211 protein-coding genes, 4 tRNA genes, 2 pseudogenes and 3 riboswitches (1 of these 220 only partly in view) are annotated in these 225266 nt (G+C 68.8%); of the genes and pseudogenes, 95 read left to right on the plus strand and 122 right to left on the minus strand.

All coding sequences use genetic code 11. The annotated features are described in order from the left end of the window. A protein-coding gene (locus P7L68_RS25975) for a pyridoxal phosphate-dependent aminotransferase (RefSeq protein ID WP_372002690.1) crosses the window boundary here: on the plus strand, positions 1 to 120 show its final stretch. The gene continues 1089 nt to the left of window position 1, outside the view; the window shows 120 of its 1209 coding nt (coding positions 1090-1209); its start codon lies off the left edge, out of view; it ends in the stop codon at positions 118 to 120. Here the strand turns inward: P7L68_RS25975 and thiE are convergent. From thiE to P7L68_RS25995, 4 genes are all read right to left on the minus strand, one after another. Further along, positions 117 to 755, minus strand: coding sequence for a thiamine phosphate synthase (thiE, locus tag P7L68_RS25980; protein WP_372002691.1), 639 nt, complete (start codon positions 753 to 755; stop codon positions 117 to 119). The two genes, P7L68_RS25975 and thiE, sit on opposite strands and share 4 nt — an antisense overlap. After that, positions 752 to 1561: a hydroxyethylthiazole kinase gene (gene thiM / locus P7L68_RS25985; protein WP_372002692.1), complete on the minus strand. Its 810-nt coding sequence runs from the start codon at positions 1559 to 1561 to the stop codon at positions 752 to 754. Before thiM ends, thiE begins: the two co-directional genes overlap by 4 nt. Before the next feature lie 100 nt (positions 1562 to 1661). After that, a riboswitch (TPP riboswitch) is annotated at positions 1662 to 1781 on the minus strand. 38 nt (positions 1782 to 1819) lie between these two features. After that, complete coding sequence (locus P7L68_RS25990) at positions 1820 to 2398, minus strand: demethoxyubiquinone hydroxylase family protein (protein WP_372002693.1); 579 nt, start codon at positions 2396 to 2398, stop codon at positions 1820 to 1822. A gap of 55 nt (positions 2399 to 2453) precedes the next feature. Further along, complete coding sequence (locus P7L68_RS25995; RefSeq protein WP_372002694.1) at positions 2454 to 2993, minus strand: disulfide bond formation protein B; 540 nt, start codon at positions 2991 to 2993, stop codon at positions 2454 to 2456. A gap of 224 nt (positions 2994 to 3217) precedes the next feature. On the opposite strand from P7L68_RS25995, the gene P7L68_RS26000 reads away from it, so the two are divergent. The 3 genes from P7L68_RS26000 (at position 3218) to P7L68_RS26010 (ending at position 7405) form a co-directional block, all read left to right on the plus strand. Then, positions 3218 to 4498 (plus strand): TAXI family TRAP transporter solute-binding subunit, encoded by a 1281-nt coding sequence (locus P7L68_RS26000; RefSeq protein WP_372002695.1) that lies wholly within the window; start codon positions 3218 to 3220, stop codon positions 4496 to 4498. Between the two features lie 120 nt (positions 4499 to 4618). After that, on the plus strand, positions 4619 to 6025 hold the full coding sequence (locus P7L68_RS26005) for a M17 family metallopeptidase (protein WP_372002696.1): 1407 nt from the start codon (positions 4619 to 4621) through the stop codon (positions 6023 to 6025). 123 nt (positions 6026 to 6148) lie between these two features. Beyond that, a complete protein-coding gene (locus P7L68_RS26010; RefSeq protein WP_372002697.1) occupies positions 6149 to 7405 on the plus strand; it encodes a lipase family protein in 1257 nt (418 codons plus the stop codon). Here the strand turns inward: P7L68_RS26010 and P7L68_RS26015 are convergent. From P7L68_RS26015 to P7L68_RS26045, 7 genes are all read right to left on the minus strand, one after another. After that, positions 7380 to 8618 carry a bifunctional transcriptional activator/DNA repair enzyme AdaA gene (locus tag P7L68_RS26015; RefSeq protein ID WP_372002698.1) on the minus strand — a complete coding sequence of 413 codons (1239 nt, stop codon included), beginning with the start codon at positions 8616 to 8618 and terminating at the stop codon, positions 7380 to 7382. The genes P7L68_RS26010 and P7L68_RS26015 overlap by 26 nt on opposite strands. Positions 8619 to 8735: 117 nt before the next feature. After that, the gene (locus tag P7L68_RS26020) at positions 8736 to 10373 is read right to left on the minus strand and encodes an ABC transporter ATP-binding protein (protein WP_372002699.1); all 1638 of its coding nucleotides are present in this window, start codon (positions 10371 to 10373) and stop codon (positions 8736 to 8738) included. Then, positions 10370 to 11422 carry an ABC transporter permease gene (locus P7L68_RS26025; RefSeq protein WP_372002700.1) on the minus strand — a complete coding sequence of 351 codons (1053 nt, stop codon included), beginning with the start codon at positions 11420 to 11422 and terminating at the stop codon, positions 10370 to 10372. The genes P7L68_RS26020 and P7L68_RS26025 overlap by 4 nt, the downstream gene beginning before the upstream one ends. 3 nt (positions 11423 to 11425) lie before the next feature. Continuing rightward, on the minus strand, positions 11426 to 12511 hold the full coding sequence (locus tag P7L68_RS26030) for a microcin C ABC transporter permease YejB (RefSeq protein WP_372002701.1): 1086 nt from the start codon (positions 12509 to 12511) through the stop codon (positions 11426 to 11428). An 18-nt stretch (positions 12512 to 12529) separates the two neighbouring features. Then, positions 12530 to 14395, minus strand: coding sequence for an extracellular solute-binding protein (locus tag P7L68_RS26035; RefSeq protein WP_372002702.1), 1866 nt, complete (start codon positions 14393 to 14395; stop codon positions 12530 to 12532). 61 nt (positions 14396 to 14456) lie between these two features. Then, positions 14457 to 15251: an inositol monophosphatase family protein gene (locus tag P7L68_RS26040; protein WP_372002703.1), complete on the minus strand. Its 795-nt coding sequence runs from the start codon at positions 15249 to 15251 to the stop codon at positions 14457 to 14459. A gap of 160 nt (positions 15252 to 15411) precedes the next feature. After that, positions 15412 to 16014, minus strand: coding sequence for a cytochrome c family protein (locus P7L68_RS26045; protein WP_372002704.1), 603 nt, complete (start codon positions 16012 to 16014; stop codon positions 15412 to 15414). A gap of 446 nt (positions 16015 to 16460) precedes the next feature. On the opposite strand from P7L68_RS26045, the gene P7L68_RS26050 reads away from it, so the two are divergent. The 3 genes from P7L68_RS26050 to P7L68_RS26060 all read left to right on the plus strand — a co-directional run bounded on the left by P7L68_RS26050 (position 16461) and on the right by P7L68_RS26060 (position 18600). Next, a complete protein-coding gene (locus P7L68_RS26050) occupies positions 16461 to 17195 on the plus strand; it encodes a 3-deoxy-manno-octulosonate cytidylyltransferase (protein WP_372002705.1) in 735 nt (244 codons plus the stop codon). A gap of 118 nt (positions 17196 to 17313) precedes the next feature. Next, a complete protein-coding gene (locus P7L68_RS26055; protein ID WP_372002706.1) occupies positions 17314 to 18201 on the plus strand; it encodes a prephenate dehydratase in 888 nt (295 codons plus the stop codon). 51 nt (positions 18202 to 18252) lie between these two features. Next, on the plus strand, positions 18253 to 18600 hold the full coding sequence (locus P7L68_RS26060; protein ID WP_372002707.1) for a multidrug efflux SMR transporter: 348 nt from the start codon (positions 18253 to 18255) through the stop codon (positions 18598 to 18600). A 68-nt stretch (positions 18601 to 18668) separates the two neighbouring features. Here P7L68_RS26060 and P7L68_RS26065 read toward each other — a convergent pair whose 3' ends face one another. From P7L68_RS26065 to P7L68_RS26080, 4 genes are all read right to left on the minus strand, one after another. Next, positions 18669 to 19313: a helix-turn-helix domain-containing protein gene (locus tag P7L68_RS26065; RefSeq protein WP_372002708.1), complete on the minus strand. Its 645-nt coding sequence runs from the start codon at positions 19311 to 19313 to the stop codon at positions 18669 to 18671. A 248-nt stretch (positions 19314 to 19561) separates the two neighbouring features. Next, positions 19562 to 20431 (minus strand): branched-chain amino acid aminotransferase, encoded by an 870-nt coding sequence (locus P7L68_RS26070; protein WP_372002709.1) that lies wholly within the window; start codon positions 20429 to 20431, stop codon positions 19562 to 19564. 293 nt (positions 20432 to 20724) lie between these two features. After that, on the minus strand, positions 20725 to 23355 hold the full coding sequence (locus P7L68_RS26075) for an ABC transporter permease (protein WP_372002710.1): 2631 nt from the start codon (positions 23353 to 23355) through the stop codon (positions 20725 to 20727). Beyond that, positions 23352 to 24041, minus strand: coding sequence for an ABC transporter ATP-binding protein (locus P7L68_RS26080; RefSeq protein ID WP_372002711.1), 690 nt, complete (start codon positions 24039 to 24041; stop codon positions 23352 to 23354). Before P7L68_RS26080 ends, P7L68_RS26075 begins: the two co-directional genes overlap by 4 nt. A 247-nt stretch (positions 24042 to 24288) precedes the next feature. Here P7L68_RS26080 and P7L68_RS26085 point away from each other — a divergent pair, with 247 nt between their 5' ends. After that, positions 24289 to 24933 (plus strand): arylesterase, encoded by a 645-nt coding sequence (locus tag P7L68_RS26085; protein ID WP_372002712.1) that lies wholly within the window; start codon positions 24289 to 24291, stop codon positions 24931 to 24933. A 122-nt stretch (positions 24934 to 25055) separates the two neighbouring features. Next, positions 25056 to 25793: a CoxG family protein gene (locus P7L68_RS26090; RefSeq protein WP_372002713.1), complete on the plus strand. Its 738-nt coding sequence runs from the start codon at positions 25056 to 25058 to the stop codon at positions 25791 to 25793. A gap of 49 nt (positions 25794 to 25842) precedes the next feature. Here P7L68_RS26090 and P7L68_RS26095 read toward each other — a convergent pair whose 3' ends face one another. The 5 genes from P7L68_RS26095 to P7L68_RS26115 form a co-directional block, all read right to left on the minus strand. Continuing rightward, positions 25843 to 26373, minus strand: coding sequence for a gamma carbonic anhydrase family protein (locus P7L68_RS26095; protein WP_372002714.1), 531 nt, complete (start codon positions 26371 to 26373; stop codon positions 25843 to 25845). A 37-nt stretch (positions 26374 to 26410) separates the two neighbouring features. Next, the gene (locus P7L68_RS26100) at positions 26411 to 27601 is read right to left on the minus strand and encodes a CaiB/BaiF CoA transferase family protein (protein ID WP_372006966.1); all 1191 of its coding nucleotides are present in this window, start codon (positions 27599 to 27601) and stop codon (positions 26411 to 26413) included. A 134-nt stretch (positions 27602 to 27735) separates the two neighbouring features. Then, entirely contained in the window at positions 27736 to 28683 is a 948-nt protein-coding gene (locus tag P7L68_RS26105) for a hydroxymethylglutaryl-CoA lyase (protein WP_372002715.1), read from the minus strand. A 125-nt stretch (positions 28684 to 28808) separates the two neighbouring features. Continuing rightward, positions 28809 to 29717: a LysR family transcriptional regulator gene (locus P7L68_RS26110; protein ID WP_372002716.1), complete on the minus strand. Its 909-nt coding sequence runs from the start codon at positions 29715 to 29717 to the stop codon at positions 28809 to 28811. Next, entirely contained in the window at positions 29714 to 30139 is a 426-nt protein-coding gene (locus tag P7L68_RS26115) for a DUF427 domain-containing protein (RefSeq protein ID WP_372002717.1), read from the minus strand. Before P7L68_RS26115 ends, P7L68_RS26110 begins: the two co-directional genes overlap by 4 nt. A 206-nt stretch (positions 30140 to 30345) precedes the next feature. Here P7L68_RS26115 and P7L68_RS26120 point away from each other — a divergent pair, with 206 nt between their 5' ends. Next, entirely contained in the window at positions 30346 to 31188 is an 843-nt protein-coding gene (locus tag P7L68_RS26120) for an alpha/beta fold hydrolase (RefSeq protein WP_372002718.1), read from the plus strand. On the opposite strand, the gene P7L68_RS26125 is transcribed toward P7L68_RS26120, so the two are convergent. Continuing rightward, positions 31148 to 31906 (minus strand): HXXEE domain-containing protein, encoded by a 759-nt coding sequence (locus P7L68_RS26125; RefSeq protein ID WP_372002719.1) that lies wholly within the window; start codon positions 31904 to 31906, stop codon positions 31148 to 31150. The two genes, P7L68_RS26120 and P7L68_RS26125, sit on opposite strands and share 41 nt — an antisense overlap. Positions 31907 to 32135: 229 nt before the next feature. Between P7L68_RS26125 and P7L68_RS26130 the strand changes: the two genes are divergently transcribed. After that, the gene (locus P7L68_RS26130) at positions 32136 to 32537 is read left to right on the plus strand and encodes a type II TA system antitoxin MqsA family protein (RefSeq protein WP_372002720.1); all 402 of its coding nucleotides are present in this window, start codon (positions 32136 to 32138) and stop codon (positions 32535 to 32537) included. 80 nt (positions 32538 to 32617) lie between these two features. Here P7L68_RS26130 and P7L68_RS26135 read toward each other — a convergent pair whose 3' ends face one another. The 3 genes from P7L68_RS26135 to P7L68_RS26145 all read right to left on the minus strand — a co-directional run bounded on the left by P7L68_RS26135 (position 32618) and on the right by P7L68_RS26145 (position 35008). Further along, positions 32618 to 33526, minus strand: coding sequence for a restriction endonuclease (locus P7L68_RS26135; protein WP_372002721.1), 909 nt, complete (start codon positions 33524 to 33526; stop codon positions 32618 to 32620). Between the two features lie 288 nt (positions 33527 to 33814). Then, positions 33815 to 33891, minus strand: a tRNA-Arg gene (locus tag P7L68_RS26140). Between the two features lie 136 nt (positions 33892 to 34027). Beyond that, on the minus strand, positions 34028 to 35008 hold the full coding sequence (locus P7L68_RS26145; protein WP_372002722.1) for an ABC transporter ATP-binding protein: 981 nt from the start codon (positions 35006 to 35008) through the stop codon (positions 34028 to 34030). 226 nt (positions 35009 to 35234) lie between these two features. Between P7L68_RS26145 and P7L68_RS26150 the strand changes: the two genes are divergently transcribed. The 4 genes from P7L68_RS26150 (at position 35235) to P7L68_RS26165 (ending at position 39904) form a co-directional block, all read left to right on the plus strand. Continuing rightward, positions 35235 to 35414, plus strand: a complete 180-nt coding sequence (locus P7L68_RS26150) for a zinc-finger domain-containing protein (RefSeq protein WP_014746725.1) — start codon at positions 35235 to 35237, stop codon at positions 35412 to 35414. A gap of 211 nt (positions 35415 to 35625) precedes the next feature. Beyond that, complete coding sequence (polA, locus tag P7L68_RS26155; RefSeq protein ID WP_372002723.1) at positions 35626 to 38442, plus strand: DNA polymerase I; 2817 nt, start codon at positions 35626 to 35628, stop codon at positions 38440 to 38442. A gap of 5 nt (positions 38443 to 38447) precedes the next feature. Continuing rightward, on the plus strand, positions 38448 to 39431 hold the full coding sequence (locus P7L68_RS26160) for a DNA-3-methyladenine glycosylase (protein WP_372006967.1): 984 nt from the start codon (positions 38448 to 38450) through the stop codon (positions 39429 to 39431). Beyond that, positions 39428 to 39904: an OsmC family protein gene (locus tag P7L68_RS26165; protein WP_372002724.1), complete on the plus strand. Its 477-nt coding sequence runs from the start codon at positions 39428 to 39430 to the stop codon at positions 39902 to 39904. The genes P7L68_RS26160 and P7L68_RS26165 overlap by 4 nt, the downstream gene beginning before the upstream one ends. Positions 39905 to 39910: 6 nt before the next feature. Here the strand turns inward: P7L68_RS26165 and P7L68_RS26170 are convergent, their stop codons facing one another. The 5 genes from P7L68_RS26170 to P7L68_RS26190 form a co-directional block, all read right to left on the minus strand. Further along, on the minus strand, positions 39911 to 40198 hold the full coding sequence (locus P7L68_RS26170) for a hypothetical protein (RefSeq protein WP_372002725.1): 288 nt from the start codon (positions 40196 to 40198) through the stop codon (positions 39911 to 39913). Between the two features lie 141 nt (positions 40199 to 40339). Continuing rightward, entirely contained in the window at positions 40340 to 40606 is a 267-nt protein-coding gene (locus tag P7L68_RS26175; protein WP_014746731.1) for a DUF1150 family protein, read from the minus strand. Between the two features lie 90 nt (positions 40607 to 40696). Then, on the minus strand, positions 40697 to 41155 hold the full coding sequence (locus P7L68_RS26180; RefSeq protein ID WP_014746732.1) for an Hsp20 family protein: 459 nt from the start codon (positions 41153 to 41155) through the stop codon (positions 40697 to 40699). Positions 41156 to 41450: 295 nt separating this feature from the next. Then, positions 41451 to 41526: transfer RNA gene (locus tag P7L68_RS26185), tRNA-Ala, on the minus strand. 259 nt (positions 41527 to 41785) lie between these two features. Beyond that, on the minus strand, positions 41786 to 42139 hold the full coding sequence (locus P7L68_RS26190) for a TIGR02300 family protein (RefSeq protein WP_372002726.1): 354 nt from the start codon (positions 42137 to 42139) through the stop codon (positions 41786 to 41788). Positions 42140 to 42428: 289 nt separating this feature from the next. On the opposite strand from P7L68_RS26190, the gene aroA reads away from it, so the two are divergent. The 5 genes from aroA (at position 42429) to P7L68_RS26215 (ending at position 48913) form a co-directional block, all read left to right on the plus strand. Then, positions 42429 to 43796 (plus strand): 3-phosphoshikimate 1-carboxyvinyltransferase, encoded by a 1368-nt coding sequence (gene aroA / locus P7L68_RS26195; RefSeq protein ID WP_372002727.1) that lies wholly within the window; start codon positions 42429 to 42431, stop codon positions 43794 to 43796. A 14-nt stretch (positions 43797 to 43810) separates the two neighbouring features. Further along, complete coding sequence (gene cmk, locus P7L68_RS26200; RefSeq protein WP_372002728.1) at positions 43811 to 44455, plus strand: (d)CMP kinase; 645 nt, start codon at positions 43811 to 43813, stop codon at positions 44453 to 44455. 395 nt (positions 44456 to 44850) lie between these two features. Then, entirely contained in the window at positions 44851 to 46575 is a 1725-nt protein-coding gene (gene rpsA / locus P7L68_RS26205; RefSeq protein ID WP_372002729.1) for a 30S ribosomal protein S1, read from the plus strand. A gap of 215 nt (positions 46576 to 46790) precedes the next feature. Then, positions 46791 to 47366: a phosphonate degradation HD-domain oxygenase gene (locus tag P7L68_RS26210; protein ID WP_372002730.1), complete on the plus strand. Its 576-nt coding sequence runs from the start codon at positions 46791 to 46793 to the stop codon at positions 47364 to 47366. Positions 47367 to 47407: 41 nt separating this feature from the next. After that, positions 47408 to 48913 (plus strand): alkaline phosphatase family protein, encoded by a 1506-nt coding sequence (locus tag P7L68_RS26215; RefSeq protein ID WP_372002731.1) that lies wholly within the window; start codon positions 47408 to 47410, stop codon positions 48911 to 48913. Positions 48914 to 48929: 16 nt separating this feature from the next. Here the strand turns inward: P7L68_RS26215 and P7L68_RS26220 are convergent, their stop codons facing one another. Next, positions 48930 to 49808: a LysR substrate-binding domain-containing protein gene (locus P7L68_RS26220; RefSeq protein ID WP_372002732.1), complete on the minus strand. Its 879-nt coding sequence runs from the start codon at positions 49806 to 49808 to the stop codon at positions 48930 to 48932. A gap of 148 nt (positions 49809 to 49956) precedes the next feature. Here P7L68_RS26220 and P7L68_RS26225 point away from each other — a divergent pair, with 148 nt between their 5' ends. The 13 genes from P7L68_RS26225 (at position 49957) to P7L68_RS26285 (ending at position 62312) form a co-directional block, all read left to right on the plus strand. After that, entirely contained in the window at positions 49957 to 51279 is a 1323-nt protein-coding gene (locus tag P7L68_RS26225) for an extracellular solute-binding protein (RefSeq protein ID WP_372002733.1), read from the plus strand. 74 nt (positions 51280 to 51353) lie between these two features. After that, a complete protein-coding gene (gene ugpA, locus P7L68_RS26230) occupies positions 51354 to 52259 on the plus strand; it encodes a sn-glycerol-3-phosphate ABC transporter permease UgpA (RefSeq protein ID WP_372002734.1) in 906 nt (301 codons plus the stop codon). Between the two features lie 25 nt (positions 52260 to 52284). Then, positions 52285 to 53163, plus strand: a complete 879-nt coding sequence (locus P7L68_RS26235; protein ID WP_372002735.1) for an ABC transporter permease subunit — start codon at positions 52285 to 52287, stop codon at positions 53161 to 53163. Between the two features lie 109 nt (positions 53164 to 53272). Further along, positions 53273 to 54214 (plus strand): signal peptide peptidase SppA, encoded by a 942-nt coding sequence (gene sppA, locus P7L68_RS26240; protein WP_372002736.1) that lies wholly within the window; start codon positions 53273 to 53275, stop codon positions 54212 to 54214. Positions 54215 to 54364: 150 nt separating this feature from the next. Beyond that, on the plus strand, positions 54365 to 54646 hold the full coding sequence (ihfB, locus tag P7L68_RS26245) for an integration host factor subunit beta (protein ID WP_014746745.1): 282 nt from the start codon (positions 54365 to 54367) through the stop codon (positions 54644 to 54646). Positions 54647 to 54787: 141 nt separating this feature from the next. After that, entirely contained in the window at positions 54788 to 55162 is a 375-nt protein-coding gene (locus tag P7L68_RS26250; RefSeq protein WP_372002737.1) for a lipopolysaccharide assembly protein LapA domain-containing protein, read from the plus strand. Between the two features lie 165 nt (positions 55163 to 55327). Beyond that, positions 55328 to 56089 carry an orotidine-5'-phosphate decarboxylase gene (gene pyrF / locus P7L68_RS26255; RefSeq protein ID WP_372002738.1) on the plus strand — a complete coding sequence of 254 codons (762 nt, stop codon included), beginning with the start codon at positions 55328 to 55330 and terminating at the stop codon, positions 56087 to 56089. 3 nt (positions 56090 to 56092) lie between these two features. Then, the gene (locus P7L68_RS26260) at positions 56093 to 56797 is read left to right on the plus strand and encodes a phosphoribosylanthranilate isomerase (protein ID WP_372002739.1); all 705 of its coding nucleotides are present in this window, start codon (positions 56093 to 56095) and stop codon (positions 56795 to 56797) included. A 20-nt stretch (positions 56798 to 56817) separates the two neighbouring features. After that, positions 56818 to 58032, plus strand: a complete 1215-nt coding sequence (gene trpB / locus P7L68_RS26265; protein WP_372002740.1) for a tryptophan synthase subunit beta — start codon at positions 56818 to 56820, stop codon at positions 58030 to 58032. 5 nt (positions 58033 to 58037) lie between these two features. Further along, positions 58038 to 58901 (plus strand): tryptophan synthase subunit alpha, encoded by an 864-nt coding sequence (gene trpA / locus P7L68_RS26270; RefSeq protein WP_372002741.1) that lies wholly within the window; start codon positions 58038 to 58040, stop codon positions 58899 to 58901. A gap of 54 nt (positions 58902 to 58955) precedes the next feature. After that, positions 58956 to 59975: an acetyl-CoA carboxylase, carboxyltransferase subunit beta gene (gene accD / locus P7L68_RS26275; protein WP_372002742.1), complete on the plus strand. Its 1020-nt coding sequence runs from the start codon at positions 58956 to 58958 to the stop codon at positions 59973 to 59975. 58 nt (positions 59976 to 60033) lie between these two features. Continuing rightward, a complete protein-coding gene (locus P7L68_RS26280) occupies positions 60034 to 61371 on the plus strand; it encodes a folylpolyglutamate synthase/dihydrofolate synthase family protein (RefSeq protein ID WP_372002743.1) in 1338 nt (445 codons plus the stop codon). A gap of 50 nt (positions 61372 to 61421) precedes the next feature. Then, on the plus strand, positions 61422 to 62312 hold the full coding sequence (locus tag P7L68_RS26285) for an alpha/beta fold hydrolase (protein WP_372002744.1): 891 nt from the start codon (positions 61422 to 61424) through the stop codon (positions 62310 to 62312). Between the two features lie 18 nt (positions 62313 to 62330). Here the strand turns inward: P7L68_RS26285 and P7L68_RS26290 are convergent, their stop codons facing one another. From P7L68_RS26290 to tsaE, 8 genes are all read right to left on the minus strand, one after another. Beyond that, positions 62331 to 64658, minus strand: a complete 2328-nt coding sequence (locus P7L68_RS26290) for an adenylate/guanylate cyclase domain-containing protein (protein ID WP_372002745.1) — start codon at positions 64656 to 64658, stop codon at positions 62331 to 62333. Continuing rightward, on the minus strand, positions 64636 to 65958 hold the full coding sequence (locus P7L68_RS26295) for a hypothetical protein (protein WP_372002746.1): 1323 nt from the start codon (positions 65956 to 65958) through the stop codon (positions 64636 to 64638). The genes P7L68_RS26290 and P7L68_RS26295 overlap by 23 nt, the downstream gene beginning before the upstream one ends. A 71-nt stretch (positions 65959 to 66029) precedes the next feature. Beyond that, the gene (gene trxA, locus P7L68_RS26300) at positions 66030 to 66353 is read right to left on the minus strand and encodes a thioredoxin TrxA (RefSeq protein ID WP_014746756.1); all 324 of its coding nucleotides are present in this window, start codon (positions 66351 to 66353) and stop codon (positions 66030 to 66032) included. A gap of 164 nt (positions 66354 to 66517) precedes the next feature. After that, positions 66518 to 70009 carry a double-strand break repair helicase AddA gene (addA, locus tag P7L68_RS26305; protein WP_372002747.1) on the minus strand — a complete coding sequence of 1164 codons (3492 nt, stop codon included), beginning with the start codon at positions 70007 to 70009 and terminating at the stop codon, positions 66518 to 66520. After that, a complete protein-coding gene (addB, locus tag P7L68_RS26310; RefSeq protein ID WP_372002748.1) occupies positions 70006 to 73101 on the minus strand; it encodes a double-strand break repair protein AddB in 3096 nt (1031 codons plus the stop codon). The genes addA and addB overlap by 4 nt, the downstream gene beginning before the upstream one ends. A gap of 4 nt (positions 73102 to 73105) precedes the next feature. Continuing rightward, entirely contained in the window at positions 73106 to 73873 is a 768-nt protein-coding gene (locus P7L68_RS26315; protein ID WP_372002749.1) for a nucleotidyltransferase family protein, read from the minus strand. Beyond that, on the minus strand, positions 73870 to 74949 hold the full coding sequence (locus tag P7L68_RS26320) for an aminoglycoside phosphotransferase family protein (RefSeq protein ID WP_372002750.1): 1080 nt from the start codon (positions 74947 to 74949) through the stop codon (positions 73870 to 73872). The genes P7L68_RS26315 and P7L68_RS26320 overlap by 4 nt, the downstream gene beginning before the upstream one ends. Next, positions 74946 to 75518, minus strand: a complete 573-nt coding sequence (gene tsaE, locus P7L68_RS26325) for a tRNA (adenosine(37)-N6)-threonylcarbamoyltransferase complex ATPase subunit type 1 TsaE (RefSeq protein ID WP_372002751.1) — start codon at positions 75516 to 75518, stop codon at positions 74946 to 74948. The genes P7L68_RS26320 and tsaE overlap by 4 nt, the downstream gene beginning before the upstream one ends. Before the next feature lie 330 nt (positions 75519 to 75848). Between tsaE and ffh the strand changes: the two genes are divergently transcribed. The 11 genes and pseudogenes from ffh to thiC form a co-directional block, all read left to right on the plus strand. After that, positions 75849 to 77204, plus strand: a complete 1356-nt coding sequence (gene ffh / locus P7L68_RS26330; protein WP_062770512.1) for a signal recognition particle protein — start codon at positions 75849 to 75851, stop codon at positions 77202 to 77204. A gap of 100 nt (positions 77205 to 77304) precedes the next feature. Continuing rightward, the gene (rpsP, locus tag P7L68_RS26335) at positions 77305 to 77670 is read left to right on the plus strand and encodes a 30S ribosomal protein S16 (protein ID WP_062770510.1); all 366 of its coding nucleotides are present in this window, start codon (positions 77305 to 77307) and stop codon (positions 77668 to 77670) included. A 49-nt stretch (positions 77671 to 77719) separates the two neighbouring features. Beyond that, the gene (gene rimM, locus P7L68_RS26340; protein WP_372002752.1) at positions 77720 to 78301 is read left to right on the plus strand and encodes a ribosome maturation factor RimM; all 582 of its coding nucleotides are present in this window, start codon (positions 77720 to 77722) and stop codon (positions 78299 to 78301) included. Continuing rightward, positions 78298 to 79074 carry a tRNA (guanosine(37)-N1)-methyltransferase TrmD gene (trmD, locus tag P7L68_RS26345; protein ID WP_372002753.1) on the plus strand — a complete coding sequence of 259 codons (777 nt, stop codon included), beginning with the start codon at positions 78298 to 78300 and terminating at the stop codon, positions 79072 to 79074. The genes rimM and trmD overlap by 4 nt, the downstream gene beginning before the upstream one ends. A 195-nt stretch (positions 79075 to 79269) precedes the next feature. Then, positions 79270 to 79638, plus strand: a pseudogene (rplS, locus tag P7L68_RS26350) (50S ribosomal protein L19); the annotation flags it as partial. Between the two features lie 340 nt (positions 79639 to 79978). Next, complete coding sequence (gene leuC / locus P7L68_RS26355) at positions 79979 to 81382, plus strand: 3-isopropylmalate dehydratase large subunit (RefSeq protein WP_372002754.1); 1404 nt, start codon at positions 79979 to 79981, stop codon at positions 81380 to 81382. Positions 81383 to 81420: 38 nt separating this feature from the next. Continuing rightward, positions 81421 to 82038 (plus strand): 3-isopropylmalate dehydratase small subunit, encoded by a 618-nt coding sequence (gene leuD, locus P7L68_RS26360; protein ID WP_372002755.1) that lies wholly within the window; start codon positions 81421 to 81423, stop codon positions 82036 to 82038. 125 nt (positions 82039 to 82163) lie between these two features. Further along, positions 82164 to 83273 (plus strand): 3-isopropylmalate dehydrogenase, encoded by a 1110-nt coding sequence (gene leuB, locus P7L68_RS26365; RefSeq protein ID WP_372002756.1) that lies wholly within the window; start codon positions 82164 to 82166, stop codon positions 83271 to 83273. Positions 83274 to 83506: 233 nt separating this feature from the next. Continuing rightward, positions 83507 to 84565 carry an Asd/ArgC dimerization domain-containing protein gene (locus tag P7L68_RS26370; protein WP_372002757.1) on the plus strand — a complete coding sequence of 353 codons (1059 nt, stop codon included), beginning with the start codon at positions 83507 to 83509 and terminating at the stop codon, positions 84563 to 84565. A 13-nt stretch (positions 84566 to 84578) separates the two neighbouring features. Then, positions 84579 to 85238, plus strand: a complete 660-nt coding sequence (locus P7L68_RS26375; protein ID WP_372002758.1) for a 2OG-Fe(II) oxygenase — start codon at positions 84579 to 84581, stop codon at positions 85236 to 85238. Between the two features lie 50 nt (positions 85239 to 85288). Continuing rightward, a riboswitch (TPP riboswitch) is annotated at positions 85289 to 85420 on the plus strand. A gap of 124 nt (positions 85421 to 85544) precedes the next feature. Beyond that, positions 85545 to 87257 (plus strand): annotated as a pseudogene (gene thiC / locus P7L68_RS26380) (phosphomethylpyrimidine synthase ThiC); the annotation flags it as partial. On the opposite strand, the gene P7L68_RS26385 reads toward thiC, so the two are convergent. Genes P7L68_RS26385 through P7L68_RS26395 form a run of 3 tightly spaced genes read right to left on the minus strand, consistent with a single transcriptional unit; the run spans position 87257 to position 89643 of the window. Further along, complete coding sequence (locus tag P7L68_RS26385) at positions 87257 to 88507, minus strand: APC family permease (protein ID WP_372002759.1); 1251 nt, start codon at positions 88505 to 88507, stop codon at positions 87257 to 87259. The pseudogene thiC and the gene P7L68_RS26385 overlap by 1 nt on opposite strands. After that, positions 88504 to 88875, minus strand: coding sequence for a cupin domain-containing protein (locus P7L68_RS26390; protein WP_372002760.1), 372 nt, complete (start codon positions 88873 to 88875; stop codon positions 88504 to 88506). The genes P7L68_RS26385 and P7L68_RS26390 overlap by 4 nt, the downstream gene beginning before the upstream one ends. 3 nt (positions 88876 to 88878) lie before the next feature. Continuing rightward, complete coding sequence (locus P7L68_RS26395) at positions 88879 to 89643, minus strand: YqcI/YcgG family protein (protein ID WP_372002761.1); 765 nt, start codon at positions 89641 to 89643, stop codon at positions 88879 to 88881. Between the two features lie 236 nt (positions 89644 to 89879). Here P7L68_RS26395 and P7L68_RS26400 point away from each other — a divergent pair, with 236 nt between their 5' ends. Continuing rightward, positions 89880 to 90371 carry an Lrp/AsnC family transcriptional regulator gene (locus P7L68_RS26400; protein ID WP_372002762.1) on the plus strand — a complete coding sequence of 164 codons (492 nt, stop codon included), beginning with the start codon at positions 89880 to 89882 and terminating at the stop codon, positions 90369 to 90371. Positions 90372 to 90373: 2 nt separating this feature from the next. Here the strand turns inward: P7L68_RS26400 and pdxY are convergent, their stop codons facing one another. Beyond that, the gene (gene pdxY, locus P7L68_RS26405) at positions 90374 to 91240 is read right to left on the minus strand and encodes a pyridoxal kinase (RefSeq protein WP_372002763.1); all 867 of its coding nucleotides are present in this window, start codon (positions 91238 to 91240) and stop codon (positions 90374 to 90376) included. Between the two features lie 455 nt (positions 91241 to 91695). Between pdxY and P7L68_RS26410 the strand changes: the two genes are divergently transcribed. From P7L68_RS26410 to P7L68_RS26435, 6 genes are all read left to right on the plus strand, one after another. Then, positions 91696 to 92568, plus strand: coding sequence for a CoA ester lyase (locus tag P7L68_RS26410; RefSeq protein WP_372002764.1), 873 nt, complete (start codon positions 91696 to 91698; stop codon positions 92566 to 92568). Between the two features lie 10 nt (positions 92569 to 92578). Beyond that, positions 92579 to 93646 carry a MaoC family dehydratase gene (locus P7L68_RS26415; RefSeq protein ID WP_372002765.1) on the plus strand — a complete coding sequence of 356 codons (1068 nt, stop codon included), beginning with the start codon at positions 92579 to 92581 and terminating at the stop codon, positions 93644 to 93646. A gap of 229 nt (positions 93647 to 93875) precedes the next feature. Beyond that, a complete protein-coding gene (gene sdhC, locus P7L68_RS26420) occupies positions 93876 to 94262 on the plus strand; it encodes a succinate dehydrogenase, cytochrome b556 subunit (protein WP_372002766.1) in 387 nt (128 codons plus the stop codon). A 49-nt stretch (positions 94263 to 94311) separates the two neighbouring features. Further along, positions 94312 to 94692: a succinate dehydrogenase, hydrophobic membrane anchor protein gene (gene sdhD, locus P7L68_RS26425; protein ID WP_014746789.1), complete on the plus strand. Its 381-nt coding sequence runs from the start codon at positions 94312 to 94314 to the stop codon at positions 94690 to 94692. A 7-nt stretch (positions 94693 to 94699) separates the two neighbouring features. Beyond that, entirely contained in the window at positions 94700 to 96490 is a 1791-nt protein-coding gene (gene sdhA / locus P7L68_RS26430; RefSeq protein WP_372002767.1) for a succinate dehydrogenase flavoprotein subunit, read from the plus strand. A gap of 43 nt (positions 96491 to 96533) precedes the next feature. Then, on the plus strand, positions 96534 to 97307 hold the full coding sequence (locus P7L68_RS26435) for a succinate dehydrogenase iron-sulfur subunit (protein WP_372002768.1): 774 nt from the start codon (positions 96534 to 96536) through the stop codon (positions 97305 to 97307). Positions 97308 to 97433: 126 nt separating this feature from the next. Here the strand turns inward: P7L68_RS26435 and P7L68_RS26440 are convergent, their stop codons facing one another. Genes P7L68_RS26440 through P7L68_RS26455 form a run of 4 tightly spaced genes read right to left on the minus strand, consistent with a single transcriptional unit; the run spans position 97434 to position 104339 of the window. Beyond that, complete coding sequence (locus tag P7L68_RS26440; protein WP_372002769.1) at positions 97434 to 99179, minus strand: ABC transporter ATP-binding protein; 1746 nt, start codon at positions 99177 to 99179, stop codon at positions 97434 to 97436. Beyond that, positions 99176 to 100927 carry an ABC transporter ATP-binding protein gene (locus P7L68_RS26445; RefSeq protein WP_372002770.1) on the minus strand — a complete coding sequence of 584 codons (1752 nt, stop codon included), beginning with the start codon at positions 100925 to 100927 and terminating at the stop codon, positions 99176 to 99178. Before P7L68_RS26445 ends, P7L68_RS26440 begins: the two co-directional genes overlap by 4 nt. Next, the gene (locus P7L68_RS26450) at positions 100924 to 102180 is read right to left on the minus strand and encodes an MFS transporter (protein WP_372002771.1); all 1257 of its coding nucleotides are present in this window, start codon (positions 102178 to 102180) and stop codon (positions 100924 to 100926) included. The genes P7L68_RS26445 and P7L68_RS26450 overlap by 4 nt, the downstream gene beginning before the upstream one ends. A 14-nt stretch (positions 102181 to 102194) precedes the next feature. Next, on the minus strand, positions 102195 to 104339 hold the full coding sequence (locus P7L68_RS26455) for a TonB-dependent receptor (RefSeq protein WP_372002772.1): 2145 nt from the start codon (positions 104337 to 104339) through the stop codon (positions 102195 to 102197). Between the two features lie 189 nt (positions 104340 to 104528). Here P7L68_RS26455 and P7L68_RS26460 point away from each other — a divergent pair, with 189 nt between their 5' ends. Continuing rightward, positions 104529 to 105473 carry a helix-turn-helix transcriptional regulator gene (locus P7L68_RS26460; protein WP_372002773.1) on the plus strand — a complete coding sequence of 315 codons (945 nt, stop codon included), beginning with the start codon at positions 104529 to 104531 and terminating at the stop codon, positions 105471 to 105473. Between the two features lie 72 nt (positions 105474 to 105545). Beyond that, a tRNA-Ser gene (locus P7L68_RS26465) sits at positions 105546 to 105635 on the plus strand. A gap of 108 nt (positions 105636 to 105743) precedes the next feature. On the opposite strand, the gene P7L68_RS26470 is transcribed toward P7L68_RS26465, so the two are convergent. Next, a complete protein-coding gene (locus tag P7L68_RS26470) occupies positions 105744 to 105989 on the minus strand; it encodes a DUF1272 domain-containing protein (RefSeq protein WP_372002774.1) in 246 nt (81 codons plus the stop codon). A gap of 112 nt (positions 105990 to 106101) precedes the next feature. Beyond that, positions 106102 to 107247 carry a Fic family protein gene (locus P7L68_RS26475; RefSeq protein WP_372002775.1) on the minus strand — a complete coding sequence of 382 codons (1146 nt, stop codon included), beginning with the start codon at positions 107245 to 107247 and terminating at the stop codon, positions 106102 to 106104. A 304-nt stretch (positions 107248 to 107551) separates the two neighbouring features. Between P7L68_RS26475 and P7L68_RS26480 the strand changes: the two genes are divergently transcribed. Beyond that, entirely contained in the window at positions 107552 to 108850 is a 1299-nt protein-coding gene (locus P7L68_RS26480) for an Hsp70 family protein (RefSeq protein ID WP_372002776.1), read from the plus strand. 15 nt (positions 108851 to 108865) lie between these two features. On the opposite strand, the gene P7L68_RS26485 is transcribed toward P7L68_RS26480, so the two are convergent. Together P7L68_RS26485 and P7L68_RS26490 are read right to left on the minus strand one after the other, a co-directional pair. Then, a complete protein-coding gene (locus P7L68_RS26485) occupies positions 108866 to 109699 on the minus strand; it encodes a YggS family pyridoxal phosphate-dependent enzyme (RefSeq protein WP_372002777.1) in 834 nt (277 codons plus the stop codon). A 121-nt stretch (positions 109700 to 109820) separates the two neighbouring features. Continuing rightward, positions 109821 to 110789: a hypothetical protein gene (locus P7L68_RS26490; protein ID WP_372002778.1), complete on the minus strand. Its 969-nt coding sequence runs from the start codon at positions 110787 to 110789 to the stop codon at positions 109821 to 109823. Positions 110790 to 110929: 140 nt separating this feature from the next. Here P7L68_RS26490 and P7L68_RS26495 point away from each other — a divergent pair, with 140 nt between their 5' ends. Further along, positions 110930 to 111811 carry a hypothetical protein gene (locus P7L68_RS26495; RefSeq protein ID WP_372002779.1) on the plus strand — a complete coding sequence of 294 codons (882 nt, stop codon included), beginning with the start codon at positions 110930 to 110932 and terminating at the stop codon, positions 111809 to 111811. A gap of 9 nt (positions 111812 to 111820) precedes the next feature. Here P7L68_RS26495 and P7L68_RS26500 read toward each other — a convergent pair whose 3' ends face one another. After that, entirely contained in the window at positions 111821 to 112618 is a 798-nt protein-coding gene (locus P7L68_RS26500; protein ID WP_372002780.1) for a class III extradiol ring-cleavage dioxygenase, read from the minus strand. A 43-nt stretch (positions 112619 to 112661) separates the two neighbouring features. After that, positions 112662 to 113105 carry a DoxX family protein gene (locus P7L68_RS26505; RefSeq protein ID WP_372002781.1) on the minus strand — a complete coding sequence of 148 codons (444 nt, stop codon included), beginning with the start codon at positions 113103 to 113105 and terminating at the stop codon, positions 112662 to 112664. A gap of 188 nt (positions 113106 to 113293) precedes the next feature. Between P7L68_RS26505 and P7L68_RS26510 the strand changes: the two genes are divergently transcribed. Beyond that, positions 113294 to 114250, plus strand: a complete 957-nt coding sequence (locus P7L68_RS26510) for a LysR family transcriptional regulator (protein WP_372002783.1) — start codon at positions 113294 to 113296, stop codon at positions 114248 to 114250. Here the strand turns inward: P7L68_RS26510 and P7L68_RS26515 are convergent. The 3 genes from P7L68_RS26515 to P7L68_RS26525 all read right to left on the minus strand — a co-directional run bounded on the left by P7L68_RS26515 (position 114225) and on the right by P7L68_RS26525 (position 116924). Further along, on the minus strand, positions 114225 to 115055 hold the full coding sequence (locus tag P7L68_RS26515) for a PhzF family phenazine biosynthesis protein (protein WP_372002785.1): 831 nt from the start codon (positions 115053 to 115055) through the stop codon (positions 114225 to 114227). The two genes, P7L68_RS26510 and P7L68_RS26515, sit on opposite strands and share 26 nt — an antisense overlap. A 17-nt stretch (positions 115056 to 115072) precedes the next feature. Then, entirely contained in the window at positions 115073 to 115882 is an 810-nt protein-coding gene (locus tag P7L68_RS26520; RefSeq protein ID WP_372002787.1) for an SDR family NAD(P)-dependent oxidoreductase, read from the minus strand. A 64-nt stretch (positions 115883 to 115946) separates the two neighbouring features. After that, the gene (locus P7L68_RS26525; protein WP_372002789.1) at positions 115947 to 116924 is read right to left on the minus strand and encodes a DMT family transporter; all 978 of its coding nucleotides are present in this window, start codon (positions 116922 to 116924) and stop codon (positions 115947 to 115949) included. A 227-nt stretch (positions 116925 to 117151) separates the two neighbouring features. On the opposite strand from P7L68_RS26525, the gene P7L68_RS26530 reads away from it, so the two are divergent. Next, on the plus strand, positions 117152 to 118108 hold the full coding sequence (locus P7L68_RS26530) for a LysR substrate-binding domain-containing protein (protein ID WP_372002791.1): 957 nt from the start codon (positions 117152 to 117154) through the stop codon (positions 118106 to 118108). Between the two features lie 23 nt (positions 118109 to 118131). On the opposite strand, the gene P7L68_RS26535 is transcribed toward P7L68_RS26530, so the two are convergent. Next, positions 118132 to 119253, minus strand: a complete 1122-nt coding sequence (locus P7L68_RS26535) for an alkaline phosphatase D family protein (protein WP_372002793.1) — start codon at positions 119251 to 119253, stop codon at positions 118132 to 118134. 155 nt (positions 119254 to 119408) lie between these two features. Between P7L68_RS26535 and P7L68_RS26540 the strand changes: the two genes are divergently transcribed. After that, positions 119409 to 121136: a monovalent cation:proton antiporter-2 (CPA2) family protein gene (locus P7L68_RS26540; RefSeq protein ID WP_372002795.1), complete on the plus strand. Its 1728-nt coding sequence runs from the start codon at positions 119409 to 119411 to the stop codon at positions 121134 to 121136. A 23-nt stretch (positions 121137 to 121159) separates the two neighbouring features. Here the strand turns inward: P7L68_RS26540 and P7L68_RS26545 are convergent, their stop codons facing one another. After that, positions 121160 to 121789, minus strand: coding sequence for a carbonic anhydrase (locus P7L68_RS26545; RefSeq protein WP_372002797.1), 630 nt, complete (start codon positions 121787 to 121789; stop codon positions 121160 to 121162). 257 nt (positions 121790 to 122046) lie between these two features. Between P7L68_RS26545 and P7L68_RS26550 the strand changes: the two genes are divergently transcribed. The 5 genes from P7L68_RS26550 (at position 122047) to ugpC (ending at position 127323) form a co-directional block, all read left to right on the plus strand. Further along, the gene (locus P7L68_RS26550; RefSeq protein WP_372002799.1) at positions 122047 to 122829 is read left to right on the plus strand and encodes a glycerophosphodiester phosphodiesterase family protein; all 783 of its coding nucleotides are present in this window, start codon (positions 122047 to 122049) and stop codon (positions 122827 to 122829) included. A 97-nt stretch (positions 122830 to 122926) separates the two neighbouring features. Next, positions 122927 to 124255, plus strand: coding sequence for a sn-glycerol-3-phosphate ABC transporter substrate-binding protein UgpB (gene ugpB / locus P7L68_RS26555; protein ID WP_372002801.1), 1329 nt, complete (start codon positions 122927 to 122929; stop codon positions 124253 to 124255). A 96-nt stretch (positions 124256 to 124351) separates the two neighbouring features. Next, positions 124352 to 125239, plus strand: coding sequence for a sn-glycerol-3-phosphate ABC transporter permease UgpA (ugpA, locus tag P7L68_RS26560; RefSeq protein WP_372002803.1), 888 nt, complete (start codon positions 124352 to 124354; stop codon positions 125237 to 125239). A gap of 21 nt (positions 125240 to 125260) precedes the next feature. Next, positions 125261 to 126109: a sn-glycerol-3-phosphate ABC transporter permease UgpE gene (gene ugpE / locus P7L68_RS26565; RefSeq protein WP_372006969.1), complete on the plus strand. Its 849-nt coding sequence runs from the start codon at positions 125261 to 125263 to the stop codon at positions 126107 to 126109. Positions 126110 to 126180: 71 nt separating this feature from the next. After that, complete coding sequence (ugpC, locus tag P7L68_RS26570; protein WP_372002805.1) at positions 126181 to 127323, plus strand: sn-glycerol-3-phosphate ABC transporter ATP-binding protein UgpC; 1143 nt, start codon at positions 126181 to 126183, stop codon at positions 127321 to 127323. A gap of 87 nt (positions 127324 to 127410) precedes the next feature. Here the strand turns inward: ugpC and P7L68_RS26575 are convergent, their stop codons facing one another. From P7L68_RS26575 to P7L68_RS26585, 3 genes are all read right to left on the minus strand, one after another. Further along, positions 127411 to 128307 carry a mechanosensitive ion channel family protein gene (locus P7L68_RS26575; protein WP_372002806.1) on the minus strand — a complete coding sequence of 299 codons (897 nt, stop codon included), beginning with the start codon at positions 128305 to 128307 and terminating at the stop codon, positions 127411 to 127413. A gap of 73 nt (positions 128308 to 128380) precedes the next feature. Continuing rightward, on the minus strand, positions 128381 to 128725 hold the full coding sequence (locus P7L68_RS26580; protein WP_372002808.1) for a TM2 domain-containing protein: 345 nt from the start codon (positions 128723 to 128725) through the stop codon (positions 128381 to 128383). A 107-nt stretch (positions 128726 to 128832) separates the two neighbouring features. Further along, positions 128833 to 129957 (minus strand): NAD(P)H-dependent flavin oxidoreductase, encoded by a 1125-nt coding sequence (locus P7L68_RS26585; RefSeq protein WP_372002809.1) that lies wholly within the window; start codon positions 129955 to 129957, stop codon positions 128833 to 128835. A gap of 120 nt (positions 129958 to 130077) precedes the next feature. Between P7L68_RS26585 and P7L68_RS26590 the strand changes: the two genes are divergently transcribed. Next, positions 130078 to 130935: a LysR family transcriptional regulator gene (locus tag P7L68_RS26590; RefSeq protein ID WP_372002811.1), complete on the plus strand. Its 858-nt coding sequence runs from the start codon at positions 130078 to 130080 to the stop codon at positions 130933 to 130935. A 6-nt stretch (positions 130936 to 130941) separates the two neighbouring features. Here the strand turns inward: P7L68_RS26590 and P7L68_RS26595 are convergent, their stop codons facing one another. Together P7L68_RS26595 and P7L68_RS26600 are read right to left on the minus strand one after the other, a co-directional pair. Continuing rightward, positions 130942 to 131646, minus strand: a complete 705-nt coding sequence (locus tag P7L68_RS26595) for an alpha/beta hydrolase (RefSeq protein WP_372002813.1) — start codon at positions 131644 to 131646, stop codon at positions 130942 to 130944. A gap of 37 nt (positions 131647 to 131683) precedes the next feature. Further along, positions 131684 to 132412 carry an alpha/beta hydrolase gene (locus P7L68_RS26600; protein ID WP_372002815.1) on the minus strand — a complete coding sequence of 243 codons (729 nt, stop codon included), beginning with the start codon at positions 132410 to 132412 and terminating at the stop codon, positions 131684 to 131686. A 138-nt stretch (positions 132413 to 132550) separates the two neighbouring features. Between P7L68_RS26600 and P7L68_RS26605 the strand changes: the two genes are divergently transcribed. Then, positions 132551 to 132979, plus strand: coding sequence for a nuclear transport factor 2 family protein (locus P7L68_RS26605; protein ID WP_372002817.1), 429 nt, complete (start codon positions 132551 to 132553; stop codon positions 132977 to 132979). A 117-nt stretch (positions 132980 to 133096) separates the two neighbouring features. Next, positions 133097 to 133822, plus strand: a complete 726-nt coding sequence (locus tag P7L68_RS26610) for a MarC family protein (protein WP_372002818.1) — start codon at positions 133097 to 133099, stop codon at positions 133820 to 133822. Between the two features lie 36 nt (positions 133823 to 133858). Here the strand turns inward: P7L68_RS26610 and P7L68_RS26615 are convergent, their stop codons facing one another. After that, a complete protein-coding gene (locus P7L68_RS26615; RefSeq protein WP_372002820.1) occupies positions 133859 to 135397 on the minus strand; it encodes a hypothetical protein in 1539 nt (512 codons plus the stop codon). A 112-nt stretch (positions 135398 to 135509) separates the two neighbouring features. Beyond that, complete coding sequence (locus tag P7L68_RS26620) at positions 135510 to 137897, minus strand: RNA degradosome polyphosphate kinase (protein ID WP_372002822.1); 2388 nt, start codon at positions 137895 to 137897, stop codon at positions 135510 to 135512. A gap of 147 nt (positions 137898 to 138044) precedes the next feature. Between P7L68_RS26620 and P7L68_RS26625 the strand changes: the two genes are divergently transcribed. Beyond that, positions 138045 to 138563: a histidine phosphatase family protein gene (locus tag P7L68_RS26625; RefSeq protein WP_372002824.1), complete on the plus strand. Its 519-nt coding sequence runs from the start codon at positions 138045 to 138047 to the stop codon at positions 138561 to 138563. On the opposite strand, the gene P7L68_RS26630 is transcribed toward P7L68_RS26625, so the two are convergent. From P7L68_RS26630 to P7L68_RS26645, 4 genes are read right to left on the minus strand one after another with little or no spacing between them, the layout of a single operon-like run. Next, a complete protein-coding gene (locus tag P7L68_RS26630) occupies positions 138557 to 138901 on the minus strand; it encodes an antibiotic biosynthesis monooxygenase (RefSeq protein WP_372002826.1) in 345 nt (114 codons plus the stop codon). The two genes, P7L68_RS26625 and P7L68_RS26630, sit on opposite strands and share 7 nt — an antisense overlap. A gap of 11 nt (positions 138902 to 138912) precedes the next feature. After that, positions 138913 to 140199 carry a serine hydroxymethyltransferase gene (gene glyA, locus P7L68_RS26635; protein WP_372002828.1) on the minus strand — a complete coding sequence of 429 codons (1287 nt, stop codon included), beginning with the start codon at positions 140197 to 140199 and terminating at the stop codon, positions 138913 to 138915. Between the two features lie 31 nt (positions 140200 to 140230). After that, positions 140231 to 141388, minus strand: a complete 1158-nt coding sequence (locus tag P7L68_RS26640; RefSeq protein ID WP_372006972.1) for an aspartate aminotransferase family protein — start codon at positions 141386 to 141388, stop codon at positions 140231 to 140233. Between the two features lie 53 nt (positions 141389 to 141441). Beyond that, complete coding sequence (locus P7L68_RS26645; RefSeq protein ID WP_372002830.1) at positions 141442 to 142683, minus strand: benzoate/H(+) symporter BenE family transporter; 1242 nt, start codon at positions 142681 to 142683, stop codon at positions 141442 to 141444. Positions 142684 to 142959: 276 nt separating this feature from the next. Here P7L68_RS26645 and P7L68_RS26650 point away from each other — a divergent pair, with 276 nt between their 5' ends. Next, positions 142960 to 144423 carry a PLP-dependent aminotransferase family protein gene (locus tag P7L68_RS26650; protein ID WP_372006975.1) on the plus strand — a complete coding sequence of 488 codons (1464 nt, stop codon included), beginning with the start codon at positions 142960 to 142962 and terminating at the stop codon, positions 144421 to 144423. A gap of 295 nt (positions 144424 to 144718) precedes the next feature. Here P7L68_RS26650 and P7L68_RS26655 read toward each other — a convergent pair whose 3' ends face one another. The 15 genes from P7L68_RS26655 to P7L68_RS26725 all read right to left on the minus strand — a co-directional run bounded on the left by P7L68_RS26655 (position 144719) and on the right by P7L68_RS26725 (position 162898). Next, on the minus strand, positions 144719 to 145546 hold the full coding sequence (locus tag P7L68_RS26655) for a glycerophosphodiester phosphodiesterase family protein (RefSeq protein WP_372002832.1): 828 nt from the start codon (positions 145544 to 145546) through the stop codon (positions 144719 to 144721). A gap of 4 nt (positions 145547 to 145550) precedes the next feature. Then, entirely contained in the window at positions 145551 to 148304 is a 2754-nt protein-coding gene (locus P7L68_RS26660; RefSeq protein ID WP_372002834.1) for a bifunctional acetate--CoA ligase family protein/GNAT family N-acetyltransferase, read from the minus strand. 118 nt (positions 148305 to 148422) lie between these two features. Then, positions 148423 to 149295 carry a TIGR01459 family HAD-type hydrolase gene (locus P7L68_RS26665; RefSeq protein ID WP_372002835.1) on the minus strand — a complete coding sequence of 291 codons (873 nt, stop codon included), beginning with the start codon at positions 149293 to 149295 and terminating at the stop codon, positions 148423 to 148425. A gap of 83 nt (positions 149296 to 149378) precedes the next feature. Beyond that, positions 149379 to 150668, minus strand: a complete 1290-nt coding sequence (locus P7L68_RS26670) for an EAL domain-containing protein (RefSeq protein ID WP_372002837.1) — start codon at positions 150666 to 150668, stop codon at positions 149379 to 149381. Then, positions 150637 to 151719 (minus strand): quinone-dependent dihydroorotate dehydrogenase, encoded by a 1083-nt coding sequence (locus tag P7L68_RS26675; RefSeq protein WP_372002839.1) that lies wholly within the window; start codon positions 151717 to 151719, stop codon positions 150637 to 150639. Before P7L68_RS26675 ends, P7L68_RS26670 begins: the two co-directional genes overlap by 32 nt. After that, entirely contained in the window at positions 151716 to 152117 is a 402-nt protein-coding gene (locus P7L68_RS26680; protein ID WP_372002841.1) for a DUF952 domain-containing protein, read from the minus strand. Before P7L68_RS26680 ends, P7L68_RS26675 begins: the two co-directional genes overlap by 4 nt. Before the next feature lie 55 nt (positions 152118 to 152172). Further along, complete coding sequence (gene argE / locus P7L68_RS26685; protein WP_372002843.1) at positions 152173 to 153459, minus strand: acetylornithine deacetylase; 1287 nt, start codon at positions 153457 to 153459, stop codon at positions 152173 to 152175. Between the two features lie 145 nt (positions 153460 to 153604). Continuing rightward, positions 153605 to 155056: a TrkH family potassium uptake protein gene (locus P7L68_RS26690; protein WP_372002845.1), complete on the minus strand. Its 1452-nt coding sequence runs from the start codon at positions 155054 to 155056 to the stop codon at positions 153605 to 153607. A gap of 235 nt (positions 155057 to 155291) precedes the next feature. Further along, positions 155292 to 155927, minus strand: coding sequence for a GTP cyclohydrolase I FolE (gene folE, locus P7L68_RS26695; RefSeq protein ID WP_372006976.1), 636 nt, complete (start codon positions 155925 to 155927; stop codon positions 155292 to 155294). 364 nt (positions 155928 to 156291) lie between these two features. After that, positions 156292 to 156699, minus strand: coding sequence for a Co2+/Mg2+ efflux protein ApaG (gene apaG, locus P7L68_RS26700; protein ID WP_372002846.1), 408 nt, complete (start codon positions 156697 to 156699; stop codon positions 156292 to 156294). A gap of 160 nt (positions 156700 to 156859) precedes the next feature. Continuing rightward, positions 156860 to 158140, minus strand: a complete 1281-nt coding sequence (gene metZ / locus P7L68_RS26705) for an O-succinylhomoserine sulfhydrylase (protein WP_372002848.1) — start codon at positions 158138 to 158140, stop codon at positions 156860 to 156862. A 56-nt stretch (positions 158141 to 158196) separates the two neighbouring features. After that, a riboswitch (SAM riboswitch) is annotated at positions 158197 to 158276 on the minus strand. A 69-nt stretch (positions 158277 to 158345) separates the two neighbouring features. Continuing rightward, positions 158346 to 158996 (minus strand): ATP-binding cassette domain-containing protein, encoded by a 651-nt coding sequence (locus P7L68_RS26710; RefSeq protein ID WP_372002850.1) that lies wholly within the window; start codon positions 158994 to 158996, stop codon positions 158346 to 158348. Continuing rightward, a complete protein-coding gene (locus P7L68_RS26715) occupies positions 158993 to 160693 on the minus strand; it encodes an ABC transporter permease (protein ID WP_372002852.1) in 1701 nt (566 codons plus the stop codon). The genes P7L68_RS26710 and P7L68_RS26715 overlap by 4 nt, the downstream gene beginning before the upstream one ends. 7 nt (positions 160694 to 160700) lie before the next feature. Further along, a complete protein-coding gene (locus P7L68_RS26720) occupies positions 160701 to 161984 on the minus strand; it encodes an ABC transporter substrate-binding protein (protein ID WP_372002854.1) in 1284 nt (427 codons plus the stop codon). A gap of 83 nt (positions 161985 to 162067) precedes the next feature. Continuing rightward, positions 162068 to 162898: a hypothetical protein gene (locus P7L68_RS26725; protein ID WP_372002855.1), complete on the minus strand. Its 831-nt coding sequence runs from the start codon at positions 162896 to 162898 to the stop codon at positions 162068 to 162070. A gap of 156 nt (positions 162899 to 163054) precedes the next feature. Here P7L68_RS26725 and P7L68_RS26730 point away from each other — a divergent pair. After that, positions 163055 to 163129 (plus strand) — tRNA-Gly (locus P7L68_RS26730). Between the two features lie 114 nt (positions 163130 to 163243). On the opposite strand, the gene P7L68_RS26735 is transcribed toward P7L68_RS26730, so the two are convergent. Continuing rightward, positions 163244 to 164734 (minus strand): NADP-dependent isocitrate dehydrogenase, encoded by a 1491-nt coding sequence (locus P7L68_RS26735; RefSeq protein WP_372002857.1) that lies wholly within the window; start codon positions 164732 to 164734, stop codon positions 163244 to 163246. Positions 164735 to 165093: 359 nt separating this feature from the next. Here P7L68_RS26735 and P7L68_RS26740 point away from each other — a divergent pair, with 359 nt between their 5' ends. The 5 genes from P7L68_RS26740 (at position 165094) to xth (ending at position 171407) form a co-directional block, all read left to right on the plus strand. Further along, positions 165094 to 166557: an APC family permease gene (locus P7L68_RS26740; RefSeq protein ID WP_372002859.1), complete on the plus strand. Its 1464-nt coding sequence runs from the start codon at positions 165094 to 165096 to the stop codon at positions 166555 to 166557. A 93-nt stretch (positions 166558 to 166650) separates the two neighbouring features. Beyond that, positions 166651 to 168573 carry a primary-amine oxidase gene (locus P7L68_RS26745; RefSeq protein ID WP_372002861.1) on the plus strand — a complete coding sequence of 641 codons (1923 nt, stop codon included), beginning with the start codon at positions 166651 to 166653 and terminating at the stop codon, positions 168571 to 168573. A gap of 46 nt (positions 168574 to 168619) precedes the next feature. Then, positions 168620 to 169327, plus strand: coding sequence for a sulfite exporter TauE/SafE family protein (locus tag P7L68_RS26750; RefSeq protein ID WP_372002862.1), 708 nt, complete (start codon positions 168620 to 168622; stop codon positions 169325 to 169327). A gap of 179 nt (positions 169328 to 169506) precedes the next feature. After that, entirely contained in the window at positions 169507 to 170517 is a 1011-nt protein-coding gene (locus P7L68_RS26755; RefSeq protein WP_372002864.1) for an AraC family transcriptional regulator, read from the plus strand. A gap of 83 nt (positions 170518 to 170600) precedes the next feature. Further along, positions 170601 to 171407, plus strand: coding sequence for an exodeoxyribonuclease III (xth, locus tag P7L68_RS26760; protein WP_372002866.1), 807 nt, complete (start codon positions 170601 to 170603; stop codon positions 171405 to 171407). Positions 171408 to 171468: 61 nt separating this feature from the next. Here xth and P7L68_RS26765 read toward each other — a convergent pair whose 3' ends face one another. The 9 genes from P7L68_RS26765 to P7L68_RS26805 form a co-directional block, all read right to left on the minus strand. Further along, positions 171469 to 172965 carry an ABC transporter substrate-binding protein gene (locus P7L68_RS26765; RefSeq protein ID WP_372002868.1) on the minus strand — a complete coding sequence of 499 codons (1497 nt, stop codon included), beginning with the start codon at positions 172963 to 172965 and terminating at the stop codon, positions 171469 to 171471. Between the two features lie 208 nt (positions 172966 to 173173). After that, a complete protein-coding gene (hslU, locus tag P7L68_RS26770) occupies positions 173174 to 174487 on the minus strand; it encodes an ATP-dependent protease ATPase subunit HslU (protein ID WP_372002870.1) in 1314 nt (437 codons plus the stop codon). Beyond that, complete coding sequence (hslV, locus tag P7L68_RS26775; protein ID WP_372002872.1) at positions 174487 to 175047, minus strand: ATP-dependent protease subunit HslV; 561 nt, start codon at positions 175045 to 175047, stop codon at positions 174487 to 174489. The genes hslU and hslV overlap by 1 nt, the downstream gene beginning before the upstream one ends. Before the next feature lie 111 nt (positions 175048 to 175158). Next, positions 175159 to 176829 (minus strand): MFS transporter, encoded by a 1671-nt coding sequence (locus P7L68_RS26780; RefSeq protein WP_372002874.1) that lies wholly within the window; start codon positions 176827 to 176829, stop codon positions 175159 to 175161. A gap of 96 nt (positions 176830 to 176925) precedes the next feature. Beyond that, positions 176926 to 177639 (minus strand): hydrolase, encoded by a 714-nt coding sequence (locus tag P7L68_RS26785; RefSeq protein WP_014746866.1) that lies wholly within the window; start codon positions 177637 to 177639, stop codon positions 176926 to 176928. A 55-nt stretch (positions 177640 to 177694) separates the two neighbouring features. Continuing rightward, positions 177695 to 178525 (minus strand): alpha/beta fold hydrolase, encoded by an 831-nt coding sequence (locus tag P7L68_RS26790; RefSeq protein ID WP_372002877.1) that lies wholly within the window; start codon positions 178523 to 178525, stop codon positions 177695 to 177697. A 739-nt stretch (positions 178526 to 179264) separates the two neighbouring features. After that, positions 179265 to 179717 (minus strand): N-acetyltransferase family protein, encoded by a 453-nt coding sequence (locus tag P7L68_RS26795; RefSeq protein WP_372002879.1) that lies wholly within the window; start codon positions 179715 to 179717, stop codon positions 179265 to 179267. A gap of 4 nt (positions 179718 to 179721) precedes the next feature. Beyond that, positions 179722 to 180645, minus strand: coding sequence for a DMT family transporter (locus tag P7L68_RS26800; protein ID WP_372002881.1), 924 nt, complete (start codon positions 180643 to 180645; stop codon positions 179722 to 179724). Continuing rightward, positions 180642 to 181346 (minus strand): GNAT family N-acetyltransferase, encoded by a 705-nt coding sequence (locus tag P7L68_RS26805; protein ID WP_372002883.1) that lies wholly within the window; start codon positions 181344 to 181346, stop codon positions 180642 to 180644. The genes P7L68_RS26800 and P7L68_RS26805 overlap by 4 nt, the downstream gene beginning before the upstream one ends. Before the next feature lie 113 nt (positions 181347 to 181459). Here P7L68_RS26805 and P7L68_RS26810 point away from each other — a divergent pair, with 113 nt between their 5' ends. Next, the gene (locus P7L68_RS26810) at positions 181460 to 182863 is read left to right on the plus strand and encodes a PLP-dependent aminotransferase family protein (protein ID WP_372002885.1); all 1404 of its coding nucleotides are present in this window, start codon (positions 181460 to 181462) and stop codon (positions 182861 to 182863) included. Here P7L68_RS26810 and P7L68_RS26815 read toward each other — a convergent pair. Further along, positions 182860 to 183798 carry a LysR family transcriptional regulator gene (locus P7L68_RS26815; RefSeq protein ID WP_372002887.1) on the minus strand — a complete coding sequence of 313 codons (939 nt, stop codon included), beginning with the start codon at positions 183796 to 183798 and terminating at the stop codon, positions 182860 to 182862. The genes P7L68_RS26810 and P7L68_RS26815 overlap by 4 nt on opposite strands. 137 nt (positions 183799 to 183935) lie before the next feature. Between P7L68_RS26815 and hisB the strand changes: the two genes are divergently transcribed. The 11 genes from hisB (at position 183936) to P7L68_RS26870 (ending at position 191985) form a co-directional block, all read left to right on the plus strand. Then, the gene (hisB, locus tag P7L68_RS26820; protein WP_372002889.1) at positions 183936 to 184541 is read left to right on the plus strand and encodes an imidazoleglycerol-phosphate dehydratase HisB; all 606 of its coding nucleotides are present in this window, start codon (positions 183936 to 183938) and stop codon (positions 184539 to 184541) included. A 40-nt stretch (positions 184542 to 184581) separates the two neighbouring features. Next, positions 184582 to 185040 carry a DUF2628 domain-containing protein gene (locus P7L68_RS26825; protein WP_372002891.1) on the plus strand — a complete coding sequence of 153 codons (459 nt, stop codon included), beginning with the start codon at positions 184582 to 184584 and terminating at the stop codon, positions 185038 to 185040. Between the two features lie 139 nt (positions 185041 to 185179). Continuing rightward, entirely contained in the window at positions 185180 to 185824 is a 645-nt protein-coding gene (gene hisH, locus P7L68_RS26830) for an imidazole glycerol phosphate synthase subunit HisH (protein ID WP_372002893.1), read from the plus strand. A gap of 85 nt (positions 185825 to 185909) precedes the next feature. Continuing rightward, positions 185910 to 186641: a 1-(5-phosphoribosyl)-5-[(5-phosphoribosylamino)methylideneamino]imidazole-4-carboxamide isomerase gene (gene hisA, locus P7L68_RS26835; RefSeq protein ID WP_372002895.1), complete on the plus strand. Its 732-nt coding sequence runs from the start codon at positions 185910 to 185912 to the stop codon at positions 186639 to 186641. 54 nt (positions 186642 to 186695) lie between these two features. Further along, positions 186696 to 187463: an imidazole glycerol phosphate synthase subunit HisF gene (hisF, locus tag P7L68_RS26840; RefSeq protein WP_372002897.1), complete on the plus strand. Its 768-nt coding sequence runs from the start codon at positions 186696 to 186698 to the stop codon at positions 187461 to 187463. Positions 187464 to 187592: 129 nt separating this feature from the next. Further along, the gene (hisI, locus tag P7L68_RS26845) at positions 187593 to 188051 is read left to right on the plus strand and encodes a phosphoribosyl-AMP cyclohydrolase (RefSeq protein WP_372002899.1); all 459 of its coding nucleotides are present in this window, start codon (positions 187593 to 187595) and stop codon (positions 188049 to 188051) included. Continuing rightward, positions 188032 to 188406: a phosphoribosyl-ATP diphosphatase gene (locus P7L68_RS26850; protein ID WP_372002901.1), complete on the plus strand. Its 375-nt coding sequence runs from the start codon at positions 188032 to 188034 to the stop codon at positions 188404 to 188406. Before hisI ends, P7L68_RS26850 begins: the two co-directional genes overlap by 20 nt. Before the next feature lie 113 nt (positions 188407 to 188519). Further along, the gene (locus tag P7L68_RS26855) at positions 188520 to 188888 is read left to right on the plus strand and encodes a histidine triad nucleotide-binding protein (protein ID WP_372002903.1); all 369 of its coding nucleotides are present in this window, start codon (positions 188520 to 188522) and stop codon (positions 188886 to 188888) included. 98 nt (positions 188889 to 188986) lie between these two features. Then, positions 188987 to 190321: a ferric reductase-like transmembrane domain-containing protein gene (locus tag P7L68_RS26860; RefSeq protein ID WP_372002905.1), complete on the plus strand. Its 1335-nt coding sequence runs from the start codon at positions 188987 to 188989 to the stop codon at positions 190319 to 190321. Between the two features lie 73 nt (positions 190322 to 190394). Further along, positions 190395 to 191309 carry a 2-dehydro-3-deoxygalactonokinase gene (locus P7L68_RS26865; RefSeq protein ID WP_372002907.1) on the plus strand — a complete coding sequence of 305 codons (915 nt, stop codon included), beginning with the start codon at positions 190395 to 190397 and terminating at the stop codon, positions 191307 to 191309. A 43-nt stretch (positions 191310 to 191352) separates the two neighbouring features. Beyond that, positions 191353 to 191985 (plus strand): 2-dehydro-3-deoxy-6-phosphogalactonate aldolase, encoded by a 633-nt coding sequence (locus P7L68_RS26870; RefSeq protein ID WP_372002909.1) that lies wholly within the window; start codon positions 191353 to 191355, stop codon positions 191983 to 191985. Here P7L68_RS26870 and mbnC read toward each other — a convergent pair whose 3' ends face one another. The 10 genes from mbnC to P7L68_RS26920 form a co-directional block, all read right to left on the minus strand. Beyond that, entirely contained in the window at positions 191986 to 192576 is a 591-nt protein-coding gene (gene mbnC, locus P7L68_RS26875; protein WP_372002911.1) for a methanobactin biosynthesis protein MbnC, read from the minus strand. It lies immediately after the preceding gene. Next, positions 192569 to 193375 (minus strand): methanobactin biosynthesis protein MbnB, encoded by an 807-nt coding sequence (mbnB, locus tag P7L68_RS26880; RefSeq protein ID WP_372006977.1) that lies wholly within the window; start codon positions 193373 to 193375, stop codon positions 192569 to 192571. The genes mbnC and mbnB overlap by 8 nt, the downstream gene beginning before the upstream one ends. Positions 193376 to 193440: 65 nt before the next feature. After that, positions 193441 to 193530 (minus strand): methanobactin, encoded by a 90-nt coding sequence (mbnA, locus tag P7L68_RS26885; RefSeq protein ID WP_372002913.1) that lies wholly within the window; start codon positions 193528 to 193530, stop codon positions 193441 to 193443. Between the two features lie 169 nt (positions 193531 to 193699). Beyond that, complete coding sequence (locus tag P7L68_RS26890) at positions 193700 to 194818, minus strand: MbnH family di-heme enzyme (protein ID WP_372002915.1); 1119 nt, start codon at positions 194816 to 194818, stop codon at positions 193700 to 193702. After that, positions 194815 to 195672, minus strand: coding sequence for an MbnP family copper-binding protein (locus P7L68_RS26895; protein WP_372002917.1), 858 nt, complete (start codon positions 195670 to 195672; stop codon positions 194815 to 194817). Before P7L68_RS26895 ends, P7L68_RS26890 begins: the two co-directional genes overlap by 4 nt. 11 nt (positions 195673 to 195683) lie before the next feature. Beyond that, the gene (locus P7L68_RS26900; protein ID WP_372002919.1) at positions 195684 to 197738 is read right to left on the minus strand and encodes a TonB-dependent hemoglobin/transferrin/lactoferrin family receptor; all 2055 of its coding nucleotides are present in this window, start codon (positions 197736 to 197738) and stop codon (positions 195684 to 195686) included. Positions 197739 to 197874: 136 nt separating this feature from the next. Then, complete coding sequence (locus P7L68_RS26905) at positions 197875 to 198327, minus strand: DUF2946 family protein (RefSeq protein ID WP_372002921.1); 453 nt, start codon at positions 198325 to 198327, stop codon at positions 197875 to 197877. A 77-nt stretch (positions 198328 to 198404) separates the two neighbouring features. After that, positions 198405 to 198929 (minus strand): ImmA/IrrE family metallo-endopeptidase, encoded by a 525-nt coding sequence (locus P7L68_RS26910; protein ID WP_062761497.1) that lies wholly within the window; start codon positions 198927 to 198929, stop codon positions 198405 to 198407. Beyond that, a complete protein-coding gene (locus P7L68_RS26915) occupies positions 198922 to 199290 on the minus strand; it encodes a hypothetical protein (protein ID WP_372002923.1) in 369 nt (122 codons plus the stop codon). Before P7L68_RS26915 ends, P7L68_RS26910 begins: the two co-directional genes overlap by 8 nt. Before the next feature lie 122 nt (positions 199291 to 199412). Next, positions 199413 to 200399: an AraC family transcriptional regulator gene (locus P7L68_RS26920; protein WP_372002925.1), complete on the minus strand. Its 987-nt coding sequence runs from the start codon at positions 200397 to 200399 to the stop codon at positions 199413 to 199415. Between the two features lie 113 nt (positions 200400 to 200512). On the opposite strand from P7L68_RS26920, the gene P7L68_RS26925 reads away from it, so the two are divergent. Then, positions 200513 to 201727: an MFS transporter gene (locus P7L68_RS26925; protein WP_372002927.1), complete on the plus strand. Its 1215-nt coding sequence runs from the start codon at positions 200513 to 200515 to the stop codon at positions 201725 to 201727. On the opposite strand, the gene P7L68_RS26930 is transcribed toward P7L68_RS26925, so the two are convergent. The 8 genes from P7L68_RS26930 to P7L68_RS26965 all read right to left on the minus strand — a co-directional run bounded on the left by P7L68_RS26930 (position 201705) and on the right by P7L68_RS26965 (position 208991). Then, a complete protein-coding gene (locus P7L68_RS26930) occupies positions 201705 to 202577 on the minus strand; it encodes a carbohydrate kinase family protein (protein ID WP_372002929.1) in 873 nt (290 codons plus the stop codon). The two genes, P7L68_RS26925 and P7L68_RS26930, sit on opposite strands and share 23 nt — an antisense overlap. Positions 202578 to 202603: 26 nt before the next feature. Beyond that, positions 202604 to 203002 carry a helix-turn-helix domain-containing protein gene (locus P7L68_RS26935; protein ID WP_372002931.1) on the minus strand — a complete coding sequence of 133 codons (399 nt, stop codon included), beginning with the start codon at positions 203000 to 203002 and terminating at the stop codon, positions 202604 to 202606. Continuing rightward, positions 202999 to 203877 (minus strand): Smr/MutS family protein, encoded by an 879-nt coding sequence (locus P7L68_RS26940; RefSeq protein WP_372002933.1) that lies wholly within the window; start codon positions 203875 to 203877, stop codon positions 202999 to 203001. Before P7L68_RS26940 ends, P7L68_RS26935 begins: the two co-directional genes overlap by 4 nt. Positions 203878 to 203885: 8 nt before the next feature. Then, the gene (locus P7L68_RS26945) at positions 203886 to 204581 is read right to left on the minus strand and encodes a lactate utilization protein C (protein WP_372002935.1); all 696 of its coding nucleotides are present in this window, start codon (positions 204579 to 204581) and stop codon (positions 203886 to 203888) included. Continuing rightward, positions 204578 to 206059, minus strand: coding sequence for a LutB/LldF family L-lactate oxidation iron-sulfur protein (locus P7L68_RS26950; protein ID WP_372002937.1), 1482 nt, complete (start codon positions 206057 to 206059; stop codon positions 204578 to 204580). The genes P7L68_RS26945 and P7L68_RS26950 overlap by 4 nt, the downstream gene beginning before the upstream one ends. A gap of 16 nt (positions 206060 to 206075) precedes the next feature. Then, positions 206076 to 206894 carry a (Fe-S)-binding protein gene (locus P7L68_RS26955; RefSeq protein WP_372002939.1) on the minus strand — a complete coding sequence of 273 codons (819 nt, stop codon included), beginning with the start codon at positions 206892 to 206894 and terminating at the stop codon, positions 206076 to 206078. A 121-nt stretch (positions 206895 to 207015) separates the two neighbouring features. Beyond that, entirely contained in the window at positions 207016 to 208308 is a 1293-nt protein-coding gene (locus P7L68_RS26960) for a murein transglycosylase A (protein ID WP_372002941.1), read from the minus strand. After that, on the minus strand, positions 208305 to 208991 hold the full coding sequence (locus tag P7L68_RS26965) for a Tim44/TimA family putative adaptor protein (RefSeq protein WP_372002943.1): 687 nt from the start codon (positions 208989 to 208991) through the stop codon (positions 208305 to 208307). The genes P7L68_RS26960 and P7L68_RS26965 overlap by 4 nt, the downstream gene beginning before the upstream one ends. A 201-nt stretch (positions 208992 to 209192) precedes the next feature. On the opposite strand from P7L68_RS26965, the gene P7L68_RS26970 reads away from it, so the two are divergent. After that, positions 209193 to 209711 carry an FxsA family protein gene (locus P7L68_RS26970; RefSeq protein ID WP_372002945.1) on the plus strand — a complete coding sequence of 173 codons (519 nt, stop codon included), beginning with the start codon at positions 209193 to 209195 and terminating at the stop codon, positions 209709 to 209711. 140 nt (positions 209712 to 209851) lie between these two features. Continuing rightward, on the plus strand, positions 209852 to 210334 hold the full coding sequence (secB, locus tag P7L68_RS26975; RefSeq protein ID WP_372002947.1) for a protein-export chaperone SecB: 483 nt from the start codon (positions 209852 to 209854) through the stop codon (positions 210332 to 210334). A gap of 180 nt (positions 210335 to 210514) precedes the next feature. Here secB and dnaQ read toward each other — a convergent pair whose 3' ends face one another. Genes dnaQ through P7L68_RS27000 form a run of 5 tightly spaced genes read right to left on the minus strand, consistent with a single transcriptional unit; the run spans position 210515 to position 214416 of the window. Beyond that, a complete protein-coding gene (gene dnaQ, locus P7L68_RS26980) occupies positions 210515 to 211201 on the minus strand; it encodes a DNA polymerase III subunit epsilon (RefSeq protein WP_372002949.1) in 687 nt (228 codons plus the stop codon). A 41-nt stretch (positions 211202 to 211242) separates the two neighbouring features. Further along, a complete protein-coding gene (gene coaE, locus P7L68_RS26985) occupies positions 211243 to 211911 on the minus strand; it encodes a dephospho-CoA kinase (RefSeq protein ID WP_372002951.1) in 669 nt (222 codons plus the stop codon). Further along, positions 211905 to 212804, minus strand: a complete 900-nt coding sequence (locus tag P7L68_RS26990; RefSeq protein WP_372002952.1) for a shikimate dehydrogenase — start codon at positions 212802 to 212804, stop codon at positions 211905 to 211907. The genes coaE and P7L68_RS26990 overlap by 7 nt, the downstream gene beginning before the upstream one ends. A gap of 15 nt (positions 212805 to 212819) precedes the next feature. After that, on the minus strand, positions 212820 to 213458 hold the full coding sequence (locus P7L68_RS26995; protein WP_372002954.1) for a nucleoside triphosphate pyrophosphatase: 639 nt from the start codon (positions 213456 to 213458) through the stop codon (positions 212820 to 212822). A 4-nt stretch (positions 213459 to 213462) separates the two neighbouring features. Further along, entirely contained in the window at positions 213463 to 214416 is a 954-nt protein-coding gene (locus tag P7L68_RS27000) for a pyruvate, water dikinase regulatory protein (protein WP_372002956.1), read from the minus strand. 750 nt (positions 214417 to 215166) lie between these two features. On the opposite strand from P7L68_RS27000, the gene hemE reads away from it, so the two are divergent. From hemE to hemJ, 3 genes are read left to right on the plus strand one after another with little or no spacing between them, the layout of a single operon-like run. Further along, positions 215167 to 216219, plus strand: coding sequence for a uroporphyrinogen decarboxylase (hemE, locus tag P7L68_RS27005; protein WP_372002958.1), 1053 nt, complete (start codon positions 215167 to 215169; stop codon positions 216217 to 216219). An 8-nt stretch (positions 216220 to 216227) separates the two neighbouring features. After that, positions 216228 to 217319, plus strand: coding sequence for a ferrochelatase (gene hemH, locus P7L68_RS27010; RefSeq protein ID WP_372002959.1), 1092 nt, complete (start codon positions 216228 to 216230; stop codon positions 217317 to 217319). A gap of 41 nt (positions 217320 to 217360) precedes the next feature. Next, positions 217361 to 217807, plus strand: coding sequence for a protoporphyrinogen oxidase HemJ (hemJ, locus tag P7L68_RS27015; protein ID WP_372002961.1), 447 nt, complete (start codon positions 217361 to 217363; stop codon positions 217805 to 217807). A 296-nt stretch (positions 217808 to 218103) separates the two neighbouring features. Here the strand turns inward: hemJ and P7L68_RS27020 are convergent, their stop codons facing one another. After that, entirely contained in the window at positions 218104 to 218262 is a 159-nt protein-coding gene (locus tag P7L68_RS27020) for a hypothetical protein (RefSeq protein WP_372002962.1), read from the minus strand. A gap of 229 nt (positions 218263 to 218491) precedes the next feature. On the opposite strand from P7L68_RS27020, the gene rho reads away from it, so the two are divergent. Further along, the gene (gene rho, locus P7L68_RS27025; protein ID WP_372002964.1) at positions 218492 to 219751 is read left to right on the plus strand and encodes a transcription termination factor Rho; all 1260 of its coding nucleotides are present in this window, start codon (positions 218492 to 218494) and stop codon (positions 219749 to 219751) included. Between the two features lie 118 nt (positions 219752 to 219869). On the opposite strand, the gene P7L68_RS27030 is transcribed toward rho, so the two are convergent. The 4 genes from P7L68_RS27030 to P7L68_RS27045 form a co-directional block, all read right to left on the minus strand. Further along, positions 219870 to 220844 carry a quinone oxidoreductase gene (locus P7L68_RS27030; RefSeq protein WP_372002966.1) on the minus strand — a complete coding sequence of 325 codons (975 nt, stop codon included), beginning with the start codon at positions 220842 to 220844 and terminating at the stop codon, positions 219870 to 219872. Between the two features lie 193 nt (positions 220845 to 221037). Then, the gene (locus tag P7L68_RS27035) at positions 221038 to 221724 is read right to left on the minus strand and encodes a dienelactone hydrolase family protein (RefSeq protein WP_372002968.1); all 687 of its coding nucleotides are present in this window, start codon (positions 221722 to 221724) and stop codon (positions 221038 to 221040) included. Positions 221725 to 221833: 109 nt separating this feature from the next. After that, on the minus strand, positions 221834 to 222412 hold the full coding sequence (locus tag P7L68_RS27040) for a methylated-DNA--[protein]-cysteine S-methyltransferase (protein WP_372002969.1): 579 nt from the start codon (positions 222410 to 222412) through the stop codon (positions 221834 to 221836). Next, positions 222409 to 224454, minus strand: coding sequence for a thioredoxin domain-containing protein (locus tag P7L68_RS27045; protein WP_372002971.1), 2046 nt, complete (start codon positions 224452 to 224454; stop codon positions 222409 to 222411). Before P7L68_RS27045 ends, P7L68_RS27040 begins: the two co-directional genes overlap by 4 nt. Before the next feature lie 130 nt (positions 224455 to 224584). Here P7L68_RS27045 and P7L68_RS27050 point away from each other — a divergent pair, with 130 nt between their 5' ends. After that, complete coding sequence (locus P7L68_RS27050) at positions 224585 to 224839, plus strand: DUF6489 family protein (protein ID WP_372002973.1); 255 nt, start codon at positions 224585 to 224587, stop codon at positions 224837 to 224839. Between the two features lie 7 nt (positions 224840 to 224846). Beyond that, positions 224847 to 225257, plus strand: coding sequence for a ferredoxin (locus tag P7L68_RS27055; protein WP_372006978.1), 411 nt, complete (start codon positions 224847 to 224849; stop codon positions 225255 to 225257). Positions 225258 to 225266: the final 9 nt, after the last annotated feature.

The raw sequence follows: 225266 nt of genomic DNA on the forward strand, positions 1-225266 counted from the left end.
TCCGCCTTCGGCCCCGGCGGCGATGGTTATCTGCGCCTGTGCTTCGCCATCGACCCGACGCTCGCCGCCGAGGCGGCCCGGAGGCTCGACGCCTTCTTTGCCGGCACCCGGGAGGGCTAACCCCGGCGACAGTCCCGGATGGCGTCGGCGATCCTCCGGGCCGCCGCCTCGGGGTCGGGCTGGCCGCAGATCGCCGAGACCACCGCCAGTCCCTCGGCGCCAGACGCCAGCACCGGCGCCACATGATCAGCCTTCAGCCCGCCGATCGCCACCGCCGGCACGGGCGACAGCGCCACCAGCCGGGCAAGGCCGTCGAAACCGGTCGGCGGCTCATGATCCGGCTTGGTCTGGGTCGCGAAGACGGGGCCCGCCCCCACATAGTCGACCACCGCCGGATCGACCGCCCGCACCACCGCCTCGGTCTCGACCGACAGGCCCAGGATCATCCGGGGCCCGATCCGGCGACGGGCCTCTGCCGCGGGCATGTCGCCCTGGCCGACATGCACTCCATGGGCACCGATCGCGACCGCAGCCTCGACGTCGTCATTCACGATCAGCGGTACGCCGGTGCCTTCCAGCACCGACATGAGCGCCCGGCCGGTCTCGATCAGCCCGGCCGTACCGGCTGTCTTGTCGCGCAGTTGAACGATCGTGGCCCCACCGGCAACGGCGGCGCGGGTGGTCTCCACCATCGACCGCACGCGGCAGAGATCGGGGTCGAGAACAAGATAGAGCGAGAGATCGAAACGCTTCATGCCGGCCGGATCCTTTCTCCCGCCTCGAGCGCCCGTGCTTCAAGACCATGCAGCGCATCCAGGAAGCGCATGGCGAAGGAGCCCGGGCCCTCTGCCCCCCGTTCCGCCGCCTCCCCTGCCGCCGCAAAGGTGGCGAGCGCTGCGACCGTCGCCTCGAACGGAGCATCGGCCGCCACCGCCGTGAAGGCGCCGACCAGACAGGTGAGCGAGCAGCCAAGCGCCGTCACCTTCGGCATCAGCGCCGACCCGCCCGAGATTCGGACCGCTTGTGCACCGTCGGTCACGAAATCGACCGGACCGGTCACCGCCACCACCGTTGCATGGCGTTGTGCCAGCCGCCGCGCGGCCTCTTCCGCCTGTTCCACCGGATCGCCTGCGTCGGCGCCCTGTCCGGCACTGGTGCCGCCATCGAGCGCGATGATCTCAGAGGCGTTGCCACGCACCACCGTCGGGCCGAGCGCCAGCAGCTCCGCCGCCACCCGCCGCCGGTAGCCGGTCGCGAAATGGGCGACGGGGTCCAGCACCCAGGGCCGTCCGGCCGCTGTCGCGCCCGCAATCGCCGCCTTCATGCCGCCGACCCAGCCGGGTGAGAGCGTACCGATATTGACGGTCAATGCGCCGGCGAGGCCTGCGAACTCACCCGCCTCTTCCTCGGCATGGACCATGGCCGGCGAGGCGCCGGCGGCGAGCAGCACATTGGCTGCCACGTTCATCGCGACGTAGTTGGTGATGCAATGTACCAGCGGAGCGCTCCGCTGCATGCGGGCGTGGAGTTCAGCGGCACCGGCGGTTCTTTGCGGGGTCATTCCGGTTCCTCCCTCTCGATCTTGATCGATCCGGCGCGGACCGGCAGAGAGAGGGAGAGGCTCAGAAACGCCGTCTCCCCTGCGCCGCAGGGGTTGCAGGAGCCGGCCATCCGCACCATCCCTCCGCCAGTATGAACTGGATCAGGTTCGTCGGGTCCCTGCGCTGCCTTGCGGCCCTGCAGAATCTCAGCCCCTTGTCGGGACACCCCTGGTGAGGTCTTCAGACTGCGCGCCGCCCGGGCACGGTGTCAACGTCGATCAGATCCGGGTCGACAGCCAGATCGCCATTCTGGAGCCCGCGCCGATCAGCGCCTTCATCGCCTTGTAGCCGGTCGCCTGTTCGGCGCCATGGGCGAGGCCCGTGTCTCGATGCTCCAGCTCTTCGGCCCGGAAACGTTCGATGGTATCGCGCAAAGGAGCCTCGTCGGGTCCCAGTGCCGCCGATTGGGCGCGGTAGTGGCGGTCGATCTCTTCCTCGACCGCAACCGTGCAGGCCATCGCCGCCCGCGGTCCCATGGCCGCGGTCACCGCCCCCAGTGCAAAACCCGCGGCATGCCAGACCGGCGACAGCAGGGTCGGCCGCACCCGGCGTTCCACCATCATCCGGTTGAAGGTCTCCAGATGGACCCGTTCCTGGTCGGCCATATGGCGGATGGTGGCGCCATGCGGACCCTTGCCCATCACCGCCAGCTGGCCGGCATAGATCCGGGCGGCACCGTATTCCCCCGCCTGATCGACCCGGATCATCCGTTCGACCAGGGTGCGGGCATCGGGATCGCCGGGCAGGACACGCGCGGCTGTGGGGCGGTCATTGCTGAGGCGGGGCTGGTCGGTCATCTGCAGGCGGTCTCCGGTCGGGGATCGTCCGGTGAGGGAGCGTCCGGTCGGCTTGTCAGCCATGCCTGAAGATACGCCGCGCGCCGCCCGCGGCAATACCCGCCAGCAGAACCGACAGCAGCGCATTCCATCCGGCCATGCTGATCCCCAGCAGCGACCAGGCGATATCGGTGCAGGCGGCACGTGGTGCGCCGGCGATGGCAGCCCGCAGGGACGCCAGGTCCTGGGCGCCGGCGGCCGTGCTCATCGAGCAGGCGGCGCTCGCCTCCACCCAGCCCTGCTCGACGCCAACATGATAAAGACCGATACCGCCGGTCATCAGCAGCAGCACCGTGATCAGCAGCAGCCCCCAGCCCTGCACCCGCCGCGAAGGCCCAAGCGCCGTCAGCGCGCCCGCAGCCACCGCCACGCCCAGATGCGGCCAACGCTGCTGCAGGCAGAGCACGCAGGGCTCCAGCCCGCCCAGGAACTGGAAGCTGAGGGCACCCCCCAGCAGGGCAAGGCTGGCCGCCCCCAGGAAAGGCAGCAGCGGATCGATCCCGCGGGCACGCAGGCGTGCCGCCATCAGATCGACGGGCTTGGTGAGCAGGGACATGGAGCGGGTTCTCTCCGGCATCTCGGACGGCGACACGGGCAGCCGGGCGGGCCATCCTGCGGCAAGGCCTGCGACCGTTCCGTGACGTGTGTCACGGCGGCTCGACGGATGCCGCGAGTGTGGCTAGGATCAACCGGACAAGCAAGTCGCACTCCGCACACTCCGGACAAGGGGTTCGTGCGGCCCCTGCGATGCCTCGTCTCGCCAGCGGAGATCCGTGCATCATGGCCCGCAGCACCCGGACCGCCGTGTCCGCCTGTCCCGTCACTGCCCCGGCCTTCATACAGAATATCTACCTGGGGTTGATGAGACTGGTGGAACTGCGACGATGGGCCGCCGCCACCATCGTCGCCGGCCTGCTCTCCGCCTCCGGCCAGGCAGCCGCCCAGGAAGAGGCGATGCGCTTCTTCCGCATCGGCACGGGATCGACCGGCGGTACCTATTTCCCGATCGGCGGCATCATCGCCAATGCGGTCAGCAATCCGCCCGGCTCCCGCCCCTGCGAGGATGGCGGCGCCTGCGGCATTCCGAACCTGGTCGCCGTGGCGGTCACCACCCGCGGGTCCGTCGACAATCTCAACCTGCTGAACGACGGCCAGGTCGACAGCGGCCTCTCGCAGGCCGACATCGCCGTGCTCGCCCAGACCGACCGTGGCGCCGAAATCGGTGCGCCCTCCATGCCGGATCTGCGGGCCATCGCCAGCCTCTATCCGGAAAGCCTGCATGTGGTGGCGCGGACGGGTGCCGGTATCACCGATCTGAAGGATCTCGTCGGCAAGCGGGTATCACTCGATCGAACCGGCTCCGGCACCCTGGTCGATGCCCGGCTGGTGCTGGCCGCAGCGGGCATTCCGCTCAACAGGATCAAGGTGGAGAACCTCGATCCCGAAGTGGCGGTCGATCATCTCCGCGACGGTTCGCTCGACGCCATGTTCTTCATGGGCGGCTATCCGGCCGTCTCAATCGGAGCCGCCATCCGCGACGGGGTCGCCAGCCTGGTGCCCCTCGCGCCCGAGCTGCGCAGCGCCCTGGTCGAGAAACACCCCTTCTTCGTCGAAGACGTGATCCCCCGCGATGCCTATGATCTGGCCGCTCCCGTGGGCACGGTCAGCGTCCGCGCACTCTGGGTCGTGCGCGAAGGTCTGGATGCAGAGCTGGTGTACGGCCTGACCCGTGCACTGTGGAGCACGCCGACCCGCGGCCTGCTGGATGCCGGCCATGCCAAAGGCCGGCTGATCCGGCCCGAAACTGCGACATTGGGCATCGGCATCCCGCTTCATCCCGGCGCCGAGCGTTTCTATGCCGAATGGCGGGCTGCCCGCGACAAGGCCGCAGCCGACGGCAAACCGGGAGAGGCCGGCACGGCCCCCGATGCCCCGGCCGGCAGCCCGCCTGAGGCAGCACCGCTCGACGATCTGGGAAGCGAACCCGCCGCCACGCCGGCAGCCCCGGCAATGCCCGACGCGCCGGTGCCTGAAGCCAAGCCCGGCACGCCCGCCAGCTGAGCCGCATCACGAGACGGTACCGGATGATGGTCCCCCGGGCTTGACGGCGGCGCCCCGGGCGCTGACCTTGTCGATTGGCGCGATTTTCCGCGCCCATCGATCGAGGAGCCCCGCACGTCCATGGCCGAGATCCCGAGCCTGTCGCGTGACCGCGACGCCGTCGCCCTGCCGCTGACCCTGGTAACCGAGCGCGATTTCGCCGCCTGGCGCGATGCTGCCGAGCCCCGGATCGCGGCTTGGCTTTCGGCCCAGGGCTTCAAGCCGCGGCCAGGCGCCCATGCGCTGCTGCCCGACGCCGAGGGCGGCATCGTCGGCGCCGTGATGGTGACCGCAGCGGAACCGGGCCCCTGGGCGATCGGCGACCTGTCGCAGAAACTGCCCGAGGGCCGCTGGCGGCTGGATCCGGAGCCGGCCGATCCCATGCTGGCAACACAGCTCGCAATGGGCTGGGCGCTGGGTGCCTATCGCTTCGACCGCTATCTCGGTCGCAGCGAGGATCGCCGCGCGCCGGCCACTCTGGTGGTGCCGGCCGCTGCCGATCAGACGCGGCTTGCCGCCCTGGTCCAGGCGATTTCCCATGGCCGCGACCTGATCAACACGCCGGCCGAAGACATGGGCCCGCACGAGCTGGCCCTCGCCGCCCGTCGCATCGCCGAGAATGCCGGCGGCCGCTATGACGAGATCGTCGGCGACAATCTGGTCCAGCGGAACTTCCCGGCGATCCATGCCGTCGGCCGGGCCAGCACCCGGCCGCCGCGGCTGATCGATTTCAGCTGGGGCGACGAAAGCCACCCCAAGGTCACCCTGGTCGGCAAAGGGGTCTGCTTCGACAGCGGCGGGCTCGACATCAAGCCGGCCTCGGCCATGCGGCTGATGAAGAAGGATATGGGCGGTGCGGCCCATGTGCTGGCGCTGGCGCGGATGATCATCGACACCAACCTGCCGGTGCGACTGAGAGTGCTGATCCCGACGGTCGACAACGTCATTGCGGGCGATGCCTTCCGTCCCGGCGACGTGCTCAAGACCCGCGCCGGCATCTCGGTCGAGGTCGGCGACACCGATGCCGAGGGACGGCTGATCCTGGCCGATGCCCTGGCCGAGGCTGCGCGTGACATGCCCGAACTGCTGATCGACGTCGCCACCCTGACCGGCGCCGCACGGGTCGCGGTCGGCACCGAGATTGCGGCCTTCTTCGCCGAAGACGACGCCCTTGCCGCGGCCTTCGAAAGCGCCGCCCGTGCCGAGGACGACCCGGTCTGGCGGCTGCCGCTGCATCGCGCCTATCGCCATATGCTCGACAGCAAGATCGCCGATATCTGCAATGTCAGCGGCGGCGGCTTCGCCGGGGCAACCACGGCTGCCCTGTTCCTGGATGCCTTCGCCGGCGAGGCCCGCAAGGGCTGGCTGCATCTGGATCTGATGGCCTGGAACACCCGCACCCGCCCCGGTCGGCCGGAAGGTGGGGAGATCATGGGCGTGCGGGCGCTCTACCGGATGATCGCCGACCGCTGGGCGCCTTCGGCCTGACATCCGGGTCCCGCCCGATCATCAACCGCAAAGCGGAATTTGCCCAATCTTCGCAAGGCGCCCTGCGCCGGTTCTGGCAGACTTCGATCTGCAAGAAGAACCAGCGCAGGGAGACGCCCCCCGATGTCACGCATAGCCCTTACCCGGCGCGGCTTCGCCGCACCGCTTGCAGCACTCGCCGCCCTGGCGGCCATCGCCGCCACGCCGGTCATCGCCGCCGAGATGCCCCGCCCGAACGCCGCCCAGGGCGATGGCGGGGTCTCGGCGTTCTACGACTGGACCGGCAGCATCCCGGATCAGGCCGGCCTGCTGCTCCGCACCGAGCCACTGCCCGCAAAACTGGGGTTGCCCGGGGCCGGACGGCAGATGCGCATTCTCTACACTTCGACCGACGGGGTGTCGGGCACGGGGCCGGTGGTGGTCTCCGGCGCTTTGTTCGTGCCCAAGGGGCGCCCGCCGGCCGGCGGCTGGCCGCTGCTCGCCTGGGCGCATGGGACGGTCGGCATGGCCGATGCCTGTGCACCGTCCTGGACCGGACGGTCCAAACGCGACATCGACTATCTGGGCCGCTGGCTGCGCGAGGGTTTTGCGATCGTCGCCACCGACTATCAGGGCCTGGGCGTCGCCGGCCCGCACCCCTATCTCGCCACCCGGCCCGAAGCATACAGCACGCTCGATTCGGTCCGCGCCGTGCAGTCGGGCCAGAAGGAACTGGGCGTCGCCCTGGCCGACCGGGTGGTGCTGATCGGCCAGTCCCAGGGCGGCGGCGCCGCCTTTGCGACCGCGGCCTTCGCCCCCGACTACGCCCCCGATATCGACATCCGCGGCACGGTCTCGACCGGCATTCCCTATCTCACGCCCCAGCTGATGACCGCGGTCGCCAAGGCCAATCCCGACAAGGTCGACCCGACCATCGCCTATCTGCTCTACATCGGTCTTCTCGCCGAACAGGCGCCGACGAAGGCCGACGTCGGCCAGATGTTCACGCCCAAGGCGATGCCGGTACTGAACCAGGCCCGCACCGGCTGCGTGATGCCGATCTTTCAGGCCGTCACCGATGCCGGACTTACCCGCGGCAACGCCATGACCCCCAAAGCCATCGAGGTGATCACCGGGCTTGCGCCGTCACTCGCCTATCCCACCGTCAAGCTGGCCCATCCATTGTTCGTCGGCACAGGCGCCGAGGATCATGACGTGCCGCCGGCCATGCAGAAGGCGGTGGTCGATGCCGCCTGCGCCGCCGGCACAGTGGTCCAGGCCCATGTCTATCCGGGTCTCGATCATTCGGGCGCGGTCAACGGCTCACTCAAGGACAGCGTGCCCTTCGTGCGCAAGGTGATGGCGGGCCAGCCCGTCAGCTCGACCTGCGGCGCATCCTGACCGGCGCATCCGCCACCTCATCCCGCAGCTCCGTCGCCGCCCGTGCCGCCGCATCCGCGGTGGCACGGTCCGGATGGATCTCGGCATGCTCTGCCTCAAGCAGGGCCCGCTTCACCCGCTCTCCCCAGCGATAGCCGGCGAAGCCGCCCTGTTCGGGCAGCACCCGATGGCAGGGGACCAGCAGGGAGATCTTGTTGGTGGCGCAGGCCCGACCCACCGCCCGGGCCGCCCCGGGATTGCCCAATGCCCGGGCCAAAGCCCCATAGGTGGTGACGGTGCCGGCCGGCAACCGGCGCAGCGCCTCCCAGACCCTGAGCGTGAAGGCGCCCGCCCGCAGATCCAGCGGCAGACCGTGATCATCCAGCCGGGCGGCATCACGGGTCAGCCCGTCCAGAACCACCTCGGCGGCACGTCCGATCAGTGGATGGTCAACGGCTGCCTCTACCCGCTCCGCCGCGGGAAAGTCGACGGCAAGCCCCCGGAGCAGGGCCGCATCATCGGGATCGATCGCAATCATCGCGATCCCGCGATCGGTGGCTGCAATCAGCAGCCGGCCATGGGGGCAGTCGAAGATCCGCCACGACACCACTTCGCCGGCCCCGCCGGCCGCAAAGCGTCCGGGCGCCATGCCCAGCCCCGCGGCGCCGCCGTCATAGACCCTGGCGGGGCCGCCGAAGCCGGCGGTATAGACCGCCTCGGTGACACTCTCTCCCGCTTTCAGCGCGGCACGGAAACGGCGACGCTTCAGCCCGCGCAGCATCTCGGCCGGCGCCACCCCCAGCACGCGGCCGAAGGCACGCGCCAGCCGCCGGGTCTCGACCCCCAGCAGGCTGGCGAGTTCGGTCGCCCCCGGCACCTCTTCACGCCGGTCGATGGCGCCCATGGCGGAGAGAACCAGCTTCTGTTCAGGCCCCAGCGCCTGCGCCTGGGGCGCACAGCGCTTGCAGGCCCGAAAGCCGGCCGCCTCGGCGGCATGGGCATCGGGATAGAAGCGGACATTCTCGCGATTGGGCAGCCGCGCCGGGCAACCGGGCCGGCAGTAGATACCGGTGGTGATCACCCCCAGCCGGAAGGCATCGGCAAAGCGGCGGTCGCGATCGGCGACGATCCGCCAGAGCCGGTCGTCGCCGGCCTGATCGCCGGCAAGCGCCAGCACGTCGGCCGGGGCGGAGAAGTTGACGGGCGCACAAGAATCGATGGGCTCCGAGGCCATGGGTCAGGTTTCCTCCCGGCAGATCAAGGGGATCGATTGCCTTCATCCTGCACCCACGGCCCGCGCTGCACCATCCGCGACCGGACAGGGATATCGTGTGAACGGAAGGAAGGAGCTTCAGGGCAGACCGTCAGGGAAGGCCGCGCGGATCAGCGCCCGGGTATAGTCGGTCTTGGGCGAGGCCATCACCGCCGCCGCCTCGCCCTGCTCCATCACCCGGCCCTGGCGCAGCACGATCAGCTTGTGGGCCAGCGCCCGCACCACCGCCAGATCATGGGAAATCAGCACATAGGCCAGTTGCCGCCGCCGCTGCAGCCCCCGCAGCAGCTCGACGATCTGGGCCTGGATCGAGACATCCAGCGCCGAGGTCGGCTCGTCGAGCACGATCAGCTCCGGCTCCAGGATCAGCGCCCGGGCAATGGCGATGCGCTGGCGCTGCCCGCCCGAGAATTCATGGGGGAAGCGATCCTGCATCGCCGCATCCAGCCCCACCTCGACCAGTGCCGCGCCGATCCGGTCCCGCCGCGCCGCCCGATCAGCGATGGGCGCATGCACATCCAGCCCTTCTGCCACGATGTCGCCCACGGTCATGCGCGGGCTCAGCGCCCCGAACGGGTCCTGAAACACGATCTGGAAGCGGTTGCGCAGCGGGCGGAGGTGCTTTTGATCCAGTTTCGCAAGGTCGGTGCCGGCGAAGTCGACCATCCCTTCGGCGGCGGTCAGCCGCACGAGAGCTGCGGCGACGGAACTCTTGCCCGAGCCGCTCTCCCCCACCAGCCCCAGCGTCTCGCCGGGACGGAGGGTGAAATTCACCCCCACCGCCGCCTCGACATGAGAGACGACCCGGCGCAGCAGCCCGCCCTTCACCGGATAGCGCACCGCCAGATCCCGCACGGTCAGCAGCGGCTCGGCGTGGGCCGGCACCGGATCGGGCAGACCGCGCGGCCGCGAGGCGATCAGCATGCGGGTATAGTCGTTGCGCGGCGCCCGGAAGATCTCGTCTGCCGGGCCCGCCTCCATCATCTCGCCACGGCGCATCACCACCATCCGATCGGCCGTGCGCCGGACGATGGCAAGGTCGTGGGTGATCAGGATCAGCGCCATGCCGCGCTCGCGCCGGATGCGGGCGAGCAGGCCCAGAATCTCTTCCTGAACCGTGACGTCGAGTGCCGTGGTCGGCTCGTCTGCGATCAGGATCTCAGGCTCGTTGGCCAGCGCCATGGCGATCATCACCCGCTGGCGCTGGCCGCCCGACAGCTCGTGCGGAAAGGACCGCCGGATACGCGCCGTGGACCCGGCCGCATCGACCAGTGCCACCTCGCGCAGCAGCGCATCGATCCGGGCCGCTGCCGCGGCCCCCTGCAGGCCGCGATGCAGGCCAAGCGTCTCTGCAATCTGCCGCTCCACCCGGTGCAACGGATTGAGCGCGGTCATCGGCTCCTGGAAGATCATCGCGATGCGATTGCCGCGCACCTGGCGCAACGCCCGCTCGGAGGCCCCGACGAGTTCCTGGTCACCAAGCCGGGCGCTGCCGCGGACATCCACATCGGCGCCCCGCGGCAACAACCCCAGAATGCCGAGCGCCGTCACCGATTTGCCGGAGCCGCTTTCGCCCACGATCGCCAGCGTCTCGCCGGCCCCCACCGTGAACGACACCCCCGCCACGGCCTTCGTCTCGCCCGCCTCGTGCCGGAAGGTGACCGACAGATCGCGAACGGTGAGGACCGGGGGAACTGCCTGACGGGCGCCGTTCACGAGAACACCTTGCGCGGATCGAAGGCGTCGCGGATCGCTTCGCCGATGAAGATCAGCAGCGACAGCATCACCGCCAGCGTGACGAAGCCCGAAATTCCGAGCCAGGGAGCCTGAAGATTGTTCTTGCCCTGATTGAGCAGTTCGCCCAGCGAGGGCGAACCGGCCGGCAGGCCCAGCCCCAGGAAATCGAGCGAGGTGAGCGCGGTGATCCCGCCCGACAGGATGAAAGGCAGGAAAGTGAGGGTCGAGACCATGGCATTGGGCAGGATGTGACGGCGCATGATGCCGAGATCGCCCACCCCCATGGCCCGGGCGGCGCGCACATAGTCGAAATTGCGGGTGCGCAGGAATTCCGCCCGCACCAATCCGACCAGCCCGGTCCATGAGAACAGGGTGAGCAACCCCAGCAGCAGCCAGACCGTCGGCTCGAACAGGGCCGAGAGGATCAGCAGCACATAAAGCTGCGGCAACCCTGCCCAGATCTCGATCAGCCGCTGAAAGATCAGATCGGTCACCCCACCGAAATAGCCCTGGATCGCGCCCGCGATCACCCCGATCACCGAGCTTGCGAGGGTGAGCCCCAGCCCGAACAGCACCGAAAGCCGGAAGCCGTAGATCAGCCGGGCGAGCACGTCGCGGCCCTGATCATCGGTCCCCAGCCAGTTCTCGGCCGAAGGTGGTGCCGGGGCCGGTCGGTCAAGGTTGAAGTTGATCGTGTCGTAGGAGAAGCGGATCGGTGGCCAGATCGCCCAGCCCGCAGCGTCGATCGCCTCTTGCGTGATCTGGTCGCGATAATTGGCCGGCGTCGGCAGGAAGCCGCCGAATTCGGTGTCGGGATAGTCGAACAGCACCGGGACATAGAGACGCCCCTGATACGAGACCAGGATGGGCCGGTCATTGGCGACGAACTCCGCCCCCAGCGAGACCAGGAACAGGACCAGGAAGATCCAGAACGACCAGAAGCCCCGGCGATTGCGGCGGAAGTTGCGCAGCCGCCGGCGGTTGAGTGGCCCGGGCTTGCGAAAGCCGAGGCGTGCAGCGATGCCCATGGCTCAGCCTCCCCTGCTTTCGAAATCGATCCGCGGATCGATCGCCACATACATCAGATCGCCGATCAGGTTCAGCAGCAGTCCGATCAGGGTGAAGATGAACAGCGAGGCGAAGACCACCGGATAGTCCCGGTTGAGCACCGCCTCGTAGGAGAGCAGCCCCAGCCCGTCGAGCGAAAAGATCACCTCGATCAGCAGCGACCCGGTGAACAGCAGCCCCACAATGGTGGCGGGCAGGCCGGCGACCACGATCAGCATGGCATTGCGGAAGACATGGCCATAGAGCACGCGGTTTTCGCTCAACCCTTTGGCCCGGGCCGTGATCACGTACTGCTTGCCGATCTCGTCCAGGAAGGAGTTCTTGGTGAGCAGGGTCAGCGTCGCGAAGCCGCCGATCACCAGCGAGGTCACCGGCAGCGCCAGATGCCAGAAATAGTCCAGAATCTGCTGCCACCAGGGCAGTTCCGCCCAGTTGTCGGAAACAAGGCCGCGCAGCGGGAACCACGAGACCACCGACCCGCCGGCGAAGACCACCACCAGCAGGATCGCGAACAGAAAGCCGGGCACGGCATAGCCGACAATGACCAGTCCGCTGGTCCAGACGTCGAAGGGCGTGCCGTCGCGCACTGCCTTCGCGATGCCGAGCGGAATGGAGACCAGATAGATGATCAGCGTGCTCCACAGCCCAAGCGAGGCGGAGACCGGCAGTTTGTCGAGAATCAGCTCCACCACCGGCGCATTGCGGAAGAAGCTGTCGCCGAAATCGAAGGTCAGATAGCTGCCCATCATGTCGACGAAGCGTTCGACCGGCGGCTTGTCGAAGCCGTAAAGGGCGCGGATTTCCTCGACCAGCCCGTCCGGCAGACCGCGGGCGCCGCGATAGTCGCTGCCGGACATCGACGGGGCGGCAACCTCGCTGCCGCCTCCGGAAAACCCTGCGGTGGCGTCGGACTGGGCCCCGCTCAGCGTCGCCAGCATCTGTTCGACCGGTCCGCCGGGGGCGAACTGGACGACGGCGAAGTTGATCACCATGATGCCGAACAATGTGAGCGGGATAAGGGCCAGACGGCGCAGGACGTAAGCGAACATCCGTGACCGGGCCCCCTGTCAGCGCAGGCCGTAGCGGGCGGCGAGCGCGTCATCCACCCACCAGGTATAAAGATCGATGCCGTAATCCGGCAGCACCGGCGGGCGCCCGAACTTGTTCCAGTGCACGATCCGGAAGGCCGGAAGGTGGAATTGCGGAATGACGTAGTCGCCCCAGAGCAACACGCGGTCCAGCGCCTTAACCGCCGTGACCAGACTTTGCCGGTTGTTGGCATCGATCACTTTCTGGATCAATGCATCGACCACCGGGTTCCTGATCCCGGCATAGTTGCGGCTGCCGGGCCGGTCGGCGGCTTCGCTGCCCCAGAATTCCCGCTGCTCGTTGCCGGGAGACTGCGACTGCGGCCAGATCTCGGTGATGATGTCGTAATCGAAGGTCTGCAGCCGGTTCTCGTACTGCGCCGCATCCACCTGCCGCACCGTCGCCTCTATGCCGAGCCGGCCCAGGCTGCGGGTGATCGGCATCACGATGCGTTCCTCGGCGGCATCCTGGATCAGGAACTCCATCCGCACCGGAGAATCGGCATCGGGGGCGAAGAGCTTGCCGTTTCTCACTTCGTAGCCGGCCCTGGCCAGGATGTCATAGGCGGTCTTCAGCCCGTCACGATTGGCGCCGCTGCCATCGGTCTTGGGCACGGTATAGGGCCTGGTGAACAGATCCGCCGGCAACTGGTCGCGATAGGGTTCCAGCAGCGCCAGTTCCGCCCCCTCGGGAATGCCCGAGGACGCCATGTTCGAGTTCTCGAAATAGCTGTCGGTGCGGGTATAGGCGCCATAGAACAGGGTCTTGTTCGACCATTCGAAGTCGAACACGTATTGCATGGCCCGGCGGACCGCCGGGTCCTGGAAGATCGGGCGACGCGTGTTCATCACCAGCCCCTGCATGCCGGTCGACAGCCGGTGCGGGATGGTATCGAGCTTCAGCTTGCCGCTCTCCACCTCGGGCATGTTGTAGGCCGTGGCCCAGCGCCGGGCGCTGTTCTCAACCCGAAGGTCGTACTGCCCGGCCTTGAACGCCTCCACCGAGACCTCGTCATCGCGGTAATAGTCGGTGACGATGCGGTCGAAATTGTACCGGCCCACATTCACCGGCAGGTCTTTGGCCCAGTAATCCTTCACCCGCTCCATCACCAGCGTGCGGCCGGCTTCGGCGCGGGCAACCCTGTAGGGTCCGCTGCCGGGGATCGGCTCCAGCGTGCCGGCGCCCAGATCATGGCTGTCCAACCAGGCCTTAGGCAGCACCGGCAGCTGCCCGAGGATCAGGGCCAGTTCACGATTCTTCGTGTTGGCGAAGCGGAAGCGGACGGTGTGGTCGTCCAGCACGTCCACACCCGCCACATCGGCATAATAGATCCGATAGGTCGGGTGGCCCTTCTCACGCAGCTGCCCGAAGGTCGCCGCCACGTCGGCCGCGGTGATCGGCGTCCCGTCGTGGAAGCGCGCCTCGGCGCGGATGGTGAAGGTCACCGAGGAATTGTCCGGCGCCTGATCGATGGTCTTTGCGATCAGCCCGTATTCCGAAAACGGCTCGTCCAGGCTCTGTACGGTCAGCGTGTCGAAGGCAAGGCTGACCGGCGCCGGGAGGCCACGCAGCGCAAAAGGGTTGAGGCTGTCGAAAGTGCCCCGGGCAGCGCTCCTCAGCGTGCCGCCCTTGGGTGCCTCGGGATAGGCATAGGCAAAGTGATCGAAATCGGCGGGATATTTCAGATCCCCATACATCGATATGCCATGCGACGGCTCCGCCGAAGCCTGGCTCGACAGAACCGGCGTGAAGGCGGCGACGCTTCCGGCCAAAAGGCCGCCCAGCACCAGTACCACCCGGGCGGGGCGACGCCATCCGCGTCCCCGCATCCGTTGTTCGACCATCACCTGTCGTCATCCCTCCGGTCGGTGACGCTATCCCTCCATCCGCGATGATAGGGCAAGTTCAGACCAAGGCCAGCATTTCCAGTGCAATCCGGTGCGCGCGCGGGTCGCCGGCGGCCAGCACACGGCCATCCCCCGCCAGCCCCAGCGGCCGCCCCGACCAGTCGGTCACCACCCCACCGGCGCCTTCGATTACCGGCACGAGTGCGCACCAGTCGTATGGTTTCAGATCCACTTCCGCCACGAGATCGATCAGCCCGAGTGCGAGCAGACCATAATTGTAGCAGTCCCCACCCCAGAGCACGTCGGTCACCCGTCCGGCCAGCCGGTCGAAGCGGGCGCGATCGTCAGGCCCGAACATTGCAGGCGAGGTCGCGGCAAGCCGGGCCAGCGCCGGATCCTCGCAGGCGCGGGTGCGGATCGGCCGGCCGTCGAAACAGCTCTGCCCACCCGTAATGCCCCACCAGCGCTCCCCCGTGCCGCCGGCATCGATCACCCCCAGCACCGGCCGGCCGCGGAAACACAGCCCGACCAGCGAGCCGAAAGTGGGGCGACCGGTGATGAACGAGCGGGTGCCGTCGATCGGGTCCAGCACCCATTGCCAGTCCGCCGCCTCACGCACCCGGCCGTGCTCTTCGCCGAAGATGCCGTGATCGGGCAGCTCTGCCTCAAGGATGCGGCGCATGGCCGCCTCGGCCTCGCGATCAGCCAGCGTTACCGGGCTCTGATCGGGCTTCACATCCACCGGCACGGCGGTACGGAAATAGCGCCGGGCCTCCGCCCGGGCGGCATCGGCCAGCCGGAAAGCCACGGGCAGGAAGGTGGCGGCGTCTTCGGCGACACGGGTCGGGGTCATGTAGCGCACAAGGCTCCGAGATGACGGCTCCGAGGGAGCGGGGGCCGGAACGACAACGCCCGCCGGGTCCGCATGGGACCGGCGGGCGTCGCAAAAGATGACCGGGCTGGGCGGGGGATGCAACCCGGCGGCCATGTCGCCGGGATCCCGCAACCAGGCCTCAGCCGGCGTTCTGCTGGGCGGCGGGCTGCTCGGCAGCCGGCTGCTCACCACCTTCAGCCGCACCCCCGGCCGGCGCCGCCGGGATTTCCTGGGGCGCATCCGACTGGCTGTTGAGATAGGCAATGACGGCGGCGCGATCCTCGACCTTCGACAGGCCGGCGAAGGACATTTTGGTGCCAGGTGCGAACGAGGCCGGCTTGGTCAGGAAGTGGTCGAGCTTCTCGAAGGTCCACTCGCCGCCCATGCCCTTCAGGGCGTCGGAATAGGCGAAACCTTCGGCCGAGGCGATCGGGCGGCCGACAACGCTCCAGAGCTCGGGGCCGACCTTGTTCGGGCCGCCCTTCGAATCATCGTGGCAGGCGGTGCAGCGGGCGAAGACCTTCGCGCCGGCCTTGGGATCGGCACTGGCCAGTGCCACTTCGAACGGCACTTCCTTCGGCGCCTCGGCGGCGGCATCGGTGGCGACGCCTTCGATCACGTAGGCGTTCTTCTCCAGGTGTTCAGGCTCGTACACCATGTCGGAGACGACACCCACGACCATGGCGAACAATGCCGCCGTCAGGAACGCGGCCATCAGCTTGTTGAATTCGAAGCCTGACATGCCCAATCCTCTTCCACACGACGCCCGACGGCCCTTGACATGCATTCCGGACAGCAGGGCACGGGTCGACACGGATCCGGCCGTGCCGCAGGTTCTTGATGAGCGCCGCAATCTCCGGAGCGGTCCCGGCGGAGCCCGCGGCCGACGGATGACATGCCCGTCGATCTGCGGATCCGGCCCGTCCCAGCGGAGGGAATTCCATCAGGCGGCGGCCGCACTTGCGGGAGCGTCCGGACACCTTCGGGAAGCGTTACGGCACGGGTTTATGGGTCACGCCGCAGATGCGGCCATGACGGGCGAAGATTAGCCACTTCCCCCGCTTCTGTCCAATCCCTATAAGGGTTCCAGGGGCTCCGGTTCCATACGAGAGGTCGAGCCTGCGTCACATGGTCGCAACCTCCGGTCCGGAATGTGGACGCCCGCCTGTCCCATCGTCGAGGCTGAGAATGAACCCTCTGGTCGTGATCCCCACCCGTCTGGCCGCCACCCGCCTGCCGCGCAAGCCGCTGGCGGACATCAACGGCCGGCCGATGATCCTGCATTGCCTCGACCATGCCCTTGCCGCGGGCGTGGGCCCTGTGGTGGTCGCGGCAGGGGATCAGGAGATCGTCGACGTGGTGGAAGCGGCCGGCGGCACCGCGGTGCTGACCGATCCGGCCCTGCCGTCGGGGTCCGACCGCGTCCAGGCCGCGGCCGAGATCTTCGACCCCGACCGGCGCCATGACGTGATCATCAACTTCCAGGGCGACATGCCGGCGCTGGACCCGGCGCTGCCGCGTGCGGCGCTGGAGGCGCTGGGCGATCAGGCCGATATCGCGACGCTCGTGGTCGAGACCTCGGATCCGGCGGTCCGCGCCAACCCCAATGCCGCCAAGGCGGTGCTCTCTATGGCGCCGGGCAGCCGCATCGGCCGGGCGCTCTATTTCACCCGCGCCAACGCCCCCTGGGGTGACGGACCGGTTTACCATCATATCGGCTTCTATGCCTTCCGGCGCGGCGCGCTCGACCGCTTCGTCTCGCTGCCGCCCAGCCCGCTGGAGCTGCGGGAGCGGCTGGAGCAGCTGCGCGCCCTGGAAGCGGGGCTGCGCATCGATGCCGCCATCGTCGACACCGTGCCGTTCGAGGTGAACGCGCCCGAGGATCTTGAGGTCGCCCGCCGGCTGCTGAAGCCCGCCGGTTGACGACGGGGCCGGGCCGGACGCCAGGCGGGTACGACACCCGCGGCATGCGGGGGCGATGGACAGATGCAGCGGGCGGGCGCAAGATGCCGGCCCCTGACACTCCAGCCGGAATTGACCGATGCCCGCCGCCCAGGACACGCCCGCCACGCCAGCCCGTTCCATCGCCTTCCAGGGCCAGCCCGGTGCCTATTCCCACATGGCGTGCCTGGAGATGTTTCCCGAGCTGGTGCCGCTGCCCTGCCCGACCTTCGCCGATGCGATTGAGGCGGTACGCGAGGGGCGGGCCGATCGGGCGATGATCCCGATCGACAACACGCTGGCCGGTCGCGTCGCCGATGTGCACCGGCTGCTGCCGACCTCGGGTCTCCATCTGACCGGCGAGCACTTCATGCGGGTCAGCCACTGCCTGCTCGGCGCCCCCGGTGCCCGTCTCGATCAGGTGAAGACGGCGCTGAGCCACGTCCACGCTCTTGGCCAGTGCCACCGCTTCATGGAGGCGCACGGCATCCGGCCGGTGATCCATTCCGACACCGCCAGTGCCGCCGCCCGGGTGGCGGAGCTGCGTGACCCGGCGGTTGCCGCCATCGCATCCCGGCTGTCGGCCGACATTTACGGCCTCGACGTGCTGGCCGAGGCGATCGAGGATGCCGAGCACAACACCACCCGCTTCGTGGTGATGATGCGCGAACCGGTGATCCCGGCGCCGGATAACGGGCTGGTCGTGACCAGTTTCCTGTTCCAGGTGCGCAACGTGCCGGCAGCGCTCTACAAGGCGTTGGGCGGCTTTGCCACCAACGGCGTCAACATGACCAAGCTTGAGAACTACCTGATCGACGGCGCCTTTACGCCGGCGGTGTTCTATGCGGAGATCGAGGGCCATCCGGAAGACCGGGCGGTGGCGCTGGCGATGGAGGAGCTGGGCTTCTTTTCGACCGACGTCCGCATCCTGGGCGTCTATCCGGCCAGTCCGCGCCGGCAGCAGGATCCGGACGCCACCGCCCGCTGACGGCCCGTCACGGTCACCCCTCTCACAGTCACACGCGGAGATCTGCAGGCCATGGGTGGCAGCGGAATGGGTGCGGGCCTCGCCTGGGTGCTGCTTGCCGGCGCCATCATGGCCGAAATCGTCGCCACCACCTCGATGAAGATGTCGGCCGGGCTTACCCGGCTCGGGCCGACGGCGGTGATGGTTGTGGGCTATCTGATTGCCTTCGGCCTGCTTGCGGTCGCGCTCAAGCGGATCGAGATCGGTGTCGCCTATGCCATCTGGTCGGGAGTGGGCACGGCAGCCATCGCCACCATCGGCGTATTCGCCTTCGGCGAGAGCATGAACACCATCAAGCTGGTCTCGCTGGGCTTGATCGTACTGGGCGTGATCGGCCTGAACCTGTCGGGCGGCCACTGAGCCCACCTCGTCTGTTGAGCCCGCCTCGCCCCGGCGTGTCGCGCGCCGCCGGGGGGAAGCGGGCAGGCTCAGTCGCGACCGTCGCGCAGATCGCGGATATCGCCGATCACCACCAGTGCCACGGCCGGCCCCTCGCCCAGATTGGCGTATTGATGCGCGACATGGGCCTGATAGAAGATCGCATCGCCGCGCTGAAGCACGTGGTTGATGCCGCCGACGGTGACGCCCAGCCGGCCTTCGACGACCACCAGATATTCCTCGACGCCATAGCGGTGGCCGACGAAAGGCCCTGCCGTCGCCCCCTGGGGCACGGTCACCTGAACCAGATCCAGCCCGCGTGACGGGAAGATCGGTGACATCGACCGGCGCTCGAAACCGGTTTCGGGGTCGACGAAGGCTGCCTGATCGGCCCGGCGCAACACCAGCACGTCGTGGCGGTCGTGTTCGCCCAGCAGGCTGGAAATGGTGACGCCCAGCCCGGCAGCCAGCCGCGCGACCGTGGCCGCCGAAGGGCTGGCCTCGCCGCGTTCGACCTTGGAGATCATCGACTTCGAGACGCCGGCCTTCTCGGCCAGCGTCTGCAGGGTCATGCCGCGGTCGCGGCGAAGCTCGCGGATGCGCCGGGAGACACGGCTCTCGATCTGGCCCGCCTCGCCTGGCGCAACGCCGTCCTCCTCGTCTTCGGGTACAGGCCCGGTGTCGTCGATGCTCATGATGTTCCTCGGGGTCGCTGACGCTGATCCGGTCGTCGCCAGCGCGTTCGGGGGCGCGCCGCCGGAAGTGGCCCGAGGATAACCGCGGGGACCGGTCCCGGTCCAGGTACCGTGAGGGTCCGGGTGGAATTCTGTCCAATGGCGACCGCAGCCTCTGCTGCAACCGACGTTTTCACCCCCCGAAACGGCAGCGGCGGCCGCAGAGCCTTCCGCTCCACGGCCGCCGCCGGATCATCGGGAACGTCCGATCAATAAGCCTGATCGCGTGCCCAGGCGAAATACAGATCCCAGGCCCTGCGGGCGATCGGTCCGGGCTGAAGATTACGATCCTCGATCCGGTTGACGCTCGCCACCTTGTTGAAGTTGCCGGTCGAGAACAGCTCGTCGGCATCCTTGAGCTCGTCATAGGTGATCGAGCGCTCGACCACCTCGATACTGTCGGCGGCGAACAGCTCCATCACCCGCTTGCGAGTGACGCCGGCCAGGAAAGTCCCGTTCAGCTTCGGGGTGTGGACCACGCCGTCCTTGACCATGAACAGATTGGCCGAGGCGAATTCCGCGACATTGCCCTCCGGGTCGAGCATGACCGGATTGTCGATGCCGCGGCGCGCGCCCTCGTTGAGCGCCCGGCCGGTCATCGGATAAAGACAGGCCGCCTTGGCATCGGTCGGCGCCATGTCGGGGCCGGGCCGACGATAGGGGCTGAGCCCGGTCGAGAAGCTGCCCATCTCGTTCGAGAACGGGATGGCGAACACCGTCATGACGAATTTGGTGCTGTCGGGGTTCACCTGAACCATGCCGTCATCGGCATACATCACCGGACGGATATAGGTCGCGACATCCCGCGGGAAGCGCTTCACGCCATCGATTGCCGTACCGATCACGGTATCGAGATCGACCTTGGGTTCCAGTTCGAAGGACCTGGCCGAGCGGAGCAGGCGGGCGCAATGGCCCTCCAGATCGGGGACCACGCCGTCGAAGGAGCGGGCGCCGTCGAAAACCATCGAAGCGAACTGGTAGCCCTGGGACATCGGTCCCATGATCGGCGGATTGCCTTCGACCCAGCGGCCGTCGATATACGACCAGGCCGCCAGGCTCGACAGATTGGCGAAAGCCATGGGGTGCTGCTCCTGCACAAGCGAAGCCGCTGCCGGTCGCGATCCTGCACGGAAGCGGCGGGCCCGCGAGGCACGGCCCGGATCGAAACCGGGAGGCTCGGGAGGGTCCGGAGGCTCGGGCGCCGGGGGCGGGGCAACGGGACGTCGAGACACCGGCCCCGCCCTCTCCGTAGGGGAGGCCAGGCAGCCGGTATGTTCTGAATGAGAGCATACTCCCTTGCCGCCCACTGTCAAAGCGAAGCAGTCAGCGTTTCATCGCGTTAAACGTTCTTTTTCGCCGCCCCGCCCCAACCTCAGAGACCGGCGCGTTCGCGCAGGATCCGCGCCGGTGGCACACGAAGCGCGCCAGCCACCGCCATAAGCCCCACTGCCAGGGCGAGGCCGATGCCCGCAAGCATCGATGCCGCCACCGGCACGCCCGAAAAGACGAAATCGATCTCCAGCAGCCAGCGGGTGATCGCCCAGGCAGCAAGCGTGCCGCCGGCAGCGCCGATCGCCCCTACCACGACCGCCACGATCAGGAACTCTATGGCAAGCCCGGTCGCAATGGTCCGACGCGAAGCGCCCACCACCTTCATCATCACCGCGTCGAAGCGCCGCTTGGACTGGGCAGCCAGCACTGCCGCCGCCAGCACCAGGGCGCCAGCCGCCAGCACGGCGATCGCAGTGATCCGGACAGCACCGGCCACGCCGTCGATCAGCGCGCCGGCCTGACGCACGGCATCACCGACGCTCACCGCCGAGACATTTGGGAAACGATCGGTGACATCGACCATCAGCCGTTCCGCCGCCGCCGGATCGCCCGAGATGGTGGCGATATGGGTGGCCGGCGCGCCGGCAAGCGCCCCCGGCGACAGCACCATCACGAAGTTGAGCGACAGGTCCAGCCATTCGATGCGCCGGAGATTGGCGATCTCGACCGTGATGGTCCGCCCCAGGACCAGAACATCCAGACGGTCACCGATCTTCGCCCCCATGCCCCGGGCCAGTTCGTCGTCGATCGAGACCAGTGGCGGGCCGGCATAGTCGGCCGGCCACCAGCTGCCCTCGGTCAGTCGCGTCCCTTCGGGCATCTCGGCCGCCCAGGACATGCCGACCTCGCCGCGGATCGCCCAGCGCTCGCCCTCGACCACGTCGTTTTCATCGATCACCTGGCCGTTCAGCCCCCGGATCCGGCCACGCAGCGTCGGCATGCGGGCAAGGTTTTCAGGCCCCACCGCATCGGCCGCCAGACGATCGAAGACCGGGACCTGATCGGGTTGAATATCCAGGAAGAAGTATTGCGGCGCCCGTTCCGGCAGGCTGCGATCGATCAGCCGGGTGAGATTGTCCTGCACCAGGGCAAGGGCGGTCAGGACCATCAGCCCCGCACCGAGTGCTGCCGCAATCTCGGCCGTGGGTGCGCCGGGCCGGCGCAGCCCGGCGACACCCAGGCGCAGCGCCGGCCGCCCCGGCACCCGCACCCGCCGTGCCACAGCCGCGATTCCGTTCGAGGCTGCGCGGAACACCAGCAGCGCCACCGCGATCGAGAGGATGGCGACCGCGGCCAGTATCGGATCGGCCGCTCCCCCCACGACCAGGGCCACCACCAGCGCACCCGCGGCAAGCCCGGTCAGCACGCCCCGGCGGCCGGTGCGGGCGGCCAGCGGCACCACCGCCGCCCGCAGCAGATCGGCCGGCCGCACGCCCGAGGCGCGCCCGAGCGCCGGTGCAGTGAAGGCGATCGCCACGCCGGCGCCGATCAACGCAGCCCGCATGAGCGGCAGCAGATAGAGATCGGGCAGAATCGGCGTCGGCAGCAGCCCGTTGGCGAAGCCGGCGGCGATCCAGGGCACGGTGGCGCCGGCAACGACACCGATCAGGATGCCGAGTGCCGCCACCACGGCCATCTGGATCATGTAGACCATGAAAACCGCGGCCGGGCCCAGGGCCAGCGCCTTCAGCACCGCGACGGTACGGGCCCGCGCCTCCAGATGCGCCCGGGCGGCACCGGCGACGCCGATGCCGCCGATGGCGAGCGCGGCCAATGCGACCAGTTCCAGATGGGTCGCCAGCCGGTCGACGAAGCCGGCGAGGCCGGGATTGGCCCGATCGAGCGTGCGGGCCCGCCAGCTCTCCGCCGGCCAGGCCGCCTCCAGCGCCTCGACCGTGGCGGTGGGGGAGACAGCGGCGGCCAGCAGGGCCCGGGTCATATGGCGCGAGATCGTGCCGGGGGCGTCCAGCCCCGCCCGGGCGAGCCCGGCTTGCGAGATCACCACCCGGGGGCCGAGCGCAAAGCCGAACCCGCCCTGGTCGGGCTGGGCGATCAGCCGGCCGCGAATGGTGAAATCGGCCCCGCCCAACTGCACGACATCGCCGGGGGCAAGCCGCAGCCGCGCAAGCAGGGTGCCCTCGGCCACCAGACCATCGGCCCCCAGCGCCGCAGCCGGCGCGCCGGCAATCGGCGGGTCGGTCTCCATCCGGCCCACCAGCGGATAGGCCGCATCCACCGCCAGCACCTGGACCAGGGCCCGGTCGTTCACCGGCGCCCCAGGTGCAGCGTCGCCGGCGCGTGCCCGGGCCTCGTCGGCGGGCAGGCGCACCATGCCGCGCAGGTCGACCACGGCCGAGACCGCCTCGGATCGCGCCGTCAGGTCGGCGCGGACCGGTCCGGGCAGCGGCCGGCCGGTGGTGGCGAGTTCCAGATCACCCCCCAGCAGGGCACGGGCATCACGGGCCTGCCCCGCCACAACCGCAGCATCCAGCGCGCCGATGCCGGCCATCGCCGCCACCCCCAGCGCCAGAGAGGCGAGCACGATGGCGAAGCCGCCGACCCCCCGGCGCAGGTCGCGCAGGGCAAAGCGGATCAGCGCCCGCCAGGGCAGGCTACGACCGGACGGCACCACTTGTGCGGTCCGGCCGGCGGTGGTCTCCCCCGCGCTCATGCCGGCGCCTCGGCCGGAAGGCCGGCCGCTTCCGACAGCCGGCCGTCTTCGATCCGCACCACCCGGTCGGCACGACGGGCCAGGGCCTCGTCATGGGTGATGACCATGACCGCGGCCCCGGTCTCGTCGCGATAGCCGAACAGCGCATCCGAAATCAGCCGCGCCGTCGCCCGGTCCAGATTGCCGGTCGGCTCGTCGGCAAGCAGCAGTGACGGACGATGGACAACCGCGCGGGCAAAGGCGACGCGCTGCTGCTCACCACCCGACAGGGCCGCCGGATAATGATCGAGACGATGGCCGAGCCCCACCCGCTCCAAAGCGGCACGGGCACGCTCATCGGCATCGGCGGCCCCGGCCAGTTCCAGCGGCAGGGCGACGTTCTCGCGCGCGGTCAGTGTCGGAATCAGGTGGAAAGCCTGGAAGACGATCCCGATATGTCGGGCGCGGAGCCGGGCAAGGCCGTCCTCGTCGAGCCGGCCCAGATCCTGGCCCGCAATCTCCACCCGGCCGGCGCTTGCCCGCTCCAGCCCCGCCACGATGGCGAGCAGCGTCGACTTGCCTGCGCCCGAAGGCCCCAGCACCGCCAGCGTTCGCCCGGCTTCGAGATCGAGATCGACCGATTTCAGCACCTCGACCGCGGCGGATCCGCGACCGAACGACACCGACACCTGTTGCAGCCGGATCATGAGATTGAGGAGCCTCCAAGACGTGACCCTGTTCCGACCGACCGATGCCGGCCGCCGCGACCGTCCCCGCCATGCGCTGAGCACGGATCATGCCCCCCGCACGGACGGATCTCCGTCGCCATATGGCGCCGGTCCGGGCGGGATCAAACCGAAAGACGGTGCCGACGCATCGGCGGTGTCGGTTTCCCCACACGCTTCTCTCTCACGCATCGGCGGCGGATGTCCGACGCGCCGGACGGTACTCGGATTGATCGGCCTCGGCCTCGCCGGTCTGACACTCCCTTCCGGCAGAGTACACGCAGCAGGAAGCGATCCTCTGATCCTGGCGCTCGGCGACAGCCTGACCGCCGGCTATGGCCTGCCGGAAGGCGAGGGCCTGGTGCCGCAGCTTGCCGCCGCCCTGGCCGCCGCCGGCAGGCCGGCGCAGGTGGAGAATGCCGGTGTCTCGGGCGACACCACGGCCGGTGGCCGGGCCCGGCTCGATTGGGCACTTGGGGGGTTGCCCCGCCAGCCGGATCTGGTGATCGTTGCCCTCGGCGCAAATGATGCCCTGCGCGGCATCGCACCCGAAGAGGCTAAAGCCAATCTGGGCGCCATCCTCGACACGCTCGGCCGCAAGGGTCTGCCGGTGCTGCTGGTCGGCATGCTGGCCCCGACCAATTGGGGACCGGACTATCGCAACGCCTTCGATGCGATCTATCCCGCCCTCGCCGAGGATCATGACGTGCCGCTCGATCCGTTCATCCTGGAGGGCGTGGCGCTGGAACCGTCGCTGGTCCAGCCCGACGGGCTGCACCCGAATGCGGCGGGCGTGAAGAAGATGGCTGCACGGCTGGCACCGGTGGTGATCCAGGCACTTGATCTCGGGAAGGCGCCCAAATTGCGTGACTAATATTGCACATTGAAGCGCAGGCTGTCCAGCGCCCGCAGGAATGCTAGGATCGCGTCAGGAATGCGCCGCGCCGGCAGCCTGTCCCGACCGGCGGCAGACGATACGGAAGGACGAGGAAACCCATGGAGCTTTCGGGCGAATACCGCATCCCCGCCGCCCCAGAGACGGTCTGGGCAAAGCTGGTCGATCCGGCGGCGCTCAAGGACTGCATTCCGGGTTGTCAGTCGGTCGAGCAGACCGGTGAGAATCAGTATGCCGCCGTCGTCACTGCCAAGATCGGCCCGGTGAAGGCGACCTTCAACGGCCAGGTCACCCTGTCGGATTTCGATCCGCCGAAGAGCTACCGGATTGCAGGCGAGGGCAAAGGCGGCGCCGCCGGTTTCGGCAAGGGCACGGCCGATGTGACACTGGAACCCGATGGCGAGGGCGGCACCATCCTGCGCTACACCGCCGATGCCCAGGTCGGCGGCAAGATGGCCCAGCTCGGCGCCCGGCTGATCCAGGGCACCGTGCAGAAGCTGGCCGATGAATTCTTCGCCAAATTCGCCGAACTCGCCGCGGCAAGCGAACCTGCAGCCCCGGCCCCGACCGCCGCGGCGGCCGACACGCCGCCCCCTCTGCCCGAGCATGGCGCCCCGGTCTCGCCAGCCGCCGCCGGGATGAGCGCCGGCATCTCGCCGGCCGCGGCGGCCATCGGCATCACCGGTCATGCCGGCCACGGCCACGACGATCACGGCCATGACGATCACGGGCACGGACATGGCGATCATGGCCATGGGCACGGCAAAGGCGCAAACCCGTTCGTCTGGCTGGGCGCGCTGGTCGTGGTGTCGCTGGTGATGGTGCTGCTGTTCGGCTGAACCCGCGCCTGCTCCGGGGCGGCCATACGGCGAAGGCCGGGGCCGCCCCTCAGCCGATGACGCGCAACCCCGCCCGAAAGCGTGCCGCATTGCGGACATAGCCCTCGGCCGAGCCTTTCAGCATCGCGAGCGCCGCCTCGTCGAGGGGCCGGACCGCTTTTGCAGGTGAGCCGAGGATCAGGCTGCCCTCGGGGAACTCCTTGCCTTCCGTCACCAACGCATGGGCGCCGACCAGACAGTTGGCGCCGATCCGGGCGCCGTTCAGGATGGTGGCGCCGATGCCGATCAGGGCGTTGTCGCCGATGGTGCAGCCATGGACTATGGCGTGGTGGCCGATGGTGACGCCGGTGCCGATGGTCAGGGGCACGCCCCGGTCGGTGTGGAGCGTGGCGCCGTCCTGGACATTGGTGCGGTCGCCGACCGCGATCAGGTCGTTGTCGCCGCGCAGCACCGCGCCGAACCAGATGCCGACATCCAGCCCCAGCCGTACCCGTCCGATGACATGGGCATCGGGGGCGATCCAGATCCGGGCCGGATCGGCAATCTCGGGTTCCAGGTCGTCCAGGGCATAGAGCGGCATCGGCAGGGTCTCCTCTGGCGGGTGGCGGGCGGTCCGGTCAGTCGACCGCCCCGGATGCAGGCGCCGTCACGACGCCCGCTGCCAGGATATCGCCGATCTCCGCTTCGGAAAGTCCCGCCTCGCGCAGCAGCTCGATGCCGTGCTCGCCCGCAGCCGGAGGCTGGCGGCGCAGGCCGGGCCGCCCGCCGGGCAGATGCACCGGCAGGGCCGGTATGCCGGCCCGGGCGGCGGCAGGCCCCCCGGCCCGACCTTCCGACGCCGCAAGCTCCACATCCAGCAGCCCGCCCGAGGCCAGAAGATGCGGGTCGCTGAACAGGTCCGACGGCTTTGCGATCGGCGCGAAGGGCACGCCCAGCCGGTCCAGCCGCGCCATGGCCTCGGCCTTGGTCATCTGCCGGAAGGCCTCCGCCACCCGCGGCAGGAAAGCGGGCCGCGCCGCCGCAAGTCGCGGCACATTGTCCAGCGCCGGATCGGCCAGCAGATCCTCCAGGCCGAAGGCCGTGCAGAAGGCGCGCCACTGGCCCATGCTCACCACGCCGGCAAAGATCTGTTCACCCGGCACGGCCGTGTCGAATACGTCATAGACCGGCCAGGGCTTGCGCATGCCAGGGTCGCCAAAGGGTTCAGGGTCGGCATCCTCGATAGCGGCGCGCGCCATGTGCTGGGCGACCAGGATCATGTTGGTCTCGAACAGGCCCGACTGGACCAGCCCGCCCCGGCCGGTGGTCTCTCGCGCGCGCAGCGCCGCCAGGATCGCGATCACGCCGAACATGCCGCCCATGATGTCGTTGACCGAAGATCCGGCACGCAACGGCCGGCCGCGCGGCCCGGTCATATAGGCAAGCCCGCCCATCATCTGCACCACCTCGTCAAGCGCGGTGCGGTGTTCGTAAGGTCCCGGCAGAAAACCCTTCAGCGCGCAATATACCAACCCGGGGTTGATATCGGCCATGGCAGCCGGGCCCAGCCCCAGCGCTTCCATGGCACCGGGGCGGAAATTTTCGATCAGTACATCGGCATCTTCCGCCAGCCGCCGGACCAGGGCCACGCCTTCCGGCCGCTTCAGATCGATGCACAGGCTGCGCTTGTTGCGGTTGAAGGTCGGGAAGAAACCGATCGCAGCCCCGGTCAGCCGGCGGGTGGCATCCCCTGCGGGTCCCGGCTCGATCTTGACCACATCGGCGCCCAGATCCGCCAGAATCATGCCACAGGACGGCCCCATGACCATGTGGGTGAATTCAAGCACGCGCAGACCGGCAAGCGGCAGGGCGGGCGTCTCCGGGGAAGGGCCGGACAGATGGGAAGGGGCGGACAAGGCGGGATCCTTTTGAAACGCGGAAGGCCGGATAGCGGATATCCGGATCAGTCGGTCTTCCGCCAGGTCGGCGGAATGCCGGCAGCGGCAACCCGGCCGTGCAGGGCCTCGCCGGGCAGGCCGGCCGACAGCAGCTCCCGCGCCCGGATCAACCGGTCCAGGTCGATGCCGGTGTCGAAGCCCTCGGATTCCAGCAGATAGACCAGATCCTCAGTGGTCACGTTACCGATGGATCCCGGTGCGAAGGGGCAGCCGCCGAGGCCGCCATGGGCGGCATCGAAACCGCGCACCCCCTCTTCCAGCCCGGCCAGCACATTGGCGAGGCCGGTGCCGAGCGTGTCGTGCAGATGCAGATTGCCGAGCGGCACCACGCCCAGTTCGGCGCGCACCGCCCGCACCAGCCGGCGGACCTGACCGGGGGTCGCATAGCCCAGCGTATCGGCCAGCGCCACCGCATCGGCCCCGGCCCGGGCCAGCGAAACGGCGGTGTCGATCACGTCCCGCTCCGGCACCACGCCCTGGCGGGAACAGCCGAAGGCGGTTGAGATGCCCGCCTCGATCCGTGGCCGGTCGGGGCCGCAATTGTGCAGGCGGGTCACGATCTCGGCGACCGCCGCCACCTGGTCGGCGCGGCTGCGGCGGACATTGGCCTGGCTGTGCGCCTCGCTGGCCGAGACCGGCAGGATGATGGTGGTGGCGCCGGCCGCGATCGCGGCTTCGACACCCTTCATGTTGGGAGCAAGCACCACAGCACGCAGGTCGGGATGGGTGGCGCGGACCCGGGCGGTGACCTCGGCGGCATCCGCCATCTGCGGCACCAGGGCGGGCGGCACGAAGCTCGCCACCTCCATCTCGCGGATGCCGGCCGCCACCAGCGCGGCGATCCAGGCAAGCTTGTCGGCCGTGGCCATCACGGCACCGGCATTCTGCAGCCCGTCGCGCGGGCCGACCTCGCGCACGATCACCGGGGCGCGCCGGCGCGTCTCCTGCGTCATCTCCTGATCCTCCCATGCACCTGCGGGCGCAGGCCGTCTGCATGCGGCTTCCGGAAAGAGTGGCTCCTCAGAACACGAAGGAGAATCGCAAAAGCACGAAGGCCTCGTCCGCCATCCACGGATTCTCAGCCCATCTCATTCAGACCGGCAAGATGATCATGCAGCAGCCGCGCCGCGGGGGGCAGCACGGCGGGAGCACGGCCGACCAGCCGCAGGCGGCGATGTGCCCAGGGCTCTGCAATCGCCACGCCCACCAGGCCCAGCGCCGGCGAGAAGATGTCGAACACACCGTCGGGGATGACGGCGACGCCCTGACCGGCCGCCACCATGCGGATGGCGCTGTCCACCGTCGCCACGCGGAAAGCGGTGCGCGGGCTGAGGCCGGCACGCTCAGCCATGTCGTTCAGCAACAGGGTGATGGCACCGCCCTCGATGATCTCGATCAGCGGCTCATGCAGCAGCTCCCCAAGGCTGACCCCCTCGCGGCCGGCAATCGGGTGACCGGCCGGCACCACCGCCAGCAGCCGGTCGCGGCCCCAGGGCCGGCCGGTCAATCCTTCGGGGAGGGCAGTGCCGATGGTGATGATCCCCAGATCCGCCCGCCCCTCGACCAGTTCGCTCAGAATGGCGAGACTTGTGCCCTCGATGAGATCGACCTCGATACCTGGGCGGGCGCGGGCGAAAGCGGCCAGGGCCTGGGGCAGAGGATGGCCGGCCACCACCGACATGGTCGCCGCCAGCCGCACCCGGCCGAGCCCGCCGCCGGCCACCGCCCGCAGGTCATCCGCCAGACGGTCGCCGAAGGCGAACATTGCCCGCGCATGGCGGGCCAGCACCTCCCCCTCGGGTGTCGGAGTAACGCCCCGGGCCACCCGGTCGAGCAGCCGCACCCCAAGTTCCGCCTCCAGATCCTGGATGCGCTTGGCCGCAGCCGAAACCGCGATGCCACAGCGCCCGGCGGCCCGGGTAACGCTGCCACAATCGATCGCCGCCAGCAGGATCTGCAGGCTCCGCCAGTCCGGGGGCAGGGTCATGCCGGCCCGTCACCATCGTCTCCGCGACCGTCGGTTGCGGGCGCATCATCGGTCTCGATCGCATCCACCCGGTCGGGGTAGAAGGCGACCCGGCCGCAGATCGATGCCATCGCCGGCAGTGGATCCTCGTAACTCCAGACGGCGTTCTCACCACGCGCACCGGCCGCGGGGATCGAGAAACAGGCCGCCTCGCCCTTATAGGGGCACCAGCTGGTGTGGCTGGTGCGGGCAAGCGCGCCCATCGCCACATCGGCGCGCGGCAGGTAGAAGACCGGTGGATAGTCGGCCTCCTTCAGCACCACCGCCTTGCGGCTGTCGGCGATCACCCGGCCGCCGGCGCGCACCCGGACCCGGCCGGGCCAGGCAGTGACGGTGATCGGATGATCGGGCCCGGGGACCCGGACCGTGCGTGTTCCGGTCATGGCCTTCAGCTCCTTTGGCTGGCAGGGGCAGGCGCCCTCGACGGCGCCCGATCGGATCTGGCAGATCTGGGCATGACCAGGGCGGGTCGGCAAGGGGCGGGGGGCCGGATCATTCCCTCTGCCCGGCGGCTGATCATCCTGCGGGTGATCAATCCCGCCCGCGCGGCTATGCTGGTGGCCATGCCCCGAAAAAGCCCGGACCGGATATGACCGAGATCGCCCCTGCCGAGACTGCCGCCCCGACCACCCCCAAGGTGCAGGACCATCTGATCCCCACGCCCAGGGGCCGGATCTTCACCTGCAGCTGGACGCCCGCCGGTTCCGAGGAAGGGGCTGAGGGCGGTGGGGTGCCCATTCTGCTCTTCCATGATTCGCTCGGCTGCGTCGCGCTCTGGCGCAGCTTTCCGGAACGGCTCGCCGCCGCCACCGGCCGGCGGGTGATCGCCTATGACCGGCTGGGCTTCGGCCGTTCCGATCCCCATCCCGGACTGCTGCCGGTCGATTTTATCGCCGCCGAGGCGCGCGAGGCGGTGCCGGCGATCTGTGAAGCGCTCGGCATCGACGGCTTCATCGCCTGCGGCCACAGTGTCGGCGGCGGCATGGGCATCCACACTGCCGCCACCCTTGCCGAGCGCTGCCGGGCGCTGGTGACCATTGCCGCACAGGCCTTCGTCGAGGACCGGACCATCGCCGGGATAGAGGTCGCCAAAGCCGGCTTCCAGCGGCCTGAGGAGCTGGCAAAACTCGCCCGCTATCATGGCGACAAGGCGCGCTGGGTGGTCGACGCCTGGACCGAGACCTGGCTGTCACCCGTCTTCGCCGACTGGACGGTGGATGCGGCCCGCGCCCGGGTGCGCTGCCCGGTGCTCGCGATCCATGGCGAGCTTGACGAATACGGCTCGACCGAACATCCCCGCCGCATTGCCGGCACCACCGGCACCGCACGCATCCTGGCCGGCATCGGCCATGTGCCTCACCGCGAATGCGAGGCCGAACTGATCGGGCTGATCAGCGGCTTTCTGGCCGGGGCCGTGCCGGCCGCGGACTGATCTGCCGCCCGGCCGTCACCCGCGCGACCAGTGCCGGCGGGATCACCGGATTGACGATCTGGATCAGCACCAGCAGCCCCGTCCCGATCCGCCCCGCCAGAAAGGCGAGCAGAGAGCCCATCAGCACGGCGTGCAGCAGCACCCCGCCCGCAACCGTGCCCGCAACCGCCCGCCGGCCCAGATCGGGCCGGCCCAGTGCCATGCGGAAACTCCACACCGACAGCGGCAGAAACAGAACCAGCGCGGTCACCAGACCGGGGTTATAGGCCCCCTCCACCACGGCCGGCACCAGATGGGCCATGGTGTTCACCGCCGGCACCCCCAGCCAGGCCAGCGCCAGCGCCGGCCGCCGCCGCCCCAGCAGCGCACAGACGGGCCCCGCCAGCCAGACCACCGGGATGTTCACGGCGGTGATGAAGGCCTCAGGGATCGGACAGGCGGCGGGATCCGGAAAGCCGAAGGTGGCGCACAGCATGCCCCGGAAGGCATAGGGCACCCCCAGCGCATCGACGCCGTGCTCCTCCACCTGATGGAACAGATAGGCCAGCGTCCCCGCCCAGCACAGCCAGACCGGATCCCGCCAGCGCGTGACGGAACGGTCTCCCCGCAATCCCCCACCGGCCAGCGCGATCGCCAGCGGCACCGCCAGCACCAGCCCGATCCAGGGCCAGAGGTGCGAGAAGGTCATGGACGGGGAGAAGAGATCGGCGACGGGCATGGGGGCATCTCCGTCATGTCTGGCGCTTGCGTTTTCCCGGTGCCCGGTGCGCCGGCTGCCATGACTGCGGCTCTACGGGAGTCATAGTATGACCTGCCGCCCGTTCCACGGCATCATGGTTCAGCCTCGCCTTGAAGATTAACCTTGAAGGTGTATATGAATGTCTGTCAAGCTCAAGCCGCATCACTCTCTGGCGGCTGCCGGCTCCTGTGATTGCCGGAAGGCGGCGATGACCGAAACGCGTATTCACCCCGAAACCGGCAAGACGCTCCGACGCGATGTCCGTCCGCAGACGGTACGATTCGGGTCGATGTCGCGGCGTGTTGACGTGCCGGGCTGGTACCCCGACGACGACAGCGATTCCATCCACTCCGGCACCGATCTCGCCGAATCCGACCGCGCCTTCCAGGAGCTGAAAGCGGCCTATGCCGCACATGTTCGCAGGGTCCGCAAGCGCCTGAACCTCACCCAGGAAGAAGCCGGCCACCTGATCGGCGGCGGCCGCCGCGCCTTCCAGAAATACGAAAGCGGCGCCATGCCTCCGAGCGATGCGGCCGTGGGTTTGATCGAAATCCTCGCCCGACATCCGGAGGAGGTGGAGTTTTTGAAAGTGATGCGGGCGGAGAGGTAGATTTTCCACAAGAAAAAGCTTTTAAGGCGATGGCCGTCGCAGGCTGCATGCTGTGCGACGCTATTTGCAGCCGTTGCTGCCTAGGGTTGAGAAAAAAGGTTCTCCACCCGTTGAAAGGACTGTCTATGCTCTGACGCGTATCGGACCTTCGCAGCAATGATATCGGGAATCGACAGTCTGCGTGCAAGCGCGTCGTAGATGTCTTTCCCATCAGCCAGAATAATTCTTTTGGCTGTGAACGCCTTAAGACCGACGTCAGTAAAACCATTGAAGCTGATGAACAGCCCCCGCGTCCATTCGGGACGTTCGCTGACTTTGCCCTGGAAGGCATGAAGGGTGGCGGCGTCGGTCCTCGCCTGATGCCATTTTGCCTCCAGCAGATAAATGTCACCACCAAGCTGAAACGAACCGTCGATCTGCTCGCCGACGACCCTGAAACCGGCACGAGCATCCATATTCCAGGCATTGAAAAGATCAGTCAGAAACGTTTCGAAGTGACGACCTCTAGCCTGAGGCTCATCCGACATGCACCAAAGAGCAAGAAAGCGTTCCCCAAGAGCATGCAACGCTGCCGGCTCGGGACGAGTCACTCTCGATGTATCCCGCGATGCCGCTGCAGGATCTTTGGTGGGCGAGCCATAGTCTGGCAGAGGAGGACCACCAAGCCGCTCCACAATCAGACTCAATTGGTGACGTGCATTGACAACCGTTTCCGCCCTCTTTTGCCCGATCCGATCCGACTCGCGATACTCCCACAGAGCCGCAAGAGCTTTAGCGATGGCTGGTGCCTGCCCCTCGATTAGAAAGGTACGAAGGCGTTTCCCCTTGCTGTTGCCATTGATGGCGTAAGTGTCGTCATATATATCTACCCCCACCTCACGCCGGAAAAAATCCGCAAATTCAGCATTCGTGAAATCAAGGACGTATCCGGGACTTGTCTCGAATAATTGACCCACAACTTTTAATTCAACAGGCCTTAATTTCTCCATTTTACCCCTCTTCCACCGATCCACATGAAAGATCTATTCTTCTAAACAACACCACTGAATTGCCCTTTCACTCCCGAACGAAAGCCCTCGGCCAGGGACCGATACCCGCCCATTCAGCCGCTCCGATTTGTCGAGAACGCGCAATTAAGCGCCAGCTCCATCGCGTGCCGCGCGTTACATAAGATAGGCAGCGCCAGCGTACCCCGCTTGGCGCGCAGATTCTCGCCAACGGCTAGAAAGTCATAAATGACTCTACAGCCCAAATTAGTAGAAAACGATCGGGAAAAATGGCGCACTCGACAGGATTCGAACCTGTGACCTCCGCCTTCGGAGGGCGGCGCTCTATCCAACTGAGCTACGAGTGCGTGGCCGGGGCGAACCTGCGGCGGACGGCGGGGGTGGCCCCCGGCGTCGAGGCCTGGACATTAGCCGAAGGCGGCGGCGGCGTAAAGTGTTTCGCGCGGGGTTTTGACAGGGGGTGACGGCCGGGGGTGCCGCCGGTCAGGCCGCCGCCTCTCTGGCCGCGTCGGATTCACGCGTCAGGCGCAGGAACAGGTCTTCCAGGTCGGGTTCGCGGGTGGTGATGTCGGCGACCGTCAGCCCCGCGGCGGTCACGGCGGCCAGCAGGCGGCCGACGGGGGTTTCGCTCGGGCGGAAGCGGAAGCAGACGGTGCCGACCTCGGCATCGACCGCGGCGCCGAAGGCGGCGAGCGGTGCCGGCACCTGGCCCGGGGCCAGGGCTTCGGCCACCCGCACCACCAGTTCCTTGGCATCCAGCTGCGAGAGCAGGGCGTCGGTGCGGTCGCAGGCGATCAGCCGGCCGTGATTGATGATCGCGATCCGGTCGCAGAGTTCCTGCGCCTCTTCCAGATAATGGGTGGTCAGCACCACCGTCGTGCCGGCGGCGTTCAGCTCGCGGACATAATCCCAGAGCTTGCGGCGCAGTTCGATATCGACACCCGCCGTCGGCTCGTCCAGCACCAGCACCGGCGGGTTGTGGACCATCGCCTTGGCGACCAGCAGCCGGCGGCGCATGCCACCCGACAGCGTGCGGGCATAGGCATCGGCCTTGTCGTCCAACCCCACCGCCTTCAGCAGTTCCATGGTCCGGCGTTCGGATTTGGGAACGCCGTAGAAACCGGCCTGCAGCTCCAGCGCCTCGCGCGGGGTGAAGAAGGGGTCGAGCACCAGTTCCTGCGGCACGATGCCGATGGCCAGCCGGGCATCGCGCTGGCGGCGATCGAGATCGCGGCCCCAGATTTCCACCGTGCCCGAGGTCTTGTGGACCATGCCCGCCAGAATGTTGATGAAGGTCGACTTGCCGGCGCCGTTGGGGCCGAGCAGGGCGAACATCGACCCGCGCGGCACCTCGAGCGTCACGCCGTGCAACGCGGTCTTGCCGCCGGCATAGGTCTTGCGCAGCTCGCGGGCCGAGATGGCGAGGTCGGGAGCGGTGGCAGAGGCGGTACGGGTCGGGGACATCGGCGGGGCTTTCCTGGCGGCGGTCACCGGCTGCCGGGCTTCGGGCCCGGCCGGAGGCCGCGGGACGCACTTGCGCATGGGCCGACCTTGGGTATCATCGGGCCACCGTCCGGTCAACGCCGGCCGGCCGGGGTGCCATCGGCACGATGCATGCCCCGGGCCAGGCCTCCGGTCGGACCGGTCCCACAACATATATCGTGTTCAGGCGACATCCGAGGCGAGAAACATGGAACCCGTTGAGACCATCATCGTCGAGCAGACCCAGCTCGCATGCGACGGCGGCGTCGGCGCCCTCGGCCATCCGCGGGTCTTCCTGAACATGGAAGGCAAGGGCTATGTCGACTGCCCCTATTGCGGGCGTCACTATGTGCTGAAGCCCGGCGCCAAGGCATCGCACGGCCACTGAGCCGGCAGCCGGACGCCACCAGCCGACATCCCGAACCCGGGTCGCCTGCCGCGACCCGGGTTCTTTGCGTTTGCACCGGCTGCCGACGACGCGGGCGCCCCTTGTTCCATGTCCGTTCGCGGATGGGTTCCGGGCGGCTTTCATGCCATACTGCCCGCCGCGATGCCCGCGGCCTTCATATCCCAGACTTCCCGGAGCCGAGACGGTAGAGATGAGCGACCAGACCCCGAGCCCCCAGAGCCCCCTCTACCTCGTCGACGGATCGGGCTACATCTTCCGGGCCTTCCATGCCCTGCCGCCGCTGAACCGCCCCGACGGCACCCCGGTCAACGCGGTCTACGGCTTCTGTTCCATGCTGTTGAAGCTGATCGAGGATCTGAAGGCCGAGCGGCTGGCGGTGATCTTCGATGCCGGCCGGGTGAGCTTCCGCAACGAAATCTATCCCGACTACAAGGCCCATCGCCCCGAGCCGCCGGAAGAGCTGGTGCCCCAGTTCCCGCTGATCCGCGACGCCACCCGCGCCTTCGCCCTGCCCTGTATCGAGCTTCCCGGCTTTGAGGCCGACGACCTGATCGCGAGCTATGCGAAAGCGGCACGCGAGGCGGGCCAGGAGGTGGTGATCGTCTCGGCCGACAAGGACCTCATGCAGCTGATCCAGGACGGCGTGTCGCTGATGGATCCCATGAAGGCCAAGAAGATCGGTCTTGAAGAGGTGATGGCCAAATTCGGCGTCGCCCCCGACAAGGTGGTCGACGTTCAGGCGCTGGCGGGCGATTCCACCGACAACGTGCCGGGCGTGCCCGGCATCGGGGTCAAGACCGCCGCGCAGCTGATCGGCGAATATGGCGATCTGGACACGCTGCTCGCCCGCGCCGGCGAGATCAAGCAGCCAAAGCGCCGCCAGACCCTGATCGAGAATGCCGACAAGGCGCGGGTCTCCCGCGAGCTGGTCCGGCTGCGCGACGATGTCGAGCTGCCCGACCCGCTGGACAGCCTGCATGTCGGCCAGATGAGCGCCGAGGTCGTGCTCTCCTTCCTGGAGCAACAGGGCTTCACCTCGCTGGTGGCCAAGCTGCGGCCGCATCTGGGCGCCTCTAAACCCGCCCATGGCGGCAGCGCCGGCTCCGCCGCGGCGGCGGCCGTGGAGGATGTGCGCGCGGCGGTGCGCGACTATGAACTTGTCCAGGACGAACCAGCCCTCACCCGCTGGATCGAGATGGCGACCGAGGCCGGCATCGTCGGTTTCGACACCGAGACCACCAGCCTCGACGCCCATCGTGCCGTGCTGGTCGGCTTCTCGCTGGCGATCGCCCCCGGCCGGGCCTGCTATGTGCCGCTGCGCCATGTGGCGCCCCGCAAGGCCCGGCAGGGCGCGCTCGACCTGGGAGCGGCAGGCGAAGCCGAGACGGATGAGGGGGCGCCCGAGCAGATCCCTGTCGAGCGGGCGATCACCCTGCTCCGGCCGCTGCTCGAAGCGCCGGGGGTGCTCAAGGTCGGCCAGAACATCAAATACGACATGATCGTCATGGCGCGCGAGGGCGTCGAGATCGCGCCGATCGACGACACCATGGTGATGTCCTATGCGCTCGACGGCACCCGCCACGGCCATGGCATGGACGAGCTGGCCCAGATCCATCTGGGCGTGACGCCCATCTCTTATGACGAGGTCACCGGCAAGGGCCGCGACCGGATCGGCTTCGACGAGGTGCCGCTGGATCGCGCCCGCGACTATGCCGCCGAGGATGCCGACGTCACGCTGAACCTGCACCGGCTGCTGAAGCCGCGTCTTGGTCCCGAAGGCGTGCGGGCGCTTTACGAGCGCACCGACCGGGCGCTGGTACCGGTGCTCGCGCGGATGGAACGGCGCGGCATCCGTATCGACCGCGACATGCTGGGCAAGGCCTCGCGTGAGTTTGCCGACGGCATGGCGGCGCTGGAGGCACGCATCCACGAGCTTGCCGGCGAAAGCTTCAATGTCGGCAGCCCGAAGCAGCTGGGCGAGATCCTGTTCGACAAGCTGAGCCTGCCCGGGGGCAAGAAGGGCAAGACCGGCGCCTATGCCACCGGCGCCGACATCCTGCAGAAGCTGGCAGCCGACGGCCATGAACTGCCGGCGAAGGTGCTGGACTGGCGCCAGCTCGCCAAGCTCAAGAACACCTATGCAGATGCGCTCGCCGAGGCGGTGAACCCCGAGACCGGCCGCATCCACACCAGTTTTGCGCTGACGGTCACCACCACCGGCCGGTTGTCTTCGAACGACCCCAATCTTCAGAACATTCCCATCCGCACCGAGGAAGGCCGGCGGATCCGCCGCGCCTTCGTGCCCGAGGCCGGCCATGTGCTGATGTCGGCCGACTACAGCCAGATCGAACTGCGCCTGCTGGCCGATATCGCCAACATCCAGGCCCTGCGCCAGGCCTTCCGCGAGGGTATCGACATCCATGCCCTGACCGCCTCTCAGGTCTTCGGCGTGCCGGTGGAGGGGATGGACCCGATCACCCGCCGCCGGGCCAAGGCGATCAATTTCGGCATCATCTACGGTATCAGCGCCTTCGGCCTGGCCCAGCAGCTCGACATCCCGCAATCCGAGGCCAAGCGCTATATCGAGGCCTATTTCGAGCGCTATCCCGGCATTCGCGACTATATGGAGCGGGCCAAGGCCGATGCCCGCGCCCATGGCTTCGTGACCACGATCTTCGGCCGCAAATGCTGGACGCCCGACATCGCCGCCAAAAATCCCGCACTCAGGGCCTTTGCCGAGCGTGCGGCGATCAACGCACCGCTTCAGGGCTCCGCCGCCGACATCGTCCGGCTCGCCATGGTGGCGCTGGATCGCGCGCTGGAGGCAAGCCCGCTCGGTGCGCGCATGCTGCTCCAGGTCCATGACGAAATCCTGCTGGAGGTACCCGAGGCCGAGGTCGAGGAGACTGCGGCACTGGTCAAGCAGGTGATGGAGGATGTGGTGTCGCGGCCCGTGCCCTATGTCGTCGAAGTCGGCACCGGGCTCGACTGGGATGCGGCACATTGACGGCGATGCCTGCAGATCCCGGAACCGTCGAGGCGATCGCCCCCGGCCGGATCCGGCTGCCGGCGGGCATCGACCTCGTCACCGCCTTCGCCGGCCTCGCTGCCCATGGCGATGACGGGCTGGTGCGGCTCGACGGCGACCGGCTCTATACGATCGAGCGGGTTGAGCGGGCACCGGTGGCGGTGGAGACCGTCCTTTCTCCCGATTCCCGGGGCGAGTTGCGGGTGATGGTGGAGACCGGCGCGGCCGATCTGCTTGAGGTGGCAACCCGCGCCATCGCTGCCCGCCTGCATCTGCCGGGCGCAGCCTTCGCGGCGCTCGCTGCCGGTGATCCGGTGATCGGCCGGATCGCCGCCACCCAGGGGGTGCGCCCCACCCTGCTCTACCCAGAGCCGATGGTGGTGATGCTGCGCACGATCAGCGCCCAGCTGGTCAACCTCGCCTGGGCCGCCACCACCCGCCGCCGTCTGGCAGAGGCCTTCGGCATCCGTCGGCCGGTCGGCACCGGCTGGGTGATCGATATCGATCCCGCCCGGATCGCCGCGATCGACCCCGAGGAGATCAAGGCCCTCCAATTCACCGGCGCCAAGGCAAGGGCGATCGTGAGCGTGGCCCGGGCGATCGTCGACGGCCGGCTGGACGCAGCCGCCATGGCCGCGGCCGAAACGCCGGAGATCCGCCGCAGGCTGACCGCCATCTCCGGCATCGGCGACTGGACCGCGGACTGGGTGCTGGCGCGCGGCCTGGGCCGGCCGGTGGTCGCCACCGGCGATCTGGGCGTACGCAAGGCGGTGGCACGCGCCTATCACGATACCGAGATCATTCCCGCGGCCGAGGTCGCCCGCACCACCGCCCATTGGGGGGCCGCGGCCCTCGACGCCCAGACGCTGCTGCTCTCCACCCTCGGTACCGCCGGGGCCGAGGGCGCCACCCCGCGGCTCACCCGCAAGCGGGCTGCCGCCACCCCGCCGGAGGAGAAACGTCCATGAGCGGCCGCATCCACCGCTACACCACTGAAACCGTCTGGACCGGCGATACCGGCCAGGGCACTGCAGGCTATCGCAGCTATTCCCGCGACCACGACCTGAAGATCCCGGGTAAGCCGGTCATCGCCGGCTCGTCGGACCCGGCCTTCCGTGGTGATGCCATGCGTCACAATCCGGAAGACCTGCTGGTCGCCTCGGCCTCTGCCTGCCATATGCTCTGGTACCTGCATCTGGCCAGCACCAAGGGCATCGTCGTGCGCGGCTACACCGATGCCGCCGAGGGCGAGATGACCGAACGCGCCGATGGCGGCGGCGCCTTCACCCGCATCCGGCTCCGGCCGCAGGTGACCATCTCGGCCGGCGATCCGACGATGGCGCGGGCCCTGCACGCCGAGGCGCATCATCTCTGCTTCATCGCCAACAGCCTCAACTGCCCGATCGACATCGAGGATACGGTCGAACTCGTGAGCGCCTGAACCGCATCAGCTGCCGTAGATCTGCCCCTGCGCGACCGAGATCCAGTCGATGCCGGCACCGCCGGTGACACGATCCAGTGCCGCATCGTCAATGGCGCCGTCGGGGCCGATCGCGTCTCGCGCCGCCTCGATGCGCGCCAGAATCTCGGGCGCCAGAACAAAGCCATGCGCCCCGGCCGCCGCCGTCAGCACGGCCTCGCGGGCCGCCGGCGTCGCCGCATCGGCAAAGGCCGCAGCAAGCCCCGGATCGGCCGCAAGCAGATCGACGAGACGACGGGCGCTGTCATCGGACATGGGGCATCCTGCAATAGACGTAGCTGTCGGCGGATTTCATCCTGGCATCATGCCTGCCGGCTGCATACGAAACACAAACGGCCGGTCGACAGTCATCGACCGGCCGGGAATGACAGCGGGGAAGATCGCCGGCAGCGGCGATCAGTGGATCGTCGCCGGCACCATCTCGTGCTGCAGGATGGCGCCGATCGCAGAGGCGCTGTCGGCCATCACCGCCACGCGCTCACCGCTCGCGGAAAACACGCCGAACATCACACCGCCGGCGGTGGTCACCGGTCGGACATAGGCCACCTGCTCAAGGCCAAGCGCCGCAAAGGCTTCGGGCGTCATCCGACGGATGGCAGCGCGCGCTGCCTCGGCGACATCGGCAGGGGAACGGGTCGTCTCTTCAAGGTTGAAGCGGGGCATGGGATCAGCCTCCTTCGTCCGCGGCCGTGCCGGGCACCGGATCGGTCGCCCTGTCGCCCGCGATGGGTCCACGTCTCTTCGGATGAAAGTTCAGCGCTCGTCGAGCAGGCTGCCCGACTGGCGTCCATCCGGCTGGGTCTTGCGGATGGAGATGGTCCGCACCGAGGATTGCGGCAGCGGTTGCTCCAGATCGATATGGAGCAGGCCGTTATCCAGCGAGGCATCCATCACCTGGATGCCGTCGGCAAGCAGGAAAGTGCGCTGGAACTGCCGGGCCGCGATACCGCGATGGATGAATTCCCGGCCGTCATTGGCGTCGTCGTGCTGCCGCCCGCGGATCACCAGCTGATTGTCTTCCAGCGTGACCGTCAGGTCGTCCATGGTAAAACCTGCGACCGCAAGCGTGATGCGCAGCCGCCGCTCGCCAAGTTTCTCGATGTTGTAGGGCGGATACCCGTCCGAGCCGGTCTTGGCCAGACGGTCCAGCATGCGCTCCATGTGGTCGAAGCCCAGCATCATCGGGTGATTGAAAGCGGTGAACCGCGACATCCCTGACATCTCCTCCGCGACAGACGAGCGAGATCCGGATCCGGCTGCCGTGGCGGCGACCTCCTTGGGGAGCATCCACCGCGCCCGGCCGGCGCGCCGGCAGGTCCGTCCGATGGCCGGTTCCGGCGGCGGCTCCGCCCACTGTCCGGGCCGGAGACGGCGTTCACCGGCCGTTCCTTCGGTTCTGTGGAGATAGGGAGGCGGGCCGGCACGTTCAAGACCGCCCGGCGCCTCAACCTCAACGGCCCGGCACAACGAAAAAGCCCGATGCAGAAGCACCGGGCTTTTTCGAAGATGGTGGAGCCAAGGGGAGTCGAACCCCTGACCTCTTGAATGCCATTCAAGCGCTCTCCCAACTGAGCTATGGCCCCGAAACCTGTCTGACGTCGTTGGCTGCGTGTTGCCGGGCTTCCCCGGTTTCCGCTGCCGCGCGCCCTTTGGGGTGGCGCGCCGTGCGTCAGCGGAGCGGAACATAGTGGCCGCAGCCGGGCTTGGCAAGCGGTTTTTTTCACGCCACCGTCATCTTCGACAACGGCCGCAGAAATCCCGTCGCAAGCCACTGGTTTTTCTGGAGAACCAGCCCTGAAACCGAAACCGGCGCCCCTTTTTCAAGGGGCGCCGGTCGCGGGATCAGTTCTCGTCGTCGTCGTCGCCGAGACGGACGTCACCGACGTCGTCGTCGCCCAGCTCCGAGGCATCCTCGATGCCGACATCATCCTCGTCGTCATCGTCGAAGGCTTCGTCGAAGCCTTCCTCGTCGACATCCTCCACCTCTGCCGGCACGACCTTGGCCTTGCGGGCCTGGGCCGCACGCTCACGGGCCAGCTCATCGGCCTCCCGTGCGGCTCGGCGGGAACGGGTCTCTTCGATCTGCGGCTGCTCGGCACCGCATTTGGGGCATGTCACCGGCGTGCGGCGCATATCGTAGAAGCGCGCACCGCAGCTGCGGCAGGTGTGCTTCTGCCCCCACTCCTCCTTCGCCACGCGACCACCCTTGATAGCTGTTGGACGTGTACAGGAACGAATTCACGGGAACGGGTGCCGGCACAAGGGGCCGGCGATGGTGGTAGCGCAATCGGGCGCGCCACCCCGTCGGCTGCGTTTGCCACGAAGCGCCGGGGCTGTCAAACCGCTAAATGCGTCCAGGCAGGGTTGCATCACCGTCATCGGCATTCAGTGGGGGTCTGCGATGATGCACCGGGGGCCATGCTGTGATAGACCAGCCTCGAACCTCACCCGCTTCCGCCCCGCCTTTCCGGACAAGGGCCCCGTCATGACCCATGCCGCGCCGCATCCCGCCACCGCCCGCCTCTCCCGCGGACTTTCGGGCGACGTCATCGTCCCCGGCGATAAGTCGATCTCGCATCGGGCGTTGATGCTGTCGGCGCTGGCGGTCGGGCGCTCTGCCGTCGACGGCCTGCTGGAAGGCGAGGACGTGCTCGCGACCGCAGCGGCGATGCGCGCACTGGGCGCCAGCATCGCCCGCGAAGAGACCACCGGCCCCGACGGCGCACCGCTTGTCCGCTGGGTGATCGACGGCGTCGGCGTTGGAGGGCTGGGCGAGCCGGCCGATGTGCTCGACATGGGCAATTCGGGCACGGCCGCACGGCTGCTGATGGGCCTGCTCGCCACCCACCCGCTGGTGGCGGTGATGACCGGTGATGCCAGCCTGCGCAAGCGGCCCATGGCCCGGGTCGCAACGCCGCTGGAGAAGATGGGCGCAAAGATCGTCACCCGCGCCGGCGGCCGGCTGCCGGCCACCGTGATCGGTACCCGCAGCCCGGTGCCGATCCGCTATCGCCTGCCGGTGCCATCGGCTCAGGTTAAATCGGCGATCCTCCTCGCCGGGCTCAACACCCCTGGCCGGACCGTGGTGGTGGAACCGGAAGCGACCCGCGACCATACCGAACGCATGCTGGGCGCCATGGGCGCACGGATCACGGTGGAAACCGAGGCCGACGGCGCCCGGGTGATCAGCCTCGACGGCCAGCCGGAGCTCCGCGCCCGGGACATGACCGTGCCGGGCGACCCGTCCTCGGCGGCCTTCCCGCTGGTCGCAGGACTGATCACCGAAGGCTCGGCCGTCACCGTGCGCAATGTCTGCCTCAACCCCGGTCGCGACGGACTGGTCCGTACGCTGGTCGAAATGGGCGCCGATCTGACCGTCACCAATCCGCGCGATGTGGGTGGCGAGCCGGTGGGTGATCTGGTGGCACGCTCGTCCGCGCTTAAGGCGGTGACCGTTCCGGCCGACCGCGCGCCCTCGATGATCGACGAATTCCCGGTGCTCGCCGCCGCCGCCGCCACCGCCCACGGCACCAGCCGTTTCGAAGGGCTGGCGGAACTCAGGGTCAAGGAAAGCGACCGGCTGCAGGCGGTGGCCGACGGCCTGATCCGTGCCGGCGTCACCGTGCGCACTGGCGAGGACTGGCTGGAAGTGGATGGCTGCGGCGGTCCGGTTCCGGGCGGCACCGACGCGGTCGTCACGCATCTGGACCATCGCATCGCCATGGCCTTCCTGGTGCTGGGCCTGGCCGCACGCAACGGCATGGTGGTCGACGACGATCGGATGATCGCCACCAGCTTCCCCGGCTTCCGCGCCCTGATGACCGGGCTCGGTTGCGACATCACCGATCTCTGATCCAGCGGCACATCATGACCCCGACCCCCAACCATCCGCCGGTGATCGCCATCGACGGTCCCGCCGCGGCCGGCAAGGGCACACTCGCCCGCAGGCTCGCCGCCGAACTGGGGCTGCGCCATCTCGATACCGGCATGATCTATCGGGCGGCGGCAAGCCGTCTGCTCGCCGGAGGTGGTGATCCGGACGATCCGGCGGCGGCGGCGCTGGCCGCTCAGACCCTCACCGCCGACGATCTCGTCCGCACCGATCTGCGGACGGAGCGTACGGGGGAAACCGCCTCGAAGATCGCCGCCCTCGGACCCGTCCGTGCCGCTCTGCTCGACTTTCAGCGCAACTTCGGCCGGACCGCTCCGGGCGCCGTGCTTGATGGCCGCGACATCGGCACCGTGGTGTTTCCCGACGCGCGCGCGAAGATCTTCGTAACCGCCTCGCCCGAAGCGCGTGCACTCAGGCGACACGAAGAGTTGCGGGGCAAGGGGGTTGCCAGTATATTCGCCGACGTTCTGGAAGAGATGCGGCTGCGAGACCGTCGCGACCGGGAACGAGCGGTGGCCCCACTGCGTCCCGCGGACGATGCCGTCATCCTCGACACCACCGACATGTCGGCGGACGAGGTCTTCGCAGCAGCGCTCGCGCATGTCACGGGCCGGCTCTGACCGGCCGGGACAGGGCGCGGGCCGGATCGTTACCGGATCGAGGTTTCGCCGGTCGTCGCCCACCCCCACCCGGGGGAGGAGCGGCGTTTCGGCGCATTGACGACTGAAGCCCGCGGCGACCGGACGGCCGGACGTCGCGACCCTGTAAACCAGCAACCGGCGGGGATGCCCGCCGTATCCGAACCCCCGTCGGTCGGAACCCGCCCCACCCGGCAGCGCCGGTCACGGGACCGCGGCGTTCAGACGTCCACGGCGGCCCCGATCCGAAGCGGCATGATCCGCGACGGCCGGAGCCGCGGCGGGTGCCGGAACCTCTTCCCAGGCCAGCCACCGACGCCCGGATGGCCCTGGAGCCGAGGTTCCCCGGCAGGACGGGTGGAGAGGTAGGAGAACCCATGATCAACACCAGCCCCGCGCCCGAGAAGGACGTCATGTCGGACGAGAATTTCGAAGCCCTGCTGGCCGACAGCTTCATTGCCCAGGATGGCCTGGAGGGAAGCGTCGTTAAGGGTCGGATCACCGCCATCGAGGGCGACCAGGTCCTCATCGACGTCGGCCTGAAGTCCGACGGGCGCATCGCGCTCAAGGAATTCGCCCAGCCCGGTCAGGAGACCGAGCTTGCGGTCGGCGACGAGGTCGAGGTCTATATCGACCGGATGGAGAACGCCCAGGGCGAGGTCGTCATCAGCCGCGAGCGTGCGCGCCGCGAAGAGGCCTGGACCCAGCTCGAGCAGGCGTTCAAGAACGCCGAGCGCGTCAACGGCGTGATCTTCGGGCGCGTGAAGGGCGGCTGCACCGTCGACCTTCAGGGTGCCGTGGCCTTCCTGCCGGGCAGCCAGATCGACATCCGTCCGGTGCGTGACATCACGCCCCTGATCGGCACGACCCAGCCTTTCCAGATCCTCAAGATGGACAAGCGTCGCGGCAACATCGTCGTCTCGCGTCGTGCCGTCCTGGAAGAGAGCCGCGCCGAGGCCCGCAAGGAACTGATCGAGAACCTCAAGGAAGGTCAGATCCTGGAAGGCGTGGTCAAGAACATCACCGATTACGGTGCGTTCGTGGACCTGGGTGGCGTCGACGGCCTGCTGCACGTCACCGACATCTCCTGGCGCCGCATCAATCACCCGACCGAAGCCCTGACCATCGGTCAGTCGGTTCGCGTGGTGGTGACCCGCTTCAACCGCGAGACCCAGCGCATCAGCCTCGGCATGAAGCAGCTTGAGGCGGATCCGTGGGAAGGCGTCGAGGTGAAGTATCCGGTGGGCGTGAAGTTCGCCGGCCGCGTCACCAACATCACCGACTACGGCGCCTTCGTGGAGCTGGAGCCGGGCGTCGAGGGTCTGGTCCATGTCTCCGAGATGAGCTGGACCAAGAAGAACGTGCACCCGGGCAAGATCGTTTCGACCTCGCAGGAGATCGAAGTGATGGTGCTCGACGTCGACTCGCAGAAGCGCCGCATCAGCCTGGGCCTGAAGCAGGTTGCCGACAACCCGTGGGAGACCTTCCTGGATCGTCACCCGGTGGGTTCGTCGATCGAGGGCGAGGTCAAGAACATCACCGAGTTCGGTCTGTTCGTTGGTCTCGACGGCGACATCGACGGCCTGGTGCACCTGTCGGATCTCGACTGGAGCCGCCCCGGCGAAGAGGCGCTCAAGGACTTCCGCAAGGGCGACATGGTCAAGGCCGTGGTGCTGGATGTGGACGTCGAGAAGGAGCGTATCTCCCTCGGCATCAAGCAGCTCGACAAGGATCCGTTCACCGAGGCGACTCAGGACCTGCGCCGCGGCCAGACCGTCACCTGCACGGTCACCAAGGTCGTCGAGAATGGTCTGGAGATCTCCACGGCCGATGGCGCCAAGGGCTTCATCCGCAAGTCGGAAATCGCCCGTGACCGCCAGGATCAGCGCACCGACCGCTACAGCGAGGGCGATAAGTTCGACGCCCTGATCACCAACATCGACCGGTCGAGCCGCAAGCTCACCCTGTCGATCAAGGCGCTGGAGATGGCGGAAGAGAAGAAGGCCATGGCCGAGTTCGGTTCGTCCGACAGCGGCGCGAGCCTCGGCGACATCCTGGGTGCCGCGCTCCGCGAGCGCGAGCGGACCCAGGCGGACGATTGATCCGATCATTGCCGGGGCATCTGCCCGGCGGATCGATAAACGTCCTGCGGCCGGCCCGGAGCAATCCGGGCCGGCCGCAGCCGTTTCGGAGGCGGGATTATACTGTTTTCCGGGGCCGACCTACCGGCAGCTCCGTCTGCCGTCATAGGATTGACATCAATTTATATTATATAAGGCTTCACAAAATTAGATTCTTATATGTGGAGCCTGCCACCATGTCGGATCCCCGCCGCCCCCGCAGTCCCGCCGCCCGGCTGGACGAGATCTTCAGCATCTTCGCGGCGCGCGGCGATGACAGCTACGGCGAGGCCGTGAGCCAGATCGAGCACGCGGTCCAATCGGCCGAGATCGCGGAAGCACAGGGCGCGGCCGACAGCCTGATCGCTGCGGCTCTGCTGCACGACATCGGCCACATGATCCACCGGGACGCCGCAGCCGCCTTCCAGAACGGCCGCGACGATGCTCATGAGCGGCTCGGGGCCAGATATCTGACCGGGCTGTTTCCGCCGGCGGTGATCCGGCCGATCGAGATGCATGTGGACGCCAAGCGCTGCCTGGTGACCACCGAGCCGGCCTATGCCGCCGCCCTCTCCCCCGTCTCGCGCCGGACCCTTGAGCTGCAGGGCGGCCCGATGACCGATGTCGAGGCCATGGCCTTTCTGGCCGATCCCCATGCCGCCGATGCCATCGCCCTCCGGCGGATCGACGAGGCCGCCAAGATCGAGGGCGCCGGCCGTGATGGCGTGATGCGCTTCCGGCCGCTGCTGGAACGTCTGGCCATCGGCCTCTGATCCCTGTCTGAACCTGTATGCCCTGTCCGGGAGTTATACCGATGGCCCGCAACGTCCTGCTGATCATGGTCGACCAGTGGCGCTGGGATCTCTCCCCCGGCCTCGGCAATCCGCTGGTCTCAACCCCGGCTCTCGACCGGCTGGCCGCGCGCGGGGCGGTCTTCACCCGCCATTTTGCCCAAAGCGCCCCCTGCGGCCCGGCCCGGGCGAGCTTCGCCAGCGGCCAGTATGTCTTCAACCACCGGGTCTTCGCCAATCCGGTGCCGATGGCGGCGGGGCGCCGGCTGTTGCAGCACCATCTGCGCGCCGCCGGCATCACCCCCTACATGATCGGGTATACCACGGCGGTGCCCGATCCGCGCAGCCGCGATCCGCAGGATCCGGTCTTCCACGGCCCTTCGGTCGCCGAAGGCTGGCAGATCCTGCGCGAGATGGATGAGGACAAGGCGCGCTATACCGCCTGGGCCCGACGCCAGGGTGCCGATCTCCACCCCGACTACGATACCGGCTTCGCGCACCATCTCCGTGCCGGTGCGCCGGTTGAAGTCTCCCCCCAGCCCGACGGGCTGCATGACAGCCGCTGGCTGGCCGATACGGCGGTGGAGTTCCTGGATGCAGCTCCCAAGGGCCCCTGGCTGCTGCATCTGGGCTTCTATCGGCCGCATCCGCCGCTGGCGGCGCTCGCCCGCCATCTGGCCCGGGTGCCCGACGCCCCACCGCTGCCGCCGATCGACAGCACGGCCGAGGACGCGATCCACCCCCTGGCCGCCCTCTTCCGCCGGGTGGTGCCGGCATCGATCGCCCATCCGGGCCTGGACGGCCTCGCCTCCGCCCTGCCCGCCGCCACGGTCGCCGCCCTGCGCAAGGCCTATCTGGCGCTGCTTGCCGAAGTCGATGACGAGGTCGAGCGCGTGCTGGCGGCGCTGGAGCGGAGCGGGCGCGGCCAGGACACCCTGGTCGTGTTCATGTCCGATCATGGCGAGCAATGGGGCGAGCACGGCCTGTTCGGCAAGCGCGCCATCCACCAGGCCTCCTTCCGGGTACCGCTGATCATCGCCGACCCGCGGCAGAGCGCCGATCCGACCCGCGGCGGGCAGATCCACGCCATCACCGAACATGTCGACCTGCTGCCGACCCTGCTGGACTGGTTCGGCATCGCAGCCCCGCCGCAATGCGACGGCCGCTCGCTGTTGGGCCTGATCGCCGGCGATCGCCCGTCGGACTGGCGGGATGCCGCAGTCTACGAGCACGACTTCCGCGACAAGCTGACCGCCCCGGTTCCGGGCCTCGCCCGCTCGCCGCATGAGGCACAATTCACCGCCATCCAGGACGAGCGCTGGGCCTATCTGCACTTCCCCGATGCGGATCCCGTGCTCTTCGACCTTGAAGCAGACCCAGGCCAGACCCGCAATCTCGCCGCCGACCCCGCCTTCGCCCCGGTCGTCCACCGCATGATGCGCCGCCTGCTCGACCACCGCATCCGCCACGCTGACCGCACCCTCTCAGAGGCCCGCGCGGCACCGGGCGGGATGATCGGGCGGTGGTAGGCCGCCCGGTCCGATTTCACGTCATCCCCGCCAACGCCAGAAACGCCGCCACCACACCGATCTCGGCGAGTTCCGGCAGACAGGACAGGCGGACATCGGCGGCCAGAAGGTCGGCCCCCGGACCGGCGGCGGTCAGGGGGCGGTGTGCCAGGCGGGGGTCGTGGCCGGTCTCGCCATCAAAGACGATGCCGTAGCCGAGGCCGGCGGCGGTCGCCTCGCGGATCATCTCGCGGCTGCCCAGACTGGCCGCCACCCGGGGGGAAAAGCCGGTCGCGTCGGCTGCGCGCAGAAAAACCTGGCGGGTGACCGAACTCGGCTCGCGCAGCAGCACCGGCAGTCCGGCCAGGGCATCCAGCGGCAGCGGGTCGCCGGACCGGGCAAGAGGATCCGCCGCCGGCACCAGCAGGGCCAGGCGCTGGCGCCCCAGCACCACCCCCGCCAGCCGCGGATCGGGCTCGATATGGCTGGCGGCAATCAGGTCGACACGGCAGGCCAGGACATCCTCGATCAGCTGCCCGGTATTACCGGTCGACAGCCGGAGCTCGACCGCCGGGTGAGCATCGGCGAAACGCTTGGCCAGCCCCATGATCGTCGCCGGCGTGCTGAGCCCCAGCCGCACCAGCCCACCGGCCATCGCCGGATCAGAAGCGACCGCCGCTTCGGTACGGTCCATCAGCAGCATCACCGCCCGGACATGGGCCAGCAGCCGTTCCCCCGCCTCAGTTGGCACGGCGCCCTGGCCGCGGCGCAGGAACAGGCGCACGCCCAGCTCCGCCTCCAGCCCGCGGATCTGCACCGTCACCGCCGGCTGGGTCACCCCCAGCGATTTGGCCGCCGCCGAGAAACCGCCCTCCACCGCCACGGCGTGGAAGGCGCGCATCTGGTTGAAGTTCATCCTGCGGGCTCCGACTGCATACGTCCGAATCCATAATCCATCTTCATAAGCATGTCATAGGACATGCGTAGACTTTATGACGAAGGCGGCATCCAGACCGCTCCGACCGGGCCGATCCCCCTTCCCGCCATCCCGAGGAACCAGCACCATGACCACCACCCGTCTGCGCGCGGGCCTCGCCGGCCTTGTGGCGCTCACCATCGCAGGTGTCGCTGCCCCGGCCATGGCCCGGGTCGAGTTCGACCTCTGGCATGCCCATTCCCCCGACATCACGCTCGGCAAGACCATCGCCCGCTACGCCGCCGAGTTCAACGCCGCACAAAGCGACTATCAGGTGAATGCGGTGTTCAAGGGCAGCTATGACGACGTGATCAACGGCGCCATTGCCGCCGCCCGCGCCGGCAAGGCGCCGGCGATCGTGCAGGTCCATGCGCCGGCGGCCCCCACCGTGATCTATTCCAAGGCTGTGAAGCCGGTCGACGAGGTGATGGCCGAAGCGGGCATCAAAGTCGACTGGAGCCGTTACATCCAGCCGGTCATCGCCGCCTATCAGGAGAGCGGCCATCAGATCGGCATGCCCTTCAACACCTCGACCCCGCTGATGTGGATGAACCGCGACCTGATGGCCAGGGCGGGTATCGAGGGCGTGCCCGCCACCTGGGACGAGCTGGAAGCCGCCGCGGTGAAGCTGAAGGCCGCCGGGGTGGGCTGCCCGGTCGTGCCCTCCTGGCAGGAATGGACGCTGATCAAGAACTACGCCTTCATCCAGGACATCCCCGTCGCCACCCCGGCCAACGGTATGGAAGGTCCGGGGGCGCGGCTTACCGTCAACGACCCGCGCATGGTCGCCCATCTCGACCGGCTGCAGCGCTGGGTGAAGGACGGGCTGATGAGCTATCAGGGCCGCCAGTGGACCGGCGCGCACGAGGCCTTTTATGCCCAGCGCTGCGCAATCATGCTGGAAAGCTCGGCCGGGTATGGCGGGATTTCGCAGAAGGCCAAATTCGATTTCGCCGCGGCCATGCTGCCGGTGGAGGCCGGCACGACCGATCCCAAGAACAGCTTTATCGGCGGTGCGGGTCTGTTCGTGATGAACGGCCAGGCACCCGAGGTCTACAAGGGTGTGGCCGCCTTCCTGGCCTTCCTGGCTGAAACTCCGCGCCAGGTCGACTGGCACAAGGTGTCGGGCTATGTGCCGATCACGCTGGATGCCTACGAGGCCGCAAAGGCCGAAGGCTATTACCAGAAATTCCCCCATCAGGAACTGGCCATCCTGCAGCTGACCCGCGGCACCCCCACGCCCAACACCCGCGGCATCCGCCTCGGCTATCTGGTTCAGATCGACGAGATCCTGAACGAGGAGCTGGAAAACATCTGGTCGATGAAGAAGACCGCCGCCCAGGCCATGGATGATGCGGTACGCCGCGCCGACCCGCTGCTGGAACGCTTCGAGCGCACCATCGGCCAGTAATACCGCAGGGCTGCCCCTCCCGGCCGGGCGGACTCCTCTGGGTCCGCCCGGCACTACTTATCCCCGGATTCCCCATGTCCATCCACACCCCGCCTGCCGGTGCGGTCTTCCGGGGCCGCATGCTGCCCTGGCTGCTGCTGGCCCCGCAGCTGGCCATCCTTGCCCTGTTCTTCTTCCGCCCGGCGGCGGAAGGGCTGCGGCAGGCCTTCCATCTGGCCGATCCCTTCACCGGCCGCGGCATCTATGTGGGGCTCGACAATTTCCGGGCGCTGTTCGCCGAACCGGAATATCTGGACAGCATCCGGGCAAGCCTGATCTTCGCAGGGCTCGTCGCCGGCATTGCCATGGCACTGGCCTTCGTACTGGCTGCCGCAGCCGACCGGCTGCTGGGGGAACGTCCGGCCCTGCGCTCGGCGATCATCTGGCCCTACGCGGTCGCACCGGCGGTCGCGGGCGTGTTGTGGCTGTTCCTGCTGCACCCGTCCTTCGGCGTGATCGCGCAGCTCCTCCACGAGGCGGGGCTGGCCTGGAACCCGCTGCTGGACGGCACCGACGCCATGGCGCTGATCGTGGCCGCCGCGGTCTGGAAGCAGGTCTCCTACAACTTCATCTTCTTCTTCGCCGCCATCCGCTCGGTGCCGAAATCGCTGATCGAGGCCGCCGCCATCGACGGGGCCGGCCCCTTGCGCCGGCTGCGCGACGTGGTCTGGCCGCTGGTCTCCCCCACCAGCTTTTTCCTGCTGGTCATGAACCTGATCTACGCCTTCTTCGACAGTTTCGGCATCGTAGACGCCATCACCGAAGGCGGCCCCGGCGGGGCCACCCGGCTGATGGTCTACAAGGCCTATCGCGACGGTTTTCAGGCCCAGGATCTGGGCGGGTCGGCGGCACAGTCGATCGTGCTGATGGCGCTGGTCGGCGTGCTGACCGTCATCCAGTTCGGCTGGATCGAGCGCAAGGTGTCCTATGCCCGCAGCTGACCCCAAACGCGCACCAGCCAGCGGCATGGTTCGGCGTGACCCGGTTTTCCGGGCGGTTGCCGCCTCGGTCTTCCTGGCTGGCGCCCTGGTCATGCTGTTGCCGGTCTGGTATGCCCTGGCCATCGCCTCGATGCCCGAAGACGGCCGGCTGTCGATCGGCAGCCTGCCCGGACCGATGCTGATCGACACGCTCGCCGATGTGATCCGGGATCCGGTGATCCAGCGGCAGCTGTTCAACAGCCTGGTCATGGCGACGGCGATCACCGCCGGCAAGATCGTAATCTCGCTGACGGCCGGGTTTGCCGTGGTCTATTTCCGCTTCCGCGGACGGGCGCTCGCCTTCTGGGCCATCTTCCTGTCGCTGATGCTGCCGGTGGAGGTCCGGATCGTGCCGACCTATGCGGTCGCGGCCGATCCGCTGGCACCCCTGATCGGGGGTTTGCGCCTGCTCGGTGTGGAGATCGGGCTCTCGCCCTCGCTGCTCGATACCCATGCCGGGCTGGTGCTGCCCCTGATCGCCTCGGCCACCGCCACCTTCCTTTATCGCCAGGTCTTCCTGGCCGTACCGGCGGATCTGGTAGAGGCCGCCCGGATCGACGGCGCCGGGCCGCTGCGCTTTCTGCGCGACGTGGCCCTGCCGCTGGCGGCACCGGCGACGGCGGCACTGGCGGTCATTCTGTTCGTCTATGGCTGGAACCAGTATCTCTGGCCGCTGCTGATCACCACCGACGAGCGGATGGCGACCGTGGTAATGGGGGTGGCGCGCACCCTGCCCACCGACAATGCCGAGACGCGCTGGGGGCTGACCATGGGGCGGGCGCTGGTCGCCATGGCACCGCCGGTGATCCTGGTCCTGGTTCTGCAGCGCCGGCTTGTCGCCGGGCTGACCGATGTCGGCAAGTAGCGCCCCCGGCGCTTATCCCCTTGGACGGCAAGGGTCCGAGCGGCTATAGATGTCGCCGAGGCGCCGCCGCCGGGCGGCGCGGGACCGACCCGGAGGGAAGCCGACCCCCATGTCTCCGTTCGACGCCGACCGCGCGGTCGATCGACGCCGCCTGAAGCGGGGCCTGACCTTCTGGCGCATCGCCGCCATCGTGCTCGCCGCCATCCTGGGCGGCATTGTCTTTCGCGCCACGGATATCGGTGGCACCGGCGCCTTCAAGGGCGACCGGATCGCCGAACTCACCATCGACGGCTTCATCGCTCCGGATGACGAGCTTTACGAGCGGCTGGACGAGGTGAAGGACGATCCCGCGGTCAAGGCGCTGATCGTGCGCATCGACAGCGGTGGCGGCAGCTCGATCGGCGGCGAGCTGAATTACGAAAAACTCCGCGAGATTGCTGCCGAAAAGCCGGTGGTGGCGGTGATGGAAGGCATCGCCGCCTCGGCCGCCTATATGACCGCGCTCGGCGCCGACCGGATCTACGCCCATGGCGAGACGCTGACCGGCTCGATCGGTGTCTATCTTCAGGCGGTGGAAGCGACCGAGCTGCTGCGCTCCATCGGCATTGAGGCCGATCTGATCAAAAGCTCGGTCATCAAGGGCCAGCCCAACCCGCTTGAAGAGCTGAACGACGAAGCCCGCGCGGCACTCGCCGATGTGGTCGCCGACAGCTACGGCTATTTCCGCGGCCTTGTGGCCGATCGTCGCAGCCTGTCGGGTGACAGGCTTGAGGCGGTGGCCGACGGCCGGGTCTTCACCGGCCGCCAGGCGCTTGCGGCGGGGCTGATCGACGGTCTTGGCGGCAAAAAGGCCGCACGTGCCTGGCTTGAAGGCGAAAAGGGGCTGGACGCGGACCTCCCGATCGAGGATATCACCCCCCGTCCGGAAGACGGGCGCGGGCTGCTGGGTGCCGCGGCGGACGCCGCGGTCGAAGCCCTGCTCAAAAATACCGAACTGTCAGAACGGCTTAGAGTTGACGGACTGGTATCGGTTTGGCAACCTCGCCCCTGACTTGAACATGACGGATGCATGACCGCCTGCGGGCCCTGAACACGGCCCGCGAGGACGGTAGCGCAGTGCCGCCATTTCCGGCCGCCGATCCTGCGGCCCGCCCCAGGCGCGGCCCGCTTCACATGCCTTCACCAGGGACCATTTACCACCATGACCAAGTCGGAGCTGATTGCCCGCCTCGCTGCGAGCCATCCCCATCTCTATCAGCGCGACGTCGAGCAGATCGTGAGCACCGTCTTCGACGAGATCTCCGAAGCGCTGGCGCGAGGCGACCGGGTTGAGCTGCGCGGTTTCGGGGCGTTCTCGGTGAAGCACCGCCGCTCGCGCACCGGCCGCAACCCGCGCACCGGCGATACGGTCAATGTGCCGTCGAAGTTCGTGCCCTTCTTCAAGACCGGCAAGGAGCTGCGCGACCGCCTGAACGGCGAGTGAGCCTGCGGCCAGTCCATGCAGATACGACGACGCGCGCCACAGGCGCGCGTTTTCGGTTATGATCGGACCACGGCGAACCTGGCCCCCGGTCACCGTCCGCCGGTTTTTGTCCGTTCGCTCATCCGGAGGATGTAAGGCCCCATGCTGCGCGCCCTGAAACTCGCCCTGCTCGCCCTGATCGCGATCATCGTTGCCGCCTTCGCGATCGGCAATCGGGATGGCGTGGTGCTGTCGCTGTGGCCCTTCGGTCTGGAACTGGCCCTGCCGCTGTTCCTGGCACTGGAAGCGACGCTGCTGATCGGCCTGGTTCTGGGCGGGCTGGTGGCCTGGCTTCGTGCCGGCCGCCATCGGGCCCGCGCCCGCCGCCTGGCCCGGCGGGTGGAAGAGCTGGAGGGTGAGCTGCACCGGCTGCGCTCAGCTGGCACCCGCCCGGCCGCTGCCGCGGCACCGGCAGGCCCCGCGCTCGGCAGCACCCAGGCCGCGCCGCGGCTCACCGGCGGCCGCGACGCCGCCTGATCCAGGCACCCCCATCCGGCACCGATCGACGGTGCCACCCTTGCCCCGCCCCTCCACCGGCCCCATGTGACGCTGCGACCCGGCAGCCGGCACGCCCGGAATGGTGTAGGAAGCGGGCTTCGGCCTCTGGTATAAGCCCGGAGGTTCGCGACATACCGGAAGACCATGAGCAAGATCACGCCTCCCCGTTTCGACAATCCGCTCTTCGTCGCCATCGACACGACCGATGCCGGCCGCGCCGCGGCGCTGGCCCGTGCGGTCGCCTCGTCCGTCGGCGGCATCAAGCTCGGGCTCGAATTCTTCATGGCCAATGGGGCCGGGGGCGTGCAGGCGGTGCGGTCGGCAGCGCCCGATCTGCCGCTGTTCCTGGATCTGAAATTCCACGACATTCCGAATACGGTCGCCGGCGCCGTGCGCGCCGTGGCGCCGCTGGCGCCGGCTCTGCTCACCATCCATGCCTCGGGTGGTCCTGCCATGATCCGCGCCGCACGTGAAGCGGCCGCCGAGGCGGCCGACCGGCTGGGTATCGCCACCCCGCCGGCCGTGGTGGCCGTCACCGTGCTCACCAGCCTGGACGACACCGATCTGATGTCGGTCGGCCAGCGCGGGCCTTCGGGCGATCAGGTGCTGCGGCTGACCGACACGGCGCTGGCGCATGGGGCGGCGGGCGTGGTCTGTGCGCCCACGGAACTCGTCCGGCTGCGCGGGCGTTTCGGCGCCCAGCCGCTGATGGTGGTGCCCGGCATCCGGCCGGCCGATGCGGCCCGCGGCGACCAGAAGCGGGTCATGACCCCGGCCGAGGCCCGCAGCGCCGGTGCCGATGTGCTGGTGGTCGGCCGCCCGATCACCGGCGCCGAAGATCCGGCGGAGGCCGCCGCGCGGATCGCAGGCGAGATTGCAGCGGCCGAACTGACGGGAGCTGCCTGACCGATGACCGCGCCGGCCGGCCTTTCATCTGTGCTTCCCCCCGCGATCAAGATCTGCGGCCTCAACCGGCCCGACATGATCCGGACGGCGATCGAGGCCGGCGCCACTCATCTGGGTTTCGTGCATTTCGCCCCCTCGCCGCGGCATGTCGATCATGCCGATCTGGCCCGGCTGGCGGCCGATCTGCCCGCCGACGGTCCCGCCAAGGTATTGCTGACCGTCGATGCCGACTGGCCGGTACTGGATGCTGCCGTAGACGCGCTGGCCCCCGATCTGCTGCAATTGCATGGCCATGAGACGCCCGAGCGGATCGAAGCGGTGCGCAGCCGCTATCGCCTTCCGGTGATCAAGGCGGCCGGCATCGCCGATGCCGCCGATGTGGCGGCCCTGAAGCCCCTTGCCGCCGCGGCCGATCTGCTGCTGCTCGACGCCCGCCCGCCACGCGATGCGACCCGTCCCGGCGGGCTCGGCCAGGCCTTCGACTGGCGCCTGCTTTCCGGTGCGGATTTCGCGGCCGCCATCGGCGGCACGCCCTGGTGGCTGGCCGGCGGCCTGACCGCGGCGACGGTGGCGGACGCCATCGCCCGCACCAGCCCGCAGGGTGTCGATGTATCCTCGGGCGTTGAAAGCGCCCCCGGGGTCAAGGATCCCGCCGCGATCCGGGCCTTCGTTTCCGCGGCACGTGCCGCCTTCGACCTCAAGACCTGACAGTCAGGAACAGCCGGTTCATGTCGCATACACCCAACACCTACCGTTCCGGGCCGGACGAGCACGGCCGTTTCGGACTGTTCGGCGGTCGTTTCGTCGCCGAAACCCTGATGCCGCTGATCCTTGAGCTTGAGCAGGCCTATGAGGCGGCGCGGCAGGATCCCGAGTTTGCGGCCGAGATGGCGCTGTTCCAGCGCGATTATGTCGGCCGGCCGAGCCCGCTCTATCTCGCCGAACGGCTGACGGAGCATCTGGGCGGCGCAAAGATCTACTTCAAGCGCGACGAGCTGAACCACACCGGCGCGCACAAGATCAACAACGTGCTGGGCCAGCTGCTGGTTGCGAAGCGCATGGGCAAGAAGCGGATCATCGCCGAGACCGGTGCCGGTCAGCACGGCGTTGCCACCGCCACCATGTGCGCGCGGCTCGGCATGGATTGCGTCGTTTACATGGGCGAGACCGACATCGTCCGTCAGAAGCCCAACGTCTTCCGGATGCGCCTGCTCGGCGCCGAGGTGCGCGGCGTGTCGTCCGGCACCGCGACCCTCAAGGATGCGATGAACGAAGCCCTGCGGGACTGGGTGTCGAATGTCGACGACACCTTCTACTGCATCGGCACCGCCGCCGGTCCGCACCCCTATCCGATGATGGTCCGCGACTTCCAGTCGATCATCGGTGAAGAGACGAAGGTCCAGGTGCTGGAGCGTGAAGGCCGCCTGCCCGACATGCTGGTCGCCTGCATCGGCGGCGGCTCCAACGCCATCGGCCTGTTCCATCCCTTCCTCGACGAAGAGGGCGTGCGGATGATCGGTGTCGAGGCGGCGGGACACGGCATCGAGACCGGCGAGCATGCCGCCTCGCTGGCCGGCGGCCGTCCGGGTGTGCTGCACGGCAACCGCACCTATCTGCTGCAGGATGCCGACGGGCAGATCCTGAACGCCCATTCGATCTCGGCCGGCCTGGACTATCCCGGCATCGGCCCCGAACATTCCTGGCTGCGCGATATCGGCCGGGTGGAATATGAGTCGGTCACCGACCGCGAGGCGCTTGACGCCTTCCAGCTCTGCGCCCGCCTTGAAGGCATTCTGCCGGCGCTGGAGCCCGCCCATGCGGTGGCGCAGGTGGTCAAGACGGCCCCCACCCTGCCCCGCGACGCCATTCTGGTGATGAACATGTGCGGCCGCGGCGACAAGGATGTCTTCACCGTCGCCGAAGCCTTGGGAGTGGACCTGTGAGCGCCATGGCTGAGACCATCGACCGTTCCGCCGTGCCGGGCGGCACTGCCCGTATCGATCGCCGTTTCGCGGCGCTGAAGGCCGAGGGCCGGGCCGGGTTGATCACCTTCGTGACTGCTGGCGACCCTGACCTCGAAACCGGCGCCCGGGTACTGGCCGCGCTGGCTGAGGCCGGTGCCGACGTGATCGAACTGGGCGTGCCCTTCACCGACCCGATGGCCGACGGCCCGGCGATCCAGCGGGCAGGGCTGCGTGCCCTCGCCGCCGGGGTCACCATGATCAGGGTGCTGGACATGGTCCGCGCCTTCCGCGCGACCAACACCGACACCCCCATCATTCTGATGGGCTATTACAACCCGATCTACGCCTATGGCGCCGAACGCTTCGCCGCCGATGCAATCGCGGCCGGCGTCGACGGGCTGATCGTGGTCGACCTGCCGGCCGAGGAAGAGGAGGAGCTGGTCCGCTTCACCGATCCCGCAGGTCTCGCCCTGGTCCGCCTGGTCGCGCCCACCACCTCGGTGGAGCGTCTGCCCTCGGTGGTCGGCCGGGCGAGCGGTTTCCTCTACTACGTCTCGATCACCGGCATCACCGGTACCGCCTCGGCGGATATCTCCAGGGTGGCGCCCTCGGTCGCCCGGATTCGCGCGGCGAGCGAATTGCCGGTGGCGATCGGTTTCGGTATAAAGACTCCCGAACAGGCAGCCGCCTTCGCGGCGATCGGTGATGCCGTCGTGGTCGGCTCGGCGATCGTGCAGGAGGTCGAACAGGCGGTGGCCGACGGCGCGCCCGAAACCGCGCCGGATCGGGTCCGCGATCTGGTCAGCCGGCTGGCAGGCGGTGTGCAGAGCGCTGCCGCCCGCGCCTGACGGCGACGTCGTGACCCGCCCCGCCCCAGGCATCCGAACGGAGACCCCAACCGCATGAGCTGGCTGTCGAACTTCGTCCGTCCGAAGATCCAGGCCCTGGTCCGCAAGCCCGACGCGACGCCGGACAATCTCTGGCACAAATGCCCGTCCTGCGAGCAGATGATCTTCCATCGTGATCTGGTGGAAAATCTGCATGTCTGCACCAATTGCGGCCATCACATGCGCCTGCCGGCGAAACAGCGGCTTGCCATGCTGTTCGACGACGGCGCCTATGACCGGATCGATACGCCTAAAGTGACGGCCGATCCGCTGCGCTTCCGCGACCGCAAGCGCTATACCGACCGTCTGCGCGAAGCCCAGGCCAAAACCGACGAAACCGATGCCATCCAGGTGGGCGAGGGCCGCATCGGCGGCGTGCCGGCCGTGGTTGCGGTGTTCGATTTCGATTTCCTGGGCGGCTCCATGGGCATGGGCGTAGGCGAAGGCCTGGTCAAGGCCGCCGCCGTCGCCGTGCAGAAGAAACGCCCGCTGATCGTCTTCCCCGCCTCGGGCGGTGCCCGCATGCAGGAAGGCGCGCTGTCGCTGATGCAGATGGCCCGCACCACGGTCGCCGTCGACCGGGTGAAGGAAGCCGGCCTGCCCTATGTCGTGGTCTTCACCGACCCGACCACCGGCGGCGTCACCGCGTCCTTCGCCATGATCGGCGACATCCACATCTCCGAACCCGGCGCCCTGATCGGCTTTGCCGGTCAGCGGGTGATCGAGACCACCATTCGCGAGGCCCTGCCCGAGGGCTTCCAGCGCGCCGAGTATCTGATGGAACACGGCATGCTCGACATGGTGGTACCGCGCAAGGCGCTGAAGGAGACGCTGGCCCGGACGCTGAAGCTGCTGCTGAAGCTGCCGCCGGCGGCCGCCCCCAAGCCCGGCTCGGCGATCGCCGGGCCGGTGACCAACACGGTCACCCCGCCGCGCAAGCCTGCCGGCAATGCCGCCACGAAAGCCGCCGAGGCGACACCGCGTACCGAGCCCGCCCTGGGTACGGCTGCGACCGACGAGCCGCGCAAGGCCTGATACTGCGCCCGGGCCCCGAAGGCCCGGGTACCATCCGACGTGAAGGGGCTGCCGGCCCATGGATGACAGCGCCACCATCCTCGACCGGCTGGGCCGGCTGCATTCGACCGAAATCGATCTCGGCTTCGACCGGATCCTGCGCCTGCTCGCCGAGCTGGGCAATCCGCAGGACCGGTTGCCGCCGGTGATCCACCTGGCCGGCACCAATGGCAAAGGCTCGGTGGTGGCTTATCTCTCGGCCATCGCCCGCGCCGCCGGGCTCTGCGCCCATGCCTATACCTCACCGCATCTGGTCCGCTTCCACGAACGCATCGCCCTCGGCGGCCGGCCGATCGCCGAACCGGTGCTGGCCCGGCTCCTGGCCCGGATCGAAGAGGTCAATGCCGGCCGGCCGATCACTTTTTTCGAGATCACCACCGCCGCCGCCTTCCTGGCCTTCGCCGAGACCCCGGCCGATCTGGTCATCCTGGAAACCGGGCTCGGCGGACGGCTGGATGCGACCAACCTCGTCGCCCGGCCTGCCGCGGTCGGCATCACCCGTATCGCGCTCGACCATATGGAATTCCTGGGTGATACCCCGGCGCTGATCGCGGCCGAAAAGGCGGCGATCATCAAGCAGGGCTGCCCCGCCGCCACCGTCGCGCAGATGTCCGATGCGGCAGCGGTGATCCGTGCAGCCGCGCTGCGCATGCAGGCACCCTTTACGGAGGGGGGGCGCGACTGGCAGGCGGCACTGGAGGCGGACCGCCTGGTGATCAGCGGCGGACCTGCCGACGGCATCTGGCCACTGCCGGCCCTGATCGGCGACCACCAGGCCTGGAATGCCGGTCTCGCCCTCACCCTCGCCCGACTTGCCGCCGCAGACATACCGGCGCTGGCGCCGCTCGGTCATGCCGCCGCCCTGGCCGAGGGGCTCCGCACCGTCCGCCACCCGGGGCGGTTGCAGCCGGTGACGGCGGAGATTGCCCGGGCGCTGCCGGTGCTCGATCCTGCCGGTCGTCACGAGATCTGGATCGACGGCGGCCACAACCCCGATGCGGTCGATGCGCTTGTCCGTCACAGTCTGGGCCCCTGGTCCGACCGGCCGATGCTGCTGGTGCTGGGCCTGCTCGCCCGGAAGGATGCCGATGCGGTGATCAGCGGCCTGGCACCACTGGCCGGCCGGATCCGTCTTGCCACCATCGCCATACCCGGCCATCCCTCGCATGACCCGCAGATGCTGGCCGACCTCGCCCACAGGGCCGGGATCGATGCCGCCCCGGCCGAGAGCTGGCAGGCAGCGATTGCCGCCGTCGATCCCCACATCGCCCATCGCATCCTGATCTTCGGCTCGCTCTACCTGGCCGGCGACGTCCTCGCCGCGCTGGAACCCGCAGATGCCGAGGCTGCCGCCTGACCTTCGCCCGCTCACTGCCCGGAGCCGATCTCTCTTCAGGAACCGCATCAATGGCCGCCATCCCCGTCTTCTCCACCGCCGATCTCGGTCACGTCTCCATCGCCCATACCCTGCTGCCCGCGGGCCGGCCGGGCGGGATGCCGGTGGTATTCGTCCACGGCCTGTCGATGCAGGGGCCGGAATGGCCCGAGGCCTTTCTGGACGATCTGGGAGCCGACCATCCGGTGCTGCTGCTCGACAACCGCGATGCCGGGCTGTCCACCGCCTTCGGGCCGGTGGTGCTGGGAGAGCCGGGCGCCTCGCCGCCCCAGGCCTATGACCTGTTCGACATGGCCCGCGACGTGGTCGCCCTGCTCGACCGGCTGGGTCTCGATCGGGTGCATCTGGTCGGCTATTCGATGGGCGGGCGGATCACCCAGATCATCGCCGCCACCGAGCAGAGCCGCGTGGCCTCGCTCACCTGCCTGTCCTCGACCGGCGGCCGCCGGCAGGTGGAAGCGAAGGCCGAGGTCCGCGACGCTCTGGGTGCCGCCCGGGCGGAGCGCCTGCTTCATGAGCCCGATATCGAGCTGTTCGTTGCCCAGTCCCGCCTGCTCGACGGCACGGCACTTCAGGCGTCCGACGACGAGCACCGCCGGCGGATCACCCGGGCCGTCGCCCGCAGCTACCGGCCGCTCGGCACCGGCCGGCAGATGGCGGCAATCGAGAGCACGATGGACCGCCGCGAGCTGCTGGGCCAGATCATCTGCCCCACCCTGTTCATCCACGGCACAGCCGACCCGGTGGTCGCGCTGGACCGGGTACGGGAAGGTGTGGAGCGTATTTCAGGTGCCCGCCTGCATGTGATTCAAGGCCTCGGCCATCTGATCACCGAGGCTGCGACGCCGCTGTTCCTGGCCCCGCTCGCCGCCCACATCCGGGCAGCCGACGCGCGGGGCTGATCGGGAAAACGGGGCTGATCAGGAAAAGCAGTCTTCGGGCAGTTTCAACTCAGCCGGGGATTGCCCCAGAATCCAGCCTTCGACGGTGGTGACCGGTGCCAGCCGGGGCTCACCGGTGGGGCGTGCGCCGGCCAACACCTGCAGCATGCCCATCAACCCGACCACGGCATCGAACCGGTCCTCGCCCTGGCTCGCATTGCCGAAACCGTCGCCCAACTCGGCGACCAGGTCCATATCGATCACAAGATCCAACCGACGGGCCGCTTCCATCAGGGTGGCGGCATTGGCGGCACGATCGTTGCGGTTGCGTTTGCTGCCCCGGCCATTGGTGGCCTGACGGCCCAGCCGCACCCCCAGATGGCGATGGAAGGCCGCCGGATAGGCCTCGACCACGGTAAGGGCATGGCGTTCGACCAGCTCGCCCAACCGGCCGTCGAAGGGCCAGAGCCCCAGATCCAGCCCGTCACGGCGGGCGGGGATCAGCAGATGCCGCCAGACATGGGCGGCTGCGCGGCCGACCTGGGCGGGACCCATGGTCCAGAACAACGGGGCCGCCGCCCGGCGGGCGATGGTTGCATGCTCGCAGATCCGCCGCAGATCATCGGGTCCGTCCAGTCCAAGCCGGCGGGCAAGCTCGGCCGGCCCGCCCTGCCCCTGCCCGGGCCGTCGCGGAAAGAACGGCCGGCCGGGCGAGATCTCCTCGGGCCGCATCGCCGGCTCCAGCCCTTCGGGCGCGAGCGCGAACCGGTCGAGCGCATCCACGAACCGCGTGGCTCCCAGCAGCCCGGCATAGGCTGCCGGCAGGCCCAGCACCACATCCAGCCCCAGCAGTACCCGGCCCCCCCGGGCACGCGCCAACAGCCGGGTGATCAGGGTATCGACCGGCCCCACCGGTTCCGGCACACCCGCGGCGTAACGGCCATCCTCCATCCGCGTCGCCACGGCCATCCAGCGCTTGCGGCCGTCGACGCTCCAGTCGGCGTGAACCACCAGATCGGGCGGCACAGGGCAGGGTGGCCCGCCTGCATCGACATCGGCAGCAATCGCCAGACGGTTGGCGGCAGGCGCCGGGGTGAACACCTCCTGCTCCCGCGCCGAGCCGCGCAGCTGCACGCGGCCCAGCGATCGCCAGGCCGCGGTGGCCCGGGCGGCAAAGGAGCCGCTGGCAATGATCCGATGGCCCAGCGTCTTGGTCAGATCCTCCAGCCGCGCCGTCTCGTTGATCGACCGGTCGATGGCGGTAAACTGCAACCGTTCGGCGGTGCCGATATTGCCGAACATCACCCGTCCCAGATGCAGACCGATGCCGAAATCGACGCGTGCTTCGCCCTCGGCCGCACGCTCGCGGTTCCACAGCTCCAGCCGGCGTTCGGCATCGCGTGCCGCCGCCAGGGCGGCATCGCAGGCGGCCTCGACCTCGTCGCCAAAGACCGCCAGCGGAAAGATTGCGAGCACGCTGTCGCCCATCAACGACAGCACCTCGCCGCCCGCCCCCAGCACCGGTTCGGCGGCGCATTCGAAATAGCGGTTCACCAGTTCCATGAACCGGCCGACGCCCAGCTGCTCGGCGATCGCAGTCGAGCCGCGCAGATCCGACAGGAAGATCGCCGCCGGGATCAGCTCGCCATCGCCGCGCCGGATCTGGCCCGACAACACCCGCCGGCCGGCATGCTGGCCCAGATAGGTCATGGCCACCGTATCCGAGACCTGGGCCGTGAAGGCCAGCCGGCAGGCTGCCGCCAGATGCACCTGCAACGCCGAAAGAATGGCCAGGTCGCGATCGCTGAACCCGTCGGGGGCATCGGCGGTCCACGAGGCGAGCACGCCATTGCCGCCCAGACCGCTGCCGAAGGCCGTGCCGGTCGCGACATAGTCGGTCATGCCTTCGGCGACCAGATCCTCGAACAGCGCAAATTCGCGGCTCGCCTCCGGCCCCGTCAGCCGGCGGCGCATCCAGTGCAGGTCATGGGTCAACAGATAGTTGAGCGGCGAGCGCTGCCAGGCCTCGGACACACCGGCCAGGCCATGGGCCATCACCATCCGCTCCACCGGCTGGCCCGCCTGCCAGAAGAAGGATACGGCCGCGATCAGCGGATGAAGGGTCCGGAAGGCGAGATAGACCCGGCGGATCGGCAGGCCGGCTTCGACCAGGCCGCGGTTCATGCCGTCGAAGACCTGCTCGAAACTGACCGCCTGGATCAGATCGCCGGCCATCCGCCCCGCGACCGCCGCGACCACCATCGCCGCCTCGGCATCCAGCGGCATGGCCGCGGGCGGCGGCAGCTGCAGGCGGCCCAGCGCGTCGCGGCTGCGGGGGGCAACGTCACGGCGAGGACGATCGGGCATCGGGCAGGGTCCTGATGGCGGCGCGGACAAGGCGCAGAAAGGTCTGGGTGCCGACCGCAAGCACGGGGGTCGCATTGGCGCCGCCCGTATCGTACAGCAGCCGGGCCATGGCCGGCACGTCGTCGTGGTCGATCGGTCCCCGAAGCGGTGCCTCCAGCCCCTGCCCCAGCCGGGCCGCCAGCCGGCGATGCACGGCTGCGCCGTGGACCAGCGGCCCGCGGCGCCCCTGAAGCACCACCGCTTGCGTGGGCAGCCCGGCGCCTGCAAGCGTATCGACCAACCCGTCGACATCCTTGTCGTCGGTGACCGAGAGCAAAACCCGCCAGCCTGTATCCGCCAGTCGGGCCAGGCGGCCGGCATCGAGGCTCGCCGCCTGCACGGCCGCTTCCCACCCGATCTCGCGTCCATCCCCGGTCATCATCCGCCCCCAGGACGGCACCGAAGCGGCCATCCGGTCCAGCGCCGCCGCGATCCCGGGCGTCGTGGGGTCGATGCCATCAGCTGCAAGCGCCGCATGGGCCAGTGCCAGATCCTGGCGCAGCCAGCCCGGCCGGTCATCCGCCGCATCCGGCGGGAGGGCCGGAACCACCAGGGCGTTTGCAGGGTGGATGCCCGCCGCCTGCCCGGCCGTGGCGGCGGCAGCGGTCAGGATGGTGCAGCCGCAGCGCCTGCGGATGTCGAGCTTCTCGGCCGCGACATCGGCCAGCGTCGGGCCCAGCCGGTCCAGATGCTCGGGCAGGATCGCGGTCACCACCCCGATTCGCGCCCGAAGCCGGCCGGCCTCGTCATGGGCCGCCCCCCGGCCGGTCTCGATCACCAGCCGCCCGGCCCCGGTTTCCCTGGCATGCGCTAGGGCGATGGCCAGGAACTGGCCGAAAGGCGACAGCGCCTCGCCCGAGGGCAGGCGCGCCGCCAGTGCCTCGACCTGCGGGGCAAGCGCCGCATGATGGCGCAGGAAATCTTCCCCCCTGATCACCGCACCATCCAGCCGGATGCGGTCGAGTGCGGTGGTCTCCTCGGGCGAGGTGAAAAGCAGGGTCCGACGACCTGCCGCCGTCTCGCCTGCCGCGATCAACCGGGCGGTACTGCCTTTGCCCTTGGATCCCGTGACCAGGATCACCCGGTCCGGATCGGGCATCAGCCCGGCGGCGGCGATCAGCCCCAGCAGCCGGTGCGGCCGGCGCAGATCGCGATCGAAGCCCGGCTTCGTCGGGCGTGCCGCCATGGCACCGGCATAGATCGCATCCAGCGCCCGGCCGATTGCAGGATCGAGGTCTGGTATGGCACCAAAGCCGGGCAAAACAAGGCCCGCACCGTCCCCGGGGACAGTGCGGGCCTCGATATCGGTTCCGGCTGGGCCGGAAGCGGAGGTCAGCCGACGACCGACTTGATCCACTTCGCCAGATCGCTCTTCTGCATCGCGCCGACCTTGGTGGCCGCAATCTGGCCGCCCTTGAAGACCATCAGGGTCGGGATGCCGCGCACACCGTACTTGGACGGGGTCTGCGGGTTGTGGTCGATGTTCAGCTTGGCAATGGTGACCTTGCCGTCGAATTCCTTCGACAGGTCCTCCAGCGCCGGAGCGATCATCCGGCAGGGGCCGCACCACTCGGCCCAGTAATCGACCAGGACGGGCGTTTCGGACTTCAGCACATCCTGCTCGAACGAGCTGTCGGTGACGGTGGCGATGGCCATGGGAGTTGTCCCCTCAAATCGTGAGCGGCCGCGGAGGCCGGCGGAAGCCGGCATGACGAGGCCGGCGGGCGCGCTTGGCTCAATGTAGAAAGCCACGGGGAGACGGTCAAGCACACCGACCTTTGCACCGGATGCACGGCGGCAATCCGTGGATCGGGTGCAATTCAACCTCGACGTTCCGTCGGGTCGCCGGCATCCGGATCCGGAGCCCATCGGTCGAGCAGATCGTCCGGCAGATGCATCAGGGACGGCCCGTCCGTCCAGACCAGCGCCGTCTCCACCCGACGGCCGGGGTAGATCCGGCGCAGAACTGCCCGATAAGCGGCCATCTGGCGCAGGTAGTGCCGGGCCACCCGGACCGGGTCGGACGGCGGTGGCCGGTCGGTCTTGTAGTCCACCACCAGCACACGATCCTCCGCAATCAACAGCCGGTCGACCGCGCCCGAGATCACGCGGGACCCGATCACCGCGCCCAGCGGTACCTCGGCGCGCGAGCCCGGCCCGAAGATCGGCGCGAAATCCGGATGCGTCAGCACCGCCTCCACCTCCGCCGCCAGCGGCGCCACCTCGTCGGGGGCGAGGCCATGGGCGGGGGCCGCCAGGAAACGGCGGGCGGCGTCGGCGCGGACGGCCGGGTCCAGATCCGGCAGCACCTGCAAGAGACGGTGGACCAGCCGGCCGCGGCGGAAGTGACGCACGCCGGCATCACCCAATGGCGATCGGGCCGGCGGCGGATCGTCATCGGGCCGCGACGGCGCCAGAGGCCGCGACGGCACCGGTTCGGGCGGCAGGCCCCGATCGGGATGCAGCGCCGGCGGCAGGCCGACCGCCGCCATCTCGGGCCCCGCCGCCTCGACGGATCCTGGTGTCGCCGGGCCATCCTGCGGGCAGGTGAGCCGCCAGCCTGGACCGGCAATACCTCCCGGCAGTGCCATCTCAGACGGTTCCGCCATTCCCGCCAGCGCCCCCTGAACCAGGGCATACCAGCTGTCCGCAGGGGCATCGGGCTTGCCGTGCCAGCCGCAGACATAAAGCCGGTCGGCCGCCCGCGTCATGGCGACGTAAAGCAACCGGCGGTATTCCTGCCGGTCTTCCATCGCCGTCGCCGCCTGGGCATCACGCACCATGTCGGAGACATCGGCCGACCCGGGCGAGATCAGCAGCATCGGCGCCGGATCCTCCAGCCAGACCGGTCCCGCCGGGGGGCGCGGCAGGCGGATGGTATCTGGCAGAAACACCACCGGCGCCTGCAGCCCCTTGGCGCCGTGCACGGTCATGATCCGGACCTCGTCGCGGCCCTGCTCCAGGTCGCGCTTCACCTCCACGGCGCTCCGCCCGACCCAGGCGAGGAAACCTTCCAGGCTCGGCGGCTCGGTCTGCTCGAAAGCCAGCGCCAGGTTCAGGAACTCGTCGATCGCGTCCTCGGCCTCGGGGCCGAGCCGCGCCACCAGCCGCTGCCGCCCCCCCTGGGCCGCCAGCAGATCGGCGTAAAAGTCATAGGGCCCCATGCGGTCGGCCGCGCGAGCCAGCTTCGACAGGGTCTCTGCCGCCGCGCGAAGCACGGCGTCGCCGTGGGCGCGCTCCCGCAGGGCGCGGATCAGCGGCATCCGGCCGTCGGAGGTCCGACGATCGACCGCCGCCCGGTAGAGCGCCGCCTCGTCGAGGCCGATGATCGGCCCCTTGAGCACCGCCGCCAGCGTCAGATCGTCCTCGGGCAGCAGCAGTGCGCGCCCCAGGGCGACCAGGTCGGCAACCGCGATCTGCTCAATCAACGCCATCCGGTCCACACCCGCCACCGGCACGCCTGCAACCTTCAGCGCCCGCGCCATGCGGCCGACGAAGGCGTTGCGGCGCTGAACCAGGATCAGCACATCACCGGCCCGGACCGGGCGGCCCTGCGCCTCCAGCATCTCGCCCTCGTCCAGCCAGCGGCGGATCGTGCCGGCGATGGCATCCGCCACCCGCCCCATCGGGTCGTCCTGGGGCTCGCGCACCACCGGCGCCACCCAGGCATCGTCCGGATCCAGCTTCTCGGCCACCGCCAGCGGCCAGACCTCCACCACGCCGGCCTGACCAATGCGCGCCGCCTCGTGCCGCAGGGCCTGGCCGGGTTCGACCACACCATCGGCCGCCGGCTGGCGCGCGAAGACGGCGTCCACCGCATCCAGCACCGCGCGCACCGACCGGAAGGACTGGCGAAGTTCAACCGGACGCCAGCCGCGCGCGGCACCGGTCACCCGGGCCGCAAAAAAGGCCTGCATGCGCTTGAAGCCGGCGGGGTCCGCGCGCTGGAAGCGGTAGATCGACTGCTTGGGATCCCCCACCGCGAAGACGGTCCGCGCCAGCGGCATGCCGTCCGCATCGCTGCCTGCCTGCTCGTGGACCGCACCGTCACCGGCGAAGAACTCCTCGGTCAGCCGCTCGACCACCTTCCACTGTTCAGGGCTCGTGTCCTGGGCCTCGTCGAGCAGCAGGTGCATGATGCCGCCATCGAGCTTGTAGAGCACCCAGGGCGCAATGCCCGGTGTGTCCAGCAACCGCCCGGCCCCCAGAATCAGATCGTCGTAATCGAGCCGTGCCCGGATGCGCTTCTGCGCCTCGTAAAGCGCCGCCAGCCGGTGCCCCACGCGGAGCAGCGCCACCGAGGCGGCAACCGTCGCAGCCGCGCGGCGCTGATCCTCCAGCTCCACCATCCGGTCCTGCTCACGGCGAAGTGCCGCAAAGGCCGCCGGAGCCGCTTCCTGGGTCGCCTTGACCATCAGCCGGGCACGCGGCTTGCGCTCGGCGGTCATGGTCGCGCTCAATCGATCCTCGAAGCGGGTGACCCGCTCATCCTCGCCGGCTGCCAGCCAGCCGGCCAGCGCCCGGCCGCGCACGACGTCATCCTTGCCGGAAGACGCGACCAGCGCCTCGGCGGCGGCCTTGAGCCCGACCTCGTCATAGCCGCCCGGGGCGCAGGCGGCCGCCAGTTCGCTTTCGGGCGTGGCCCGTGGATCAAGGTCGTGGACCGCCGCCACCCGCCGGCAGGCGGCCTCCAGCGATCCCGCGGCGGCCACGATCCGGCCCAGCCTGTGGCGTTCGCCGATCACCGTGGCCATCAGCCCGGCGAAGGCTTCGGCATCGAACAGGGTCGCCAGCCGGTCGACCGCCGCCCCCAGTTCGGCATCGCCCGCCGCCTCGGCGAACAGCCGCTCGCGGGCCGTGGCGATCAGTTCGGCCGCATCGCGCTCGTCCATCAGTTCGAAATGCGGCGGCAGCCCGGCTTCCAGCGGAAAGCGCCGCAGCAGCGACTGGCAGAGCGAATGAATGGTCTGGATGTTCATGCCGCCCGGCGTGTCGAGCAGCCGCGCGAACAACCGCCGTGCCGTGGCGAGTTCCGACACGGCCGGCCTCCGCCCGAGCAATGCAAAAAGCTCGTCCGTCAGCAGCCCGGCATCCGCCGTCGCCCAGCGCGCCAGGCGGCCCGACAGACGGAGTGCCATCTCCGCCGCCGCGGCCTTGGTGAAGGTGATGCACAGGATCCGCTCGGGCGCGGCCCCGGCCAGCATGAGCCGCAGCACGCGGTCGGTCAGCACCTTGGTCTTGCCGGTCCCGGCCGAGGCCCCCACCCAGACTGAGAGGGCGGGATCGGCGGCGATCGCCTGTTCCCGGCTCATGCCTCGTCCTCCCCTGCCTGCCATTCCTGCACCCGGGCGAGATGGACGTAATCCGAGTAGCGCGGGGCCGCCCAGGCACGCGGCCGGGCATGGTAGGGCTGGTCGGGCTGGTCGAAAGCGGTAATCAGCCGCACGAGCCCCGCCGCCGCGTCATCGATCAGTGCCCGGGCGTCTCCGCCGGGCTTGAGCACGAAGCGCTGTTCGCCGGCCGGCCGCCGGCCCGACAGCCGCCAGAAGGCCAGTTCCGACACGGTTGCCCCCGGCACGCCTGCGAACCCGCCGCGATCCAGGATGGCCGCTTCCAGCGGCAGCTGCGGCGCCAGCCCGCGCTGCACCTCCTTGGCCGAAGGCGGCGCGCCGGTCTTGTAATCGATGATCGCAAAGGATCCGTCGGGCAGCCGGTCGATCCGGTCGGCGATCGCCGACAGCACGAAACGCCCCCCCGGGGCCTCGAAGGCCAGTTCGCCGCGGATCTCGGTCAGGGTGGCGGAGATATGGGCGCGGCGGGCACGTTCGATGCCGGTGAACCAGGCGGCGATACGCTCGAAGCGCGGCCACCAGAAGGCCAGCACCGCAGGCGGCAGGCGCAGCTCTTCCGTGACCTGCCGCCCCAGCGTCAGCAGGCGCTCACCCGCATCCTCGGGCAGGGCGGCCGGTGCCGGGGCCTGTTCGCGCAGGAACCGGTCCAGCACCGCATGGATGAAGCGACCGCGCTCGGCGGCACCCGGATCGGCATCCACCGGATCCAGCGCCTCCAGCCCCAGCACATGGCGGGCATAGACCGCGTAAGGGTCGCGCATCAGGGTCTCGATCTGGGTGACCGATAGCCGGCGCGGCCGCCGGTCGACCGGCGGCACCGGCGCGGGCGGGCCCGGGCGCGGGCCCGGCTCCACCATGTCCAGCGCCCGGGCCCAGCCGATGAGCGGCACCGCCGCCCGTGCCGCCGTCTCGGCCCGGGCGAGACCGGCACCGGCAATCACCGCATCCAGCCTGAGCAGCCAGCGCGACGGTACGGTCGGCGTGCCGTCCACCTTGGCCGAGCGGGTGACCATCACATTGGGACTTGAGAGCAGGGCCCAGGCATCATGCGCGGACAGGCCGATCCGCCGCTCGGCCGGCGGGAAGCCCGCCTGGCGGCGCATGGCCGGGCTGAGCCAGGGGTCGGGGCCCGGATCACGCGGCCAGTCGCCCTCGTTCATCGCCCCCAGAATGACCAGATCGGCCGAGAGCAGGCGCGCCTCCAGCGGGCCCAGCACCTGCAGCCGGGGATGGCTGCGCCAGCGCGGCCTGAGCGTGCGTTCCGCCAGCAGGGCCGAGAGCAGGGCCGGATAGCGCGCGGTCGGCACATCGCCCAGAACACCCGCCTCGTCGCGCAACTCCGCCAGCGCCTGCATCAGCGCCTCGCCGGCCTCGCCGCGCCAGAGCCGTTCGGCGCCGGTCTCCGGCAGGGCCGCCGTGCCGCCCGCGGCCATCGCCTCGGCAAGATCCGCGGCCGCCACCTCGGCCAGCGCCTCGGCCGCAGCGACATGGGCATCGAGCAGGGCATCGAACGGCGCCTCGCCTGCCGTCATCGCCGCGGCGAAATCCCCGACACACGCCTCCAGCCGGTCGATCCAGGGACCGAGTTCCGCAGCCGCCAGGCGGATGCGCCCGGCATCGCGCGCGCCCTCATCCGCCAGGGCGCCGTCCAGGGCTGCGCGAAGCCCGGCGATATCGGCCGCCGGCCGCGGCCCCCGCAGCAGGGTTCGTTCGAGCAGCCGCCCGCCCGCCCGGAACCGCCCGGGCGGCAGGCCGCCACCCGCCAGCGGATGCTTGACCAGCGCCAGCAGCGGCACGGGCGCCATGCGCTCGGCGGCGGCACGGGCGATCAGGTCCAGGAACACGGCAGGCCCCGATGTCATCAACGGCCGGCCGGCACTGTCGTCGATATCCAGCCCCCAGCGGCGGAGTTCCCCGGTCACCCGGCGGGCGAGACGACGGTCGGGGGTGACCAGCATCGCGGTCCTGCCGGGTACTTCCAGCGTCTCGCGCAGGGCGAGCGCGATCGCCGTCGCCTCGGTTCGCGGATCCGGCGCCTCCAGCCGGGTCAGCCCCTCCAGCGCCGCCACCCGGACATGGGAGAGATCGGCCCAGCGGTCGGTGGTCTCCGCCGGTCGGAAGGCCTCGGTCAGCAGCACCCGCCGGTCGCGGCCGGCACGGGCCGCGGCCGCCGGCACACCCGGCCACACCGGTATGGCCGCGGCCGTCAGGCCCAGTTCGTCGAGCAGACGGGTCAGGCCGTGCTGCGGATGGGTCGGGTCCTGGCGGATGGCGGCCCGGGTGTCCTCGTCCGGGCTCTCGTCCAGCGCGGGCAGCACCACCGCCCCATTCGGCAGGCGGGCAATCACCCGGATCAGCGCCCGGGTCGCCGCCTGACTGCCGGTCGATCCGGCAACGATCACCGGATCGACCGGCGGATCGGCCTCCAGCCGCGCCGCCTCGGCCCGGATCAGCCGGTTACGGCGGTCAATGGCGTCGATCGCGCCGGATTCAGCCAGGATCGCAGGCCAGAAGCGGCGGACGATGTCGACGAAGGCCAGCACTTCCTGCCAATGCTTCGCATAGGCGTCCGGTACCAGCCGGTCCAGACAGGCAAGATCCACATCCTCGACCAGCGCTTCGTCGAGCAGTCTGGCCAGCGCATCAGCCAGCCGCGCCGCCTCGTCGAGCGTCAGGGCCTGGCCATGATCCCGGGCGCTCCAGCGCTCGATCAGCCGCGCCAGCCGCAGCCGGCGGGCCAGCGGCGACATCGCCGGCGGCAGGTCCAGAATGTCGGCGGCACTCCCGGGATCCCCGGCCTCCGCCAGCATCAGCTCTTCGGCCTCGACATCGCCGAGCGGCTTCAGCCGCGGCAGCAAGGCCGCCTCGCCATCGGCGGCGATCAGGAAGGCCCGGGCCAGTTCGTCGATCGCGCGCCGGGTCGGCAGCAGCACGGTCATCCGCCCCAGCCGCTCAGGATCGCCATCGGCGGCAGCGATCAGCCCGCGGGCCAGCGCGTCCAGGAAGCCGGTCCCGGCCGGGATGCGCCAGACCCCTTGCGGCCAGCGGGCCATGGCCTCAGCCGATCCGGTCGTACCGACCGCGGACCACCCGGTCGGCCAGCCGGACCGCGTCGGGCGTACCCACCGCGACGAAGGCGCCGTCATGGACCACGCCGTATAGCCGCTCGCGCTCGATCGCCCGATCGAACAGCAGGTTCAGCGAGAATTTTCCCGCGGGCGCATCCTTGAACAGCGCCGGGCTCAGGATCTGCAGACCGGAATAGAGGAAGGGGGCGACCTCGCGCTCGCGCCGACGACGCAGACGTCCGGTCTGGTCCATCACGAAATCACCGGTGCCGCCGACGCTCAGCGCATAGGGCATCGGCACCAGCAGCAGCAGTGCGTCCATCCGCTCGGGATCGAAGGCGCGGGCCAGCACCTCGGCCGCGGGCGTCGGGCCGTTCAGAAGCAGCTGATCGGCATTGCTGACGAAGAAGGGCGCATCGCCCAGCAGCGGCAGCGCCTTCGCCACGCCGCCGCCGGTTTCCAGCAGGTCGTCCTCGTGGCTTTCCAGCAGCTCGACCCCGGCCGGCAGCCGCGGACGTACCGCGTCCAGATGGGCACGCACCTGATCGGCATAATGGTGAGTGTTCACCACGATCCGGCGGACACCGGTCTCGGTCAGCCGGTCCAGCGTCCAGTCGATCAGGGGCCGGTCGGCCACCTCCACCAGCGGCTTGGGGCGGGTTTCAGTCAGGGGCCGCATGCGGGTGCCGAGCCCTGCCGCCAGCACCATGGCCGTCCGGGGTGCGCCGGCAAAGCGGGTGGGATCGGTCGTGGTCATGCGGGATCTCCTTCGGTGGTCGTCGTACCGGCCGCGTTCCGGTCGCGCGGCCCGGTGCAGCCGCGGGCATCCCAGGGCAGGGCCTCGTCCAGCCAATCGGCCAGATCGTGCAGGGCGGGATGCACGAGATCCCGTTCGATCAGCCCCCAGACCCGCGGCTGGTAGTTCAGGTAGCGCGGCTTGCCGTCGCGCAGATGCAGCCTTGCGAAGATGCCGGCGATCTTCATGTTGCGCTGGGCACCCAGAATGGCCAGTTCAGTGCGGAACGCGTCGCCGTCCAGAGCATCCCGCCTGCGGCGCAGATAGCGCTCCACCATCGCCTCGGCCAGATCCGGTGCGACGTCGCGGCGGGCATCCTCCAGCAGCGAAACCAGATCATAGCCGGGATGGCCGATCAGCGCGTCCTGGAAGTCGATCAGCCCTACCCGCGACAAGCCGCGCCGGGCCGGCATCCACAGCAGATTTTCGGCATGATAATCGCGCAGCACCAGAACCTCGGGCCGCGCCACCTGGTCGATCAGCGGTCTCAGCCGGTCGAGAAAGCCCGCGCGTTCGGTCGCGGTCGCCCCCCGGCCAAGCGCCAGCGGCCAGTACCAGTCGATCAGCAGCAGCGCCTCGCGTTCGAGCGTCGCCGCGTCGTAGACCGGCACATCCAGCGCCGCCGCCCCCGGGCGATCATGAAGATCGGCCAGCAAGTCGACCGCAGCCGCATAGATCGCCGTCTCAAGCGTCGGGTCGCGGTCCAGCACCACCCGGACCAGATCGTCGCCCAGATCCTCCTGCAGCACGAAGCCGGTCTCGGGGTCGGCCGCCAGGATGGTTGGCGCGGCATATCCCATCGCTTTCAGATGTGCCGCCACCTTCAGGAAGGGGCGCACATCTTCATGCGGCGGCGGCGCGTCCATCAGCACGGCGGTCTGGCGATCGAGCTTCAGCCGGTCATAGCGCCGGAACGAGGCATCGCCCGCCAGCACCGTGCGTTCGGCACCGCGCCAGCCGGCACGGGCGACGAAGCGGGCGCGATCGAGATCGCGGGCATCGGTCGGGACCGGGGCTGCGGAAGGGGTATCGGTCATGAGCATGTCCGTGGCGGTGAACCGGGCGTGGCCGGGTTCCCAGAGGTAAGGTGGCCAAGCCGGGCCGTCCAGTCGCCCGAGGGGTGGAGCGTCACCAGCCGGGCGCCGTCGGGCGCAATGGTGATCGACAGGCGGAGCGCGCCCGGATCGAGCCGGCCGCCGGCGCGATCGGGCCATTCGATCAATGCGAGCCCGTCTTCCGCAGCCTCCCACAGCCCCAGCTCGTCGATCTCGTCCGGATCCTCGATCCGGTAGAGATCGGCATGGACGACCTGAATGTCCGGCAGGTCATACTGCTGGACGAGCGTGAAGGTGGGGCTCGGCACCTCGATCGCGGCACCGGCAAGGGCGCGGATCAGCGCACGCGAAAATGCGGTCTTGCCGGCGCCCAGATCGCCGTCGAGCAGGACCATGCCGCCCGCAGCCATCACGGGGGCGAGGCTCCGGGCAAAGGCCTCCGTCTCCGCCTCGCTCGCGAGGCGGACCACCGGCGCCGGGGCACCGGTTCCGCCGGTTTCGGGGGCCCGACAGCTGCGGGATCCCGGGCCGGCGCCATGGCGGATCGTCATGCACATCCGCGGGTTCTAGCCTGTCGGCGCGGCCGCGGCAATGGCCGCCTTGCGGCAGCGGCTTGACAAGCACCCCCGGACTGAGTCACAAGCCTGATCTTCGCGCGAAGGCGGGCGACATTCCGTCGCCATTGCCCTTGTGCGGAACGTCACGCCGATCGATCTTCAGCATCACGACCCGAAACGGGCGCCGATGCCGGGGGCCGGCCGGCGCCCGCCCGGTCGGGCGATACAGACCTTCGGCGACGAAGGCATGTGTCCCCGCCGATGGGAGCATCAGAGGCCGGCGATCGTCGCAGGCCCGCTCCGAGCGAGACGGAAACCGATACGATGTTCGAGAATCTGACCGGCCGGCTCGGCGAGGTCTTCGACCGCCTGAAGCGCCGTGGTGCGCTGACCGAAGCCGACGTGACCGCGGCGCTGCGCGAAGTGCGCATCGCGCTGCTGGAAGCCGACGTTGCCCTCCCCGTCGTCAAGGACTTCATCTCTGCCGTGCGCGAACGCGCCGTCGGCCAGGAGGTGCTGCGCGGTATCAATCCCGCGCAGATGGTCATCAAGATCGTCCACGACCACCTGACGGAGATGCTGGGCGGCGATGCGGTCGAGGTCGACCTGAACGCACCCGCGCCGGTCGCGATCATGATGGTCGGCCTGCAGGGCTCGGGCAAGACCACCACCTCCGCCAAGCTCGCCCGCCGGTTCCGGCTGCGCGACAAGAAGCGCGTCCTGCTCGCCTCGCTCGACGTCTACCGTCCGGCGGCGCAGCAGCAGCTGGAAGTGCTGGCGAAGCAGGCCGAGGTCGGCAGCCTGCCGATCGTCTTCGGCGAAAAGCCGGTCGCCATTGCCGAGCGCGCGATGAAGATCGCGGCCCGGGAAGGCTATGACGTCGTCATCCTCGACACCGCCGGCCGGCTGCACATCGACGATGTGCTGATGGACGAGGTCGCGGCGGTCAAGTCGAAGGCCCGCCCGCACGAAACCATCCTGGTCGCCGACGCCATGACCGGCCAGGACGCGGTGACCATTGCCAAGACCTTTCAGGACCGGGTCGGTCTGACCGGCATCGCGCTGACCCGCGTCGACGGCGACGCCCGCGGCGGTGCGGCGCTGGCCATGCGCTCGGTGACCGGCAAGCCGATCAAGCTGCTGGGCCAGGGCGAAAAGCTCGACCAGCTTGAGACCTTCCACCCCGAGCGTATCGCGTCGCGCATCCTCGGCATGGGTGACGTGGTCTCGCTGGTGGAAAAAGCGGCCGAGACCATTGATCGCGAAGAGGCCGAAAAGCTCGCCGCCAAGATCCAGAAGGGCACGGGCTTCGACCTCGACGACATGGCCAAGCAGTTGCGCCAGCTGCGCAAGATGGGCGGCATGAAAGGCATGCTCGGCATGCTGCCGGGTGTCGCCAAGATGAAAGCCCAGCTGAACGAGGCCAAGCTGGACGAGAAGATCCTGGTTCGTCAGGAGGCGATCATCATGTCGATGACGCCGAAGGAACGCCGCAATCCCGAGATCATCAAGGCCTCGCGCAAGAAGCGCATCGCGGCCGGCTCGGGCAGCAGCGTCCAGGACGTGAACAAGCTGCTCAAGCAGCACCAGGATATGGCCAAGATGATGAAGCAGGTCGGCAAGCTCGGCAAGAAGGGCATGATGCGCGGCGGCCTGCAGAACCTGTTGCCGCGCATGTGATGACCCGGCCTCTGCGGCCGTCTCGATACTGCGCGCACGTTTCCACTGATCCCCGTCTCTCCAAAGAAGACACCACCTCCGGAACAGGACCCCGAATCAGATGTCCGTGAAGATCCGCCTGACCCGCCTCGGTGCGAAGAAGAGCCCCGTCTACCGCATCGTCGTTGCCAATTCGCGCAACGCCCGTGACGGCGCCTACATCGAGAAGATCGGCACCTACAACCCGCTGGCGGCCAAGGACGATCCGAGCCGCGTCGTGCTGAACACCGAGCGCGCCCAGTACTGGGTCGGCGTCGGCGCCCAGCCGACCGACCGCGTCGCCCGCTTCCTGGCCGCCGCCGGCATCATCGCCAAGGTCGACCGCAGCAACCCGACCAAGGGCAAGCCGAAGGCGAAGGCGCAGGAGCGCATGAAGGAAGCGGCCGCCGCCGCTGCCGCCGCCGAAGCCGCTGCCGCCGAGGCCTGATCCGGACCGGATCTTCCGGCCTGATCCATAAAGGGAATGCCGTTCATCCATGTCCCGTTCCGGACGTCCCGCCGGTCCCGCCGGGGGCCGGGCTGCCCCGCCGCAGCCCGCCCCGGTCGATCCGGCAGAACTGGTCTGCATCGCCGAGTTTGCCGCCCCTCAGGGGGTGCGCGGGCTGGTGCGTCTGCGCCCGTTCACCGAGGATCCCGAGGCGGTGGCGGATTACGGCCCCCTCTATGACCGCACCGGCACCCGCGCCTTCCGCATCCGCATCACCGGCCCCCACAAGGTGGGGCTGGTGGTGAAGGTGGAGGGCGTGGACGACCGCGACGCCGCCGCCGCTCTCACCGGCATCCGGCTCCATGTCCCCCGCTCTGCCCTGCCGCCGATCGAGGACGACGAAGAGACCTGGTACCATGCCGATCTGATCGGTATGGAGGTGGTGGATCAGGCCGGTGCCGTGGTGGGCCGGGTACGGGCCGTCCATGATTTCGGCGCGGGCGACGTGCTCGAGATCGACCGGCCGGGCGATAAGGCATCGCTGATGCTGCCCTTCACCCGTGACTATGTTCCCGAGGTGTCGGTTGCGACCGGGCGGATGGTGATCGATCCGCCGGAGGGGCTCGAATGAGCGGCCCTGCGGCAGAAATACCTGCGGACGAGGGCGAGGTCGCCGGAACCGGGGTTCCCTGGTCGGCCGAAATCCTGACCCTCTATCCCGAGATGTTTCCCGGGCCGCTGGGGCATTCCCTGGCGGGCCGGGCGCTCGACCGCGGGCTTTGGACGCTTGGCGTAACGCAGCTGCGCGATTACGGCCTCGGCCGGCATCGCGCGGTCGACGACACGCCGTCCGGGGGTGGTCCCGGCATGGTCATGAGGGCCGATGTTCTGGCTCCCGCGATCGATGCCGCGATCGAAAAATGCCCCGGCCACGCCTTGATTTACTTGACTCCGCGCGGGCAACCGCTTACCCAATCGCGGATCAGACGTCTGGCCGCCGGGCCCGGCGTCATTGTCCTGTGCGGCCGGTTCGAGGGCGTGGATCAACGCCTTCTTGACGCCCGGCCGTTCGAGGAGATCTGCCTCGGCGATTTTATCCTCTCCGGTGGGGAACTCGCAGCGTTGGTCATGATCGACGCTTGTGTGCGCCTGTTGCCGGGCGTCATGGGAGCTCATGCCTCCCAGGCGGAGGAAAGTTTCGAGGACGACCTGCTCGAATATCCGCATTACACCCGTCCCGATGTCTGGGAGGGGCGCGCGGTGCCTGAGGTTCTGACCTCGGGTCACCACGAACGGATCCGGGCCTGGAGACAGGACCGGGCAGAGGCGGTGACGCGGGAGCGACGGCCCGATCTGTGGGCGCGGCGTGAGGCGCGCCGCCGCGGCAGCGGCGGCGGGACCTGACGCCGCGCAGCCTTGCCGGCCCCGATTCCGGGACATCGGCCAAGGTCGCCGGAAGAAGCTGAAGACCTGGAAGACCTCCCGGATCATCCGGGAAAGCATTGACTTGAAACTGGCCTGCGCCCGGGGCGCGGCCCCCAACATGGCGATGGCAGGCGGCCCGGTCCGCCCGCCGGATGTCGAAAGAGGTAGGGTGCGATGAACATCATCCAGCAGCTCGAACAGGAGCAGATCGCGCAGCTGACCGCCGCCCGCGCCGTGCCGGATTTCGAGCCGGGCGACACGGTGCGCGTGAACCTGCGCGTCGTCGAGGGCAACCGCGAGCGCGTGCAGGCCTATGAGGGCGTGTGCATCGCCCGCAAGGGCGGCTCGCTGAACGCCTCGTTCACCGTCCGCAAGATCTCGTATGGCGAGGGCGTCGAGCGCGTGTTCCCGCTCTACAGCCCGCTGATCGAGAGCATCGATGTGGTCCGCCGTGGCCGCGTGCGTCGCGCGAAGCTCTACTATCTGCGTGGCCGGACCGGTAAGGCCGCCCGCATCGCCGAGCGTCGCGACACCCGCGGTCAGGCTGCCAGCTGATCCCTTCGGGACCAGCAGCCGCAGGGCTTCGAGCCGCCGGTCTTCCTTCGGGAAGGCCGGCGGTTTTCGTTTGCACAGACACCGCTGTGACGTCCCGCCCCGCCCCTTCACCGTGCACAGACCGGCGAGCCGGAATGCCCAATTGGTATACCAAAATGGAGCCCCACCATCTAACTCTTTGAATTTGAACATTTCTTTCCGCTTCCCAAGGGCGCGGGGACATATTATTCTTGCCCTCGAAGCAGCCGATGCGACGCAATCTGTCGCGCAGCGGAAATCGCCGCCGTCAAGACGGCCCGCTGACCGCCCAAGCGTGAACGAGGAACCGATGTCCGCCCCACGTACCCTGTACGACAAGATCTGGGAGAGCCACCTGGTCGAGAGCCGTGAGGACGGTTCGGCCCTGATCTATGTCGACCGCATGCTCATCCACGAGGTCACGAGCCCGCAGGCCTTCGAAGGTCTGCGTGTCGCCGGCCGCAAGCCGCGGCGCCTCGATGCGCTGCTGGCGGTGGCCGACCACAACGTGCCGACGCTGCAGCGGGCCCAGGGCATCGCGGATCCGGTTTCGCGCACCCAGGTCGAGACGCTGGAAGAGAACTGCGCCCATTTCGCCGTGCCCTATTTCCCGATCATGGACGACCGTCAGGGCATCGTGCACGTGATCGGCCCCGAGCAGGGCTTCACCCTGCCCGGCACGGTCATCGTCTGCGGCGACAGCCACACCTCGACCCACGGCGCCTTCGGTGCCCTGGCCTTCGGCATCGGCACCTCCGAGGTCGAGCATGTGATGGCGACCCAGACCCTGGTCCAGTCGCCGTCGAAGACCATGCGGATCAATGTCGAGGGCGAACTGCCCCGGGGCGTGGGCCCCAAGGACATCGTGCTTGCGATCATCGGCCGCATCGGTACCGGCGGCGCCACCGGCCGCGTGGTCGAATATGCCGGTTCGGCGATTCGCAGCCTGTCGATGGAAGGCCGGATGACGGTCTGCAACATGTCGATCGAGGCGGGCGCCCGTGCCGGCCTGGTCGCCGTCGACGAGAAGACCATCGACTATCTGCGCGACCGGCCGATGTCGCCCAAGGGCGAGCTGTTCGAGCAGGCCGCCGCCTATTGGCGGACGCTGGTCTCCGACGAAGGCGCCGTGTTCGACTCCGAGATCACGATCGATGCCGCCAGCATCGTGCCGCAGGTGACCTGGGGCACCAGCCCGCAGGACGTGGCGCCGATCACCGGCACCGTGCCGAACCCGGCCGAGGTTGCAGACCCCATGCGTCGCGCGGCCATGGAGCGGGCGCTGAGCTATATGGGCCTCGAGCCCGGCACGCCGCTTGCCGCAGTGCCGGTGCAGAAGGTCTTCATCGGCTCGTGCACCAACGGCCGGATCGAGGATCTGCGCGAGGCGGCCGCCATCGCCCGCGGCCGCAAGGTGGCCCAGGGCGTGCAGGCGCTGGTCGTGCCCGGCTCGGGCCTGGTCAAGAAGCAGGCCGAGGCCGAGGGCCTGGACAAGATCTTCGTCGAAGCCGGTTTCGAATGGCGCGAGGCGGGCTGCTCCATGTGCCTCGCCATGAATGCCGACCGGCTGGGCGAGGGCGAGCGTTGCGCCTCCACCTCGAACCGCAATTTCGAAGGCCGGCAGGGCCGCGGTGGCCGCACCCATCTGATGAGCCCGTCGATGGCCGCCGCAGCTGCCATCTCCGGCACGCTCGCCGATGTGCGCGCCCTCTGAGCCCCGCTCCCAGAACTTCCGGCCGAAAGCCTGATCCCATGGACAAGTTCACGACCCTGACCGGCATCGCCGCGTCCTTCCCGCGGGTCAATATCGACACCGACCTGATCATCCCGAAGCAGTATCTGACCACCATCAAGCGCACCGGCCTGGGTGTCGGCCTGTTCTCCGACGTCCGCTATGATCGCGACGGCAACGAGACGAGCGATTTCGTGCTGAACAAGGCGCCGTGGCGCGAGGCGAAGATCCTGCTCGCCGGCGACAATTTCGGCTGCGGCTCCAGCCGTGAGCATGCTCCCTGGGCACTGCTCGATTTCGGCATCCGCTGCATCATCGCGCCGAGCTTCGCCGACATCTTCTACAACAACTGCTTCAAGAACGGCATCCTGCCGGTCAAGCTGGACGAGGCCCTGGTGCAGAGCCTGATGCCGCTGGCCGAGAACCCCGAGACCGCGGTGATGACCGTGGATCTGGCGGCGCAGGAGATCCGCGCTCAGGGCCGCGAGCCGATCCGTTTCGAGATCGACGGTTTCCGCCGTCACTGCCTGCTGGAAGGCCTCGACGACATCGGCATCACGCTGACCTCGGAAGACCGGATCACCGCCTTCGAGGCGAAGCAGAAGGCCGCCCAGCCCTGGCTCTACGCCGACGGCTGAACGGCTGATCCGACCCTTGAAGATGGCCGCGGCGGGGAGGCAAGACCCGGCCGCGGCCGTCTTCGATGCGACGACCGCTCCCCAGACGATCGCCCCCATTCGAGACAGAAAGACGGACGCGACACATGGCCGCCAACAAGAAGCTGCTGATCCTGCCGGGTGACGGCATCGGCCCCGAAGTGATGGGCGAGGTTCGCCGCATCATCGGCTGGTTCGAGAAGGCCCGCGGGCTCTCCTTCGACATCGAGGAAGATCTGGTCGGCGGCGCCGCCATCGACGCCTACGGCACGCCGCTGGCGGACAAGACCCTGGATCTCGCCATGGGCGCCGATGCGGTGCTGCTGGGTGCGGTCGGCGGCCCGAAATGGGAGCCGCTGCCCTTCGAGATCCGCCCCGAGCGCGGCCTGCTGAAGCTGCGCAAGGAAATGCAGCTCTACGCGAACCTGCGCCCGGCGATCGTGTTCGACGAACTGGCGGACGCCTCGACGCTGAAGCGTGAGGTGGTGGCGGGTCTCGACATCCTGATCATCCGCGAGCTGACCGGCGACCTCTATTTCGGCACGCCCCGCGGTGTCGAGACGCTGCCCGACGGCACCCGCCGCGGCATCAACACTATGGTCTATACCTCGCCGGAAGTCCGCCGGGTGGCCAAGATCGCCTTCGACCTGGCCCGCAAGCGCGGCTCGAAGGTCTGCTCGGTCGACAAGGCCAATGTGGTCGAGACCACCGAGATGTGGCGCGAAGAGGTCATCAAGCTCCATGGCGAGGGCTATGAGGACATCCAGCTCAGCCACATGTATGTCGACAATGCGGCCATGCAGCTGGTCCGCAATCCGAAGCAGTTCGACGTCATCGTGACCGGCAACATCTTCGGCGACATCCTGTCGGACGAAGCCGCGATGCTGACCGGCTCGCTCGGCATGCTGCCCTCGGCCTCGCTGGGCGATCCCGACGAGACCGGCCGCCGCCGCGCCCTCTACGAGCCGGTGCATGGTTCGGCCCCCGACATCGCCGGCCAGGGCATCGCCAACCCGCTCGCCACCGTGCTCAGCTTCGCCATGATGCTGCGCTATTCCTTCGACCTCGACGAGGCGGCGAATCAGGTCGAGCAGGCGGTCCGCAACGTGCTGGCGCGTGGCCTGCGCACCGGCGACATCATGCAGCCCGGCATGACCCTGGTCTCGACCCAGGCCATGGGCGAGGCGATCGTCGAGGAGCTGGCGAAGCTCGGCTGAGGCACCACGCCCCGGCCCCCGACCGGCCCTTGCCGAAACGATCTTTACGACGACATTCCGGCGGAGCCCTTCCATCGGCAGGGCTTCGTCCTTATGTTGCGCCCGCAAGGCATCGGCGGCTTCCGCTGGTGTCCGGCGGGCGCAATGCCGTTCCGGCCGCCCCCTCAGCGACGGGGCAACGGCGCCACGAACGGTGCCCCCGCCCTTTCCAGACGACATCGAAGGAAGACGTCATGGCCGATGTGATCGCGGTGATCGGTGCCGCCGGTGCCGCCGGACGCGAGGTGCTGCAGGTTCTGGCGGCCCGCGGAACCGGTGTGGAACGGGTCCGCGCGCTGGAGACCGAGGTTCAGCGCGGCGACGCCCTCACCTATGGCGACGACCATGAAGTGCCGCTCGTGAAGCTCGCCGATTTTGATTTCGCAGGTGTCGCGGTGGCGATTTTCGCCGGCCTGCCGGCGATTGCCAGGGTGCACGGCCCGCGCGCCGCTGCCGCGGGTGCCGTGGTGGTCGACATGACCGGCGCCTATCGCAGCATCGACGGCGTGCCCCAGGCGCTGATGCCGGTGAACCCGCGCGCGCTCAGGGCCTGGAGTCGCCACCGTGCCGTCGCCTGCCCGCCAGCCGCCGCGGTCGCGATCGCGATGGCCTTGAAGCCGCTGCATGCGCTGGTACCGGTTGCCGCGCTCTCCGCCACGGTGCTGCAATCGGCCTCGGGCGCAGGCAAGGCCGCGATGGACGAATTGTTCGCCCAGACCAAGGACATCTTCATCGGCAACCGTCGCGACCCTGAGCAGTTTCCGAAGCAGATCGCCTTCAACGTGATCGGCGCCGAGGCCGATGATGCCGCCACCGGCCGCACGCGGGAAGAGCACGAGATCGCCGGCGCGATCGGCGCTCTGCTCGGCCCCGCCATCGCCGCCCGCATCGTCACCGCACAGGTACCGGTTTTCATCGGCGACAGCATCGCGCTCTCCGTCACCTTCGAGCGCGAGATCGACCCGGCCGCGGCCTGGACGGCGCTGCATGACGACCGCGATCTGGCGGTCACCGCTCCGGCACCGGGCGGCGAGGCCGACCAGGATGCCGCCACCACCCCGGTCGAGATCGTCGGCGAGGCGCCGGTTTATGTCTCGCGCCTGCTGTCGGATCGGAGCGATGCGCGCGCGCTCGATCTCTGGATCGTCGCCGACAACCTGCATCGTGGCCAGGCGCTGACCGCGGTCGAGATTGCCGAGGCCCTGCTCCGCGACCACCTCACCCCCCGCCTCGGCAGCACATCCGAGGCCTGATCCGGAGATCCATATGGGGCCGGCCGACCGTTTCGAACTTCCTTCGCCGGCCTTCCGGCCGGCCCCGCTCCGCGACGAGGCCGTCTATCCGGCAAGCGGTCTGCGCCCCGCCGGTTTCGCGGCCCTCGACGGCGTCTTCGACGACGCACTCTGCGACGCCCTGATCGCCGCCTTCGATGCCGGGGGCGGCCACAATGCCTCCCTGGTCAAGGGCGTACAATCGGCCGGCATCCGCCGGTCGCGGGTGTTATGGTTCGATGCCGACAGCAGCCCCGACCCCGAGCTGACGGCCGTGGTCGACCGGCGGATGGCCGAGGTTACCGCCCTCTTCAACCGCACCCGTTTCGGCTTCGCGCTCGACGGCTTCGATGAAGCCTTCCAGATCGCCCGCTATGATGCCGAGATCGCCGGCGGCTATATCCGCCATGTCGACCGCGGCGAAGGCCCGCGCGCCCGGCGCCGCAAGCTCGGCATCTCGATCCAGCTCTCGGCGCCCGAGGATTACGACGGCGGCGACCTGATCCTGGAACCCCAGGCCGTGCCGATCAGCGGCCCCCGGCGCCGTGGTACGGCAATTGCCTTTCCTTCCTATGTCATTCACGAGGTCACCCCGGTCACCCGCGGTTGCCGTTACAGCTTCGTCGCCTGGGTACACGGACCAGGCTTCGTCTGACCTGCTGCAAACCCATGGTTGACGAGCCGATCTTCGGCTGAGCTAATAGAGGCCTTCACCCGGGGAGTCCCGACAAGGGGCTGAGAGTCTGCTGGCAGAAGCCCTTGAGGCCGTCGCAGCGCAGAGACCCGCCGAACCTGATCCAGTTCATACTGGCGTAGGGATGGTGTACGCGTCTCCGCCCGGATGTCCCGGCAAGGCGCCCGGGCCCGGTCGTCTCGGCCTTTGCCCGAGCGCGTTCCGGAGCAGCCCCCACCCGTCCGTCCGCGAACTGGGTCTCCACTCTGATGATGTGGAGCCTCACGCATGCCATCGACCGACCGCCCCGAGATCGCCGCCGACCCGATCGATACGCCCATGGTGACCATGGGCCCGCTGCCCGCCTCGCAGAAGCGCTATGTGCCGGGACGTCTGCATCCGGAGATCCGGGTGCCGCTGCGCGATGTCCGGCTCGATCCCGCCGCCGGCGAGCCGCCGCTTCCGATCTACGACGCCTCAGGACCCTATACCGATCCCGACCGGCCCCCCCGGCTGGAAGAGGGCCTGCCCCGGATCCGCAGCCCCTGGATTCTGGCACGCGGCGATGTCGAGACGATCCCGGGTGCCCCGATTCCCGCTCCGGATGCCCCGTCACCCGGCCGCTGCCGGATGCCGGGCTTCCCGATCCGCCACCGGCCGCTCCGTGCCAGGGCGGGGCGGGCCGCCACGCAGCTCGCCTATGCCCGCGCCGGCGTCGTGACACCGGAGATGGAGTTCGTCGCCATCCGGGAAAATCTCGGCCGCGAGGATGGTCATATCACCCCGGATTTCGTGCGGGAGGAAATCGCCTCCGGCCGCGCCATCATTCCTGCCAACATCAATCATCCAGAGATCGAGCCGATGATCATCGGCCGGAATTTTCTGGTGAAAGTGAACGCCAATATCGGCAATTCCGCCGTCACCTCCTCGATGGCCGACGAGGTCGAGAAGATGGTCTGGGCCACGCGCTGGGGGGCCGATACGGTTATGGATCTGTCCACCGGCCGCGACATCCACGGCATCCGGGAATGGATCCTGCGCAACAGCCCGGTGCCGATCGGCACGGTGCCGCTCTACCAGGCGCTGGAAAAGGTGGGTGGTATCGCCGAAGCGCTCGACTGGCCGGTCTATCGCGACACGCTGATCGAACAGGCCGAACAGGGCGTGGACTATTTCACCATCCATGCCGGGGTCAGGGCGGCCCATATCCCCCTCACCACCGGACGGGTGACCGGGATCGTCAGCCGCGGCGGCTCGATCATGGCCCGCTGGTGCCAGTACCATCGGGCGGAGAATTTCCTCTACAGCCATTTCGACGAGATCTGCGAGATCGCCCGGGCCTATGACGTGTCGTTCTCGCTGGGCGACGGGTTGCGCCCCGGATCGGTGGCCGACGCCAATGATGCCGCCCAGTTCGCCGAACTCGAAACCCTGGGCGAGCTCACCCGCATCGCCCGCGCCCGCGACTGCCAGGTGATGGTCGAAGGGCCCGGCCATGTGCCGATGCACAGGATCCGCGAGAATGTCGACCGGCAGATGGCGCTCTGCGGGGATGCCCCTTTCTACACCCTGGGCCCGCTGGTCACCGACATCGCCCCCGGCTATGACCACATCACCTCGGGCATCGGGGCCGCGATGATCGGCTGGTTCGGCACGGCCATGCTCTGCTACGTGACGCCGAAAGAGCATCTGGGCCTGCCAGACCGGGAAGACGTTCGCACCGGCGTGGTGACCTATCGTATCGCTGCCCATGCGGCCGATCTGGCCAAAGGCCATCCGGCCGCCCGGCTGCGCGACGACGCCCTCTCTCGCGCCCGGTTCGATTTCCGCTGGGAGGACCAGTTCAACCTGTCTCTCGACCCCGACACGGCCCGGCGCCTGCATGATGAAACCCTGCCGGCCGCCGCCCATAAATCAGCCCGGTTCTGTTCGATGTGCGGGCCGAAATTCTGTTCGATGCGCATCTCCCACGACATCCGTGAGACCGCCCTGATGAAAGGCTAGGCGGCATGCAGGGACCGGCGGCGATGAACGGCAAGACCCAGGGCCGCCAGCACCAGCGGATAGATCACCGATCCGCCCTGGGCCAGGGCGAGGCCTGCGACCAGAACCACACAGGCGGCCGCAAGCAGCCGGATGCCCGGAGCCTCGGACAGCCGGAACAGGGCTGCCGCAGCAACGCCGTAGAGGATCAGGAAATTCTGTCCGGCAATGCCGAGCAGCACGTCGACGCGGCTGAAGCCGGCCGCGTCGGCGGCGATCACCGCCAGCAGCACCACGACAAGCACGCCGGCCGCCCTGACCGGCTGATCGCCGCGCAACCCCGCCAGCGCCCGCGGCAGGGTACCGGCCCGGGCAAGGGCGAAGATCATCCGCGAGACACCCCAGATGGCAGCCGCCAGATTGGCCAGGATCATCACGGTCACGACCGCGGCCACCGCCCGCCCGCCGGCGGGCCCGAACCGGCCGTCCATGATGGCTGCGAACGGGGTTTCGAACCGGCCGCCGAGATCGCGGGTCTGTGCGATCCAGGCCATCACCAGATAGAGCACCACCGCCACCACGAAAGACAGTGCCATGGCCCGCGGAAAATCGCGGGCCGGGTCACGGAATTCCTCCGACAGATTGGAAGCGATTTCCCATCCCGTGAAGGCGAAGAAGATCATCATGAACGGTGCCAGGGCCAGGCCCCAGTCGATCCGATCCGGCAGCAACGGCAGGGGGGTGGCGGCTTCCGGCACCAGTACCGCACCCGTCACCGCGATCGCCCCCAGCAGCACCAGCAGCACAGCCGCCATCGCCTGGTTCACCCGGGCAGCCCCCGCCGCCGACAGCAGGTTCACACCCAGCCCGGCCACCACCAGCCCCGCCGCCCAAAGATGCGGGCTGCCGCCCACGGCCTCCGCAGCGTAGTAGCCGCCGGTCAGCGCGATGGACGGCAGACCGATCGCCACCGCTCCGAGGAGGATGAACGACGAGGCCGGCGCCCAGGCGGAGCCGAAGGCGCGGGCGGCAAAATGGCCGATGCCGCCCGCATCCGGAAACCGCCGGCCCAGGATCACGAACACCGCAAGCAGTGGCAGGGCTGCAAGTGCACAGATCCCCCAGGCGAGCAGGGCATGATCACCCGCCTGCCGCACCGCCAGGCCCGGCAGGATCAGCAGCCCCGCCCCCAGCACGATGTTGAGCATCACCGCCGCCCCTTTGAGCGGGCCCAGATTGCGCGCGAGTTCGCGGCCGCCTTCGCTCATGCCGTCCCTCCTCCCTCTCTGTCATGGCCTGCGGCGGCGGTCTTGCCGGCCAGGGCAACGATCTGCGGCGCGATCAGATAGACCGCGCCCCCCTCCAGCGCCACGGAGCCGTGGCGGATGCCGGCCGGCAGGCGGATCACGTCGCCCTGGCGGCAGACGGTTTCCGTGGTCCCGGGCTCCGCAGCCCAATAGAACCGCAGACTGCCTTCCAGAATGACCAGGGTCTCATCGACCGGATGAGCGTGCCAGGCATGCTCCTTGCCCGGCTGGTCGCGCTGTACCTCGACGGCGCCCTGTTCCGGCATCAGGGCCCGGATCAGGTCCGGCAGGGCCGGCGGGGTCAGGTGGCGGGTCAGGATCTCGACCATGGCTCAGACCACCTCCGCATCGGCATCCCTGAGCCGCGCGAACGGGCAGGCGGGCGCCGGCCGGTTGGCGTCGTCCAGGAAATACTGGCGATGTTCGCGGGTCTCGGGCGCCCCATAACGACCGAGATCGGGTGAGGCCGGCAGCATGTCGAAGGCGACCAGCCGTCGCCGCACCTTGGCGAAGGACATCGCCGCGGCCTGTTCCGTCCCCAGGATTTTGTCGAACACCCAGCGCGGCTGGAAGGTGAGCATGAAAGTGCTCGACCGCCGGCTCTGGCGGGCGATATGGGCCGGGGTGTTGCAGACCACGAAGACCGGCTCCCCCGCGAAGCAGAACTCCCAGAGCGGCTCGTCGGTGCCGGCCGGTATCTCCGCCGGCCATGGTGCCGCATCGCGCCGGGCCAGCGCCGCCAGCAGCCCCCACATCCGCGCCCGGTACTCCTCGATCCCCGCCACGCGGCCGGGGCGGAAGAAGGCGACCAGAGAGGCATGGGGTCCGAAACTGCGCGCCTCGGCCACGAAGCGGCCGAGTGCCGCGGCCAGCCGGTCGGCGGCCGGCCCGTCCGGATCCGCCGCCTCGTCGTCGATGAACAGATAGCGCAGCTGGTCGGTCTCGAATCCCTTCACCCCGAAGACGCAGGGGAAAGGCCGGACCGGGCTGGAGATGGTGGCGGCGAATTCGTCATACACCACCCGCTGCCAGCTGCCCGCAGGCAGCCGGCCGGCAAGATCGTCGCGCGACAGATAAGGCGCGGGTGCAGCGGACATCGGTCCCGTGTCGAACATGATGTCTTCCCATGACTGGCGATGGCGGGGGTGCGGTCGCAGGCTTCGCAAATCGATATCCCTCCGTCGATTTCGAAGCCGTAAGTTGCGACCGCAGTCACTGCACACTTAAACGTTGCATTGCTCGCCAGACCAGAGTTCAAATTGAACACACCAAACCATAATGAAACCCCTGGGCAATAACCAGGGGGCACGCATCCGCACCGGAACCCATGATCATGTCTCAGGACCAGGCCTCACCCGGCCGGCGCCGCGACGCGCCGGAGCTGTCCCTGAGCGAGACCGATCTGCAGCTGATCGACCTGCTGCGCGAAGACGCCCGCCGCAGCATCAGCACGCTGGCCGCCCTGATCGGCACCTCGCGTCCCGCCATCCGCCGTCGGATCGATCGCCTGCAGGCGCAGGGGGTCATCCGCCGCTTCACGGTCGAAACCGCCCTGCCGGCAGCCGCCATCGCAGATCGCGGCATCGACGCCCTGTTCTCCATCGTCGCCCGCACCGGCAGCCATCGCGGCCTGCTCGCCACCATCCGCCAGCGCCCGGAATGCCGCGCCGCCTGGGCGGTGACCGGCACGCCCGACCTGGTCGTCATCGTCCACTGCCTGTCGGTGGCTGCCCTCGACGGCTTGCGCGACCACCTGGCCCGGCACACCGCGGTCAAGTCGGTCTCGACCGCGGTGATCCTGGACGGCTGGCAGCGCGACGGCTGATATCAGAGCGGGTGGATCTCGACGGTGCGGTAATCGGCGGCCAGCATCGCCTCCTGCGCCGCCACCAGGGCCAGTTCCGGCCCGCCCAGCTTCCGGCTTTCCTCGACCACCGCCCAGGTGGCGACGACCGCCCGGCGGATGGCACGGCCGAGGTCGCGATGGGTCAGCCAGTCGGCGAGCAGCACGGCCGAGAACATGTCGCCGGTGCCCGAGAAATGGACCGGCACCAGCGGGGTCTCGATCCGGAAGCGGCCGGCGCGGCCGACTGCGATCACCTCCACCGATCCCGCCGCCGTCTCGGCGACCTTGACCGAGGTCGCGACCACCATGTCGGGCCCCATGGAGGCCAGCCGGTCCAGCGCCTCGATCACCTCGGCGCGGGTGCGCGTATGGCGGCCGGTCAGGTGATCGAGTTCGAAATGATTGGGGACCACCAGATTGGCACGGGGCAGCAGATGCTCGACCATCGCCTCGGCCACGCCCGGCTGGACATAACGCCCGCCCGGATAATCGCCGATCACCGGGTCGAACAGATAGAAAGCCCCCGGCACCCGCCGGCGGACCCGATCGACCGCCTCCGCCGCCACGGCCACCTGGCCGGCGCTGCCGAAATAGCCGGTCAGCACGGCGCGCACGAAGCCGAGTCCGCCGCCGGCCTCTTCGGGCAGGGCGTCCAGCCCCTCGATGATACCGCGCATCTCGGTCTCGTCGACCACGGTGCCGCGCCAGCCGGGATAGCGGGGATTGCTGCTGAACCGCACCGTGTCGATCGGGCAGACCTCCTGGCCCAGCCGTTCAAGCGGCAGGGTGGCGGCACAATTGCCGACATGGCCGAAGCTCACCCGTGACTGGATGCTGAGGACAGTCATCGGCGGTACTCCCAAAACGCAGGGTCCGGCAACGCATACGGCAAAGCCTGGGCCGCGCCGGACATAGAGGGGGGATCAGGGGCGGGAGACGGAAGTCGGGGGTGGCGACCGGCTTCCGGCGGCGGCCCTGGATTGCGGGCGCCGCGGACCTGGATGCTTGCACGGCCGGGGCGCGGGCTTCAACCCCTGCGCGCCACGCATCCGTGCAGCCCGGCCCTGCGGCCCCTGCAGGCGCGGGTCGGCAACTTTGTTGCGCCGCAGAACAGATCTGCGCAATGCTTTCGCAGCGGCACAAGGTGGTTTATAGTCGCGCGCGAGCCGGCCGGGCCTTCTTCCCGTCCCGCCGCACGGATCCCTGCCCGTGGATCCGGGGCCGCGGGAGCAAGGTCATGGCCGGATGCCCCTTCCTGCCACGCATTCCTTCCCGCCACTCACCCCAGCCACGGAAGCCCGACATGGCCAAGACCAATCGTCCCCGCCGCAGCATGCTCTATATGCCGGGTGCCAATACCCGCGCCCTCGACAAGGCCCGGACCCTCGCGGCCGATGCGCTGATCCTGGATCTGGAAGACAGCTGCGCGCCGGATGCGAAGGATGCCGCCCGTGCCAATGTCGTGGCGGCACTGGCCGAGGGCGGCTATGGCAATCGTGAGCTGATCATGCGCGTCAATGCGCTCACCACCCCCTGGGGCCATGCCGATCTGGTCGCCGCGGCGAAGAGCGGCGCCCATGGCGTGCTGGTCCCCAAGGTCGATGGTGCCGAGGGCGTGCGCCAGGCGGAAGCCGTGCTGCGTGATGCCGGCGCACCCGACGATCTGAAGCTCTGGGTGATGATGGAGACCCCGCTCGCCATCCTCCGGGCCGAGGAAGTCGCCGGCGCCACCCCGCGCCTCGCCGGCCTGGTGCTCGGCACCTCGGATCTGGCCAAGGATCTGCACTGCGCCCATACCCCTGAGCGCCTGCCCTTCCTCGCCAGCCTGTCGCTGTGCATCCTGGCCGCCCGTGCCTTCGACCTCGCGATCATGGACGGCGTGCATCTGGATCTGGACGACGAAGACGGCTTCGCCCGCGTCTGCCGCCAGGGTGCGGAACTCGGCATGGACGGCAAGACCCTGATCCATCCGAAGCAGCTGGCCGCCGCCAACGAGGCCTTCGGTCCGTCGGAGGCCGATATCGCCAAGGCGGAGAAGATCATCGCCGCCCATCAGGCCGCCGTTGCCGAGGGCAAGGGCGTGGTCGTGGTCGACGGCAAGCTGGTCGAGAACCTGCACGTGGTCGGCGCGCGCCGCCTGCTCGACATGGCAGAGCAGATCAAGACCCTGGGCTGAGGCGGAACCGATGGCACAGAAGACCAATCCCGGCCGCTTCTTCGAAGACTTCACCCTGGGTGAGGAAATCGTCCATGCCACCCCGCGCACGGTGACCGAGGGCGACCAGTCGCTCTATACGGCACTTTACGGCACCCGGTTCGCGGTGAATGCCTCGGCGGAATTCGCCCGCAGCCTGGGGCTTGCCGGCGCGCCGATCGACGATCTGCTCGTCTTCCATGTCGTCTTCGGCAAGACCGTCCCCGATGTCTCACTGAACGCGGTCGCCAATCTGGGCTATGCCGGCGGCCGTTTCGGCGTACCGGTCTTCGCCGGCGACACGCTTTCCACCCGCTCCACGGTCATCGGCCTCAAGCCCAACGGTAACGGCCAGACCGGCGTGGTCTGGGTGCGCTCCACCGGGCGCAATCAGCGGGGCGAGATGGTGCTGGATTATGTCCGCTGGGTGATGGTGAAGCGCCGCGCCCCCGGCACCGACGTCTCGGCCACTCATGACTGCCCGCCGGCCGATCTGCCCAAGGCCGTCGATCCGGCCGATCTGGTGGTGCCGGCCGGGCTCGATAGCCGTGGCTTCGATTTCGCTCTGTCGGGTGAACCGCACGCCTTCGAAGACTACACACCCGGCGAGCGTATCGACCATGTCGACGGCATGACCATCGAAGAGGCCGAGCATCAGATCGCGACGCGCCTCTATCAGAACACCGCCAAGGTCCATTTCAACCAGCTGGAAGCCAACGGCAACCGCTTCGGCCGGCGGCTGATCTATGGCGGCCATGTCATCAGCCTGGCCCGGGCGCTGTCGTTCAACGGCCTCGCCAATGTGGTCCGGGTGGCGGCGATCAATGCCGGTGCCCATGCCAACCCCACTTTCGCCGGCGACACGATCCATGCCTGGTCGGAAGTGATCTCGGCCGACCCGCTGCCGGGCCGGACCGATCTCGGTGCGTTGCGACTGCGTCTCATTGCTATCAAGAATCGGGCGGCCGCCGACTTTCCTCTCAAAGATGCCGACGGCAAATATCTTGCCGACGTCGTTCTCGACCTAGATTACACCGTGCTGGTGCCGCGCCGCGGCTGAACAGCGCCACCGCCCTCTACCATCGGGCGTCCGGTCCGATCCCCCTGTGCCGGCACCCGGCGCGGGGGGTGCGACTTTCGCCGGGCTTTCGTTGACTTGGGCGGCGGGTGGGCCTATTCAGTACGGCGTGACGAAAGGCGTGCGTTTTCAAGCCGTAAACGTTGAGCCGCCCGGCGAGGTACCTTCGCCATGCCGGGACGAGCCCCTGGAGTGCAGGTTCTAGAAGCCCATGGCCAAGACCGACAACCGACCGCTTTCGCCGCATCTGCAGGTCTACCGCCTGCCGCTGACGGCGCTCATGTCGATCTCGCACCGCGCCACCGGCGTGGCGCTGAGCGTCGGCACCCTGCTGCTCGCCTGGTGGCTGATCGCCGCTGCAACGGGCGCTGAGTCCTTCGAAACCGTGCAGGGCTTTCTCGGCTCGTGGTTCGGCATGCTGCTGATGTTCGGCTGGAGCCTGGCGCTGTTCTACCACATGGCGAACGGCATCCGGCACCTGGTCTGGGACGCAGGCTATGGCTTCGACGTCAAGCAGGCCGAGAAGATGGGCCGCATCGTCCTGGTCGCCGCGGGCGGCCTGACCCTGCTGGCCTGGATCATCGGCCTGTCGGTCTGATGGGCGAGAAAAGACTGCAGAAACTGCGGCTGGTTCGAGGACGATCAAGATGAGCTTGCGCAATCCCCTCGCCCGCGTTCGCGGGCTGGGCTCGGCTAAAGAAGGTGTCCAGCACTGGTGGCTCCAGCGGGTGACCGCCATGGCCATGGTGCCGTTGACCCTGTGGTTCGTGATTTCGGTGATCGCGCATCTGGGCGCCGGCCGGCTGGAGATGGTGGACTGGATGTCCTCGCCGGTCTCCGCCGCACTGATGATCGCTTTCCTGGTCAGCCTGTTCTGGCACGCGAAACTGGGCCTGCAGGTCGTCATCGAGGATTACGTGCACAACGAGGCGTGCAAGATCGCGTCGCTGACCGCCATGACCTTCGCGGTGGTCATCGTCGGCATCGCCTGCGTCGTCTCGGTGCTGAAGCTCGCCTTCGGAGGCTGAACGCGAAATGACCACGGCTTACAAGATCATCGACCATGAATACGACATCGTGGTCGTCGGCGCCGGCGGCGCCGGTCTGCGTGCGACCATGGGCATGGCCGCGAAGGGTCTGAAGACCGCCTGCATCACCAAGGTGTTCCCCACCCGCAGCCACACCGTGGCGGCGCAGGGCGGCATCTCGGCCGCGCTCGGCAACATGGGCGAGGATGACTGGCGCTGGCACATGTACGACACCGTCAAGGGGTCGGACTGGCTGGGCGACCAGGACGCCATCGAGTACATGTGCCGCGAAGCGATCCCGGCGATCATCGAGCTTGAGCATTTCGGCGTGCCGTTCTCGCGCACCGAAGAGGGCAAGATCTACCAGCGCCCCTTCGGCGGCATGACCACCCGCTACGGCCAGGGCCGCGCCCAGCGCACCTGCGCCGCCGCGGACCGTACCGGCCATGCCATCCTGCACACCCTCTACCAGCAGGCCCTGAAGAACGACGCCGAGTTCTTCATCGAGCACTTCGCGCTCGACCTGATCATGGACGACGAGGGCGCCTGCCGCGGCGTGATGAGCTGGGACCTGGCGACCGGCGTCCTGCACCGTTTCCGCTCGCATCTGGTCGTGATCGCCACCGGCGGCTACGGCCGGGCCTATTTCTCCTGCACCTCGGCCCATACCTGCACGGGTGACGGCAATGCGATGGTGCTGCGCGCCGGCCTGCCGCTGCAGGACATGGAGTTCGTGCAGTTCCACCCGACCGGCATCTACGGCGCCGGCTGCCTGATCACCGAAGGCGTGCGCGGCGAGGGCGGCTATCTCACCAACTCCAACGGTGAGCGCTTCATGGAGCGCTATGCGCCGTCGGCCAAGGATCTTGCCTCACGCGACGTCGTCAGCCGTGCGATGACCATCGAGATCCGCGAGGGTCGGGGCGTCGGCAAGCGCAACGACCACATCCATCTGCACCTGGAACATCTCGATCCCGAGATCATCCATCAGCGCCTGCCGGGCATCGCCGAAACCGCGAAGGTGTTCGCCGGTGTCGACGTGACCAAGGAGCCGATCCCGGTGCTGCCGACCGTCCATTACAACATGGGCGGCATCCCGACCAATTACCGCACCGAAGTTGTCCGCCCCACCCCCGGCAATCCGGACGAGGTGGTGCCGGGCCTGATGGCGATCGGCGAGGCGGCCTGCGTGTCGGTGCACGGCGCCAACCGCCTGGGATCGAATTCGCTGCTCGATCTGGTCGTGTTCGGCCGCGCGGCGGCGATCCGCGCCGCCGAGATCGTCACCCCCGGCCAGCCGCACAAGGCGATCGGCGCCGATGCCTCGGAACGGGCGATCGCCCGCTTCGACAAGCTGCGCCATGCCAACGGCACCGTCTCGACCGCGGAACTCCGCGACGAGATGCAGCGGACCATGCAGAACAACTGCGCCGTCTTCCGCACCGGTGAGGTGCTGGAGGAAGGTCTGGCCGAGATGCACAAGATCTACGCCCAGCGCGACAACCTCCGTGTCACCGACCGCTCGCTGGTCTGGAACTCGGATCTGGTCGAGACGCTGGAGCTGGACAACCTTCTGGGTCAGGCGCTGGTCACCATCGCCGGTGCCGCCAACCGGCCTGAAAGCCGTGGCGCGCATGCCCGCGAGGATTATCCGGACCGCGACGACAAGGACTGGATGAAGCACACCGTCGCCTACTGCTCGGACGAGGGCGAGGTCGCCTTCGACTATCGCCCGGTGCATATGACGACGCTGACCAACGAGGTCGAGGTGTTCCCGCCGAAGGCGCGCGTCTACTGACGCCGCCTTAACGACCCCACGTCGACCGAGGACGAGACGAGCGATGGCCCAGTTCCGGCTTCCGAAGAATTCGCAGATCCGCCAGGGCAAGACCTACAAGGCGGACGGCGCGAAGAACGTCAAGGTTTTCAAGATCTATCGGTGGAACCCCGACAGCGGCGAGACGCCGTCGGTGGACACCTACGAGGTCGATCTCGATCATTGCGGCCCGATGGTTCTGGACGCGCTGATCAAGATCAAGAACGAGGTCGATCCGACCCTCACCTTCCGCCGCTCCTGCCGCGAAGGCATCTGCGGCTCCTGCGCCATGAACATCGACGGCGGCAACACGCTTGCGTGTCTGAAGCCGATCGAGGACGTGGCGGGCGAGGTGAAGATCTACCCCCTTCCCCACATGCAGGTGGTGAAGGACCTCGTTCCCGACATGACCAACTTCTACGCCCAGTATGCGTCGATCAAGCCCTGGCTGCGCAGCCAGAGCCCGGCGCCGGCGCGTGAACGCCTGCAGAGCCCCGAAGAGCGCGAGCAGCTCGACGGCCTTTACGAGTGCATTCTCTGCGCCTGCTGCTCGACCAGCTGCCCCAGCTACTGGTGGAACAGCGACCGCTATCTGGGCCCGGCGATCCTGCTCCAGGCCTATCGCTGGCTGGCCGACAGCCGCGACGAAGATACCGGCGACCGCCTCGACACGCTTGAGGATCCGTTCCGCCTGTATCGCTGCCACACCATCATGAACTGCGCGAAGACCTGCCCCAAGGGCCTGAACCCGGCCAAGGCGATCGCGGAGATCAAGAAGATGATGATTGCCCGCCGCTGAGGCGGGACGATGATTGCCCGCCGCTGAGGCGGGACGATAATCGCCCGCCGCTGAGGCGGGGTCAGCAAAAACGGCCGGCCCTGGTGACGGGGCCGGCCGTTTTGCATTCTGCAAGCCGCGGTCGTCTCAGCCGCTCAGAGCCGTCCAGAGGGCGCGGTAGCGGCCGGGCGTGGCGACCAGATCGTCATGGCGGCCCTCCTGGACCACGCGCCCCCCCTCCAGCACCAGGATCCGGTCGGCCCCGCGCACCGTCGACAGCCGGTGGGCGATGACGATCACCGTGCGGTCGCGGACCAGGGCATCGATCGCCGCCTGAACCGCAACTTCGCTCTCGGTATCGAGCGCGGCCGTGGGTTCATCCAGGATCACGATCGGTGCGTCCTTCAACAGGGCACGGGCAATCGCGATGCGCTGGCGCTCGCCGCCCGACAGCCGGGCCCCGCCCTCGCCCAGGCGGGTCTGCCAGCCCTCGGGCAGGCGGCCGACGAACCCGTCACACAGCGCCGCCCGGGCAGCCGCCATCACCGCCGCGTCATCCGCCTCGGGGCGCCCCATACGGATGTTGGCAAGGACCGTGTCGTCGAACAGGTGCACGGTCTGGAAGACCACCGAGACCAGCCGGTCCAGCCGGTCGGGGGCGATATCGCGGAGGTCGACGCCGCCGATCGTCACCCGCCCCTCCGCCGGATCGGCATAGCGCTGGATCAGCCGGGCAATGCTGGTCTTGCCGGAACCGGACGGCCCGACCAGAGCCGTAAGGCTGCGTTCGGACAGGCGGGCCGACACCCTGCACAATGCCGGCGCGTCCGCCGCCGCATAGCTGAAGGTGACGTTTTCGAAGGTTATATCGAAGCGGTCCGGCTGTCGCGGCACGGCCGCCGACGGCAGCGGCGGGATGGCCATCAACGCGTCGATGCGGTCGAGCGCGGCCTCGATCAGATCGATCACCACCGTATAGGCGGTGACGGTGGCGAGCGGCTCGGCAAAGCGCACCGTGACCACCAGCACGGCTGCAAGCGCCGCAGGGTCGAGCAGCCCGGCGGTCACCCGCCAGATCCCGAAGCCCGCGACCGCAAGCAGGGCCAGTTCCACCGCACTCGCAACCGTCAGATTGGGCCCTGCCGACCGACGGTGATCCTCAACCTGCATCCTCTCCAGCGCCACAAGGCTCCGGTCCAGCGACGCGGCGCGTTCGCCGGCACATCCCGCCGCCTTCAGGACCGCCAGCCCCTGGAGATATTCGGTGATCTCGGCGGCACTCCGGGCATGGGCCTCGGCCAGGCGGCGCATCTGTTCGCCCTGGCGGGGGCGCCGCCAGCGGGTCAGCCACAGGATCAGCGGAAAGACCGCAGCCAGCGCGGCCGCAACCGGCCAGTCGACGAGGACGAGCCCTGCCGCCGCCACCAGCGGCGTCACCAGCGCCTGAAGCAGCAGATTGGCCACGGTCAGTACGTAATGCAGGGTCTCGTCGACATTGCCGAGCAGGGCGGCACTGATCTCGCCCGTCCGCCGGTCCTGGAGACGTTCGAGCGGCATGCGCCTGAGCTGAGCCCCGAGCCGGGTCCGCAGCTCATGGGTCGCCCGCGCCATGTCGCCACCATAGTCGAAGCCCTGGGCCCGCCAGCGCAGCAGAGCCGCAAGGCCCGCCAGACCGCAGAAGCCCGCGAACCAGGGCAGTGCCGCCGCCGGATCGCCGCCCAGAGCCGCCGTCAGCAGGGGCGCAAGCAGGGACAGCGCCGCCCCCTGCAGGGCGGCAGCGGCCGCAAGCCCCGTCAGAGCCCGGCGCAGGGCCGGGGCGTGAGGCCCCATGGCGTGGAACAGGCGCAGAAGGGTCCTGTGAAACGGCACCACTCCCGCAGATCTCCCGGTCATGCCCCACCTCCCGCGCCGATCGTCCAGTTTCGGGCCCGCTCGTGGGCGCACCACAGCCGGGCATAGAGCCCGTCCGCCGCCAGCAGCAGGCTGTGCGGCCCGGCCTCGACCAGCCGGCCGCGATCCAGCACCAGGATCCGGTCGGCGCTACGGATGGTCGACAGACGATGGGCAATGACGATCACCGTCCGGTGGCGCATCAGCTCCGAGAGCCCGGCCATCAGCGCCGCCTCGTTTTCGGCATCGGCGAAGGCCGTCGCCTCGTCGAGCACCAGAATCGGCCGGTCGAGCAGCAGGGCACGGGCGATGGTGATCCGCTGCCGCTCTCCCCCTGACAGGGTGACGCCCCGCTCCCCGACGGGCGTGTCATAGCCCCGGGGCAGCGCCTGAATGAAGTCATGCGCGCGGGCCGCCCTGGCAGCGGTCACCACATCCGCCATATCCGCCTCGGGCCGACCGAGCCGGATATTGTCGGCGACACTGCCTGAGAACAGGACGGGATCCTGGAACACGAACCCCACCAGCGTCGCCAGATGGTCGGGCGGCAGGTTGCGAAGATCCACGCCGCCGATGGTGATCCGCCCTGCATCCGGATCATGGAACCGGCAGAGCAGGGTCGCAACGGTGCTCTTGCCGGCACCCGACGGCCCGACCAGCGCCGTGACGCTTCCCGGAGCGGCCGTGAAGGACAGGTCCTTGATCACGCGGGTACCGCCGCCGGCATAGCCGAAACAGACCGCTTCGAACCGCACGGTCGTGTCGCGCGGCGGGACCACGAGGCCGGCCTCGTCACCGGCTGCGGGCAATGGTGGTTCTGCCAGAACTTCCGCGATCCGGGCTGCCGAAAGCCCGGCCCGGGCGACCATGTGGCGCAGCGCCATCACCGGCATCACCGCCTCGGCAAGCCCCGTGCCGACGAGCAGGGCGGCAAGCCAGACCCCCGGTGCCGCTTCGCCTCTGCCCCACAGGCCCGCCGCGAGCAGGGCGGCCAATGTCGGAAGAGGGGCGAGGATCGCGAGTGAGGCCCGCGCCGCCAGGCCTGAGCGGCGGTACCACAGGATCAGCATCTCCAGATAGGCTTCGAGCGCCCGCTGATAGCGGCCGAAACTGACCTGGCCGGTATCGAAGGTCCGCACCACCGGCATGGCCTGGACGAATTCGGTCACCGCAGCCGCCACCCGCTCGCGTGCGGCGTTATAGGCGCTGGTCAAGGCCGCACCGTCACGCATGGCCACAGCCATCACCAGAATTCCGGCCAGTGCCACCGCCAGCGCTGCCGCGGCGTAATGCCAGCCCAGCACGATCAGCGCAGCCATGGTTGCAAGCGGCATCACCACAGCCCGGGCATAGAGCGGCGTCGCATCGGCGACGAAGACATGCAGCGCCTTCACGTCGTCCTGCATCACCTTGGCCAGGGCAGCCGGGCCGATCTGCTGCACCCGTCCCATGGGCAGGGTCGCGACATGGGCGGCAAGGCGCCGGCGAAGCATCAGCTCCAGCCGGAAGGCAGCCCGGTGCGACTGACCGAAGGCGGCGAGGCGGAGGGTGAGGGCCGCGAGCGTACTGCACGCCGCGAGCAGAAGCGGTGGCCAGGGCGAGCCGCCGTCGGCGAGCATCGGTCGTATTGCGGCACCTGCGATCAGAAGCAGCGCCCCAAGCGCCGCAAGCGCCGACAGCGCAGAGAGGACCATGGCGACACGGATGCGACCACGCACCGGCGCCAGCACCGGCCAGGGTGCGACAGTCATGGCCGCTCTCCGGCCGGATGGCGCAGCAGCACCGCACCGACCAGGGCAAGCAGCCCTGCGGCCGCGGCTGCCTGAAGCGTCGCACCGGCGCCGGCGGCGGCGGCGATGGCCGAGCCGGCAGAGATCGAGCCCATGCCCACCGCCGCATGGAGGGTCGATTGCAGGCTGTAGTCGGTGGCCGGCCGTGCGGTCGAGGCCCGGTCCATCATCACCATCGCCATCACCGTCGCACCCGGATTGTAGAACAGGAAGTACAGGCAGACGGCCACGACCGGAAGCCAGCCGTCACCCGTCTCCGGTATCGGCCCCAGTACCGGCACCGCCACCGCCGCAATGCCCGCCAGCTGGACCAGAGCCGCCAGGATCAGCGCCGGGCGCCGGCCGATCCCGCCGGCAAGCCGGCCCGTGGCCAGCGCCCCCAGGATGCCCGCAGCCGGCCCTGCAACATTGACCACCAGCCCGATCCGCTCAAACGACCAGCCCGCCTCGACCAGCGCCGGCATGATCAGCGCATAGGCCATGCCCGATCCCGCCGGCCAGACCAGCAGCAGGATCGTCCAGCCCAGGACATCCGGCCGGCGCAACCCGGCCAGCCGGCTGCGCAGCGGTGGGGGCATAATCACGGCCGTCAGGCTCGCGGGTTCGCGGAAGGCCAGGAGCTGGACCAGGCTTATCCCCGTCACAGCCGCAAGCAGGGCCATGGCACCCGGCCAGCCCAGATGCGGGTAGATCGCCAGCACGCCCCCCGCCCCGGCCATCGTGCCGAGCAGGCCCCCCGAGATCTGCAAGGCATTGCCGCTGCCCCGCGCCCCTGCCGGCAGCAGCCGACAGGCCAGGCCGTCCACCGCCACATCCTGGGTGGCCGACAGCAGTGCCAGCGCCAGACACAGCGCATAGACGGTGCCGAAATCGTCCAGCGGATCGAAACCGGCCATTGCCGCCAGGATCACGACCATCGCGGCCTGCATGATGATCGCCCAGACCCGGTAATGACCGGCACGGCCGAAGCGCAGGCGGTCGACCAGCGGTGCCCAGAGCAGCTTGGCCGGCCAGACAAGTCCCAGCATGTAGACCAGGGTCAACCGGTCCATATCGGCGCCCGCTTCGGCCAGGATCGCGATCAGGGCCGCGACGAAGAACATCAGCGCCAGGGTCTGAGTGGTATAAAGGCTGAGCAGCAACAGCCGCACGCGCCCGCCGACGGGGTCGGCGGGCGCGGCGGTGATGCCGCCCGGAGATGACGGTCCGATCATCCGGGCTTTCCCTGTCAGAACTGCCAGGCGAAGCCGACGCCCACGGTCCGGCCCCGGGCCGGGGCACCATAGGCGGTGGACGGCGCCGAGAAGTAGCCGTAAAGGTCGCGTGTCTCGTCGAGCAGGTTGTCGCCCCAGAGATAGAGCTCGCCGCCGCCACTCATCACGCCCAGATGCAGGTCGATCTCGTCATAGGCGCCGAGGTCGAAACTGTTCTGCGGATCGGCGCTGCGCGCGCCGACATGGGTATAGTCGGCACGCAGGTTCAGGGCAGGCTGGGGCAGGCTGCCCAGCCGCACCGGCAGGTCGCGCACCCAGCCGACACTGAACCGCCCGGCCCAGCGCGGCACGTCGGGCACGTCGTTGCCTGAATGGACATCACCGGCACCAAGGCCGATCAGGTCGGTGCGGATCCGCGCATCGATGAAGGTGAGCCCGGCCGCAAGCGTCAGGCCGTTCCCCAGCCGCCAGGTGCCGTCGATCTCCGCGCCCTGACTGCGGGTGTCGGCATTGATCGCATTGGTGACATAGGTGCTCGGGTCATAGCTCAGCAGGTGGTTGTTCTTCACATCGTTGAAGAACACGGCACCCGCGAGTTCGAACCGCCCGTCGGCGCTCAGCGTCTTGAAGCCGGCCTCGATGCTGCGATTGACCGCGGCTTTGTAGGGCACGCTGTCGGCGGGCTGATTGGAATAGTCGCTGAATCCGCCCGGATCGTAACCGCGCGACGCCAGCACATGCAGCGTGGTTTCGGGCGTCACCGCCCAGGAGAGCCCGACACGGCCGGTGGTATAGGCGTCGTCCAGCCTGCGGGCGTCGGGTGTGGCCATGCCGCCGCCGCGATAGACGGCGTCATAGGTCTTCTCCTCCCAGGCCTGGCGCAGACCCGCGGTCAGCTTCCAGTCCGGTGCCACCGGTACGGTCGCCTCGCCATATACGGCATAGCGCCGGGTGGTGAAGTCGCGCTCCACCGCGCTGCCGGTGCCATAGGTGTTGCGCGGCGTGTCATATGACCGGTCGCCATGGTGCAGATTGATGCCGGCCACCCAGAACAACGGCGCATCCGGCAGCGACGACAGCCGGACATCCTGCGCGAGCACCGTCTCTTCCGAGGTGTCGACGATCCAGTATTCGCCGCCCCGGCCCATGGCCTGCTGGATCAGCCGGTCATAGGCGACCAGGCCGGTGAAATCGGCACGGGCGATCGAGGTGGTGGAGGTCAGCCGCATGTCCCGGACGTCATGAGCAATTTCGAGCGCATAACGCTCCATCGTCTTCTCGTTGTCGTCGAACAGCCCCGGCGTCAGATCATTCACCGGCGGGTCGCGATAGGGCATCAGAACCAGCAGGTTGGTCAGCTCCTTCACCTGCTGGCGTTCGGCCGTGGCAAAGACGCGGGTGCCATCGAAATCCTCCCAGAGCAGGCTGCCGCGGAAGGCGAGATCCGTGGGCTTGCTCAGCGGGTCCCCGGTGTTGAGATTGTCGACCCAGAGATCCGATCCGGAATAGCGCAACGCCACGCGACCGCTCAGATTTTCGGTCAGCGGCCCGCCGACGGCACCTTCGGTCAGGTGCTGGTTGTCCTGGCCGTATTCGCCACGCAGATAGCCTTCCAGCTCCCGGGTCGGGCGGCGGGTGGTGACATTGATCGCGCCTGCGGCGCCGTTGCCGCCGAACAGCGTGCCCTGCGGACCCTTCAGCACCTCCACCCGCTCGATATCGAGCGTGCCGAGGCCCGCGTAATGCGGGGTGAGCGCCGTACCATCGATATTCAGCACCACCGAGGCATCGTCCATGCTCATCTGATAAAGCGCGCCGACGCCGCGGATCGAGACATTGTAGAGATTGGGGCCGCCCGAGGAATTGACCGAGACGCCCGGAGTCGCGCGCAACACATCCTCGATGGTCTGCAGGCGGCGGGTCTCGATCTCCTCGCCCGTGGTGACCGACAGGCCGAAGGGCACGTCCTTGGCGCCTTCTTCCGCCCGGCGGGCGGTGACGGTCATCGGGGCAAGTTCGACCGCGGCGGCACCGTCTTCGGCAGCCTGGCCGGCGGCGGGGGCAACGGCAAGTGCGGCTGCGACAAGCGGGCCGAGGGGGGAGAGGACGGGGCTCCGCCCGGCCCTCGGGGCGGTCGGTCGCGTCGGGTCGATCATCATCAACGGTTCCTGGCGTCAGTGGGTGCGGCTGTGGCGCCTCGCCCGTCACACATGCGGTCGCATCGATTGCGCGGCCGTGTCTTTCGTGATGATAATGCGTTGCATTCGCGCTTCCGCCCGGATCCGGTCGATCTCCACCCCGAACCGCGCCAAATCCGGCCTCTCCCGGCCCTGAACCCCGGTCCGCCGATGATCAAGAGTCCTGACCCTTCTGCCGAGATACCGGTTTCCCGCCTGATTGCCGGCAGCGACCCGGCCACTGCGGCGCCCGCCTGGCAGGTGACCCTGCTCCGGCTCCAGGATGGGGTGGAGCTGGTCCATTGGTGCGGTCGCTTCGAACGGCCGACCAGCTTCGCCCTTCATGACGACAGCGACCGGATCCATTTCAGCTTCACCAGCCGGCTCGACGGCGCCGCCCGGTGCAGTTTTCCGGCCGACCGGCGGGATCATGCGATCCGGGCAGAAACCGGCTGCATCAGCTTCGGTCGCGGCCGCCACGGCAGCTATCACCAGCAGGGCATGCTTGAGAACGTGACCGTCATGGTGCGGCCCGACATTTTTGCCGCCTGGGCCGGAGAGGGCGCGTGCGGGCTCATCGGGTTGCTCGCCACCGAGGGCGGCTTCCTTGCCGATCATCGGGGCCGCGAGCTGACCGACACGGCCCGCGGCCTCGCCCGCGCACTGCGCCTGGCCGGCGAGATGCCCTCGGCCGCCCGCCACCCGCTCTGGTACCGGGCTCAGGGCACCGCGCTGGTCGGGCTGTTCCTTGAGGCACGCAGACAGGAGCATCTCCTGCCCGCCGCCGCCGCCCCCGCCGATCGGGCCCGGCTACGCCGCGCCCGCGACATTCTTCTGGCCGATCTCTCCTGCGCACCATCGCTCGCCGATCTTGCGCGTACCGCAGGGCTCAGCGTCACCCGACTGGAACGGGGCTTCCATGCCCTGTTCGGCACCAGCGTCTACGGCCTGTTTCAGCAGGAACGCATGGCAGAGGCCCGTCGCCGGCTGCTCGACGGCGAAGTCTCGGTCACCCGTATCGCCGCCGATCTCGGCTATACCAACACCAGTCATTTCGCCGCCGCCTTCCGCAAGCAGCACGGCATCAACCCCTCGGCCCTGAAGCGCCGGCGCTGATCGTCATCCTTCCGTCGCACGCGGGGCTTGCGCCCCCGCCCCTCTTCGGATAAGGTCCGCGCCGTCCCGAGCGGAGAGGTGCCAGAGTGGTCGATCGGGGCGGTCTCGAAAACCGTTGTGCGCGCGAGCGTACCGTGGGTTCGAATCCCACCCTCTCCGCCATTCGTTTCCGCCGCTTCCGGCGGTGAACGGACGACCGGTTTCGAACGGCCCGGCACTGCAAAGCGCCGGGCCGTTTCGTATTGGACGTCCGGCCCGGGCGGATATCCCTCACCCGCCAGGGCAGCCGGCCTCCTTCAGGATCCGCCGGGCAGACGGGGGATGGCGGTCAAGCAGGGCCGTCGGCCGCACCGGCCGCGCCACCAGTCCGCCGCCGCAATTCGGACAGATCCCGCCAAGCCGCCCTTCGGCACAGCTCTCGCAGAACGTGCATTCGAACGAACAGACGAAGGCCCCCGGCGCATCCGCCGGCAGGTCCACGTCACAGCACTCGCAGCCGGGTCGCATGTCGAGCATCGGGCAGCCTCCCTTCTCCTGACAGGGCCCCCATGGCCCCGCTGCCCCAGGATGGGGCCGGTCCGCGCGACCGGACAAGGCGGCATAGCCCACTTTTCCGGTCGCAGGCGCCTCAGCCGCGCACCAGCGAAATCAACGGCTCGAAGGCATAGAGCGCCGGTCGTCGCCCAGCCGCTGGTTCCAGCGTGTTTAACAGGCCCGCATCAAGCAGATTCTTGGTAAACTTATGTGCTGTCGGCGCAGGAATGCCGGATCGACTGGTGAACGTATTGTTCCGAAACACCGGGCGCGTAAAAATAAAATCAAGAGCCGTAATGGCCCACTTTGAGGACAATGTTTCCCTGAAGTGGCCTTTCATTTCCTCATAGAACGTTCGAATCTGCTCGGCTTTTTCCAGATTCTGCCGCGCCTGGGACTCGATTGCCGTCAAAAAGAATACGACCCACTCTTCCCATTTCCCAGAAGCAGAGACGTATCTCATGCGATCAATATATTCATCTTTGTTTTGTTCGAAGAATTCGCTGATATAAAAATACGGCTCGGAAATCTTGCCGGATTTCCAAAGCATCAATGGGATCAGCATGCGGCCAATACGGCCGTTCCCGTCCTTGAAAGGATGCAGCGCTTCGAACTCCAGGTGTGCGATGGCAGTGCGGATGTGAATTTCGCAGTCGTCATCCTTCAAAAAATTGAAAAAGCGATCCAGGCCTTCATCCAGTCGCTGCGGGCTGATGGGAATAAACAGAATCTTCCGGCTCCCCCGATCCGCCAGATAATTCTGCTCTGTCTTAAATTCACCGGGGGAAAGATGCGACCCTCGGCCAAAACCGAGCAGAACCTTATGTGCAGAACGAATCAACCACTTTGACAGGGGTGCCCCATCCTTCATGGAAGCCTGCGCCATCTTCATGGCCCGGCCGTATAGAAAAACCTCGATCGTTTCGCTGCGGGCGTTCGTATGCTCGACGTCGCCATCATCCTCCTGCTCCGCTTCCAGGCGCAGAACTTCATCAAGGGTACTGACAGTCCCTTCCATGCGGGATGAAATCACAGCCTCGCGGCTGCGGAGGGGGGCCAACAGAATGTCGCTGCTGTGCATGCCCTTGAGCATCTGATCGTAACGGGCCAGCGCCGCCGCGGCCTCCGACATGGGTTTGATCAGCCTTGCATGATCGAGCATCCGTGGCGGAAACCGATCATAATGATACTGAACGGCATCGCTCGGATCGAAACCGGCAGGAGAGCGGGCGTCATTCATCTTGGCTCTCGTTTCCTCGCCTATTCGAGATACAACGGCGTTAGCGTCGACTCTGAGAGAAGCAAAAGCCGTTGTCTATCGGAATCATCAAAATTTGATATACAACTGCGCTTGCCTCTCGTTTCTGAGAAGCAAACATCCTTGAGTCTCGCCTTCACCCAAAAAACGAGAGGCAACTCCCACCTTGCACAATCCGCCGCCCGCGCCTAGTCTTGCCTCCCCCAAAACCGCATAAGCCATTGATTTCTATGAAATCGCCTTGGCGATGTGCCGGAACGGGCCTTTCGACCTCGGAGACAGGACCATGCGGCAGACCACGGACGGGGTGCTCGGCCTCGATTTCGGCACCACCAACAGCGTTGCAGCGCTGGCAACCGCGCCCGGGGTATCGGAACTGGTCGAGTTCCAGGGGGCAAAGGCGACCGGGGCCGTGTTCCGCTCGGCGTTGTGCTATTGGCAGGACGACGAGGTCAAAGGCGGTATCGCCCACGAGGCCGGGCCCTGGGCGATCGCCGAATATCTGGCCTTCCCGCAGGACAGCCGATTCATCCAGTCGTTCAAGAGCGTGGCTGCCACCCCGCTCTTCGAACACGCCACCATTTTCGACAAGCGCTACCGCTTCGAAGAGCTGGGCCGGATGTTCCTGGGCCGCCTGACGGCCCATGCCGGCGGCCGGCTCGACCGGCGACCGGAGCGGATCGTGGTCGGCGTGCCGGTGGAGTTCGCCGGCTTCCGCGCCGACCCCGCCCTCGCGCGCGAGCGGTACGACCGCATGTTCGAGACCTTCGGCACCCGCATCCACTACGTCTATGAGCCCCTGGGCGCCGCCTTCAGCTATGCCGCAGGGCTCGACCATGCCGCCACGCTGCTGATCGCAGATTTCGGCGGCGGCACCAGCGACTTCTCGGTCGTGCGGGTCGCGGAACCGGGTGCCGCACGGCGCTGCCTGCCGCTCGGCTCGGCCGGTATCGGCATCGCCGGCGACCGGTTCGACTATCGGATCCTCGACCGGCTGGTGCTGCCCTTCCTGGGCAAGGGCGGCCGCTACCGGTCCTTCGACAAGGTGCTCGACATCCCCTTGAGCTTCTTCTCGGATTTCGGCGACTGGTCGAAGCTCGCCCTGATGCGCAATCCGAAGACCATGGATGCGCTGGAGCGCCTGCGCCGGGCAGCGCTGGAGCCGGAGGCCGTGGGTCGGATGATCACGGTGATCGAGAACGAGCTCGGCTACCCGCTCTATGACGCGGTCGGCCGGGTGAAGCGCGCCCTCTCCACCGACACCGAAGCCGATTTCACCTTCAGCGCCCCCGGCCTCGACATCAATGCCCGGGTCACCCGCGCCGAGTTCGAGGACTGGATCGCCGAAGACGTCGCCCGCATCGCCGCCACGGTCGACACCGCCCTCGCCAAGGCAGGGGTAGAGGCCGCGGCCATCGACCGTGTGTTCCTCACCGGCGGCTCGTCGCTCATCCCGGCCATCCGCCGGCTGTTCGAAGACCGCTTCGGCCGCGACCGCATCGCCACCGGCAACGAACTGACCTCCATCGCCCATGGCCTGGCCCTGATCGGCCAGGAGGATGACGTGACGGAGTGGGCGGTCTGATCCGGATTGACCGGTCTACGCCTCCGGCAATCCCGGCCAGAAATGGCTGTCGGGCAGTTTCCGGGCGCCGAAGATGGCCTGGCCGACGCGGACCACGGTCGCGCCCTCTTCGATCGCGATCTCGAAATCGCCCGACATGCCCATCGACAGCTCGTCGAGGGAAAGCCCGGCCGGCGCGTCCTGTCGCAACCGGTCGCGCAGCTCGCGGAGCAGCACGAAGCAGCGCCGCACCCGGGCTGCCTCGGCCGAGAACAGGGCGAGCGTCATCAACCCGCGCACCTTGAGCGCGCTGAAGGCCGGCAGCTCCTTCAGGAAACCAGCCACCTCTTCCGGCGGCAGGCCGTATTTGCTCTCTTCGTCGGAGGTGTTCACCTGTACGAAGACGTCGAGACTGCGGCCTTCGATCTGCAGGCGGCGATCCAGCGCCTCGGCGGCCCGCAGATTGTCCAGCGCCTGGAATTCGGCGGCGAAACGGGCCACCAGCTTGGCCTTGTTCGTCTGCAGATGGCCGATCACCGACCATTGAAGATCAGCCAGATCCGCCATCGCCTCCCATTTGCGCGCGGCTTCCTGCACCTTGTTCTCGCCCAGCAGCCGGCAGCCGGCGGCATAGGCCAGGCGGATATGGGCTTCGTCCATGGTCTTGCTGACCGGCAGCAGGCGAACCGTTGCCGGATCGCGGCCCACCCGCGCCGCAGCAGCCGCGATACGTGCATGGACCGCCGCCAGATTCTCCCGGAAATCCTCGACCGATTCGGCGCGCGGCCAGCGGTCATGAAGATCGTGGCGGGTCGCCGTATCCAGGCTGGAGGTATCGGGTATGGCGGTATCGCAGAGGGTGTCGGTCATCGCTGAGGCCTCGTCTGATCGGAGCGGGGGCACTCCGGCCCGGACATGCCGGACATGTCCGGCCGCCATCATCGACCCGTTTTGGCCTCATGCCAAATATAATATTGGCCTAGGCCAATAATCAGCCCTGTCGCCCGAGCAGCGGCGCCAGGGCGTTTATGCCGGCGTCGATCCGGTCGAAGCCGAGCGGACGGGTCAACCGCCAGACCGGCAGCCGGGCTGTAAGATTGAAGGTGAAGGCCCTGAGTCCGACCACCCCCAGCAGCGCCTGCGACAGGCCCGGACGATAGAGCGCGCCGTGGATCGCGCGGATCGCATCCAGCCCCGTCAGCCGCTCCAGCCGCGCCGGCGCCTCGGCATCGGAGGCCGCAGCCAGCTCCACCAGGGCGGCCAGGGGGCCCGGCGCACGGTCGGGCCGGCCCTCGCCCCCCAGCGGCAGCAGGGCGCCGCTCTTGTTCCGCCCTTCCACCGGCACCCAATTGCCATGACCAAGACCGAAAGCCGCGATCGCCTCGTCCGACAGCCGGAGCCGCGGCACACCGGGCCAGCCGGTGACGACGGTTCCGGATTCCGGACGCATCAGCCCGGCCACATCATCGATCTGCAGCAGGTCATCGGCCAGCAGGGCATGACCGCGCGAGAGCAGCGCCCCGGCCATCGTCGACTTGCCGGCGCCCGATGGCCCGGTGATCGCCAGCAGCCCCGCGGCGGTGCGCAGGCTCGCCACATGCAGCGGCATCAGCCCGCGCTGCAGCAGCACGGCGGCAAAGACACTGCCATAGAGCCAGTTGAGCAGCCGGTCCGGATGGCTGTCATGGTCAGGTCCCGGCGCAACCTCGATCGATTGCCCGCCACGAACCAGATAGCGGCCGGCTTCCCCCAGGGAAAACAACACCTCGTCGCCGGCCACCTGCCACAGCAGACCGGTCTTGTCGGGGTCGGACAGGGTCTGGGGTACCGGCCTCAGTCGCAGCCGGACGGCGCCCGCGTCGAAGTCCGCGGGATTGGCCGGGACGACGGCATCGCTCACCAGATCCGGCAGGGCCAGATCCGAGACCAGCCCGAAGGCGCCGTGACGATACCGGTACATCGGATCCCGCTCGTGGTTCTTGTCCGGACAGAGGCTTAACACGTGCAGGTGCCCCTGTCGACGCGGGCCGCCAATGCCATGTCACGATGTGCGCACGACGCGTGCTAGACTGATACCAGTCCCCGAAGAGACGAGGCCCCATGCCCGACGCCGCCTTCACCCATCTCGTCGCCTCCCGCGAGGGGCTCTATGTTGCCGGTATCGACGGCTATGAGCGCCGCCGGGACGGGCTGTTCTTCGGCGCCACCATCCGCGACGGCATGGTCTGGGTGTTCGAGGCGCTGGACGAGAATCTGCACGCCCGCACCAACCGGGGCCGCATCCTGCGCATTCCCGTCGATCCGGCGACCACCGCCTTCGGCCCGGCCGAGGTGATGGCGGAGGGGCTCGACAATGGCTGTCATCAGATCGATTTCATCCAAGGCCGGCTGGTGGTGGTCGATACCTACCGCCAGAAGCTGGTCGTCTTCCGCGACGACTTTTCCGCCGCCGACCTTCACTATCCGGCCGGGCAGGCCGATGCCGGCGCCAGGGATGATCCCGGCTACGTTCACATGAATGGAATCGGCGGCGATGGCCACAACCTGTATGTCATGCTCAGCCATGCCGGAGTTCAGCCGGCACGGGTATCTGAAGTGATCCGCCTGGATAAGAGCTTCCAGCCGGTAGAGCGCTTCAGTCTCCCGGGGCTCATGTGTCACGATCTGGTGGTGCTGGAAGACGGGCGGCTGATCGCCAACGGCTCGATGGGCGGCTTTCTGATCGATCGCCAGGGTATCATCGCCCAGGTCGACAGCCTGCTCACCCGCGGCCTGTCGATCGGGGCGGACGATGTCGTGATCGGCAGTTCCACCTTCGGCGATCGCGAGCGCCGGATCGCCGCCACCGGCCGGCTCACCTTCACCAGCCGCGACCTCGCGCTCCGCGCCCGCTATGACCTGCCGGCCGCCCCAACCCAGATCCGGCGCCTGGACGGGCGCGACCTGTCGATCTTCGACTACCGGGCCACGATCGGAAACTGAGCCTGGAGCTCACGCCCAGCCCCAGGCGTCCAGCCGCAGAACCCGGCCCTCCACCGCCCGGTGAAGCAGACGGGGGCTTCGGCCGGCACCGGCGCCGGCGGCCACCATCAGCGGCATCAGATGCTCGTCGGTCGGATGGTTGTCGGGGCCGTGGGGAGCAAGCCTCCGCCAATCCGCGAGGGCGTCGAGATCGCCCGCCGTCACCATCTCCGCCACCCAGTCCGCAAAGGCGGCGGCATAATCCGCCTCGCCGCCGCCGGCCGCGCGGTTGCGGAAGAAGCCGCGCAGATCATGGGTCAGGCTGCCGCTCGCCAGCACCAGCACATTCTCGTCGGCAAGCGGCGCCAGCGCCCTGCCGATCGCGAGATGGCCGGCGGCATCGGTCTCGGCCAGCGACAGGCCGACCACCGGCACATCCGCTGCGGGCCAGGCCAGCATCAGCGGCGTCCAGGCCCCGTGATCCAGCCCGCGCCCGGCATCTTCGGCAACCGGCAGGCCGGCAGCCAGCAGAAGATCGCGGGCCCGTGCCGCCAGACCGGCATCGCCGCGTGCCGGATAGTGCAGCCGGTAAAGCGGCTCGGGAAAACCGTAGAAATCATGGATGGTCGCCGGTCTCGCGGCCGTCCCGACCGTAGGTATCCCGGCACGCCAATGGGCCGAGATCACCAGGATCGCCCGCGGGGCCGCCGGCAGCAGCCCGGCAAGACCGGTGAGGAAGGCCCGGGTCGGGCTGCTGCCGAGCACCATGTCCGGAGCGCCATGCGACACGAACAGGACCGGCTGACGAAGGGCGGGACGATCGGTCATGGGCGGAGCACTCCGGACTGGAGAGGTGATGCGGAGGGGGTGGTCAGGCGCGGGCCGGGCGGCGGCTGCCGTCGGTCACGCGGCCATAGAGCTTCGGCCCCAGAGCCGCAGCGCCATCACCCAACAGGATCTGCACGCCCAGGGCGGCAATCCAGAACACCGGGAACTCCCAGCCGCCATTGGGGGCCGAAAACACCCAGCCATTGCCGGCATGGACCAGGGCCGCACCGATCAGAACCGGGATCTGGCCAAGCGCCACCAGCCGGGTCGCGATGCCCAGGATCAGCAGCAGGCCGCCACCGACTTCGGCCGCGATGGTGAGATAGGCGACGATCGGCGGATAGCCGAGCGAGCCGAAAAACGCGACCGTGCCCGGCACAGTGAAGACGAAAACCTTCATCAGACCGTGGGCAATGGCGGCGATGCCGAGGGTGAGGCGCAGCAGCAGGGCTGCCTGGGACGGGTTGGAACCGCTGAGCAGGGACATGGCGAAACCTCCAGGACGCATGAGACGAGCGGCGGCGGAGACGATGGCTTCAGGCTTGCGTCTTCCCGTCGCCCCGGGTGTGACATGAAGCTGCCATCGGGCGCCTCATAACTCAAATCACTCGCTTGAAGGTTTGATATTGCTGATGGGAATATCGTGGTGAAACCCACGGATGGGGGGACAAGCCCTTGGATGCGCGTGATCCGGATCGCATCGATCTCAACCTGCTCAAGGTCTTCGCCGCGGTTATGACCGAACGCAATGTCGGCCGGGCGGCACAGCGGCTGGGCATGACCCAGGCAGGCGCGTCGAATGCGTTGCGTCGGCTGAGGCGGATCTTTGATGACGAGCTGTTCCTGCGCACGCCGCGGGGCGTGGAGCCCACCACCCGTGCCGCCGAGATCTGGCCGGGCATCTCCGCCGCCCTCGGCCAGATGCGCGCCGCCCTGACCCCGGCCACGCCTTTCGATCCCTGCACGGTGACCGGCGAGGTCGGCATCGGCGTCACCGAGATCGCGGAGCTGGTGATGGGACCGGCGATCGTCCGCCATCTTCAGGCAGAGGCGCCGGGGCTTGCACCCCGCTTCCACCACATCGATCGCCGCGATGCCGCCCGGGCGCTGGATGACGGCGAGATCTGGCTGGCGCTGGGCATGCTGCCCGACCCGCCGCCCCGCATCACCCGGATCTTTCTGCGCCGCGACCCGCTGCTGACGCTGGTGCCCGACGGGCTCGACATCAACACCGTGCCGCCGGACCCACGGGACGGGCCGGAGGCGCTGCCGCTGATCACCCTCGACGCCTTTGCCGGGGCGCCGCATGTGCTGGTCTCGGCCACCGGCAGCGCGCAGGGGGTGATGGACCGGGCGCTGGCCGATCTGGGGCGAGAGCGCCGGCTGCTGGCCGTCGCCTCCACCCTGCCCGGTGCGGCCGAAATTGCGGCCTGTGCCAAGGCCTTGCTCACCGCCGTCGGCCCCACCGCCGTCACCATCGCCCGCCGTGGCGGCTTCACCGTCATGCGTCCGCCGGCCGAGCTGAACCCGCAGCCGGCGCGACTGGCGCTGATGTTCCATCGCCGGGACGAGGGGCTGCCCGCCCATCGCTGGCTGCGGGCAGAGATCACCCGGCTGGCGCGGACGATCTGAAGCGGGCGGCGATCTCGGGATGAAGCCTCGCATCGAAGACGGTGACCGCCGGGCCCGCCACCCGCACCCGCTCTGGCGCGACGATACAGGAGAGGCTTCCGCCGCGCGGTGAGGCCTGCACGGCCTCCAGCGCCGTGCGGCCCAGACGTGCCGCCCACCACGGGGCCAGCGTCGCATGGATCGATCCGGTGACCGGATCCTCCGGAATGCCCCAGCCGGGGCAGAAGAAGCGCGACACGAAGTCGATGCCGCTGCCGGGCTCGCCCGGGGCGGTGATCACCAGCCCCTCGGGATGGATACGGCCGATCACCGTCTGGTCGGGCACGAAATCCCGCACCAGGGCAGCCTCTGCCAGGACCACGAACAGGTTCTCGAAATTGCGGCCCACGAAGACCGGCGGCACGGGGAAGATGCCGGCCAGCGCCTGGGGCAGAGCCGCCGCCGCCATGTCGAAGCGCGGCAGATCGAGTTCATAGCCGGCCGGGGTCGCCGCCACCCGGATCGGCCCGACCGCGGTCTCGAAGGCGAGCGGCCCCGCTTCGCCCAGTTCCGCGATCAGGACATGGGCGGTGGCGAGCGTGGCATGGCCGCAGAACGGCGCCTCGTCGACGGGGGTGAACCAGCGCAGCCGCCGCACCCCGGGCCGGCCCGGTTCGGGCCAGGTGAAGGCGGTCTCGGCCAGGTTGTTCTCGGCCGCCAGCGCCTGCATCGCCGCAACCGGTGCCGGCCCATCCAGGACCAGCACCGCGGCGGGGTTGCCGGCAAAGGGCCGGTCGGTAAAGGCGTCGACCTGGAACATCCGCATCCGCGGGCCTCCCTGCGTCAGCGTGCGACCAGCGGCGTGAAGAACAGATGCGCCCCGCCATCGACCATCAACGTCTCGCCGGTGACATGGGGCGTGTCGACCAGCGCCAGGATCGCGCGGGCGACGTCTTCGGGCGCTGCCACCCGGCGCAGCGGCGTGGTCTTCTCAAGCTTCGCCTTCTGGGCATCGTAGCGATCGGCGCCCATGCCCTCGCGCAGCCAGCGGCCCTCGATGAAGCCGGGGCAGACCGCGTTCACCCGGATCTCGGGCCCCAGCACGCGGGCCAGCGACAGGGTCATGGTGTTGAGCGCCCCCTTCGACGCCGCATAGGCGACCGACGAGCCGACGCCCGCAATGCCCGCGATCGACGAGACGTTGACCACGGCACCGCTGCCCGACTGCTTCAGCGCCGCAGCGCAGGCGCGGGTCATCTGGAAGGCACCGACCACGTTGACGGCATAGAGATCCAGGAAATCCTGTGCCTGCAGCCCGTCCAGATCGGCATGGTCGCAGAAGCGGGTGGTGCCGGCATTGTTGATCAGCCGGTCGATGCGCCCGAAGGCCTCTTCGGCGCCGGCGGCGATCCGCCGGCAGTCCTCGTCCGAGGCGATATCGCCCATCACCACCACCGCCCGTCCACCGGCGGCCCGCACCATCCCGGCCGTCTCTTCCGCCGCATCGCGGCTGCGGGCGGCATTCACCACCACCGCCGCACCGCGGGCGGCGAAGGCCAGCGCCACTGCGCGGCCCACGCCGCTGCCCGATCCGGTGACGACGGCGACTTCGGCTGGCAGGGTCTGGCTGCCGGTCTCGGCGGATGTGGTCATGGGGTGCGTCTCCTCCGGTACGGCACGCGACCGGATCATCGCGTGCGTTTTTCTGCACCCCCGGTTATCGCGCGGCGGCAGGGTCCGGTCCAGTGCGACGCCATGCCGGCCGCAATGCGGGATTTGCCGTGGCCAGAGCCGCCAGCAGCAGCAGAGCACCGGCAACTTGCAGAAGGCTCGGCACCTCGCCTTCGATCGGCCAGCCGAATGCGGCCGTGATCACCGGCTGGATCAGCAGCAGCAACGAGGCCGCCCCGACCGGCAGGCGCCCGAGTGCCGCGGTGGCAAGGCCCTGACCGCCGGCATGGGCCAGGATGCCGAGGCCGGCCACGGCTGCCCATCCGGTCAGACCCGACGGCATCAGAACCTCGCCCGATGCCACCGCCAGCAGGCCCAGCCCCACAGCCGAGACAACCGTGGTGATGAGCATGGTTGTCCCGGCGGCGATGCTGCGCCGGGCCGTCTTGATCGCGATCAGATAGGCGGCATAGCAGGCCGCGGCAGCCACGGCCGATAGATCGCCCATGATGTCGGCGCCGGCACGGTCGCCGGTGTCGCGCACCAGCAGCCAGGCACCGGCAAGGGCGAGCGCCAGCCCGGCGATCAGGCCCCGGCCGGGCCGCTCGCCGGCAAAGATCCAGAGTGCCGCAACCACCATCACCGGCGCCAGCTGACAGAGCAGGGCCGCATTGGCGACGGTGGTGGTGCCGATCGCCTTGTGGAAGAAGAACAGGTCGCCGGTGAAGGCGAGCCCGGCCGCCACGGCAGCAAGACTGCCGCGCCGGCAGGTGCCCGGCGACGTGGTCGCAGCCGGACGCCGGCGGTCGGCCATGGCCGACCAGACGGCGAGCAGCGGCAGGGCCAGAACCATCCGCCAGAAGCCGGCAGCACCCGGTCCGACATCGGCAGCACGGACCAGGAAGGGAACGAAGGCAAGACAGACGACGGCCGCGATCATCATCAGCCAGGCCATGCCGGTGCCGGCGGACGTGGCGACGACGAAGCGCCCGCCGCCGGAAACGACGGGGGAGGAGGAGGTCATGTGCGGGGGAACTTCGCGTGCGGGGGAGCGGGGGAATGCGAAGCGCCGGATCGCGCCGGCATCCGCCACCGGAACGGGGGCCGGGCGGCGGATGCGGATCTGCGGGGGAGAGGGGGAGGGCGACGCAATCCGGCAGTGGCCACTCTGCCGCCGCTTCCGCTATGATGAAAGTGAATGTTCCTGATGACAGCATCACGGATCGTGATGCTGAGACGGAGACCACGCCGATGGGCACCACTGAACTTGCCCTTGCCCGTGCCGGCCTGCCCGGCCGCCCGGATCCCGTGCTGCCGGCGCTGGAGATCGATCTGCTGCGCGCTCTTGTGGCGGTGATCGACCAGGGCGGCTTCACCGCTGCGGCCGAGCGGCTGAACCTGACCCAGTCTGCCGTGTCCATGCAGTTGAAACGACTGGAAGACCGGCTGGATCGCCGGCTTGTGGAGCGCGATCGCCGGGGTGTACGCCCCACGGCCGATGGCGAGGTGCTGATCGGCTATGCCCGGCGCATGCTGGCCCTGAACGACGAGGCGGTGCTGCGCCTGCTGGATGCCGGCGCCCGCGGCCGGGTCCGGATCGGCGCGCCCGACGACTATGCCAGCGTCTTCCTGCCGCCGATCATCGCCCGTTTCGCAGCCGCCAACCCCAGAGTCGAGATCGAGGTCCACTGCGCCCTCTCACGCGAGCTGGAGGTCGAGCTTGCCCAGGGCGGCCATGATCTGGTCCTGGTTACCCGCCGCGACGGCCATGGCGGCGGTTCTCTGGTCCGGCGCGAGCCGCTGGTCTGGGCAGCGGCCGCCGGTCACCGGCCCGAGACGGCAGAGACGGTGCCGCTCGCCCTCTTCCCCGAGGGCTGCGCCTTCCGGCCCCATGCGCTCGCGGCACTCGACCGGGCGCGGAAGCCCTGGCGGGTGGCGTTGACCAGCGGCAGCCTGTCGGGCATCCAGTCCGCCGTGGCCAGCGGCCTCGCCCTCACCGCACTTGCCCGCAGCACCGTGCCGCCGGACTGGCGGATCCTGGGGCCGGAAGACGGCTTCCCGCCTCTGCCCACGGTCGATATCGCACTCAAGACGGCCGAGCGCCCCTCCGAACCGGTACGGCTGATGGTCCGTCATCTGCTGGAAGCGCTGGGTGCCCCCACCATCGTGCAACCGGTCCCCATCGCCCCGCCGGTCGCCTTCGGCTGAGGCCGGCGGGGCGGAAAGATCGGTCAGGCGATCCCGGCTATCGATACGCTCACCCGCCGCCGCGGGATGCCGCCGGCATCGACCACGGCCAGATCGATTGTGCCCGCCCACCAGTCGATGTCGATCCGGCCCCAGTTTTCCAGTGGCCAGATCGGCGTCAGCCGGTTCGGTCCCGGCTCGTCGACGATCGCGAGATTGGGCAGATTGACGCTGCTCGACGTCAGCTCCGTCACCGGATAGGGCGGCCCGTCCGGCCCGGCCGCGCGGCGATAGATCGCCCCCAGATGCCGGTCGCCCGACAGCAGCACCACGCCGCCGGCACCGGTATCACGGATCAGCCGCCAGAACCGCGCCCGCTCGTCCGGCATGCGCGACCAGCCTTCCCAGCCATGACCGTCAGCCACAAGCTGCACCGAACTGACCACAAGCCTGAGCTCTGCCGGCTGGCGGAAACAATCGGCCAGCCAGGCCCATTGATCCTCGCCCAGCATACGGGCTCCCGGTCCGGCGGGCAGATAGCGGCCGCCACCTGGGATGGCGGTCCCCTGGGGGGCCGGATGCAGAGCGGTACGGAAGCTGCGCAGATCCATCAGGATCACCTGCAGCCGGCGCCCCTCGGGCCCAAAGACGGCGGCATGGTGGAGCCCCGGCCGCATCCACCGCGGATCGCCGGCCTCGATCTGCCAGAATTTCAGGAAAAGCGCCTTCGCAGCCGCCTTGTGCGGGAAGTCTGCGCCGCCGTCGTTCACGCCATAGTCGTGATCGTCCCAGATCGGCATCACTGCGCGGTTGCTGCGCAGAGCGGCCAGTGCCGGCCGGGTTCCGGCCAGGTCATAGGCGGCGGCAAGTTCCGCCATCGCAGGGCCGGTGACGTCGCCATAGACATTGTCGCCGGCGAAGATCGCGACCTGGGGGTCATAGGCCAGAACATGGTCGAGTGCCGGTGCCGGCCGGGCCTGATGAATGCAGGACATCAGGGCCACGCGCGAGACCGGCGCAACGGGGGTCGCAGAAGCGGCGGATGCCGCAAGCAGCCGTGCCGCGCCGGCAAGGGCCAGCCCCGCCGCACCGGCCCTGATCAGGCTGCGACGCCCGATCGGGGCGGAGGCGACCGCAGGATTATGACGGGACCGGTTGGTCGACACGGCACCAGCTCCTTCGCCAGCAGGGGAAGATCATTCTGGGCGATGTCGGCGTCAGACAGATGACAACAGCGGCCCGGCGTGATTTTGCGGTTGACGCCGCCCCGGCGCTGCTGTTCTGGAACAGGATACCCCATCGCCACCGGAAGTTCCTGCCCATGAGCCAGCTCGGCCCGCTCGTCGACATCGTCACGGCACTTGCCGCCGCCGTGGTCATCGTGCCGGTGTCGATCCGTATCGGCGCCTCGCCGGTGCTGGGCTATCTGGCCACGGGCCTGGCGGTCGGCCCCCATGGCTTCGGCCTGGTCGAAGAGGGCCCGGCGCTGCATCTCTTCGCCGAATTTGGCGTGGTCTTCCTGCTGTTCTCGATCGGCCTCGAACTCTCTTTCGAACGCATCCGGACCATGCGGCGCCTGGCGCTGGGGCTGGGGGCCGCCCAGGTGGTGGTGACTGCCGCCGTCATCGCGGCGATCGGCACGGCGCTGGGCCTGGCGCCGATGACCGCGGGCATTCTGGGCTGCGCCCTCGCGCTCTCCTCCACCGCCGTGGTGCTGCAGTTGATGGTGGAGCGCGGTGAACAGGTCACCCGCATCGGCCGGGTCGCCATCGCCGTGCTGCTGTTCCAGGATCTGGCGGTGGTGCCGATGCTGGCGGCTCTTCCCCTGCTCGGTGCACCGGGAGAAGATGCCCTGATGGCGCTGGGCCTGGCGGTGGTCAAGGCGGCGGTGGCACTGGCCGGCATCTCGCTGGCCGGCCGCTATCTGTCGCAGCCGGCTTTCCGGCGGATCGCGGCGCTGCGCAACCCGGACGTCTTCATGGGGGCCACCCTGCTGGTGGTGCTGGGCACCGCTTTGCTGACCGCGCTTGCCGGCATGTCGCTGGCGCTCGGGGCCTTCCTGGCCGGCGCCCTGCTGGCCGGCACCGCCTTCCGGCACCAGATCGAAGGCGACATCGAGCCGGTACGCGGCCTGTTTCTGGGTGTGTTCTTCCTGTCGGTGGGCATGGGCATCGATCTGGCGCTGGTTCTGCGCGAACTGCCGCTGGTGCTGGGGCTGACCGCGGGGCTGATCCTGGTCAAGGCGGCGGTGCTGGGCGGCCTTGCCCGCGGCTTCGCCCTGCCGGTCTCTCTGTCGGTGCGATCAGGCCTGCTGCTCGCCCAGGGCGGCGAATTCGCTTTCGTGGTCATGGCGACCGCCGGCAGCTTCGGCCTGATCGCCCCGGCCGAAGCGGCGCCGATCGTGGCCGCCGTGGCCTTCTCCATGGCGCTGACGCCGCTTCTGGATGCCGCGGGCCGGCGGCTGGAACAGCTGCTCACCCCGCCCGTGGCGACGCCCCAGACGGCACTCGGCGACGAGGCCGCCGATCTTGAGGAACATGTGCTGGTGCTGGGCTTCGGCCGGGTCGGCCGGACTTTGGCCCATGTGCTGGAAAACAGCCGCCGCCCCTATCTGGCGCTCGATCTGGACAGCGAGCGGGTGACCCAGGGCCGCGGCCAGGGCCACAACGTCTTTTTCGGCAACGGCGCCCGCCGCGACGTGCTGCGCGCCGCCGGCATCGAACGCGCCACGGCCGTGGTGGTGACCATCGACAATGCCGGCGCGGCCGAGCGTGCGGTCAGGACCATCCGCCATGCCGCGCCGGGGGTGCAGATCATCGCCCGCGCCCACGACACCCGCCACGCCGATCGGCTGCGTGTCGCCGGCGCCGATCGCGTGTTGCCCGAGACCATCGAGGCGAGCCTGATGCTCGCTGCCGCGACCCTCGACGCCGTCGGCCAGTCTGCCGAGGAAACAGAAGCCTGTCTCGGCCAGCTCAGGGCCGACGGCTACGCCCAATTGCTGCCGTTGATCGTCGGCCGCAATCAGGACGACGGCGGCAGCCACTGATCGGCGGGGCCACGTCGCGGAGCTTACACCGGCTTGAAATCGTCGCTTTCGGCGTCATACGCCATCAGCTGAGCACGGCCGATATCGTAATACCAGCCATGGAGCTGAAGCGTCCCCTGCTCCAGCCGCTCGGCGATCCAGGGGAAGGTGGCGAGGTTCTTCAGCGACACCTTGATCGATTCGAGTTCGCAGAGATGCTGGTGCTCGTGGGCATCGACATGGGCGTGATCATGCAGCACCTGCTCACGCACGCCGTCGATCTGCGACATCCAGACGTCGATGAAATCGGTGCTGGGCTGGGTCGGATCGCGCTGCAGCAGGGCCCGGATGCCGCCACAGCCGGCATGGCCCATCACCACGATGTGTTCGACCTTCAGCCCGTCGACCGCGAATTCCAGCGCCGCCGAAGTGCCGTGGCGGGCGCCGTCGGGCTCGAAGGGCGGCACCAGATTGGCCACGTTGCGCAGAATGAACAGATCGCCCGGATCGGCGGAGGTGATGATCGCGGGATCGACGCGACTGTCACAACAGCCGATCACCATGACCTTGGGGGTCTGCTGGCGGGCCAGCTTTTCGAAGAACTCCGGCCGGGTCTGCATGGCATCGTCGCGAAAGCGGCGAAAGCCGTCGATCACCTTCTCGAGCGCGTTCAATATCGTCTCCTCGGGCATCCACGGTACCGCATGCGGTACCGTCTGGCTCTGGACTTCCCCCATCTCTCCAGCCTTCTAGATAGCATCGCCCCCCAGGCGGCGAAAGTCCCCGCCTTGCGCAGTGGTGCAACGCCATCGGCGGGCGATATCACGCTGCGGTAACATCGCCGCCACGAAACCGTCAAAAGGCCACGGTAGAACCGCGACCAGTCGACGGTTCTGCACCCTCGTCTCAACCGTCGATCCGGTGACCCATCATGAGCACATCCGACGCCGTGTCCCGTCCTGCTTCACGCGCCAGCCTGCCCGCCGGCTTCGTCATCGGCCATCGCGGCGCAAGCGGTCATGCGCCCGAGAACACGCTGCCGGCGATCCGCCGCGCGGCGGAGCTGGGTGCGCCGATGGTGGAATTCGACGTGAAGCTCACCCGTTCCGGCGTGCCGGTGCTGCTCCATGACGACCGGGTGGAGCGAACCACCGACGGCCGCGGCCCGGCTGCGGGCTTCGAGCTGGCGGCGCTCAAGGCACTGGATGCCGGCGCCTGGTTCGCGCCCGGTTTCGCCGGCACCCGCATTCCGACCCTGGCCGAGGCCGTGGCGGTGCTCACCGAAACTGGTCTCGATGCCAATGTCGAGATCAAGCCCTGCCCTCATCGTGAGGCCGAAACCGCGGCGGTGGTGGCAGAGGAGCTGCGCCGGCTCTGGCCGGCAGGCAAGCGGCCGCCGCTGCTCTCTTCCTTCGAGATGGCCTCGCTCCGCACCGCGCTGAGCGTCGCCCCCGAACTGCCGCGGGCCCTGCTGTTCGAAGGCCTGCCCGCCCCCCGCACCCTGGAGGCGCTGGTGGGGGAGCTGCGCCCCGCCGCCCTGCATCTGTGGGAGCGGGTGATCGACAAAGGCCTTGTGGCCTGGGCGCGCATGCGCGGCCTCGACCTCAGGGCCTGGACGGTCAACGACCCCGCCCGCGCCGCATATCTGCACGCCCTTGGCGTCACCGCCGTGTTCACCGATTTCCCCGACCGGATGCTGTCCGGGGCAGGCTGACCCCCCGCCCGCTGCCGCAGACGATCCGGTCGACCCGCACCTGTCCCCAAGACCGACCCCGGAAGACAGCACCTCCGGACCCTCAGGGAGCGTCGTCATGAACAAGACCTGGATCGTTGCCGCGGCCGTGGCCGCCAGCTTCACCGTCGGCGGTTTCGCCGGCGCCGCCGATGCCGCCACCAAGGTGGAATGGTGGCATGCCATGGGCGGTGAGCTTGGCCAGAAGGTCGAGCAGATCGCCAAGGACTTCAACGCCGGCCAGTCGGATTACGAGATCGTCCCGGTCTACAAGGGCAATTATGCCGAAACCATGACCGGCGCGATCGCCGCCTTCCGCGCCGGCCAGCAGCCCGCGATCGTGCAGGTCTTCGAGGTCGGCACCGCCACCATGATGGCGGCCAAGGGTGCCGTGAAGCCGGTTTACGAGGTGATGGAAGAGGCCGGCGAGCCCTTCGATCCCAAGGCCTATCTCCAGGCGGTGACCGGCTATTACAGCACCACCGACGGCCGCATGCTGTCGATGCCGTTCAACAGCTCGACGACGGTCATGTATGTCAATCTCGACGCCGCGAAGAAGGTCGGCATCGACTACAAGACCGATCTCGCCACCTGGGAACAGGTCGGCGACTACATCAAGAAGGCGCAGGCGGCGGGCTATACCTGCGGCCTGACCACCGGCTGGCCGTCCTGGGCCCAGCTTGAGAACTTCTCGGCCTGGCACAACCTGCCCTTCGCCACGAAGCAGAATGGTTTCGGCGGCTTCGACACCGAACTGGCCTTCAACGGCCCGGTGCAGGTGAAGCATCTGGAGACGCTGGGTGAATGGCAGAAGACCAAGGCCTTCGACTATGGCGGACGCCGCAGCGATGCACGCCCGAAGTTCATCTCGGGCGAATGCGTGCTCTATATCGACAGCTCCGCGTCACTCGCCGGCATCCGTAATGGCGTCAAGGACTTCACCTTCGGCGTGACCATGTTGCCCTACTGGAAGAGCGCGGTCGAAAAGCCCCAGAACTCGATCATCGGCGGCGCCAGCCTCTGGGTGCTGAACGGCAAGCCGGCCGAAGAGTACAAGGGCGTCGCGAAGTTCTTCAGCTACCTGTCGTCGCCCGAGGTTCAGGCCGACTGGCACCTGTTCACCGGCTATCTGCCGATCACCAATGCGGCCTATGAATATGCCAAGAAGCAGGGGGCCTACGAGAAGACCCCGGATGCCGAGGTCTCGATCCTGCAGATGAACCTCAACCCGCCGACCGAGAACTCGAAGGGCCTGCGTCTCGGTAACTTCGTCCAGATCCGCGACGTGATCGAGGAAGAGATGGAGCAGGTCTTCGCCGGCAAGAAGACCGCCAAGGCCGCGCTCGACGACGCCAAGGCGCGTGGCGACGAGCTGCTGCGCCGGTTCGAGCGGACCGCCGGCAACTGATCACCTGAAGATCCGTGCAGCCGGCCCGTGCGGGGGGTGCTCCCCCGCACGGGCCGCGTCGCTTCGTATCCCATCCACCCGGAACCCGTCCGCCCCATGGCCACCCGCTCGCTCTTTCGCGGCAGAGCCCTGCCGCTTGCCCTGGTCGCGCCCCAGATCGCCATCACCCTGATCTTCTTCGTCTGGCCTGCGGCCCAGGCGCTGAAACAGTCGATGCTGATCGAGGACGCCTTCGGCTTCGGCTCGGAATTCGTCTGGTTCGAGAATTTCGAAAGCGTGCTGACCGATCCCGGCTATCACAACGCGATCGCGGTTACGGCGCTGTTCAGCATCGGCGTGATGCTGGTCTCGCTGAGCCTGGGTCTGCTGCTGGCGGCGCTGGTCGACGGGGTCACCTCACGACGGGCCGGTGCCGTCTACAGGGCGATCTCGGTCGCCCCCTATGCCATTGCCCCGGCGGTTGCCGGCGCGCTCTGGTTCTTCATCTTCAACCCCACGGTCGGCATCGTCACCCACTGGCTGAGCCAGGTCGGCATCGACTGGAACCATGTCCGCAACGGCGATCAGGCCCTGCTGCTGGTGATCCTCGCCGCGGCCTGGAAGCAGATCGCCTATAATTTCGTGTTTTTCCTGGCCGGGTTGCAATCCATCCCCCGCTCGCTGATCGAGGCGGCGGCGATCGATGGCGCCGGACCCGGGCGGCGCTTCGTCAGCATCGTTCTGCCCCTGCTCTCGCCCACCGCCTTCTTCCTGATGGTGGTGAACGTGACCTATGCCTTCTTCGACACCTTCCCGGTGATTCACGCGGTCACCCAGGGCGGTCCCGGCAATGCCACCGAAACCCTGGTCTACAAGGTGTTCCGCGACGGCTTCATCGGCCTCGATCTCGGCCGGTCGGCGGCACAGTCGGTGATCCTGATGGTGGTGGTCGCCGCCATGACCGTGGTCCAGTTCCGCTGGGTCGAACGCAAGGTCCATTACTGAGCGAGGAATGCTCCCATGGCCATGGTCGAAGGCGGCACCCGCTCGCGTCTCGTCCGTCATGCCCTGATCTGCGGCCTGCTCGCCGCGATCGTCTTTCCGGTCTACATCGCCTTCGTCACCTCGACCCACGAGGCCTCGACGATGCTGCAGGGCGTGATCCCGCTCCTGCCCGGCCCCGATCTGGTCCCGACCTATGCCCGCGTGCTCGCCACCGGCATCCCGACCTTCGGCGACCTGCCGGTTGCGACCATGATGCTGAACTCGCTGGTCATGGCGCTCGGCATCGCCATCGGCAAGATCGTGATCTCCCTGCTGTCGGCCTATGCGATCGTCTTCTTCCGCTTCCCGCTCCGGATGCTGTGGTTCTGGATGATCTTCGCCACCCTGATGCTGCCGGTGGAAGTCAGGATCGTGCCGACCTTCCAGGTGGTGTCGGATCTGGGCCTGCTGAACAGTTTCGGCGGGCTGATCGTACCGCTGCTCGCCTCTGCCACCGCCACCTTCCTGTTCCGGCAGTTCTTCCTGACCATCCCCGACGAGCTGGTCGAGGCCGCACGCGTCGACGGCGCCGGACCGATCCGCTTCCTGGTCGACGTGATCCTGCCGCTCTCGCGCACCAATATCGCAGCGCTGTTCGTGATCATGTTCGCCTATGGCTGGAATCAGTATCTCTGGCCGCTGATCGTGACCACCGACCCGCAGATGACCACGATGCTGATCGGCATCCAGCGCGCGCTGTCCGGCAGCGACGAGCTGACCCCCTGGAACCTGGTGATGGCGATGAGCCTGCTCGCCCTGCTGCCGCCGCTCGCGGTCGTGCTCGGCATGCAGCGCTGGTTCGTCAAGGGCCTGGTCGACGCAGAGAAGTAGTCGTTGGCGGGTGTTTGACGACCCTCGTCCGTATGCGGAATCCCGTCTCAATCCGAAGGCAGACCTGTCCCATGAGCACGCTGACCCTGGCCGATCTGCGCAAATCCTATGCCGACACCCCGGTCATCCATGGTGTCGATCTCGATGTCGCCGATGGCGAATTCGTGGTGCTGGTCGGGCCGTCCGGCTGCGGCAAGTCCACTTTGCTGCGCATGGTGGCGGGTCTGGAGACGGTCACTGCCGGCCGGATCCTGATCGACGGCCGGGTGGTCAACGAGCTGGAGCCCCGGGATCGCGACATCGCGATGGTGTTCCAGAACTACGCGCTCTACCCCCATATGACCGTGTTTCAGAACATGGCCTACGGGCTCAAGATCCGCGGCATGGCCAAGGCCGACATCCGTCGGCGGGTGGACGAGGCCGCCGCCATGCTGGGCCTGGGTGCCCTGCTCGACCGCCGGCCGGCTGCCCTGTCGGGCGGTCAGCGTCAGCGGGTCGCCATGGGCCGCGCCATCGTGCGCGAGCCGAAGCTCTTCCTGTTCGACGAGCCGCTGTCCAATCTGGATGCCAAGCTCCGGGTGCAGATGCGGCTGGAGATCAAGCGCCTGCATCAGCGCCTGGGCGTCACCAGCCTCTATGTCACCCATGATCAGGTGGAGGCGATGACCCTCGCCGACCGGCTGGTGGTGATGAATGGCGGGCGGGCGGAACAGATCGGCCGGCCGCTCGATCTTTATCTTCGGCCGGCCACCCGGTTCGTGGCCGGCTTCATCGGCTCCCCCGCCATGAACTTTATGCCGGCGGCGCTGGCCGCCGATGCAATTCTGGTTGAGGGCGACCGGCCGATCCGCGTCGATCCGGCAGCGCTCGGCCTTGAAGGTCTGACCGGTATGGCCGGGACCGGCGCCGTGCTGGGGCTCAGGCCTGAAGACCTGCATCGCCCCGGCGCCAGTGCACTTGCCGGTGCACCGGTGCTTGAAATGGGGCTGGAGGTGATGGCGGTAGAGCCGCTGGGGGCGGACACCCTGATCCACGGCCGGCCGACCGCGCCCTGCGGCACCGCGCTCGCCGATGCGGCGGGCGAGGCCCGTGGCCTCGTCACCGCCCGTCTCGCCGGTGCGGTCGAGACGGCGCCGGGCGCGCATATGGCCCTTCAGGCGCGGCTCGACCGGCTGCACGTCTTCGGCGGTGACGGCAGGCGCCTCGGCGCCTGAGCATCGGCGACCGGCAGGTTCAGGCGACCGGCAGGTTCAGGCGACTGGCAGGTTCAGGCGACCGGCAGGTTCAGGCGACTGGCAGGTTCAGGCGACCGGCGGCTGGGCCTGTGCCGGGCCGTCTCCGGCCGGGGCAAGCCCCACGGTCACGCCTTTCGGCGCGATGAGGTGCAGGTCGCGCTGCGGGAACGGAATACTGCAACCGGCGGCCTCGACCGCAAGCTTGGCGCGCTTCATCATGTCCCAGCGCAGGTTCCAGTAGTCACCGATCGTGGCGTTGAACCGCATGGTGATGTCGACCGAGCTTTCACCCAGATTGGTGACCATCACCTGCGGAGCGGGATCCTTGAGCACCCGCTCATCCGCGGCCAGAACCGCCGACAGCGCCTCGATCGCGGTGTCGATGTCGTCGTCATAGGCGATACCGACCACGATATCCATGCGCCGGACCGGGTTGCGGGCATAGTTGGTGATCGGCTGCCCCCAGACCTGGCTGTTGGGCAGGCTCATGAACACCCCGTCCGCCATCTTCAGTTCGGTGGTGAACAGATTGACGTTGATCACCGAGCCGGCGCGGCCGCCGGCGTCGATGAAATCGCCGATCCGGAACGGCCGGAGGAAGAGCAGCATGATTCCGGCTGCAACATTCGACAGCGTGCCCTGCAGCGCCAGGCCGATGGCGAGGCCGGCGGCGCCGAGCACGGCGATGATGCTGGCCGTCTGTACCCCGAACTGGCCGAGGACGATGATCACCGTCAGGACCAGGATGCCATAGCGCACCAGGCTGGCGATGAACGGCCGGAGCGTCGGGTCCATATGACTGATCCGGCCGAGGGATCGATCCACCGCCTTCTCCAGCCAGCCTGCGATCAGCCAGCCGCCGATCAGAAGGGCGATGGCGCCGAGGACGGCCATGCCATAGGTCACCGCCAGCGTGCTGAGTGCCGCAACCACGGCATCGATTTCGGTCGTTACCTGATCCATGCGGACGAGGTCTCCTTATCGGTCCATCCACGCCGGTGCCCGCCGGGTCGGGATGCCTCAGCGCGTTGACGCGTCAGCGGGTCAGGCGACCGATCAGCTCCTCGTTACGACGACGGACCATGCCTGGAATCAGGAACAGGTCCAGCAACAGCCAGAGCGCAAGCAGCGCGTAACCGAGATATCCGACCAGCAAGAACACCAGCGCAGCAGATATGCCGTTCAATGCCAGCATGATCAACCCCGAGACCCAGGATCCCAGATACATCCGGTGTACACCGAACCATCCCAGAAAGAACCAGAGAAGATAGGCGAGCAGCGCACTCTTCTTCTCGTTGTCGTAGCGCATCATCATGACCGTCTGGTCGGTTCCGCTGGTGCGGCGTTCCTCCGGCCGGAGAAAATCTTCGTCTCTGCTCATGGGCGGATCCGTCCTGAAGGCGGCCACGGGATGCGGCCGGGGGGTTTCACATGGAACCATGCCCCCTTCCGCATCGCAACCTCGGCCCCGAACATACCAGCCGGGCACTACCGGTCAGACTGTTGCATGCCCTCAAGCGCGGCGGTCAGTTCCTGCCCCAGCCGCTCCACCAGCCCGGCCACCGGCAGCGTTCGGGACAGGCCGGCCCCCGCCCCCGCCCACCAGGCCTGCGCCTCCGGCACACCCGCCGCATCGGCACGGGCGCGGATCGGTCTGGTCAGCCCGTGCTGGGCCGGGAAGGCCGCCAGGGCCGCCGGTTCCACCGGCATGGCCTCGCCCGCCGCCAGAAGCTTGCGGGCCTGACGGGCGGTAAAGGCGCGTGTGAGCACCGTGCGCCCCTCACCCGCCGCCGCGGCCTCGGCCAGCAGACGGCGGTGGCCGGGCTTCGTGCCGGCCTCCGCCGTCGACAGGAAGGCCGTGCCCAGCTGGGCGCCGGCAGCGCCCATGGCCAGGGCCCCGGCGACGCCGCGGCCGGTCATGATCCCGCCCGCGGCAATCAGCGCGACGCCCGCAGCGGCCGCCTCTTCCACCAGCGCCTCCAGCAGCGCCGGCCAGCCGAAGGCCGGGGCCGGCCCGTCGGCATCGAACATGCCGCTATGACCACCGGCATCTGCCCCCTGCACCACGATCATCTCCACCCCTGCCGCGATCAATGCGCGGCCTTCCAGGGGCGTGGTCGCCGTGCCGATCAGTGCGATGCCGCGCGTCCGCGCCGCCTCCACCAGCCCCGCAGGCGGCAGGCCCATGGTGAAGCTCAACGCCGCCGGCGCCTCGTCGAGCACGGCACGGATCTGGGCGTCGAGCGGCGGGGCGGCATCCGAAACATCCTGCGGCAGCTCCGCCCCGACCCGACCCGCCAGCGGTTCCAGCGCCCGGCGTGCCGCCGCAATCTCCTCGGCCCCGGCGATCCGCCCCTTATGGAAGAACAGGTTGACGGCAAACGGCCGGTCGGTCTTCGCGCGGATTGCACGGATCTCCGCCGGGATGTCCTGGGCGCGGGTATAGGCAGCCCCCAGCGCGCCCAGAACCCCCGCCTCGCTGGCACCGGCCACCAGTTCCGCGGTGGTGGGCCCACCGGCCATGGGCGCCTGAATGACCGGAAGGCGGAGACCGAAGCGGCGGGTCAGATCGGTGGCGACGACGGGTCGGGCAGACATGGCGGGGGCAGACATGGCAGGGATCTCCGGCAGGGGCTTCTGAACCGTCTTCAGCCTACCCCCGCCATATGCTTGCACACCAGCGACGATCGATGGATCCTGTTTACAGTTTTTATGCAAACAGGAGCGGCAGCCATGGATCTCGCGGACCTGGCGGCGGTGAAAGCGGTGGCGGAGCTCGGCGGTGCGACCCCGGCGGCGGAGCGGCTGAACTGCGTGCCCTCGGCGGTGACCGCCCGCCTGAAGCGGCTTGAAGCCGAACTGAACGTCGCCCTGTTCCGCCGCCGGTCCCGCGGGCTCGACCTCACCGAGGCCGGGCAGCGGCTGAAGGATTATGCCGACCGGCTGCTGATGCTGGCCGAAGAGGCGCGCCGCTCGGTCGCAGGTGGCGGTATGGCCGGTCTGCCGGTCCGGATCGGCGCGATGGAAACCATCGCCGCCACCCGCCTGCCCGGCATCCTGGGCCGCTTCCGGCAACAGGCCGGTGGCGAGGCCCGGCCGATCGGCCTCGCCACCGGTACCACCGACGAGCTGGTCGCGGATCTTCTGCGCCATCGCCTGGACGTGGCGCTGATCGCAGGCCCCCTCGACCACCCTGCCCTCGCCAGCCGTCGCGTCTGGACCGAACACCTGGTCCAGGCGGCTCCCGTGGCCGGGGCAGAGACCGGCAGCGACGGGCTGCCCCTGCCGCTGATCGGCTTCCGGTCGGGCTGCGCCTATCGGGCCCGGGCCGAGAAACTGCTGCGAGAGGCCGGCCGTCTGCCGGTCCGGGTGCTGGAACTGGGCACGCTCGACGGCGTGATCGGCTGCGTGGCGGCGGGGCTCGGCTTCACCATCCTGCCGGCGCGGGTCTTCCAGGGCCATACCGCCCCCGGTATCGCTCTCACCCCCCTGCCCGCCGCCGCCGCAGAGGTCGAGGTGCTGGCGGCCTGGCCGCGCGGGCGCGGCGACGGTCTGGCCGAAGCCTTCGCCGCCGCGGCAGAGGCGGCATAGGCGCGCTCAATCCTGCGGCAGCCGCTCCATCAGGAAGCGGGCAGCCGCCTCGGCACCCTGCTGGTCGATGCCATGGGCAAGGCCGGGCCGGCGGATCAGCTCCGCCGGGATGCCGGCCGCCTCAAGCTTGGCGAGCGCATGGCCCGAGGCCTCCACCGGCACGACCGGGTCGTTGGTGCCGTGGATCAGCAGCACCTCGGGCCGGCGTCCGCCGTCGGTCATCGGCGGCACCTGGCCCAGCATGGCCCCCGAGAAGCCGACGATCGCCGCCGGCGGCTGGTCGAGCGCCAGCCCCACCCCCAGCGACATCATCGTGCCCTGCGAAAAGCCGATCAGGGCCAGCCGGTCGGCGCCCAGCCCATGAACCTTCAGCTTCTCTGCCAGAAAGGCCCTGAGCGGGGCGGCAGCGCGGGCCACCCCCGCCGCCATCCTTGCATGCGCCGCCGCCATATTGGCGGGGTCCCGGCGCAGCATGTCGGGGTCGTAATCGTCCAGGCCGAACCACTGCCGGCCGAAGGGCGACATCTCGCAGGGATAGGGCGCATCCGGCGCATAGAAAGCGGTGTGCGGCAGCGCCTGGGCAAAGAACGGCGCCAGCCCGATCAGGTCCTGGCCGTCGGCGCCATAGCCGTGCAGGAAGACCACGATCCGGCGGACGATACCGTCCTTGGGCAGAAGATCGGGGCCGGTCAGGGTGGCGGGCGCGGTCATGGGTCTGGTCTCCGGAAAGGACAGGCGGTCGGATGGCTCACTGCGGCAGGTGATCGTCGAGGAAAGCGGTCGCCGCCGCAAGCCCGGCGAAATCGACCCGGTGATCCAGCCCCGGCCGGGCCAGAAGCCGGACAGGGAAGCCGGCCGTCCCAAGCCGCGCCTGCACCCACCGGGCCGAGGCGAAGGGCACCACGTCGTCGGCCTCGCCATGAACCAGCATGACCGCCGGCCTGGGGCTCGTATCCGGCAGATCCGGCAGCACGCCAAGCAGCGTGCCCGAGAACCCGACCACCGCAGCCGGTGCCGGTTGCCCGGCAGCCAGGCGCGCCGTCATCATGGCCAGCGACATCATCTGCCCCTGCGAGAAGCCGGCGAAGGCGGTCGCCTCGGCCGGCACCTCCAGGCGGGCGACCAGGCCCCCGATCCGTTCCTCCAGCGCCGGGCAGGCGGCCGCGGCGTTCCGGCCCATCAGGACATGGCCCGCGGCATCCTCGGGCGGCATCGCCGCCGGATCGCCCGCCACCCAGCCGGGACGGAAGCCGGGGGTGGAGAACCATTGCCGGCCGCTCACCCCGTCCGGGCAGGTCTCGCCGCCATCGGGGCAGAAGAAGGCCGCCGTGGTCATGCGCCGGGCCATGCGCCGGGCAAGCGCCATCATCTCGCGGCCGTCGCCACCATAGCCATGGAGCAGAACCACCAGCCGCCGCACGGGGCCGTCCTCTGGCAGAAGCAGTTCGTGGGCCGGGACAGGACTTGCGGATGACATGCGGGCTCCCTGGCATCAGGATCGTGCGGCGGGGGTGTCGGCACTGCCGCCGAGCCTGGATCAGATCCCTTTCGGGTGCAATCATCCGATCGGGGCAGGATGCCCGGGACATCACGCCGGCCAAGGACAACGCAACCGATGAGCGACGAGACCGAGACCCGGCAGCGGGCCGATATCCAGGCCCTGCTGCGTGCCCATGCCGCCTTCTACGAGGCCTTCGCAACCCGCGATTTCGCCGCCATGCAGGGGATCTGGGCGGCGCGGCTGCCGATCGCCTGCATTCATCCCGGCTGGGGCGCGCTGGTGGGGCGCGAGGCGGTGATGACCAGCTGGCGGACGATCCTGGCCAATGCCTCGGCCCCGGCACTTGCGGTCGATCTGATCGACGTCACCATCTACGACAGCACCGCGCGCATCCTGGCCTATGAGCGGATCAACGACGCGGTCCTGATCGCAACCAACCTGCTGGCGCGCGAGGACGGGGCCTGGAAGATCGTGCACCACCAGTCGGGCCCGACCCCGCCGCCCACGGAATACGCGACTGTCCCGCCCCATCGCCTGAACTGATCCCCCACCCGGATCTGATCCGACGGCGCGCCCGCGGCAGGGTTGCGACCGTCACATGCCCCGTGACATCGTCGGTCTGACGGCGCGGCTGCCGCGCAGCCTCCAAGGGAGAGTGCGATGCTGGAACTGGCGATCAGTGCCTTCGTCACCCTGTTCGTGGTGATCGATCCGGTCGGGCTGGCGCCGATGTACGGCGCGCTCACCCGCGAGCATACCGAGGCGCAGCGCCGCCGGATGGCCTGTCGCGGCGTGATCGTGGGCGGGCTGGTGCTGCTCGGCTTCGCGCTGGGCGGCGAGGCGCTGCTGAATGCGATCGGCGTCTCGCTCGATGCCTTCCGGGTGGCAGGCGGCATCCTGCTGTTCGTCATCGCCTTCGACATGGTCTTCGAGCGGCGCACCGAACGGCGCAAGCGTCAGGTCGAAGCCGCCCATGCCGCCGACACCCAGGCCGGCGCCGCAGCCATGCTGGCAGCCGAATCCGCCTTCGCCGCCCCCGAACTTCTGGAGGAGGCTTTCGAACACGAGCACGAGGACGTCTCGGTCTTCCCGCTGGCCATCCCGCTGATCGCGGGGCCCGGTGCCATCACCTCCACCCTGCTGCTCACCACCCGTGCCGGGGGCGACTGGGTGGCGACGCTGCTGGTGCTGGGCATCCTGGCCCTGGTTCTGGCCTCGACGCTGGGCGCGCTGCTGATCGCCGGCCGGCTGAACCGCCTGATCGGCGAGACCGCAGCGGCGGTGATCAGCCGGGTTCTGGGCATCCTGCTGGCGGCCCTCGCCGCACAATTCGTGCTCGATGGCGCGGCAGAGCTGGTCGTCGGGGTGATCCGCCAGGGAGCCTGAGGGGCCGGGGATCTGAGTGGTTGGGCGCCAGAGGGCTCAGGCGGCCTCGGCCGCCATCCGCCAGCGGCGGCGCATCACCTTGGCGACGGCCTCCAGACGGCGTTCCACCACCTCACCCATCAGGTCGCGCCCGCCTGCGCGGGCACGCAGCGTCAGTGCCTGGGGCGTCAGCTCCAGCTCCCCCCGGTCGAGCAAAGCCGGGGCACAGCCCGAGAAGGTGTCCCCCAGCCGCAAGGCCAGGCCGATCAGCCGGGCGCGGGCCTGAGCCGGCTGGTCGAGCAGATCGCGCGCCGGCCGGGCATGCAGCCCGGTGATGTTGCCGGCATAGCGCGCATAGACCGCCAGCGCCAGGAAAGCGCGTTCGCGGTGGCGCAGCGGCAGGAAGGGCATGGTCAGGATCTCTTCGATCGCATGATCGGCCCGTCGGTCGGGATGGGCGGCGATGGCGATTTCAGACAGCAGGCAGGCGGCGTGCCGCAGGCGCAGATCGTTCGGTGTCTCGTCGGGGAACAGCGGCGCGATCCAGTCATGGACCCGGTCGCCATAGGCGCCGAAGCCCGAATGCTGATCGGCGATGTCGCGGCAGGCGGCCATCAGCGGATCGGCCGCCCTGAGCGCTGCCGGCAGGTTCTCGTAGAGCACGCCCTCGCGCAGGCCGTAGGTCGAGAACACCACCTCCGAAGGCTTCACCCGCCGCACCAGCCCGGCAAGTGCCGCCGCGGCATGGGGCAGGGTCGCCAGCCGCCGGGCCGGCGCCGCCTTCAGTCGGGCGAGATCGGCGGGCTTCATGCCCATCACCTTGTCGGCCAGCGCCAGGGTCTGGGTCATGTCGAGCGTGTAGCGGTGGATCGCTGCGATCGGGTGGCGGGTCTCGGCGATATGGACCCGCGCGATGGCACGCCAGCCTCCGCCGACCAGATAGAGCCCGCGTCCGGCCGCCTCTGCCGCCCAGGGGGCGTCGTCGAGCGCCTTGTCCACCGCCTCGGTCCAGGCCCGGGCATCGGAACCGCGGGCCGCCAGGCGCAGCGCGCCCACGGGCAGGGTGATCTGGCGGCCGACGGCGCCCTGCTCCACCCGCACCAGCTCCAGCGAGCCGCCGCCCAGATCGGCGACCAGCCCGTCGGCCTCGGGCTCCGACGACAGAACGCCCAGGGCGGAGAGGGTCGCCTCTTCGACACCGGTGACGATCCGGATCGGGATCCCGCACTCACGCTCCACCCGCTGGATGAAGGCGGCGCCGTCGGCGGCATCACGCACGGCGGCGGTCGCAACCGCAATGATCGCCTCGCCGGCAAGCTCGCGACCGATCGCCGCGAAGCGGCGCAGGGCCAGCGCCGCGGCCTCGGCCCGTTCGGGATCCAGCCGGCCGGTATCGGCCACACCGGCGCCCAGCGCGCACAGCGCCTTTTCATTGAAAATGGGCTGCGGCATGCGCTTCAGCCCGTCGAAGATCACCAGCCGCAGCGAGTTCGAGCCGATATCGATCACGCCCAGGCGGCGCGGGCCGTTGCCGGGAAGACGCAGATCCGGCGCCGCATCGGTGCCGGCCGTGGTCGGGAATACCCGTTCGCTCATCCACTCCGTCCGCTTGGGGTGTGCGGTCCGTACTACCTGTCGGCGGCCGCGGGCAGCGCGGCCGGCCCGCCGGCTCAGCGAGGCCCAGCTCAGAGAGGGCGGATCACCGACATCAGGTCAGCGACAGGTGGGGCACTTCCCCCCGCTTCCGCAGCGCCTTGCCCCGGCCCGACAGGCTGGGATTGGTCATGAAATAGGTATGCGCCGAGAAGCCCTCGCCAACCGGGGCCATGCGCTTATACACGCCGTCGGGACCGAGCGTCCAGCTCTGGAGCGTGTCCTTCAGATTGGCGACCATGATCTGGTCCAGCACCTGCTGGTGCACGGTCGGGTTCTCGATCGGCACCAGGGTTTCCACCCGCCGGTCGAAATTGCGCGGCATCCAGTCCGCCGAAGAAATGAACAGTTTCGCCTGGGGCGACGGCAGCGGCTGGCCGTTGCCGAAGCAGACGATGCGGCTGTGCTCCAGGAAGCGCCCCACGATGCTCTTCACCCGGATGCGCTCCGACAGCCCCGGCACACCCGGACGCAGGCAGCAGATGCCGCGGATGATCAGATCGATCTCCACACCCGCCTGCGAGGCGCGGTAGAGCGCATCGATGATCAGCGGGTCGACCAGGCTGTTCATCTTGGCCCAGATCGCCGCCGGCCGGCCGGCCTGGGCATTGGCGATCTCGCCGTCGATATGCTCCAGCAGACGCAGGCGCACGCCGCGCGGGCTGACCGCGATCTTCTCGAAATGTGACGGCTCGGCATAGCCGGTCAGGTAGTTGAACAGATAGGCCGCATCACGGCACAGCGCCTGATCGTCGGTGAAGAACGACAGGTCGGTATAGATCTTGGCCGTGATCGGATGATAGTTGCCGGTGCCGAAATGAACATAGGTCGTCAGCCCCTCGCCTTCGCGCCGGACCACCAGGCTCAGCTTGGCGTGGGTCTTGAGCGAGATGAAGCCGTAGACCACCTGCACGCCCGCACGCTCCAGGTCGCGCGCCCAGCGGATATTGGCCTCCTCGTCGAAGCGGGCCTTCAGCTCGACCAGGGCGGTCACCGACTTGCCGGCCTCGGCGGCGGCGACCAGCGCCTTCACGATCGGGCTGTCATTGCTGGTGCGATAGAGCGTCTGCTTGATCGCCACCACATTCGGATCCATCGCCGCCTGGCGCAGGAACTGCACCACCACGTCGAAGCTCTCGTAAGGATGGTGGACGATCATGTCCTTCTGGCGGATCGCCGCAAAACAGTCGCCGCCATGTTCGCGGATCCGCTCAGGAAAGCGGCTGTTGAAGCTCTGGAACTTCAGGTCCGGCCGGTCGTCGATGATCAGCTGGCGGATATCGGCCATGCCGGGCATGGCGGTCACCACCACCATATCGGGGCTCTTCACCCCCAGTTGGCCCGACACGAAATTGCGCAGGCCTTCCGGCATCTCGTCGTCGATCTCAAGATGGATCACGCTGCCGCGACGGCGGCGCTTCAGCGCGCTCTCGAACAGCCGGACCAGGTCTTCGGCCTCTTCCTCGATTTCCAGATCGCTGTCGCGCAGCACCCGGAACTCGCCCGAGGCGATGACGTCATAGCCCGGGAACAGGCCGTCGATCAGCAGCAGGATCGTGTCCTCGATGCCGATCATCCGGACCTCGTCGGTTTCCGGCAGCCGCACGAAGCGGCCGACCTGGGCCGGCAGGCGGACCAGGGCATTCATCATCGTGCCGTCGGCCTTGCGGCGCAGCTCCAGCACCAGCGCCAGACCGCCATTCGGGATGAAGGGGAAAGGATGCGCCGGATCGACGGCGAGCGGGGTCAGCACCGGGAAGATCTGGTTGCGGAAATGCTCGTCCAGCCAGACCCGCTCCTTCTTGGTCAGCTCCGACGGCGAAACCACCCGGATGCCCTGCTCCTTCAGCTCCCGGCGCAGCATGCGCACCGACCGCTGCTGCTCGCGCATCGTATCATGGGTGCGCTGGCGGATCTGGCGCAGCTGCTGGGCGGGTGTCAGCCCGTCCTGGCCGATCAGCTCGATGCCCATCTCCACCTGGCTCCACAGGCCCGCCACGCGGACCATGTAGAACTCATCCAGGTTGTTGGCAGAGATCGACAGGAAACGCACCCGCTCCAGCAGCGGATGGCGGGTGTTCCAGCTCTCTTCCAGGACACGATTGTTGAAGGCCAGCCACGACAGCTCGCGGTTGATGAAGCGCTGGGGCGAGGTGATGTCGATCCGCCGCTGACCGCGCGCCGGCCGGCTTGCCGCCGGGGCCGGGGCTGCCGCAGGCTCCACCGCCACCGTCGCCGCCGCCACCGCCCGGGCCTCGACCTCGGCTGCACTTTCTCCGGAGCTCGGCACGACGCTCGCGGCACCTGCCGCCGCAGCCGCTTCGGCCGCCGCCGTTTCGCTCAAGGTCTCGGGTACCCCGGCCTCGACGGCCGTTTCCACCGCCGGGGCCGCGGCGGCGTCGGTTTCGGTGACAGGCTGCGCGGCGCGGGGGGTGGTCGGCAAGATGGCTCTCCTGGGCGGGGTCTCTGGCGTGAAAAACGACAATCACGATAGCGGATCTTTGTTGCGGATGCATGATCGAGATGCCATTTCGCGCCTGAGCCCGCGGATCGGACCGCGGCCCCCACGCCCCAGGGAGACTGCCCCCGGATGCCGCGCCTGATCCTGCTCCGCCATGCCAAATCGGCCTGGGACGATCCCGCCCTCGCCGACCACGACCGGCCGCTCAACCGCCGCGGCCGCACCGCCGCCCGGCTGATGGCCAAACCGGTGGCCGAAGCGGCCCCGGATCTGGTGCTCTGCTCCACCGCCCGCCGCACGCGCGAAACGGTGGAGCGCATGGTCGAGGCCGGCGCCTTCCCCGCCGGCCGCGTGGTTCACGACCGCGAGCTCTACCATGCCACCCCGGCCGCCATCCTGGCCGTGGTCCGCGCCCGGGCGGCCGATCACCCGTCGGTGATGGTGGTCGGCCACAACCCCGGCCTGCACGAGCTGGCAGCCGCCATGGCAACCGCAGGCGACGACGAGGCCCGCGCGGCGCTCGCCGCCAAATTCCCGACCGCCGCCCTCGCCGTTCTCGATCTCGAGAACGCGGGATGGCAGCCGGGTGCGGCCCGGCTGATCCGCTTCGTCACCCCACGGATGCTGGAGGCCGCGGCCGGTCAGTGACGACCGATCAGGCTGTCCTCCGGCGCCTCGGCCCGCTGGTGCAGGCCGTAATCCCTGAGCACGGTCATCACCCGCACGTGGTAGTCGTGAAAGATCCGGTCGCGCCCAGCCTTCTGTGCCGAAAGATGAGGGTCGAGATTGCGCCAGCGCAGGACCGCCTCCTCGTCCTCCCAGATCGTCACCGACATCACCTTGGCCGGATGGAGCGTGCTTTGAAAGCACTCTACGGAGATGAAGCCCTCCATCTTCTGCAGCATGGGCTGTAACCGGTTCACCATGTTCACGTAGGTCTGATTCTGTCCGGGCACGGCTTCGAGTTCGAAAGTCACGACGATCATCTGGCGTTTCCTTAACGAGCGTTATGTATGGCAGGGCGATAGACCGGGTAGCGGCGGCAGAGCGTGACGACCTGTTCCCGAACCCGGTCGCGGACGGTCGGGGCTGCGCCCGTTCCCAGCGCGTCGAGCACATCGGCCAGCCAGCCCGCCAGGGCCTCGCACTCGGCGATGCCGAAGCCGCGGGTGGTGACGGCGGGCGTGCCGATACGCAGGCCCGAGGTGACGAAAGGGGAGCGCGGATCACCGGGCACGGCGTTCTTGTTGGCGGTGATCCAGGCATCGGCCAGCGCGGCATCGGCATCGCGGCCGGTGAACGGGCGGTCCGAGAGATCGATCAGCATCATGTGATTGTCGGTCCCGCCCGAGACGATCCGGTAGCCGCGCTCCATGATCACCCGGGCCATCGCCCGGGCATTGGCCAGAACCTGCTTCTGATAGGTCCGGAACCCGGGCGACAGCGCCTCCCTGAACGCCACCGCCTTGGCCGCGATCACATGCATGGCCGGCCCGCCCTGGGTGCCGGGAAAGACCGCACCGTCGAGCTTGCGACAGAAATCCTCCCCCTGCCCCTTCGCCAGGATCAGCCCGCCGCGGGGGCCGCGCAGGGTCTTGTGGGTGGTGCTGGTCACGACATGGGCATGTGGCAGGGGGTCGGGATATTCACCCGCCGCCACCAGGCCGGCGACATGGGCCATATCGACCCAGAAGATCGCCTCGACCTCGTCGGCGATCGCCCGCATACGCGCCCAGTCCTTGCGCCGGGAATAGGCCGAGAAGCCGCCGATCAGCATCCGTGGCCGGGTCTCGCGGGCGATGCGGGCCATGTCGTCATAGTCGATCAGCCCGGTTTCGGGATTGAGCCCGTAGGGCACGATCCGATAGTGGCGGCCCGAGAAATTGGCCGGGTTGCCGTGGGTCAGATGGCCGCCCTGGGACAGGTTCATCCCCATCACCGTGTCGCCGGGCCGCACCAGCGCCAGGAAGATCGCCGCACTGGCCTGGGCGCCGGCATGAGGCTGAACGTTGGCATAGTCGCAGTCGAACAGGGTCTTTGCCCGATCGATTGCCAGCCGTTCGGCAACATCGACATTCTGGCAGCCGCTGTAGAAGCGCCGGCCGGGATAGCCCTCGGCATATTTGTTGGTGAAGACCGAGTTCTGCACCGCCATCACAAGCGGGCTTGCGTAGTTTTCCGAGGCGATCAGCTCGACATGATCTTCCTGACGATCTTCCTCAGAGGCGATCGCCCGGGCAAGTTCGGGATCGACATCGGCAAGGCGGATGGACGGATCGTACATGGCGGGGCTCCCATCTGTCCGGGGGGCAGGGTCAGTCGACGGTGGCCAGCAGACGGGCCAGGCGGACGATCACCTCGTCGATCTCCGCCGCACCTGCGATCAGCGGTGGCAGCAGGCGGATGGTGGTGGCGCGGGTGACGGTGATCAGCAGCCGTTCCTCCAGCAGAGCCCGGCCGACCAGATGACCGCAGGGGCGATCCAGTTCGATACCGGCCATCAGGCCGATCCCGCGGATGGCAACCACCCGTGGATGGCCGGCAAGCGCCTGCTTCAATCCGGCAAGCAGCCGGTCTCCCAGCATCGCCGCCCGCTCGGGCAGCCGGTCGCGGGTCATGACGTCGATCACGGCACAGCCCACCCGGCAGGCCAGCGGGTTGCCGCCGAAGGTCGACGCGTGATGGCCGGGGGAGAACAGCGCCGCCGCGGGACCGCGTGCCAGGCAGGCGCCGATCGCAACACCGTTGCCCAGACCCTTGGCCAGCGTGATCACATCAGGGGTGATGCCGGCATGCTGGTATCCGAACCAGGTTCCCGTGCGCCCCATGCCGGTCTGGACCTCGTCGATCATCAGCAGCCAGCCGTGCCGGTCGGCAAGGGCGCGCAGCGCCCGCAGATAGGCGGCGGAGGCCGGGTGTACCCCGCCCTCCCCCTGCACCGGTTCCAGAAGCACCGCCACGATACCGGGCTGTTGGTCGGCGAGCCGGTGAACGGCGTCGATATCGTCATAGGGCACGCGCAGGAAGCCCGGCATCAGCGGTTCAAAGCCTCGCTGTACCGCCGGATTGCCGGTGGCCGCCAGGGTGGCGAGGGTGCGGCCATGGAAGGCCCCCTCCATCACCACCACCTGCGGCGCCGCCACCCGCATCGCGGCGGCATGCAGCCGGGCGAGTTTCAGCGCCGCCTCATTGGCCTCGGCGCCGGAATTGCAGAAAAAGGCCCGGCTCATCCCTGCAAGCGCACAGAGCCTGCGGCCCAGCTCTTCCTGCCAGGGGATGCGGAACAGGTTGGAGGTGTGCAGCAGTTGCGCCGCCTGATCGGCGATTGCCGCCGTGATCTCGGGATGGGCATGGCCCAGATTGGTGACGGCGACGCCCGAGATGGCGTCGAGATAGTCGACGCCCGCTTCGTCCTGAAGCTGCATGCCCCGGCCGCGCACGAAGGCCACGGGCAGACGGGCATAGGTCTGCATCAGACAGGCGGTCCCGGTGTCAGCGTCGGTCGCCGGATCGGTGCGGGGATGAATCACCGGGCCGCTCCTTCCTGCGAGGCCGGGGGCGTGATCGGCCGGGCAGCCGGGCCGCGGCCACGGCGGTCGAGCGCCAGATGGGCCAGAAGCCCGATCAGCAATCCCCAGAAGGCACCGCCGATGCCGAGCATGGTGATGTTGGCGGCGGCCGCCAGGAAAGTGATCAGCGCCGCCTCGCGGCCCGCCGGATCGGCAAGCGCCGAAGCCAGACTGCCGCCGATCGTGCCCAGCAGGGCAAGCCCGGCGAGGGTGGTGATGAAGGTTGCAGGCAGGGCCATGAAGACGGCCGCCAGGGTCACACCGAACACGCCGACCAGAATATAGGCCACCCCCGCCGCGATACCGGCGACCCAGCGTTTCGAGGGGTCTTCATGCGCCTCGGGGCCCGTGCAGATCGCCGCCGTGATCGCCGCCAGATTGAAGGCATGGGAGCCGAAGGGCGCCATCAGCAGCGAGCCGATCCCGGTGACGGTCACGATCGGGCTGGCGCTGGTCCGGTAGCCGTCATTGCGCAGCACCAGCATGCCCGGCATGTACTGCCCGGTCAGGGTGATCAGGAACAGCGGCAGGGCCACGGACAGCAGGGCGTTGAGCGAAAAGGCCGGCATGGTGAAGACGGGGGCTGCGACCGCAAGCTCCAGCCCCTCCAGATCCACCCGCCCCTGAACGAGCAGGAATCCGAGGCCAAGCACCAGAATGCCGACCACTGCATAGCGGGCAGTGAAGCGTTTGATCGTCACATAGGCCAGGATCAGCAGCCCGGCGAGCAGCGGGTCGATGCTCATGCCGCCGAAGGCGCCGATACCGAACTGGAGGAGGATGCCGGCGAGCAGACCGGCAGCCACCCCCGGCGGGATCAGCCGGATCACCCTGTCGAAACAGCCGGACAGGCCAAGCAGCACGAAGCCCGCCGCCGAGATCAGATAGGCGCCGACGGCCTCGGCATAGGGCGTGGTCTGCAGTGCCACCACCAGGAAGGCGGCGGCCGGGGTCGACCAGGCGGTGATGATCGGGGCCCGGAACCGCCAGCTGAGAATGAGCCCGGTGATGCCCACGCCGATCGAGACCGACCACACCCACGAGGCCGTCAGTGCCGGGTCGAGCCCGGCCACGCGGGCTGCCTGGAAGACCAGAATGAAGGTCCCGCCGTAATTGACGATGACCGAGACGAGACCGGCCACGACCGGATGGACGAGGTCGGCGGGGCCGATGGCGCGCGACTGAGCGGATGAGCGCATGGCGTCGGGGATCCTCCGTAACGACGGGACCGCCCGCTCGGGGGCGGCGCCTTCTCGTAGCGCGCCAATGGCGGGTTGAGCCCGGACACTTTCAGAGAGATGGCCAGACCACTTTGCCCGGGTGCCGCGAATGTGCATGCCGATGGCGCCGATCCCTGCGGCTGCATAGAATGTCCGGGTATCGCGCCATGCTTGCCGGCGCCCCTGTCAGTGAAGCCGCACGCCCTGAAAACCTTCGAACTCGACACGCTGAAGATCCGTCTGGCGGATGCCGACATGCAGCGCCTGGACCTGCATCAACGCATCCAGCGGGCGTTGAGCGGGTTGATCCTCGACGGCGCCCTGGCTCCCGGCATGAAGCTGCCGGCCAGCCGCCGGCTGGCGGCCTCGCTCGGCATCGCCCGCGACACGGTTGAGAATGCCTATGTCCAGCTGCATCGCGACGGCTTCATCATCCGGCGCGAAGGCTCGGGCAGCTATGTCTCGCCAACCCTTGGTGCCGATCTCGAAGGGGCTGCCCGCCGCCGGCTCCGCCGGCAGGCGCAGGCGCCACATGGCCCGGCCGGCGGAGCCGGGCTGAGCCGGCGCGGCCGGAGGGTCCTGGAAAGCGGCGGCGTGACCGACCAGCGCGCGGTCCGCCCGTTCGTGACCGGCCTGCCCGAGACCTGCACCTTCCCGACCGAGATCTGGGAACGCCTGCAACGCCGGGTGATCCGCGACCATCGCGACGGCATCCTGCTGCATGGCGACCCGCAGGGGGCCGCACCGCTGCGCGAGGCGATCGCCGCCTATCTCACCCTGGAGCGCGGCGCCGGGGTGGCGGCAGACCAGATCCTGGTGCTGAGCAGCACCCGCCAGGCGCTCTATCTCTGCGCCCAGCTTCTGGTCGATGCCGGCGGGCCGATCCTGATGGAGAATCCCGGCTATTTCGGCGCCCGCAAGGCCTTCGAGGCCGCCGAGGCGCGGATCGTGCCGATCCCGGTCGATGCCCGGGGCATCCGGGCCGACCTGGTCAGGGCCGATCAGAGCGGTGCGGCCTGCGTCTATGTCACGCCGTCACACCAGTATCCGACCGGCGCCACGCTGTCGCTGGACCGCCGGATCGACCTGATCGCCTGGGCCGCAGAGACCGGTGGCTGGATCATCGAAGACGATTACGACAGCGAGTTCCACTATGACGGTCTGCCGACCGCCTGCGTCCAGGGCCTCGACCGCGAGCGGCGGACGATCTATATCGGCACCTTCGCCAAGACGCTCTATCCCGGTCTGCGGCTCGGCTATATGGCCCTGCCCCCGACTCTGGTCGAGGCCTTCACCCGCGCCCGCAGCATCATCGACGGCCACACCCCGCAGCTGCAGCAGCTCACCCTCGCCCGCTTCATGGCCGACGGGCATTACAATGCCCATATCCGGGCCATGCGCAAACTCTATGCCGGCCGCCGGCAGGTGATGCTCGATGCCATCACCCGGCATCTGGACGGCATCGCCACCGCCACCCGCCCGGCCGGCGGCCTGCAGATCCCCTGTTTCCTGGAGCCCGGCTGGCCGGAAGCCGATACCATCGCCCGCGCCGCCGCAGCCGGGCTTGTGCTGCCGGGCCTCGGCCGCCTGCATATCGGCCCCGGCGCCCGCCCCGGCTGGCTGCTGGGCTACGCCTCCCTCGCCGCCCACGAGATCGAGGCCGCCATGCTCCGCCTGGGGGGCGTGTTGCGCCAGGGGCACAGCAACGGGGTGCCGTAAGGCATAAGGCTCTGTCGTCCCGCCCCCTGCCATGTTCTTATATCCGACAGGATCATATCCGCAGCGGCTCGACGCAGAGGCACCGCATGCCCTTTCCGGCACTGAACAAAGATGATGAGGCAGGCACCGCCACAACCCGGTCGCGCCGCACCCTGCTCCAGAAACTTCGCGTCGCAGCTTCAGCAAAAGCGACAGTGGGACCGACCGCGGCCCGCAGTCAGGATTTTCTGTACGATGAAGCGGGTCTCCCGCGGTCTGACGGAAACAACACCGCCTGACGGCAGCCCCCTGGTCCTCAACCTTTCCCCGACCACCGGTTCCGCAGCCGGCGCAGCCAGACCGGCAGAAGCGGGGTGGGCAGCGGGGCGCCCAGGATGCGGTCGGGGGCATCGACGATCGCGGCGGCGGCCCCGGCCCGGATCAGCCGGCGCAGGCGGCGGCGGCTGTCGGTGCCGTAGACCAGCACCAGCGGCGGATCGGCGCGGCTGCGCAATGTCCTGATCGCGCGCGGGCCGAAGCGGCGGCCGTTGACCACCACAAGATCCGCCAGATCGAGCACCTCGGCCAGGACGGCGACATCTCCCGGCCGGCGCAGCACGGGCCCCACCGGCAGGGTCGGCAACAGTCGGGCAGCCAGGCTCACCACCGCCGCCGAGGTCGAGGTCACCACCAGCCGGCCGGGGGGCAAAGGCGCGGCCTCGATCGCGCGCGCCACGGCGGTCACCAGCCCGAGCGCCGCTTCTTCCCCCGCCTCCGCCGGCGGCTTCAGTTCCAGATTGAGACCGAGCCCGACCCGGCCGGCCAGCGCCAGGGCGCGCGCCAGGCTCGGCGGCGGCTCAGCCACCGCCCCTGCCCCGAACCACAGGGCCGCATCCATCCGGGCAAGGTCTGCCGCCGCCACGGCCGCAAGCGGCCCGCGGCCACTGGTGGTGGCGTCGAGATCAGGATCATGCAGCAGCACCGGCGTGCCGCAGCCGGTCAGCCGCACATCCACTTCGGCCCAGTCGGTGCCGAGCATCGGCACGCCGGCCAGGGCCTGAAGCGTGTTCTCGGGTGCATGGGCGGCCCCGCCGCGATGGGCGATCAGCCGCCCGCGCGGCAGCAGGACCGGTCGGCGCGCCACCGGTTCAGCGCGATGCCGGCGGCGCGGGGCTCTCTGCGGTCTTGCGCAGGTCCAGCACCACTTCGACCACGTCGTCTTCCAGCGAATCGCGCACGGTGAAGCCCAGCGTCACCATCAGCTTGCGCATCGGCCGGTTGTCGCGCAGCACCTGCCCCACGATCCGGTGGATGCCGCGGGCCCGGCAATAGGCGATCACCTTGTTCATCAGCCGGATGCCGAGGCCGCGGCCCTTCAGGTCGGACCGCACCACCACCGCGAATTCGGCATCCACCGCATCCGGATCGAACACCACCCGCACCACGCCCACGGTCTCGGCGCCGGTCTCATCGGGCAACACGCCGGGCTTCACCGGCGGGATGTCGCCGCCGTCGAAGCGGGTGCGGGCGATGAAGGCCATCTCGCGGTCGTAATCGATCTGGGTGAAACGGGCCATTTCGGTGTGGCTGAATTCACGCACCACGCCGAAGAAGCGGTAGCGGATGTCCTCGGGCGTCAGATGCCGGACGAAATCCTGGTGGCCGGGCTCGTCTTCGGGGCGGATCGGGCGCAGCACCGCATGGCGGCCGTCGGCCATCGTCACCGTCTCCACCAGGTCCAGCGGATAGGGTCGGATGGCCAGCGGTCCACGGGCACCGCTGCCGGGGAAGACCTCGACATGGGCATCCAGCACCAGCACGCCCATGTCGTCGGCGATCAGCGGGTTGACGTCCAGGCCGCGCATCTCGGGCAGGTCGACCACCATCTGCGCCACGCGGATCAGAACGCCGGAAATCTCGTCCAGATCCGCTGCCGGCCGGTCGCGATAACCCAGCAGCAGTTTGTGCACCCGGGTGCGCATCATCAGCTCGCGCGCCAGCACGGTATTGAGCGGCGGCAGGGCCAGTTCCCGGTCGTCGACCAGTTCTTCGGCGGTACCGCCCTGGCCGAAGCTGATCACCGGCCCGAAGACGGGATCGTGGATCACCGCAATCCGCAGCTCATGCGCCCGGGGCCGGCGGATCATCCGCTGAACCAGGAAGCCGTCCAGCGGCGCGCCGGGCGCGCGGGTGCGCAGCCGCTCGGCCAGGCTGGCGGCGGCACCGCGCACCTCGTCGGCATTCTGCAGGTCGACCACCACACCACCCACCTCGCTCTTGTGGGTGATGCCGCTGGAGGCGACCTTCAGCACCGCCGGGAAGCCCAGCGCCGCGGCGGCTGCCACCGCCGCCTCGGCATCCGCCGCGAAACGGGTCTCGATGGTCGCGATGCCATAGGCGCCGAGGATCCGGCCGGCCTCGATCTCGGTCAGCCGGCTGCGGCCTTGGGCCCGCGCGCCGGCAATCACCGCCCGGGCGGCCGCGACATCCGGCGTGAAGGTCTCGGGCACCGAGGACGGCGTCTCCATCAGCATGTCCTGGATCCGGCGATAGCCGACCCGGTGCATGAAGCCGCGCACGGCGTGATGGGGGGTGTCATAGGTGGCGATGCCGGCCTCGTTCAGCACCCGGCGGGCCGGGGCCGCGCCCTGCCCGCCCAGCCAGCTGGTCAGGATCGGCCGGCGGGTACGCTCCGCCGCCTTGGTCACCACCCGGGCGACATCGGCGCCGTCGGCAACGCCGGTCGGCGCATGCAGCACCAGCACCGCATCGGCCCCTTTGTCCTCCAGCAGGATGTCCAGCGCCTCGGCATAACGCCCCGCATCGGAGTCGCCGCCGATATCGACCGGATTGCCGCCCGACCACACCCCCGGCAGCACGCCGTCCAGCTTCGCCACGGTTTCAGGCGACAGCTCCGCCAGGCTGCCGCCGGCGGCAACCAGGCTGTCGACCGCCATCACCCCCGGCCCGCCGCCATTGGACAGGATGGCCAGCCGGTCGCCCCGCGGCGGCTGCAGCCGGTGCAGGGTCTCGACCGCGTCGAACAGCTCGTCGATCTCGCCCACGCGCAGAATGCCGGCGCGGCGCAGCGCCGCCTCGTAGACCTCGTCCTCGCCGGTCGCGGCGCCGGAATGGGTAAAGGCCGCGCGGGCGCCTGCCGGTACCCGGCCGGATTTGATCGCCAGCACCGGCTTGTTGCGCGCCGCCGCCCGCGCCGCCGACAGGAAGCGGCGGGCGGAATCGATCGCTTCGACATAAAGCAGGATCGCGCGGGTGGCGGGGTCGCCGGCCAGATAGTCGATCACGTCGGCGAAACCGACATCGCGGCAGTCGCCCAGGCTGATCATGGCCGAAAAGCCGATGCCGTGGGCGACGGCATGGTCCATGACCGCGGTGCCGATCGCGCCCGACTGGGTCAGAAAGGCGATGCGCCCGCGCGGCACCCGGGCGGGCGCGAAGCTGGCGTTCAGCCCCACTTTCGGCACCACCAGCCCCAGCGTGTTGGGGCCGACCAGGCGCAGCCCCGTGGGTCGCGCCGCCTCCACCGCCGCCTGGGCGAGCGAGGCGCCGCCCGCGGTATAGGTCCGCCCCAGTCCGGCCCCGATCAGCACCGCGGCACGCACGCCGCGCTGGCCCGCCTGGCGGACCATCTCCGGCACCTGTTCGGGCGGGGTGCAGATCAGCGCCAGATCGGGCGTCACCGGCAGATCGGCAATGGTGCGATAGGCCAGCACGCCTTCGACCGAGTTGTAGCGCGGGTTGACGGGCATGATCGGGCCGGCGAAACCGCCATCCAGCAGGTTGCGCATCACCATGCGCCCCACACTGCCTGGCCGGGTGCTGGCGCCGATCACGGCCACCGCCTTGGGGTCGAAGATCGCGTCGAGATTTCGGATGGTCATGTGGGTGGCCGCTCCGGTCCGGTCGCCGCGGATGTGATGCACATCACCCTATATCAGGATGGCGTCGATCGCGAGACGGTGCGTCGTCGTGGCGCGGCAACCCCCGGCATCGGTCCCTTCAGCGCGTCCAGACGAAGGCCGGCAGCATCGCGGTGGGCATGAAGCCCTCTTCGGCACAGACCTGTTCCGCCCGTCCGGCGTCGGGCAGGTCGCCATGGGCCAGGCCCAGCTTTTCCGCCATGATGCCGCCGGCGATAAAATAGCCCGGAATGCCGAAACCGGTTGCCCCCTGAATATCGGTATGCGGGCCATCACCCACAGCCGCCACCCGCTCCCGCGGCAGGTCGAGGATCTCCAGGCAGCGCTCATAGACCGAGGCGTAGGGTTTGCCGAAAGAGATCACCCGGCCGCCGAGCTTCTCATAGGCCTCGGCCATCACGCCCGCACAGGGAAAGCGCGAGCCGTCGATGCGCACGATCACCATATCGGGATTGGCGCAGATCATCGGCAGACCGCGGGCTGCGGCGGCTTCCAGCGCCGGCATCAGCGGTTCCAGCCGCGGATCCTCGTCGTCGAAGCCGGTGTTGAGCACCAGATCGGCCGTGGCCGCATCGTGAACATCGGCGAAGGGCAGGCCGTCGAGCAGGCCGGCATCGCGCGGCGGGCCCAGATGCAGCACCCGCCGGCCGATCTCCCCCGCCGCCAGCATGGAGGCTGCGGCATCGCGCGCGGTCTCGCCCGACGACACCACGCCGTCATAGAGGCCGCGATCGACGCCGAAACGGTCCAGCTGCTCGATCACCCGCGAAGCCCGACGCGGAGCGTTGGTCAGGAACACGATCCGCCGGCCGGTCTCGCGCAGCCGGGTGAGGCAGTCGACGGCGCCGGGATAGAGCTGGCGGCCGTCATGGATCACGCCCCAGAGGTCGAGGATGAAACCGTCATGGGCGGGCGCGATGGCGGCGACGCCATCATATACGGTCATGGACATCGGAGGGGCGGATCCGTTCTCGGAGCGGGGAGGAAGGCAGCGGCGGCAGAGCGGGCTGACGGCAGGGAGGACAGGCGGCCGGATCAGCCGAGGCGCCGCGGTTCGCCGAACAGATAGCCCGCACCGTATTCGATGCCAAGGTCCAAGAGGTCGATCAGCCGCTGCTCGTCGTCGATATGGTCGACCACGACACGGATGCTGCGGGCACGCAGTTCGCGCAGCAGGTCGCGGAAGGCGGCAGCCCCATCGGGCGTACGGGCACCGGCCAGCGCCACGGCGGCCGGAATCTTCACATAGGCGAGCAGCCGGCCGCGGGCCAGGGTCTCCGTACTCATCCGCTTGGGATCGACCCCGTCGGCAAGGAAGCGGCACCCCAGCCGTGTCAGCCGCTGCAGGGCATTGATCTGCGGATCGCTCAACGCCATCCAGGTGGTGGCTGGGGCTGCGACGATCACCGAGGATGGTACGCCCGCATCTTCGGCCAGATAATCGGCCAGATCCTCGTGCACCAGCGGGTCGGCCAGGCCGTGGCCGGTGACATAGGCCACCACGGGCAGGTTCGGCTCCCCCGCCCTGGGTCGGCGGCCGACACGCAGGGCACGCAGCAACAAGTGGTTGTCGAGCCGCTGGGCCAGCCCCGGCACCCTGGCACGATCCTCCACCACATCCAGGCCGATCACCCGCCCGTCGGGGCCATGAACCACGGCACGGGCCTCGATCAGCGCCGGGCGCCGGCTGGGCAGGCGGACGATGGAAGTCACCATCACATCGATCGCCCCGGCGCCGACCGCGGCATCCAGCACCGCTTCGGGATCCAGCGGCGGCAATGGTGGCACAGGGCGTGTGTCGGCGGGGCCTGCCTGGGCCGAGGCCCGGGCCGTCGCGGTGGCACGGGCAGGCCCGGTTGCCGGTTCGCGCCGGTTGCGGGCCAGTTCAGGCAGCAGGCGTTGCAGGCTGCGCAGCTCGTCGACCAGATCGCCGGACTGTCCGCCGCTCTCGATCCGGGCGACCCGGTCCGACAGCGCGCGCAGGTCGATGGCCAGCTGCATCCGCTCCCGCTTTTCGACCGCCAGCCGGGAAAGCAGGGCGACGACCAGATGGGCAAGTGCCAGACCGCCCGCAGCCGCAGCCCAGACGATCAGCCGGAACAGCACACCTTCGGCGGGGATAAGGGCAGCCGGCAGCAGGCCGACGGCAGCATAACCCGCCATGTACAGCCGGTCGCGCCGGTCGAGGGCGAAGGGTTCTACCGGCGGCGGTACCGGCCGGCCGGTCACGTCGACGGCGTCGACATCCCCCAGGACGTCGTCCTCGACCAGGTCTTCGGGGGCGATCCGCGGTTCACGCCGCCCGGCCGACGATCTCCCCAACATCCCTCACCCCCTCGGCGGCAACCCGCCGGTTCAGGCCTTCGACGATCCGCCCGACCAGCCCCGGCCCCTCATAGACCAGCGCCGAATAGAGCTGGAGCAGGCCGGCGCCGGCCGCAAGCCGGTCCCAGGCATCGTCGGCGGTCTCGATCCCGCCGACGCCGATGATCGGCATGGTGCCATCCAGCGCCCGGAACACGTCGCGGGTCAGCGCCAGGGCCCGGGCCTTCAGCGGCCGCCCCGACAGACCGCCGGTCTGGCTGCGATGGGGGCTTTGCAGCGTGTCCGGCCGGGCGATGGTGGTGTTGGCGACCACCATGCCGTCGATCCCGGCATCGCGGGCGGCATCCACCGTGTCGGCCAGGCCGATCTCGTCCAGATCCGGTGCGATCTTGACCAGGATCGGCGGCCGCGCCGTGCCGGCGATCCCCTGGTCGCGCGCCGCCTTCAGCCCGCTGAGCAAGCCTGAGAGATGCGCCCGCCCCTGCAGGTCGCGCAGCCCCGGCGTGTTGGGCGACGAGACGTTGACCACCACCGCATCGACCAGCGGCCCCAGCTTCGCAAGGCCGGCGGTATAGTCGGCGAGGGCATCCTCGCTGGTCTTGTTCTTGCCCAGATTGGCAAAGACAGGGCCCGTCGACCGCCGCCGGGCGGCACGGGCGGCCAGCCTGCCGGCCACCACATCCAGCCCGTCATTGTTGAAGCCCATGCGGTTGATCACCGCCCGGTCCTCGGTCAGCCGGAATAGCCGCGGCCGGTCGTTGCCGGGCTGGGGCCTGGGGGTCACGCCGCCAATCTCGATGAAGGCGAAGCCATAGCCGAACAGCGGGTCGACGGCGACCGCGTTCTTGTCGTAGCCGGCCGCCAGACCCAGCGGATGCGCGAAATCCAGCCCCCAGAGCCGGCGGCGGAGCGCCGGCACCGGCCGGGCGGGATGCGGCGGCACCGCCAGTCGGGCAAGGCCGCTGGTCAGGCCGAACAGCGACAGGCCGTGGGCACGTTCCGGATCCAGGCGGTAGACGAGCGGCGCGAGCCGCCCCCAGGCGTCGCTCATGCGCCCGCTCCGGAGACCGCGGCATGGGCGGGGAAAACATGCAGCCCGTCGGGCCCCAGCGGCAGCGGATCGGTGCGCACCACGGCGACCGACGGCAGCGGCCCGTAGATATGCGGGAACAGCTGCCCCCCGCGTGACGGTTCCCAGCGCAGCAGCGCGCCCAGCCGGCGGACGTCGATCGTCACCAGCATCAGATCGTCACGGCCTTTCAGATGCAGACGGGCGGTTTCGGCCAGCTGATCGGCGGTGGAACAGTGGATGAAGCCGTCGGTCTCGCACAGCCGGCCGCCGCGATAGGCGCCCGGGGTGGCCGCCGCCCAGCGTGCCGCCTCGGCGAAATGGAAGATCCAGCCCCTGTCCTCGCCCGCCTGGGCGGGTCGGTCGGTGATGTCGGTCATCGGTCGTCTCCCGCCATGGTCTTTCCCCGTCGCATAGACCCGGCCATCCGGATCGTCATGCGATCCGCGCCGCAAGGCGCCTGTCCAGTCCGTCGACCAGCCAGCCATCCAGCTTGTCCAGGAAGGTGATGCACTGGTCCAGCTGCTCGCGGGCGACGAATTCGTCCGCCCGATGGGCCTGATCGATACTGCCCGGCCCGCAGACCACCACCGGCACGCCGGCACGCTGGAAGATGCCGGCCTCGGTGGCGAAAGCCACCACATGGGTACGGTTGCTGCCGGTCAGCGCCAGCGCCATGGCCTCGGCGGGGCTGTCTGCCTCGGGCGTCAGCGGCTCGACGTTCACGTCCACCACCGTGGTCACCCCGGCATCGTCCGAAACGGCTTTCAGCCGGGGCAGCACCTCTGCCTCGACCCGCGCATCCAGGCGGCGGACGATGTCGTCGATCGAATGACCGGGCATCAGCCGGGCAGACCAGTCCAGTTCGGCCTCGCGGGGGATGATGTTGACGGCAGTACCGCCCCGCACCATCACCGCGGTGACGGTGGTATAGGGGGGCTCGAACCCGCTGTCGGCCTGGGCGATGCCGGCATATTCGGCCTCCAGTTCCTCAAGAAAGCCGGTGATGCGGGCCGCGGCCGAAATCGCATTGGCGCCCAGATGCGGCTGCGAGCTGTGTGCCTCCACCCCGGTCACCCGGGTGCGGCACAGGCAGACGCCCTTATGGGCCGTCACCACCCGCATCGAGGTCGGCTCCCCCACCACCGCCAGCCGCGGCCGGGCGGCAAGGCCCCGGATGTGGCGGGCAAGGTCGGGGGCACCCATGCAGGCGACCTCTTCGTCATAGGTGAAGGCGAAATGCACCGGGTCCGTCAGCGGCAGGGCCGCCCAGTCGGGCAGCTTGGCCAGCACACAGGCGATGAAGCCCTTCATGTCGCAGGTGCCACGCCCAAGCATCAGCCCGCCACGCTCGGTCAGGCGGAACGGATCGGTCGTCCAGGGCTGTCCATCCACCGGCACCACGTCGGTATGGCCCGCCAGCATCACGCCGCCCCGGCCCTCAGGACCGATGGTCGCGAAGATATTGGCCTTGGTGCCGTCGGCCGACGGAATCCGCTCGTGCCGTACTCCATAGAGATCCAGCCAGCTCTCGACGAAGGCGATCAGCGGCAGGTTGCTGTAGCGACTGGTGGTGTCGAAGGCGATCAGCCGCGCCAGCAGCGCATCGCGCCGGGCGGCAGCGGTCGGCAGGGCGGCGATCAGCGCCGCGGCTTCGGCATCCGGTACCGCCGGGTCGGCCGCCGGGCCGATCCGGCCGGCGAGGTCAATCGAGGCGTCCATGGCAGACGGCGACCTTCAGGGAGGAGGGCTGACAGAGAAGGAAGCTGGCAGACGGAGAGAGCGGCCATCACGGCGACATGTGCAGCTGCGAAGACCACTCCGGTTTCTCAAACCGTAAACAGGTCCGGGCTTCGGCGCAACGCAGTCACCCCCGCCAGTAGGCGCGGGTGAACAGGACCAGCACGGTAAACAGCTCCAGGCGGCCGAGCAGCATGGCGAAGGCCAGCACCGTCAGCACCGGGTCGGTCATGGTGGCATAATTGCCGACCGGGCCGATGATCGGCCCGAGCCCGGGGCCGACATTGGCCAGCGCCTGGGAAACCGCGGTGGCGGCGGTGATGAAGTCCACCCCCAGCAGCGCCACCACGATCGACAGCACCACGAAGACCGCGAAGAAGACGGTGGTGAAGCTCAACACCGACAGCAGAATGGCTTCGGGCACCGGCCTGCGGTTGTAGGTGGGCACGATCACCGCATTCGGGTGGACCAGCTGGCGAAGGTGGCGGCGGGCGGCGGTCACCAGGATCACGAAGCGGAAGACCTTGATGCCGCCGGCGGTAGAGCCCGTGCAGCCGCCGACCAGGATCAGCCAGAAGAACACGGCGAAGGGGAAAGTGCCCCAGAGATTGTAATCGGCCGTGGCAAAACCGGTCGTGGTGATGACCGAAACGACGTTGAACAGCGACACGCGCAGCGCCTGCAGCGGCGCCATGTGTTCATGCAGCACCAGCCAGAGGCTGAGCGTCACCGTCCAGACCAGGATGGCGAGGAAGAACGCCCTCACCTGCGCATCCTTCCAGAGCGCATCGCGATCCTGGCCGAGCACGCGGATATAGAGCACGAAGGGCAGGGCACCGCCGATCATGAACACCACGATGATCATCTCGATCAGCGGGCTGTCGAAATGGCCGATCGAGGCATCGGAGGTGGAAAAACCGCCGGTCGATACCGTCGACATGGCGTGGACCAGCGCCTCGAAGCCGTTCATGCCGGCGGCCCAGAGCAGCGCCATGCAGGCCAGCGTCATCACCACATAGACCCGGCCGAAAGCCGCCGCCAGCTGGGCGGCCCGCGGCACGATCTTTTCGGAATTGTCCGAGCTTTCGGTCCGGAACAGCTGCATGCCGCCGATGCGGAGCATGGGCATGATCGCGACCGAGGTGACGATGATGCCGATGCCGCCCAGCCAGTGCAGCATGCCACGCCAGATCAGTACCCCGGGAGGCGCGGTGTCCAGCCCGGTCAACACCGTGGATCCGGTGGTGGTCAGGCCCGACATCGCCTCGAAGAACGCGCCGGCATAGGTGATATGGGGCGACGCGAACAGCAGCGGCAGCGCCGCGAAGGCCGCCACCGACAGCCATGAAAGGGTGGTGGTCAGGAAGGCGTGGCGCAGGCTGAGCGAGGTGGGATGCGCGGTGCGTGTGGTCAGCACCAGGCTGACGCCGGCGAAGATGGTCACCAGCGACGACACCACGAAGACCGACCAGTCGGGACTGGCCACCACTGCATCGAAGGCTGCCGGCACCAGCATGGTGGCGCCCAGCAGTGCCAGCAGCACGCCGATGATGAACAGCACCGGCTTGACGTCGATCACGGCCGCGGACCCCCGAGCAGTGCGGCGCCCCTGATCAGGCGCACGGAACCCAAGCCGCACCCCCGATCGGGCATGCGGCGCCGCCCGCGATGATCGGGGAAAGCGTCGCGGCTGTCCACGTCCGAGGTGACGCCGCGGTCAGGGAAGGCCCCATGAAAGACGACACCCCTGCCCATCCGTGAACAGGCAGGGGTGTCTCGACACCCGGGCGCGGGGTAATGCCCGCGACCTGTGGTCAAAACCCGGCCGGATTGCCGATCAGGGTCAGGAATTCGCGGCGCAGCGTCGGGTTGTGGCGGAACTCGCCCAGCATGCGGCTGGTCACCATGCTCACCCCCGGCTTGTGAACGCCGCGGGTGCTCATGCACTGGTGCTCAGCCTCGATCACCACGGCCACACCCTTGGGCTGCAGCACTTCCTCGATCGCATTGGCGACCTGCGAGGTCAGCTTCTCCTGGATCTGCAGGCGCTTCGAGAAGGCCTCGACCACGCGGGCGAGCTTGGAAATGCCCACCACGCGGCTGCGCGGCAGATAGGCCACATGGGCGACACCGATGATCGGCACCATATGATGCTCGCAATAGCTCTCGATCCGGATGCCGCGCAGGGCCACGACCTCGTCGTAGCCGTCGGTCTCTTCGAAGGTCCTTTGCAGGATCTCGACCGGATCCTGGCTGTAGCCCGCGAAGAATTCCTCGTAGGACCGCACCACACGGTCGGGCGTGGACAGCAGGCCTTCCCGGTCCGGGTCATCGCCCGCCCAGCGGATCAGGGTCCGCACGGCGGCTTCCGCCTCGGCGCGGCTGGGGCGGCCTCCGGAGGCATCGGCCTTGGCGGCATCGGGTGCGCCGAGCTCTGCCGGGCCTCCCATTTTCACGGCCACGACGTTTTCACGTGTCATCTGACGTGCAACTCCCAGGGTGCGGCCGACAGCTGCGCAGCGGGCCCACGCGAACGGCGGGGGACGGCGCATCGGGCTTCCGGCCGTGTGCGGATTCCGTTTCGTTTACGCAAGCCCGCAACCGATGGATCACCGGGGTGGAGAGCGTATCGCGACGGAGCCGCGATGGTGTGGACCGGTGAACCGCGATACGGCGGATCATCCTGCCCACGATCTGAGGCACATATCAACTATTGATTGCTGATCATGCGCTCGACATAACTCTGACTATAGGTCGCAGCGTTAGCACCTGCAAGCGCAGGCCATGCCGTACGACCGGGATCAGTTGTGAGGATCAGTTGATGGTATGGGCAGCGTGCGGGCTGTCGAGCGAGAAGGTCGGGATCTGGACCTCGAAGGTCTCACCGCCGGCGCTCTCCATCTGATAGCTGCCGCCCATGATGCCCGAGGGCGTGGTGAGCGGCGCGCCGCTGGTGTATTCGAAGCTCTCGCCCGGTGCCAGCACCGGCTGTTCGCCGACCACACCCGCACCGCGAACCTCCTGCAGCCGGCCCAGCCCGTCGATGATCCGCCAGTGGCGGGCGCGCAGCTGCACCGTCTCCTCGCCGTGGTTCTCGATCCGGATGCGATAGGCGAAGACGAACTGCCCGTCCTCGGGCGAGGACTGGTCGTCGACGTAGAACGGGCGCACCGCCACCATGATCGAGCGGGTGGTCGCGCTGTATTCGTGGTCCGCCGCCATGGGTCCTACCTGCTGCAACGTGGATCGACGGGCCCGGAAGAGGCCCGGACAGGGAATATCGCGACCCATGCAACCGATTTCCAGGGCAGAGCGCAAGCGGTGATGCCCGACCGGTGTCGGGACGGCATGTCCGGACACCGGTTTCCGGGGCGTCGGAACCTCAGGCGGCGTCCAGTGCCGCCGCCAGATCGGCCGCCAGATCCTCGACATCCTCAAGCCCGACCGACACCCGGACCAGGCCGTCGCCGATGCCGACCGCCGCCCGCACCTCGGCCGGCAGCCGCTGATGGGTGGTCGTGGCGGGATGGGTCGCCAGCGTCTTGGCATCGCCCAGATTGTTGGAGATGTCGGCAATCTCCAGCCGGTTCAGGAAGCGGAACGCCGCCTCCTTGCCGCCCTTGAAATCGAATGCCAGCAGCGTGCCGCCGCCCGACATCTGCTTACGGGCCAGATCATGGCCGGGATGGGAGGCAAGCCCCGGATAAACCAGCCGGGTGAGGGCGGGATGGCCTTCGAAACGGCGGGCGAGGGTGGTGGCGCTGCGGGTCTGTTCCCGCACCCTGAGCGGCAGCGTCTCCAGCCCCTTCAGCAGCACCCAGGCATTGAAGGCGCTGAGGGTCGGGCCGGTATGACGCAGGAAGTCGCGCAATGCCCCGTCGCAGAACGCCTCGCTGGCCAGGATCGCCCCGCCCAGCACCCGGCCCTGGCCGTCGATATGCTTCGTTGCGGAATAGACCACCACATCGGCGCCCAGCGCCATCGGCTTCTGCAGGATCGGGGTTGCAAAGACGTTGTCGACCACCAGCTTCGCGCCATGGGCATGGGCGATTTCGGCCACCGCTGCCAGATCGATCAGTTCCAGCTGCGGGTTGGACGGCGTCTCCAGGAAGAACAGCTTCGTCTCGGGGCGCACGGCCGCCGCCCAGGCGTCGAGATCGGCGCCGCGCACGAAGCTGGTGGTGATGCCGAAGCGCGGCAGCAGTTCGGCCAGGATGTACTGGCAGGATCCGAACAGCGCCTCGGCCGCCACGATGTGGTCGCCGGCACGGAGCTGACAGATCAGCGCATTCCAGACCGCCGACATGCCCGAGGCGGTTGCCCGGCAGGCTTCGGCGCCCTCCAGCGCCGCCAGGCGGGTCTCGAAGGTGCGCACCGTCGGGTTGCCGTAGCGGCTGTAGACGAAGCCCGGCTCCTCGCCGCGGAACCGCGCCTCGGCGCGGGCGGCGTCGTCATAGACATAGCCCGAATTCAGGAACAGCGCCTCGGCGGTTTCGCCATGGGGGCTGCGGTCCAGCCCGGCACGTACCGCCAGTGTCGCAAGCCCGCGTGTCGCAAGCCCGCGCTCTGCCGCGGCTTCCGTTCCGGCCGCTGCAGCAGTGGCCTTCCACAATCCGTCGCCACAGTCGGCGTCGACATCCGTCCGGTCTTCGGTATCCCGCATGGTCTTCGGCCCATAAAAAAACCCGGCCTCTGGCCGGGTCTGCGCGTGAAGGGTTCGGTGCGCGGCCCCCGACCTTTTAGCGGCGTGATTAACGTGGTCCGCAAGCCGGCCGGCCCAAATCCCCACGATCGTCGCCAGGCCCTGCCCCGGCGACGCGACAGGCACGATACGCCCGCCCGCCACGGGGGGTCAAGTGCCGATCATGTCAGGAGAATTCCCCATCCGGCGGATGGAGATGCAGGATCGGCCCGCCCGCCTCGGCGGCCTCGTCGGGATCATGGGTCACGATCAGCGCCGGCACGCCACGCCTCCGCAGGCGGTCGAAGACCAGCGCCCTCAGGCGTGCGGCCAGCGGCCGGTCCAGCCGGGCAAAGGGTTCGTCCATCAGAACCACCTGCGGTTCAGCCGCCAGCATGCGCATCAGCGCCACGCGCGCCCGCTGCCCGCCCGACAGGGTCGCCGGATGCCGCCCGCCCAGCCCGTCCAGCCCGGCCTCGGCCAGTGCCGCGGCGATCCGGTCCCGCCGCGTCGTCCGATCGAGCCCGGCGGGCAGGCCGAAACCGATATTGGCGGCCACCGTCAGATGCGGGAACAGCAGGTCGTCCTGCATCATCAACCCCACCCGGCGCCGCTCGGGCGGCAGGTCGTCGATCGGCCGGCCATTCAGCCGGATACGGCCGCGCATGGTCACCACCGGGTCGGCGATGCCGGCGATCACCGCCAGCAGGGTCGACTTTCCGATCCCCGACGGCCCCAGCACCGCCGCGATCACCCCGGGCGGCACGCCCAGATTCAGCGGCCCGATCAGCCGGTGCCCGCCAATGGCCACCGCCACCTCTTCCAGCTCCAGGCTCATCGGCACCGCCTTCGGCCGGCCGGGTCGGGGATCAGGCTCGCCAGCAGAAAGCCAGCGGCCGGCAGCATCGCCAGCAGCAGGGCCGCGGCCGCCGCCGCCCGGCGGTCCAGCCCGGCTGCCGTCGCCACCGCCTCCGTCGCCAGCAGCGGGATCCGGCCGCCACCGATCATCACCGCGGGCAGATACTGCGCCACCCCGGCCGAAAAACCGATCGCCGCCGCAACCGCCAGCGGCCGTACGGTCAGCGGCAGCATCACCGCCGTCCAGGCGCCGAAGCCACTGCGGCCCAGGCTGCGCGCCAGCCGGCGCGGCCGCTGATCGGTGCGCCGATAGCTTTCCCGAAGCGCCAGGAAGACATAGGGGAACACGGTCGCCAGGTGGCACCAGACCAGCGCAAGTCCTGTACCGTCCAGGCCAAGGCGCAATACCGGGCCCTGCAAGCCCGCCAGAAAGGCGGCTGGCGGCAGCAGCAGCGGCAGATAGATCGGCCCTTCGCCGACGGCACGGGCCGGGGAACGGGCCTGGCTTTCCAGCAGCAGCAGGGCGAGCGGCACCGCAATCAGCACGGGCAGCAGGGCGTAAAGTGCACTCGCCCGGGCCGCAGGCGCCAGATCGGCCGCCATGCCCGTCAGGCGCGCCATCGACCAGCCGGCGGGCAGCGGATCGGGAAAGCGCCAGACCGCGGCCCCGGCCCAGAAGACCAGCGTCACCACGGCCAGCACCGCCATCGCCAGCACCAGCAGCCCCAGCCCGGCGGCAAGGCGGGAGGCAAAGGGCGCCAGTGGCCGGCGGGGGCGGACGGTCAGCCGATCCGCCCCGCCACGCCGCACCAGCCGTTCTGCGGCCAGCCCGGACAGGATCAGCGCAACCGCCAGGACCAGCTGAAGCAGGGCGGCCGCGGCACCGGCCGCCGCGCGGGCCGGATCGGGATCGAACAGCAGCGACAGGCTGCGCACCGCCAGCACCGGTGGCAGGCTGGGACCCAGCACCAGCGCCATGTCGACCGTGCCCAGCCCATAGACTGCCACCGCCGCGACCGGCAGGCGCAGCAGCGGCCAGATCTGCGGCGCCACCACCCGCCACCAGGCGCTGGCGGCCGGCCAGCCCAGACTGCGGGCGCGATCGAGTGCGGCGCGCGCGCCCACCCGTTGCTGCGCCGCGATGGTCAGCGCCAGCAGGAAGGGCATCTCTTTCACCACCAGCCCGGCGATCAGCGACAGCCCCCAACTGTCACCGGGCAGCGGCAGATCGGGCGGCAGCGCCCGCCCGTCGGCCGCGGTATAGATCCATCCGCCCGCCAGGCGGAACAGCAGCCCGGTGGGCGCGATCAGGAAGGCGAGCCCGACCGCCACGGCCGCATGGGGGGCCGCCACCAGGACGAGGGCAAGACGTTCGGTCGCCCGCGCCCGTACCGGGCGCGCCGCAACCAGGGCCGCGATCGCCCCGGCCAGCGCTGCCGAGATGACCGTCGCCGCCACCGCCACCAGAACCGACAGCAGGATCGAGCGTCCGATGCCGGGTTCGGCCGCCAGCAGCCGCCAGGCGGAAAGCGGGGCCGTGGCAACGGCTCCGGCCAGCCCGCCCGCCAGCGGCGGCGCCAGCACCGCAGCCGCGATCCAGGGGGCAAGGGCCAGCAGCCGCGACCGCCCGGGCGGCGCCGCAGGCCGCCAGTCTCCGGCGCCCGGCAGCCCGGTCACGCCCGGCTCAACCGGCGAGATAGCGCCGCGACCATTCGGCCTCCAGCCAGTCGGTCCAGCTGGGATGCGGCTCGGGGATGGCCGGGCCCAGCTCCTCTTCGCTCGGCCAGGCGGGGCCCAGATCGATGTCGCGGAACACCGCCCGATCCTCTTCCGACAGCCGCCCGGCCGAGAGCACGGTCATGTCGCCCCAGATCAGCGGATCCAGCTTCGCGGCCTGGATCTCGGGCGAAATCAGCATGTTGGCGAAGACCATCGCACCCGCCTTCGCATCGGCATTGGCGGGAATGGCGACGAAATGGGCATTGGCGATGCTGCCGCCCGACCAGCCGATCACCCGGGTGGATGCCGGCATCAGCCCCGATGCGATCGCCGAGGCCGCCTGGCCCGGATGGAAGGCAAAGCCCAGATCCACCGCACCATCGGCCTGCATCCGCTCCAGCGCCGGGCCATTGGGCGGGAAGGCCCGGCCTTCGCGCCACATCGCCGGCCGGATCCGGTCGAGCCAGGCCCAGAGCGGCGCGGTCAGGTCCGGCGCCCTGGCCGGATCCACCGGGCGCATCAGGGCCGGGCGCTTGTCCTTGGGCAGCAGCATGATCAGCATCTGCTTCAGGAAGGCACTGCCGATGAAATCCGGCGGCGCCGGATAGGTGAAGCGGCCGGGATGGGCCTCGATCCAGTCGGCGAGGGCGGCGGGGCTGCGCGGCGGGTCGGGCGTCACCGCCCGGTCGTAGACCAGGCCGAACTGCGACAGCCCCCAGGGCACCTCGTAGCCGTCGACCGGCAATGACCCGTCGCGGGCAAGTGCCGGATTGGCCCCCAGGTCGATGAAGCGGGCATCGGGCAGCCGGTCGAGCATCGGCCCCCAGAGCAGATCCGCCGTGCGCAGCGCCGCGAAATTCTCGCCGTTGATCCAGATGAGGTCGACCGAGCCGCCTTCGGTCTTCCGCCCCGCCGCCGCCTCGGCCTTGATCCGCGCCACCGCCTCGGCGGTATCGGCGAGCTTCACCTGTTCGACGATGACGGCGCAGCAGCCTTCGGCCTCGGCCGCCACGCGCTCGATGAATTCGTTGATCTTCGGGTCGCCGCCCCAGGCATTGAAGCGCACGGTCTGGCCGCGGGCCTCGTCCAGCACCGCCTGCCAGTCGGTCTGCGCCCGCAGCTGTGCCCCCTGCGGCTTCGGGGCCGGCTGCGGCGCCGTGGCCGTGCTCCCGGCCGCCTGGGCCGATGCCCCCCAGCTCAGTGCTGCCGCCAGGGCCATCCGTCCTGCGATCCGCATCCACAGCGTCATCCCTCGGCATCCTCTTCCAGGCTGTCGGTTGTCTCAAGCATATGCCGGATCATCCACGGCGGTACAAATCACGTGCGCGTGTCTCACCCGGCCGGCGGGGCGCAGGTCATGGTCGAGACGTGATGGACCATAGGCGTGCGCTCAGCACCATCCACGGCATCGATGGCAAGATCCAGCTGCTGGCGCAGCGGCAAGCCCGTCGCGGTGTCGTAGGTCTCTTCCATCACATAATCCGACGACAGATAGCCCGAGCGCACGATCCCGGGCGCCCCCTCGGTCATCTGATGCGACACGGTGCGGATCATCACCGCCGGGCGGCCGTCGATCTCCATGCCGCCCGCCACCACCCGGCTGCGTTCGGCGGCCTCGGGCCGGCGGACATAGACGCTTTGCGCCGGATCGGCCACCAGCGCCTGCCGGAACAGGGCGATCAGCGGCGGATCGGGCGGCACCGGCAGGGCGTCGCCCTGGTCGAGCGGCCGGCCATAGACGCCGGCCCCGCCCAGAAAGCCCAGATAGCCCGACAGCAGATAGGCCGGGCGGAGCCCCGGCTCCGCATCCCCGCCATCATCCATCCGCACGACCACCCGGCCCTCGGCCGGCACCATCCGTGCGCCCACCGCGGCATTGCGGAAGGCGGCGGCCAGCCGCACCGCGCCGTCCTCCAGGGGGTGATAGGCAACACCCACCGGGCCGTCACTGCGGCTGTCCCGCGCGCCGATCCGCGGATCCAGCGTCGCCTGCATCTCCAGGCGGCAGTCGAGCTCGGTCTCGGCCGCAGGCCCCGTCAGCATCACCGAACCGTTCAGCGGCTGCACCGGCTCTGTGGCCAGGAAGGTCCGGGGCCCGCTGCCGGCACAGGCCGAAAGCGCCAGCAGGGCCAGACCGGCAAGGCTGGGGCGGATCTGCGGCATCGGGGGACCTCCTGCATCATCTGTCATCCAGCTCCTGCCCCATACAGGCCCGGAACCGCCGGAAGGTCAACCACAGGGAAAGCGTTGATCCTGCGCCCGGGGCCGCATCTGCGGCCTTGATCGCGGCGGGGCGCCCGGCTATCTTGCCTGCACCGCGCGGGCGTAGTTCAGCGGTAGAACGTCAGCTTCCCAAGCTGAATGTCGTCGGTTCGATCCCGATCGCCCGCTCCAGTTTCAGAAAAACACCCCGCCAGGGCAGCCCTGGCGGGGTGTTTTCGTCTGCGGCGGTTGAGGCCGTACAGGACGTCGCGGTGCAGGGGGCGGCGCCCCCTGCACGGATACGGATCAGGCCTCGCCCTGGTCGCGGCTGAAGCCGTCGGCGCCATCGGTCACCAGCAGCTTCTCCACATGCATCCAGCGATGGCGCGCGCCCACCTTGCCGATCAGGGCAAGGGCCGCGGCATCGTCGAAGCCGGCTGCGGCATCGGCGCGGCGGACGAAGCGGGCCCGCCAGTGGGGGGTGAGTTCGGTGCGCGATGCGGCCCCTGGCCAGATCGCGGTGCCGCGGTTGGACAGGTGCTTCAGCCGGAAGGGCGAGCCTTCGGCCAGGGCCGTGATCTCGGCACCCAGTTCTGCGGGGGCGGCGTTCTCCACCTCGAAGAACAGATCGAAGCCGACATCCTCACGCGTGGTGACGGTAATGCGGTCGGGCAGGGCGGGGGCGGGGGCTGCCTCGATCCCGGCCGGTGCCGCGGCCTCGGGCAGGGCGGCCGGGTCGATCCGCTCCAGATTGGCGGCCACCGCCTCGGCGAAGGCCATGGTCGATGCCGCCTCGACCTTGCCGCGGGCCAGATCGCCCGTCAGCACCCGGCCCTCCGACAGGGTCAGTGCCAGCGCCGCCTCGATCCGCGCCGCCGCCCGGGCCTCGCCCAGATGGCGCAGCAGCATCAGGCCGGCCTGCAGGAAGGCGGTGGGGTTGGCGAGGCCGCGCCCGGCGATGTCGGGGGCCGAGCCGTGGACCGCCTCGAACATCGCCGCATGGTCGCCGACATTGGCGCTGGCGGCGAGGCCCAGCCCGCCGACCAGGCCGGCAGCCAGATCCGAGAGGATGTCGCCGTTCATGTTGGTCATGACCGCGACGTCGATCTGTTCCGGCGCCACCACCAGCTTGTGGGCGCAGGCATCGACGATCATATGGTCGGTGGTGATGTCGGGATAGCCGGCGCCCACCGCCTCGACCGTGCGCTTGAACAGGCCCTCGGTCAGCTTCAGGATGTTCGCCTTGTGCACAGCGGTCACGCGGCTGCGGCCCTCGCGCCGGGCCAGTTCATAGGCTGCGCGCGCGATCTTGGCAGAGCCGCGCCGGGTGATCAGCTTCAGCGCCTGGGCGGTGTCCGGCGTCTGCATGTGCTCGATGCCGGCATAGAGGTCTTCCACATTCTCGCGCACGATCACCATGTCGATGCCGCGGCCCGAGAACGGGGTGGTGATGCCGGCCAGTTCCTTCACCGGCCGGATATTGGCGTACATCTCGAACAGCTTGCGCAGCGTCACATTGGCGCTTTTGCCGCCATGGCCGACCGGGGTTTCCAGCGGCGCCTTCAGCACCAGACGGGCGCGTTCGATCGCATCCACCGTCTCGGCCGGCACGCCGGTCGCGACACCGGCCGCGAAGGCACGGCCACCGGCGACTGCCGGTGTCCATCTCACCGGGGCGGCCGCCGCCTCGAAGATCAGCCGCACGGCTGCGGCAATCTCGGGTCCGATCCCGTCGCCTTCGATCAGCACCACGTCGTGGGTGACGGGCTTGACGGGCTCAGTGGTCGTGGACGGCATGTTCCGGCTCTCCTCGATACGGGGCGCGCATCACCGCGGCATCCCCCCGACACCGTTTCGGCCGCGCGCCCGCGCGGCATTTGGGCACAGATCCGCCGTTTGTAAAGTTGCTTCAATCACAGTTTGCCGCCGCAGGACCAAAGTCGGGGGCAGATTGAACCCGCGGGCGCAGCCACATCGCACCCGTCCGACCCTCGCGTTCATGATGCAGCGCGGCAAATTGTCGCTCGATGTCAAGTGACCGGGCGCCGAAGGCCCCAGGCTCGTGGATGAACATCGCAAACGACGCCGACCACGGCGCAAGGCATGTGGCACGGGACACGCGGGGAGCGGGTCGCCGGGCCGCAGACGGGGGTCTCATGTCCACGATCACGGAAGCATCCGGTGCCAAGGGCCCGGCTGCGCCGGCGGCCGGCTCGCTGCGCCGCGACGCCGTCGGCGTCTCGCACATCGTCTTCTTCGTCCTGGCTGCTGCGGCGCCGCTGACCGCAGTGGTCGGCGCCTCGCCCGCGGCCTTCGCCTTCGGGAACGGCGCCGGCGTCCCCGGCACCTATCTGCTGGTGGGGGCACTCTATCTGCTGTTCGCCGCCGGCTTCACCGCCATGAACCGCTTCGTCAGTTCGGCCGGCGGCTTCTATCCCTTCATCGCCGCCGGCCTCGGCAAGCCGGTCGGCGTGGGCGGCGCGCTGATCGCGCTCGCCACCTACAACGCCATCGACATCGCGGTCTTCGGCCTGTTCGGCTTCTTCATGGCCGATACCACCGGCGGCCTGCTGCCCTGGTGGGCCTTCGCGCTGGCACTGGGCATCGCCGTTCATGTCTGCGGCATGCGTCGGATCGAGTTCAGCGGCCGGGTGCTCGGCATCTGCATGGCCGCCGAGATCCTGATCCTGCTGGTGCTGGACCTCGCAATCGTCGCCACCGGCGGTGGCCCTGAAGGCTTCACCGCCACCAGCTTTGCCCCCGCCACCATCGCCGGCGAGGGGCTGGGCATCGGTCTGGTCTTCGTCGTCGCCTCGTTCATCGGCTTCGAAGCCACCGTCATCTTCGGCGAAGAGGCCCGCGATCCGCGGCGGACCATCCCGATCGCCACCTATGTGGCGGTGGTGGTGATCGCCTGCTTCTATGCCTTCTCGACCTGGGCGATCACCCAGTATTACGGCCCGACCGCCATCGTCGCCGCCGCCACCGAGCACACCGCGACCCTGTTCTTCGATGCCTCGGACGCACTGCTCGGCCCGGCGGTGACCACGATCATGAACCTGCTGCTGATCACCAGCCTGTTCGCCTGTGCCCTGTCGTTCCACAACACCATCAACCGCTACTTCTTCGCCATCGGCCGCGAAGGGCTGGCCTGGGCCGGCCTTGCCCGCACCCATATCGATCACCAGTCTCCCCATGTGGCAGGGCTGGTGCAGACCGGTCTTGCCATGGCTGCGGTGATCCTGTTCGCACTCTCGGGTCTCGACCCTTTCGCCGTGGTCTTCGCCTGGATGAGCACCTTCGCCAGCATCGGCATCCTGGTGATGCAGATCCTGGTCTCGCTGTCGGTGCTGGGCTTCTTCCGCAGCGACGCCCGCGGCGTCCGGCTCTGGAACAGGGCGATCGCGCCGGCGCTTTCGGGGCTCGGGCTCGCCGTCTGTCTCTGGCTGGTGATCGCGAATGTCGAGCTGGTCAGCGGATCGGATTCAAGCCTGGTCGCCGCCTTCCCGCTGCTGATCCTGGTGATCGGCGGGCTCGGCATCGCCTTCGCCCTCAGCCTGCGTGTCCGCAGGCCCGCCGTCTATGCCCGCATCGGCAAGGCCTTCGAAGAGATCGCCTGACCGGCTCTCCGCCCCCGCAATCCCCCGCGCCCGCACACCCATTCCCCGCCCTCCGCGTCTCTTTTCGACGTCACGCCTTCAGGAGTTCGCCCCATGGATTGCTGCCACGGCCAGGCCACCCGCACCCTCGACGTGCTGCACCCGCTGCGTCCGCTGTCCCCCGAAGAAATCCGCAAGGCGGTCTCGATCATCCGCACCCGGCCGGACCTGGCCGGGCTCGCCATCGAGACCGTCGAACTGAAGGAGCCCGACAAGGCCGCCTATCGGGCCGGCAGCGCCGTCCCGCGAGAGGCGCGGGTCAACCTGTTCAGCCTGCACCGGCTGGGCGTCACCCGCACCGTGGTCGACCTGGATGCGGGCGCCGTCACCGCCGTCACCGAGGCGCCCGATGCCCGGCCGATGATCCAGCTGGAACAGTTCATGGCGATTGAGGACATCGTGAAGGCGAGCCCCGATTTCGTCGCCGCCTGCGCGAAGCGGGGCATCACCGACATGGCGATGGTCTGCGTCGACCCCTGGTCGGCGGGCAATTTCTCGGTGCCGGGAGAGGAAGACCGCCATCTCTGCCACACCTTCGCCTGGCTGCGGCTGCGCGAAAACGAGAACTTCTACGCCCATCCGATCGAGGGCGTGAATGCGGTCGTCGACCTGAAGACGCAGGAGGTGATCCGGGTCGACGATTACGGCGTCGTGCCGGTGCCGATGGGGGAGCACAATTATGAATCCCAGTTCCGCGACAGTTTCCGTCCGGCACTGAAACCGCTCAACGTCGTTCAGCCCGAGGGTGTCAGCTTCCGGCTCGACGGTCCCGTGCTCAGCTGGGACAAATGGTCGCTGGTGGTGGGCTTCAATGCCCGCGAATCGCTCACGCTCCACGACATCCGCTATGACGGCCGGCCGATCATCCACCGCGCCTCGCTGGTCGAAATGGTCGTGCCCTATGGCAGCCCCGATAACGGCCATTTCCGCAAGAACGTGTTCGACATCGGCGAATACGGCATCGGCAAGCTTGCCAATTCGCTGAAACTCGGCTGCGACTGCCTGGGTGCCATCGAATATCTCGACGTCCATCTCGCCACCATGAGCGGCGAAGTGATGACGATCGAGAAGGCGATCTGCATCCACGAAGAAGATTCCGGCCTGCTCTGGAAGCATTGGGACTTCCGCACCGAACGCGCCGAGGTGCGGCGGGCGCGCAAGCTGGTGGTGTCGTGCATCTGCACGGTCGGCAATTACGAATATGCGCTCTACTGGTACTTCCATATCGACGGCACGATTGAGTTCGAGATGAAGGCGACCGGCATCATCAACACCGCCGCCTGCATCCCCGGCCAGCCGCCGAAATATGGCCGCGAGGTGGCGCCGGGCGTGGTCGGCCATATCCACCAGCACATCTTCTGTGCCCGGCTGGACATGGCGGTCGATGGTGATGCCAACAGCTTCGTCGAGTGCAACACCTATGCCGAGGCGCCGGGCCCCGACAATCCCTATGGCAATGCCTTCTACGAGGCCCAGACCGTGCTGAAGACCGAGCTGGAGGCCTGTCGGCGGATCGAACCCGCCACCCATCGCTATTGGAAGGTGATCAACCCCGGCCGGCTGAACCATGCCGGCACGCCGGTCGCCTATAAGCTGGAACCTGGCCATTGCGTCACCCCCTTCGTCCATCCCGACAGCCCCTCGGGAAAACGGGCGGGCTTCGTGCAGAACCATGTCTGGGTCACCGCCTATGATGCGGAAGAGCGTTTCCCGGCGGGCGAGCATATGAACCACTCGACCGGCGCCGGCGGCCTGCCCGATTTCGTGCGGCAGGACCGGCCGATCGAGAATGCCGACATCGTGCTCTGGCATGTCTTCGGCCTGCACCACCCGGTCCGGATCGAGGACTTCCCCGTCCAGCCCTGCGTGATGACCGGCTTCAAGCTGATGCCGTCCGGCTTCTTCAACGGCAATCCCTGCATCGACATGGCGCCCGAGACCAACGCCGCCAGCTGCTGCGCCCACGCCTCCGCTTAAGGCGCAGGGAAGGGAAGGGGAGAGGTAGAGGGAGAGGGAGAGGGTCATGGCCGTTCTGCCGACCTTCATGGGCGGGCTGCTGCTGGGGCTGGCCGGCAGCCTGCATTGCGCCGGCATCTGCGGCGGCATTGCCTCGGCCACCCTGCTCGCCGCCCGGCCCGCCGCCACGGCGCGCGGCCGGGCCGGGGCGCTTCTCCGCATCCAGTCGGGGCGGGCGCTCACCTACACTCTGGCCGGCGCCGTGGCCGGGACCGGCTCGGCCGGGGTCGCCGGGCTGCTCGATCTGGCCGGCGCCAATCAGCTGCTCAGGATCGCGGCGGCGCTGAACCTGCTCTGGCTGGGGGCCGCCCTGGCCGGCATCGGCCGGGGGCCCCGGCTGCTCGACGGCCTGGCACGGCGGGCGGGTGCCGCCGCAGCCGGGCTGCTGCCGCAGCCGGTTCCGGCCGGCCCCGGTATCCGCGCCGTCGCATTGGGGGCGGTCTGGGGGCTGATGCCCTGCGGCATGGTCTATGCCGCCCTGCTCACCGCCCTGCTTGCCGGATCCGCCACCGGCGGCGCGCTGGTGATGGCGGGCTTCGCCCTCGGCACCATGCCGGCGGTCGCCGCCGCGGCACTCGGGGCGGGCGGTCTCATCGCCCGGGCCCGCCATGGCGCACCACGGCTGCGGCTGGCGGCGGGTGTCGGTCTGGGTCTGATCGGCCTCGTCACCCTGGCGGTGCCGCCCGCCCTCCTCACCGAAATCTGCCTGTTTTAGATGCATTATTCCTGGAATCATTCTGAATGACCAAAAACAGGGCAAATAAGTCCGGAGAATCGGCCCCGCCCGGCGGTTTTATCCCGCAGTTCGGGCCGTTCTCTCGCCTCTCGAAATAACGGTACGTATTTTGCAAGACGAGATGGCCCCCGACTCCGAATAAAACGAGAGTCCGGCCCATGATCTCGCCCCATCACTTCGGCACCATCACCTCGGGCGCCATTGACGGACTGACCTCGATCATCAGGTCGAAAGGCGGCAGGCCCGAAGAGGTCTATGCCCGGATCGGCCTGCCGGCCGATCCGGGCGACACCGAGGTTCTGCCGCTCGCCAGTTTCACCGCGACGCTGGAAGCCGCAGCCGCCGATACCGGCTCCACCACCTTCGGGCTCGATTACGGCCGGGTCTTCGACATCCGCCGGCTGGGTGGGGTGGGAGAGGTTTTCCACTGCGATCTGACCGTCGGCGGCGCGCTGGAAAAGTTCTGCCGCTATCTGCCCACCGCCCAGGACAACACCCGGGTCCGGCTTGAGGTTGCGGGCGATCTTGCCCGGCTGTCCTACGAGATCGAGGATCCGACGGTGCATGAACGGGTTCAGGACGCCAATTTCACCCTGGCGCTGCAACATCATGTGGTGGCCTGGCTGGCCGGGCCGCGCTTCCGGGCAAGCCGGGTGGAGTTCCGCCATCAGCCCCAGGGCGATGCGCCCGACTATCGCCACCATTTCGACTGCCCGGTCCGCTTCGGTGCGCGGGAGAACGCGCTGCTCTTTCCCGCCCACTGGCTGGATGCCGCAATCCCGACCGCCGATCCCGGCCGCTGCCGGCGGGTGGAAGACGATCTTGCCCGCCGGATGGCCCGGCACACCGCCCGCATCGATTTCACCGCCGGCATCGAGGCCTGGATGGTCGAGGCGCTGCATCGCGGCACGCCGATCGAACTGCCGTACCTCGCCGCCGATCTGGGCATGAGCCCGCGCACCCTGCAACGCAAGCTCGATGCCGTGGGTGTGGCCTTCGCCGATCTCCGCAACCGGGTCCGGCTGCGCCTTGCCCGGGCCATGCTGACCGGAACCCGCATGCCGGTCACCCAGATCGCACTGCATCTGGGCTATAGCGAAACCAGTGCCTTCACCCGCGCCTTCAAGGCCATGACCGGCCAGTCACCCGCCGCCTTCAGGGCGGCATAACTCCGGATCGCCGGCTGCCGGGCTTGTTTCCGGCAGCCGGGTCCGCGAAGATCGGCGACCCGTCCTTGCCGGAGACCCCGCCGATGACCGACCGCCTGCGCCTGATCACCTGGAATATCAATTCGCTGCGGCTGCGCATGCCGCTGCTGGGCCGGGTGGTCGAGGAGACCCGCCCCGACGTGGTCTGCCTGCAGGAGACCAAGGTCGACGATGCCAACTTCCCGCTGGAGGCCGTGAAGGCGCTGGGCTTCGCGCATGTCTCGTTCCGCGGCGACAAGGGCTATAACGGCGTCGCCATCCTGTCGAAGCGACCGATCGAGCCCGCCGGCCACCGGTTCTGGGGTGGCGTCGAGGATGCCCGCCACATCTCGGCCCGCCTGCCCGACGGTATGGTCGTGCACAATTTTTACGTGCCGGCCGGTGGCGATGTACCCGACCCCGAGGCCAACCCCAAATTCGCCCACAAGCTGCGTTTCCTGGACGATCTCACTGCCTGGGGGCCTGAAATCGCCGCCAGCACCGCGCCGCGGATCATGGTCGGCGATCTCAATATCGCGCCGCTGGAAACCGATGTCTGGAGCCACAAGCAGCTGCTGAAAGTGGTCAGCCACACGCCTGTCGAGGTCGAGAAGCTGGACGCCGTCCAGGCCGCCGGCGCCTGGGTCGACGTGGTCCGCCAGGTCATCCCGCCCGAACAGAAGCTCTATTCCTGGTGGTCCTACCGCGCCCGCGACTGGGCCGCCGCCGACCGCGGCCGCCGGCTCGACCACATCTGGACCGATGCGACCCTGGCCCCCCGGGTGCGCGGCGCCCTGGTCCTGAAAGAGGCCCGCGGCTGGGAACAGCCCTCCGACCATGTGCCGGTGATGGTCGACATCGATCCGGCCTGATCCGGCAGGGCCGCCGGACGGGACGCAGAACGCCCGTCCGGCAGGGATTCGAGGAATGTCCTCAATCCGCCCAATACATGTCGGTCAGCGGGGTGATCAGCTCCGGCGCGTTCTTCCAGTAGCCGCGCAGCTTCGCGTCGTAGACGCCGGCCTGGGCCAGCTGGAACAGGAAGCCGTGCACGGCATCATCGGCCAGTTTGGTCTGCAGGCCCTTCAGCTTTTCGATCTGCTGCTGCGGATCGACCGTTTTGCGGAAGTCGTCGTACATCGCGCGGAATTCGGGGCTGTCATAGCCGTAGAAGTACTCCGTGCCCTTGATGTAGTTCGACAGGTCGCGCGGCGAGACATGCGCGATGATCGTCATGTCGTAGAGCTTCTTCTTGTAGACCTCCGACAGCCAGAACGGGAATTCCACGTTCGCCAGCTGGACGCGGATGCCGCCGGCGGCCAGCTGTTCGCGGATGATCTCGCCAGAACGACGGGCATAGGGCGGCGGCGGCAGCTGCAGGGTGGTCTCGAAGCCGTTCGGGAAGCCGGCCTCGGCCAGCAGTTCCCTGGCCTTGGCGACGTCATGGGGATAGCGGCCGGTCAGGTCGACATAGGCCGGGTTGTGGGGCGGGAAATGGCTGCCGATCGGGGTGCCGTAGCCCGACATGGCCCCGTCGACGATCTCCTGGCGGTCGAGCAGATGGCTGATCGCCCGGCGCACGCGGATGTCGTTGAAGGGCGGCTTGGCGTTGTTCATCGCCAGGATGACCTCGCCCTCGGTCGTGCCCGAGACAACGACGAAGCGCTTGTCCTGCTTGAACTGCTCCAGCGTCTCGGGCGCCGGGATCACCGGGAAGGCGTTGATGTCGCCCGAGAACAGGGCCGCCGCGGCGGTGTTGGGATCGGGGATCACCCGGAAGCTCACCTCGCGCAGCTTCGCATTCGCCGCCAGCCGGTTGGCGTCGTTGCGCTCCAGCACCACGCGATCGCCGCGCACCCATTCCTTCACCTTGTAGGGGCCGGAGCCGACCGGGGTGGTCTTGTTGCTGGCGGCCGTGTCGGGATGCACGATCGCCGCATCGCCCATCGCCAGATTGGCGAGGAAATAGGCGTCCGGCTCCTTCAGCCGGATGACCACGGTGGTGGCATCCGGGGTCTCGATACCGGTGATCAGCGCGAAGATCGTCTTGCTGGGATTGGTGCTGTCCGGCGCCATCGCCCGTTCGAAGGCGAATTTGACGGTAGAGGAATCGAGAGGCTTGCCGTCGGTGAAGGTCACACCTTCATTCAGCTTGAAGGTATAGACCGTGCCGTCCGGCGATACGTCCCACGACTTCGCCAGCAGCGGCTGCACCGTGCCGGTCTGATCGGCAGTGGTCAGCGTCTCGAACACGCTCCGGGTCAGGATGGTGTCGATCGACGCGGTGGCGTCCGACGTCGGATCCAGCGAGGTCGGCTCCTGCTGGATGCCGATCACGAGGGTATCGCGGGGGGCGGCCTCGGCCGCCATGACTGCGCCGAACACCGCGAAGGCGGCGACCACGGCAGCTTTAAGCGTGCGACGGTGCATGCGGATGCGATCCTGTTCTTGTCTGCAGCCTGAAGACGGCGGCAACGCCGGGGGAGTGCCGGTGAGCCAGAGAATGGTAGCGGATCGCGACGGAAGTTCTGCAAAAATATGACAGTTATATGACAGCACCCGCATCGATCCTTTCGATGCGGGCGCCGTTTGGATCCAGAATATTACCCGCCGGTTGCGACCGGCGCCATCCCTGGTATCAGAGGATGAACTTCGACAGATCGGCATCGCGCGAGATGCCGCCCAGCTGCTTCTCGACATAGGCCGCGTCGATCGCGACCGTCTGGCCGGAATGGTCGGTTGCGCCGAAGCTCACCTCGTCGAGCAGCCGTTCCATCACCGTATGCAGCCGGCGGGCCCCGATATTCTCGACACCGCGATTGATCTCGGCGGCGATGTCGGCGATGGCGGCGATGCCATCGGCCTGGAAGTCGAGCGTGACGCCTTCGGTGCCGAGCAGGGCGGCATACTGGCGCACCAGGCTCGCCTCGGGCTCGGTCAGGATCCGGACCAGATCGTCGCGCGACAGCGCTTCCAGCTCCACCCGGATCGGCAGACGGCCCTGAAGTTCGGGCAGAAGGTCCGAGGGCTTGGCGACATGGAAAGCGCCCGAGGCGATGAACAGGATATGGTCGGTCTTGACCGCGCCGTGCTTGGTGGCGACCGAGGTGCCCTCGATCAGCGGCAGCAGGTCGCGCTGCACGCCTTCGCGGCTGACATCGGCCCCGCTGCGGCCTTCGCGGGCGCAGATCTTGTCGATCTCGTCCAGGAAGACGATGCCATTCTGCTCAACCTGGGCCAGCGCGGTGCGGGTGATGTCTTCCTGGTCGAGCAGCTTGTCGCTCTCTTCGGTCAGCAGCAGCTCCATGGCCCGCTTCACCGCCAGCTTGCGTCGTGCCTGACGGCCGCCGAACATCTTCGACATCATGTCCGACAGGTTGACCATGCCCATCTGGCCGGGCGGCATGCCGGGCACCTCGAAGGCCGGCGCCGCGACCGAGGCCTCGGCGACCTCGATCTCGATCTCGCGATCGTCGAGCGTGCCTTCGCGCAGCATCTTGCGGAATTTCTGCCGGGTGTCGGCATTGGCGTTCTCGCCGACCAGCGCGTTCAGCAGCCGCTCTTCGGCGCCGAGTTCGGCCCGGGCGCGGACATCGCGCCGGCGCTGCTCGCGCACCTGGACCAGCGCCACCTCGACCAGATCGCGGACGATCTGTTCGACATCGCGGCCGACATAGCCGACCTCGGTGAACTTGGTCGCCTCGACCTTCAGGAAGGGCGCGTTGGCGAGCTTGGCCAGCCGGCGGGCGATTTCGGTCTTGCCGACACCGGTCGGGCCGATCATCAGGATGTTCTTGGGCAGAACCTCCTCGCGCAGACCTTCCGGCAGCTGCTGGCGGCGCCAGCGGTTACGCAGCGCCACGGCCACGGCCCGCTTGGCCTGGCCCTGGCCGACGATATAGCGGTCGAGTTCCGAGACGATCTCGCGCGGGGTAAAGGCGGGGGTGTCCATCACGCGGTCTCCAGCGTCTCGACGACGACTTCGTGGTTGGTGTAGACGCAGATGTCGGCCGCAACCTTCATCGACTTGCGGGCGATGGTCTCGGCGTCCAGACCTTCGATATCGGCCAGCGCCCGGGCGGCGGCCAGGGCATAGGTGCCGCCGGAGCCGATGCCGATGATGCCGTCCTGCGGCTCCAGCACGTCGCCATTGCCGGTCAGCACCAGCGAGACTTTGGCATCGGCCACGGCCATCATCGCCTCCAGCCGGCGCAGATAGCGGTCGGTGCGCCAGTCCTTGGCCAGTTCCACGCAGGCACGCGCCAGCTGCTTCGGGTGCCGTTCGAGCTTCGCTTCCAGCCGCTCGACCAGCGTGAAGGCATCCGCCGTGGCGCCTGCGAAGCCCACGATCACGCTGCCGTCGCCGATGCGCCGCACCTTGCGGGCATTGGCCTTCATCACCGTCTGACCGAGCGACACCTGCCCGTCACCCGCGATCACCACCCGGCCGCCCCTGCGCACCGAGAGGATCGTGGTGCCGTGCCATGTCGTCGTCGTCTCGCCGTTGCTCATCGTCTGCAGAGCCTGTCCTCGATGGGAGGCCGGCGGGATCGATCACCGCCGGAATGCCCGCTCATGTGGTCGAGATCGGCCGGGCGGTCAAGAGCAACCGCCCGGGAGGCGTCAGTCGTGATGGTCATGGCCCATGGCGGGCAGGGGCTCGTCGCGGGAATCCGCCCCCACCAGATGCCGCACCGCAGGTGGAGTGTCGCCCTTGTGGAACCGGTTCACCCCGGCCTGAAGGTCGGCATCGGCACGGGTGACCCGGCGGTGATGGCGCAGATGTTCCAGCCACGAGGCGGCGAAGAAGATCTCTTCGAAACGGGTCGGATCTTCCGCATCTTCCAGCACCCGCCAGCCGAAAGCACCGTCGCGGCGGCGGATGCGGGCGAGTTCGTGGACCGCTTCGAGGAAGGCGCGGCGATCGGCCGGATCGATCCGGTAGGCGATGCTGACCAGCACCGGGCCGCGATCGCCCGGAACCGGCGCCGCCGAGACCGGATCCGGCCAGTGGCGCGAGGGGGTTAGATCGTCGGTGCCCGCTGGCAGCTTCACCAGCCGGGCGAGGGCAAGGCCGGCAAGGCTGCCACCGATGGCGGCGATGACCAGCGCCACCTCGATCCCGGCGCTCTGGGCAACCAGGCCCCAGACCGTGGAGCCGGCGGTCATGGCGCCGAAGAACACCATCAGATAGACCGCAAGACCGCGGGCCCGCACCCAGTCGGGCAGGGTGGACTGGGCCGCGACGTTGAGCGTGGTCAGCACCGCGATCCAGGCGGCACCCGCCACCGCCAGCGCGCCGGTCGCCGCCCAGCGATCCTGAACCAGCGCCAGGACAAGGGTGACCAGCGCAGTCACCAGCGTACCGCCCGGAACCAGAACATGGCCCGGCAGTTTCAGCTTGGGCAGGGCGACAGCACCCGCCACCGCACCGGCGCCGATTGCGGCCAGCAGCACGCCATAGCCCGCGGCATCGACCATCAGCCGCTCCCGGGCGATCAGCGGCAGCAGCGCCCAATAGGCCGAGGCGAAGAGGAAGAAGCCGCCGGCCCGGAGCAGCACCCGGCCGAGCGCGCGGGAGCCCGCGGCATAGCGCAGCCCCGCCCGCATTGCCGGCAGAAAGCTTTCGGGCGGCAGGTCCGATGTCCGGGCCGGGCGCCGCCAGAGCAGGAACACCCCGACCACCGCCAGATAAGAGATGGCATCGAACAGATAGGCGGCGGCAACGCCGGCGGTGGCGACGATCAACCCGCCCAGCGCCGGGCCGATCGCCCGCGAGATGTTGAGCCCCAAAGAGTTCAGGGCGACGGCAGAGCGCAGTTCGCCGCGGCCGACCACCTCGGGCACGATCGCCTGAAAGGCGGGGCCCGACAGGGCGGCGCCGGCGCCGGCCACCAGGATCAGCACCAGCAGCAGCCCCGGCGACATCAGCCCCAGATGGGCCGAGAGGGTCAGCGCGGCACCGACCACCAGCAGGCCCGACTGCACCGTGATGAGCAGCCGTCGCCGGTCGACGATGTCGGCGAGCGCACCCGCCGGGACCGAGAGCAGGAAGACCGGCAGGGTGGTGGCGGCCTGAACCAGCGAGACCAGCAGCGGCGAGGGCGAGAGGTCGGTCATCAGCCAGCCCGAGGCGACATCGCGCACCCAGGTGCCGGTGTTGGAGACCAGCGCCGCCAGCCAGATGGCGAGGAACACCCGGTTGCGCAGCGGCGCCCAGGCACCGGGGGCGGCCGATCCGGCGGCGCCCGATCCGGGGGAGGCATCGGATGGGTCGGTCCGGGTGGTGGCCATGGGCTCGGTCTCCCTTCGGAAAGAAGACGGGCCGGCCGGGGCCTGGAGGCTCCGGCCGGCCCGGGGTGGATCAGGCGGCGTCGGGCGAGGGGGGCGTCACGCCGGCTTGAAGGGGGTGGCGGGGACATGGGTCGCCGGCACCGGATCGAGGGTGGGGCCGTGGGTCACCCGCTCAGGCGCGCCATGGACCATGGTGTAGGCGTAGTCGACGCCCATGCCATAGGCACCGGAATGCTCCTTCACGATCGAGATGACCGCGTCATAGGTCTCCTTGCGGGCCCAATCGCGCTGCCATTCCAGCAGGACCTGCTGCCAGGTCACCGGCACCACACCGGCCTGGATCAGCCGCTGCATGGCATAGTCGTGAGCCGCCTTGCTGGTGCCGCCCGAGGCATCCTCGACCATGTAGATCTCGTAGCCGCCGTCGAGCATCGCCGAAAGCGCGAAGGTGGTGTTGCAGACCTCGGTCCAGAGCCCCGAGACCACGATCTTGCGGCGACCGGCAGCGGCCAGCGCGTCACGGACCTTCTGGTCGTCCCAGGAATTCATCGAGGTCCGTTCCAGGATCGGCTGTTCGGGGAAGACCGAGAGCAGTTCCGGATAGGTGTGGCCCGAGAAGCCCAGCGTCTCGACCGAGGTGATAGTGGTCGGCACCCCGAAGACCTTCGCCGCCTTGGCCAGGCCGACGACATTGTTCTTCAGAACCTGGCGGTCGATGGACTGCACGCCGAAGGCCATCTGCGGCTGCTGGTCGATGAAGATGAGCTGGCTGTTCTGGGGGGTGAGGACTTCGAGCTTCGCGTTCGACATGACCGTCGTCTCCTGAGTTTTTCTGTTGGTGGGGGTGGGAAAGACAGGAGCGGGATCAGCTCTGCAGGAAGGCGAGCATGTCCTGGTTCAGGCGGTCGGCATGGGTGTCGGTGATGCCGTGGGGGCCGCCTTCGTAGACCTTGAGCTCCGCATGGGGCACCAGACGCTTCGAGGCCCGGCCGGCGGCGTCGATCGGCACGATCTGGTCGTCATCGCCATGGACGATGAGCGTCGGCCGGTCGAACTTCTTCAGGTCTTCGGTGAAGTCGGTTTCCGAGAAGGCCTTGATCGAGTCGAAGGTGTTCTTGTGGCCGCCGGTCATGCCCTGGAACCAGAAGGCATCGATCATGCCCTGAGAGGGCGTGACGCCCGGGCGGTTGAAGCCGAAGAAGGGGCCCGAGGCGATGTCCTGGTAGAGCTTCGACCGGTCGGCCAGGCTGCCGGCGCGGATCCCGTCGAAGACCTCGATCGGCAGGCCGCCGGGATTGGCCTCGGTCTTGAGCATCAGCGGCGGCACCGCCGAGATCAGGCCCAGCTTTGCAACCCGGCCGGTGCCGTGACGGCCGACATAGCGGGTGATTTCACCACCGCCGGTCGAGAAGCCGAAGAGCGACACGTCGTGCAGGTCCAGGGCCTGGATCAGCTGGGCAAGGTCGTCGGCATAGTGGTCCATATCGTTGCCGTCCCAGGGCTGGCTGGACCGGCCATGGCCGCGGCGGTCATGGGCGATGACCCGGTAGCCGGCATCGGCCAGGAACATCGCCTGGCGGTCCCAGCTGTCCGCATTCAGCGGCCAGCCATGGCTGAGGATCACCACCGGGCCGTCCTTCGGGCCCCAATCCTTGTAGTGGATCTCGACATTGTCGCGGGTCAGGATGCTGGGCATGACACGTTTCCCTCTGAAGAAGCGCAAACCGGTCCCGTTGCGGCCGTGAAGATTTTGCGGCCGGAGGCGTGATCGCGGTGATGTTTCGTTGAGCGGAGAGGCCGGGATCCCTGAAGTCACGGCCATATTCCCGGCCGATCGGGATCGGAAAATTTCTCTGTGAGAGGCAGTCCCGGAAGAAGTGTAACCCAATTCTGTTTCGTCTTCGGGTCTGTCTCGTCGTTGTTCCGTGTCTTCAGAATAGCCGGATAAGCCCGAACTGCAAATTGCGATGCTGCAAGACAATCCTTGCAGAAATGCCGTTGAACCGTGTTCCCGCATGCCCGAACGCAAACGGCCCGCCCCCCGAAATCCGAGGCACGGGCCGTCTGTTCAGAAGCCTCCCGAAGAGGCCGCACCCGCCCGGCGAGGGCTACGGGATCAGACGTCAGAGACAAGCCCCGCACCCGCACACCCGTGCGGGTGCAAGCCGCCATTGCGGCGGCGGCCAAGGGCGCGGCAGCGCCCGCCCGGCGAGGGTCACAGGGTCAGACGTCAGAGACAAGCCCCGCACCCGCACACCCGTGCGGGTGCAAGCCGCCATTGCGGCGGCGGCCAAGGGCGCGGCAGCGCCCGCCCGGCGAGGGCCACAGGGTCAGACGTCAGAGACAAGCCCCGCACCCGCACACCCGTGCGGGTGCAAGCCGCCATTGCGGCGGCGGCCAAGGGCGCGGCAGCGCCCGCCCGGCGAGGGCCAAAATCAAAGACTCTTCCGGTACTGCACGAAGCCCGACCGGTCCGCGACCTTGTCGTAAAGCTGCATGGCGGTGGTGTTGGTCTCGTGCGTCAGCCAGTAGACGCGGGCGCAGCCGGCCGCGTGGGCGATGTCGTAGACATGCCCGATCAGCCGGCGCCCGACGCCACCGCCGCGGATGTCGGCTGCGACGAACAGGTCCTGGAGGTAGCAATAATCGCCGGTCGTCCAGCAGGAGCGGTGGCGGATGTGATGCACCAGCCCGACCGCACGATCGCCCTGCCAGGCGAGCGCCCCGCCCATGGGTTCGGTCGGATCCAGCAGCCGCGCCCAGGTGACGGCCGAGACCTCGTCGGGGATGTCGGTCTGATAGAAACTCTGATAGCCGCGCCAGAGCGGCATCCAGGCGGCGTGGTCGGCCGGCCCGAGCGGCCGGATGACGATATCGGTGGCGGTCATGGGGTCAGGGCCTCGAACGGAAGCGTGAGAAGAGGGTTGCAGGGGCAAGGGCGGCCAGGGCCGCGAGCGAGATGAGGGCAAAGCCGGCAAGATCGGTGGCATCGGGCCGCTCGCCCAGCAGCAGAACCGAGGCCACGACGCCCACCGCCGGCACCAGCAAGGTGCCGAGGCCGGCAACGCTGGCCGGCAGCCGGGCGACCGCCTGAAACCAGAGCAGATAGGCGAGGGCCGAGCCGATCAGGGTGTTGTAGGCAAGACCCAGCGCCGGCAGCAGATGCAACCCGTCACCCGTCTCGGCGCCGTCGAGCAGGAAACCGATCGTCACCGCCACCGTCCCCGCCACCAGCTGCCAGGCGGCGATGGCAATCGGATGACCCTGGATTCCTGCCCGTTTGAGCCAGACCGTACCCGCCGCCCAGCTGACGGCGGAACCGAGCGCAAAGACCACGCCCAGCGGCAGGCCTTCCGCCATCAGCGGCTGCATCAGCACGGCGAGGCCGGCGATCCCGAGCACAAGGGCTGCGATCCGCCGCCGGTCCAGCCGCTCGCCCAGGAACAGGCAGGCGAGGGCCGTTGCCCAGATCGGCATCGTATAGGCGCAGATCGCCGTGCGGCTGGTGGAGGTGCCGAGCTGGGCGAAGGCCGCCAGGATGCCGAAGCCGCCGGTGTTGAGCAGGCCGGCGATGGCCAGATCCAGCCGCTGGCGGCGACCCTCGATCCGCAGGCTGACGCCACGCCTGCGGGCCACCGCCATCAGCACCGCGGCGGCACAGCCGAACGACACCACGCGCAGCGCCCAGGGCGACAGATCCTGAAGCGCCAGCCGGCCGGCCGGCCAGTTCAAGCCCCAGACCACCGTCACCAGCAGCATCGAGGCACGGGCGGCAAGATCGGTGCGCGGGCCCTCCGCCCTGGCAGCGGTGGTCACGAAACGTTCAGCCGCGTGCGCTGCCGGCCCTCCGCATCGAAATTTGCCGGGTCGAGCCAGGCCAGATAGCCGGGCTTCAGCCGCGACCAGTCACCATCGGTCATGCCGAACCAGGCCGTGTCGCGATTGGCGCCCTTCACCACCATGTGCTGGCGGAAGATACCCTCGAAACTGAAGCCGAAGCGCTCGGCCGCCCGCCGGGACGGGGCGTTGTCGGCATTGCACTTCCATTCGAAGCGGCGATAGCCCATCCGGAAGATCAGATCGGCGAACAGGAACAGCGCCTCGGTCGCAACCCGGCTCCGCGCGATCGCCGGTCCCCACAGGATGCTGCCGATCTCGATCACGCCATGGGTGGTGTCGATCCGCATCAGGGCCTGGCGGCCTTCGGCACGGCCGGTCGCGCGGTCGATCACCGCAAAGAACAGCGGATCGGTCTTCGCCTGCGCCGCCTCTGCCCAGGCCTGAAAGGATGCCGCGTCCACGGGTGGTTCCTCGAACAGATAGCGGAAGCGCGCCTCCGCTCCCGGAGCGGCCGAGGCCTCGAACAGCGCCGCCGCATGGATGTCGGCATCGAGCGGTTCGAGCCGGGCATAGCGCCCTTCGATCGGTGCCCGGTCCGGGCGCGGCACGCCCGTCCAGGTCGACAGATCGCGGGCGCCGGAAAAATCACGGGAGGCAGGCTGGTCGGTGGCGGTCATGGCGCAAGCGTTCCACAGAATGATCCGGTTTCTGAAAATTGCGCCGTCGACAGGTCCGATGTAAACGTCCACTTCCAGGATATCAGGCAGACCAATTGTGAAGGGGGCGGGCAATGGCGGCGATTCCGGCCTGGCTGGCGCTGGACCGTGCGGCCGGTGATCTGGAAGGGCAGATCTATCGCAGCCTCCGCGACCGGATCCTCGACGGCCGGCTGACTGCGCCGCAAAGCCTGCCGCCCAGCCGCGCGCTCGCCGCGGCGCTGGGTGTCGCCCGCTCCACCGTGGTCAATGCCTATGACCGGCTGAAGGCCGAGGGCTATCTGGAGGGGCGCCCCGGCTCCGCCACCCGGGTGGCCGCAGTGGTGCCGCGCCCGACGGCACCGGCGGCCGCCGCCGCCATCGCACCGGCACCCGGGGCCGGCGCGCCACGCCACCGCTTCTCACCGGGCGTGCCCGATCTCGGATCCTTCCCCTATGCCGACTGGGCGGCCTGTCTCAGATCGGCGGCGCGATCGGTCCGCGCCGCCGATCTGGGCTATGCCGGCACCGCCGGCCTGCCGGAACTGCGCGCGGCGATCGTCGACCATGTCGCGGCGATGCGCGGTGTCTCGGCCACCCCTGAACGTGTGCTGGTCCTGCCCTCCACCCGGGCGGCCGTCGATCTTCTTGCGCGGGTGCTGCTGCCGCCGGGCGGCACGGTGTGGATGGAGGAACCGGGCTATGCCTCGGCGCGTGCGGTGTTTCAGGCGGCAGGTGCCCGGCTGGTGCCGGTCGCCTGCGATGCCCAGGGGATCGATGTCGCCGCGGCCGCAGGGGCACCGCCGCCCGGGCTGATCTACACCACCCCCTCGCACCAGTATCCGACCGGGGTCACCATGACCCTGCCGCGCCGGCTGGCCCTGCTCGATCTGGCACGCATATCGGGGGCCGTGGTGGTGGAAGACGATTACGACAGCGAATTCCACTATGCCGGCCGGCCGATCGCCGCCCTGCAGGGCATCGACCGGGCCGGGGTGGTGGTCTATCTCGGCACTTTCTCCAAAACCCTGGCCCCGGGGCTTCGCGTCGCCTACCTGATCGCTCCGCCCGCCCTGCTGCCGACGCTGGCAGAGGCCCATCGCCGGGGCGGTGCCGCGGTCTCGGGCCATGTTCAGGCGGCCCTCGCCCGCTTCATGCGCGACGGAAGGCTGCGTGCCCATCTCAGACGGATGATCCCGGCCTATGCCGAACGCCGGGCCGCGGTCACGACGGCGCTGGAGGCCCGCCTCGGCCATCTGCTGACAACCGGCCCCACGGCGGAGGGCGGGTTGCAGCTCGCCAGCTGGTTCCGCGACCCCGCCACCGACGATGCCGCCGCCGCCCGCCGGCTCGCCGCCGAAGGCTACGGCCCTGAGCCGATGTCGGGCTTCCATCTGGGCCCGCCACGGCCGGGCCTGCTGTTCGGCATCGCCGATGTCGACCCCGCCCGCATCGATGCCGCCATGGCCCGCATCGCGGCCATCCTGGAACGCCGCTAGCTGCCGCCATGCCCTTCGATGCCACGCCCTTCAATGAACGGCCGGCGCTTCGTCAGCGCTGCCGCGCAATACTCCAGAAAGACATGCACCCGGCCGGATTTGCGCAGATCCGGATGGGTCAGCAGCCAGAGCCCGTCCGACAGGCTGTCCTCGGCAGGGGCGAGGCGGGCAAGATCGGGCAGGGCATCGCCCACCAGGCAGGGCAGCCAGCCGGCCCCCAGCCCCGCGACCAGCGTGGCCGCCATGCCCTGCACCGTGTTGGTCCGGAACACGATCCGTTCCGCCGGCACCTGCGCCTGCAGATGGCGATTGGCCTTCAGCCCGACCAGTTCGTCGCAATAGGCGGTCCAGGCCAGATCCTCGGGCACGCAACCGCCCGCCTCGTCATGGGCCCGGCGCTGGCGATAGGGTGCCCAGGCGATCCGGGCCACGCGCCGGCCGACCAGATTTTCGGGCGGATCGTCGGTCGCCCGGATCGCGACATCGCTTTCGCCGCGGGCGAGGTTGAGCGCGCTGTTGCCGACCACCACCTCGACCCGCGCCCCCGGATGCAGGGCGGTGAAGCCGGCCAGCACCGGCGGCAGCAGCCAGGTGGCGAAGGTATCGCTGGTCGCGATCCGGATCTCGCCGGCCTCGTCCTGGTCCTGACCGGTGATCCGCCGGGTGACAGCGACGATGTCGACCTCCAGCCGCTGGGCCAGCGCCACCAGCTCTTCACCCGCCGGGGTTGCGACATAGCCGCTGCGCCGGCGTTCGAACAGCGGCCGGTCGAGCACGGCCTCGATTTCGCCCAGGCGGCGGAAGGCGGTGGAGGTGTTGATGCCGATCCGGCTGGCCGCCGCCGCCAGGTTGCCGGCTTCCCCGATCACCTTCACGATGCGCAGATCGTCCCAGGACAGTTTTTTCAGCGGGTCGTTCAAGAGCGGGTCTCGCATCGCAGACGGGTCACCCGCATCATAGCGCGCCCTGCGGCTGCCTGTGAATTTGCACCGCAACGAATTTCAATTGGGTTTTCCCGCGGAATTTCATACATCTACACCGCACCTGCGGCGACGACCCCAGTGGAGACGAGATGAGCCAGCGCACCGCCACGATCACGCGCAACACCCGTGAGACGCAGATTTCCGTGACCGTCGATCTCGACGGCCAGGGCCGCTATGACGTGAAGACCGGCATCGGCTTTCTCGACCACATGCTGGAGCAGCTTTCGCGCCATGGCCTGATCGACCTCACCGTGCGTGCCGAAGGCGACCTGCACATCGATTTCCACCACACCACCGAGGATACCGGCATCGCCATCGGCGAGGCGGTGGCCAAGGCGCTGGGTGACCGGCGCGGCATCACCCGCTACGCCCATGCCTATATCCCGATGGACGAGACCCTGACCCGGGTGGCGCTGGACCTTTCCAACCGGCCCTATCTGATCTGGAAGGTGAATTTCACCCGCGACAAGCTGGGGGAGATGGATACCGAACTCTTCAAGGAGTGGTTCCAGGCCTTCGCCCAGGCGGCCGGTGTAACGCTGCACGTGGAAAATCTCTACGGCGAGAACAATCACCACATCGTCGAGTCGTGCTATAAGGGTCTGGCCCGGGCGTTGCGCCAGGCGATCTCGATCGACCCGCGTGCCGCCGGCTCGGTGCCCTCGACCAAGGGCGTGCTCGGCGGCTCGCTCTGACCTCTTCCGTCCGTCACACCCTTCCCTCATCCCGAAGCCCATGCGCATCTATTCGGTTCACGTCCCCCCTCTGGTCAGCCCGGTCGACCGCGCCCGCGTCGTCGCAGAAGGCTTTTCGTGGGCGGCCTTCGTGCTGGGTGTGCTCTGGGCGCTCTGGCACCGGCAATGGGCGGCGGCGGCGGTGATCCTGGTCGGCGGCATGGTGCTGGCAGGCATTCTGGGGGCGCTCGGCGCCGGAGAGGCCACCGTCACCATCGCGACCGTGGCGGTGCAGGCGATTTACGGCGTCGTCGCCAACGACCTTCGCCGCCGGCGCTATGACCGTCTGGGCTGGCGCGAGATCGGCCCGATCGCCGCCGATGATGCGGACGAGGCGCTCTATAAGGCCGCGATCCTGCATCGCGACGCCGCCATCCGCCGTGATGCGCGCGGCTACGACCAGGGAGGGCGGGGTCCCGCTCCCGGTGCCTTCGGCCACGCCGGGGGCCTTGGCGCCTGAGGGCCTGACGGTCCCGGCGCCCGGGCCCCGAAACCAGACCGGTCGCGCCCGCAGGAAGCGACCACGGCCTCTGTGCCGGTCCCCCGCCCGGCTGTCTGACCCGGCCACGACCAAGTCTGGCCCCTACCCGGAAGCACCCATGAACATCGTCGTCATCGATTACGGCTCCGGCAACCTCAGGTCTGCCGCCAAGGCCTTCGCCCATGCCGCAGACGAGGCCGGGATCGCCGCCGAGGTGCTGGTAAGTGCCGATCCCGCCCGCATCCTGGCGGCCGACCGGCTGGTCCTGCCCGGCCAGGGTGCCTTCGCCGACTGTCGTGCCGGGCTGGATGGCGCCGACGGCCTCGCCGAGGCGCTGACCGAGGCGGTCACCACCCGCGGCACGCCCTTTTTCGGCATCTGCGTCGGCATGCAGCTGCTCGCCACCAGCGGCTTCGAGCACCGCATCACCCCGGGGCTCGACTGGATCGGCGGCCGGGTGGAGGCGCTGGCGCCGTCGGATCCGTCGCTCAAGATCCCCCATATGGGCTGGAATGCGCTCGACTTCGAACCGGGCCGCCATCCGGTTCTGGAGGGGGTGGAGCCCGGCGCGCATGTCTATTTCGTGCACTCCTACGCCATGACCGTCGATGATCCGGCGCATCTGCTCGCCACCGCCGATTACGGCGGCCGCGTGACCGCGATCGTCGGCCGCGACAACCTGATCGGCACCCAGTTCCACCCGGAAAAGAGCCAGGCGGTGGGCCAGCGGCTGATCGCCGGCTTCCTGCGCTGGCGGCCCTGAGCGGTCCGGGCATGAGCAGCCCGGTCCGCACCGGTCAAAGATCCCTTCCTTGCGACTTCCGCGACTTCGACAGGACCAGAGCCCCGTGATCATCTATCCCGCCATCGATCTGAAGGACGGCGCCTGCGTGCGCCTGGTGCAGGGCGACATGGACCGTGCCACGGTCTTCGCCGACGATCCCGGCGCCCAGGCCGCCCGTTTCCGCGATCAGGGCTTCGCATGGCTGCATGTGGTGGATCTGAACGGCGCCTTCGCCGGCCGGCCGGTGAACGCGGCCGCGGTGGAGGCGATCGTGAAGGCGGTGGATCTGCCGGTGCAGCTGGGCGGCGGCATCCGCGATCTCGCCACGGTCGAGGACTGGCTGTCCCGGGGTCTCGCCCGCGTCATCCTGGGCACGATCGCGGTGCGTGATCCGGCGCTGGTGCGCGAGGCCTGCCGGCTGTTTCCGGGCAAGGTCGCGGTGGGCATCGATGCCCGCGACGGCATGGTCGCGGTCGAAGGCTGGGCCGAGACCTCGACCATGAGCGCGGTGGATCTGGGCCTCGCCTTCGAGGATGCCGGTGCCGCCGCGATCATCTACACCGATATCGGCCGCGACGGCACGCTTCAGGGCCATGATGCCGAACAGACCGCGCGTCTGGCCGAGCGGCTGACCACCCCGGTGATCGCCAGCGGCGGCGTCGCCTCGATCGACGACATCCGCGCGATCAAGGCGGTGGAATCCCGCGGTGTCGCCGGTGTCGTTACCGGCCGCGCGCTCTATGACGGCCGGCTGGATCCCGCCGCGGCCCTGGCCGTCGCTGCCGGCCGCGCCTGATCCGACCCTGCCTTCTTCCCAAGCGGACGTCCCTTTCCTGCCGAGGACCCGGCCATGCTGAAGACCCGCATCATTCCCTGCCTGGACGTGAAGGACGGCCGCGTGGTCAAGGGCGTCAACTTCGTCGGGCTGCGCGATGCCGGTGATCCGGTCGAACAGGCCCGGCTTTACGATGCGGCCGGCGCCGACGAACTCACCTTCCTCGACATCACCGCCTCGCACGAGAACCGCGGCACCATCCTGGATGTCGTCGCCCGCACGGCCGAACACTGCTTCATGCCGGTGACGGTGGGCGGCGGCGTACGGGCGCTTGAGGATATCCGCGCCCTGCTGCTGGCCGGCGCCGACAAGGTCTCGATCAACTCGGCCGCGGTCGCCCGCCCCGAACTGGTCGCGGAAGCCGCCGGCAAGTTCGGCAGCCAGTGCATCGTGGTCGCGATCGACGCCAAGCTGGGCGACAGCGGCCGGTTCGAGATCTTCACTCATGGCGGCCGCAGGCCCACCGGCATCGATGCGGTGGAATGGGCGGTCCGGATGGCGGAATACGGCGCCGGCGAGCTGCTGGTGACCTCCATGGACCGTGACGGCACCCGGGCGGGCTTCGATCTGCCGCTGACCCGGGCCATGGCCGATGCGGTGCCGGTGCCGGTGATCGCGAGCGGCGGTGTCGGCACGCTCGACCATCTGGTCGACGGGGTGCGCGAGGGTCATGCCTCGGCGGTGCTGGCCGCCTCGATCTTCCATTTCGGCCAGCACACCATCGCAGAGGCCAAGCTGCACATGGCGGCAGCCGGCATCCCGGTCCGCCTGCCGGGCCAGTGAGCCCTCCGCGTCACACGCGCGCCTGAACCTCCCGCCTTTGATGAATATCCCATGACGGTGGCGTATCTGGTTGGAACCAGATCGCAACTGTCATAATTTTCCCCCTGTTGTTCCAAGGAACCGCATCCCATGTGCTCCACCCACGACACCGATGCGACTGTGCCGGCCGGAACCGGCGCTGCAGACCGTTTCGACGCGGCGGTGGCACGCATCCATTTCAACGCCGACGGTCTGGTGCCGGCCATCGCCCAGGATGCCGCGACCGGCGAGGTGCTGATGATGGCGTGGATGAACGAAGCGGCGGTGCGCGAGACTCTGGCCACCCGCCGCGGCGTCTACTGGTCCCGGTCCCGCAAGGGGCTGTGGCGCAAGGGCGAAAGCTCGGGCCAGATGCAACATCTGAAGGCGTTCCGCATCGACTGCGACGGCGATACGGTGCTGCTGCTGGTGGACCAGCATGGCGTCGCCTGCCACACCGGCCGGCGCAGCTGTTTTTTCGACGAGGTGAACCCGGAGACCGGCGACATCACCACCATCATGACCCCAGAGATCGACCCGGAGACGCTGTATGGCCGACGGACGGACTGAACCCATCAAGACCAAGAACGACACCGCCGGCCAGACCGACTGGGACGTGCTCGACCGCCTGGTGACGACCATCCGGTCGCGCAAGGGCGCCGACCCGTCCAGTTCGTATGTCGCCAAGCTGCTGGGCAAGGGCCGGTTGAAGATGGCCCAGAAGGTAGGTGAAGAAGCGGTCGAAGTCGCCATCGCCGCGGTCGCCCAGGACAAGGATGCGCTGGTCGACGAAAGTGCCGACCTGCTCTTCCACCTGATGGTGCTCTGGGCCGATGCCGGCCTGGACCCGGCCGAGGTGATGGCAACGCTCGGCCGCCGCGAGGGCCGCTCGGGCATCGAGGAAAAGAAGAACCGCAAGAACTGAAGACGTCAGGGCCGGCATGGGCCGCCAGGGGCGACGGCCAGGGTTGACGAATCGGGGCGGTGCGCCGGAACATGGCGGCCGACCTCAGACCGTCCATCCGGAGCCGTCCTCCCATGGCCTATGATCCGAACAACATCTTCGCCCGCATCCTGCGCGGCGAGCTGCCCTGCAAGACCGTCTATGAAGACGAGCATGTGCTCGCCTTCAGCGACATCCGGCCGCTCGCCGATGTCCATGTGCTGGTGATCCCGAAGGGCGCCTATGTCTCGCTCGACGATTTCACCGCCGGGGCCGGGGCCGAGGTGGTCGGCCACTTCTTCAAGGTGGTGGGCGAGATCGCCCGTATCACCGGCGTCGCCGAAACCGGCTACCGGATCATCTCCAATATCGGCGCCCATGGCCATCAGGAGGTACCGCACCTCCATGTGCATGTGATCGGCGGCCGGCCGCTGGGCCGGATGCTGCCCGACGCACGCGGCTGACGGTGCGACCGGCCTGACGCAACGGCGGATACCCCGGTATCCGCCGTTTTCCGTTGGCAGGGCGGAGAGATGGGGGGCGAGGGGAGATGGGGGACAGATTGAAGAAGGTCCGACGCCGTCTGGCCGCCATGGCACCGGGATGGTGGCTGACATTGGCGGCTCTCGCCGTCACCACCCTGCTCTGGGGACTGGGGCATGCGTCCATCCCCGATGCCGATCCTCTGCCTGCCGGCCCTCTTCCCGACTGGCGGCCACCGAGCCTGCTGCTCTCTGCCTGGTCGATCACCCTGATGGCGGTGCTGCTGCTCTCGACCGCTCGCGCCCGCAGCATAGAGCCGCTGTTCGGCGGTCTGGACCGCGCGGTCCGGCTGCACCGGCAGCTCGGTCCGCTCGCCATCGGTCTGGTGCTGGTGCACGTCGCCCTCTACATCCCGTTCGAACTGCGCCCCGGCGGCTCGGTCGCCGGGCTGCTGATCCCGTTCTGGTCTGCGGGGGCTGCAGGCTTTAACGCCCTGATCCTCTGGGCGGTGATCCTCTGGACCGGGCTCGCCTATAGCGGCCGGCTGCGCTACGAACACTGGCTGTCGCTGCATGGCCTGCTGGGGCCGATCTTCATCGCCACCTCGGCCCATGCCCTGGGCAGCGGGCCGACCATCACCGCCTATGAACCGCTGCGCTTCTGGATGTGGGCGCTGGTGCTGACCGGCGCCGGGGCCTGGGTCTGGCGGGTGCTGCTCTACCGGCGGCTGGCACCGCGCTACCCCCATCGGCTGCGGGCCCTGCGGCAGGTCTCCGACGACACGCTCGATCTGGTGCTGCGCCCCACCGCCCGACGGATGATCTACGAGCCGGGTACCTTCGTGTTCATCGCCCGGCCCGGCCTGGCGGAACTGCACCCGTTCTCGATCTCTTCCTCGCCGGCCGAACGCGATCTCCGGGTCTCGATCCGCATGGCGGGCGATTTCACCCGCGGGCTGGTCACGCTCGCCCCCGACGATCCGATCGACGTCTTCGGTCCCTTCGGCGGCTTCTCTCCCCATCGCTACGGCCGGCACCGGCGGATGATCTGGATCGGCGCCGGCATCGGCATCACGCCCTTTCTCGGCATGCTGCGCTTCGAAACCGTCAACGACGATTTCCGCCGGGTCTGGCTGTGGTATCTGGCCCGCGATGCGGCACACGCCCCCTATGACGCCGAGATCCGCGAGACCGTCCCCAAGGCGGAGTCCTGGATCGACTACGACCTCTGGACCACCGCCGATCGCGGCCGGCTGACCGCCGCCCGGGTGCTGGAAACCGTGCGGCCGCTCGATGACGGCATCGCCGTCATGCTCTGCGGCACGCCCGATTTCGTCCGCGACATGACCCGCCAGTTCCTGGCCGAGGGCTTAGCCCCCGACCGGATCATCGCCGAGGATTTCCGCTTCCGTTGAGCGGCCGGACCGGTCAGCATCCGGGGGTCGGGGCGCGTGCCCTGCCTGCCTGACCCAGCGGCATGGTGACCAGATGCACGATACAGCCTTCATCGCCCTCGACTGGGGCACCAGCAGTTTCCGGCTCTGGCTGATCGGCCATGACGGCCGGGTGCTCGCCGGACGCCGCAGCGCCGAGGGCATGACCACGGCCGCCGCAACCGGTTTCGAGGCGGTGCTTGAAGGCCACCTCGCCGATCTGGGCGTGCCCGCCGCGGTGCCGGCGCTCGCCTGCGGCATGGTCGGTGCCCGCCAGGGCTGGGTGGAGGCCGGCTATATCGACACGCCCGCCCGGCTGGCCGGATTGGCGGCCGGTGCGGTGCGCGTACCCGGCATCGCCCGCGATGTCCGCATCCTGCCCGGCATCGCCCGGCGCGATCCGGCCGCACCCGACGTGATCCGTGGCGAGGAGACCCAGATCCTGGGCGCCCTCTCTGCCCACGGCCTGGATGACGCCACCGTCTGCATGCCCGGCACCCATTCGAAATGGGGCCGGGTCGCGGACGGCCGGCTCAACGCCTTCAGCACCTTCATGACCGGCGAGCTTTTTGCCGCCGTCACCGGCCACACCATCCTCGCCCATGCGGTGGCCGGCGCCCCCGAGGACGAGGATATGGAGGCCTTTCGCCAGGCCGTCGCCACGGCCCTCGCCGCACCGGCGCGGATCGCCAACCTGCTGTTCCAGGTCCGCAGCGGCCAGTTGTTGTTCGGCCGGGGGGCCGCAGCTGCGCGGGAGACGATCTCGGGCAGCCTGATCGGGCTCGAAATCGCCGGCGGCCACACGGCCGATGGCAGCGATCTGGTGCTGATCGCCTCTGGGCACCTCGCCCGGCTCTATGGCGTGGCGCTCGGCGTGGCGGGCCTGCCCCATCGGGTGATCGATGCCGATGCCGCCGTGCTGGGCGGCCTCTCGCTTGCCGCCCGCAGCCTCTGGCCATCGCGTATCTGACGGTCGAAAATCTGACCGGCCCCCACCGACGGAGATCTGCCTGATGGACCGCATTCCCTTTCCGCCGATGGATCGGCCGCTGATCGCCATCCTGCGCGGCATCCAGCCCCACGAAACCGAAGCGGTGGTGACAGAGCTGATCGAGGCCGGGCTGACCGCGATCGAGATCCCGCTGAACTCGCCCGATCCCTTCCGCTCGATCGGGATCGCGGCGCGGCTGGCGCCCGACCATGTGATCGTCGGTGGCGGCACGGTCCTCACCCCGGCCGATGTCGCCCGCCTGCACGCGGCCGGCGGCCGGCTGCTGGTCACCCCCAACAGCGACCCGGTGGTGATCCGCACCGCCCATGGTCTCGGCATGGTCTCGATGCCGGGCGTGTTCACCGCCACCGAGGCGCTCGCTGCCGCGGCCGCCGGCGCCACCGGCCTCAAATTCTTCCCGGCCAGCGTGCTCGGCCCTCAGGGCATCAACGCCATCCGCGCGATCCTGCCGCCGGAACTGGTGATCGCCGCGGTGGGTGGCGTCTCCGACCGCAATTTCGCCGATTACATGTCGGCCGGCATCACCGCCTTCGGCCTTGGCACCAGCCTCTACAGGCCGGGCATGACGGCGGCGGATGTCCGCGCCCGTGCCGATGCCACCATCGCCGCCTACGACGCCTGCCGCGGCGGTTGATCACAGCGGCAGATCCCGCCAGCCGGGGAAATGGTCCAGCGACCAGGTGGTGGTCGTGAACCAGCCGAAGGGGGTTGCCGGGTCGGGCAGGGGGTCTTCCAGCTCCAGGGTCTCGATCTCGCGCCCGCCTTCAAGATCGGCGGGCTTCCAGCCGGCCACCAGCGGCAATGGCCCGCGATCGGCGCTCCGGGTGCCGATCACCAGCCCCACGGCCGGGCTGCGATCGGTCACCGCCCAGCGTGCCGCCGCGGCCCCGATCAGGGTCAGGCGCAGGTCGTCGTCCACCCGGTCGCGAAACCCTGAGCCCTGCAGCCAGACATCCACCCAGAGATAATACGTCCAGTCGAAACTCAGCCCGCGCTCGGCCGCAAAGGCCATGAAGGGGCGGAAGATACTCATGCCGTCCGACGGTTGGCCATCCTCGCCGTCCAGCCTCAACAGTCCCGGGCAGATGTCGAACAGGGTGTGCCAGTAGATCCTGAGGCTGGTATCCACCCTGACCCAGGCCCGCGAGCCGACGCCCAGTTCGTCATGCCGCGCCGGCACGGTCAGATGGTCGAGCAGGTCGCTGTCGATCCGCCGCTCAGACATGGGCCGGCTCCCGCCCCATCACCGCACGCAGCGTATCGATATCGGCGATGATCCGATCCTCGTCCAGGTCGTCGTCGCGCTCATAGGTGATGGTGGCTTCGGGGTCGGTCACCAGCGCACGGCAAAGGGCCAGGGCCGCGCGGGTATCGGCCGCCAGCGCCCGGTCATGGGTGTCGAGCACGATCGGCGGCTGGCCGACCGAGTGGTCATAGCCGGCGACATGAAACTGCCGGGCACTGCGGATCACCTCTGTCCAGGCCTCGAACGGCAGGCCGCAATTATGGGTCGCACAGACCGCGTTCGAGACGTCGAACAGCACCGTGCAGCCGGTCCGTGCGGTCAGGCGCCGGAAGAAATCCGGCGCATCCCGCCCGCCATCCATGATCGAGGGATAGTTTTCAAAAGCGATGGTGCAGCCCAGCCGGTCCTGCCAGCGCGCCACCCGGTCCGCCACCCGCTCGAACGCGCCCGGATAGTCGATCTCGGCCAGATGCAGCAGATGCCGGCCCCGATGGGTGAAGCGGGCGATGTGGTCCGACACATAGATCGGCCGGGTTTCGCGGATGATCGCCGTCAGCCGCATGGCCAGCTCGTCCAGCTCCGCCTCGGGCCGTTCCATGAATTTCGAGAACATGATGTGCAGCCCCACCGGGGCATCGAAGGCGGCCGCGATCTGCGCCGGCGGCACCGCCAGGAAATTGTCGACCAGCAGCTCGACATAGTCGATCCGCCCGGCCGCAATCAGCCGCCGCACCATCGGTGCGGTTGCCCCCAGGGTGAAGTTGAAGCCGATCCGCAAGGCGGCACCTCCATCGTCAGGGACGGGGAGCGGCATCCGGCCGCTCCCCGCCCGGTCATGTCCGATCAGCCGGCAACGGCACAGATGGTGGCGCAGCGGGCACCGGCGCGACCGGTAACCTGCAGGGTCTTGCGGGCGTTGATCTTGATCGACATCGGATTGTCTCCTTCTTGGCAATAATAATTGGATCCGGATGATGTATTCATCCGGGACTTTCATCTGCATCAGACGCTGAATCGTCTTTTGATGCTTCCTGGACTCTATGTTCATCCTGCTTTTGAGTCGACTCGTATTTTCGTCATGCGGTGAGTCTTCAAAATTAATTCAATCCTGGGGCGCGGCATGCCGTGGGTCGGTCAGAAACTGCGCATCGGTCAGGGTCTTCAGGAAGGCGACGATGTCGGCGCGGTCGCGTGCGTCCAGATCGATGCGGACGATCAGATCGCTCTTCCACGGATTGCGCCGGCCGTCGCCCCGGTCGGGGCCGCCGGTGATCTGCCGGCCGCCGGCGGCATAGATCTCCAGCACCTCTTCCAGCGTGCCGACGCTGCCGTCATGCATATAGGGGGCGGTGACCGCGACATTGCGCAGCGATGGCGCCCGAAAGGCGCCCATATCCCCGGCGCGGCCGGTCATCTCGATCAGCCCGCGATCCGTGGCCGGATAGGCGCCGGCCCCGTCCAGGTCATAGAGTCCGGTGTTGTGGAAGGCGCGGTCGACCACGCGGCTGCGCGCGTGCACCACCTGATCGTTGAAGTTGAAGCTGCCATGGCAGTGATGGCATTCGGCCTTTTCGCCGAAGAACAGGTCATGGCCGCGCCGCTCGGCCTCGGTGAAGCGCTCCTCGCCCGCCAGCCAGCGGTCATAGCGCGACGAGAACGAGACCAGGCTGCGTTCGTAGGCGGCGATCGCGCGGATGATCGATGTCAGGCTCACCGGTGCCGCGACCTCCGGAAAAGCGGTCCGGAAGGCGGCGACCATCTCAGGGTCGGACCGGAAGCGGTTCAGCACCGTCTCGCGATTGGCATCGGTCAGGCCCATCTCGACCGGGTCGGTGCCGAACAGCGGTACGGCCATCTGCGCCTCCAGCGTGACCAGGGCCGGGTTGGCCCAGGTCAGGCTGGCATTCCAGGCGACATTGGCCAGCCCCTGGGCATTGCGCCGCACGACATCACCGGCAGACCCCACCGGATGGGCACGGCCATCGGCGAAGCCCAGCGCCTGGAGATGACAGCCCGAACAGGCGAGCCGGCCATTGCCCGACAGTCTGGGGTCGTGGAACAGCCGCCGGCCAAGCTCCACCTTGGCCGGGGTCATGGGGTTGTCGGCCGGCACACGCGGCGGCGGGACATGGGACGGCAGATCCCAGACCCAGCCCTCCGCCCGGGCGCCGCCGGCCACCGCCAGCGAAAGCGCGGCCAGGGCCAGCAGCCGCCGGATCATTTCTCCGCCACCCGAAAGGCGGCGGCGGCGCTCCCGGCCAGCCCCAGCCGTTCAAAAAGCGCCGGGCAGTCGGCATCGTCGGGGGCGCTCATGCAGCCCACCGCGCCCCCCTGGTCGCGGGTCAGATCGGTGGCGGCGAACAGCACGGCCAGATCCAGCACCACGCGCGCACGGGCGGGATCGAAGGGCCTTGTCGTTACCGCCGATCGGTTGGGCCGGTCGCAGCGGACGATCTCACCCGTGACCGGGTTGCCGGTGCAGCCGGTGGCGCCCAGATGCAGGAACCAGGTGGTGGCGCGGCCGCCATCCGGCCGCGCCACCCCGCCCTCGGGCAGAAGTTCCAGCTTCACGTATTTGCGCCCGGCCTGCCATCCCCAGCCCATGGCCGCCAGATCAAGCGGCGGCGGCGCCAGGTCGGTGGCGGTATGGTTCAGCCCCGGCGGCACGCCCAGGGTGAAGGCCAGCTGCCAGGGGCCGGCCCCGGCCCCGTCGTCCACCCGGCCGGTCACGACGGTATTGGTCTCGGGCGTGCCCTCGCGGCACGCGCCGGTGGCGTCTTCGGCATCGATCAGGGCAACGCCGTCATGCTGCCAGAGCGTTTCGTCCAGCATGACCGGCCAGGCTTTGCCGGCCGCATCGATCAGGGCCAGGTCGTGGAGATAAAAGCGGGCATCGCGCAGGCCGGCTGCAACCGCAGGCCTGCCCAGCGCTGCGGCAGGGGGGGCGCAGCCGACCGGCGCCGCCCCGGCGACGATGCCGAAGCCGATGGTGACGCTCCGCTCCGCCGCCAGGACAGGCCCGGCGGCGAGCAGAAGCAGAAGGATGGCAAGGCGGGTAAGGCGGCAGGTCATCATGAGCCCCCGCCTCAGAACCGTGCGGTCAGGCGCAGATTGATGCTGCGGCCTTCCTCGTAGGCATAGGTTTCGGCCAGCGACTGGCGGTAGGTGACATAGGCCTCGTCGAAGAGGTTGGTCACCGCCACATCCACGCGGTACCAGTCGCGATCGAAGGCCACGCCCAGGTCGTGCACGGCATAGCCGCTGCGCCGCCGGAGCGGGGTCGAGTCGTAATCCTGGGCCGCCGCATAGATGCCGGCATACCAGAGCCGCCAGTCCTGGTTCACGGCATAGCCGATCCCGGCCGCGACCTTGTCCGGCGGCGCGTAGAGCTGGGCGCCGGTATCGGCATCCTTGGCACGCAGCTTCGAATAGGCGAGGGAGACATCCACCGGCCCGGCCTGATAGCTGGCCTCGGCCTCGATGCCGCGGCGCCTGGCTTCGGCGACGTTGCGGCGCTGGAAGATCAACCCGGTGCCCGAGAAGGGCGGGGTGCGGGTGAAGGTGCCGACCACCTGGCTGTCGATCAGATCGTCGACCCGCTCGTGAAACACGGTCGCCTTGAAGCGCAGCGCATCGCCAGGCCAGGCGAGATCGTCGAAGGCGAGCGTGAAACCGGCCTCGGTGGTATGGGCAGTCTCGGGCTGAAGTTGGGGATTGGGGATGAAATTGAACAGCGCCCGGGTGGCCGTCAGGTTCGGATACATCTCGGCCAGGGTCGGGGCGCGGAAGGCCTCGCCATAGCCGACGAACAGGCCCAGCGCCGGCGTCGCCTGCCAGTGCAGCGCCAGCTTGGGCGACAGCCGGTCGTGGGACGAGGATGCCTGGCCTTCCGGGTCGATTTCATAGCGGTCGTGCCGCAGGGCCCCGATCAGGGTCCAGTCCTCGAAGATCGTCAGCTCGTCCTGGATGAAGACGCCGGTGGCGGTCAGATCGCCGTCCGGCAGCACCACATTCGCCGAACCCGCCGTCCGGTTGGTGCTGGTGTCGACATAATGGTCCACACCATAGGTCAGCTTATGCGCCAGCGCCGCCCCGGTCTCGAACCGGCTGGTGTTCTGAAGCGACAGGCCGCGGGTCTCGGTTTCGGTCGAGGTGGCGTCGAAGGGCGGGGTTTCGCGGCTCGTCGTGTCGAAGCGCAGTTTCGTGTAATAGAGCTGCAGGCTGCCGTCCAGCCAGCTGCGATCCGGGTCGGCGAAGGACCAGCGGCCGGAATACTGATCCTGGCGACGCTCCAGCAGCTGCGCATAGGGGAAAAGGGCGCTGCCGCCGGGATTGTTCGGCCCGGTCAGATCGTCGTCGAAACGCTGATACGAGATGTCGATCCGATGGTCGGGGCCAAGATCGACCCCGCCCTTGAACAGGCCCGAGAGCAGATCGCCTTCGTTCTCCAGCTTCTCGCCGGTGCCGGTGCGGATGTTGTCGGTGCTGCGATAGGTCAGCGCGGCCAGCAGGTCGCCATCCGCCGTGCGGGTGGTGCCGGCCACATGGCTCGAAAATGCGTGATTGCCGCTCCGCCAGCCCAGGCTCGCCCGGCCGCCGGTGGTTTCCCCCGGTGCCAGCAGATCCTCGGGCTCCAGGGTGCGGATCGCCATCACGCCGCCCAGCCCGCCGCTGCCATAGCTCGCGGAAACCGGGCCGCGCACCACGTCGATGGCGCCGATCATGTCGGGATCGATCAGCAGCGGCGAGAACACGCCGCCCTCGTTGTTCCGCCGCACCCCGTCGACCGACAGAATGATCCGTGGGCCGATGAAGCCGCGGATCGACGGGTTCTGCGCGGCAGGGCGCGGGCCGCCGCCCATGTCGACATTGGGCAGGCGGCGCAGGATGGTGAGGTCAGCCGCCTGGGCATCATCCAGCGCCGCACGATCGACCTGAGAGACGGAAGCCGGCAGATCGAAGGCCGAGGCTTCGGTGCGGGTGGCGGTGACGGTGATCGCCTCAAGCCGGCTGACCGGAGCGGCGGTCTCTTCGGCACGGGCAGGAGCGGGCTGGACGGCCAGGCCGAGCAGAAGGGTGGCGGCGGTGGTGCCGGCAAGCGGCAGTCGGCCGCGCATCGAACATGCGGCAGGTCGGGTCATGGGGTGCGGATCCGAAGGGCAGCGGGCGTGCGGCAGCCCGGGCGCGGATCTGTGCGCAGCCCATGGGCCTGCCGGACCGGACGCCCCGTCCAGCCGCCGGACAAGCGGCCGACAGGGGCGGCTCTTGGAGGTCGGATCAGGCCCCGATCGGGGGTGCCCTGGCCTTGAGTGTGGCCAGATACCAGCCGGCCGCGATCAGCCCGCCGGGCAGGCGCGTGGCATCGTGAAGCCGCACCAGCCGTGGTGCCGGCGCCAGGATCGGCAGCGGCGGCGTGGAACTGCCCTGCACCAGCAGGCAGAGCGGGCAGTCATCGGCCGATGGCAGCGCCTGATCGGGCCGGCCATCGGCATCGCTATCCGCGGCCTGGTCGTCCCCGGCCTGATCGGCCAGAACCAGCCGCACGCCTTCGGCGGTGCAGATCGGCGTCAGCAGCCCGAAGGCCATGGCCGGGGCATAGATCGACCAGATCATCATCTGGAACAGGAAGGCGAGCGCGCCCGCGAGCAGCCCCGCCCGGCGCAGCCGCTCCCGAAGCCGACCGCGCGGCCCCGTGCTCCGATGAGGATATGAAACCCGGCGATGCTGCATCCGATGACGCTACACCGGCTCGCGTCCTGCGCACAGGGCTTTTGCATCATGCGACCCATCGTCGCAGATGGCACCCCTCAGGTGGGCAGGCCCAGGCGGATGCGCATGGCGGTTTCGGAAACCTCCAGCCGGGTCGCCAGATCACGGATCTCCGTCACGCCCTCGCTGTTGAGCGCCCGGATCAACGGCCAGGGCATCAGCAGCTGTGCCGCGAAACGGTTGGCCTCGGTTTCGATCGCCCCTGAGAGATGGCTGCGATAGAAGGCATCGTCCTGAACACCTCCTGTCGCGACGTCCCGATGCAGCAGGAAATGCGCGATTTCATGGGCAATGGTGAAACGGCGTCGGACTTTGACATGCCGCGCATTGACCACGATCGCCCAGCCAGAGGGGCCGCCCCGTTCGGCATCCCGCACCAGCTTGCCCGAAAGCGACTCCGGCAATGGCTCGGTCCAGACCCGCAGCCCAAGATCCCGTGCCAGCGCAACGATCTTGACCGGTGCCGACTGCTGATGGCGGGACACGACGTCAGGCACCGCCACGTCCGCAGTGACCGGCGCATCCAAGGCGGCAGGCCACTCCCGCACGGCATCTTCAATCATCCGACGTGGTCTCCTGAGGTCCGGGCGCGCCCGGTCTCTGTTCTTCTGCGGCAACGACATTGGCCGAGGCAACTCCCGCGATTCCGCGGTCGATCAGAGCTGCCATGCGCGCCTGGAATTCGGGACCGTCAAGATAGGCCCTGACGGCGCTGCCCAGGGCCTTCTCGGCAACCATCTCCGCCTGGCGTGCCGCCTTACGAGTAATATAGGTGGCACCGAACAGCGCCACCACCGCTATCAGAAGCGCCACCGCCCCAAGCACGATGGTCGCCGCGGTCATGACGATGGTGGCGGTCTCCACCGAACTGAACTGGGGTGCACTGCGCAGAACGGCACCGGCAGCCGCCTCGATCGAGTCCAAGCTCGCCTCCCCTCAGGATCTACGAGGGGCAGTCTCCGTAAACGGATCGCGAACATCAAGTTCATTTGATGATATTCAACTATAAGATTTAAATTTTTATTTATCAAATAATTGTAGGGATGTCAAGCCACTGGCGGCGTACTCCGCACCGCCCCCGGCGACTGCCCCGTCACCCGCTTGAACGCCCGGCTGAACGCCGCCTGCGAGGCATAGCCCAGCCGGTCGGCGACCGTATCGATCGGCAGCCGGTCGCGGCCGATCCAGCGGATGGCAAGGCGCATGCGCAGGCCGGCCAGATAGCGCAGCGGCGTGGTGCCGGTGGCGGCCAGGAAACGTTCGGCGAACACCGAGCGCGAGGCGCCGGCAAGACCGGCCAGCTCCGCCACCGTCCAGTCGCGACCGGGATCGCGATGCAGGGCCGTCAGCGCCCGGCCCAGCCGCGGATCGCGCAGCGCCTGCACCCAGCCCGAGGCCTCGCCACAGCCGTTCTCCACCCAGCCGCGCAGGATCGAGGCCGCGACCACATCGGCCAGCCGCGCCAGGATGGCGGCAAAGCCGGCCCGTTCGGCGCAGGCCTCGCGCTCCATCGCCTCCAGCATCGCCAGGATTTCGGGCGTGCGGTCGATCAGGGTGGCGACCAACATCACCTCGGGCATCAGCGCCACCAGCGGCTGCATACCGCCCAGATCGAAGCTCATGCAGCCGCTGAACACCACCGCCCCGGCGGTGGGGCAGCACTCCGCGTCGCAGGCGCGCACCGCCTCCACCTGCGCACAGAGCGTCCGGGCGGCGAAATCGTCGAGATCCTGTCCAGGCTGGCCGGGATCGGAGAGCAGGGCATGGATGCCGCCGCGGGGCAGCAGGGCCGCATCGCCGGGCCCCAGCCGCAGCAGCTCGCCCGAGGGGCTTTGCAGGAAGACCTCGCCGCGGGCGACGAAATGGAACTGCGCCCGCCCCTCTTCGCTGCGGCCATCATCAGAGAGGTTTTTCTCCGGCGGCCCGAACCGCACCCCGCGCGGGCGGGCGATCTGGATCCGCCGATAGCGGATGCCGTCGAGCCGCATGCCCATCAGCAGCTCGCTTATCGGGTCGGACAGAAGGTCGGCCATGGTTCCGGACTTTCGATCAAATCTTCCGGAGGAGATGGCATGGATCGTCCGGAGAGTCCAGCCTACCTTCCGATCTCCCTTCCCAACCTCTCCCCGTCGACGAGGATCAGATGATGAACGAGGCTGCAGCGACGGCCGACCGGGCCGGCAGCGCTGCCCCCGCCTGGGGGGCCGTGTTCTCCATGGCGCTCGGCGTCTTCGGACTGGTGACCGCCGAATTCCTGCCCGCCAGCCTGCTGACGCCCATGGCCGCCGAACTGGGCGTGACCGAGGGCCTGGCCGGGCAGGCGGTCACCGCCACCGCCGCCATCGGCCTCATCGCCAGCCTGCTGGTTCCGGCCGCGACCCGCGGGCTGGACCGGCGGGTGGTGCTGCTCGCCTTCTCAGCCCTGCTCGTCGCCTCCAACCTGCTTGCGGCGATGGCCTCGACCCTGCCCGTGCTGATCGCGGCCCGTCTGGTGCTGGGCGTGGCACTCGGCGGGTTCTGGGCCATGTCGACCGCGACCGTGATGCGGCTGGTACCGGAAGCCGCGATCCCGAAGGCGCTGTCGATGGTCTTCGGCGGCGTTTCTGCCGCCACCGTCGCCGCGGCCCCGCTCGGCAGTTTCCTGGGCGATCAGCTGGGCTGGCGGGCGGTCTTCCTGATGGCCGCCGCCCTCGGCCTCGCCGCCTTTCTGGTCCAGTACGCCACCCTGCCGCGCATGGCCGCCTCGGCGACCACCCGGCTCGGCACCCTGATGCTGGTGCTGCGCCGGCCCCGGGTCGGGGCCGGGATGATCGCGGTGCTGATGGTCTTCACCGGCCATTTCGCCGTCTTCACCTATATCCGGCCCTTCCTGGAGACGGTCACCGGCGTGGGCATCGAAGGCGTGTCGGCCATCCTGCTCGGCTTCGGCCTCGCCAACTTCCTCGGCACCGGCCTCGCGGGGCCGGCCATCGCCCGCAACCTGAAGGCGGTGCTGGTGGCGATGCCGGTGCTGATGATCGTGTTGGGCCTGGGGCTGGTGCTGGCCGGCGGCACCGTCTTCGGCGATGCGGTGATGCTGGCCCTCTGGGGCATGGCCTTCGGCGCGGTGCCGGTTGCCTGGTCCACCTGGCTGACCCGGGCAGCCCCCGACGAGGCCGAAAGCGGCGGCGGGCTGATCGTGGCCGCCATCCAGCTCGCCATCGCCACCGGTGCCGCCGCGGGCGGGGTGATCTTCGACCTGAACGGCGCACCGGGGGTCTTCCTGGCGGCGACCCTGGTTCTGGCCGCCGCCGCCCTGCTGATCCTGACCCGGGTCAGGATCGGTCCGCGGGCCGGGGTCAGTCCGCAGGCAGGGATCTGAGCACGCTGCCTTCGGTCTGCACCGCCTGCGCACCGAAGGCACTGCCCCGCGCCAGCGCCTGGCCCATGTCCAGCCCACGCAGCCAGGCATCGGTCAGCCCGCCGGCAAAGGCGTCGCCGGCGCCGGTGGTGTCGATCACGTGGTCGACCATCCGGGCCGGGCAGCGGATCCGCCGGCCATCGGCGGCAAAGGCTTCCGAGCCCTCGGCACCGTGGGTGACCACCACCCAGTCCAGCCGGTCGCCGGCAAGCCGCCTGGCTGCGGCGAGCGGATCCGCCGCCGCAGCCGGCGCCAGATCGTCGATCGAGGCCACGAAAACCTGTGCCGGCCAGCTGCCGGCGGGCAGGGCCGGCTCGTGTTCCGCCGGCGGAATCTGGGCGATCGCCGGCAGGCCACGGGCGGCAGCAGCCACCAGCAACTGCCCGGCAGCCGGATTGCGGCTGTTCAGGAACAGGGCATCCACGCCGTCGAGCACGCTTTCGGGCGGTACCCAGGCCAGATGGTGGCCGATCTTCAGGATGGTGCGCTCGCCTTCGGGATCGAGCAGAAGCATGGTTTCGGGCGAGCGGTCGAGATTGCGGTCGAGCTTCGACACATCCAGCCCGCAGGCGGTGACATCCGCCACCAGCCGGTCGCCCAGCGCATCATGGGCGACGCGGGTGATCAGCTGGGCGTGATGGCCGGCAAGGGCCAGGGCGGCGCCGACATTGGCGCCCGACCCGCCGATGCGCGGCCCTTCATCCACCCCGCGCGGCCGCCCGCCCGAAACGATGGGCCGGTCCAGACGGATCACCCGATCGGCATTCAGGCTGCCGACGACGGCGATACGGGCAGGGAAGGGGGCAACCATGGGCAGGACATCCTCCTGAGGTCGGGTCAATCGGGTGACCGGTCTTCGGTCTGATCAGTCTGACCACCGGAACGCGTCGCGTCGAGGATCGCGAGCAGCCGGTCGAGGGTCGGCCCGTCGAGGGTTGCGATCCGCTGCGCCACCAGATTGGCGAGGCGGGTGGCCCGGGGGTCGAGACCGCCGGTCTCCACCGTCACCTTCGGGTCGGAAAGCCCGGCCAGCCGCTCCAGTTCCTCGGCCTCGTCCCAGATGATGTTGAAATAGGTGCAGATCTGGATCAGCAGCGACCGGGTCGGCACGCCGCGCCGCCCGTGTTCCAGGGCCGAGAGATAGGCGTTGGAGATCTGCAGGTCACGGGCCATCTGCTTCTGGCTGATCCCGCGCGCGGCCCGAAGCTGGCGCAGGCGCTCCCCGAAAGGCGTCACCGTTCGCGCTTGAGCAGGATATAGGCGGCGCCGAAACCGCCATGTATCTGCCGGGCCTGGGTGAAGGCCAGCACCTTCGACCGGGTTTCGGGCTCGTTCAGCCAGCGCGGCAGTTCGCTGCGGATCACGCCGGCCGGATTGGTCGCCCAGGGCTCGCGTGGCGGCTCGGGGGTCTCGGGGCCGGCCATGCCGCGCCGGCGCACCACCGGCTGCGGTCTGGGTCCTCCCTTGCCGGTGATCACCAGCACGCAGCGCAGGCCGCGGGCGTGGGAGCGGGCAATGAAATCCACCAGCATGCCGCGGGCCACCTCGCGACCATGGCCGTGAAGATCCAGCATCGCCTCCACCGGCATCGCGCCGCGGCGCAGCCGGGCCTGGCTGCGACGGTCCAGCCCGTCGAAGGCCTTGCCGGTCAACGCCTGAAGCGGCTCGGGCGCCGCCGGCCGCCGGCCCGGGGATGCCGGGGCGGGGCCGGCCGCGGCACCCCCGCCCGCCGGCAGTTCGGGCACGGGCGGCGGCGGTGGTGGCGGGAGCGGCACCACCGGTGCATGGCCCGAGAGCGGCTTCACATCGCTCATGGCCGATCCGAACAGCTCCAGCTCCCGCCGGCTGATGCCGCGGGCGGAGCGTGGCACCGGCTTCGCCTGGGGGGCAGGTGGCGGTACGGCGGCCGTGCGCCGGCGGGTGGCCGGCGCCACGCCCTGTTCGTCCCCCGCCGCCGCGGTCGCATGGACCGAGGGCAGGTCGGGACCGCGCAGCGACGAGCGTTCGGCGACGTCTTCCGAGCGCATCGCCCGTTCGAACAACCGCGCCTCGGCCTCGGGATCGGGCCGAAGCGCGTCCTGGTCGCCGGTTCGGGGAGGACGTGCGGGCATGGGCAGGGTCAGACCTCGTCGACGATCACCACATGCAGCCGCCGCGGGCCGTGGGCACCAAGCTCGATCTGCTGCTCGATGTCGCCGGTGCGGCTGGGGCCGGTGATCAGGTTGAAGGTGCGGGGCGGGGTGCCCCGTTCGATGCGCAGCCTGGCCCAGACATCCTCGTAGGCACGCTCTACCCTGGAGGCGGGCAGCACCACGATATGGGTCTCGGGCAGGAAGTTCAGCGTGGTCGGATGCTCGGGCCCCGATGCCAGCGCCAGCGTGCCGGTTTCGGCGATGCCGGCGAAAGCCGCGGTCACCGACACCTCGTCGGCCGCCTCGGCCGGGCCGGCACGCAGGGTCAGCATTGGTGCCGACCCCGCCCAGTCGATGCGATCGAGCAGCGGATCCGGCGCACGGCCGGCAGCCATCGGCAGGTTGCAGGCCGCCATGTAGTCGACCACCGCCGCCGGCACCTCGTCCAGACGGGCGACCCGGGTCACCGTGCCCGCTACCTTCTGCAGCTGGTCGATGAACAGCGACACGCGTCCGGCCGGGTCCAGATCGGCCCGGGCCGGGATGGTGTTGGGGCGGTGAGCCTCGATGCGCGCGGCAACGCGCGCCCGTGCCTCGGCCTCGTTCGCCGGATCGCGGCGGATGCCGGCGCGCACCGCGCCCAGAATGCGGGCGCGGGCATCGTCGCCATGGGACATGGTCATCGGCCCTGCTCCTTCGCAGACCCGCGATGGCGGCGGGCGGTGGCGGCCCCCGGCGCCTCGGTCGGGCGGCCATCGGCCTTCCAGGCGGCCACGAAGCTGCGGCCTTCAGGCGCCGGCATGTCGCGGACACGGGTCCAGCCACCCGCCAGCGGCAGCCGCTTCAGCCGACCCTGAGACCGGCCCATCCGCCCGAGCAGGGCGGCCGCGGTGCGCGCGACGAGGCGATAGGCCCGGGGCCGCTTCGCGAACCAGGCCCAGACCCCAAGCCCCCAGCGCTGCGAGGCGGGGCTGAGATGGCGTTCGAATTCCCGGGTGCGCCAGGCACGCATCATCCGCGGCAGCGGGATCCGCACCGGGCAGACCTGTTCGCAGCGCCCGCAGAAGGTTGAGGCATTGGGCAGGTGGCCGGCCTCTTCCACGCCGATCAGCGCCGGGGTCAGCACGGCCCCCATCGGCCCCGGATAGACCCAGCCATAGGCATGGCCGCCGACGGTGCCATAGACCGGGCAGTGGTTCATGCAGGCGCCGCAGCGGATGCAGCGCAGCATGTCCTGAAACTCGGTGCCGACCATGCCCGAGCGGCCGTTGTCCAGCAGCACCACATGGAACTCCTCGGGCCCGTCCAGATCGCCCTCGCGCTTCGGGCCGGTGACCAGCGTGGTGTAGGACGAAAACTCCTGCCCCGTGGCCGACCGCGCCAGCACCCTCAGCATGGTCGAGGCATCTTCCAGCGTCGGCACCAGTTTCTCGATGCCGGCCAGCACGATATGGCGCTTCGGCAGCGACAGGGTCAGGTCGGCATTGCCCTCGTTGGTCACCAGGATGATCGATCCGGTCTCGGCGACCAGAAAATTGGCGCCGGTGATGCCGACATCGGCGTCCAGATATTTCTGGCGCAGCACCTCGCGCGCCTCGCGGACCATGTCGGTCGGCTCGGTCAGACGCTCGGTTTTGCCATAGCGGCCGTGATGGCGCAGGAACAGCTCCGCCACCTGTTCCTTGGTCTTGTGGATCGCCGGCGCGATGATGTGGCTCGGCGGCTCCTTGGCCAGCTGGATGATGTATTCGCCGAGATCCGTTTCGATCGGCTCGATCCCGGCCTTCTCCAGCGCGTCGTTGAGCGCGATCTCTTCCGTCACCATCGACTTGGACTTGGTGATGGTGCGGGCATTGCCGGCGCGCGCCAGGTCCAGGATGATCCGCCGGGCATCGGCCGCGGTTTCGGCCCAATGGACCTTGCCGCCGCGGGCCTCCACCGCCTCGGCGAAACGTTCCAGATAGATGTCGAGATGGCCGAGCACGTGGTTCTTGATGTCGCGCGCCTGGTCGCGCAGCGTCTCGAACTCGGGCAGAGCCGCCGCGGCGGCGGCCCGCTTGGGCACGAAGCCCGAGCGGATCTTGGCGAGCGAGGCCTGAAGATTGGCATCGCCCAGGGCCTCGTGGACATTGTCCTTGAAGCGGTGGCTGGTGGCCTCCATCGGATCGCCCTCCCGCTCAGCGCCGGCCCGCGCCGGCGGCGGTGTCGCCGATGGCTGCGGTGTCGGTCATATCGGCCAGAACCTCGGCCACGTGGCGGACCTGGATGGTCGAGCCTTCGCGCTTCAGCCGCCCGGCCATATTCAGCAGGCAACCCATATCGCCCGCCAGCAGCAGATCGGCATTGGTCGCCCGGATGTCGGCCACCTTGTTGGAGACCATGCGGCCCGAGATTTCGGGGTATTTCACGCAGAAGGTGCCGCCGAAACCGCAGCATTCCTCCGCCCCCGGCAGCTCGTTCAGGGTCAGCCCCTCAACCGTGCCCAGCAGTTTGCGCGGCTGCGCCTTCACCCCCAGCTCACGCAGACCGGAACAGCTGTCGTGATAGGTGACGGTGGCGTCAAGCTTCGCCTTCACCCCTTCCAGGCCGCGGACATCGACCAGGAAGGCCATCAGCTCATAGGTCTTCGCCGCCAGCCGGCGTGCGCGCGGCCCCCAATCCGGGTCGTCGCGCAGCAGCTCGGGATAATGGTGCGAGATCATGCCGCCGCAGGATCCCGACGGCACGACCACGTAATCGAAGGGCTCGAAGGTGGCGATCACCTCGCGGGCGATCGCGCGGGCATCGGCCCGGTCGCCCGAATTGAAGGCCGGCTGGCCGCAACAGGTCTGGCTGTCGGGCACCACCACCCGGCAGCCCGCCTCTTCCAGCAGCTTCGCGGTGGCAAACCCCACGCTCGGCCGGAACAGATCCACCAGACAGGTCGCGAACAGGCCGACCGTGGCCGGCGCGCGCGCACGGGCGGGCTTTCCCGCCGTCTCGGTTGGGGTATTCACCGTCTCTCGTCCTTCTGAAGCTTCGGACAGGCACCGCACAAGGGCGATGCCGGCCGGCATTTGCGGACGAGGATGGGGCGATGTGGCCGCGGAGGCAAGCCTGCCGGTCACTTCACCGGGCTCAACTGCCCGCTGACGGCGTCTCCGGCGCAGGCGGCGTCGACGGATCGATGGCGAGCGGCAGCAGCACCGCATAACCGCCGCGTTCCTTCATGCGTCCGGCGACCAGTTCGGCAAAATCGCCCGGCCCCCAGAACACGTCGCCGCGCACCGCCCCCTTGATCGCCCCGCCGGTATCCTGGGCGATCATCAGCCGGCGGAGCGGCGTTTCCGAAAGCGCACCGACGCCTGCGGGATAGCGCGCATCCAGCCAGACCGGCGCGCCCAGCGGCAGCATCGAGCGGTCGACCGCAAGCGACCGGCCCGGGCTCAGCACCGCGCCCATGGCGCCCAGCGGTCCGTCGTCGTCCAGCAGCCGGAAGAATACATAAGAGGGGTTCTGATCCAGGATCGAGGCCATCCGGTCAGGATGGGCGGCCAGCCAGGCGCGCAGGCTCTGCAGCGACACGTCTTCCGGCTTCATCTCCCCCTGATCGATCAGCACCTTGCCGATCGAGCGATAGGGCCGGCCATTGGCCCCGGCATAGCCCACCCGCAGCACCCGCCCGTCGGGCAGCCGCACCCGGCCCGAGCCCTGGATCTGCAGGAAGAAGGCATCGACCTGATCATCCACCCAGAGCAGTTCCAGCCCGCGGCCGTCGAGCACGCCATCGGCGATCGCCGCGCGGTCGTAATAGGGGGCGAAACGGCCGTCGGCCACCCGCCCGACCAGGCGGCGGCCGTCGAGTGCCTCGTCGAACGCCCCCAGATCCGCCACCACCAGATCTTCCGGCAGGCGGTAGAGCGGCACGTCATGGCGGGTGTCGGGGGTCAGGGATCCGGCCAGTTCCGGTTCATAATAGCCGGTGAACAGGCCGCTGGTGTCGCCATCGGGCTTCGCCACCTGCCAGGCGTTGAAATGGCGCTCGAAGAAAGCCCGGGCGGCACCGGCATCGTCCAGCGGCAGATCCACCGCCGCGCCACAGACATCCCGCCAGTGGCCGACCGTGCCGAAGCGCCCGCCCCGGTCGATCGGGGCCTCCACCGGCCGGCGCAGCATGATCCGGCACGAGATCTGGAAGGCGCCGAGTGCGGCCGACTGGTCGTCGTCGTCCCAGCCCGGCAGGTCGCCGAAGGCGATGCGGGTGAAGCGCGGCCCCTCACCCGTCACCGCCGGCGGGGGGGCAGGGGGTGCCTCTGGCGCCGGCAGATTGCGGGTTGTGAGATACCAGCCGCCGATCAGCGCCGCCCCGGTCAGCGCAAGCACGGCGAAGGCGCCCGCAAGGCGCAGGCTGCGGCCGCGCATTGCGGTCATTCGCCGCTGCGGGTCGCGGTCAGGATCCAGTTGGGATCGCTCGACCGGGTATCGCGCTCAAAGGTCCAGAGGTCGATCAGGTCGATCTCCTCGGCACCGCCGGCAACCACGCGACCCTCGGCGTCCAGCGTCTGGTTGATCTGGGTGGTGGAGAAGCGCACCGTCACCTGCGCCATGCTGCCGGCCAGCCGGGCTTCGGCGATCCGCGGCTCCCGCACCGATACGATCCGGGTGCTGTGGGTCTCACCCGCCCGCTCCCGCGCATCGATCGCCTGATTGAAGCCGGCCAGCACCTGCGGCGACAGCAGCATGGCCAGCGTCTGGCGGTCGCCTCGGGCGAAGGCGTCGATGATCATCTCGAAGGCCTGCTGGGCGCCGTCTAGGAAGCCCTTGGGATCGAAACTGCGATCGGCGCGACGGATGTATTCCACCCCTTCCAGCGCCGGCTGGTCGATCAGCGACATCACCTTCTCGGACATCGGGAAGGGGAGCACGCGTGCAGGGCCCGGCTGAGCACCGGCCTCGGCGGCCTTCGGCTCGGCCCGGCGGGGAGAGAGCGGGTTGCGCGTCTCTTCCGGCGGCCGTTCATGGCCGGTACGTGTGCCCAGAACGCCACGCAGGCGCAGGGCCACGAACACGGCGACGAGGGCGAAGAAGAGGATGTCGAGATATTCCATGGACATCAGGACCTGGCCGTCGGAGACGTCCGCACGAAGGATTTCGGCGGCGGAACACGATCGGTCGGCCGCGTCCGGCCGGCATTCGCACCCGCGGATCCCGGCACCCGATGGACCGGGCAGGGAAATGGGGTCGCACGAACGCGACGAGGGTTGGACGGCGCCGCCTCCACCCTTACATAAGGGTCGGTTCAGGAAAGGGCAAGCATGGTCGCCGCAGTCTCTCTGCTTCTCGCAATCCTCTTCGTGCCGCTGATCGAGGTCTTCCTGTTCATCCAGGTGGGCAGCGAGATCGGCGCCCTGCCGACGGTGGCGCTCTGCGTGCTGACCGCGGTGGCGGGTGCCGCCATGCTGCGCCACCAGGGTCTGAAGGCCATGACCGAGGCCCGTGCCCGGCTCAACCGCAACGAGGCACCGGTCGATCAGGTCTTCGACGGGCTGTTCCTCGCCCTGGCGGCCGTTCTGCTGATGGTGCCGGGTTTCTTCACCGATGCGATCGGCGCCCTGCTTCTGGTGCCGCCGGTCCGCCGGCTGATGCAGAAACAGATCCTGGCCCGCACCCGTTTCGTGATGACCGGCCGTCCGGGGCCGGGCCAGCCCGGCAGCCAGTGGCGCAGCCGTGACGGCAGCGTGATCATCGAGGGCGAGTACTCCACGTCCGCAGATCGCCCGGGCAGCCCTGGCCGCCGCCCCGAGGACGACGAGCCGCCGCTGATCGGCCGCTGACCCGGAAGGCAGCGGTCGACCGCCGGTCATCATCTCCGGCGCTGTACTTGCACCGGGCCGGCGCACATGTTACGCCCGACTTGGCCGGCGATCCGATCGGCCCCAGATCAACACCTGCGTCACCCGGAGACCAGCACCCCATGGCCGACACCCAGACGCCCGAGGGCAACGGCGCAGCCGGCGCCGAGGCTTCGCCGCGCTTCCGCCTTGCCATTCAGTACATCAAGGACCTGTCGTTCGAGAACCCGAACGCGCCGCGGTCGCTGATCGCCTCGGCCCAGAGCCGGCCGAACATCCAGGTTTCGGTGAATGTCGGCGCCCAGCCGCTCGGCGACGACAATTACGAGGTCGAGCTGAAGCTGTCGGCCTCGGCGAAGCACGAGGAAAACACCACCTTCCTCTGCGAGCTGTCCTATGCCGGCGTGTTCATGCTCGAAAACTTCCCGCAGGAGCAGATCCAGCCCTTCCTGCTGATCGAAGGCCCGCGCCAGCTCTTCCCCTTCGCGCGGCGCATCATCGCCGATGCCACCCGCGACGGTGGCTTCCCGCCGCTGATGCTGGACCCGATCGATTTCGTGCAGCTGTTCCAGGCCGAGCAGCAGCGCCGCGCCCAGCCGCAGTGAATGGCGTGAGCGCCGGCCCCGCCGTCGCTCCGCAGCCGCCTGCATGAAACGCCGCCGCCCTGATCAGGGGCGGCGGCGTTTCGTTTGCGGCATCGCCTGCTTTCCCGATCGGTATCCGTCCGCGGTCATGCGGATGTCGTCGGGTGATCCCGGGCCGGGCGGCAGATGGCGGCCGGTGGCTCAATCCTCCGCCAGCCAGATCGCCGCCTTCACCTCTTTCAGGATGAAGGCCTGATGGGCTTCCAGCTCGGCCGGGGTGGGGGTGTGGATCCGGGGCGGCCGGGCGACCGTGCGGCGGCGGCCACCGGTCTCGCCGGGGCCCCCCCGACGGTCGGCGGCCAGGTCGAAACCGCGCTGGCGGTCGCCCAGAAGGTGCAGATAGACCTCGGCCAGCAGCTGGGCGTCGAGCAGCGCGCCGTGCAGCAGGCGGTTGCTGTTGTCGACGCCGAAGCGGCGGCAGAGCGCATCCAGGCTGGCCGGCGCGCCCGGAAAGCGGATGCGGGCCATCTGCACGGTGTCGATCGATCGCGACATCGGGATGGGCTCCCGCCCAAGCCTGGTCAGCTCGGCATTGATGAAGCGCATGTCGAAGGCGGCGTTATGCGCCACCAGCGGTGCATCACCCACGAACTCCAGGAAGCGGTCGGCGACCTCGGCAAAGACCGGTTCGGTCTTCAGCCGTTCGGCCGTCAGCCCGTGCACAGCCACCGCCGCCTCGGGCACGTCGCGCTCGGGGTTGATATAGACATGGAACTCGGCACCGGTGCGCGCCTGATCCAGGATCTCCACGCAGCCGATCTCGACCAGCCGGTCGCCGGTGGCAGGATCGAAGCCTGTGGTTTCGGTGTCGAAGGCGATCTCGCGCAAGCTCGAAGCTCCTCGTTCGACAGAAGCGGACCGGGGCGCCGTCAGCCGCCGGGGCGGCGGCGTGGGCCGGCCGGCCGCCGGATCCGCGGCCGGTGCCAGTGATGCTTCCACATCTCGTGGCGATGGCGGCTGAAGCCGTCCAGCGCCAGTTTCAGGGACCGGAAGGCATGGCCATGGCCAAGCCCGGTCTGGATCACGGCATCGGCGCCGCGGCGCTTCTCGGCATCGGGCACCTGTTTCGACAGGATGTCGCGAAACTTGGCCCGCGTCATCCCCGGACGGGCCAGCACCCGGCGGGCCTGGATCCAGTTGGGTGCGCTCACCACCAGTACCGCATCGACATGGGCATCACCGCCACCCTCGAACAGCAGCGGGATGTCCAGCACCACCATGGGCGCGCGCCGACGGGCATGGGTTGCGATGAACCGGCGCTGCTCGTCACGCACCAGCGGATGGATGATCCGCTCCAGCGCACGCAGCTCCGCCTTGCGGCCGAACACCCGGGCGCCCAGCGCCACCCGGTCGATGCGCCCGTCCTTCAGCGCCTCGGGGAAGCGCTCGATCACCGGCCGGAAGGCCCGGCCACCCGGGGCGAGCAGGGCATGGACCGTGGCATCGGCGTCGAAGACCGGCACGCGCAGCCGCCGGAACATCTTCGACGTCGTCGATTTGCCCATGCCGATGGAGCCGGTCAGACCGATGATCAGCATGGCGCCGGCTCCCCGATCAGAAGATCGGCGGCGACATGCCGGCGCAGCGCTGCATCCACCACGGGCCGCACGCCGAACCAGCGCTCGAAACCCGGCACCGCCTGATGCAGCAGCATGCCGAGCCCGTCGACCGCGACCAGCCCGCGGGCGCGGGCGGCCTTCAGGATCGGCGTCTCCAGCGGGTCGTAGACGATGTCCGACACCACCAGCCGGTCATCCGCCAGGCCCAGATCGATGTCGAGCGGCGGCTGGCCGTGCAGCCCCAGGCTGGTGGTGTTGACCAGCGTGCCGCAACCGGCAAGCAGATCGGACCTCGCGGCCCAGTCCACCGCCTCCAGCACCGTCGCCGGGCAGTGGGGCGCCAGATCGCGGATCAGGGCCGCGGCCCGCTCCGCCGTGCGATTGGCGATCAGGATCCGCGCGGCGCCGGCCTCGGCCAGGGCGTAAACCACCGCGCGCGCCGCGCCGCCCGCCCCCAGCACCAGGGCGGGTGCCGCCGCATCGCGTGCCGGCGCCCCGGCCGCCAGTGCGGCACCGAAGCCCCAGGCATCGGTATTGGTGCCGGTGATGCGGTGGTCCTCGCCGAAGATCAGGGTGTTGACCGCACCGATCGCACGGGCCACCGGTTCAACCTCGTCGCAGAGCGGCAGCACCAGTTCCTTGTGCGGCAGGGTCAGATTGACGCCGCGAAAGCCCATCCGGGGCAGGGCCGGCAGCACCTGCGCCAGATCCTCGGGTCGGATCGCAAGCGGCAGATAGGCGCCGTCGATCCGGTGGCGTGCCAGCCAGAAGCCGTGCAGGCGCGGCGAACGTGAATGGGTGACGGGGTGGCCGATCACGCCGGCCAGGCGTGCGGCGCCGCTGATCCAGACGGGGTGCAGGGTTTCGGTCATCGGGCGTCCGTCCGCTCAGCTCTCGATCACGCCGCGCACGCGCAGGAAGTCCAGCAGCTCGATCAGCGGCAGGCCAAGAATGGTGAAATAGTCACCCTCGACTTTCGAGAACAGCTGCGCGCCCAGCCCCTCCAGCTGATAGGCGCCGACCGAGCCCAGCACGGCCTCGCCGGCCCGGTCGAGATAATGCTCGATGAAGGCGGGGGAGAGCGGGCGCATGGTCAGCCGGGCACGGCCGATGGCATGCCAGACCCGGGCGCCGTCGATGGTCACCACCGCGGCCGAGATCAGCTCGTGCCGCCGGCCCGACAGGGCTTCCAGCGTTGCGCGGGCGCCGTCGCGACCGGTGGGCTTGTCGAACCAGCGGCCGTCCGCCACCAGCATCTGGTCGCAGCCCAGCACCGGCACACGGCCGGCACGGCCCGAAATCCGGCGCGCCTTCATCTCGGCCAGCATCACCGCCACATCCTCGGGCGGCGCGCCCTCGGCGGCCATCGCCTCCTTGACCGCCGCCTCGTCGATACGGGCGGGCAGGGCCAGGAAATCGAGCCCGGCGCCCGCCAGCAGTTTCGCGCGGGCGGCACTCTCCGAGGCCAGGATCAGCCGCGGTTCCGCAGTCGCATCGGTGTCGTCACGGGTCGAAACAGGGGTCATCGGATCAACTCTCGCCCAGGTGGCGCAGATACATCTGATAGATCGCCGCCGCGGTCTCTTCGATCGAACGGCGGGTCACGTCGATCACCGGCCAGCCCTTCCGCTCGAACAGGCGCCGGGCGGCGATCACCTCGGTGCGAACTGCATCGATGTCGATATATTCCCCGTCATCGGGCTGGTTCAGGCTCAACAGCCGGTTGCGCCGGATCTGCACCAGCCGTTCGGGGCTGGTGGTCAGGCCCACGATGAACGGACGGGTCGCGGTTTCCACCTCGGCCGGCAGGGGCTGGCCCGGTACAAGCGGCACATTGGCGGCCTTCACCCCACGATTGGCCAGATAGATCGCGGTCGGCGTCTTGGAGCTGCGCGATACGCCGACCAGGATCACATCGGCATCATCGATGTCCCAGAGCGACTGGCCGTCATCATGGATCAGGGCAAAATGCATCGCGTCGATCCGGGCGAAATACTCCTGGTCGAGCATGTGGCGCCGCCCGGGCCGGCGGGAGACCGAGACCCCCAGATAGCCGCTGACGATATCGGTGATCTGGTCCAGCACCGGCACGCAGGGCACTTTCAGCCGCCGGCAGGCCTCTTCCAGCCGCTCGCGCAATTCACTGAGCGCCAGCGTGTACATGACCAGGCCCGGATGGGCCTCGATCGACTGGATCACCTTTTCCAGCTGCGCCGGAGAGCGGACCAGCGACCAGACATGCTCGCGCGCATCCACCCCGTCGAACTGCGCCAGCACCGCGCGGGCGACGGTGTTCACGGTCTCGCCGCTTGAATCCGACACCAGATGCAGGTCGAACAAGACCTGCTGGCGATGCAGATCTGCACCATGTCCGCCCCCGCGCAATGCCGGCGCGGCACCTGCTGCACGGGCGGCAGAGGGGCCGGGCCCGGGCAGGGCAGGGGTGGGGAGCGGCAGCTCCACGGTCGGCTCGTCGTCGGCCATCCGGATCTCCAGCAAGCGTCATCGGGACGATGTTCGCGCCCTGTTCACGTCCCGTTCACGGCTGTGGATAACCCGGAATCACGGGGGCCGAACGGGGTCGGACGTCGGGCGCTCATATTGCGTCACCGCTCTTCATCTGTCATCCGCCGAGCCGTCTCCATGTGGGCCGAACAGGACCGGTGGTGCCGGCAGAGTGAGGACGGCAGCCGGGCGGCGTGAAGTTTTCCACGTTATCCACGACATTATCCCCCGAGACTCCGCACGAGACTCCGGAGTTATCCACCCATGCCCCCGACCGATGGCCCGGGATCGTCCACATGGGGGCTTTTCTGTGGATGGTTTGTGAATGGGTGGGGATCCCCGATATCCACAGGCACCCTCTATCCTCTACAACCTTTCTATCCCGAATCCCCTACCTTCTGTAGATGGGGGCTTGTCCACAGGGCGAGAGAACTGCAGTCTGTGCCCGGAACATGCGGTTCGCATGGTTCGAATGAAAGCCGGAGCGCAACACGGTTGCGCAGCCGAACGGGTAGCTTTTGCCCTCATCGGCCGTTGCCGAAACGGCAACGGCATGCCGGTCCAGCAACACCAGGGACATTCGGTCGCGGCCGAAAACGAAAATCCGCCGCGGACTCCGCTGGAATCGAATCCGCCGAACGGGCATGATCCGCGGCACCGGCGGCAGGGCCGGCCGACCGTCTTTGCCGACGCGGCCGTCTGCCTGCCAGAGATCCGAGGACCGCATCGATGACCGAGACCACCAAGCCGCTGCTCGCAGCCCTCAAAGGCGGGCATCCGGACCGGACCCCGATCTGGCTGATGCGTCAGGCCGGCCGCTATCTGCCGGAATATCGCGAGCTCAGGGCGCGCTCGAAGGGTTTCCTCGATCTCTGCTACAGCCCGGATCTCGCCACTGAAGTGACCCTTCAGCCGCTGCGCCGCTTCGATCTGGATGCGGCGATTCTGTTCTCCGACATTCTGGTCGTGCCGCACGGGCTGGGCCAGAAGGTCTGGTTCGCAGAAGGCGAGGGGCCGCGGCTGGAACCGATCCGCGATGCGGCGGGGCTCGCCGCCCTCGATCCCGAACGGGTCACGTCTTTTCTGGCGCCGGTCTACGAGACCGCGGCACGGGTGCGGGCGGCCCTGCCCGACGGCCGGGCATTGATCGGTTTTGCCGGCGCCCCCTGGACCATCGCGACCTATATGGTCGAAGGCGGTTCCAGCAAGGATTTCCTGAACACCAAGCGCTGGGCCTATGGTGACCCGGATGGCTTTCAGCTGTTGATCGACCTGATCGTCGATGCGACCGTCCGTCACCTGGAGGCGCAGATCGCGGCGGGTGCCGAGGCGGTACAGATCTTCGACAGCTGGGCCGGCGCGCTGGATGAAGACGCGTTCGAGCGCTGGACGATCACCCCGATCCGTACCATTGCCAGCCGGATCCGCGCCCGGCATCCCGATCTGCCGATCATCGGCTTTCCGAACCGCGCCGGCACGCTATATGAGCATTTTGTCCGGAATGCCGGTGTCGATGCGGTCAGCGTCGACCCGACCTGGAGCGTGGAGGCGATTGCCACCCGTCTCCGGCCGCATGTCGCGGTTCAGGGCAATCTCGATCCGGGCCGTCTGGTCGCGGGCGGGCCGGATCTCACCCGCCGGGTGCGGAAGATATGTGACCGGCTGGCGCCTATGGGCGGCTTCGTCTTCAATCTCGGCCATGGCGTCCTGCCGCCGACCGATCCCGGCCATGTCGCCCAGGTGATCGCAGCAGTGCGCGAGGCCGATGCCGCGAGAGTCTGAGTCAGGTTATGATCAAGGAACGTGACTATAAAGAAACGGGACGAATTGCTGTCCTGTTGTTCAATCTCGGCGGACCCGACGGGCCGGATGCCGTTCAGCCGTTCCTGTTCAACCTGTTCTTCGATCCGGCGATCATCTCTCTGCCCTTGCCGCTGCGCTGGGCGATCGCAAAGCTGATCAGTACCCGCCGCGCCCCCTTCGCCCGGGAAAATTATGCGCTGATGGGCGGCGGCTCGCCGCTTCTGCCGGAAACCTTGAGCCAGGCCCGGGCGCTGGAAGCCGAGCTTGAGGGCCGCGGGCTGACCGTCCGGGCCTGGCCGGTCATGCGCTACTGGCATCCCTTCGCGCCGGAGGTGGTGGCCGAGGTGAAGGCCTGGGCGCCCGACCGGATCATCGCCCTGCCGCTCTATCCGCAGTTCTCCACCTCGACCAGCGCCTCGTCGCTCAAGGACTGGGACCGGGCTGCCCGCAAGGCCGGGCTCAGGGCGCCGACTTCGACCGTCTGCTGCTGGCCGGTCGAGCCCGGTCTGGTCGAGGCGCATGCGAGCCTGATCGTGGAGCGCTGGCGCCAGGCAGAGGCAGAGGCGCCGGGCCGGCCGATGCGCATCCTGCTGTCGGCCCACGGCCTGCCGAAGAAGATCATCGAGCGGGGCGATCCCTATCAGTGGCAGGTGGAGCAGAGCTGTGCCGCGGTGATGGAACGGGTGGCGGCCCTGCTTGGCCGGCCGCTCGATACCATCGACTGGCAGGTCTGCTATCAAAGCCGGGTCGGGCCGCTGGAATGGATCGGGCCGTCGACCGATGCCGAAGTCGAGCGGGCAGGGCAGGACGGGCGCGGCCTGATCCTGGTGCCGATCGCCTTCGTCTCGGAACATGTCGAGACCCTGGTCGAGCTGGACGTCGAATACCGTCATCTGGCCGAAAAATCCGGGGCCTTGCCCTATCTGCGGGTACCGACCCCCACCACCCATCCGGCCTTCATCCGTGGCCTGGGTGATCTGGTGATCCAGGCGGCAGGGCGCGAGGGCGTGGCGCCTGATGCCGCCGGCCCGTCCTGTCCGGCGGGCTTCGGCCGCTGCGCCTGTCGCGCCGGCACCTGACGCATCCGCATCCAGCCATCCGAGACGAGGCAGCCAATCCCATGATCGACGCATTCGCCGGCGCCTATCCCTGGTTCAAGGCCCTGCATGTGATCTCGGTGATCGCCTGGATGGCCGGGATGTTCTATCTGCCGCGGCTGTTCGTCTATCATGCCGATGCCGCACCAGGCTCCGAGCTGTCCGAGCGTTTCAAGGTGATGGAGCGCCGGTTGCTGAAGGCGATCATCAATCCGGCGATGGTCGCCACCTGGCTGTTCGGCATCCTGATCCTGACCACCGGGGCGGTGTCGCTGTCCGAAGGCTGGCTGCATGCCAAGATCGCCCTGGTGCTGATTATGTCGGGCATGCATGGCGCGTTCAGCGCCTGGCGCCGGGCCTTTGCCGAGGATCGCAACCGCCATTCCACGCGCTTCTATCGCTGGATGAACGAAGTGCCGACGGTGCTGATGATCGGCATCGTGATCCTGGTGATCGTGAAGCCGTTCTGATCCGGCCCAACCGGCGGCACCCGCCCCGATCGCGGGGGAAGAGGGCGTGACAATTGCACGATTTCGCCGGAAATCGACCAAGGTCGTATCGTTTTCCGGCGTATCGGGTTTGACAGCGGCCATGCGACGCGCTAACTGATTAGGCATCGGCACGGTTGACGTGTCGGTGAAGCCGGTAGCGCGACGTTCGTCCCATGCCTGCGGCATGCCGGGACGGAACGGACAGACGAACGTCGCCGGGCGACATGCTTCACCCGTTACCACCCGCGCCGCCACATTGGCCGGGCGGTGGGTCTTCAGGGATCGCAGTCGCGGGTACCGGTGCGGGTCGCCAGGCTGTCAACGCCGACGCGGTCTTTCAGTCCTCTCCTCGTCGATCGAACCCCTTCAGGACCACATCCCTTTCCGGAACCGAGCCGGGCCGTTACCGGTTCGTGATCGACGTCGGTGATCATCGACGTCTCCGCACACATGGCTTGTGTCCGGCCGGCGCCCTGCCGGCCTGTTCTGGATGGCCGGTCAATCCCGGGTGGTTCGATACGACCATTCGATACACAACGTGCTGCCCGTCTGCCGGGCCCGCGCAAAACAGGTGAGCCAGGCTTTGACCCGGCTTCGTCGTTGAACGGGATCCTGCCATTCCGGCGTTCCCCGTCCGTCGACCCCCGATCGGAAATCCATCGCATGAACCTTCAGGAACTGAAGACGAAAACCCCGGCGGAGCTGCTCCAGTACGCCGAGACCCTGGGCGTCGAGAACGCCGGCACGCTGCGCAAGCAGGATCTGCTGTTTGCGATCCTGAAGCAGTCGGCCGAACAGAATGTCGCCATCCATGGCGGCGGCGTGCTCGAAGTGCTCCAGGATGGTTTCGGCTTCCTGCGGGCGCCCGAGAGCAACTATCTGGCGGGGCCGGACGACATTTATGTCAGCCCCCAGCAGATCCGCCGTTTCGGCCTGAAGACCGGTGATACCGTCGACGGTCAGATCCGGGCCCCCAAAGAGGGCGAGCGCTATTTCGCGCTGCTCAAGGTCAACAGCATCAATTTCGACGTGCCGGACAATGCCCGGCACAAGGTCAATTTCGATGATCTGACGCCGCTCTATCCCAATCAGCGGCTGAATCTGGAACTCTCGGACCCGTCGAAGAAGACCACCACCGCCAGCCGGGTGATCGATCTGGTGGCGCCTTTCGGCAAGGGCCAGCGCGCGCTGATCGTGGCGCCGCCGCGTACCGGTAAGACGGTTCTGCTTCAGAACATCGCCCATGCGATCGCCACCAACCACCCCGAGTGCTATCTGATCGTCCTGCTGATCGACGAGCGCCCGGAAGAGGTCACCGACATGATCCGGTCGGTGAAGGGGGAGGTGATCAGCTCGACCTTCGACGAGCCGGCCTCGCGTCATGTCCAGGTCGCCGAGATGGTGATCGAGAAGGCCAAGCGTCTGGTCGAGCACAAGCGCGATGTCGTCATCCTGCTCGACTCGGTCACCCGCCTTGCACGCGCCTACAACACCGTGGTGCCGTCGTCGGGTAAGGTGCTGACCGGCGGTGTCGATGCCAATGCCCTGCAGCGCCCGAAGCGCTTCTTCGGTGCCGCCCGCAACATCGAAGAGGGCGGGTCGCTGACCATCATCGCCACCGCGCTGATCGATACCGGTTCGCGCATGGACGAGGTGATCTTCGAAGAGTTCAAGGGCACCGGCAATTCCGAGCTGATCCTGGACCGCAAGCTGGCCGACAAGCGTACCTTCCCGGCGATCGATATCGGCAAGTCGGGTACCCGCAAAGAAGAGCTGCTGGTCGATCGCGGCACGCTGTCGAAGATGTGGGTGCTGCGCCGCGTGCTCATGCCCATGGGCACGATCGATGCCATGGACTTCCTGCTCGACAAGCTCAAGCACACCAAGAGCAATGCCGATTTCTTCGATTCCATGAACAGCTGACCGCCGCTGTTCCACGTGGAACGCCGTATGAAAAAGGCCGCCGCCCCAGGGATGGGACGGCGGCCTTTCTCGTCTGTGTTCCACGTGGAACGATATGGTCGCCCGATCCCCGGGGCGCTCAGGGCAGCAGTACGGTGGCGCCCGTGGTGGCGCGGGCCTCCAGATCGCGATGGGCCTGGGCGGCTTCGGCCAGCGGATAGGTACGGGCGGCACCGACCTTGACCTTGCCCGAGCCGACCACGTCGAACAGATCTTTCGCCGTGGCGCGCAGCTCTTCCTTGGTCGAGGTGTAGTGGAAGAGGGAGGGGCGGGTGACATAAAGGCCGCCGCGCTGGTTCAGCACCACCAGATCCACCGGGCCGACGGGGCCGGAGGACTGGCCGAAGCTCACCATATAGCCGCGCGGCTGCAGGCAGTCGAGCGAGGCCATGAAGGTGTCCTTGCCGACCGAGTCATAGACCACCGGCACGCCCTTGCCGCCGGTCAGCTCCTTCACCCGGGCCACCAGATCTTCCTCGCGATAGAGGATCGGGTGGTCGCAGCCATGGGCACGGGCCAGCTCCGCCTTCTCGGGCGAACCGACGGTGCCGATGACGGTGGCGCCCAGCGCCTTGGCCCACTGGCAGGCGATCAGGCCGACACCGCCGGCGGCGGCATGGATCAGGATCGTCTGGCCGGCCTGGACCGGGAAGGTGCGGCGCAGCAGATACTGCGCGGTCATGCCCTTCAGCATCATCGAGGCGGCGGTCTGGTCGTCGATGGCGTCCGGCACCGGCACAACCCGGTCGGCTGGCATCAGCCGCTCTTCCGAATAGCTGCCCATCGGGCCGCTGGCATAGGCGACGCGGTCGCCGGGCTTCAGATCATCGACGCCGTCACCGACCGAGACCACCACGCCGGCGCCTTCCATGCCCAGGATCGCGGGCAGCGGGGCAGGGTAGAGACCGGTGCGGAAATAGACGTCGATGAAGTTCAGGCCGATCGCCGTGTGACGGATACGGATCTGGCCGGGCCCGGGTTCACCGACCTCGACCTCGACAAAGTCCATCACCTCGGGGCCGCCGGTCCGTTCGATCCGGATCGCCTTCACCATCGGGTGTCTCCTCCATATGGGGCACGTCTCTGGGGACGCAGGGGTGTTTCGGTTCCCGATGATCGGCGAGGCCGGGCGATCGTGCAATGCTCCTGCCGGATCCGTCGCCGGAACGGCCTGTTTCCGCCGCGACAAAAGAAAGGGGACAGCCCATCCGGACCGTCCCCCTCTGTCTGCATCATGCCGTCGTCTGTCAGGCGATCGTGTTCTTCAGGAAGGCGAGGGTGCGGTCATCGGCCGTCAGCGCCGCGTCCTGCACGAAATTGGCACCACCCGGGCGGGCAAAGGCGTGGTTGCAGCCTTCGTAGACATGCAGCTCCACCTTCGGGTTGTCGGCCAGCGCCGACTTGATCTTCTCCTGCGACTCCGGCGGCACGAAATCATCCTTGGCCGCGACATGCATCAGCAGCTTGCCGCCGATCGACGCCGCTTCGCCGAGATTGTCGTCCAGCGCCACGCCGTAATAGCTGACGGCCGCATCGATATTGGTGCGCGCCGCGGTCAGGAAGGCCAGACGGCCGCCCAGGCACCAGCCGATGGCGCCGACCTTGCCGGTGCTGCTCTGGCCGCGGATGTAATCCACCGTCGCGGCGATGTCCTCGACGCCCTTGTCCGCGTCGAAGCCCTGGAACAGCTGGAAGGCTTTCTGCCAGTCGGCCTCGCTCTGATCGGTGATCATCACGCCCGGCTCCTGCCGCCAGAACAGGTCGGGGACGATGACGGTGAAGCCCTTGGCGGCGAAGCAGTCCGCCTGATAGCGCATCAGGTGGTTGACGCCGAAGATCTCCTGAATCAGCACCAGCGCCGGGCCGCTGCCGCCCTGTGCTGTCGCCAGATATGCGTCAAACGTACCGCCATCCCTGGCGGTGATCTGCACCATGCTGCCCACTGTTCGGCCCCTTTGCTTGTCTGGTCGGGATGCGGAAAGAACGGCCCGGCGCCAGGTTTCCGTGGGGCAGCCTGCTTTCCGGTGTGCGGAACACAAGGCGTCACAGAAGCCGCGGCTGCCGTTCCGGCGTCCGGGCCCGCTCAAGGTGAAGCAGAAACCGTTTGGTGTCAACGCCACCCCGTGCAGAGAAACCTCCGATTGAATGACCACCCCCCACCACCCGGTGGCAGGGGATGACGATCGGGATCGGATTGGCGCCACAGGCGCCGCCGACGGCACGGGCCACCGAGCCGACCCGGCGGGCCATATCGCCATAGGTTTCCGTCTCACCATATGGAATATCCAGCATCGCGGTCCAGACCGCGCGCCTGAATTCGGTACCGGCGGGGGCGAGCGGCAGATCGAACCGGTCCAGTTCACCCGCGAAATACCGCCGGAGCTGGGCCTCGGTCTCGTCCAGAATGCGGGCTGCCTGCGGGCCGGCCTCTGCGGCCAGCATGGCCTCTGCGACATCGGCCGGATCGATCCAGTCCAGCGCCAGCAGCGCGTCGTCACCGGCCGCCAGGCGGATCGGCCCCAGCGGGGTATCGGCGATCAGCCGGGTTCCGACGGCACGGGTTCCCGTCGTGCGGGAGATGGCATTGCGGATGCGGGCACCTGGCGGCGTGGATGTCATCATCGGGCAGGCTCCGGAGCAAGGGCGGCGGCCAGTGCCGCGGGATCGTGCAGCGGCAGCCCGCAGCGCGGGCCCCGGCAATGATAGGCCGTGACCCGCCCGCCCGCCATGCCCTTGCCGGCAGCCGGATGTCCGGCGGGCAGGGGGGTGTCGGGATCGATCTGCCGCAGATCCAGCAGCGGCCGGCCGCTTGCCGCCGCGGTGCGGAGCAGGGCGCGGGTCGCCATGTCGCCCGCGGGGCCCACCACCACCACCTGATCCGCGGCATTGAGCAGCAGGGCGGCGACCATCAGCGACGCCACCCCGAACGGATTGCCGTCCACCTCGGCGCCGAAGGCCGCGATCGTTGCGCGCGCCGCCTCGGCATAGGCCGGATTGCCGGTGGCGAGTGCCAGCCGGGCCAGGGCCTGGGCCATCAGTCCGTTGCCCGAGGGCTGGGCCGTATCCGTGCCGGGGCGGCTGCGTACCGGCAGCACCTCGGCATCATCGGCCGTCATGTGCCAGCCGCCGCCCTCGGCCATGTGATGCCGCATCACCACCTCCGCCCAGCCTTCCGCCCGGGGCAGGCGTGCGGTGCCGCCCTCTGCCCGGTCCAGCGCCAGAGCCGCCAGAATCATTGCCGCATGATCGTCCAGCAGCCCCGGCCAGACCAGCCGTCCGGCCCGTGCCGCATGGCCCAGCCGGCCGTTGCGGTCATGGCTTGCCACCACCGCATCGAAGGCGCGGGCGGCCCGTGCCACCTGGTCCGGCCGGTCGAAGATCATGCCGGCTTCGGCGAGGCCCGCGATCATCAGCCCGTTCCAGTCGGCCAGCACCTTGTCGTCGCGGCCCGGATGGCTGCGCGACCAGCGCCGCTCGTGCAGCCGTGCCGCCATCGCCTCAAGCCGCGCCTCGTCCTCGCCGCTCAGCGGGTCGGGATGCGCCAGCCGGTTGGGGATGGCGCGGCCCTCGAAATTGCCGCCCGGCCGGATGTCGTAGACCCGGCCGAAGAGGGCGGCGTCGTCCGCGCCCAGAACCGCCGCGATCTCCTCGGCCGTCCAGAGGTAATAGAGGCCTTCTTCGCCCTCGCTGTCGGCATCCAGGCTGCTTGCAAAGGCGCCGTCGCCGGCATCCATCTGACGCGCCAGCCAGGCCATGATGCCGGCTGCGGCATCGGCGAAAACCCTGGCATGGGGCTCCGTTCTGGCTCTTGCCCAGGCACGGGCGTAGAGCGGCAGCAGCTGGGCGTTGTCGATCAGCATCTTCTCGAAATGCGGCACCAGCCAGTCGGCGTCGACCGAATAGCGGGCGAAGCCGCCGCCCAGATGGTCGTGAATGCCGCCCGCGGCCATGCGGCGCAGCGTCCGGTCCAGCGCCGCGCCCGCGGCCTCGGCCCGGGAGCTGCCATCCGCCGCTATGGCGTCGAACAGGGCGAGCAGGGGAGCGTTCGGAAATTTCGGTGCGCCGCGCACACCACCACGCTCCGGGTCGAACACCCCGGCGATCCGGGCAGCCGCACCGGCCACCGTATCGGGCGAGGGCACGGGGCCGGGATGTCGGGCTGCCAGCCGGCCCAGCCGGGCGCCGATCGCCGATGCGTTGTGGCGGACGTCCTCGGCCTGATCGTGATATATTGTGGAGATCTGCCTGAGCATGTCACGAAAGGCGGGAAGACCGTGGCGAGGCTCGGGCGGGAAATAGGTGCCGCCCCAGAAGGGCGCACCATCGGGTGTGAGGAACATGGTGAGTGGCCAGCCCCCCGGCTGGCCGAGGGCCTGAAGAGCGGCCATGTATACGTCGTCGACATCAGGTCGTTCTTCGCGATCGACCTTCACGTTGACGAACAGCCGGTTCATGACGGCGGCGGTCTCAGGGTTCTCGAAGCTCTCATGGGCCATCACATGGCACCAATGGCAGGCGGCGTAGCCGATCGACAGCAGGATCGGCCGGTTCTCCGCCCTGGCGCGCGCGAAGGCCTCCGGGCCCCAGGGCAGCCAGTCCACCGGATTGTCCTTATGCTGAAGGAGGTACGGGCTGACTTCCCTGTGGAGTGAGTTTCCGGACATCTTTTAAACCCGAGAGTGTGTTGGCGCTTGCAATCGGTGCGGGGATCGCGGACTGTCCAGGGTACGTGGCGTCAGTGGCGACCATCGGCAAGCGCAGACGAGCCAAAGCAAAGATCAGGGAATCTGCCCGATGAAGATCTCCATCGACCTCGATTGCACCCCCGAAGAGGCCCGCCGCGCCGTTGGCCTTCCGGATCTGACGCCGCTGCACAACATGTTCCTGACCGAGATGCAGAAGCAGATGGCTCAGGCCATGAAGTCCATGGATGGCGATAACATCATCCGGAGCTGGATGCCGGGCGGGCAGGGCTGGGACCAGATGCAGAAATTCTGGTCGGGGCTCGCCACCGCCGGCACCACCGGGGGCGTGAAGAAGGACGGCTGAGGTGAGTGTGGTCCGCAACGATCCGCCGCTCTATTACGAGCGGCACATTTTCGTGTGCACCAACGAGCGGCCCGAGGGCCATCCGCGCGGTTGCTGCGAGGCCGGCGGGGCAACGAAGCTGCGCAACTACATGAAGGCCCGTGCCAAGGAAATGGGGCTCAAGGGCGTGCGGGTGAACAATGCCGGCTGTCTGGACCGCTGCGAGCTGGGCCCGACGCTGGTGATCTATCCCGAAGGCGTCTGGTACGGCTATCGCAGCACCGACGATATCGACGAGATCCTGACCACCCATGTCGCCGAGGGCGGCCGGGTCGATCGGCTGATGCTGAAGCCGGGCGATGACGAGATCGCCAAGGCCGACATCGCCGAGCGGCGGGCTGCCGAGAAGGCCGCCCGTCTGGCGGCGAGCGGCGGCTGACAACCGCAC

This window comes from Tistrella mobilis (genome assembly GCF_041468085.1).
In the GTDB taxonomy this organism is placed as follows: Bacteria; Pseudomonadota; Alphaproteobacteria; order Tistrellales; family Tistrellaceae; genus Tistrella; species Tistrella mobilis_A.

Bases quoted from the DNA above. Each gene is read 5' to 3' on its own strand.
- thiE (WP_372002691.1), bottom strand. From the start codon at position 755: ATGAAGCGTTTCGATCTCTCGCTCTATCTTGTTCTCGACCCCGATCTC.
- thiM (WP_372002692.1), bottom strand. From the start codon at position 1,561: ATGACCCCGCAAAGAACCGCCGGTGCCGCTGAACTCCACGCCCGCATG.
- P7L68_RS25990 (WP_372002693.1), bottom strand. From the start codon at position 2,398: ATGACCGACCAGCCCCGCCTCAGCAATGACCGCCCCACAGCCGCGCGT.
- P7L68_RS25995 (WP_372002694.1), bottom strand. From the start codon at position 2,993: ATGTCCCTGCTCACCAAGCCCGTCGATCTGATGGCGGCACGCCTGCGT.
- P7L68_RS26000 (WP_372002695.1), top strand. From the start codon at position 3,218: ATGGCCCGCAGCACCCGGACCGCCGTGTCCGCCTGTCCCGTCACTGCC.
- P7L68_RS26005 (WP_372002696.1), top strand. From the start codon at position 4,619: ATGGCCGAGATCCCGAGCCTGTCGCGTGACCGCGACGCCGTCGCCCTG.
- P7L68_RS26010 (WP_372002697.1), top strand. From the start codon at position 6,149: ATGTCACGCATAGCCCTTACCCGGCGCGGCTTCGCCGCACCGCTTGCA.
- P7L68_RS26015 (WP_372002698.1), bottom strand. From the start codon at position 8,618: ATGGCCTCGGAGCCCATCGATTCTTGTGCGCCCGTCAACTTCTCCGCC.
- P7L68_RS26025 (WP_372002700.1), bottom strand. From the start codon at position 11,422: ATGGGCATCGCTGCACGCCTCGGCTTTCGCAAGCCCGGGCCACTCAAC.
- P7L68_RS26030 (WP_372002701.1), bottom strand. From the start codon at position 12,511: ATGTTCGCTTACGTCCTGCGCCGTCTGGCCCTTATCCCGCTCACATTG.
- P7L68_RS26035 (WP_372002702.1), bottom strand. From the start codon at position 14,395: ATGGTCGAACAACGGATGCGGGGACGCGGATGGCGTCGCCCCGCCCGG.
- P7L68_RS26040 (WP_372002703.1), bottom strand. From the start codon at position 15,251: ATGACCCCGACCCGTGTCGCCGAAGACGCCGCCACCTTCCTGCCCGTG.
- P7L68_RS26045 (WP_372002704.1), bottom strand. From the start codon at position 16,014: ATGTCAGGCTTCGAATTCAACAAGCTGATGGCCGCGTTCCTGACGGCG.
- P7L68_RS26050 (WP_372002705.1), top strand. From the start codon at position 16,461: ATGAACCCTCTGGTCGTGATCCCCACCCGTCTGGCCGCCACCCGCCTG.
- P7L68_RS26055 (WP_372002706.1), top strand. From the start codon at position 17,314: ATGCCCGCCGCCCAGGACACGCCCGCCACGCCAGCCCGTTCCATCGCC.
- P7L68_RS26060 (WP_372002707.1), top strand. From the start codon at position 18,253: ATGGGTGGCAGCGGAATGGGTGCGGGCCTCGCCTGGGTGCTGCTTGCC.
- P7L68_RS26065 (WP_372002708.1), bottom strand. From the start codon at position 19,313: ATGAGCATCGACGACACCGGGCCTGTACCCGAAGACGAGGAGGACGGC.
- P7L68_RS26070 (WP_372002709.1), bottom strand. From the start codon at position 20,431: ATGGCTTTCGCCAATCTGTCGAGCCTGGCGGCCTGGTCGTATATCGAC.
- P7L68_RS26075 (WP_372002710.1), bottom strand. From the start codon at position 23,355: ATGAGCGCGGGGGAGACCACCGCCGGCCGGACCGCACAAGTGGTGCCG.
- P7L68_RS26080 (WP_372002711.1), bottom strand. From the start codon at position 24,041: ATGATCCGGCTGCAACAGGTGTCGGTGTCGTTCGGTCGCGGATCCGCC.
- P7L68_RS26090 (WP_372002713.1), top strand. From the start codon at position 25,056: ATGGAGCTTTCGGGCGAATACCGCATCCCCGCCGCCCCAGAGACGGTC.
- P7L68_RS26095 (WP_372002714.1), bottom strand. From the start codon at position 26,373: ATGCCGCTCTATGCCCTGGACGACCTGGAACCCGAGATTGCCGATCCG.
- P7L68_RS26100 (WP_372006966.1), bottom strand. From the start codon at position 27,601: ATGGTCATGGGGCCGTCCTGTGGCATGATTCTGGCGGATCTGGGCGCC.
- P7L68_RS26105 (WP_372002715.1), bottom strand. From the start codon at position 28,683: ATGACGCAGGAGACGCGCCGGCGCGCCCCGGTGATCGTGCGCGAGGTC.
- P7L68_RS26110 (WP_372002716.1), bottom strand. From the start codon at position 29,717: ATGACCCTGCCCCCGGACTGGCGGAGCCTGCAGATCCTGCTGGCGGCG.
- P7L68_RS26115 (WP_372002717.1), bottom strand. From the start codon at position 30,139: ATGACCGGAACACGCACGGTCCGGGTCCCCGGGCCCGATCATCCGATC.
- P7L68_RS26120 (WP_372002718.1), top strand. From the start codon at position 30,346: ATGACCGAGATCGCCCCTGCCGAGACTGCCGCCCCGACCACCCCCAAG.
- P7L68_RS26125 (WP_372002719.1), bottom strand. From the start codon at position 31,906: ATGCCCGTCGCCGATCTCTTCTCCCCGTCCATGACCTTCTCGCACCTC.
- P7L68_RS26130 (WP_372002720.1), top strand. From the start codon at position 32,136: ATGACCGAAACGCGTATTCACCCCGAAACCGGCAAGACGCTCCGACGC.
- P7L68_RS26135 (WP_372002721.1), bottom strand. From the start codon at position 33,526: ATGGAGAAATTAAGGCCTGTTGAATTAAAAGTTGTGGGTCAATTATTC.
- P7L68_RS26145 (WP_372002722.1), bottom strand. From the start codon at position 35,008: ATGTCCCCGACCCGTACCGCCTCTGCCACCGCTCCCGACCTCGCCATC.
- P7L68_RS26150 (WP_014746725.1), top strand. From the start codon at position 35,235: ATGGAACCCGTTGAGACCATCATCGTCGAGCAGACCCAGCTCGCATGC.
- polA (WP_372002723.1), top strand. From the start codon at position 35,626: ATGAGCGACCAGACCCCGAGCCCCCAGAGCCCCCTCTACCTCGTCGAC.
- P7L68_RS26160 (WP_372006967.1), top strand. From the start codon at position 38,448: ATGCCTGCAGATCCCGGAACCGTCGAGGCGATCGCCCCCGGCCGGATC.
- P7L68_RS26165 (WP_372002724.1), top strand. From the start codon at position 39,428: ATGAGCGGCCGCATCCACCGCTACACCACTGAAACCGTCTGGACCGGC.
- P7L68_RS26170 (WP_372002725.1), bottom strand. From the start codon at position 40,198: ATGTCCGATGACAGCGCCCGTCGTCTCGTCGATCTGCTTGCGGCCGAT.
- P7L68_RS26175 (WP_014746731.1), bottom strand. From the start codon at position 40,606: ATGCCCCGCTTCAACCTTGAAGAGACGACCCGTTCCCCTGCCGATGTC.
- P7L68_RS26180 (WP_014746732.1), bottom strand. From the start codon at position 41,155: ATGTCGCGGTTCACCGCTTTCAATCACCCGATGATGCTGGGCTTCGAC.
- aroA (WP_372002727.1), top strand. From the start codon at position 42,429: ATGACCCATGCCGCGCCGCATCCCGCCACCGCCCGCCTCTCCCGCGGA.
- cmk (WP_372002728.1), top strand. From the start codon at position 43,811: ATGACCCCGACCCCCAACCATCCGCCGGTGATCGCCATCGACGGTCCC.
- rpsA (WP_372002729.1), top strand. From the start codon at position 44,851: ATGATCAACACCAGCCCCGCGCCCGAGAAGGACGTCATGTCGGACGAG.
- P7L68_RS26210 (WP_372002730.1), top strand. From the start codon at position 46,791: ATGTCGGATCCCCGCCGCCCCCGCAGTCCCGCCGCCCGGCTGGACGAG.
- P7L68_RS26215 (WP_372002731.1), top strand. From the start codon at position 47,408: ATGGCCCGCAACGTCCTGCTGATCATGGTCGACCAGTGGCGCTGGGAT.
- P7L68_RS26220 (WP_372002732.1), bottom strand. From the start codon at position 49,808: ATGAACTTCAACCAGATGCGCGCCTTCCACGCCGTGGCGGTGGAGGGC.
- P7L68_RS26225 (WP_372002733.1), top strand. From the start codon at position 49,957: ATGACCACCACCCGTCTGCGCGCGGGCCTCGCCGGCCTTGTGGCGCTC.
- ugpA (WP_372002734.1), top strand. From the start codon at position 51,354: ATGTCCATCCACACCCCGCCTGCCGGTGCGGTCTTCCGGGGCCGCATG.
- P7L68_RS26235 (WP_372002735.1), top strand. From the start codon at position 52,285: ATGGTTCGGCGTGACCCGGTTTTCCGGGCGGTTGCCGCCTCGGTCTTC.
- sppA (WP_372002736.1), top strand. From the start codon at position 53,273: ATGTCTCCGTTCGACGCCGACCGCGCGGTCGATCGACGCCGCCTGAAG.
- ihfB (WP_014746745.1), top strand. From the start codon at position 54,365: ATGACCAAGTCGGAGCTGATTGCCCGCCTCGCTGCGAGCCATCCCCAT.
- P7L68_RS26250 (WP_372002737.1), top strand. From the start codon at position 54,788: ATGCTGCGCGCCCTGAAACTCGCCCTGCTCGCCCTGATCGCGATCATC.
- pyrF (WP_372002738.1), top strand. From the start codon at position 55,328: ATGAGCAAGATCACGCCTCCCCGTTTCGACAATCCGCTCTTCGTCGCC.
- P7L68_RS26260 (WP_372002739.1), top strand. From the start codon at position 56,093: ATGACCGCGCCGGCCGGCCTTTCATCTGTGCTTCCCCCCGCGATCAAG.
- trpB (WP_372002740.1), top strand. From the start codon at position 56,818: ATGTCGCATACACCCAACACCTACCGTTCCGGGCCGGACGAGCACGGC.
- trpA (WP_372002741.1), top strand. From the start codon at position 58,038: ATGGCTGAGACCATCGACCGTTCCGCCGTGCCGGGCGGCACTGCCCGT.
- accD (WP_372002742.1), top strand. From the start codon at position 58,956: ATGAGCTGGCTGTCGAACTTCGTCCGTCCGAAGATCCAGGCCCTGGTC.
- P7L68_RS26280 (WP_372002743.1), top strand. From the start codon at position 60,034: ATGGATGACAGCGCCACCATCCTCGACCGGCTGGGCCGGCTGCATTCG.
- P7L68_RS26285 (WP_372002744.1), top strand. From the start codon at position 61,422: ATGGCCGCCATCCCCGTCTTCTCCACCGCCGATCTCGGTCACGTCTCC.
- P7L68_RS26290 (WP_372002745.1), bottom strand. From the start codon at position 64,658: ATGCCCGATCGTCCTCGCCGTGACGTTGCCCCCCGCAGCCGCGACGCG.
- trxA (WP_014746756.1), bottom strand. From the start codon at position 66,353: ATGGCCATCGCCACCGTCACCGACAGCTCGTTCGAGCAGGATGTGCTG.
- addA (WP_372002747.1), bottom strand. From the start codon at position 70,009: ATGAGCCGGGAACAGGCGATCGCCGCCGATCCCGCCCTCTCAGTCTGG.
- addB (WP_372002748.1), bottom strand. From the start codon at position 73,101: ATGGCCCGCTGGCCGCAAGGGGTCTGGCGCATCCCGGCCGGGACCGGC.
- P7L68_RS26315 (WP_372002749.1), bottom strand. From the start codon at position 73,873: ATGACCACGACCGATCCCACCCGCTTTGCCGGCGCACCCCGGACGGCC.
- P7L68_RS26320 (WP_372002750.1), bottom strand. From the start codon at position 74,949: ATGACCGATACCCCTTCCGCAGCCCCGGTCCCGACCGATGCCCGCGAT.
- tsaE (WP_372002751.1), bottom strand. From the start codon at position 75,518: ATGACGATCCGCCATGGCGCCGGCCCGGGATCCCGCAGCTGTCGGGCC.
- ffh (WP_062770512.1), top strand. From the start codon at position 75,849: ATGTTCGAGAATCTGACCGGCCGGCTCGGCGAGGTCTTCGACCGCCTG.
- rpsP (WP_062770510.1), top strand. From the start codon at position 77,305: ATGTCCGTGAAGATCCGCCTGACCCGCCTCGGTGCGAAGAAGAGCCCC.
- rimM (WP_372002752.1), top strand. From the start codon at position 77,720: ATGTCCCGTTCCGGACGTCCCGCCGGTCCCGCCGGGGGCCGGGCTGCC.
- trmD (WP_372002753.1), top strand. From the start codon at position 78,298: ATGAGCGGCCCTGCGGCAGAAATACCTGCGGACGAGGGCGAGGTCGCC.
- leuC (WP_372002754.1), top strand. From the start codon at position 79,979: ATGTCCGCCCCACGTACCCTGTACGACAAGATCTGGGAGAGCCACCTG.
- leuD (WP_372002755.1), top strand. From the start codon at position 81,421: ATGGACAAGTTCACGACCCTGACCGGCATCGCCGCGTCCTTCCCGCGG.
- leuB (WP_372002756.1), top strand. From the start codon at position 82,164: ATGGCCGCCAACAAGAAGCTGCTGATCCTGCCGGGTGACGGCATCGGC.
- P7L68_RS26370 (WP_372002757.1), top strand. From the start codon at position 83,507: ATGGCCGATGTGATCGCGGTGATCGGTGCCGCCGGTGCCGCCGGACGC.
- P7L68_RS26375 (WP_372002758.1), top strand. From the start codon at position 84,579: ATGGGGCCGGCCGACCGTTTCGAACTTCCTTCGCCGGCCTTCCGGCCG.
- P7L68_RS26385 (WP_372002759.1), bottom strand. From the start codon at position 88,507: ATGAGCGAAGGCGGCCGCGAACTCGCGCGCAATCTGGGCCCGCTCAAA.
- P7L68_RS26390 (WP_372002760.1), bottom strand. From the start codon at position 88,875: ATGGTCGAGATCCTGACCCGCCACCTGACCCCGCCGGCCCTGCCGGAC.
- P7L68_RS26395 (WP_372002761.1), bottom strand. From the start codon at position 89,643: ATGTCCGCTGCACCCGCGCCTTATCTGTCGCGCGACGATCTTGCCGGC.
- P7L68_RS26400 (WP_372002762.1), top strand. From the start codon at position 89,880: ATGTCTCAGGACCAGGCCTCACCCGGCCGGCGCCGCGACGCGCCGGAG.
- pdxY (WP_372002763.1), bottom strand. From the start codon at position 91,240: ATGACTGTCCTCAGCATCCAGTCACGGGTGAGCTTCGGCCATGTCGGC.
- P7L68_RS26410 (WP_372002764.1), top strand. From the start codon at position 91,696: ATGGCCAAGACCAATCGTCCCCGCCGCAGCATGCTCTATATGCCGGGT.
- P7L68_RS26415 (WP_372002765.1), top strand. From the start codon at position 92,579: ATGGCACAGAAGACCAATCCCGGCCGCTTCTTCGAAGACTTCACCCTG.
- sdhC (WP_372002766.1), top strand. From the start codon at position 93,876: ATGGCCAAGACCGACAACCGACCGCTTTCGCCGCATCTGCAGGTCTAC.
- sdhD (WP_014746789.1), top strand. From the start codon at position 94,312: ATGAGCTTGCGCAATCCCCTCGCCCGCGTTCGCGGGCTGGGCTCGGCT.
- sdhA (WP_372002767.1), top strand. From the start codon at position 94,700: ATGACCACGGCTTACAAGATCATCGACCATGAATACGACATCGTGGTC.
- P7L68_RS26435 (WP_372002768.1), top strand. From the start codon at position 96,534: ATGGCCCAGTTCCGGCTTCCGAAGAATTCGCAGATCCGCCAGGGCAAG.
- P7L68_RS26440 (WP_372002769.1), bottom strand. From the start codon at position 99,179: ATGACCGGGAGATCTGCGGGAGTGGTGCCGTTTCACAGGACCCTTCTG.
- P7L68_RS26445 (WP_372002770.1), bottom strand. From the start codon at position 100,927: ATGACTGTCGCACCCTGGCCGGTGCTGGCGCCGGTGCGTGGTCGCATC.
- P7L68_RS26450 (WP_372002771.1), bottom strand. From the start codon at position 102,180: ATGATCGGACCGTCATCTCCGGGCGGCATCACCGCCGCGCCCGCCGAC.
- P7L68_RS26455 (WP_372002772.1), bottom strand. From the start codon at position 104,339: ATGATGATCGACCCGACGCGACCGACCGCCCCGAGGGCCGGGCGGAGC.
- P7L68_RS26460 (WP_372002773.1), top strand. From the start codon at position 104,529: ATGATCAAGAGTCCTGACCCTTCTGCCGAGATACCGGTTTCCCGCCTG.
- P7L68_RS26470 (WP_372002774.1), bottom strand. From the start codon at position 105,989: ATGCTCGACATGCGACCCGGCTGCGAGTGCTGTGACGTGGACCTGCCG.
- P7L68_RS26475 (WP_372002775.1), bottom strand. From the start codon at position 107,247: ATGAATGACGCCCGCTCTCCTGCCGGTTTCGATCCGAGCGATGCCGTT.
- P7L68_RS26480 (WP_372002776.1), top strand. From the start codon at position 107,552: ATGCGGCAGACCACGGACGGGGTGCTCGGCCTCGATTTCGGCACCACC.
- P7L68_RS26485 (WP_372002777.1), bottom strand. From the start codon at position 109,699: ATGACCGACACCCTCTGCGATACCGCCATACCCGATACCTCCAGCCTG.
- P7L68_RS26490 (WP_372002778.1), bottom strand. From the start codon at position 110,789: ATGTACCGGTATCGTCACGGCGCCTTCGGGCTGGTCTCGGATCTGGCC.
- P7L68_RS26495 (WP_372002779.1), top strand. From the start codon at position 110,930: ATGCCCGACGCCGCCTTCACCCATCTCGTCGCCTCCCGCGAGGGGCTC.
- P7L68_RS26500 (WP_372002780.1), bottom strand. From the start codon at position 112,618: ATGACCGATCGTCCCGCCCTTCGTCAGCCGGTCCTGTTCGTGTCGCAT.
- P7L68_RS26505 (WP_372002781.1), bottom strand. From the start codon at position 113,105: ATGTCCCTGCTCAGCGGTTCCAACCCGTCCCAGGCAGCCCTGCTGCTG.
- P7L68_RS26515 (WP_372002785.1), bottom strand. From the start codon at position 115,055: ATGCGGATGTTCCAGGTCGACGCCTTTACCGACCGGCCCTTTGCCGGC.
- P7L68_RS26520 (WP_372002787.1), bottom strand. From the start codon at position 115,882: ATGACCACATCCGCCGAGACCGGCAGCCAGACCCTGCCAGCCGAAGTC.
- P7L68_RS26525 (WP_372002789.1), bottom strand. From the start codon at position 116,924: ATGACCTCCTCCTCCCCCGTCGTTTCCGGCGGCGGGCGCTTCGTCGTC.
- P7L68_RS26530 (WP_372002791.1), top strand. From the start codon at position 117,152: ATGGGCACCACTGAACTTGCCCTTGCCCGTGCCGGCCTGCCCGGCCGC.
- P7L68_RS26540 (WP_372002795.1), top strand. From the start codon at position 119,409: ATGAGCCAGCTCGGCCCGCTCGTCGACATCGTCACGGCACTTGCCGCC.
- P7L68_RS26550 (WP_372002799.1), top strand. From the start codon at position 122,047: ATGAGCACATCCGACGCCGTGTCCCGTCCTGCTTCACGCGCCAGCCTG.
- ugpB (WP_372002801.1), top strand. From the start codon at position 122,927: ATGAACAAGACCTGGATCGTTGCCGCGGCCGTGGCCGCCAGCTTCACC.
- ugpA (WP_372002803.1), top strand. From the start codon at position 124,352: ATGGCCACCCGCTCGCTCTTTCGCGGCAGAGCCCTGCCGCTTGCCCTG.
- ugpE (WP_372006969.1), top strand. From the start codon at position 125,261: ATGGTCGAAGGCGGCACCCGCTCGCGTCTCGTCCGTCATGCCCTGATC.
- ugpC (WP_372002805.1), top strand. From the start codon at position 126,181: ATGAGCACGCTGACCCTGGCCGATCTGCGCAAATCCTATGCCGACACC.
- P7L68_RS26575 (WP_372002806.1), bottom strand. From the start codon at position 128,307: ATGGATCAGGTAACGACCGAAATCGATGCCGTGGTTGCGGCACTCAGC.
- P7L68_RS26580 (WP_372002808.1), bottom strand. From the start codon at position 128,725: ATGAGCAGAGACGAAGATTTTCTCCGGCCGGAGGAACGCCGCACCAGC.
- P7L68_RS26585 (WP_372002809.1), bottom strand. From the start codon at position 129,957: ATGTCTGCCCCCGCCATGTCTGCCCGACCCGTCGTCGCCACCGATCTG.
- P7L68_RS26590 (WP_372002811.1), top strand. From the start codon at position 130,078: ATGGATCTCGCGGACCTGGCGGCGGTGAAAGCGGTGGCGGAGCTCGGC.
- P7L68_RS26595 (WP_372002813.1), bottom strand. From the start codon at position 131,646: ATGACCGCGCCCGCCACCCTGACCGGCCCCGATCTTCTGCCCAAGGAC.
- P7L68_RS26600 (WP_372002815.1), bottom strand. From the start codon at position 132,412: ATGTCATCCGCAAGTCCTGTCCCGGCCCACGAACTGCTTCTGCCAGAG.
- P7L68_RS26605 (WP_372002817.1), top strand. From the start codon at position 132,551: ATGAGCGACGAGACCGAGACCCGGCAGCGGGCCGATATCCAGGCCCTG.
- P7L68_RS26610 (WP_372002818.1), top strand. From the start codon at position 133,097: ATGCTGGAACTGGCGATCAGTGCCTTCGTCACCCTGTTCGTGGTGATC.
- P7L68_RS26615 (WP_372002820.1), bottom strand. From the start codon at position 135,397: ATGAGCGAACGGGTATTCCCGACCACGGCCGGCACCGATGCGGCGCCG.
- P7L68_RS26625 (WP_372002824.1), top strand. From the start codon at position 138,045: ATGCCGCGCCTGATCCTGCTCCGCCATGCCAAATCGGCCTGGGACGAT.
- P7L68_RS26630 (WP_372002826.1), bottom strand. From the start codon at position 138,901: ATGATCGTCGTGACTTTCGAACTCGAAGCCGTGCCCGGACAGAATCAG.
- glyA (WP_372002828.1), bottom strand. From the start codon at position 140,199: ATGTACGATCCGTCCATCCGCCTTGCCGATGTCGATCCCGAACTTGCC.
- P7L68_RS26640 (WP_372006972.1), bottom strand. From the start codon at position 141,388: ATGCAGACCTATGCCCGTCTGCCCGTGGCCTTCGTGCGCGGCCGGGGC.
- P7L68_RS26645 (WP_372002830.1), bottom strand. From the start codon at position 142,683: ATGCGCTCATCCGCTCAGTCGCGCGCCATCGGCCCCGCCGACCTCGTC.
- P7L68_RS26650 (WP_372006975.1), top strand. From the start codon at position 142,960: ATGCAGCGCCTGGACCTGCATCAACGCATCCAGCGGGCGTTGAGCGGG.
- P7L68_RS26660 (WP_372002834.1), bottom strand. From the start codon at position 148,304: ATGACCATCCGAAATCTCGACGCGATCTTCGACCCCAAGGCGGTGGCC.
- P7L68_RS26665 (WP_372002835.1), bottom strand. From the start codon at position 149,295: ATGTCCATGACCGTATATGATGGCGTCGCCGCCATCGCGCCCGCCCAT.
- P7L68_RS26670 (WP_372002837.1), bottom strand. From the start codon at position 150,668: ATGTTGGGGAGATCGTCGGCCGGGCGGCGTGAACCGCGGATCGCCCCC.
- P7L68_RS26675 (WP_372002839.1), bottom strand. From the start codon at position 151,719: ATGAGCGACGCCTGGGGGCGGCTCGCGCCGCTCGTCTACCGCCTGGAT.
- P7L68_RS26680 (WP_372002841.1), bottom strand. From the start codon at position 152,117: ATGACCGACATCACCGACCGACCCGCCCAGGCGGGCGAGGACAGGGGC.
- argE (WP_372002843.1), bottom strand. From the start codon at position 153,459: ATGGACGCCTCGATTGACCTCGCCGGCCGGATCGGCCCGGCGGCCGAC.
- folE (WP_372006976.1), bottom strand. From the start codon at position 155,927: ATGGGAGGCCCGGCAGAGCTCGGCGCACCCGATGCCGCCAAGGCCGAT.
- apaG (WP_372002846.1), bottom strand. From the start codon at position 156,699: ATGGCGGCGGACCACGAATACAGCGCGACCACCCGCTCGATCATGGTG.
- metZ (WP_372002848.1), bottom strand. From the start codon at position 158,140: ATGCGGGATACCGAAGACCGGACGGATGTCGACGCCGACTGTGGCGAC.
- P7L68_RS26710 (WP_372002850.1), bottom strand. From the start codon at position 158,996: ATGAGCCTGGAGCTGGAAGAGGTGGCGGTGGCCATTGGCGGGCACCGG.
- P7L68_RS26720 (WP_372002854.1), bottom strand. From the start codon at position 161,984: ATGACGCTGTGGATGCGGATCGCAGGACGGATGGCCCTGGCGGCAGCA.
- P7L68_RS26725 (WP_372002855.1), bottom strand. From the start codon at position 162,898: ATGCCGCAGATCCGCCCCAGCCTTGCCGGTCTGGCCCTGCTGGCGCTT.
- P7L68_RS26735 (WP_372002857.1), bottom strand. From the start codon at position 164,734: ATGCCGTCCACGACCACTGAGCCCGTCAAGCCCGTCACCCACGACGTG.
- P7L68_RS26740 (WP_372002859.1), top strand. From the start codon at position 165,094: ATGTCCACGATCACGGAAGCATCCGGTGCCAAGGGCCCGGCTGCGCCG.
- P7L68_RS26745 (WP_372002861.1), top strand. From the start codon at position 166,651: ATGGATTGCTGCCACGGCCAGGCCACCCGCACCCTCGACGTGCTGCAC.
- P7L68_RS26750 (WP_372002862.1), top strand. From the start codon at position 168,620: ATGGCCGTTCTGCCGACCTTCATGGGCGGGCTGCTGCTGGGGCTGGCC.
- P7L68_RS26755 (WP_372002864.1), top strand. From the start codon at position 169,507: ATGATCTCGCCCCATCACTTCGGCACCATCACCTCGGGCGCCATTGAC.
- xth (WP_372002866.1), top strand. From the start codon at position 170,601: ATGACCGACCGCCTGCGCCTGATCACCTGGAATATCAATTCGCTGCGG.
- P7L68_RS26765 (WP_372002868.1), bottom strand. From the start codon at position 172,965: ATGCACCGTCGCACGCTTAAAGCTGCCGTGGTCGCCGCCTTCGCGGTG.
- hslU (WP_372002870.1), bottom strand. From the start codon at position 174,487: ATGGACACCCCCGCCTTTACCCCGCGCGAGATCGTCTCGGAACTCGAC.
- hslV (WP_372002872.1), bottom strand. From the start codon at position 175,047: ATGAGCAACGGCGAGACGACGACGACATGGCACGGCACCACGATCCTC.
- P7L68_RS26780 (WP_372002874.1), bottom strand. From the start codon at position 176,829: ATGGCCACCACCCGGACCGACCCATCCGATGCCTCCCCCGGATCGGGC.
- P7L68_RS26785 (WP_014746866.1), bottom strand. From the start codon at position 177,639: ATGTCGAACGCGAAGCTCGAAGTCCTCACCCCCCAGAACAGCCAGCTC.
- P7L68_RS26790 (WP_372002877.1), bottom strand. From the start codon at position 178,525: ATGCCCAGCATCCTGACCCGCGACAATGTCGAGATCCACTACAAGGAT.
- P7L68_RS26795 (WP_372002879.1), bottom strand. From the start codon at position 179,717: ATGACCGCCACCGATATCGTCATCCGGCCGCTCGGGCCGGCCGACCAC.
- P7L68_RS26805 (WP_372002883.1), bottom strand. From the start codon at position 181,346: ATGACCGCCACCGACCAGCCTGCCTCCCGTGATTTTTCCGGCGCCCGC.
- P7L68_RS26810 (WP_372002885.1), top strand. From the start codon at position 181,460: ATGGCGGCGATTCCGGCCTGGCTGGCGCTGGACCGTGCGGCCGGTGAT.
- P7L68_RS26815 (WP_372002887.1), bottom strand. From the start codon at position 183,798: ATGCGAGACCCGCTCTTGAACGACCCGCTGAAAAAACTGTCCTGGGAC.
- hisB (WP_372002889.1), top strand. From the start codon at position 183,936: ATGAGCCAGCGCACCGCCACGATCACGCGCAACACCCGTGAGACGCAG.
- P7L68_RS26825 (WP_372002891.1), top strand. From the start codon at position 184,582: ATGCGCATCTATTCGGTTCACGTCCCCCCTCTGGTCAGCCCGGTCGAC.
- hisH (WP_372002893.1), top strand. From the start codon at position 185,180: ATGAACATCGTCGTCATCGATTACGGCTCCGGCAACCTCAGGTCTGCC.
- hisF (WP_372002897.1), top strand. From the start codon at position 186,696: ATGCTGAAGACCCGCATCATTCCCTGCCTGGACGTGAAGGACGGCCGC.
- hisI (WP_372002899.1), top strand. From the start codon at position 187,593: ATGTGCTCCACCCACGACACCGATGCGACTGTGCCGGCCGGAACCGGC.
- P7L68_RS26850 (WP_372002901.1), top strand. From the start codon at position 188,032: ATGGCCGACGGACGGACTGAACCCATCAAGACCAAGAACGACACCGCC.
- P7L68_RS26855 (WP_372002903.1), top strand. From the start codon at position 188,520: ATGGCCTATGATCCGAACAACATCTTCGCCCGCATCCTGCGCGGCGAG.
- P7L68_RS26865 (WP_372002907.1), top strand. From the start codon at position 190,395: ATGCACGATACAGCCTTCATCGCCCTCGACTGGGGCACCAGCAGTTTC.
- P7L68_RS26870 (WP_372002909.1), top strand. From the start codon at position 191,353: ATGGACCGCATTCCCTTTCCGCCGATGGATCGGCCGCTGATCGCCATC.
- mbnC (WP_372002911.1), bottom strand. From the start codon at position 192,576: ATGTCTGAGCGGCGGATCGACAGCGACCTGCTCGACCATCTGACCGTG.
- mbnA (WP_372002913.1), bottom strand. From the start codon at position 193,530: ATGTCGATCAAGATCAACGCCCGCAAGACCCTGCAGGTTACCGGTCGC.
- P7L68_RS26890 (WP_372002915.1), bottom strand. From the start codon at position 194,818: ATGATCCGGCGGCTGCTGGCCCTGGCCGCGCTTTCGCTGGCGGTGGCC.
- P7L68_RS26895 (WP_372002917.1), bottom strand. From the start codon at position 195,672: ATGATGACCTGCCGCCTTACCCGCCTTGCCATCCTTCTGCTTCTGCTC.
- P7L68_RS26900 (WP_372002919.1), bottom strand. From the start codon at position 197,738: ATGACCCGACCTGCCGCATGTTCGATGCGCGGCCGACTGCCGCTTGCC.
- P7L68_RS26905 (WP_372002921.1), bottom strand. From the start codon at position 198,327: ATGCAGCATCGCCGGGTTTCATATCCTCATCGGAGCACGGGGCCGCGC.
- P7L68_RS26910 (WP_062761497.1), bottom strand. From the start codon at position 198,929: ATGATTGAAGATGCCGTGCGGGAGTGGCCTGCCGCCTTGGATGCGCCG.
- P7L68_RS26920 (WP_372002925.1), bottom strand. From the start codon at position 200,399: ATGGCCGACCTTCTGTCCGACCCGATAAGCGAGCTGCTGATGGGCATG.
- P7L68_RS26925 (WP_372002927.1), top strand. From the start codon at position 200,513: ATGAACGAGGCTGCAGCGACGGCCGACCGGGCCGGCAGCGCTGCCCCC.
- P7L68_RS26930 (WP_372002929.1), bottom strand. From the start codon at position 202,577: ATGGTTGCCCCCTTCCCTGCCCGTATCGCCGTCGTCGGCAGCCTGAAT.
- P7L68_RS26940 (WP_372002933.1), bottom strand. From the start codon at position 203,877: ATGCCCGCACGTCCTCCCCGAACCGGCGACCAGGACGCGCTTCGGCCC.
- P7L68_RS26945 (WP_372002935.1), bottom strand. From the start codon at position 204,581: ATGACCATGTCCCATGGCGACGATGCCCGCGCCCGCATTCTGGGCGCG.
- P7L68_RS26950 (WP_372002937.1), bottom strand. From the start codon at position 206,059: ATGGAGGCCACCAGCCACCGCTTCAAGGACAATGTCCACGAGGCCCTG.
- P7L68_RS26960 (WP_372002941.1), bottom strand. From the start codon at position 208,308: ATGACCGCAATGCGCGGCCGCAGCCTGCGCCTTGCGGGCGCCTTCGCC.
- P7L68_RS26965 (WP_372002943.1), bottom strand. From the start codon at position 208,991: ATGTCCATGGAATATCTCGACATCCTCTTCTTCGCCCTCGTCGCCGTG.
- P7L68_RS26970 (WP_372002945.1), top strand. From the start codon at position 209,193: ATGGTCGCCGCAGTCTCTCTGCTTCTCGCAATCCTCTTCGTGCCGCTG.
- secB (WP_372002947.1), top strand. From the start codon at position 209,852: ATGGCCGACACCCAGACGCCCGAGGGCAACGGCGCAGCCGGCGCCGAG.
- coaE (WP_372002951.1), bottom strand. From the start codon at position 211,911: ATGCTGATCATCGGTCTGACCGGCTCCATCGGCATGGGCAAATCGACG.
- P7L68_RS26990 (WP_372002952.1), bottom strand. From the start codon at position 212,804: ATGACCGAAACCCTGCACCCCGTCTGGATCAGCGGCGCCGCACGCCTG.
- P7L68_RS26995 (WP_372002954.1), bottom strand. From the start codon at position 213,458: ATGACCCCTGTTTCGACCCGTGACGACACCGATGCGACTGCGGAACCG.
- P7L68_RS27000 (WP_372002956.1), bottom strand. From the start codon at position 214,416: ATGGCCGACGACGAGCCGACCGTGGAGCTGCCGCTCCCCACCCCTGCC.
- hemE (WP_372002958.1), top strand. From the start codon at position 215,167: ATGACCGAGACCACCAAGCCGCTGCTCGCAGCCCTCAAAGGCGGGCAT.
- hemH (WP_372002959.1), top strand. From the start codon at position 216,228: ATGATCAAGGAACGTGACTATAAAGAAACGGGACGAATTGCTGTCCTG.
- hemJ (WP_372002961.1), top strand. From the start codon at position 217,361: ATGATCGACGCATTCGCCGGCGCCTATCCCTGGTTCAAGGCCCTGCAT.
- P7L68_RS27020 (WP_372002962.1), bottom strand. From the start codon at position 218,262: ATGATCACCGACGTCGATCACGAACCGGTAACGGCCCGGCTCGGTTCC.
- rho (WP_372002964.1), top strand. From the start codon at position 218,492: ATGAACCTTCAGGAACTGAAGACGAAAACCCCGGCGGAGCTGCTCCAG.
- P7L68_RS27030 (WP_372002966.1), bottom strand. From the start codon at position 220,844: ATGGTGAAGGCGATCCGGATCGAACGGACCGGCGGCCCCGAGGTGATG.
- P7L68_RS27035 (WP_372002968.1), bottom strand. From the start codon at position 221,724: ATGGTGCAGATCACCGCCAGGGATGGCGGTACGTTTGACGCATATCTG.
- P7L68_RS27040 (WP_372002969.1), bottom strand. From the start codon at position 222,412: ATGATGACATCCACGCCGCCAGGTGCCCGCATCCGCAATGCCATCTCC.
- P7L68_RS27045 (WP_372002971.1), bottom strand. From the start codon at position 224,454: ATGTCCGGAAACTCACTCCACAGGGAAGTCAGCCCGTACCTCCTTCAG.
- P7L68_RS27050 (WP_372002973.1), top strand. From the start codon at position 224,585: ATGAAGATCTCCATCGACCTCGATTGCACCCCCGAAGAGGCCCGCCGC.